Origin of the sequence: Methylovirgula sp., assembly GCF_037200945.1 — a bacterium.
Lineage (GTDB): Bacteria > Pseudomonadota > Alphaproteobacteria > Rhizobiales > Beijerinckiaceae > Methylovirgula.
In genome coordinates this window covers 1,052,501-1,273,023 of record NZ_JBBCGP010000001.1, presented here as the reverse complement: position 1 = coordinate 1,273,023, position 220,523 = coordinate 1,052,501, and the positions used below count along the sequence as shown (strand labels likewise).

At 60.8% G+C, this 220,523-nt stretch carries 242 protein-coding genes, 4 tRNA genes, 6 pseudogenes and 1 riboswitch (2 of these 253 running past the window's edge); of the genes and pseudogenes, 132 read left to right on the top strand and 120 right to left on the bottom strand.

The genetic code is table 11. The features are described from left to right. Window positions 1–150 carry the 3' portion of a hypothetical protein gene (locus WDN02_RS06255; RefSeq protein ID WP_337292673.1) on the top strand. The gene continues 234 nt to the left of window position 1, outside the view, so the window shows 150 of its 384 coding nt (coding positions 235–384); its start codon lies off the left edge, out of view; its stop codon occupies window positions 148–150. 15 nt (window positions 151–165) lie between these two features. On the opposite strand, the gene WDN02_RS06250 is transcribed toward WDN02_RS06255, so the two are convergent. Genes WDN02_RS06250 through WDN02_RS06240 form a run of 3 tightly spaced genes read right to left on the bottom strand, consistent with a single transcriptional unit; the run spans window position 166 to window position 2,353 of the window. Beyond that, the gene (locus tag WDN02_RS06250) at window positions 166–1,008 is read right to left on the bottom strand and encodes a quinoprotein dehydrogenase-associated SoxYZ-like carrier (protein WP_337292672.1); all 843 of its coding nucleotides are present in this window, start codon (window positions 1,006–1,008) and stop codon (window positions 166–168) included. Window positions 1,009–1,051: 43 nt separating this feature from the next. Continuing rightward, window positions 1,052–2,005, bottom strand: a complete 954-nt coding sequence (locus WDN02_RS06245) for a quinoprotein relay system zinc metallohydrolase 2 (protein WP_337292671.1) — start codon at window positions 2,003–2,005, stop codon at window positions 1,052–1,054. Window positions 2,006–2,014: 9 nt separating this feature from the next. Continuing rightward, the gene (locus WDN02_RS06240) at window positions 2,015–2,353 is read right to left on the bottom strand and encodes a carboxymuconolactone decarboxylase family protein (RefSeq protein ID WP_337294880.1); all 339 of its coding nucleotides are present in this window, start codon (window positions 2,351–2,353) and stop codon (window positions 2,015–2,017) included. 126 nt (window positions 2,354–2,479) lie between these two features. Here WDN02_RS06240 and WDN02_RS06235 point away from each other — a divergent pair, with 126 nt between their 5' ends. The 6 genes from WDN02_RS06235 to WDN02_RS06210 all read left to right on the top strand — a co-directional run bounded on the left by WDN02_RS06235 (window position 2,480) and on the right by WDN02_RS06210 (window position 7,621). After that, the gene (locus WDN02_RS06235; protein WP_337292670.1) at window positions 2,480–3,043 is read left to right on the top strand and encodes a TetR/AcrR family transcriptional regulator; all 564 of its coding nucleotides are present in this window, start codon (window positions 2,480–2,482) and stop codon (window positions 3,041–3,043) included. 28 nt (window positions 3,044–3,071) lie between these two features. Continuing rightward, on the top strand, window positions 3,072–3,647 hold the full coding sequence (locus WDN02_RS06230; RefSeq protein ID WP_337292669.1) for a PQQ-dependent catabolism-associated CXXCW motif protein: 576 nt from the start codon (window positions 3,072–3,074) through the stop codon (window positions 3,645–3,647). Between the two features lie 200 nt (window positions 3,648–3,847). Beyond that, complete coding sequence (locus tag WDN02_RS06225) at window positions 3,848–5,011, top strand: (5-formylfuran-3-yl)methyl phosphate synthase (RefSeq protein ID WP_337292668.1); 1,164 nt, start codon at window positions 3,848–3,850, stop codon at window positions 5,009–5,011. A 1-nt stretch (window position 5,012) separates the two neighbouring features. Next, complete coding sequence (locus WDN02_RS06220; protein ID WP_337292667.1) at window positions 5,013–5,648, top strand: uridylate kinase; 636 nt, start codon at window positions 5,013–5,015, stop codon at window positions 5,646–5,648. 14 nt (window positions 5,649–5,662) lie between these two features. Further along, window positions 5,663–7,057 (top strand): DUF6513 domain-containing protein, encoded by a 1,395-nt coding sequence (locus WDN02_RS06215; RefSeq protein ID WP_337292666.1) that lies wholly within the window; start codon window positions 5,663–5,665, stop codon window positions 7,055–7,057. Then, window positions 7,058–7,621, top strand: a complete 564-nt coding sequence (locus WDN02_RS06210) for a DUF447 domain-containing protein (protein ID WP_337292665.1) — start codon at window positions 7,058–7,060, stop codon at window positions 7,619–7,621. Window positions 7,622–7,677: 56 nt separating this feature from the next. Here the strand turns inward: WDN02_RS06210 and WDN02_RS06205 are convergent, their stop codons facing one another. Beyond that, window positions 7,678–8,712, bottom strand: coding sequence for a hydantoinase/oxoprolinase family protein (locus WDN02_RS06205; protein WP_337292664.1), 1,035 nt, complete (start codon window positions 8,710–8,712; stop codon window positions 7,678–7,680). 80 nt (window positions 8,713–8,792) lie between these two features. Between WDN02_RS06205 and WDN02_RS06200 the strand changes: the two genes are divergently transcribed. Further along, the gene (locus WDN02_RS06200; protein ID WP_337292663.1) at window positions 8,793–9,494 is read left to right on the top strand and encodes a HisA/HisF-related TIM barrel protein; all 702 of its coding nucleotides are present in this window, start codon (window positions 8,793–8,795) and stop codon (window positions 9,492–9,494) included. A gap of 44 nt (window positions 9,495–9,538) precedes the next feature. Here the strand turns inward: WDN02_RS06200 and fae are convergent, their stop codons facing one another. The 7 genes from fae to WDN02_RS06165 all read right to left on the bottom strand — a co-directional run bounded on the left by fae (window position 9,539) and on the right by WDN02_RS06165 (window position 16,068). Then, window positions 9,539–10,048 (bottom strand): formaldehyde-activating enzyme, encoded by a 510-nt coding sequence (fae, locus tag WDN02_RS06195; protein WP_337292662.1) that lies wholly within the window; start codon window positions 10,046–10,048, stop codon window positions 9,539–9,541. A 176-nt stretch (window positions 10,049–10,224) separates the two neighbouring features. Continuing rightward, window positions 10,225–11,106, bottom strand: a complete 882-nt coding sequence (locus WDN02_RS06190; protein ID WP_337292661.1) for a triphosphoribosyl-dephospho-CoA synthase — start codon at window positions 11,104–11,106, stop codon at window positions 10,225–10,227. 27 nt (window positions 11,107–11,133) lie between these two features. After that, entirely contained in the window at window positions 11,134–12,081 is a 948-nt protein-coding gene (locus WDN02_RS06185) for a RimK family alpha-L-glutamate ligase (protein ID WP_337292660.1), read from the bottom strand. After that, a complete protein-coding gene (mch, locus tag WDN02_RS06180; protein WP_337292659.1) occupies window positions 12,065–13,024 on the bottom strand; it encodes a methenyltetrahydromethanopterin cyclohydrolase in 960 nt (319 codons plus the stop codon). The genes WDN02_RS06185 and mch overlap by 17 nt, the downstream gene beginning before the upstream one ends. Further along, window positions 13,021–14,148: an ATP-grasp domain-containing protein gene (locus tag WDN02_RS06175; RefSeq protein WP_337292658.1), complete on the bottom strand. Its 1,128-nt coding sequence runs from the start codon at window positions 14,146–14,148 to the stop codon at window positions 13,021–13,023. The genes mch and WDN02_RS06175 overlap by 4 nt, the downstream gene beginning before the upstream one ends. After that, window positions 14,141–15,028: an NAD(P)-dependent methylenetetrahydromethanopterin dehydrogenase gene (locus tag WDN02_RS06170; protein WP_337292657.1), complete on the bottom strand. Its 888-nt coding sequence runs from the start codon at window positions 15,026–15,028 to the stop codon at window positions 14,141–14,143. The genes WDN02_RS06175 and WDN02_RS06170 overlap by 8 nt, the downstream gene beginning before the upstream one ends. 23 nt (window positions 15,029–15,051) lie before the next feature. Next, complete coding sequence (locus tag WDN02_RS06165; RefSeq protein ID WP_337292656.1) at window positions 15,052–16,068, bottom strand: beta-ribofuranosylaminobenzene 5'-phosphate synthase family protein; 1,017 nt, start codon at window positions 16,066–16,068, stop codon at window positions 15,052–15,054. A gap of 175 nt (window positions 16,069–16,243) precedes the next feature. Here WDN02_RS06165 and WDN02_RS06160 point away from each other — a divergent pair, with 175 nt between their 5' ends. From WDN02_RS06160 to WDN02_RS06135, 6 genes are all read left to right on the top strand, one after another. Then, window positions 16,244–16,630, top strand: a complete 387-nt coding sequence (locus tag WDN02_RS06160) for a 4a-hydroxytetrahydrobiopterin dehydratase (protein ID WP_337292655.1) — start codon at window positions 16,244–16,246, stop codon at window positions 16,628–16,630. Between the two features lie 48 nt (window positions 16,631–16,678). Beyond that, window positions 16,679–17,773 (top strand): tungsten formylmethanofuran dehydrogenase, encoded by a 1,095-nt coding sequence (locus tag WDN02_RS06155; protein WP_337292654.1) that lies wholly within the window; start codon window positions 16,679–16,681, stop codon window positions 17,771–17,773. Then, window positions 17,767–19,407 (top strand): formylmethanofuran dehydrogenase subunit A, encoded by a 1,641-nt coding sequence (locus WDN02_RS06150; protein ID WP_337292653.1) that lies wholly within the window; start codon window positions 17,767–17,769, stop codon window positions 19,405–19,407. The genes WDN02_RS06155 and WDN02_RS06150 overlap by 7 nt, the downstream gene beginning before the upstream one ends. Then, window positions 19,395–20,303, top strand: a complete 909-nt coding sequence (fhcD, locus tag WDN02_RS06145) for a formylmethanofuran--tetrahydromethanopterin N-formyltransferase (protein WP_337292652.1) — start codon at window positions 19,395–19,397, stop codon at window positions 20,301–20,303. The genes WDN02_RS06150 and fhcD overlap by 13 nt, the downstream gene beginning before the upstream one ends. Continuing rightward, window positions 20,300–21,103, top strand: a complete 804-nt coding sequence (locus WDN02_RS06140) for a formylmethanofuran dehydrogenase subunit C (protein WP_337292651.1) — start codon at window positions 20,300–20,302, stop codon at window positions 21,101–21,103. Before fhcD ends, WDN02_RS06140 begins: the two co-directional genes overlap by 4 nt. Window positions 21,104–21,279: 176 nt before the next feature. Beyond that, entirely contained in the window at window positions 21,280–21,972 is a 693-nt protein-coding gene (locus tag WDN02_RS06135; protein ID WP_337292650.1) for a hypothetical protein, read from the top strand. 8 nt (window positions 21,973–21,980) lie between these two features. Here WDN02_RS06135 and WDN02_RS06130 read toward each other — a convergent pair whose 3' ends face one another. The 3 genes from WDN02_RS06130 to WDN02_RS06120 form a co-directional block, all read right to left on the bottom strand. Further along, window positions 21,981–23,702, bottom strand: a complete 1,722-nt coding sequence (locus tag WDN02_RS06130) for a lysine--tRNA ligase (protein WP_337292649.1) — start codon at window positions 23,700–23,702, stop codon at window positions 21,981–21,983. A gap of 461 nt (window positions 23,703–24,163) precedes the next feature. Next, on the bottom strand, window positions 24,164–24,862 hold the full coding sequence (locus WDN02_RS06125; protein ID WP_337294879.1) for a glycosyltransferase: 699 nt from the start codon (window positions 24,860–24,862) through the stop codon (window positions 24,164–24,166). A gap of 105 nt (window positions 24,863–24,967) precedes the next feature. Then, window positions 24,968–25,420: a glycosyltransferase gene (locus WDN02_RS06120; protein ID WP_337292648.1), complete on the bottom strand. Its 453-nt coding sequence runs from the start codon at window positions 25,418–25,420 to the stop codon at window positions 24,968–24,970. Window positions 25,421–25,427: 7 nt separating this feature from the next. Between WDN02_RS06120 and WDN02_RS06115 the strand changes: the two genes are divergently transcribed. The 3 genes from WDN02_RS06115 (at window position 25,428) to WDN02_RS06105 (ending at window position 26,346) form a co-directional block, all read left to right on the top strand. Next, window positions 25,428–25,670, top strand: a complete 243-nt coding sequence (locus WDN02_RS06115) for a hypothetical protein (protein WP_337292647.1) — start codon at window positions 25,428–25,430, stop codon at window positions 25,668–25,670. 67 nt (window positions 25,671–25,737) lie between these two features. Then, on the top strand, window positions 25,738–25,926 hold the full coding sequence (locus WDN02_RS06110; RefSeq protein WP_337292646.1) for a type II toxin-antitoxin system HicA family toxin: 189 nt from the start codon (window positions 25,738–25,740) through the stop codon (window positions 25,924–25,926). A 9-nt stretch (window positions 25,927–25,935) separates the two neighbouring features. After that, window positions 25,936–26,346, top strand: coding sequence for a type II toxin-antitoxin system HicB family antitoxin (locus WDN02_RS06105; protein WP_337292645.1), 411 nt, complete (start codon window positions 25,936–25,938; stop codon window positions 26,344–26,346). Window positions 26,347–26,461: 115 nt separating this feature from the next. Here WDN02_RS06105 and WDN02_RS06100 read toward each other — a convergent pair whose 3' ends face one another. Beyond that, complete coding sequence (locus WDN02_RS06100; RefSeq protein WP_337292644.1) at window positions 26,462–26,977, bottom strand: hypothetical protein; 516 nt, start codon at window positions 26,975–26,977, stop codon at window positions 26,462–26,464. A 386-nt stretch (window positions 26,978–27,363) separates the two neighbouring features. On the opposite strand from WDN02_RS06100, the gene WDN02_RS06095 reads away from it, so the two are divergent. Next, on the top strand, window positions 27,364–28,134 hold the full coding sequence (locus WDN02_RS06095) for a transporter substrate-binding domain-containing protein (RefSeq protein ID WP_337292643.1): 771 nt from the start codon (window positions 27,364–27,366) through the stop codon (window positions 28,132–28,134). A gap of 118 nt (window positions 28,135–28,252) precedes the next feature. Here the strand turns inward: WDN02_RS06095 and WDN02_RS06090 are convergent, their stop codons facing one another. Next, window positions 28,253–28,834: an SCO family protein gene (locus tag WDN02_RS06090; RefSeq protein WP_337292642.1), complete on the bottom strand. Its 582-nt coding sequence runs from the start codon at window positions 28,832–28,834 to the stop codon at window positions 28,253–28,255. Between the two features lie 175 nt (window positions 28,835–29,009). On the opposite strand from WDN02_RS06090, the gene WDN02_RS06085 reads away from it, so the two are divergent. The 8 genes from WDN02_RS06085 (at window position 29,010) to mscL (ending at window position 35,707) form a co-directional block, all read left to right on the top strand. Then, window positions 29,010–29,906 carry a zinc ABC transporter substrate-binding protein gene (locus WDN02_RS06085; RefSeq protein WP_337292641.1) on the top strand — a complete coding sequence of 299 codons (897 nt, stop codon included), beginning with the start codon at window positions 29,010–29,012 and terminating at the stop codon, window positions 29,904–29,906. A gap of 6 nt (window positions 29,907–29,912) precedes the next feature. Continuing rightward, window positions 29,913–30,761: an ABC transporter ATP-binding protein gene (locus WDN02_RS06080; RefSeq protein WP_337292640.1), complete on the top strand. Its 849-nt coding sequence runs from the start codon at window positions 29,913–29,915 to the stop codon at window positions 30,759–30,761. Further along, on the top strand, window positions 30,673–31,557 hold the full coding sequence (locus WDN02_RS06075; protein WP_337292639.1) for a metal ABC transporter permease: 885 nt from the start codon (window positions 30,673–30,675) through the stop codon (window positions 31,555–31,557). The genes WDN02_RS06080 and WDN02_RS06075 overlap by 89 nt, the downstream gene beginning before the upstream one ends. A 92-nt stretch (window positions 31,558–31,649) precedes the next feature. After that, on the top strand, window positions 31,650–32,738 hold the full coding sequence (locus WDN02_RS06070) for a GTP-binding protein (RefSeq protein ID WP_337292638.1): 1,089 nt from the start codon (window positions 31,650–31,652) through the stop codon (window positions 32,736–32,738). After that, window positions 32,738–33,742 carry a WD40 repeat domain-containing protein gene (locus WDN02_RS06065; protein WP_337292637.1) on the top strand — a complete coding sequence of 335 codons (1,005 nt, stop codon included), beginning with the start codon at window positions 32,738–32,740 and terminating at the stop codon, window positions 33,740–33,742. Before WDN02_RS06070 ends, WDN02_RS06065 begins: the two co-directional genes overlap by 1 nt. Before the next feature lie 88 nt (window positions 33,743–33,830). Further along, window positions 33,831–34,355: a DUF2937 family protein gene (locus tag WDN02_RS06060; protein WP_337292636.1), complete on the top strand. Its 525-nt coding sequence runs from the start codon at window positions 33,831–33,833 to the stop codon at window positions 34,353–34,355. Next, window positions 34,355–35,152 (top strand): bifunctional hydroxymethylpyrimidine kinase/phosphomethylpyrimidine kinase, encoded by a 798-nt coding sequence (thiD, locus tag WDN02_RS06055; protein ID WP_337292635.1) that lies wholly within the window; start codon window positions 34,355–34,357, stop codon window positions 35,150–35,152. Before WDN02_RS06060 ends, thiD begins: the two co-directional genes overlap by 1 nt. Before the next feature lie 123 nt (window positions 35,153–35,275). Next, window positions 35,276–35,707, top strand: a complete 432-nt coding sequence (mscL, locus tag WDN02_RS06050; RefSeq protein WP_337292634.1) for a large conductance mechanosensitive channel protein MscL — start codon at window positions 35,276–35,278, stop codon at window positions 35,705–35,707. A 52-nt stretch (window positions 35,708–35,759) separates the two neighbouring features. On the opposite strand, the gene WDN02_RS06045 is transcribed toward mscL, so the two are convergent. From WDN02_RS06045 to WDN02_RS06035, 3 genes are all read right to left on the bottom strand, one after another. After that, window positions 35,760–36,113, bottom strand: coding sequence for a hypothetical protein (locus WDN02_RS06045; protein WP_337292633.1), 354 nt, complete (start codon window positions 36,111–36,113; stop codon window positions 35,760–35,762). Next, the gene (locus tag WDN02_RS06040) at window positions 36,097–36,387 is read right to left on the bottom strand and encodes a hypothetical protein (protein ID WP_337292632.1); all 291 of its coding nucleotides are present in this window, start codon (window positions 36,385–36,387) and stop codon (window positions 36,097–36,099) included. Before WDN02_RS06040 ends, WDN02_RS06045 begins: the two co-directional genes overlap by 17 nt. A gap of 100 nt (window positions 36,388–36,487) precedes the next feature. Further along, complete coding sequence (locus WDN02_RS06035; protein ID WP_337292631.1) at window positions 36,488–38,293, bottom strand: hypothetical protein; 1,806 nt, start codon at window positions 38,291–38,293, stop codon at window positions 36,488–36,490. Between the two features lie 182 nt (window positions 38,294–38,475). On the opposite strand from WDN02_RS06035, the gene WDN02_RS06030 reads away from it, so the two are divergent. Further along, the gene (locus WDN02_RS06030; RefSeq protein WP_337292630.1) at window positions 38,476–38,928 is read left to right on the top strand and encodes a hypothetical protein; all 453 of its coding nucleotides are present in this window, start codon (window positions 38,476–38,478) and stop codon (window positions 38,926–38,928) included. Window positions 38,929–38,944: 16 nt separating this feature from the next. Here WDN02_RS06030 and WDN02_RS06025 read toward each other — a convergent pair whose 3' ends face one another. Together WDN02_RS06025 and WDN02_RS06020 are read right to left on the bottom strand one after the other, a co-directional pair. Then, window positions 38,945–39,556 (bottom strand): sigma-70 family RNA polymerase sigma factor, encoded by a 612-nt coding sequence (locus WDN02_RS06025; protein WP_337292629.1) that lies wholly within the window; start codon window positions 39,554–39,556, stop codon window positions 38,945–38,947. Next, entirely contained in the window at window positions 39,553–39,750 is a 198-nt protein-coding gene (locus WDN02_RS06020; protein WP_337292628.1) for a NepR family anti-sigma factor, read from the bottom strand. Before WDN02_RS06020 ends, WDN02_RS06025 begins: the two co-directional genes overlap by 4 nt. Before the next feature lie 431 nt (window positions 39,751–40,181). Between WDN02_RS06020 and WDN02_RS06015 the strand changes: the two genes are divergently transcribed. After that, on the top strand, window positions 40,182–41,003 hold the full coding sequence (locus WDN02_RS06015; protein ID WP_337292627.1) for a response regulator: 822 nt from the start codon (window positions 40,182–40,184) through the stop codon (window positions 41,001–41,003). Between the two features lie 22 nt (window positions 41,004–41,025). Here the strand turns inward: WDN02_RS06015 and WDN02_RS06010 are convergent, their stop codons facing one another. Beyond that, window positions 41,026–41,586 carry a hypothetical protein gene (locus WDN02_RS06010; RefSeq protein ID WP_337292626.1) on the bottom strand — a complete coding sequence of 187 codons (561 nt, stop codon included), beginning with the start codon at window positions 41,584–41,586 and terminating at the stop codon, window positions 41,026–41,028. Beyond that, window positions 41,583–41,906: a hypothetical protein gene (locus WDN02_RS06005; RefSeq protein WP_337292625.1), complete on the bottom strand. Its 324-nt coding sequence runs from the start codon at window positions 41,904–41,906 to the stop codon at window positions 41,583–41,585. The genes WDN02_RS06010 and WDN02_RS06005 overlap by 4 nt, the downstream gene beginning before the upstream one ends. Before the next feature lie 207 nt (window positions 41,907–42,113). Between WDN02_RS06005 and WDN02_RS06000 the strand changes: the two genes are divergently transcribed. The 5 genes from WDN02_RS06000 to WDN02_RS05980 all read left to right on the top strand — a co-directional run bounded on the left by WDN02_RS06000 (window position 42,114) and on the right by WDN02_RS05980 (window position 44,519). Continuing rightward, window positions 42,114–42,401 (top strand): general stress protein, encoded by a 288-nt coding sequence (locus WDN02_RS06000; RefSeq protein ID WP_337292624.1) that lies wholly within the window; start codon window positions 42,114–42,116, stop codon window positions 42,399–42,401. 168 nt (window positions 42,402–42,569) lie between these two features. Beyond that, complete coding sequence (locus WDN02_RS05995; protein WP_337292623.1) at window positions 42,570–42,806, top strand: hypothetical protein; 237 nt, start codon at window positions 42,570–42,572, stop codon at window positions 42,804–42,806. 68 nt (window positions 42,807–42,874) lie between these two features. Continuing rightward, window positions 42,875–43,192: a hypothetical protein gene (locus WDN02_RS05990; protein WP_337292622.1), complete on the top strand. Its 318-nt coding sequence runs from the start codon at window positions 42,875–42,877 to the stop codon at window positions 43,190–43,192. Window positions 43,193–43,220: 28 nt separating this feature from the next. Continuing rightward, a complete protein-coding gene (locus tag WDN02_RS05985) occupies window positions 43,221–43,718 on the top strand; it encodes a TerB family tellurite resistance protein (RefSeq protein WP_337292621.1) in 498 nt (165 codons plus the stop codon). A gap of 72 nt (window positions 43,719–43,790) precedes the next feature. Then, window positions 43,791–44,519 carry a glutamine amidotransferase gene (locus WDN02_RS05980; protein ID WP_337294878.1) on the top strand — a complete coding sequence of 243 codons (729 nt, stop codon included), beginning with the start codon at window positions 43,791–43,793 and terminating at the stop codon, window positions 44,517–44,519. Here the strand turns inward: WDN02_RS05980 and WDN02_RS05975 are convergent. Further along, window positions 44,516–45,448: a site-specific tyrosine recombinase XerD gene (locus tag WDN02_RS05975; protein WP_337292620.1), complete on the bottom strand. Its 933-nt coding sequence runs from the start codon at window positions 45,446–45,448 to the stop codon at window positions 44,516–44,518. The genes WDN02_RS05980 and WDN02_RS05975 overlap by 4 nt on opposite strands. A gap of 7 nt (window positions 45,449–45,455) precedes the next feature. Next, on the bottom strand, window positions 45,456–45,599 hold the full coding sequence (locus WDN02_RS05970) for a histidine kinase (protein ID WP_337292619.1): 144 nt from the start codon (window positions 45,597–45,599) through the stop codon (window positions 45,456–45,458). 133 nt (window positions 45,600–45,732) lie between these two features. Here WDN02_RS05970 and aroB point away from each other — a divergent pair, with 133 nt between their 5' ends. Continuing rightward, on the top strand, window positions 45,733–47,493 hold the full coding sequence (gene aroB / locus WDN02_RS05965) for a 3-dehydroquinate synthase (protein WP_337292618.1): 1,761 nt from the start codon (window positions 45,733–45,735) through the stop codon (window positions 47,491–47,493). Between the two features lie 16 nt (window positions 47,494–47,509). Beyond that, complete coding sequence (locus tag WDN02_RS05960) at window positions 47,510–48,820, top strand: HlyC/CorC family transporter (protein WP_337292617.1); 1,311 nt, start codon at window positions 47,510–47,512, stop codon at window positions 48,818–48,820. A gap of 26 nt (window positions 48,821–48,846) precedes the next feature. Here the strand turns inward: WDN02_RS05960 and WDN02_RS05955 are convergent, their stop codons facing one another. Next, window positions 48,847–49,809 carry an SDR family NAD(P)-dependent oxidoreductase gene (locus WDN02_RS05955; RefSeq protein ID WP_337292616.1) on the bottom strand — a complete coding sequence of 321 codons (963 nt, stop codon included), beginning with the start codon at window positions 49,807–49,809 and terminating at the stop codon, window positions 48,847–48,849. Window positions 49,810–49,834: 25 nt separating this feature from the next. Continuing rightward, window positions 49,835–50,563: an SDR family oxidoreductase gene (locus WDN02_RS05950; protein WP_337292615.1), complete on the bottom strand. Its 729-nt coding sequence runs from the start codon at window positions 50,561–50,563 to the stop codon at window positions 49,835–49,837. Window positions 50,564–50,715: 152 nt separating this feature from the next. Between WDN02_RS05950 and WDN02_RS05945 the strand changes: the two genes are divergently transcribed. After that, window positions 50,716–51,618 carry an AraC family transcriptional regulator gene (locus WDN02_RS05945; RefSeq protein ID WP_337292614.1) on the top strand — a complete coding sequence of 301 codons (903 nt, stop codon included), beginning with the start codon at window positions 50,716–50,718 and terminating at the stop codon, window positions 51,616–51,618. A 3-nt stretch (window positions 51,619–51,621) separates the two neighbouring features. Here WDN02_RS05945 and greA read toward each other — a convergent pair whose 3' ends face one another. The 6 genes from greA to WDN02_RS05915 form a co-directional block, all read right to left on the bottom strand. Further along, window positions 51,622–52,095 (bottom strand): transcription elongation factor GreA, encoded by a 474-nt coding sequence (gene greA, locus WDN02_RS05940; RefSeq protein WP_337292613.1) that lies wholly within the window; start codon window positions 52,093–52,095, stop codon window positions 51,622–51,624. Between the two features lie 340 nt (window positions 52,096–52,435). Further along, entirely contained in the window at window positions 52,436–55,759 is a 3,324-nt protein-coding gene (gene carB / locus WDN02_RS05935) for a carbamoyl-phosphate synthase large subunit (protein ID WP_337292612.1), read from the bottom strand. Between the two features lie 243 nt (window positions 55,760–56,002). After that, window positions 56,003–56,401 carry a DUF2237 domain-containing protein gene (locus tag WDN02_RS05930; RefSeq protein WP_337292611.1) on the bottom strand — a complete coding sequence of 133 codons (399 nt, stop codon included), beginning with the start codon at window positions 56,399–56,401 and terminating at the stop codon, window positions 56,003–56,005. A 62-nt stretch (window positions 56,402–56,463) separates the two neighbouring features. After that, window positions 56,464–58,155, bottom strand: a complete 1,692-nt coding sequence (locus tag WDN02_RS05925; protein WP_337292610.1) for a methyl-accepting chemotaxis protein — start codon at window positions 58,153–58,155, stop codon at window positions 56,464–56,466. A gap of 374 nt (window positions 58,156–58,529) precedes the next feature. Then, window positions 58,530–59,732, bottom strand: a complete 1,203-nt coding sequence (locus WDN02_RS05920; protein ID WP_337292609.1) for a pyridoxal phosphate-dependent aminotransferase — start codon at window positions 59,730–59,732, stop codon at window positions 58,530–58,532. A gap of 113 nt (window positions 59,733–59,845) precedes the next feature. Beyond that, on the bottom strand, window positions 59,846–60,799 hold the full coding sequence (locus WDN02_RS05915) for a phosphatase PAP2 family protein (protein ID WP_337292608.1): 954 nt from the start codon (window positions 60,797–60,799) through the stop codon (window positions 59,846–59,848). A 624-nt stretch (window positions 60,800–61,423) separates the two neighbouring features. Here WDN02_RS05915 and WDN02_RS05910 point away from each other — a divergent pair. From WDN02_RS05910 to WDN02_RS05890, 5 genes are all read left to right on the top strand, one after another. Beyond that, window positions 61,424–61,675, top strand: a complete 252-nt coding sequence (locus WDN02_RS05910; RefSeq protein WP_337292607.1) for a hypothetical protein — start codon at window positions 61,424–61,426, stop codon at window positions 61,673–61,675. Between the two features lie 184 nt (window positions 61,676–61,859). After that, complete coding sequence (locus WDN02_RS05905) at window positions 61,860–62,519, top strand: hypothetical protein (RefSeq protein WP_337292606.1); 660 nt, start codon at window positions 61,860–61,862, stop codon at window positions 62,517–62,519. Between the two features lie 41 nt (window positions 62,520–62,560). Next, the gene (gene uvrB / locus WDN02_RS05900) at window positions 62,561–65,050 is read left to right on the top strand and encodes an excinuclease ABC subunit UvrB (RefSeq protein WP_337292605.1); all 2,490 of its coding nucleotides are present in this window, start codon (window positions 62,561–62,563) and stop codon (window positions 65,048–65,050) included. A 91-nt stretch (window positions 65,051–65,141) separates the two neighbouring features. After that, window positions 65,142–66,068, top strand: a complete 927-nt coding sequence (locus WDN02_RS05895) for a hypothetical protein (RefSeq protein WP_337292604.1) — start codon at window positions 65,142–65,144, stop codon at window positions 66,066–66,068. Window positions 66,069–66,105: 37 nt separating this feature from the next. Next, window positions 66,106–66,423: a hypothetical protein gene (locus tag WDN02_RS05890; RefSeq protein ID WP_337292603.1), complete on the top strand. Its 318-nt coding sequence runs from the start codon at window positions 66,106–66,108 to the stop codon at window positions 66,421–66,423. Here WDN02_RS05890 and WDN02_RS05885 read toward each other — a convergent pair. The 3 genes from WDN02_RS05885 to WDN02_RS05875 all read right to left on the bottom strand — a co-directional run bounded on the left by WDN02_RS05885 (window position 66,410) and on the right by WDN02_RS05875 (window position 69,445). Further along, a complete protein-coding gene (locus tag WDN02_RS05885) occupies window positions 66,410–66,973 on the bottom strand; it encodes a cytochrome b (protein WP_337292602.1) in 564 nt (187 codons plus the stop codon). The genes WDN02_RS05890 and WDN02_RS05885 overlap by 14 nt on opposite strands. Before the next feature lie 102 nt (window positions 66,974–67,075). Continuing rightward, the gene (gene zigA / locus WDN02_RS05880) at window positions 67,076–68,296 is read right to left on the bottom strand and encodes a zinc metallochaperone GTPase ZigA (protein ID WP_337292601.1); all 1,221 of its coding nucleotides are present in this window, start codon (window positions 68,294–68,296) and stop codon (window positions 67,076–67,078) included. Window positions 68,297–68,422: 126 nt separating this feature from the next. Continuing rightward, the gene (locus WDN02_RS05875) at window positions 68,423–69,445 is read right to left on the bottom strand and encodes an extensin family protein (RefSeq protein WP_337292600.1); all 1,023 of its coding nucleotides are present in this window, start codon (window positions 69,443–69,445) and stop codon (window positions 68,423–68,425) included. Window positions 69,446–69,497: 52 nt separating this feature from the next. On the opposite strand from WDN02_RS05875, the gene WDN02_RS05870 reads away from it, so the two are divergent. From WDN02_RS05870 to WDN02_RS05860, 3 genes are all read left to right on the top strand, one after another. After that, on the top strand, window positions 69,498–70,571 hold the full coding sequence (locus WDN02_RS05870; RefSeq protein WP_337292599.1) for a CorA family divalent cation transporter: 1,074 nt from the start codon (window positions 69,498–69,500) through the stop codon (window positions 70,569–70,571). Window positions 70,572–70,599: 28 nt separating this feature from the next. Then, window positions 70,600–71,022 carry an alternative ribosome rescue aminoacyl-tRNA hydrolase ArfB gene (gene arfB, locus WDN02_RS05865; protein WP_337292598.1) on the top strand — a complete coding sequence of 141 codons (423 nt, stop codon included), beginning with the start codon at window positions 70,600–70,602 and terminating at the stop codon, window positions 71,020–71,022. Between the two features lie 71 nt (window positions 71,023–71,093). Beyond that, window positions 71,094–71,618, top strand: coding sequence for a DUF3617 family protein (locus WDN02_RS05860; protein ID WP_337292597.1), 525 nt, complete (start codon window positions 71,094–71,096; stop codon window positions 71,616–71,618). A 97-nt stretch (window positions 71,619–71,715) separates the two neighbouring features. On the opposite strand, the gene WDN02_RS05855 is transcribed toward WDN02_RS05860, so the two are convergent. Then, window positions 71,716–72,276, bottom strand: coding sequence for a DUF2852 domain-containing protein (locus WDN02_RS05855; RefSeq protein WP_337292596.1), 561 nt, complete (start codon window positions 72,274–72,276; stop codon window positions 71,716–71,718). 115 nt (window positions 72,277–72,391) lie between these two features. Further along, window positions 72,392–73,027, bottom strand: coding sequence for a TetR/AcrR family transcriptional regulator (locus tag WDN02_RS05850; protein ID WP_337292595.1), 636 nt, complete (start codon window positions 73,025–73,027; stop codon window positions 72,392–72,394). An 85-nt stretch (window positions 73,028–73,112) separates the two neighbouring features. On the opposite strand from WDN02_RS05850, the gene WDN02_RS05845 reads away from it, so the two are divergent. After that, window positions 73,113–73,394 carry a hypothetical protein gene (locus WDN02_RS05845; protein WP_337292594.1) on the top strand — a complete coding sequence of 94 codons (282 nt, stop codon included), beginning with the start codon at window positions 73,113–73,115 and terminating at the stop codon, window positions 73,392–73,394. 9 nt (window positions 73,395–73,403) lie between these two features. On the opposite strand, the gene WDN02_RS05840 is transcribed toward WDN02_RS05845, so the two are convergent. The 6 genes from WDN02_RS05840 to WDN02_RS05815 form a co-directional block, all read right to left on the bottom strand. Then, the gene (locus tag WDN02_RS05840) at window positions 73,404–75,761 is read right to left on the bottom strand and encodes a UvrD-helicase domain-containing protein (protein WP_337294877.1); all 2,358 of its coding nucleotides are present in this window, start codon (window positions 75,759–75,761) and stop codon (window positions 73,404–73,406) included. 213 nt (window positions 75,762–75,974) lie between these two features. After that, window positions 75,975–76,232, bottom strand: coding sequence for a DUF6496 domain-containing protein (locus tag WDN02_RS05835; RefSeq protein ID WP_337292593.1), 258 nt, complete (start codon window positions 76,230–76,232; stop codon window positions 75,975–75,977). A gap of 66 nt (window positions 76,233–76,298) precedes the next feature. Next, entirely contained in the window at window positions 76,299–76,994 is a 696-nt protein-coding gene (locus WDN02_RS05830; RefSeq protein WP_337292592.1) for a glutamine amidotransferase, read from the bottom strand. 69 nt (window positions 76,995–77,063) lie between these two features. Next, window positions 77,064–77,327 carry a hypothetical protein gene (locus WDN02_RS05825; protein ID WP_337292591.1) on the bottom strand — a complete coding sequence of 88 codons (264 nt, stop codon included), beginning with the start codon at window positions 77,325–77,327 and terminating at the stop codon, window positions 77,064–77,066. Between the two features lie 144 nt (window positions 77,328–77,471). Further along, window positions 77,472–78,524 carry a YeiH family protein gene (locus WDN02_RS05820; RefSeq protein ID WP_337294876.1) on the bottom strand — a complete coding sequence of 351 codons (1,053 nt, stop codon included), beginning with the start codon at window positions 78,522–78,524 and terminating at the stop codon, window positions 77,472–77,474. Window positions 78,525–78,645: 121 nt separating this feature from the next. Continuing rightward, on the bottom strand, window positions 78,646–79,035 hold the full coding sequence (locus WDN02_RS05815; RefSeq protein WP_337292590.1) for a tautomerase family protein: 390 nt from the start codon (window positions 79,033–79,035) through the stop codon (window positions 78,646–78,648). A 320-nt stretch (window positions 79,036–79,355) separates the two neighbouring features. On the opposite strand from WDN02_RS05815, the gene WDN02_RS05810 reads away from it, so the two are divergent. Continuing rightward, window positions 79,356–79,817 (top strand): nuclear transport factor 2 family protein, encoded by a 462-nt coding sequence (locus WDN02_RS05810; RefSeq protein WP_337292589.1) that lies wholly within the window; start codon window positions 79,356–79,358, stop codon window positions 79,815–79,817. A 6-nt stretch (window positions 79,818–79,823) separates the two neighbouring features. Here WDN02_RS05810 and WDN02_RS05805 read toward each other — a convergent pair whose 3' ends face one another. Both WDN02_RS05805 and WDN02_RS05800 read right to left on the bottom strand, forming a co-directional pair. Further along, complete coding sequence (locus tag WDN02_RS05805) at window positions 79,824–80,693, bottom strand: SDR family NAD(P)-dependent oxidoreductase (RefSeq protein ID WP_337292588.1); 870 nt, start codon at window positions 80,691–80,693, stop codon at window positions 79,824–79,826. A gap of 10 nt (window positions 80,694–80,703) precedes the next feature. Further along, window positions 80,704–81,672 (bottom strand): LysR family transcriptional regulator, encoded by a 969-nt coding sequence (locus WDN02_RS05800; RefSeq protein WP_337292587.1) that lies wholly within the window; start codon window positions 81,670–81,672, stop codon window positions 80,704–80,706. Between the two features lie 157 nt (window positions 81,673–81,829). Between WDN02_RS05800 and WDN02_RS05795 the strand changes: the two genes are divergently transcribed. The 5 genes from WDN02_RS05795 (at window position 81,830) to WDN02_RS05775 (ending at window position 87,386) form a co-directional block, all read left to right on the top strand. Further along, on the top strand, window positions 81,830–82,240 hold the full coding sequence (locus WDN02_RS05795; protein ID WP_337292586.1) for a CidA/LrgA family protein: 411 nt from the start codon (window positions 81,830–81,832) through the stop codon (window positions 82,238–82,240). Next, window positions 82,222–82,941 carry an LrgB family protein gene (locus WDN02_RS05790; RefSeq protein WP_337292585.1) on the top strand — a complete coding sequence of 240 codons (720 nt, stop codon included), beginning with the start codon at window positions 82,222–82,224 and terminating at the stop codon, window positions 82,939–82,941. Before WDN02_RS05795 ends, WDN02_RS05790 begins: the two co-directional genes overlap by 19 nt. A 1,384-nt stretch (window positions 82,942–84,325) precedes the next feature. Further along, window positions 84,326–85,150, top strand: coding sequence for a fumarylacetoacetate hydrolase family protein (locus tag WDN02_RS05785; RefSeq protein WP_337292584.1), 825 nt, complete (start codon window positions 84,326–84,328; stop codon window positions 85,148–85,150). Window positions 85,151–85,245: 95 nt separating this feature from the next. Further along, complete coding sequence (locus WDN02_RS05780) at window positions 85,246–85,830, top strand: TetR/AcrR family transcriptional regulator (protein ID WP_337292583.1); 585 nt, start codon at window positions 85,246–85,248, stop codon at window positions 85,828–85,830. 131 nt (window positions 85,831–85,961) lie between these two features. Beyond that, window positions 85,962–87,386 carry an NAD-dependent succinate-semialdehyde dehydrogenase gene (locus WDN02_RS05775; protein ID WP_337292582.1) on the top strand — a complete coding sequence of 475 codons (1,425 nt, stop codon included), beginning with the start codon at window positions 85,962–85,964 and terminating at the stop codon, window positions 87,384–87,386. Between the two features lie 70 nt (window positions 87,387–87,456). Here the strand turns inward: WDN02_RS05775 and WDN02_RS05770 are convergent, their stop codons facing one another. Together WDN02_RS05770 and WDN02_RS05765 are read right to left on the bottom strand one after the other, a co-directional pair. Next, entirely contained in the window at window positions 87,457–88,041 is a 585-nt protein-coding gene (locus WDN02_RS05770; RefSeq protein ID WP_337292581.1) for a DUF308 domain-containing protein, read from the bottom strand. Window positions 88,042–88,123: 82 nt separating this feature from the next. After that, a complete protein-coding gene (locus tag WDN02_RS05765) occupies window positions 88,124–88,870 on the bottom strand; it encodes an alpha/beta hydrolase (protein ID WP_337294875.1) in 747 nt (248 codons plus the stop codon). Window positions 88,871–89,040: 170 nt separating this feature from the next. Between WDN02_RS05765 and WDN02_RS05760 the strand changes: the two genes are divergently transcribed. Beyond that, complete coding sequence (locus tag WDN02_RS05760; RefSeq protein WP_337292580.1) at window positions 89,041–89,946, top strand: AraC family transcriptional regulator; 906 nt, start codon at window positions 89,041–89,043, stop codon at window positions 89,944–89,946. Between the two features lie 62 nt (window positions 89,947–90,008). On the opposite strand, the gene WDN02_RS05755 is transcribed toward WDN02_RS05760, so the two are convergent. The 3 genes from WDN02_RS05755 to WDN02_RS05745 are packed head-to-tail and all read right to left on the bottom strand — an operon-like array spanning window position 90,009 to window position 93,263. Then, entirely contained in the window at window positions 90,009–91,205 is a 1,197-nt protein-coding gene (locus WDN02_RS05755; protein WP_337292579.1) for a TCR/Tet family MFS transporter, read from the bottom strand. 5 nt (window positions 91,206–91,210) lie between these two features. After that, entirely contained in the window at window positions 91,211–92,119 is a 909-nt protein-coding gene (locus WDN02_RS05750; RefSeq protein ID WP_337292578.1) for an NADP-dependent oxidoreductase, read from the bottom strand. Window positions 92,120–92,123: 4 nt separating this feature from the next. After that, entirely contained in the window at window positions 92,124–93,263 is a 1,140-nt protein-coding gene (locus WDN02_RS05745) for an FAD-dependent monooxygenase (RefSeq protein WP_337292577.1), read from the bottom strand. Between the two features lie 80 nt (window positions 93,264–93,343). Here WDN02_RS05745 and WDN02_RS05740 point away from each other — a divergent pair, with 80 nt between their 5' ends. Next, window positions 93,344–93,979, top strand: coding sequence for a TetR/AcrR family transcriptional regulator (locus tag WDN02_RS05740; RefSeq protein WP_337292576.1), 636 nt, complete (start codon window positions 93,344–93,346; stop codon window positions 93,977–93,979). A gap of 5 nt (window positions 93,980–93,984) precedes the next feature. Here WDN02_RS05740 and WDN02_RS05735 read toward each other — a convergent pair whose 3' ends face one another. Then, entirely contained in the window at window positions 93,985–94,812 is an 828-nt protein-coding gene (locus WDN02_RS05735) for an SDR family NAD(P)-dependent oxidoreductase (protein WP_337292575.1), read from the bottom strand. Window positions 94,813–94,907: 95 nt separating this feature from the next. Between WDN02_RS05735 and WDN02_RS05730 the strand changes: the two genes are divergently transcribed. Then, window positions 94,908–95,498 (top strand): helix-turn-helix domain-containing protein, encoded by a 591-nt coding sequence (locus WDN02_RS05730; RefSeq protein WP_337292574.1) that lies wholly within the window; start codon window positions 94,908–94,910, stop codon window positions 95,496–95,498. Between the two features lie 40 nt (window positions 95,499–95,538). Here the strand turns inward: WDN02_RS05730 and WDN02_RS05725 are convergent. After that, window positions 95,539–97,064, bottom strand: a pseudogene (locus WDN02_RS05725) (bifunctional 3-(3-hydroxy-phenyl)propionate/3-hydroxycinnamic acid hydroxylase). A 255-nt stretch (window positions 97,065–97,319) separates the two neighbouring features. Continuing rightward, window positions 97,320–97,394: transfer RNA gene (locus WDN02_RS05720), tRNA-Gly, on the bottom strand. Between the two features lie 180 nt (window positions 97,395–97,574). On the opposite strand from WDN02_RS05720, the gene trxA reads away from it, so the two are divergent. From trxA to WDN02_RS05680, 8 genes are all read left to right on the top strand, one after another. Beyond that, entirely contained in the window at window positions 97,575–98,471 is an 897-nt protein-coding gene (gene trxA / locus WDN02_RS05715; RefSeq protein WP_337292573.1) for a thioredoxin, read from the top strand. A 23-nt stretch (window positions 98,472–98,494) separates the two neighbouring features. Continuing rightward, a complete protein-coding gene (locus WDN02_RS05710; protein WP_337292572.1) occupies window positions 98,495–99,163 on the top strand; it encodes an LON peptidase substrate-binding domain-containing protein in 669 nt (222 codons plus the stop codon). An 11-nt stretch (window positions 99,164–99,174) separates the two neighbouring features. Next, window positions 99,175–99,387: a Trm112 family protein gene (locus WDN02_RS05705; protein ID WP_337292571.1), complete on the top strand. Its 213-nt coding sequence runs from the start codon at window positions 99,175–99,177 to the stop codon at window positions 99,385–99,387. 486 nt (window positions 99,388–99,873) lie between these two features. Further along, window positions 99,874–100,212: a P-II family nitrogen regulator gene (locus WDN02_RS05700; protein ID WP_337292570.1), complete on the top strand. Its 339-nt coding sequence runs from the start codon at window positions 99,874–99,876 to the stop codon at window positions 100,210–100,212. Between the two features lie 312 nt (window positions 100,213–100,524). Next, entirely contained in the window at window positions 100,525–101,736 is a 1,212-nt protein-coding gene (locus WDN02_RS05695) for an ammonium transporter (RefSeq protein WP_337294874.1), read from the top strand. Between the two features lie 185 nt (window positions 101,737–101,921). Continuing rightward, window positions 101,922–104,489 carry a DNA translocase FtsK 4TM domain-containing protein gene (locus WDN02_RS05690; RefSeq protein WP_337292569.1) on the top strand — a complete coding sequence of 856 codons (2,568 nt, stop codon included), beginning with the start codon at window positions 101,922–101,924 and terminating at the stop codon, window positions 104,487–104,489. A 301-nt stretch (window positions 104,490–104,790) separates the two neighbouring features. Next, window positions 104,791–105,528 carry an outer-membrane lipoprotein carrier protein LolA gene (locus WDN02_RS05685; protein WP_337292568.1) on the top strand — a complete coding sequence of 246 codons (738 nt, stop codon included), beginning with the start codon at window positions 104,791–104,793 and terminating at the stop codon, window positions 105,526–105,528. Between the two features lie 292 nt (window positions 105,529–105,820). Continuing rightward, window positions 105,821–106,636: an exodeoxyribonuclease III gene (locus WDN02_RS05680; protein WP_337292567.1), complete on the top strand. Its 816-nt coding sequence runs from the start codon at window positions 105,821–105,823 to the stop codon at window positions 106,634–106,636. A gap of 13 nt (window positions 106,637–106,649) precedes the next feature. Here the strand turns inward: WDN02_RS05680 and WDN02_RS05675 are convergent, their stop codons facing one another. After that, window positions 106,650–107,039, bottom strand: a complete 390-nt coding sequence (locus tag WDN02_RS05675; protein WP_337292566.1) for a hypothetical protein — start codon at window positions 107,037–107,039, stop codon at window positions 106,650–106,652. A gap of 104 nt (window positions 107,040–107,143) precedes the next feature. Beyond that, entirely contained in the window at window positions 107,144–107,971 is an 828-nt protein-coding gene (locus tag WDN02_RS05670; protein WP_337292565.1) for a hypothetical protein, read from the bottom strand. A gap of 244 nt (window positions 107,972–108,215) precedes the next feature. Here WDN02_RS05670 and WDN02_RS05665 point away from each other — a divergent pair, with 244 nt between their 5' ends. Next, window positions 108,216–109,250 (top strand): aspartate-semialdehyde dehydrogenase, encoded by a 1,035-nt coding sequence (locus tag WDN02_RS05665; RefSeq protein WP_337292564.1) that lies wholly within the window; start codon window positions 108,216–108,218, stop codon window positions 109,248–109,250. Between the two features lies 1 nt (window position 109,251). Continuing rightward, window positions 109,252–109,503, top strand: a complete 252-nt coding sequence (locus tag WDN02_RS05660) for a hypothetical protein (RefSeq protein ID WP_337292563.1) — start codon at window positions 109,252–109,254, stop codon at window positions 109,501–109,503. On the opposite strand, the gene WDN02_RS05655 is transcribed toward WDN02_RS05660, so the two are convergent. The 5 genes from WDN02_RS05655 to WDN02_RS05635 all read right to left on the bottom strand — a co-directional run bounded on the left by WDN02_RS05655 (window position 109,500) and on the right by WDN02_RS05635 (window position 114,735). Then, a complete protein-coding gene (locus WDN02_RS05655) occupies window positions 109,500–110,297 on the bottom strand; it encodes an ABC transporter ATP-binding protein (protein ID WP_337292562.1) in 798 nt (265 codons plus the stop codon). The genes WDN02_RS05660 and WDN02_RS05655 overlap by 4 nt on opposite strands. Next, entirely contained in the window at window positions 110,294–111,364 is a 1,071-nt protein-coding gene (locus WDN02_RS05650; RefSeq protein ID WP_337292561.1) for an iron ABC transporter permease, read from the bottom strand. Before WDN02_RS05650 ends, WDN02_RS05655 begins: the two co-directional genes overlap by 4 nt. Further along, on the bottom strand, window positions 111,361–112,467 hold the full coding sequence (locus WDN02_RS05645; protein ID WP_337292560.1) for an ABC transporter substrate-binding protein: 1,107 nt from the start codon (window positions 112,465–112,467) through the stop codon (window positions 111,361–111,363). The genes WDN02_RS05650 and WDN02_RS05645 overlap by 4 nt, the downstream gene beginning before the upstream one ends. Window positions 112,468–112,542: 75 nt before the next feature. Continuing rightward, complete coding sequence (gene tal / locus WDN02_RS05640) at window positions 112,543–113,520, bottom strand: transaldolase (RefSeq protein WP_337292559.1); 978 nt, start codon at window positions 113,518–113,520, stop codon at window positions 112,543–112,545. A gap of 111 nt (window positions 113,521–113,631) precedes the next feature. After that, window positions 113,632–114,735 carry a prolyl oligopeptidase family serine peptidase gene (locus tag WDN02_RS05635; RefSeq protein ID WP_337292558.1) on the bottom strand — a complete coding sequence of 368 codons (1,104 nt, stop codon included), beginning with the start codon at window positions 114,733–114,735 and terminating at the stop codon, window positions 113,632–113,634. 361 nt (window positions 114,736–115,096) lie between these two features. Here WDN02_RS05635 and WDN02_RS05630 point away from each other — a divergent pair, with 361 nt between their 5' ends. The 4 genes from WDN02_RS05630 to WDN02_RS05615 all read left to right on the top strand — a co-directional run bounded on the left by WDN02_RS05630 (window position 115,097) and on the right by WDN02_RS05615 (window position 117,454). Further along, complete coding sequence (locus WDN02_RS05630) at window positions 115,097–115,399, top strand: hypothetical protein (protein ID WP_337292557.1); 303 nt, start codon at window positions 115,097–115,099, stop codon at window positions 115,397–115,399. Continuing rightward, complete coding sequence (locus WDN02_RS05625) at window positions 115,399–116,157, top strand: Shedu immune nuclease family protein (RefSeq protein WP_337292556.1); 759 nt, start codon at window positions 115,399–115,401, stop codon at window positions 116,155–116,157. The genes WDN02_RS05630 and WDN02_RS05625 overlap by 1 nt, the downstream gene beginning before the upstream one ends. 90 nt (window positions 116,158–116,247) lie before the next feature. Then, window positions 116,248–116,748, top strand: a complete 501-nt coding sequence (locus tag WDN02_RS05620) for a DarT ssDNA thymidine ADP-ribosyltransferase family protein (RefSeq protein WP_337292555.1) — start codon at window positions 116,248–116,250, stop codon at window positions 116,746–116,748. Between the two features lies 1 nt (window position 116,749). Next, window positions 116,750–117,454 (top strand): hypothetical protein, encoded by a 705-nt coding sequence (locus tag WDN02_RS05615; protein ID WP_337292554.1) that lies wholly within the window; start codon window positions 116,750–116,752, stop codon window positions 117,452–117,454. Between the two features lie 113 nt (window positions 117,455–117,567). On the opposite strand, the gene thiC is transcribed toward WDN02_RS05615, so the two are convergent. Beyond that, a complete protein-coding gene (gene thiC / locus WDN02_RS05610) occupies window positions 117,568–119,391 on the bottom strand; it encodes a phosphomethylpyrimidine synthase ThiC (protein ID WP_337292553.1) in 1,824 nt (607 codons plus the stop codon). Between the two features lie 71 nt (window positions 119,392–119,462). Then, window positions 119,463–119,564: riboswitch (TPP riboswitch) on the bottom strand. A gap of 146 nt (window positions 119,565–119,710) precedes the next feature. Between thiC and WDN02_RS05605 the strand changes: the two genes are divergently transcribed. Next, the gene (locus WDN02_RS05605; protein WP_337292552.1) at window positions 119,711–119,935 is read left to right on the top strand and encodes a hypothetical protein; all 225 of its coding nucleotides are present in this window, start codon (window positions 119,711–119,713) and stop codon (window positions 119,933–119,935) included. Between the two features lie 55 nt (window positions 119,936–119,990). On the opposite strand, the gene WDN02_RS05600 is transcribed toward WDN02_RS05605, so the two are convergent. Together WDN02_RS05600 and efp are read right to left on the bottom strand one after the other, a co-directional pair. After that, window positions 119,991–120,704: an SDR family NAD(P)-dependent oxidoreductase gene (locus WDN02_RS05600; RefSeq protein ID WP_337292551.1), complete on the bottom strand. Its 714-nt coding sequence runs from the start codon at window positions 120,702–120,704 to the stop codon at window positions 119,991–119,993. 161 nt (window positions 120,705–120,865) lie between these two features. Then, window positions 120,866–121,435 (bottom strand): elongation factor P, encoded by a 570-nt coding sequence (gene efp, locus WDN02_RS05595; protein ID WP_337292550.1) that lies wholly within the window; start codon window positions 121,433–121,435, stop codon window positions 120,866–120,868. Window positions 121,436–121,628: 193 nt separating this feature from the next. Between efp and epmA the strand changes: the two genes are divergently transcribed. The 3 genes from epmA to WDN02_RS05580 are packed head-to-tail and all read left to right on the top strand — an operon-like array spanning window position 121,629 to window position 126,329. Then, on the top strand, window positions 121,629–122,681 hold the full coding sequence (epmA, locus tag WDN02_RS05590) for an EF-P lysine aminoacylase EpmA (RefSeq protein WP_337292549.1): 1,053 nt from the start codon (window positions 121,629–121,631) through the stop codon (window positions 122,679–122,681). Further along, window positions 122,678–123,721, top strand: coding sequence for a lysine-2,3-aminomutase-like protein (locus tag WDN02_RS05585; protein ID WP_337292548.1), 1,044 nt, complete (start codon window positions 122,678–122,680; stop codon window positions 123,719–123,721). Before epmA ends, WDN02_RS05585 begins: the two co-directional genes overlap by 4 nt. Before the next feature lie 58 nt (window positions 123,722–123,779). After that, entirely contained in the window at window positions 123,780–126,329 is a 2,550-nt protein-coding gene (locus WDN02_RS05580; protein WP_337292547.1) for a DUF3772 domain-containing protein, read from the top strand. On the opposite strand, the gene WDN02_RS05575 is transcribed toward WDN02_RS05580, so the two are convergent. The 3 genes from WDN02_RS05575 to WDN02_RS05565 all read right to left on the bottom strand — a co-directional run bounded on the left by WDN02_RS05575 (window position 126,326) and on the right by WDN02_RS05565 (window position 129,593). Next, window positions 126,326–127,477, bottom strand: coding sequence for a GTP-binding protein (locus WDN02_RS05575; RefSeq protein WP_337292546.1), 1,152 nt, complete (start codon window positions 127,475–127,477; stop codon window positions 126,326–126,328). The two genes, WDN02_RS05580 and WDN02_RS05575, sit on opposite strands and share 4 nt — an antisense overlap. A gap of 108 nt (window positions 127,478–127,585) precedes the next feature. After that, window positions 127,586–129,124, bottom strand: a complete 1,539-nt coding sequence (locus WDN02_RS05570; RefSeq protein ID WP_337292545.1) for a serine hydrolase — start codon at window positions 129,122–129,124, stop codon at window positions 127,586–127,588. A 169-nt stretch (window positions 129,125–129,293) separates the two neighbouring features. Next, complete coding sequence (locus WDN02_RS05565) at window positions 129,294–129,593, bottom strand: BolA family protein (RefSeq protein ID WP_337292544.1); 300 nt, start codon at window positions 129,591–129,593, stop codon at window positions 129,294–129,296. Between the two features lie 89 nt (window positions 129,594–129,682). Between WDN02_RS05565 and WDN02_RS05560 the strand changes: the two genes are divergently transcribed. From WDN02_RS05560 to cobT, 3 genes are all read left to right on the top strand, one after another. After that, window positions 129,683–130,285, top strand: a complete 603-nt coding sequence (locus WDN02_RS05560) for a DnaJ domain-containing protein (RefSeq protein ID WP_337292543.1) — start codon at window positions 129,683–129,685, stop codon at window positions 130,283–130,285. A gap of 113 nt (window positions 130,286–130,398) precedes the next feature. Beyond that, window positions 130,399–131,400: a cobaltochelatase subunit CobS gene (gene cobS, locus WDN02_RS05555; protein ID WP_337292542.1), complete on the top strand. Its 1,002-nt coding sequence runs from the start codon at window positions 130,399–130,401 to the stop codon at window positions 131,398–131,400. Between the two features lies 1 nt (window position 131,401). Continuing rightward, entirely contained in the window at window positions 131,402–133,333 is a 1,932-nt protein-coding gene (gene cobT / locus WDN02_RS05550) for a cobaltochelatase subunit CobT (protein ID WP_337292541.1), read from the top strand. Between the two features lie 72 nt (window positions 133,334–133,405). Here cobT and rpmB read toward each other — a convergent pair whose 3' ends face one another. Continuing rightward, window positions 133,406–133,693 carry a 50S ribosomal protein L28 gene (gene rpmB / locus WDN02_RS05545; RefSeq protein ID WP_337292540.1) on the bottom strand — a complete coding sequence of 96 codons (288 nt, stop codon included), beginning with the start codon at window positions 133,691–133,693 and terminating at the stop codon, window positions 133,406–133,408. Window positions 133,694–133,887: 194 nt separating this feature from the next. Beyond that, window positions 133,888–134,766: an aldo/keto reductase family oxidoreductase gene (locus tag WDN02_RS05540; protein WP_337292539.1), complete on the bottom strand. Its 879-nt coding sequence runs from the start codon at window positions 134,764–134,766 to the stop codon at window positions 133,888–133,890. A gap of 93 nt (window positions 134,767–134,859) precedes the next feature. Between WDN02_RS05540 and WDN02_RS05535 the strand changes: the two genes are divergently transcribed. Then, window positions 134,860–135,768: a LysR family transcriptional regulator gene (locus WDN02_RS05535; protein WP_337292538.1), complete on the top strand. Its 909-nt coding sequence runs from the start codon at window positions 134,860–134,862 to the stop codon at window positions 135,766–135,768. Here the strand turns inward: WDN02_RS05535 and WDN02_RS05530 are convergent, their stop codons facing one another. The 6 genes from WDN02_RS05530 to WDN02_RS05505 all read right to left on the bottom strand — a co-directional run bounded on the left by WDN02_RS05530 (window position 135,769) and on the right by WDN02_RS05505 (window position 140,454). Further along, window positions 135,769–137,184 carry an aspartate aminotransferase family protein gene (locus WDN02_RS05530; protein ID WP_337294873.1) on the bottom strand — a complete coding sequence of 472 codons (1,416 nt, stop codon included), beginning with the start codon at window positions 137,182–137,184 and terminating at the stop codon, window positions 135,769–135,771. It lies immediately after the preceding gene. Window positions 137,185–137,382: 198 nt separating this feature from the next. After that, on the bottom strand, window positions 137,383–137,988 hold the full coding sequence (leuD, locus tag WDN02_RS05525) for a 3-isopropylmalate dehydratase small subunit (protein WP_337292537.1): 606 nt from the start codon (window positions 137,986–137,988) through the stop codon (window positions 137,383–137,385). A 3-nt stretch (window positions 137,989–137,991) separates the two neighbouring features. Then, on the bottom strand, window positions 137,992–138,627 hold the full coding sequence (locus WDN02_RS05520) for a hypothetical protein (RefSeq protein WP_337292536.1): 636 nt from the start codon (window positions 138,625–138,627) through the stop codon (window positions 137,992–137,994). Window positions 138,628–138,651: 24 nt separating this feature from the next. Then, window positions 138,652–139,062, bottom strand: coding sequence for a metallopeptidase family protein (locus WDN02_RS05515; RefSeq protein WP_337292535.1), 411 nt, complete (start codon window positions 139,060–139,062; stop codon window positions 138,652–138,654). Beyond that, entirely contained in the window at window positions 139,062–139,640 is a 579-nt protein-coding gene (locus WDN02_RS05510) for a Smr/MutS family protein (protein WP_337292534.1), read from the bottom strand. The genes WDN02_RS05515 and WDN02_RS05510 overlap by 1 nt, the downstream gene beginning before the upstream one ends. Before the next feature lie 100 nt (window positions 139,641–139,740). Next, the gene (locus WDN02_RS05505; protein WP_337292533.1) at window positions 139,741–140,454 is read right to left on the bottom strand and encodes a Tim44/TimA family putative adaptor protein; all 714 of its coding nucleotides are present in this window, start codon (window positions 140,452–140,454) and stop codon (window positions 139,741–139,743) included. Between the two features lie 120 nt (window positions 140,455–140,574). On the opposite strand from WDN02_RS05505, the gene WDN02_RS05500 reads away from it, so the two are divergent. Both WDN02_RS05500 and secB read left to right on the top strand, forming a co-directional pair. Further along, entirely contained in the window at window positions 140,575–141,000 is a 426-nt protein-coding gene (locus tag WDN02_RS05500) for an FxsA family protein (RefSeq protein ID WP_337292532.1), read from the top strand. Between the two features lie 93 nt (window positions 141,001–141,093). After that, window positions 141,094–141,573, top strand: a complete 480-nt coding sequence (secB, locus tag WDN02_RS05495; protein WP_337292531.1) for a protein-export chaperone SecB — start codon at window positions 141,094–141,096, stop codon at window positions 141,571–141,573. Between the two features lie 39 nt (window positions 141,574–141,612). On the opposite strand, the gene dnaQ is transcribed toward secB, so the two are convergent. The 5 genes from dnaQ to WDN02_RS05470 are packed head-to-tail and all read right to left on the bottom strand — an operon-like array spanning window position 141,613 to window position 145,201. Continuing rightward, entirely contained in the window at window positions 141,613–142,311 is a 699-nt protein-coding gene (dnaQ, locus tag WDN02_RS05490; RefSeq protein WP_337292530.1) for a DNA polymerase III subunit epsilon, read from the bottom strand. After that, entirely contained in the window at window positions 142,304–142,909 is a 606-nt protein-coding gene (gene coaE / locus WDN02_RS05485; RefSeq protein ID WP_337292529.1) for a dephospho-CoA kinase, read from the bottom strand. The genes dnaQ and coaE overlap by 8 nt, the downstream gene beginning before the upstream one ends. After that, window positions 142,909–143,748 carry a shikimate dehydrogenase gene (locus tag WDN02_RS05480; protein WP_337292528.1) on the bottom strand — a complete coding sequence of 280 codons (840 nt, stop codon included), beginning with the start codon at window positions 143,746–143,748 and terminating at the stop codon, window positions 142,909–142,911. The genes coaE and WDN02_RS05480 overlap by 1 nt, the downstream gene beginning before the upstream one ends. After that, window positions 143,745–144,362, bottom strand: a complete 618-nt coding sequence (locus tag WDN02_RS05475; protein WP_337292527.1) for a Maf family protein — start codon at window positions 144,360–144,362, stop codon at window positions 143,745–143,747. The genes WDN02_RS05480 and WDN02_RS05475 overlap by 4 nt, the downstream gene beginning before the upstream one ends. Next, complete coding sequence (locus WDN02_RS05470) at window positions 144,359–145,201, bottom strand: pyruvate, water dikinase regulatory protein (RefSeq protein WP_337292526.1); 843 nt, start codon at window positions 145,199–145,201, stop codon at window positions 144,359–144,361. The genes WDN02_RS05475 and WDN02_RS05470 overlap by 4 nt, the downstream gene beginning before the upstream one ends. Before the next feature lie 377 nt (window positions 145,202–145,578). On the opposite strand from WDN02_RS05470, the gene hemE reads away from it, so the two are divergent. The 6 genes from hemE (at window position 145,579) to rho (ending at window position 151,446) form a co-directional block, all read left to right on the top strand. Further along, complete coding sequence (gene hemE / locus WDN02_RS05465; protein WP_337294872.1) at window positions 145,579–146,613, top strand: uroporphyrinogen decarboxylase; 1,035 nt, start codon at window positions 145,579–145,581, stop codon at window positions 146,611–146,613. Beyond that, window positions 146,614–147,045, top strand: coding sequence for a protoporphyrinogen oxidase HemJ (gene hemJ, locus WDN02_RS05460; RefSeq protein ID WP_337292525.1), 432 nt, complete (start codon window positions 146,614–146,616; stop codon window positions 147,043–147,045). Window positions 147,046–147,197: 152 nt separating this feature from the next. Beyond that, entirely contained in the window at window positions 147,198–147,983 is a 786-nt protein-coding gene (locus WDN02_RS05455) for an outer membrane beta-barrel protein (protein ID WP_337292524.1), read from the top strand. A 209-nt stretch (window positions 147,984–148,192) separates the two neighbouring features. After that, a complete protein-coding gene (locus WDN02_RS05450; protein WP_337294871.1) occupies window positions 148,193–148,972 on the top strand; it encodes an outer membrane protein in 780 nt (259 codons plus the stop codon). Window positions 148,973–149,197: 225 nt separating this feature from the next. Next, window positions 149,198–149,920: an outer membrane protein gene (locus tag WDN02_RS05445; protein ID WP_337292523.1), complete on the top strand. Its 723-nt coding sequence runs from the start codon at window positions 149,198–149,200 to the stop codon at window positions 149,918–149,920. Between the two features lie 257 nt (window positions 149,921–150,177). After that, the gene (gene rho, locus WDN02_RS05440; protein WP_337292522.1) at window positions 150,178–151,446 is read left to right on the top strand and encodes a transcription termination factor Rho; all 1,269 of its coding nucleotides are present in this window, start codon (window positions 150,178–150,180) and stop codon (window positions 151,444–151,446) included. A 421-nt stretch (window positions 151,447–151,867) separates the two neighbouring features. Here the strand turns inward: rho and WDN02_RS05435 are convergent, their stop codons facing one another. After that, entirely contained in the window at window positions 151,868–152,281 is a 414-nt protein-coding gene (locus WDN02_RS05435) for an acyl-CoA thioesterase (RefSeq protein WP_337292521.1), read from the bottom strand. A 70-nt stretch (window positions 152,282–152,351) separates the two neighbouring features. Continuing rightward, a complete protein-coding gene (locus WDN02_RS05430; protein WP_337292520.1) occupies window positions 152,352–154,400 on the bottom strand; it encodes a thioredoxin domain-containing protein in 2,049 nt (682 codons plus the stop codon). A gap of 13 nt (window positions 154,401–154,413) precedes the next feature. On the opposite strand from WDN02_RS05430, the gene mnmE reads away from it, so the two are divergent. The 5 genes from mnmE to WDN02_RS05405 all read left to right on the top strand — a co-directional run bounded on the left by mnmE (window position 154,414) and on the right by WDN02_RS05405 (window position 160,153). Beyond that, complete coding sequence (gene mnmE, locus WDN02_RS05425; RefSeq protein ID WP_337292519.1) at window positions 154,414–155,733, top strand: tRNA uridine-5-carboxymethylaminomethyl(34) synthesis GTPase MnmE; 1,320 nt, start codon at window positions 154,414–154,416, stop codon at window positions 155,731–155,733. 39 nt (window positions 155,734–155,772) lie between these two features. Beyond that, window positions 155,773–157,641, top strand: coding sequence for a tRNA uridine-5-carboxymethylaminomethyl(34) synthesis enzyme MnmG (mnmG, locus tag WDN02_RS05420; protein ID WP_337294870.1), 1,869 nt, complete (start codon window positions 155,773–155,775; stop codon window positions 157,639–157,641). After that, window positions 157,631–158,290, top strand: a complete 660-nt coding sequence (gene rsmG / locus WDN02_RS05415) for a 16S rRNA (guanine(527)-N(7))-methyltransferase RsmG (RefSeq protein WP_337292518.1) — start codon at window positions 157,631–157,633, stop codon at window positions 158,288–158,290. The genes mnmG and rsmG overlap by 11 nt, the downstream gene beginning before the upstream one ends. Window positions 158,291–158,380: 90 nt before the next feature. After that, the gene (locus WDN02_RS05410) at window positions 158,381–159,202 is read left to right on the top strand and encodes a ParA family protein (protein WP_337292517.1); all 822 of its coding nucleotides are present in this window, start codon (window positions 158,381–158,383) and stop codon (window positions 159,200–159,202) included. A gap of 42 nt (window positions 159,203–159,244) precedes the next feature. Next, window positions 159,245–160,153 (top strand): ParB/RepB/Spo0J family partition protein, encoded by a 909-nt coding sequence (locus tag WDN02_RS05405; protein WP_337292516.1) that lies wholly within the window; start codon window positions 159,245–159,247, stop codon window positions 160,151–160,153. Between the two features lie 5 nt (window positions 160,154–160,158). Here WDN02_RS05405 and WDN02_RS05400 read toward each other — a convergent pair whose 3' ends face one another. The 4 genes from WDN02_RS05400 to leuS form a co-directional block, all read right to left on the bottom strand. Further along, complete coding sequence (locus WDN02_RS05400) at window positions 160,159–160,593, bottom strand: nuclear transport factor 2 family protein (protein ID WP_337292515.1); 435 nt, start codon at window positions 160,591–160,593, stop codon at window positions 160,159–160,161. Between the two features lie 71 nt (window positions 160,594–160,664). Next, a complete protein-coding gene (gene holA, locus WDN02_RS05395) occupies window positions 160,665–161,681 on the bottom strand; it encodes a DNA polymerase III subunit delta (RefSeq protein ID WP_337292514.1) in 1,017 nt (338 codons plus the stop codon). Next, window positions 161,681–162,211 (bottom strand): LPS assembly lipoprotein LptE, encoded by a 531-nt coding sequence (lptE, locus tag WDN02_RS05390; protein ID WP_337292513.1) that lies wholly within the window; start codon window positions 162,209–162,211, stop codon window positions 161,681–161,683. The genes holA and lptE overlap by 1 nt, the downstream gene beginning before the upstream one ends. Further along, window positions 162,198–164,828 carry a leucine--tRNA ligase gene (leuS, locus tag WDN02_RS05385; protein ID WP_337292512.1) on the bottom strand — a complete coding sequence of 877 codons (2,631 nt, stop codon included), beginning with the start codon at window positions 164,826–164,828 and terminating at the stop codon, window positions 162,198–162,200. The genes lptE and leuS overlap by 14 nt, the downstream gene beginning before the upstream one ends. 162 nt (window positions 164,829–164,990) lie before the next feature. Between leuS and WDN02_RS05380 the strand changes: the two genes are divergently transcribed. Then, window positions 164,991–165,713 (top strand): YggS family pyridoxal phosphate-dependent enzyme, encoded by a 723-nt coding sequence (locus WDN02_RS05380; protein ID WP_337294869.1) that lies wholly within the window; start codon window positions 164,991–164,993, stop codon window positions 165,711–165,713. A 123-nt stretch (window positions 165,714–165,836) separates the two neighbouring features. On the opposite strand, the gene WDN02_RS05375 is transcribed toward WDN02_RS05380, so the two are convergent. The 3 genes from WDN02_RS05375 to WDN02_RS05365 all read right to left on the bottom strand — a co-directional run bounded on the left by WDN02_RS05375 (window position 165,837) and on the right by WDN02_RS05365 (window position 167,440). Further along, complete coding sequence (locus tag WDN02_RS05375) at window positions 165,837–166,262, bottom strand: DUF3597 domain-containing protein (RefSeq protein ID WP_337292511.1); 426 nt, start codon at window positions 166,260–166,262, stop codon at window positions 165,837–165,839. 75 nt (window positions 166,263–166,337) lie between these two features. Beyond that, window positions 166,338–166,808, bottom strand: a complete 471-nt coding sequence (locus WDN02_RS05370) for a hypothetical protein (RefSeq protein WP_337292510.1) — start codon at window positions 166,806–166,808, stop codon at window positions 166,338–166,340. A gap of 20 nt (window positions 166,809–166,828) precedes the next feature. Continuing rightward, a complete protein-coding gene (locus WDN02_RS05365; RefSeq protein ID WP_337292509.1) occupies window positions 166,829–167,440 on the bottom strand; it encodes a L,D-transpeptidase family protein in 612 nt (203 codons plus the stop codon). A 53-nt stretch (window positions 167,441–167,493) separates the two neighbouring features. On the opposite strand from WDN02_RS05365, the gene WDN02_RS05360 reads away from it, so the two are divergent. Both WDN02_RS05360 and WDN02_RS05355 read left to right on the top strand, forming a co-directional pair. Next, window positions 167,494–168,180, top strand: coding sequence for a response regulator transcription factor (locus WDN02_RS05360; protein WP_337292508.1), 687 nt, complete (start codon window positions 167,494–167,496; stop codon window positions 168,178–168,180). A gap of 12 nt (window positions 168,181–168,192) precedes the next feature. Beyond that, window positions 168,193–168,645: a cyclic nucleotide-binding domain-containing protein gene (locus WDN02_RS05355; protein ID WP_337292507.1), complete on the top strand. Its 453-nt coding sequence runs from the start codon at window positions 168,193–168,195 to the stop codon at window positions 168,643–168,645. A gap of 7 nt (window positions 168,646–168,652) precedes the next feature. Here the strand turns inward: WDN02_RS05355 and WDN02_RS05350 are convergent, their stop codons facing one another. After that, window positions 168,653–169,015: a hypothetical protein gene (locus WDN02_RS05350; protein ID WP_337292506.1), complete on the bottom strand. Its 363-nt coding sequence runs from the start codon at window positions 169,013–169,015 to the stop codon at window positions 168,653–168,655. Window positions 169,016–169,182: 167 nt separating this feature from the next. Between WDN02_RS05350 and WDN02_RS05345 the strand changes: the two genes are divergently transcribed. Beyond that, a tRNA-Ser gene (locus tag WDN02_RS05345) sits at window positions 169,183–169,272 on the top strand. 18 nt (window positions 169,273–169,290) lie between these two features. Here WDN02_RS05345 and fumC read toward each other — a convergent pair. After that, window positions 169,291–170,694: a class II fumarate hydratase gene (gene fumC, locus WDN02_RS05340; protein WP_337292505.1), complete on the bottom strand. Its 1,404-nt coding sequence runs from the start codon at window positions 170,692–170,694 to the stop codon at window positions 169,291–169,293. Between the two features lie 8 nt (window positions 170,695–170,702). Then, the gene (poxB, locus tag WDN02_RS05335; protein WP_337292504.1) at window positions 170,703–172,433 is read right to left on the bottom strand and encodes a ubiquinone-dependent pyruvate dehydrogenase; all 1,731 of its coding nucleotides are present in this window, start codon (window positions 172,431–172,433) and stop codon (window positions 170,703–170,705) included. Between the two features lie 645 nt (window positions 172,434–173,078). On the opposite strand from poxB, the gene WDN02_RS05330 reads away from it, so the two are divergent. The 3 genes from WDN02_RS05330 (at window position 173,079) to WDN02_RS05320 (ending at window position 174,421) form a co-directional block, all read left to right on the top strand. Then, the gene (locus WDN02_RS05330; RefSeq protein WP_337292503.1) at window positions 173,079–173,540 is read left to right on the top strand and encodes a septal ring lytic transglycosylase RlpA family protein; all 462 of its coding nucleotides are present in this window, start codon (window positions 173,079–173,081) and stop codon (window positions 173,538–173,540) included. Between the two features lie 268 nt (window positions 173,541–173,808). Then, window positions 173,809–174,021, top strand: coding sequence for a cold-shock protein (locus tag WDN02_RS05325; RefSeq protein WP_337292502.1), 213 nt, complete (start codon window positions 173,809–173,811; stop codon window positions 174,019–174,021). A 187-nt stretch (window positions 174,022–174,208) separates the two neighbouring features. Further along, window positions 174,209–174,421, top strand: coding sequence for a hypothetical protein (locus tag WDN02_RS05320; protein WP_337292501.1), 213 nt, complete (start codon window positions 174,209–174,211; stop codon window positions 174,419–174,421). Window positions 174,422–174,527: 106 nt separating this feature from the next. Here WDN02_RS05320 and WDN02_RS05315 read toward each other — a convergent pair whose 3' ends face one another. Next, on the bottom strand, window positions 174,528–175,379 hold the full coding sequence (locus WDN02_RS05315) for an alpha/beta hydrolase (protein WP_337292500.1): 852 nt from the start codon (window positions 175,377–175,379) through the stop codon (window positions 174,528–174,530). Between the two features lie 223 nt (window positions 175,380–175,602). Here WDN02_RS05315 and WDN02_RS05310 point away from each other — a divergent pair, with 223 nt between their 5' ends. Beyond that, complete coding sequence (locus tag WDN02_RS05310; RefSeq protein WP_337292499.1) at window positions 175,603–176,073, top strand: MarR family transcriptional regulator; 471 nt, start codon at window positions 175,603–175,605, stop codon at window positions 176,071–176,073. A 106-nt stretch (window positions 176,074–176,179) separates the two neighbouring features. Here WDN02_RS05310 and WDN02_RS05305 read toward each other — a convergent pair whose 3' ends face one another. From WDN02_RS05305 to WDN02_RS05275, 7 genes are all read right to left on the bottom strand, one after another. Beyond that, window positions 176,180–176,614, bottom strand: coding sequence for a hypothetical protein (locus WDN02_RS05305; RefSeq protein WP_337292498.1), 435 nt, complete (start codon window positions 176,612–176,614; stop codon window positions 176,180–176,182). Between the two features lie 252 nt (window positions 176,615–176,866). Further along, window positions 176,867–176,942: transfer RNA gene (locus WDN02_RS05300), tRNA-Thr, on the bottom strand. 176 nt (window positions 176,943–177,118) lie between these two features. After that, on the bottom strand, window positions 177,119–178,687 hold the full coding sequence (locus tag WDN02_RS05295) for a heme biosynthesis HemY N-terminal domain-containing protein (protein WP_337292497.1): 1,569 nt from the start codon (window positions 178,685–178,687) through the stop codon (window positions 177,119–177,121). 94 nt (window positions 178,688–178,781) lie between these two features. Continuing rightward, window positions 178,782–180,053, bottom strand: coding sequence for a hypothetical protein (locus WDN02_RS05290; protein ID WP_337292496.1), 1,272 nt, complete (start codon window positions 180,051–180,053; stop codon window positions 178,782–178,784). Between the two features lie 123 nt (window positions 180,054–180,176). Further along, complete coding sequence (locus tag WDN02_RS05285; RefSeq protein WP_337292495.1) at window positions 180,177–181,148, bottom strand: CoA ester lyase; 972 nt, start codon at window positions 181,146–181,148, stop codon at window positions 180,177–180,179. A 76-nt stretch (window positions 181,149–181,224) separates the two neighbouring features. After that, window positions 181,225–182,136 carry a succinate--CoA ligase subunit alpha gene (gene sucD, locus WDN02_RS05280; RefSeq protein WP_337292494.1) on the bottom strand — a complete coding sequence of 304 codons (912 nt, stop codon included), beginning with the start codon at window positions 182,134–182,136 and terminating at the stop codon, window positions 181,225–181,227. Window positions 182,137–182,146: 10 nt separating this feature from the next. Further along, window positions 182,147–183,337 carry a malate--CoA ligase subunit beta gene (locus WDN02_RS05275; protein WP_337292493.1) on the bottom strand — a complete coding sequence of 397 codons (1,191 nt, stop codon included), beginning with the start codon at window positions 183,335–183,337 and terminating at the stop codon, window positions 182,147–182,149. A gap of 380 nt (window positions 183,338–183,717) precedes the next feature. Between WDN02_RS05275 and WDN02_RS05270 the strand changes: the two genes are divergently transcribed. From WDN02_RS05270 to WDN02_RS05235, 8 genes and pseudogenes are all read left to right on the top strand, one after another. Then, window positions 183,718–183,921: a hypothetical protein gene (locus WDN02_RS05270; protein WP_337292492.1), complete on the top strand. Its 204-nt coding sequence runs from the start codon at window positions 183,718–183,720 to the stop codon at window positions 183,919–183,921. Beyond that, a pseudogene (locus WDN02_RS05265) lies at window positions 183,918–184,247 on the top strand (carbonic anhydrase); the annotation flags it as partial. The gene WDN02_RS05270 and the pseudogene WDN02_RS05265, both read left to right, overlap by 4 nt. A 154-nt stretch (window positions 184,248–184,401) precedes the next feature. Next, the gene (locus tag WDN02_RS05260) at window positions 184,402–184,830 is read left to right on the top strand and encodes a DUF1810 domain-containing protein (protein ID WP_337292491.1); all 429 of its coding nucleotides are present in this window, start codon (window positions 184,402–184,404) and stop codon (window positions 184,828–184,830) included. 167 nt (window positions 184,831–184,997) lie between these two features. Beyond that, entirely contained in the window at window positions 184,998–185,210 is a 213-nt protein-coding gene (locus WDN02_RS05255) for a hypothetical protein (protein ID WP_337292490.1), read from the top strand. Between the two features lie 226 nt (window positions 185,211–185,436). After that, window positions 185,437–186,306, top strand: coding sequence for an integrase arm-type DNA-binding domain-containing protein (locus tag WDN02_RS05250; RefSeq protein WP_337292489.1), 870 nt, complete (start codon window positions 185,437–185,439; stop codon window positions 186,304–186,306). Next, the gene (locus tag WDN02_RS05245) at window positions 186,264–186,584 is read left to right on the top strand and encodes a hypothetical protein (RefSeq protein ID WP_337292488.1); all 321 of its coding nucleotides are present in this window, start codon (window positions 186,264–186,266) and stop codon (window positions 186,582–186,584) included. The genes WDN02_RS05250 and WDN02_RS05245 overlap by 43 nt, the downstream gene beginning before the upstream one ends. A gap of 154 nt (window positions 186,585–186,738) precedes the next feature. Beyond that, the gene (locus WDN02_RS05240) at window positions 186,739–186,939 is read left to right on the top strand and encodes a helix-turn-helix domain-containing protein (RefSeq protein ID WP_337292487.1); all 201 of its coding nucleotides are present in this window, start codon (window positions 186,739–186,741) and stop codon (window positions 186,937–186,939) included. 133 nt (window positions 186,940–187,072) lie between these two features. Next, window positions 187,073–187,558, top strand: a complete 486-nt coding sequence (locus WDN02_RS05235) for a hypothetical protein (protein ID WP_337292486.1) — start codon at window positions 187,073–187,075, stop codon at window positions 187,556–187,558. 589 nt (window positions 187,559–188,147) lie between these two features. On the opposite strand, the pseudogene WDN02_RS05230 reads toward WDN02_RS05235, so the two are convergent. The 4 genes and pseudogenes from WDN02_RS05230 to WDN02_RS05215 form a co-directional block, all read right to left on the bottom strand. Beyond that, a pseudogene (locus tag WDN02_RS05230) lies at window positions 188,148–188,387 on the bottom strand (Rha family transcriptional regulator); the annotation flags it as partial. A gap of 258 nt (window positions 188,388–188,645) precedes the next feature. Further along, window positions 188,646–188,828 carry a hypothetical protein gene (locus tag WDN02_RS05225; protein WP_337292485.1) on the bottom strand — a complete coding sequence of 61 codons (183 nt, stop codon included), beginning with the start codon at window positions 188,826–188,828 and terminating at the stop codon, window positions 188,646–188,648. A 444-nt stretch (window positions 188,829–189,272) separates the two neighbouring features. Further along, complete coding sequence (locus WDN02_RS05220; protein WP_337292484.1) at window positions 189,273–189,542, bottom strand: hypothetical protein; 270 nt, start codon at window positions 189,540–189,542, stop codon at window positions 189,273–189,275. A 23-nt stretch (window positions 189,543–189,565) separates the two neighbouring features. Next, window positions 189,566–189,940 (bottom strand): recombinase family protein, encoded by a 375-nt coding sequence (locus WDN02_RS05215; RefSeq protein WP_337292483.1) that lies wholly within the window; start codon window positions 189,938–189,940, stop codon window positions 189,566–189,568. A 650-nt stretch (window positions 189,941–190,590) separates the two neighbouring features. Between WDN02_RS05215 and WDN02_RS05210 the strand changes: the two genes are divergently transcribed. The 12 genes from WDN02_RS05210 (at window position 190,591) to WDN02_RS05155 (ending at window position 196,989) form a co-directional block, all read left to right on the top strand. Beyond that, on the top strand, window positions 190,591–190,845 hold the full coding sequence (locus WDN02_RS05210) for a hypothetical protein (RefSeq protein ID WP_337292482.1): 255 nt from the start codon (window positions 190,591–190,593) through the stop codon (window positions 190,843–190,845). 414 nt (window positions 190,846–191,259) lie between these two features. Next, entirely contained in the window at window positions 191,260–191,562 is a 303-nt protein-coding gene (locus tag WDN02_RS05205) for a hypothetical protein (RefSeq protein WP_337292481.1), read from the top strand. Further along, a complete protein-coding gene (locus WDN02_RS05200) occupies window positions 191,559–192,122 on the top strand; it encodes a hypothetical protein (RefSeq protein ID WP_337292480.1) in 564 nt (187 codons plus the stop codon). The genes WDN02_RS05205 and WDN02_RS05200 overlap by 4 nt, the downstream gene beginning before the upstream one ends. Before the next feature lie 12 nt (window positions 192,123–192,134). Next, window positions 192,135–192,458, top strand: coding sequence for a hypothetical protein (locus tag WDN02_RS05195; RefSeq protein ID WP_337292479.1), 324 nt, complete (start codon window positions 192,135–192,137; stop codon window positions 192,456–192,458). A 158-nt stretch (window positions 192,459–192,616) separates the two neighbouring features. Further along, the gene (locus WDN02_RS05190) at window positions 192,617–193,138 is read left to right on the top strand and encodes a hypothetical protein (protein WP_337292478.1); all 522 of its coding nucleotides are present in this window, start codon (window positions 192,617–192,619) and stop codon (window positions 193,136–193,138) included. Between the two features lie 61 nt (window positions 193,139–193,199). Further along, window positions 193,200–193,634 (top strand): hypothetical protein, encoded by a 435-nt coding sequence (locus WDN02_RS05185; protein ID WP_337292477.1) that lies wholly within the window; start codon window positions 193,200–193,202, stop codon window positions 193,632–193,634. Window positions 193,635–193,647: 13 nt separating this feature from the next. Next, window positions 193,648–194,193: a hypothetical protein gene (locus WDN02_RS05180; RefSeq protein WP_337292476.1), complete on the top strand. Its 546-nt coding sequence runs from the start codon at window positions 193,648–193,650 to the stop codon at window positions 194,191–194,193. Continuing rightward, the gene (locus WDN02_RS05175; RefSeq protein WP_337292475.1) at window positions 194,190–194,630 is read left to right on the top strand and encodes a hypothetical protein; all 441 of its coding nucleotides are present in this window, start codon (window positions 194,190–194,192) and stop codon (window positions 194,628–194,630) included. The genes WDN02_RS05180 and WDN02_RS05175 overlap by 4 nt, the downstream gene beginning before the upstream one ends. Window positions 194,631–194,718: 88 nt before the next feature. Further along, window positions 194,719–195,033 carry a hypothetical protein gene (locus WDN02_RS05170; RefSeq protein ID WP_337292474.1) on the top strand — a complete coding sequence of 105 codons (315 nt, stop codon included), beginning with the start codon at window positions 194,719–194,721 and terminating at the stop codon, window positions 195,031–195,033. Continuing rightward, a complete protein-coding gene (locus WDN02_RS05165) occupies window positions 195,033–195,656 on the top strand; it encodes a hypothetical protein (protein ID WP_337292473.1) in 624 nt (207 codons plus the stop codon). The genes WDN02_RS05170 and WDN02_RS05165 overlap by 1 nt, the downstream gene beginning before the upstream one ends. Window positions 195,657–195,701: 45 nt before the next feature. After that, on the top strand, window positions 195,702–196,511 hold the full coding sequence (locus WDN02_RS05160) for a hypothetical protein (RefSeq protein ID WP_337292472.1): 810 nt from the start codon (window positions 195,702–195,704) through the stop codon (window positions 196,509–196,511). 79 nt (window positions 196,512–196,590) lie between these two features. After that, window positions 196,591–196,989: a hypothetical protein gene (locus WDN02_RS05155; protein WP_337292471.1), complete on the top strand. Its 399-nt coding sequence runs from the start codon at window positions 196,591–196,593 to the stop codon at window positions 196,987–196,989. Between the two features lie 13 nt (window positions 196,990–197,002). On the opposite strand, the gene WDN02_RS05150 is transcribed toward WDN02_RS05155, so the two are convergent. From WDN02_RS05150 to WDN02_RS05120, 7 genes are all read right to left on the bottom strand, one after another. Beyond that, window positions 197,003–197,836 (bottom strand): hypothetical protein, encoded by an 834-nt coding sequence (locus WDN02_RS05150; protein ID WP_337292470.1) that lies wholly within the window; start codon window positions 197,834–197,836, stop codon window positions 197,003–197,005. A 43-nt stretch (window positions 197,837–197,879) separates the two neighbouring features. Continuing rightward, on the bottom strand, window positions 197,880–198,503 hold the full coding sequence (locus WDN02_RS05145) for a hypothetical protein (protein WP_337292469.1): 624 nt from the start codon (window positions 198,501–198,503) through the stop codon (window positions 197,880–197,882). A 171-nt stretch (window positions 198,504–198,674) separates the two neighbouring features. Beyond that, a complete protein-coding gene (locus tag WDN02_RS05140; protein WP_337292468.1) occupies window positions 198,675–199,061 on the bottom strand; it encodes an SOS response-associated peptidase family protein in 387 nt (128 codons plus the stop codon). Next, entirely contained in the window at window positions 199,006–199,290 is a 285-nt protein-coding gene (locus tag WDN02_RS05135; protein ID WP_337294991.1) for a hypothetical protein, read from the bottom strand. The genes WDN02_RS05140 and WDN02_RS05135 overlap by 56 nt, the downstream gene beginning before the upstream one ends. A 760-nt stretch (window positions 199,291–200,050) precedes the next feature. Next, window positions 200,051–200,335, bottom strand: coding sequence for a hypothetical protein (locus WDN02_RS05130; protein WP_337292467.1), 285 nt, complete (start codon window positions 200,333–200,335; stop codon window positions 200,051–200,053). Between the two features lie 34 nt (window positions 200,336–200,369). Beyond that, window positions 200,370–201,116 (bottom strand): PIN domain-containing protein, encoded by a 747-nt coding sequence (locus tag WDN02_RS05125; protein ID WP_337294868.1) that lies wholly within the window; start codon window positions 201,114–201,116, stop codon window positions 200,370–200,372. A gap of 66 nt (window positions 201,117–201,182) precedes the next feature. Further along, window positions 201,183–201,488, bottom strand: a complete 306-nt coding sequence (locus WDN02_RS05120) for a DUF3761 domain-containing protein (RefSeq protein ID WP_337292466.1) — start codon at window positions 201,486–201,488, stop codon at window positions 201,183–201,185. A gap of 135 nt (window positions 201,489–201,623) precedes the next feature. On the opposite strand from WDN02_RS05120, the pseudogene WDN02_RS05115 reads away from it, so the two are divergent. From WDN02_RS05115 to WDN02_RS05100, 4 genes and pseudogenes are all read left to right on the top strand, one after another. Continuing rightward, window positions 201,624–201,846 (top strand): annotated as a pseudogene (locus WDN02_RS05115) (hypothetical protein). Window positions 201,847–202,323: 477 nt separating this feature from the next. After that, window positions 202,324–202,542, top strand: coding sequence for a hypothetical protein (locus WDN02_RS05110; RefSeq protein WP_337292465.1), 219 nt, complete (start codon window positions 202,324–202,326; stop codon window positions 202,540–202,542). 662 nt (window positions 202,543–203,204) lie between these two features. Then, complete coding sequence (locus tag WDN02_RS05105; RefSeq protein WP_337292464.1) at window positions 203,205–203,414, top strand: hypothetical protein; 210 nt, start codon at window positions 203,205–203,207, stop codon at window positions 203,412–203,414. Between the two features lie 480 nt (window positions 203,415–203,894). Then, window positions 203,895–204,110, top strand: coding sequence for a hypothetical protein (locus tag WDN02_RS05100; protein ID WP_337292463.1), 216 nt, complete (start codon window positions 203,895–203,897; stop codon window positions 204,108–204,110). Between the two features lie 190 nt (window positions 204,111–204,300). Here WDN02_RS05100 and WDN02_RS05095 read toward each other — a convergent pair. Further along, window positions 204,301–204,377, bottom strand: a tRNA-Arg gene (locus WDN02_RS05095). A 149-nt stretch (window positions 204,378–204,526) separates the two neighbouring features. Between WDN02_RS05095 and WDN02_RS05090 the strand changes: the two genes are divergently transcribed. The 3 genes from WDN02_RS05090 to WDN02_RS05080 are packed head-to-tail and all read left to right on the top strand — an operon-like array spanning window position 204,527 to window position 206,829. Further along, entirely contained in the window at window positions 204,527–204,823 is a 297-nt protein-coding gene (locus WDN02_RS05090; RefSeq protein WP_337292462.1) for a hypothetical protein, read from the top strand. Between the two features lie 46 nt (window positions 204,824–204,869). Further along, complete coding sequence (locus tag WDN02_RS05085; protein WP_337292461.1) at window positions 204,870–205,343, top strand: hypothetical protein; 474 nt, start codon at window positions 204,870–204,872, stop codon at window positions 205,341–205,343. Then, window positions 205,300–206,829 (top strand): M48 family metalloprotease, encoded by a 1,530-nt coding sequence (locus WDN02_RS05080; RefSeq protein ID WP_337292460.1) that lies wholly within the window; start codon window positions 205,300–205,302, stop codon window positions 206,827–206,829. The genes WDN02_RS05085 and WDN02_RS05080 overlap by 44 nt, the downstream gene beginning before the upstream one ends. A 67-nt stretch (window positions 206,830–206,896) precedes the next feature. On the opposite strand, the gene WDN02_RS05075 is transcribed toward WDN02_RS05080, so the two are convergent. After that, entirely contained in the window at window positions 206,897–207,853 is a 957-nt protein-coding gene (locus WDN02_RS05075) for a CarD family transcriptional regulator (protein ID WP_337292459.1), read from the bottom strand. Between the two features lie 130 nt (window positions 207,854–207,983). On the opposite strand from WDN02_RS05075, the gene WDN02_RS05070 reads away from it, so the two are divergent. Next, complete coding sequence (locus WDN02_RS05070; RefSeq protein ID WP_337292458.1) at window positions 207,984–208,652, top strand: hypothetical protein; 669 nt, start codon at window positions 207,984–207,986, stop codon at window positions 208,650–208,652. A gap of 70 nt (window positions 208,653–208,722) precedes the next feature. Here WDN02_RS05070 and fdxA read toward each other — a convergent pair whose 3' ends face one another. The 3 genes from fdxA to WDN02_RS05055 form a co-directional block, all read right to left on the bottom strand. After that, window positions 208,723–209,061: a ferredoxin FdxA gene (gene fdxA, locus WDN02_RS05065; RefSeq protein ID WP_337292457.1), complete on the bottom strand. Its 339-nt coding sequence runs from the start codon at window positions 209,059–209,061 to the stop codon at window positions 208,723–208,725. Between the two features lie 97 nt (window positions 209,062–209,158). Beyond that, the gene (locus WDN02_RS05060) at window positions 209,159–209,470 is read right to left on the bottom strand and encodes a S4 domain-containing protein (RefSeq protein WP_337292456.1); all 312 of its coding nucleotides are present in this window, start codon (window positions 209,468–209,470) and stop codon (window positions 209,159–209,161) included. Window positions 209,471–209,521: 51 nt separating this feature from the next. After that, on the bottom strand, window positions 209,522–210,673 hold the full coding sequence (locus WDN02_RS05055) for a GNAT family N-acetyltransferase (RefSeq protein ID WP_337292455.1): 1,152 nt from the start codon (window positions 210,671–210,673) through the stop codon (window positions 209,522–209,524). Between the two features lie 199 nt (window positions 210,674–210,872). Here WDN02_RS05055 and WDN02_RS05050 point away from each other — a divergent pair, with 199 nt between their 5' ends. The 3 genes and pseudogenes from WDN02_RS05050 (at window position 210,873) to WDN02_RS05040 (ending at window position 213,478) form a co-directional block, all read left to right on the top strand. After that, window positions 210,873–212,468 carry an NAD(P)/FAD-dependent oxidoreductase gene (locus tag WDN02_RS05050; protein WP_337292454.1) on the top strand — a complete coding sequence of 532 codons (1,596 nt, stop codon included), beginning with the start codon at window positions 210,873–210,875 and terminating at the stop codon, window positions 212,466–212,468. Between the two features lie 94 nt (window positions 212,469–212,562). Beyond that, window positions 212,563–212,661 (top strand): annotated as a pseudogene (locus tag WDN02_RS05045) (GYF domain-containing protein); the annotation flags it as partial. 256 nt (window positions 212,662–212,917) lie between these two features. Continuing rightward, complete coding sequence (locus WDN02_RS05040; protein ID WP_337294990.1) at window positions 212,918–213,478, top strand: hypothetical protein; 561 nt, start codon at window positions 212,918–212,920, stop codon at window positions 213,476–213,478. Between the two features lie 8 nt (window positions 213,479–213,486). Here WDN02_RS05040 and WDN02_RS05035 read toward each other — a convergent pair whose 3' ends face one another. From WDN02_RS05035 to petA, 4 genes and pseudogenes are all read right to left on the bottom strand, one after another. Next, window positions 213,487–214,014, bottom strand: coding sequence for an adenine phosphoribosyltransferase (locus tag WDN02_RS05035; RefSeq protein WP_337292453.1), 528 nt, complete (start codon window positions 214,012–214,014; stop codon window positions 213,487–213,489). Then, window positions 214,011–214,886, bottom strand: coding sequence for an S-methyl-5'-thioadenosine phosphorylase (locus WDN02_RS05030; RefSeq protein WP_337292452.1), 876 nt, complete (start codon window positions 214,884–214,886; stop codon window positions 214,011–214,013). The genes WDN02_RS05035 and WDN02_RS05030 overlap by 4 nt, the downstream gene beginning before the upstream one ends. 72 nt (window positions 214,887–214,958) lie before the next feature. Continuing rightward, window positions 214,959–217,063 (bottom strand): annotated as a pseudogene (locus tag WDN02_RS05025) (cytochrome c1). A gap of 36 nt (window positions 217,064–217,099) precedes the next feature. Next, window positions 217,100–217,624 (bottom strand): ubiquinol-cytochrome c reductase iron-sulfur subunit, encoded by a 525-nt coding sequence (petA, locus tag WDN02_RS05020; RefSeq protein WP_337292451.1) that lies wholly within the window; start codon window positions 217,622–217,624, stop codon window positions 217,100–217,102. 130 nt (window positions 217,625–217,754) lie between these two features. Here petA and WDN02_RS05015 point away from each other — a divergent pair, with 130 nt between their 5' ends. From WDN02_RS05015 to trxB, 4 genes are all read left to right on the top strand, one after another. Further along, on the top strand, window positions 217,755–218,246 hold the full coding sequence (locus WDN02_RS05015; protein WP_337292450.1) for a tRNA (cytidine(34)-2'-O)-methyltransferase: 492 nt from the start codon (window positions 217,755–217,757) through the stop codon (window positions 218,244–218,246). Beyond that, window positions 218,243–219,145, top strand: coding sequence for an oxygen-dependent coproporphyrinogen oxidase (gene hemF, locus WDN02_RS05010; protein WP_337292449.1), 903 nt, complete (start codon window positions 218,243–218,245; stop codon window positions 219,143–219,145). Before WDN02_RS05015 ends, hemF begins: the two co-directional genes overlap by 4 nt. A 120-nt stretch (window positions 219,146–219,265) precedes the next feature. Next, window positions 219,266–219,760: a DUF992 domain-containing protein gene (locus WDN02_RS05005; protein WP_337292448.1), complete on the top strand. Its 495-nt coding sequence runs from the start codon at window positions 219,266–219,268 to the stop codon at window positions 219,758–219,760. Between the two features lie 107 nt (window positions 219,761–219,867). Next, on the top strand, window positions 219,868–220,523 hold the 5' portion of the coding sequence (gene trxB, locus WDN02_RS05000) for a thioredoxin-disulfide reductase (protein WP_337292447.1). The gene runs 316 nt beyond the window's last position; 656 of the gene's 972 nt are visible here — the first part of the coding sequence; its start codon is at window positions 219,868–219,870; its stop codon lies off the right edge, out of view.

Genomic DNA, 220,523 nt, shown 5'->3' with positions numbered 1-220,523 from the left:
CTGGCGCTCATTCTGCCGGAAGACTGGCAGGTCGATCCGACCATCGCCACGAAAGTCTTGACGCTTGCCGATCTCTCCACGCATCTGAGCTTCGCTAAAAAGGACGAAGACGCGCCGCACGAGCCCGGCGATTTTGAGATGTTCAGTTAGCCGCAGCGCAACATTTTACATCGCGGGCTCGAGGGCGCCGGCCTTGGCGAATTTCTCGCCCTTCGTATCGACGGCCGTAACCGACATTCCGCTCGCGCCATTCGAGACGTAGTCAAAGCGGAAATTCGGGTCCTCCGAGATCGAGATGCCGCCAGTCACGGCGAAGATCAGATCGTCGCCCTGAGTCACGCGTAAGGTTTCGATATAGCGCGCGGGGATATAAAGGTGGGTCTCCTGATCCATCTGCATCCCGGTGTTGTTGGGGTGCTTGATCATCACGACCGCTTCCTTACGCTGTGAATCGTTGCTCACATATTCCGGTTTGATGGCACGCAGACGGATCGTGCCGATGGGCGGCCCATCATAGCCAGCCGAGTCGCCGCTCGCCGACGAGCATCCACCGGCCGCAGCGACGAAGGATTCACTGACATAAAACTTGCCATCCGTGGTTTCGGCCACGGCATGGACGCGGGTGTTCTGGTTGACCCGCACGCGCGTCTCGATCTTGGTGACGTCCGCCTTCGGCCCAAGTTCGAACACCGCCGCAACCGGCGCGGGATTATTGTCGATAACCAGCGTGATCTTCTTAACCCGATGCGGGTCGTCCGCCGGCAGGCCGGGATCGGTGTAATTCATATGCAGCGTCACCGGCACCAGCGCCCCATTGTCGGCGGCAAGCGGCGTCCCGAGGTTGATGATGGTTCCATCCTCTGTCAGCGCCTGATGCGGGAAGAGCGCATCGGCAAGGCTCTTCCACATCTGATTGGCGCTTGCATCATCGGCCCGTGCTGGCGCGAAGGCCAGACAGCCCATTGCGATCATTGCGGCCAGCGCCGCCAATCCTCGCCATCCACGCATGTCGTCCTCCCTTACGGCGATTATAGCGTTTTTAGCCGCCGTTTCATTGCCATTCGAGTTCTGCATACCCCGCGATCGCATTGCGCGGATTATAGACGCCGAAGAGCTGCCATTTCGACGCCTCCGATTTCGCCGCATCTTTGGCGGCAACATTGATATCGGCGCCCCGCGCGATGAAGCCGCGCAAATCCTTCGTCAGCCGGGTCAGATAAGTTTGCTCGGCGGCAAGCGCCTGCGGCCAGTCGACATCGATCGTCCCGTGTCCGGGGACGACGCGTTTCGCCGGGATTTTCGCCAGTTCAGGCATCGCCTTCAGCCAGCCGATCACACTGCCATCGACGACCGGGACATGCTGAAGAAAGACGAGATCGCCGGTGAACAGCGTCGCCGTCTTCTCGTCGAAGATCGTGACATCGCAATCGGTATGCATCGGCGGCCAGGCGTGCAGATCGAGCACCCGATGGCCAAGATCGAGCTTCGCGTCCTTATCGGTGCTGACAAGCAATGTCGGCGGTACGAGCTTGATGCCGTTCACGAGATCCGGCGTCATCACGCGCCGCCAGGTCGCGAGATAGGAGGGGCCGCGCTCTGCCATCGCGCGCGGGAGATTTTTGTGGCCGACAAACGTGACGCCGGGACCTACAAAAGCGGCATTGCCGAAAATATGGTCAGGGTGTTCGTGCGTATTGATGACGTAGCGGATTGGCTTATGCGTGACCGCTTCAATCGCCTTTTTCAGCCGCTCGCCGATGATCAGCGCCCCGCCCGTATCGATGATGGCAACGGCATCGTCGCCAACAATGAAGCCGATATTGGCGATGTCGCCGCCGCTCGCGGCGTTCATCGCCGTCACTGGCGCCTGATGCGCATAGACGCCCGGTGCGATTTCGCCAACCGGCAGCGGGGTAATCGTATCGCTGTTGCCATAGGCGAAGCCCTGGCAGGACAGCAGCGCCGTCAGCGTCAGCACAATTAGAAGGTTGAGGCGCTTCGCCAAAATACGCGCCTATCCGGCGAGGCTATCGAAGGCGTCGATTGCGCGGGCCGAATAGACGAGAGCCGCGCCTTCGTTGAGCGCGATGGCGACGCCGAGCGCTTCGATGAGTTCTTCCTTCGTTGCGCCAGCCTTGCGTGCCGCCTCTGTGTGAAAAGCAATGCAACCGTCGCAGCGTGTCGTCACCGCAACGGCGAGCGCGATGAGCTCGCGCGTCTTGGCATCGAGCGTTCCCGGCTTTGGCGCGGCGTTGGAGAGGATTTCATTGCCCTTGAGGATGTCGGGGCTTACATGCGCCACGCCGGCGAGGGTCTTCTCGAGCTGTTGGCGGTATCCTGCCCAATCTTGCATTTGCTGACTCATAGCGTCTCCTCTTTGTTACCTACCTTCTAGTTGGTAGTGTATGTTCGGTCAATGTCTGTGACTGGAAATTCGTGCCGGCTTGACGACCCTGCCTATCAGTAGGTAGGCCATCATATGTCCCATCCGACACGCGAAAAATTGCTCGCTGAAGCCGAGGTGCTGGTTCGCCAACGCGGCTGGTCCGGCTTCAGCTATGCCGATCTGGCCGTGGCTGTCGGCCTGCGCAAAGCGAGTATCCACCATCACTTTCCGATCAAGGAAGACCTCGGCGTTGCACTGATCGACGCCTATGGCGTGCGCTACGATCAGGCGCTGGCGCAGATCATGGCGAGCAGCGCCGACGGCCCCGCCCGCGTCGAAGCCTATGCAAAACTCTACCTGCACGGCGTCGAGGAAGAGCAAGGCTGCCTTGCCGCTGCCATGGCAGCGGAACTCGGCACCCTGCCACCACGCATCCGCGACGGCGTCGCGGTTTTCTTTCAGCGCCACATCGCCTGGCTGCATCAAATTCTCGCGGAAGGACAGATCAACGGCACGATCGGCGATGACGTCGATCCCGACCAATCGGCGCGCATGATCGTCGCGACACTGGAAGGCGCCTTGATGATGGAGCGCCTGCTTGGCGGCGCGCCTGGATTCGAGGCGACGCTGGCAGCACTGCGCAAAAGTCTGAAATAACAATAATCTCAGCTTGAGGAGCCCAAGGATGAAATCGATGCGCCGCTCGACCCGCCGCTTGGCCGCACTCGTTTATCTCGGAATGATAGGCCTCGCCGGCGCGCGCGCAGAGCCAACGGCAACCGTCCCAGAGCCTGGCACCTACCGAATGTCCGATTACCGCGCCGCCGTCCCGGCGACGCTGGACGGCAAACCCGCCCTCACCGTCGCCGAGGCGCATGCGCTCTGGGACAAGAAAGTGGCGGTCTTCGTCGATGTTCTGCCGCAGGCCCCCAAGCCCGCCGGCCTCGCGCCGGGGACGCTCTGGCGCGACAAGCCGCGTTTCGACATTCCCGGCAGCCTCTGGCTGCCCGATACGGGCTATGGCGCGCTGGCGCAGGTGACGCTCAATTATTTTCGCCGCGGGCTGGCCGTGGCGAGCGGTGGCGATCTCAACAAGCCGCTGGTCTTCTATTGTGCGCGTCATTGCTGGATGTCGTGGAACGCCGCCAAGCGCGCCAAGATGCTCGGATATACGCACGTGCTTTGGTATCAGGACGGTACGCAAGGCTGGGAGGCGGCGGCCTATCCGCTCAAGGAACAAACACCGTTCCCCCGGCCATGATCCCGGAATTGGCCTCCCGCGACTTCTCATATAAAGGAAGCCGAACAGGGTGGCTCGCGCCTCGCCGCTGGAGCGGGATGCGGAAAAGTGGATACCGGTTTTTCGCGTGAATCCCGCTCTATCTTTTGAGAATCGATCGCGTTCATGATTTTGGATCGATTCGATCCAAAATCATCGTGATCTAGGAAAGTTGGTGCCTGATGACGCTGATGCTCGCGAGCGTCGCCGATGCGGCAGAAGCCGAAATCGCGCTGATCGAAGGCGCTGATGTTCTCGACCTGAAAGACCCGGCCAACGCTCCGCTTGGGGCGCTTTCCCGTGCCGCGATTGACGCCGTCGTCGCAACCATTGGCAAACGGCGCTTGGTCAGTGCCGTCGCCGGCAATCTCAGCGACCCCCAAGAGCTGGCCACGGCCGCCGAAGAGATTGCCAGCACCGGCGTCGATTATGTCAAAGTCGGCCTCGACGCGAACGCGGCCGCCTGCATCGAGGCACTCAAGCCGCTCGCGGCCAGGAGGCGCCTCATTGGCCTTCTCTTCGCCGATCAGGACGCCGATGTCAGCCTGATCCCGCGCCTCGCTGCCGCCGGGTTCAAAGGCGTCATGCTCGATACGGCCGTAAAGGACGGCTCGCGCCTGATCAATTATCTCGACATCCCGCACTTGCAGCAATTTGTCGATCTCGTCCATGCCGCGGACATGATCGCCGGCCTCGCCGGCTCGCTCGAAGCACCCGACATCTCCCGGCTTTTGCCGATCGGCCCTGATCTCTTGGGGTTCCGCGGCGCGCTGACCGGCGGCAAAGGCCGCGCGACACGCATTGATGCCACACACATCCGGTTGATCCGCGACCTCATTCCACGCGAAAACCATCTGGACGATCAGGGCGACGAGTTCAAGGTTGATTGGCGGCTCCTCTCGGCGCGCGGCTATGCGCCGGGACGTGATCTGGAAATCGAGACCGATCTTGTCTTTGTGCATGATCTCATCCTGCCGGTGTCGATCGGCGCCTATGATTTCGAGCGCAACAAGACGCAGCGCGTGCGCTTCAACATCGACGCCGACGTGCGCCGCGCCGGACACCACGCCGAGGACATGCGCGACGTGTTCTCTTACGATGTCATTGTCGATGCGATCCGCCTCATCCTCAGCCGCGGCCATGTCGATCTCGTCGAGACCGTCGCCGAACGCGTCGCCGACGCTCTGCTCACGCATCCGCGTCTCGTCGCCATCCGGGTGCGTGTCGAAAAGCTCGACGTGATCGACGGCAGCGTCGGCATCGAGATCAGCCGCGCGCGCGCCAGCCAAGCCGGAAAGCTGCATCAGCTTTTTGCTGGCGATCTCGGCGCGAAATCCGGCGGCTGACGTGCGGCCGCGCGCAGCGCCGCGGCCGCTGGTGGCAAAGCTCGGCGGCAGCCTCGCCGGCACGCCATCGCTCGCAGATTGGATCGCCGCGCTTGACCTTTACCCCGATCCGCTTGTCATCGTGCCGGGGGGAAGCGGTTTCGCCGATGCCGTGCGAACGATGCAGAAGAAGATGCAGTTCGATGATGACGCCGCGCACCACATCGCGCTTGTCGCTATGGAGCAGTACGGGCTCGCCCTTGCGGCGCTCTGGCCGCGCCTCATGCTGACGTCGACGCCCGCTGCCATCGCAAGGGCGCTGCGCACCGGCCGCATCGCCTGCTGGGCGCCCGCGCAAATGGCGATGGCGTCATCGCTGCCAAAATCCTGGGACGTGACGTCGGATTCGCTCGCGGCGTGGCTCACGGCGTACTTGCGCGCCGAGCGGCTGCTTCTCATCAAGAGCGTCCCCATCGACGCAGACGCCGATCTCAGCCTCCTCGATCTCGCCAATGCCGGGCTTGTTGACCGGCTGTTTCCGCATTTTGCCGCGGCGAGCGGCGCTGATACCTTCATCGCTGGGCCGAACGCCTTACCGGACGCGCCGGCAAAACTGTCACGAAGCCAAATTCCTGGCCTGCGGCCGCGCCGCCGCTAACCCATAAGCACCGCATGACCGAGCGTATTCTGCTGCTGACCGGACATCTCGCCTATCCGCGTCTCATCAAGACGATGAACAGTCTTGGCCCGACGCCTTTCGCCTGGAAGGTGTTCGACATCGGCGTGAAAGTCGCGGCGTTGATGACGGAGGCGATCATATTGCGGCGGGTGCCGCGCCCGCTTGACGCAGATCGCATCATCCTGCCTGGCCGTTGCCGCGCCGATCTCGACGCACTATCGCGCGAGCTTGGCGCCAAGGTCGAGCGGGGGCCGGACGAAGTCGCCGACCTCCCCGCCTATTTCGGCCGCGGCGGCCGCGCGCCCGATCTGTCGGGCTATGACATTCGCATCTTCAGTGAGATCGTCGATGCTTCCGGTGTTTCGATCGACGACATTCTGCGCCGCGCCGAAAAAATGCGCGCAGACGGTGCCGACGTCATTGATCTCGGCGCTTTGCCGGACACACCGTTCCCCAATCTCGAAGATTGCGTCCGCGCCTTGAAAGCCGCTGGACATAAGGTCAGCGTCGATTCCGCCAATGCCGAAGAACTCGAACGCGGCGCCGCGGCGGGTGCGGACTTTCTCTTGAGTCTCACCGACGCGACGCTCGACATCGCGCGCAAATATCCGGTGACGCCGATCCTGATTCCGCAACCGCATTCTGATCTTCAATCGCTCGTGAGGCTGGCGGAAAAAGCCCACAACGAAGACATTCCCTTCATCGTCGATCCAATCCTTGATCCGATCCATTTCGGCTTCGGCGCCTCGCTTGCCCGCTATATCGAGGCGCGGCGGCTGATGCCCGAAGTCGAGATGATGATGGGCACCGGCAATCTGACCGAACTGACCGAGGCGGATACAAGCGGCATCACGGCCATGCTGCTGGGCCTCTGCTCCGAACTTCATATCCGCAATGTGCTTGTGGTCCAGGTGAGCCCGCATACGCGCCGCACGGTCGCCGAACACGATGCGGCACGGCGGCTGATGTTTGCCGCGCGCAGCGACGACGCTCTGCCCAAGGGCTATGGTGCCGGGCTTGCGCAGGTGCATGATCTGAAGCCGTTCCCCACCCCACCACCTGAGATCGCCGAACGCGCGGCGGATGTGCGCGATTCGAATTATCGCATCGAGGTCGCTGACGACGGCATCCATCTTTACAACCGCGGTGGCCACCATGTCGCGCGCGATGCGATGGCGCTGTTTCCACATCTAGCCGTCAAAGGTGACGACGCACACGCCTTCTATCTCGGCACCGAATTGATGAAGGCCGAACTCGCTTTCAAGCTCGGCAAACGCTATGTGCAGGATGAACCGCTCGATTTCGGCGTCGCGACAGAGAGCGCGGAAGAAGATCTGACGCGTCTGCGTGATATGGGCCATACATTGCGCGCAAAGGCGGAAACCTGAATGCCGATGATCCGCGAAACTGTGGTGACGACGGCCGATGCACAGGGCAACGTCCATGTTGCGCCACTCGGCCTGATTGCCGACGGCGATCAATGGATCATCGCCCCGTTCCGACCCTCGACGACGCTCGATAATCTGCGCGCGGTGCCGTTTGCGGTCGCCAATTATATCGATGACGTCCGCATCTTCGCCGGGTGCCTGACCGGCCGGCGTGACTGGCCGTTGGTTGCGACGGAGGATTTTATTGTGCCTCGCCTCCTCGCGGCGCTGACGCATGCCGAACTTTCCGTCGCCCATATCGAGGAGCACGAACAGCGGCCGCGCTTTCACTGCCGCGTCGCAAAGCAAGTTCAGCACGCGCCGTTCGAGGGCATGAACCGCGCCAAGGCCGCGGTGCTCGAACTCGCGGTGCTCTCAAGCCGTCTCGATTTTCTGCCGCGCGAAAAGATCGAATCCGAGATGGCCTATCTGCAAATCGCTATCGACAAGACGGCCGGCGAAGACGAAGCCGAGGCTTGGAGCTGGCTCGTCGAGAAAGTGCAGACACACTATACCGCTGTATAAGCGTCATTGCGAGGAGCAAAGCGACGAAGCAATTCAGAAACGGCTCCTGGATTGCTTCACTTCGTTCGCAGTGACGAATTGGCCAGCAAAGCAACCGCGCAGGCCGGCAGACAATCGGCGGCCTGGCCGCGCAGTGCCGCCGCGACAGGGAGCATATCGGCGACATCAATGTAAGCGCGTCCAAGCCGCGCGGCGAGCCGTTCGACAACGAAGCGCCCCGCGCCTGCGCCGACGACAGGCGCAGTATCTTTAAGCAAGGCATCTGATAGAACGAGACACGCGCCGTCGAAAATTTCGCGCAATTGCGTCTCGGCAAAGAAGGCCGCAAGCTGATCGAGCGCCTGTGCGCTAACTTCGCGTGCGTCGAGGCCGATCTGCCGCGCGAGCCGCGCCCGTGAGGCTTCGATCGTTTTCGGCTGACCATCGGCTGTCGGCATGAGATCGGTATCTGCCGGAAGATCACCGAGAATACGATAGACGTCGCTCGTCGTGGCAAACGCCTCGTTCATGATCGGCACCCAGTGTCCGCCGAACGGCACGAGCCGCAGCCCGGCCATCAGGAAACTGCGCACGACACCGGCATAGACCAGTTCGCCATGCGCCATGCGCGTCGCGTCGCTATAGCCCCGCGCCGCGACTTTGCTTTCTTTCAGCGGAATGATGTCGGTCGTCGTCGAACCCATATCGACAAAGAGCGCCTCGCCAATATGTCTGGCCACAAACGTCGCGCTCGCGTGCCAGTTTGCGGAGGCAATCGTAGCGACATTCTGCGCCGCTATATCTGCCGCGACGAAACCTGCCGGCCCGGCATAAATCAACGTCGGACCGAGGGCGTTTACCGCCGCCGCCGAAATCGCCAAGACGCCGGATGCGCGATCGGTAAAGGCGTCGGACAATTCGCCGGTCATCGTCGCGACGTTGATGTCGGCCACGCCAAGCCCCGCCTTGGCTTCGTCAAAGGCTTTGTATAATTGATCGAGACCCAGCCACAGCGGACAGGCGATCTGCACGACATCGACGATCATGCCACTTTCGAGCCGCGCGGCTTTCAAATGCGCGCCGCCGATGTCCCAGCCGATGATGCCCGGCATTTGAACCGCCCTGAAATTACGTTACGCAGGCTCTATCACGCGGCGCTTGAAGCCCGAAAGCCGCGCGTAGACGGAGCCGCATGGACATTATCCCGGTCATCGATCTGAAGGGCGGCACGGTGGTGCGCGCACGCGCCGGGGCGCGGGCGCATTATGCGCCGATCGAGACGCCACTTGCGCCGACGAGCCGGCCGCGCGATATAGTCGCAGGTTTTCTCACATTGCATCCATTTCGCAAAATCTACATTGCCGATCTCGACGCAATTACCGGCGTTGGCGATCACGCAACCATCGTTGCCGAACTTGAGGACGCATTCCCCGAAATCGAGTTTTGGGTCGATTCGGGAATCGCAACAGAAACCCAAGCCGCCAATTGGATCGACCAGCATCGCGGCGCGCTTGTGATCGGCAGTGAGAGCCTCGACGAGTCTGCGACACGTCCGCAGCTTCGAGCCGAATCGCGACGCGTGCTGTCACTCGATTTTCGTGGCGATGTTTTTCAGGGGCCGGCGCGACTGGCGGCGGATACGTCGCTTTGGCCCCAGCGCATCATCGTGATGACTTTGGCCAAGGTCGGCACGGGCAGCGGGCCGGATTTCCAGCGTCTCGGAGAGATTCGCGCGCAGGCGCCCAAGCATGAAATTTACGCGGCAGGCGGCATTCGTGATGGCAATGATTTGCGCGCGCTTGCAATGGCTGGAACTGCGGGCGCACTCGTCGCCACGGCGTTGCACGACGGCAAGATCACCAAGCAGCATCTTAGCGCGCACAGCCCCCCATAAAAAAGGGGAGCCGAAGCTCCCCTTTGAACCCAAGATCGAGCCGATTATTCCGGCGAGAAGGGGTGCTTGGCGGTGTTGCGCTTGGCAACGACTTCCGAAGCCTTCGGCTCGCCGGTGACGGCGCGCAGAATCGATTCCTTCGTGGCCTGGTAGTTGTAGTCGTGGATCTTCTTGTCGTCGGTGGCATCCCAATGGATGAACACGCCGACGGCGATGAAGAGATCGTCAGCTTCTTCGACCGGGATCACGCCCTCGGCGACGCTATCGGCGACCGCCTTGGCAACGGCGTGCTGCGCCGGGCCAAACATCTGAACGGCCTGCTTGGCGCCCTTGATGGTGACCTTGTTGAAGAGGATCGTGTTGGGCTTGACGAGCAGGTTCGGAGCGACCACGGCGAGAAGCGTCGTGAAACCGTCCTTGTTATTGACCAGCGCGTTGGCGAAGGCCGTTTCCGCCGAGCTACCGCGCGGTCCGATGATGAGATCGATATGCGCGACCTCATTGCCCTCGCCGACGAGCGATTCGCCAACACCAAGTTTCGTTATCTTGGCCATTATGAACTTCCTCCGATGGAAATAAAACACGACATCCCGCCGAACGCTCGACGAGACCAATGACCTATCCTTGTTATCGACGCCCGTCAGTCACCAGCATTCCGTTGCAGTATGCCGATCACCTTGGGACAGGCCGGTTGGCCAGATAGCGGCGGAGCCTTCCGCACGGCGCGCAATCAACCATCATTGCGGCGGATCGGCAAGCCATTGCGCAGCCGATCGGCGAAAAGAGTCGCAACGGTCAGGTCCGCGCTGGTTCCGGGATTGAGACCACGTGCCTTGAGCCTCGCATCGAAGGCCAGAAGCTCGGTCAAACAATCGTGTGGGCGCGCCTTAAAAAGCGGCAATATCTCGCCGGCTTCCTGTTGCACTGCGGCAGCCGCGGCCGCGCCAAATTTGCGAAAAATATGCGTGTCAGGGAAGCGGCTTAGGAAAGAAAGATACACATTCACGGCTCGCAGAGGAGGATTTATCTCGGCTTCTTTCGCCTCTTCAAGGGACGCAAACCCCGTCACAAAAATATCATCGAAATTCGACGCATATTGATAGGCGATCCGGTCGCGTGGCGCGGCCTCGCGCATGGCCTCCATGAGATCGATATCCGCCGGCTTGCGCACGTCGTAACGCTCAGCATCCCCCAGGCCGCCGGGGCTCGCAAGCGCGATCGCGCGGAAGACATGCGCGGCATCCTCGCGATCGAGACCGGCCAACACATCGGCAAGCGCGCGATGCAAATCGCCGCGGCGTTCCGCCGCTGCCGTCAGCGGCGCACAGAGCAGAATGATTCCAAGATTCGTATTCATCCCGACCGCGGCAAAGCTTGCCTCGACTGCCGCGAGCACGCGCGTCCCAACAGACACGCCCGACGCGGATATGGGACCGGCGGAGACGTCGGCGCTCGTCAGGAAATGCGCCGCCTCCATATTGTGGCCGCTGGCGAAGACATGAACATTGCCTGGCTTCGGGGCCTCAATTTCTTCGCGGCAGGCGGCGCGGAACGCGTCGGCGATCTGCGCGCTAGAGCGGGATGCGAGAAAGTGGCTCCCGGTTTTTCGCATGAACCCCACTCTGACTCATAGAATCGATCAGGAGGCCAGCTCGGCTGCGCCTCTCGCAAGACCGTGACGGGCAAGCAGGAGCGCCGCAAGTTCGTCGGCGATCGAGAAATCGGTCACGCTTTGCAGGCCTTGCCAGCCGGGCATGGAATTGACTTCGATCACATACCAGCGGCCATCGGCGCCGCGCAGCAGATCGACGCCGGCGAATTCTGCCTCCACTGCGGCGGCAGCGCGCACAGCGAGATCGCGCATCTCGTCGTCCAGTGTCACAGGTTCCGGCTTGGCGCCAAGTTTGACATTGGTGATCCAATGATCGGCGCGCCGCGTCATTGCTGCAAGCACGCGGCCGCCCGCGACGAGCGCACGGCAATCAGAGAAGCCGTCGCGTTCGACGCCGATATAGCGCTGCAGATAATACACCCCCGCCATTTCGGCGATGTCCGGCAGATCGGATTCGTGGCGGATCAGCTTGAGGCCGCGACCTTGCGCGCCGAACAAAGGTTTGAGCACCAGCGGCCCACGCGAAGACTCGCGGCGCACCAGCGCGCGTGTCTGCCGCGGGCTTTCGAGCGCGAAAGTTTCCGGCGTCGCAACGCCTTGATTGAAGCAGCGGAAGCTCGTTGCCGCCTTATCGACGCAGAGTTCGATCGATCGCGGTGAATTCGCGACCGGTACGCCCATGCCGACGAGGGCGTGCAAAAGCCCAAGCCGCAGCGTGGTTGATTCGAATGTGCCGAGACCGACTGCGCGCACCAGAACGAGGTCCGGCAAACGCGTGCCGAAGCCGGGAATGGCGATACCGCTCGGCCGCCGCGTATCGAGGCTGAAGGCCGAGAGCCGCATCGGCACCGCGCGCGCCCCGAGCTTGGCGAAGGCGCGCGTCAGTTCCTTTGCATGAAATTCGATCTTATCGACGAGAAGCGCGATCCGGGGACCTGCCTCAAGAGCAAGATCTGCCTCAAGAGAAGGAGGCATTCAACGCGCTCTCGTTGATCTCGCCGCCGAAGAAGGTTTCGCCGCTCTCGACCGCCGTCACCACGGCGACCGCGGGACTGAACAGCATCGGATCGATCTTGTAGAAATCGCCTTTGAATTTCTTGAAGATGTCGGAGAAGGGCTCGCCATAATCGCGCGAGGTCTTACTCGGCAGTTTCTCGGCCAGTGCACGTGCCTCGTCAGCCGGGCCGGTGACGAAGAGATGCGTCAGGCCGCCATAGATGATCGCATCATTGGTGCGGCCCATGGCCTGAACGAAATCCGGATGCGGCGGCGACAGCGGCGCCGTGCCGATGCCGTCGATGATGCGCGACAGCGGGAATTTCAGCTCGTGCGCCTTATGCAGCGCGACTTCGAGCACGCGCGCAACAACCTGCAGGCTGCCGGCAAGGCTGCGCGTTGGCGCATAAACGAAGGTGAGATGACGCGCATCGACGCCCGTATCCTTGGCCACCTTCGCGACGACTTCTGCCGGCGGCGGCTTGTCGCCTTCGATGATCAGGGTCGCGCGATTGGCTTTGTCGGCATAGCCGAGATCCTGGAATAGCGGCTCCTTGAGCGCCAGAGCCCGGGCCGGCCCTGAGCCGAGCGCGAACCATTTTTCATGGGAAAGAGCCCAGCCGGCATATTGGCTGGCGAGGCAGGCGATGACCGGATCGCAGGTCCGGACCGTCAGATGGAACGGCCATTTCGCCGTCGCGGCATAAGGCGTCAGCGTCACCGAACCGAGACCGCCGAGGCAGATTTCCGCCATCAGCAGACCGACGTCAAAGCCGCCGACGGCCTTAACACCGGCATCGATCAAAGTTTCGCCGAGCGATCCCTCGGACACGATGATGCGCAGCTTGTCGGCCTCCGCGACCATGCGGTCGACGATCGTGCCGGCGAGGCTGTTGACGCTGATTTTCGGGGCTTCGGTCATGCGGCGCATTCCTTTTGAGCTTCACGCAACAGATAATCGTCGAAGAGCGCGAGACGTTCACCGACGCGCGCACGGGCTGCAGCGGCGGTGTCGGCCTCAGCCGAAAGCGTGCAGACGGGATCGCCCGCGCGCAAAAATGTTCCGGGCCTCTGCCGGTCCTTGCACCAGTCCGGCCACGCGAGACGAGGCATGGAGGGAAGTTCGCGGGGCGCATAAGCGATCGCTGTTGCGGCTGCCTTGGTAAAGACCAATGGCTGCCGCGGCAAGTGGCCGCGACATGCGGCCAAATGTGCGTCGAAGAGCGCGCCGTCGCGATCCATAAAAATGTCAAGCGTGGCCCCAGGGCGCGGATTCACTTCGAGCAAGTGAAAGCCGTTGGCTTCGGCGAGGAAATCGACGCTGTTCAGGCCGACAAGGCCGAGCGCGACGACGATCTTCTGACCGGCCTCACTCATAGCCGCAAGCTGTGCGTTAGCGCCTAACGCGGGACGCACCGCGCCGCCAAACCGGTAAGGCAGGTTCGGCGACTCCGCTGTCCATTGCGAAGAGGTGCCGAGAATTTGCGCCGAGTGGCCGTCGGCCAGCAGCAGGACCGAGACGGGGGCGCCCGGTACGCGGCGTTGATAATAATCGCCGGCCTCAAGCGGTGCATCGGCTGGACGGATATGAATGCCGCCACCACCACCTTGCCGCTTGATCAGCCAATGTTCGGGATCACCCGGTAGATCAAAACGAATCTCAGGATGCGGGATGTCCAGCTCACGGCACAGCGCCGCAAGCTCGCGCGGGTCTTTCGCACGCGCGACGTTCGGGGCATTGTTGCCGAAGACCAAAAATTCCTTCGCCAGCGCGGCGAGAATTTCGGGGCGATCTTCGAAGCCGCTGCCGTAAACGAGCCCAATGGGAGTTTCTCCCCGCGCGAGCTCGCGCAAACGTGAGATCAGATCATCGTCGGTAAACCCTTGCGCCGGATCGGCGATCGAAGCCGTCGCCGACGCCAGCGCCCGCGTATCGTCATCGTCAAAAAAATCGACGACGCGCGGACGATAACCCGAAAGCCGCGCCGCGGCGGCGAGGGCTCGCCCCGAGGCAGCGGCAATCAAAATCGCTTTCGCCTCAGACAAGCTCACGCGCGAGTTTGAACGCATCGCGGAAGTCGATGCAAAGCGGCGCGTCGGACGTCGCCATCTTTTTGAACAGGCGGAATTCCGTCTGATACTTCACATTGCCGATCGCGAGCGCACCGATGCCGTAGCTGCCACCGGGCAATTCCTTGCCGTCGTCATGCAGACCGACACCTTCGATGCCGAGCGGCGGGACAGCGTTGACGTCGGCACAAACGAGCAGGCCGGTTGCCTTGCTGATATCGGCGGCGGACAGAATTTGCACGCCCGCGCGCCCGGCGCAGAGTGCGATTTCAGAATTGACCAGCAGGTTGAGCACTTTCTCCGGATCGCTGGCATCGGCGAAATAGGTCTCGACCCCGAAACGCTTCTTGATTTCCTGCGTCGCCCTTTCGACGCGCTCCGGGCCATTGTAACCGGCGAGAGTCACATGCGCGCCTTCGAGCGCGGCAATGACCGCCGACGAGAAACCGACGACGCCGGTCGCGCCATAGACGACGACTTTGGTGCCCGACAGCGTGCGCTTTTTCTTTTCCTTCAAGACCTTCTCGACGCAGGCGACCATCGCGGCCGCTGTCGTGAACGAACCGGCCGGATCGGCGAAAAGCGAAATCTCGAATGGCTTCAGCAAAGTCTTCTTGGCCTTCTCGAGCATGTCGAGCGCCTGGATCGCATCCTTGCCGGCGATGAAGACGCCGGTGCGCACGGCATCGCGCGGCGAACGGGAGAACATCGCGTCCTGCACCAGCGGCTCGATCTCTTCGAGCGTGACGCTCGTATATGGGGTCACCGAATCATAGCCGGCATCGAGCGCCATGTTCACGTCGAACGGGCTCATGTGTTTCAGCGGGCTCAGCATGTGCAGGATGAGTTTTGCCATTATTTTATTCCCCGTCTTAGGTCTTAGGCGTTTGAATGGTGAGGCGCGCTTTTAAAATCCTGGGCGGAAGAATTCAGCGTGATTTTGGCGCCGTGATTGATGGCTTTGCAAACGACCAAGACCGGGTCCCCCTCGTTCTCCGCCTTTTGCGCGGGCCTTTCTTCCCGAACGCGGCGTACAAGTCGCTGCGCTTCATCGTCGCTGGCGGCAAAGGCAAAGCCTGTCGGCCCCCAGGAGCTTTGACCGATACCTTGCGCGCCAAAATGTGCAAGTCGCGACATGACGGCGCCGACCGCGGCGCTTGTATAGCGCCCGCCGCCCTGTGCCGGGGCAAAATAATCGCCGAGGATCGCCTGGATATGGCTCACCGCCTCGCCGAATTGCCCCAAATCCCGCTCGACCAGAGCTGGAAGCGCCTGCATGAGCAGCCGGTGGCAGATGTCGGCGGACGCAGCCGCTGAAAATGTGGGCAGAGCCGCGAAGGCGGCGCGCTCCTCGGCGCCGTGAACCCCACTAAAAGTACTGTCCATCACGAGAATTACGCGCCAATCCTCCGGGAACGGCAAATGGCTCAAAACCGGCGGCAGGACGGTATGCGGGCCGTGGCCGCCGTCGACCACAAGGCCGCCGCGCGAGAATAAAGCGGCGCCTATACCGGAGCGCCCGCCCCGCTGCAGCAGCAGAGCGTCGCCGGCGAAATCCTCCGTCAAGCCTTCAAGCCGGCGCAGCCCTGCCGCCAAGGCAAAGGCGAGCTGCGTGCCCGAGCCGAGACCCGCATGGGCGGGAATGGCCTGCTCGACCCGGGCCCCATAGGTCGCGTCGAGATGAAGATGCGACCGCAGGGCCTCGATATGGGCGCCGACGCGATCCGCATCCGGACCGCCTACGGTGAGTTCGGGGGCGCGAAAAACCGTCAGCGTCGTGACCGGCCGGTCGAGCGCCAGACCAAAACTGCCGAAACGGCGGCCAAGGCTCCCGTTGAGATCGAAAAACCCGAGATGAAGACGGGCGGAGGTCTGGACCGACACGCGAGTTTGCATTCGTCTTCAACCTAACGTGAAAAAACTTGCGCCATTTATCCGGCGATTCGTCACGCCCATGTGTCAGCCATGAGGCCGGGAAGCAACCCCGCCTTATACGCCGCTCCGCCAAACGCGCCAGACTGGACCTCTAACATCGATAGCGCCATAGTGCGCCCGCGGACGGAGGCAGACGATGAGTGAGCGTCAACGCGAACACACCTATGACGAAGCCGAGATCAAGGCGCGCCTCGAACGCGAATTGCCGCATTGGAAATATGAAGATGGGTGGATAAAACGCACTTATCGTACCCATAGCTGGAAGAGCACGCTGATGGTGATCAATACGGTAGGCCATTTGGCCGAAGCCGCCTGGCACCATCCTGACATCACGGCGTCTTATGCCTGGGTTGAAGTCCGCTTGAAGAATCACGCCGCCAAGGGCATCACGGACAAGGACTTTCAACTCGCGAAGAAGATCGAGGATGTCGTGCACTGGCAGCCGGGCAAGGAAGGCGCCGCGCTCGAAGGTACGCCCGCTGACGATCAGCGCTTCGCTTATATAAAATACGACAAAAACTGAACTTCTCTCCATGACCTCGGATCGCGGCAGCGACGACGTGAGGATTAAATGACGGCTTATGTTGATGGCGCAGCGGTGCCGCTCGAAACGGCGATCGCGGAAGCGGCACGCTTACTCGACGCGGCGCGCCTGCCTCTTGTCGCGGGTTTGCAAACCGATGTCGCCGGCGCCCGCGCGGCAATCCTCCTCGCCGAGAAACTTCGCGGCGCCTACGATCACGCCGCAAGCGACGCGTTGTTGCGCGATGTCGGCGTGCTGCGTCAGGCGGGACGCATGGTGACGACGGCCAACGATGTGCGGCTTCGCGCTGAAACAATTTTGTTGGTCGGCCCGCGCCTGACGGCCCTGTGGCCGGAGCTTGCCGAGCGGCTCGCACTCAAGGAACCGCCGCGGCTCGGCGCCGAGAAAGCGTCCCGCAAAATCTTCTGGCTGGGCGGCGAGCCGGGTACCGCGGCAAGCGTCGGGGCGACAGAGATTGCGGTTCCCGCAGGTCAATTGCCGCAGGCGGTCGCGGCGCTGCGCGCAGCCGTCGCCGGACGCAAGACCCGCACGGGCGGCGCGCTCGCCAAAAGCCTGACGGAGCTTGCAGAGACTTTGAAGGCAGCGCATTTCGGCGCGGCGGTCTGGTCGGCTGAATCTCTCGATGAACTGACTATCGAAGCGTTGAGCGGATTGGTCCTCGACCTCAACCAGAAGACGCGTTTCACCAATCTCGCCTTCGGGCCGGCGCAGAACGCGGCTGGCGTTCTGCAGACGTCGGGCTGGATGACGGGCTTTCCGATCCGCACCGGCTTTGGCCGCGGCTATCCCGAACATGACGTCTGGCGCTTCGATGCCAACCGTTTGGTCGATACCGGCGAAGCCGATGCGGCTGTGTGGATTTCGGCCTATGGCGCGACAATTCCGGGCTGGCGCCGCAAAGTGCCGTTCGTTGCGCTGACCAAAGCGGGCACGACATTCCCCTATCCGCCGAAAGTGCAGATCGAGGTCGGCACGCCGGGCCAGGATCACGATGCGATCGAATGGGCGCGCGAAATCACGACCTTCGCCACGACGCCTGCCAAGGTCGCCGGCGATGCGCCGCGCGTCGCCGACGTCATCGGCCAGATCAGCGAACATCTGAAAGGAAACGAGGCATGTTGATACGCCTGACCGGCGGCCATGTCGTCGATCCCGCCAACGGGAAGGACGGCGTGGGCGACCTCTGGATTCGCGATTCGCGCATTATCGACGCCCCGCAAGGCGAGACGCCAGATCATGTCTTCGACGTGTCCGGCAAGATCGTCATGGCCGGTGCGATCGACATTCATTCCCATATTGCCGGCGGCAATGTGAACACAGCACGCCTGCTGCTGCCGGAAAACCATCGCGCCCATGTCGCGCGCCCGGCCGAGACGCCGCTTTCGACCGCCGGCTGGTCGACCTTTGAGACCGGCTGCCGCTATGCCGCGATGGGCTTCACCACCGTCATCGAGCCGGCGGTGCCGACGCATACGGCGTTGCATTCGCATCTCGAACTCGCCGACATGCCGATCATCGACAAGGGCATTCTGGCGGTCGTCGGCGAAGACGATTTCCTGCTCTCGCTTCTGCGCGATGCCGGCAAGAATCGAACCGCAATCGCTGATTATCTCGCCTCGGCGCTGGCCCAGACCAAAGGCCTCGGCATCAAGAGCATCAATCCTGGTGGGTCCGTCGCTTTCGCCGACAATGCGCGCACCTACGATCTCGACGATGTCGTGCCGTTCTATGGCGTCAGTTCGCGGCAAATCACCCACGCTTTGCAGCAGGGCGTGATGGACATTGGTATCGCCCATCCATTGCATCTCCACACCAATAACCTTGGTATCGGCGGCAATGTCGATACGGCGCTGCGCACGCTGCAAGCGGCCGAAGGCAAGCCGCTGCATCTCGCGCATCTACAATTCTACGCCTACGGCAAAGACGGCAAGCGCGGGTTTTCGTCCGGCGCGGCGCAGCTCGCCGCCGCCGTCAATTCGACACCGAATGTCACGATCGACGTCGGTCAGGTGATGTTCCGCCAGACGGTGACGATCTCCTGTGACGTCATTCGCCAGTTCGCCTCGGTCGGCACCGCCAAGCCACGCAAATCGGTGATCTTCGACGGTGAAGTCAACGGCGCTGGCGTCGTGCCTTATCTCTACAAGGCCGACAGTTTCTACAACGCCATCCAATGGGCGGCGGGTCTCGAACTCTTCCTGCTCATCAATAATCCGGCGCAGGTCTTCTTCACGACCGATCATCCGAACGGCGCGCCCTATACGACCTATCCTGAACTCTTCGCGCTGATCATGAGCCGCGACCTGCGCAACAAATGGCTTGCCGATCTGCCCAAGGAAGCCGTTGAGCTGACGACATTGCCGTCGATCGAGCGCGAATATTCGTTCAGCGAAATCGCGACCATGACGCGTGTCGCGCCGGCGAAACTGCTCGGCCTCAAGGATCGCGGCCATCTGGCGGCGGGCGCACTCGCCGACATCGCGGTCTATAACGATGATCCCGCAGATCGCGCCGAGGCCTTCCGCCACGCACATCTCGTCTTCAAGGACGGCGACCTCGTCGTGCGCGACGGCAAGATCACGCATTATCGCACCGGCCGCGCGCTGACCGTGCAGCCGAGCTACGATTCCAACATCGACCGTCGCCTGTCGCGTTATTACGACGAGGCCTATGGCCTTTCGCGCGATCTGTTCAAAGTGCCGGAAAACGCGATCGGTCTTGACCATGCCTTTGAGGAGGTTGCATGCCAGGGATAACGCGCAACGGCGTGCGCATCGACGATAGCTTCGCTGAAGCTTTTCCGATGCGCGGCACCGCGCTGCTCATCACCGGGCCGAACCGGAAATGGGCGCGCCAAGCCGCCGTCACGATGACGGGCTTTGCCACGTCGGTCATCGGCTGCGGCGTCGAAGCCGGCATCGACGTTGAAGTCGATCCACGCGACACGCCGGACGGACGGCCAGGCGTGCGCGTGCTGGTCTTCGCGATGTCGTCCACCGAATTGCAAAATCAGATCACGAACCGCGTCGGCCAATGCGTATTGACCTCGCCCGGTTCCGCCTGTTTCGCCGACTTGAAGGCGCCCGATGAATTGAAGGTCGGCGATCTTTTGCGGTATTTCGGCGACGGCTGGCAGATCTCGAAGAAGTTCGGTGACCGCCATTTCTGGCGCATCCCCGTCATGGACGGCGAATTCCTCTGCGAGGCCACGACAAGCTTCACCAAAGGCGCGGTCGGCGGCGGCAATCTGCTCATCTGCGGCGCCGATTATGAATCGACGCTCCGCGCCGCCGAGGCGGCGAAGGAGGCGATGGACAAGGTGAAGGGCGCGATCATGCCCTTCCCCGGCGGCATCGTCCGCTCCGGCTCGAAAGTCGGCTCGCGCTATAAGGTGTTGCACGCCTCGACCAACGACGCCTTCTGCCCGACCTTGCGCGGGCAGGTCGCGACCTCGCTCGACGACGATCTCAATTGCGTTCTCGAAATCGTGATCGACGGGCTCACCGAGGCCGCCGTCGCCGATGCCATGCGCGCCGGCCTCGCCGCCATCGTCAAGCTCGGTGCGAAACGCGGCGCCCGCCGCGTCAGCGCCGGCAATTACGGCGGCAAGCTCGGACCTTTCCACTTTCATTTGAAGGAATTGGCGCCGTGACGCTTGTTCTGACGCTCAAAGCACAGCCGCCGCAGCGGCTCGATCTTTCGCCGCTCGTGCCCAATCTCCTCAAAGATAAGAGCGCGAAGGAGATCGCCGCGATCGATCTGGCGACGACGAAAGAGCCAGCCAAGGTCGGCGATATTTTTGGCATTCGCGCCGGTAGCGCCGATGAAATCCGTTTCGAGGGCGGCTCTGAGCGCTTCGACAATGTCGGCGCTGCCGCCACGAGCGGACGTGTCGTGCTGACCGGCGACGCCGGCAGCAATCTCGGCCGCAAGCTCGCGGGCGGCGAAGTGATCGTGAAAGGTCATGTCGGCCCCTATGCCGGCTCCGGCATTGAAAGCGGCAGGCTCGAAATCATCGGCGATGCCGGCGATTTTCTTGGCGCCCCACGCGAAGGCGAAATCCACGGGATGAGCGGCGGCCTGCTGATCGTGCGCGGCACGGTCGGCGATCGCGCCGGTGATCGGCTGCGACGCGGCACGATCATTATCGAAGGCGACGCCGGCGATTGGCTCGGCAGTCGGCTCGTCGCGGGGACTTTGATCGTGCTCGGCGCGGTCGGCCTCAATCCCGGCTATCTGATGCGCCGCGGGACATTGGCGCTCGCCAATCCGCCGGAGCTGCCGCCGTATTTCGTCGATTGCGGCAGCTATTTCGCCGCCTTCGCCACGGCCATCGGCCGCGCGTTGAAACCGGAAAGTGCCGGGGTCGACAGGTTTTTCCGCAGCCCGCTGCATCGCTTTGCCGGCGATATGTCGGTGCTCGGCAAGGGCGAAATTTTCATCCCTGGGTAGAGCATCCTGCCATCAGGTGAGCGCACCTGAGGGGGCAGATAAGATGCTCGAAATTCAAAGGGATAAAGCGTCGTTCAATGCGTAAAACCGCGCACACTTTTGCGCACGGCGCTCGCCGCCTTTGCCTGAGCGCCGGTTTCCTCTAGGTTAAGAAAGTCTTAACGAAGGAGCCGGCGTTGGAAAGCGCATCCCCGCTGCCAAACGGAAGTCATCCGTCCGAAGCGCAACCTGAACTACCCCCGGCAGCCGAGAAGCTGCGGCGCGCCATGCGTCTGGCGCGTGTCGATGACGCTGAGCGCAGCCGCGTCGTTTCCGAATTGCGGGGCGCCGAGATCGCTCGGCTCGAAATGCTGCGGGATGAATTGCTGCCAGTCATTGCCGAAGTGCCGAAAGATGTCGATCTGTTCGATGTCGCGCTCGTACCCAGCGAACGGCCGCGCCTCTTCGTCGATATGATCGCCTTCGTCGAAATGGGCCGCGACCGGCGCGCCTATCGTTTTCTGCAGGACACGCGTCTTGGTCGCGTGACCATCGCCGAGGGCGAGCGGCTTGAGCCGATGGTCGAGGCGATCACCGATTATATCGCCCGGCGGCTGATCGAACGCGACAAGGCGCTTGCCGGCGATACGACCCTCGCTCAGGCCGCCCGGGCGCAGATCGAAACACAAGAGAAAGTGGCTGCGCGACATCAGCCCTCGGCGGCAGCGCCAAAGCCGCGCCGCCGAAATGTCTTCGGCATGGTCTTTGGCTTCTTCATCGAATTCTTCGGGTCCGCCGTTCTCGTCGCTTTGCTCGGTCTCGGCGGCTGGACGGCGTGGAGATATCTCTCTGCCCTATCCTGGCTCAGCCATCATCCCGTTGGGCATTAGCTGGCGCATCAAGCGCCGTTGCCGTTCCGCTCGGCCAGAAATTCAGCGTGACGGCGGATCAGTTCGCCCGCGAGCGCATCAGCGATCAATCGCCGTGTCTCGGACAGTCCGTACAACGCGACGAAGGACCCGAAGCGCGGCCCGCGGCTTTCGCCGAGCAAGACCTGATAAAGCATGTTGAACCATTCGTTCGAGACGCCCGGCCGCTCCGGGGTGGCGCTCTTCGCCTTCAAATCCTGATAGCGCGGGATCGGCCGCGCAATATCGTAAAGCGCCGTCTGAATGTCTTCCGCGCTGACGTCGTGCGGCAGCCCGGCGAGCACATGCGAAAGCATCTCCAGCGCTTCGCGCTCCACCTCATCCGGCGCGCGATATGTTTTGCTGGGCCGCACGAAATCGCGGAAATAGCGCACCGCATAGACGATGAGCTTGTCGAGCTGCGGATGCGTCTGCGGTGTGACATCTGGCGCGTAGCGACGCAGGAACCCCCAGAGCACTTGCGGGTCTTCGCTATTGGCGACCGCGGCGAGATTGAGCAGCATGCCGAACGAGATCGCCGTGCCGCGACCTTCATGGCGCAGCAGTTCCGGCGCCGGCGGATTGCCGGCATGGATGTGCCAGACGGGATTGCCGAGCTGCTCTTTCAAGTCCTGGCGCGGATAGGCCTCCAGGAAAGTCAGATAATCGTCGACAGTACGCGGAATGACATCGAAATAGAGCCGCTTTGCCGCCGACGGCTTCTGATACATGAAGAGCGAGAGGCTCTCCGGACTGGCATAGGTCAGCCATTCCTCGATCGAAAGGCCGTTGCCCTTCGACTTCGAAATCTTCTGCCCCTTCTCATCAAGGAAAAGCTCGTAATTGAAACCTTCGGGCGGCACGCCGCCCAAAGCGCGAACGATCTCGCCAGAAAGCTTCACCGAATCGATCAGATCTTTTCCCGCCATCTCATAGTCGATGCCAAGCGCATACCAGCGCATCGCCCAATCGGGCTTCCATTGCAGCTTGGCATGACCGCCAGTCACGCGCGTCACGAAGCTCTCGTTCGTCGCCGGGTCATTCCATGCAATCTCGCCCGCAGCCGCGTCGACAATCTCGATCGGCACCTGCATGACGATGCCGGTCTTCGGGTGGATTGGCAGAAACGGCGAATAGGTTGCCGCCCGCTCCTGCCGGAAACTCGGCAGCATGATCGCCATCACCGCCTCGTAACGCGCAAGTATGTGGAGCAATGCGGCATCGAAACGGCCCGACGTGTAATAGTCTGTCGCCGAGGCGAATTCGTAATCGAAGCCGAACTCATCGAGAAAACCGCGCAGCCGGGCGTTGTTATGCGCGCCGAAGCTCGAATGCGTGCCGAAGGGATCGGGGATTTGCGTAAGCGGCTTGCCCAGATGCGCAGCAATCATGTCCTTGTTCGGAACGTTGTCGGGCACTTTCCGCAGCCCGTCCATATCATCGGAAAAGGCGATGAGCCGCGTCTTGATCTTGTCGTCGGTGAGAATGCGGAATGCGTGACGCACCATGGTCGTGCGCGCAACTTCGCCGAACGTACCGATATGCGGCAAGCCGGAAGGACCGTAGCCCGTCTCGAAAATCACTTCGCTCTGACCCGTGCGGGCAACGCGCGCGACGATTTTCCGCGCCTCTTCAAAAGGCCACGCACTAGCAATGTTCGCCGCGGCGTGAAGCGTGAGCGGCGTGGCGGATCGATCGTCTGAGGCAGTCATATCGCTATGTCCCGGATGTGTGCGCCAGCACGCAACCGGCGTGGCACGAGGCCCTACTATCAAATGGCCGCGTCGGCAATTCCTGCGTCGGCGAGGCGTCGAAAAGGAAAACAGTCAAGAGGGCAGATGGGTCAGTTCGCCTGCGCCTTATGGCTACCTATTCAACCTCGCCGCTCCGATGACAAGCTGTTTGGGCGGCGACTCTCTGGGCTCTGAGCAGAACATGACCATGAACCAACCTCCTCGCTCCCCCCAAAGCGCCTCCCCCGCGCCAACACCAGCTTGGCGCTCAGCCGAAACGAAAATCGTCCTCGAAGGACTCTCAAGCTCTTTACGACAAGCGCTTGCCGATCATCAAATGATGCTCGACGTACTCCTTCAACGCCGCGCGGAAATACCTCTTGAACTGGGCGAACTCTTCGAAGACGCGAGCAACGCCTATATGGAAATGTCCGAAAGCGTCAGCCGAAAATTCTTAATCGCGCGCGGCCGAACCCAGCGGCCTGATTAAACGTCTTCGAATCACTTCGCTGCGCGCCGCGGCGGCCTTGCCCATGTTCCGTCTTCAACCAATGATGCGGGTGCCGGAAGAGGTCATACAATGCGACCCACGCTGCTGCGCAGATGATGAGTGAATAGGCGGGCAGCAAAAACAAAACCGGCCAAACATGCAACAGCCTGCGCCGTTTCATGCCTTTGAACGCCGGCCACAAGACCGTTGGGACACCCCCCACAATCACCATCGTCCATAAAGCAGCAAGCGCATCCTCCCAGACATTGGCAGGGAAAGCTTTGGCGCCGAGCAAAACATCCGCACCGACGCAGATGGCGCATAAAGGCGCGGCCAACGAACCCAAAATATTCGCCAGCAGAGCCAGTGTCAGCGCGCCACTGCGCGCAAACCCTGCCTGCTGCAACAGGCGCCGCGGCCGGCGCCAAAGGACGATGAAAGTCTGATACCAGCCCTTGCACCAGCGCCGCCGTTGCTTGAAGAACGCGGCGAGCGAGATCGGTGCTTCCTCATAGGTCGTCGAGGCCAATGTTTCGGAATCATAGCCAAAGCGCGCGAGGCGAAACCCGATGTCGGCGTCCTCCGTGACATTCCAAGCATCCCAGCCGCCAACACGCCGAAAGACATCCGTGCGGAAATGCGGACTTATGTAGCAAACTCACCTTGAAGTGAGCTTGCTACATAAGTCCGCGGAAATGGTTGGACGTACCGCCGAGCGAAAACGGGATTCCGAGAGCCGAGAGTCCAGGATTGATCACGTCAAAGAGTGCGGCATATTCGATGGCGAAAAGCGCCGGCATCCAACCGTCACCGATATTGTCGATTGCAAGCTGCGCCTGAAGGCAGGCGAGGCTCGCCGGCGCCGCAGCGAAACGCGAGGCCGCGAGGCCGCGAGACGAAGCTGCTGCGGATCCGGAATATCTTCGGCGTCGTAGACCGCAACCAATTTGCCTCTGAACAACGGCAATCGGACATTGAGAGCGCGCGGCTTTGTCTGCGGCGCTCCCCGCGGCGCGACGATCACTTCGCAGAACGGCGGCATGCCGAGATGCTGCAAGGCTTCAAACGTTTCGTGATCGTCTTGTTCGAGAACGAGTTTCACATCCAGCTTGGCGCGCGGATAGGCGAGCGCGTCGATGGCGGCAAGAAGTTGTTGCACGACGCGCGCCTCACGATAAAGCGCGATCACCATTGAATATAAAGGCAATTCATCATTGCTGAGCGCGCGCGACGGCGGCGGCGCTGGTTTAGGAGACGCAGCGCAGGCCGAAAGACGCAGCCAAAAATGTTGCAAGAAGAATAAGGCCGAGGAAAGCGGTGCTTGTGATGACGGACGCAGCCGGCGCCAGGGGCAGAAAAAATGGGCTAAGCGGAAAATAACGTGGGTGGCGGCCAAGATCGACAGCGAGAATAAAGGCGCATCGCCTTGCAATACGCATCAATACGCATACCATTGACACGCGACCAAGAATGTGTATCAATACACACATAGACATGGCGAAGCGAATGCCGAAACACAGCCCAATGACGCCGAAGCAAATCGCCAAGCTCCTGGCGGAAGACGGCTGGACGGTGAAGCGCAAAGGACCCGGCGATCATGTGCAATATGCCCACCGGACGAAGCCTGGCAAGGTGACGCTGGATATGGGGGTGCGAGAAATCCCGACCGGGACGCTTCGTTCGATCTATCGGCAAGCAAATTGGGAATGGTAGGAGATTGAGATGGCACAGGAAGTTTATGCGCTGCTGCACGAGGAAAACGGCAGCTTCGGCATTTCATTCCCGGATTTTCCCGGCGTTGTCTCTGGAGGCAAGTCCGCAGAAGAAGCCATCGCACGCAGCCGTGATACGCTTGCCTTTCATGTAGCTGGCATGGCCGAGGATGGCGATCCTCTGCCAGCTCTGCGCAGCCTCGCGGAATTGCGCAAAGATCCTGCGCTTCGTGCAGATTTTGTCGATGCCGTTATAGCGCTTGTTCCGGTCGACCTGCCGGGCAAGTCGGTACGCGTCAACATCACGATGGACGAAACGTTGCTCGAAAGCATTGATCGGGCAGCCGAGGCCGGTGGCGAAACGCGATCAGGATATCTCGCAAAGGCCGCCAAATCCAGACTAGCGAGCAGGGCCGCCTAAATCGCAAAAAGGCGGTCGGGATCTGGCTGACGGCCACATACGAACCGAATGTATTGAGCGGCGCTATTTGCCGCCGTGACTGCCGTCATCATGTCGATCGCCGCGGTGCCGATCTCTATGTCAGGCCAGACGGCTTACCCACGCTAACTTCCGGATAGCCAAAAAATGCTGCGACGCTGCCAAGAGTTGCAAGTGCCGCGCCCTGCACCGCATTCATACCGCCCCTAGCGCAAAGATTGATGTCGAGGTCCGGGAGGTCGAAACTCGCGGCGCGCGCGATGTCACGGCGCGCAGCTTGGCGAACGAGCCGTGACAGATGTGACGGTGTCGTGAGAGCGATATTGGTGCCTGACCCACGCCGGCTTAGGGCCGCGATCAAGCGGCCGATCGCCGCGCCGCGCGGGGCGACGAGGAAGGCCGCACCCTGACCCGGCGCCAAAGCGACCGCGCCCGCTTCGATCATTTGCGGATAGGGCGCGGCAGCAGCCTTGAGGGCGACATGCTCATCGGTGAACATCAGCCGCAAATGACGCGCGAGTACCCGATAAAAAATAGTCTTCGGAAATTTGCCCTTCAGCGATGAGAACGCGGTCCGCCGTGACGCCTTGCCTATCGGCCGTTTCCACGGCATTTGCCAAACGCGCGAAGGAGACGCCATAGTGCGCGAGAAAGCCGATCTCGCTCGGCAGGTGCGATGTGCCGCGTGCGGGCGAGGAGGTCGAGGGTGCGAAGGCGAGGGATTCATTTGATTTGGCGGCGGAAGATTTTCGCGCCGGGACCGAATTGACGCGCGTTGATCTGCCAAGGCCCTTACCGCCGCCGCGAAGGGGCGCTCTCTGCAACCATGTCGGGGACAAGACAAACGCCTTGGATACGCTGACAACAAACGCTCGAACGGATTTTTACTTTAGCTTAACCATGGGCATTTTCAGCAAGACATATTTTCGCGCAAGGCGCGCGTCGGGAATTCTTCTTCTCGTTGCGTTAACGGCGGCGACTCTCGCCCCAACTTTCGCCTTGGGACAAGCCGTAACGGTGCCGGGCTATTTCGATCTGCAAAATCGTCTCGAAAAGCCCGACCTCGGCAGCCTGCATACTTTGCGATTTCTCACGGACGACACGTATCCGCCGTTTCATTTCGCTTTGGCGGACGGGACGCTGACCGGCTTCGATATCGATCTGGCGCGCGCAATTTGCGAAGACCTCAAGATTGCCTGCACCATTCAGGCACGCCGCTTCGACCTTCTTGAGAACGCGCTGAACGCGGGGGACGGCGACGCCCTCATTGCCTCATTGCGGATCGATGCCGCAAGCCGCACGCGGTTTGAATTCAGTGCGCCCTATTACACGACGCCGGCGCGTTTTGTGGCCCGCACGGGCGCAACGTTGGAGGCGACGCCCGAGGGGTTAGACGGCAAGACCGTCGGCGTGATCGGTGGCACCGCCCATGAGGCTTATCTTAAGGCCTTCTTTCCGCATGTCAGGCGGCAGGCCTTCGCCAATCGCGGGCAACTCTATGCGGCACTGCGCGGCGGCCAGACTGACGCCTTCTTCGAAGATGCGATCACATCGAGCTTCTGGCTGGCGGGCAAGGATTCTAACAATTGCTGCGCCTTTCGCGGCGGCCCTTATACGGACAGCAATTATTTCGGCGAGGGCGTCGGCATCGCGGTGAAGAAGGGCAACGACGATTTACGCCGCGCGCTTGATTATGCCCTGGTCGATCTCGCCCGGCGCGGGGTCTACACCGACATCTACCTCAAATATTTCCCGATCGGGTTTTACTAGCGCGCTTTCCGACCGGATGAACCATCTGGTCGATAATAAATCGCGCCAATTCATCATGTTGGAGCCTGTTTTGATCGAAAAAGTCATGCAACTTTTTTGGAACATGCTCCAAGGCGCGTCAGAGATAGGCTTCAAGATCCTGTGCCGCGACCTGCGGTGGCCGCTCGATATCGAAAGCCGAGACGAACTGCCCCTGCTTATCCATCAGATAGATAACCGCCGTGTGGTCCATCGAATAATCCTTCCCGTTTGCTGACGGCACTTTACGGGCGTAGACGCGATATTCCTTCTCGACCGCATTGATCTGCGCTCTTGTGCCGGTGAGGCCAACAATCCGCGAATCGAAACTCGACAGAAATTGCTTCATCACGGGTGCAGAATCGCGCTCAGGATCGACGGTGATGAAGAGAATTTTCACCGGCTTATCCGCTCCAGCCGCCTTCAACATCTGCGACATCTGGAAAAGCTCGGTCGGGCAGACGTCAGGGCAATGCGTGTAGCCGAAGAAAACCAGGAAGGGATGGCCTTTGAAATCGGCGTCCGTTGCCTCGCCGCCATTTGACGACGCGAGCCGGAATGGACCGCCGATGGACGGAACCGGCGCGCCCGCCTGTTTGGAAAGAGTCAGAAACGATCCGAGCCCGATGCCGGCGAAACCGAGGACGAGGATGGCGAAGGGAAGCACGAGGCGGCGGGACATACGGTGGCACTTAGAAGAAAAGTCAGGCGATAAAAAGTCGGCACCCTGCGCCTAATTGGCATGTGGCACGTTTCATAAAATAATCGTGACCAAGGCGGTGCCCGAAGATTGCCGTAAATGTTATACTATTACGTTATAGCGGCTTTTGTCCGTGGCAGTCTTAAGAGGTTTTCCCATGCCGTTCCCCATTGGCGCGATCCGCGCGCATCGCCAAAAGCTTTTCTTCGCCCTCGCCGTGGCCAGCGCGGCCGTGAGCCCTGCCGGAGCACAAGCTACGCCCGTCGCCGTCGTCGCGGCGGAAAACTTTTATGGCGACGTGGCCAAGCAAATTGGCGGTGCCGATGTCAGCGTGACGAGCATTCTCAGCAACCCCGACGAAGATCCGCATCTTTTCGAGGCGAGCCCTTCGGTCGCGCGGGCGATCTCGGGGGCCAAGATCGTCATCGCCAGCGGCGCCGATTACGACCCCTGGGTGCAGAAACTTCTGAGCGCGAGCAACAGCACCGACCGCAAGAGCATCGTCGTTGCCGATCTCGTCGGCAAGAAATCCGGCGACAATCCGCACATCTGGTACGACATCAATATTATGACCGCCTTCGCCAAGGCTTTCGCGGCCGATCTCGGCGCTATCGATCCGGCGCATAAGGCCGCTTATGGTGAGCGGTTGACGCAATTCGAGGACTCGCTAAAGCCGATCCGCGCCAAGATCGTGACGCTTCATGCCCGGCTCGCAGGCCGTGCCGTTACGGCAACCGAACCTGTTTTCGGCTATATGCTCGATGCGCTTGGCCTCACCAGCCGCAATCAAGGCTTCCAGATCGCGGTCATGAACAATACGGAGCCAAGCGCCTCCGATGTTGCCGGCTTCGAGGACGATCTAAAAAACCACAAAGTCGTCATGTTAGTATATAACAGTCAGGCGTCCGACCCGGTGGCGGAACGCATGGAGAAGCTGGCGAAGCAATCCAGCATCCCCGTCGTCGGCGCGACCGAAACCGAGCCGCTCGGCAAGGCCTATCAGCAATGGATGTCAAGCGAACTCGATGCTGTCGATCACGCCCTGCCGAAATAGAGGCTCATGAACGCCGTCGAATTGCGTGACGTCACACTGGCGCTTGGCGGGCACGATGTCCTGGCGAACATCAGCCTGAACATTCCCGCCGGCCAATTCATCGGCGTGCTGGGGCCAAATGGCGCCGGCAAGACGACATTGATGCGGGCCATTCTTGGCCTGCTGGCCCCGACGAATGGCACGATCCGCGTGCTCGAAAAGCCGGCGACGCGCGGCAATCCTGCAATCGGCTACCGGCCGCAGACTGCCGCGGCTTTGCCGGCGCTTCGGATCAGCGGCTGGGACTTTGTCGCCTGCGTCGCGGACGGCTTCCGGCCGGGTCTGCCTATTCTCAATGCCGAGACGCGGGCGCAGGTTCACCGGGCGCTCGAATTGGTCGGCGCCGAACAGCTTGCGCACCGGCCGCTCACAGAGCTGTCGGGCGGTGAGCGCCAGCGTCTGTTATTGGCGCAGGCGCTAATCGGCGACCCGAAGTTGCTGCTCCTCGACGAACCCCTGATCAGCCTCGATCCGCGCCGCCAGCAGGAGGCCGTGGAACTGGTCAAGCGGTTGCAAACCGATCTTGGGATCACCGTGCTTTTCAGCGCGCATGAATTGAATCCGCTGCTCAACGCCATCGATCAGGTGCTTTATCTCGGCAGCGGACATGCGGCGCTGGGATCGGTCGAAGACGTCGTGACGCCAGCGGTTCTCTCGAAACTTTACGGCGCGCCGATCGACGTCATTCGCGTTCGCGATCGGATCTTCGTGATGTCCGGCGGCCACGATGTGGAGCGTGACGATCATCGGCACGAACACGATCATGCGCACGACCACGCGCATAGCCATGCCCACGAAGACCATTCGCATGTTTGAATATGATTTTATGCGCAACGCCTTCGCCGCGGCGACGGTGGTCGCGATCGTCGCGGGTTCCGTCGGTTATTTCCTGGTGCTGCGCGGGCAGACCTTCGCCGGCCACGCGCTGGCGCATGTCGGTTTTACCGGCGCGACGGGCGCCGTCCTCGTTGGCATCGCGCCGCTCTGGGGCCTTGTCGCGATGACCGTCGCCGCTGGCATCCTCATGGGATTCATAAGCGAAAAGCTGGCGCAACGGGATGTCGCGATCGGCATCGTGCTCGCCTTTTCGCTGGCACTGGGCCTGCTGTTTTTGCATTTCTTCACGAGCTTCGCGACCCACGCCACGGCGCTTCTGTTCGGCAATGTGCTCGGCGTCGATCTGCCGACGGTCGGCATCCTCGTCGTCCTCGGCGCGATCTGCCTTGTGACGCTCGCGATCGTGTCGCGTCCGCTCCTCTTTGCCAGCCTGCAACCGGAACTTGCCGAGGCCAAGGGCGTCTCGTTGCGGTTTTATTCCGTCGTATTTCTCGCCATCGTGGCGCTGGCGACGGCCGAGTGCGCCCAGATCGTCGGCGTGCTGCTGGTCTTTGCCCTGATGGTCGGCCCTGCCGCGACAGCGCAACGGCTGGTGAGCGGGGTCGGCGCCGGCGTTCTGCTCTCGGCGCTCCTCGCGCTCGCCGAAGCCTGGGGCGGCCTCACGCTCGCCTTCTATACGGACTGGCCGACGAGCTTCTGGATAACGGCGCTCAGCACCCTTATCTATGCGCTGGCCGCGGCGCCGCGCCAGATCGGTGTCTGGCGCGCGGCCTGACTAGCGCGCGGCAAAACTGGCGCGCGGAGACCCCTATTCTGGCCACGATGCGCGCTAGATTGGCGCCCGCGATCATTTCCCCGGAGTTTGGCATGGCCGAAAAAATTCCCGTCACCGTTCTCACCGGCTATCTCGGCGCGGGCAAAACGACGCTGCTCAATCGTATCCTGAGCGAGCCGCACGGCAAGAAATTCGCCGTGATCGTCAACGAATTCGGCGAAATCGGCATCGACAACGATCTGGTCGTCGGCGCCGACGAAGAAATCTTCGAAATGAACAACGGCTGCATCTGCTGCACGGTGCGCGGCGATCTGATCCGCATCATCGAAGGGCTGATGAAGCGTAAGGGCAAGTTCGACGCGATTATCGTCGAGACGACGGGCCTCGCCGATCCGGCGCCGGTGGCGCAAACCTTTTTCGTTGATGCCGACGTGCAGGACGTTGCGCGGCTCGACGCCGTCGTCACCGTCGCCGATGCCAAATGGCTGTCGGAACGGCTCAAGGATGCGCCGGAGGCCAAGAACCAGGTCGCCTTCGCCGATGTCATCCTGCTCAACAAGAGCGATCTCGTGAGCCCGGAAGAATTACGCGAAGTCGAAGCGCGCATTCGTGCGATCAATCCTTACGCCAAGCTCCATAAGACCGTGAATTGTGCCGTCCCGCTCGACGCGGTGCTCGGTCGCAACGCCTTCGATCTCGACCGGATTCTGGAAATCGAGCCGGATTTTCTCGAAACCGATGAGGATGATCACGACCATCATGGCCACGATCATGGCCATCACCATGATCACGGCCACGATCATCATGCGCATGACGATCACGCGCATCATGACCACGGTCACGAGCATGAGGGCCACAAGCACGGCCTCAAACATTATCACGACGAGGATATGCAATCGGTCGCATTGTCGCTCGACGGCGATGTCGATCCCGAAAAGTTTCTGCCCTGGCTCAACGACTACCTTCAGAAGGAAGGCCCGTCGATCCTGCGCTCGAAAGGCATTCTGTCCTTCAAGAACGAGCCGAAGCGTTTCGTCTTTCAGGGCGTGCATATGATGCTCGACGGCGACGTGCAGCGCGAATGGCGCCCCGACGAAAAGCGCATGAGCCGCGTCGTCTTCATCGGCAAACATCTCAAGGAAGACGAGATCCGCCAGGGCTTCCTGGCCTGCGCCGCCTGATGGACGACACAGCATCCCTGACCGATCGCGTCAGCCCGATTGCCGCTGGGGCGCATGTCACCGCCGCGGCCTTTCTCGGCCCGGTCGGCGTGCTTGCGCTCGGCGACGGGACAGTCGTGCGGGTCGAGGACCAGAGTGAAGACCGAATCCCGCTGCATCCCGACGGCGCGATCCTCGTCGCCGCAATGGTAGGCAAACGGCTCATAACCGGCGGCGATGACGGACGTATCGTGGCGCTTAATGCCGACGGGACGCATGAGGAAATCTTCCGCGAAGACGGCAAGTGGATCGATGCGCTCGCCGCGCGCGAAGATGGCGCACTCGCCTGGTCGTGCGGCAAGCAGGTCTTCGCCCGCGATGCGCAAGGCCGGCTGAAGAATTTTAACGCGCCGTCCACCGTTCGCGGCCTCGCCTTCGCGCCGAAAGGCTATCGGCTCGCCATCGCCCATTATAATGGCGCGTCGCTCTGGTTTCCCGACACGAATGCGCCGCCCGAACTGCTCGACTGGAAGGGCGCGCATCTCGACGCAACCTTCGCGCCCGATGGCCGCTTCCTCGTCACCTCGATGCAGGAAAACGCCCTGCATGGCTGGCGGCTCTCCGACAAACGCGATATGCGCATGTCGGGCTATCCGGCGAAGACACGCTCGCTTTCCTGGTCCCATGACGGCCGCTGGCTGGCGACCTCGGGCGCCGAGGCCTGTATCGTCTGGCCGTTCAAGGACAAGGATGGCCCGATGGGCAAGCAGCCGCGCGAATGCGGCGTGCGCCGGGTCAAGGTTTCGCGCGTCGCCTGCCATCCCAAGGCGCTCGCTGTCGCGATCGGCTATGAGGACGGCTGGATTTTGCTCTGTCGGATGACCGATGGCGCCGAAATCCTGATCCGCCGGACCGAGGCCGGAACGCATGACCCGATCACGGCGTTCGCCTGGAACCGCGACGGCCGCCGTCTCCTTTTCGGCACCGGCGCGGGCGAAGCCGGGCTTCTCGAAATGCCGGGCTGATCGCCGGGTGCATCACGATCGCTTATAGTGACGCGGCGATAATGATATCCGAGTGCCGGTCAGCGGCGCCGGCGCATCGGGAGCCCGCATGATCCTCAACCGCATCGCGCTCTTCTTCGCTTTCGTCTTCGGCTTCGCCTCGACTCAGGCGCCGGAGTTCTGGCAGCAGTATGAGCAGCGGCTGGGCGGCGCGATCGACGAACTCGCAACCATCGTCAGCCAATTTGATTCGGAAGCCGCTGCGCAACATCTGAACGAATCACAAGCCGTGAACCGGCTCGAAGCCAATCCCGATCCGCTGGCGCAGGGGCGCGGTGCGGAGATGCAGCGCATCGTTAACCGGCTGGCGCGGCTCCGCAGGGGCGCGGCCGCGTTCAATTCGACGAACGTCATCTCGAAATGGATCGCGCTTGCCGAGACCTTTGATCCGACCATCGCGCAGCGCGCCTATGAGGCTTACCAACCCGCTGTTCCGACGACGCCGGACGGCTTCATTTCCGGTGTCATCGGCTTCGTCTTCGGCTGGATTCTGACGCATCTGATCGGCCTACCTGTTCGGCACCGAAAGAAGATTTTCGGGCCGCGGCAGGAGCCGGAGGTCATCGAGGTCTGATGATTCCGAACGTCCTGACCATCGCCGGGTTCGACCCTTCGGGCGGTGCCGGCGTGTTGGCCGACATCAAGACTTTCGCCGCCCTGCGTTGCTATGGCGTCGCGGCTTTGAGCGCCTCGACCGTGCAGAACACCCAGGGCGTCGGCGCGCTGATGCCGGTGCAGCCGGATTTTCTCGCCGCGCAGATCGACGCGCTTTTCGCCGACATCCAGATCGCCGCGGTCAAGATCGGCATGTTGGGCACGATCGCCAATATCGAAGCGGTTGCGCAGCGGCTTGCGGTCCACAAGCCCGCTTATGTCGTGCTCGATCCCGTGATGCGCGCCTCCAGCGGCGACACACTCGCCACGGAGGATCTCGCCGCGGCGCTGATCCATTATCTCGCGCCGCTGACAGCGCTGGTGACGCCCAATCTCGCCGAGGCGGCAAAGTTGGCCCAGGATCAGGTTCCCGCCTCGATCGAACAGATGCGTGCGATCGCCGCCAAGCTGTGCCGCGCCGGATTCAGTGCAGTCCTCGTAAAGGGGGGGCACCTCGCGGGTGCCGAATCTGTCGATATTTTATGTGCCGGGAATATCGAGCGCGTCTTCGCCGCACCTCGCATCGCAACCAAGAACACGCATGGAACGGGCTGCACGCTCTCTTCGGCGATCGCCGCGGGGCTCGCCAACGATCTTCCCCTCGCCACCGCGATCGAAGCCGCAAAAGCCTATGTGAGCGCGAGCCTGGCCGGTGCCGATAAACTGAACGTCGGCCAGGGCTCGGGGCCGCTTCATCATTTCAGCGGCCTCTGGTAACTGGCGGAATGTGCAGCGTGCGATGCGGCACTTCGGAGATGCTTTTTCCACCCGAATAACAAATCGCATTCAAATGCAAATGACGTAGGTTCCTACGGCGGTTTTCAAGAAGGGGGTGAGAGCATGTGGAAGGAATTTCGTGACTTCGCGATGCGCGGCAATGTCGTCGATCTCGCCATCGGTGTGATCATCGGCGCTGCTTTCGGCAAAATTGTCGACTCGCTTGTCAATGACATCATCATGCCGGTCATCGGCGCGATCACGGGCGGCCTCGATTTTTCCAACTATTTCCTGCCGCTGTCGCATCATGTGACATCGAATGTTCTGGTCGATGCGAAAAAGCAGGGCGCCGTGCTCGCCTGGGGCAGCTTCGCAACAATCGTGATAAATTTTCTGATTGTCGCCTTCGTGCTTTTCCTCGTCGTGCGCGGCATCAATATGCTGCGCGCCAGAGTCGTGCAGGAAAAGAAGGCCGAAGAAGCCGCAGCACCCCCGACGAAAGAAGAAGTTCTGCTGACAGAAATCCGCGACCTTCTCGCCAAGAGCGCGAAATAATCCGGCGCGTGCCTTCGCCCATACGGGCGAAGGCAAATTATAAAGTCGAGACTTACTGAAGATTGCCACCGTCCGGTGCGTGATCGCTCTCGTCGTCGCGGCCTTGCGAATCATCGCCGCCGCGGTCGCCGCGCCAATCATGTCCATGCCAGCCGTCATTGGCGGCAAAACGCGCGCCGAAGAAATGAAAATGCGCGGCGTGCAGCAGGAACGGCAGCCGGTTTTTCTGATCATCGTTGAGCGATGAATACAAGGGCCCGGCGGCATCGGCCAATTTCTTCAACGCTTCGCCCCGCGCCATCGTGTTGTCGCTGGCACGTTGCAGCCACGCGACAGGATCAGCGGGACGCGGGCCGTTGCGGCGCGCGGCGCGTTGACCGGCGATGACTTTATGCGTCTCGCGCAAGGCGCTCTCGACCGACGGGCCAGAGCTTTTCCTGCGCCGGCGTCAGCACGAGGCCTGCATGAAGAGCTGCGATCCGCGCATCAAGAAAGGCCGCACGATCCGCGTCCGAAAAATGGAAATGCTCTGGAGTATCGTTCGACGAGGCATCGCTTGGTGATGACTGCTCTGTCGTCTGCCCCGAGACGGGATCGGCCTGAGCGTTGATGGCGAGAGACGTGAGCCCGCAACCGGCAAGACCGGCAAGAATGAGAACGAATGGCAAGCGCGGTTTCATCGATGACCTCCCTTCGACGTGAATCGATCAAAGAGAGCTAGGCTCGCACTGCAATGCCTTCAAATTAAGCTTTTGCAATCTCGCGATGAAACGCCTGCGATTACGGACGAATCACGAAGACTTGATACGCGCCGCTAGACGGGAAGGGCGCCAGCCAGGCTGGCGGCGTATTCGCGACGATGTGCATCGCAAGAGAATTGGGCGCGCGCTTCGCTAACGCTTTCATTTCACCGAAGCCGGAACAATTGACGACATAGCGCACATTGTCCGCGCGCAAAATGCTTTGTGCTTGAGCTGGCGCGGCGAGGAAGGCGTCGAGCGCAACGCGATTGCCGTGATTGTCACGATGATACGGCGCCGCCAGCACCGAATGCGGTGTCAGTGCCAGAATGTGCGAGCCGGCGTCGATCGGCCCCGCGATCAATCCCGGCGGCAATTGCGCCAGCGGCACGAAAGCGGATGAGGCGAGGCAGGCTGCGCGCGCGTGCTCCTGCTTTTGTGCCGGGCTCGGAAAACCCATCGCCGCAAGCGCCCATCCAATCGACGAAAACGGCAGGACAAGAATGAGCGCGAGCGCCGAGGCCTCGTGCCAGCGGCCCCGCGAAAGACGATCGCGCCAACGGGCTATCGCCCAAGCGCCGCCAAGCAACGCGACCGGTCCGACGAAACTGAAAATGCGGATCTGCCAGAAGCACATAAGCAGGCCGGCCGCGGCAAGCGAAGCGATTGTCAGCCATCGCAGACGGGCGAGGCCCCGCTCCATGCGGCACGCCGCGACCACCGCCGCAAAGCCAAACAAAACAGGCATCAACATAATGATGGCCGCCGAAGGCCGCATGATGAAATAGCGGGAGAGCGGCAAGGCTTCTTCGACGTTTTTCAGCCAGACATCGCGCAGAAGCGGATCGATCCCGGCATAGGGATCGAGAAAGCAGATCGGCTTGCCGAATGCGACCGCGCCACCGACGCATAGAGTGGCGGCGAAAGCGACGCCGATGCGCGCCGGCACGCTTTTAAGCCACAGCGAGACGGTGCCGAGAAGGATGAGCATCGCGGCACCTGCGAGGCCCGGCACGAAATAGACGAGCGAATACGCATCGCAGCTTTCATCCAGCCAGCGTGCCGGTCCGATCGTCGCGACGTAAGTGAGCGGCAGCGCGACACCGAGACCCACGCCAAATGCGATGAGGTGTGTCCGCATCTCCGCGCCGCGAACCACAAAAAATATAATTGCAAGCGCGGCGAAGACAAAAATCCAGGGCAGGTTTTCGAGGCTTATCGCAAGCGAAATCGCGGCGAGAATGCCGACGAAAGCTGCCCGGCGCGCATGCGCCGGATCAAGCGCGTCGATGAAACTGCCGAGCATGAAGACGAGCAGAACAATTTGCGAAGCTGAGTGATTGATGCGCCCGAGCTGGAATTGCGTATAGTTCATGCCGCTCAGCAATGTGAGGACAATCGCGGGAAGAATCGCCGCTTTTCCTGCAAGTTGGCGCGCAAGTCGCGCAATGCCGACATAGAGCAGGCCCTGCAGCAAGAGCGGAAAACAAATGCGCGTCAGCCGCTCGGCGGCATCGACGGGCATGAAGAGTTCAAAGGTTTTGATCAGGAGCGCGAGCGGCGCATCGATGAATCGCGACCAATGCATGAAGATTCCATGCGGCGGATCGAGCCGCGCGACAGTCAGGTCGAACCAGTTCTGTCCAGCAAGGAAATTGCGAACCTCGACGAGCTGCATCGCGTCGTCTGAATCGGCAAACGTGCCGTGCTGCCATACGCTGTGAAGATCGGCGGATGACATCACGAGCCCCAGCGCCAGGGCCGCGAGAATCAGAATCGAAACCGGCAGAGGCTTGCTTCGCGTCGCCGCAGGCAGCGCTTCGGTCGCGGCTTCGGTCATCTCCATGCTGTCACATCGCGCTCTTGTGAATCCACCGAACAAATCCTTTGCGACAAAAGCTTTTACGCCGCGTTACGGAAGGCCGGGATTTCGCGGATGCGTACGCGGCGACGCTCGGGACATGGCGTAGTTAATTCAATCTTAAGCGCCAGTCGTTTGAATGCGCCCGGAATCAGCCGGAGTTTCTAATGCCGCCGATCAGGCAGCCGTCTTTCGCCGATGTCCTCGAGGATGTCGCACACGCGCCGCATGATGAGTTCGGCGAGGACGAAGGCCCGCCGGCTCCCGTCAATCAGGATTGGCTGTTTCATATTTTCGTGGAGGCTGCCGAAGCCGTCGCCACGCCGAAACGACACGACGCTTATCGCGAAAACGCTGGTGATATCTTCCAAATGCCGCTCTTCGACGCGACAGCCGATGAAGACAGCATCGCGGCGGAGCTTGATCTTGCGGCCGCAAGAAATCTTGACGATCTTGCCCGCATTCGCCGCAGCTTCGCGCGTCGCAACCACCCTGACAAGCTGGCATCCGCGCCTCGCAGAAATCGCGACAGCGCGGATGAAAACCGCCAATATGCTGATCGACCGGCGGGAACACGAATTAAAGCAGCGCAGCTAAGACGCGCTTTCCCGTTCAAATGACGGACACGCGAAAACGCTAATCGCTACCTGTCTTCGACAGGTGATGGCTGACGGCCATCGGATCGTTGAGCGGCCAATCTTCCCCGTGGCCCAATTCGCTCGTCGAATGGATCGCGAGGATATCTGCGAGACGGTTGCGCGCGCGGTTGACGCGGCTCTTCATTGTCCCGATGGCGCAGCCGCAAATGTTTGCCGCTTCTTCGTACGAAAGGCCCGACGCGCCGATCAGGATCAACGCCTCGCGCTGATCACCCGGCAATTGCTGCAAGGCGTCGTGCAAATCGCGCAGATCCATATGGCCGTTCTGCGCCGGCGCCGTTGCGAGCTTCGTCGCGATTATGCCGTCGGGATCGGAGACCTCGCGCCGGCGTTTGCGATATTCGGAATAGTAGAAATTGCGCAGGATGGTGAAAAGCCACGCGGGCAGATTGGTGCCCTCGACGAAAGAATCGAGATTGCCCCACGCCTTGACCAGCGTTTCCTGCACGAGATCGTCTGCACGGTCCGGATTCCCGCAAAGAGAAACCGCGAAAGCGCGCAAATTCGGAATGACCGCGATCAGATCCGCTTTGATCTGCGCGCTGGCCTGCCTCGGCTGCGGCGCCGCGTTGGTCGGAACACCTGTCACCGCTTCTCCTCTTTCACGGATTTCTCGCCCGGCTCGCCTTGACTCTCGCCGGCCTCCAACTGGGCCAGAAGATCGAGAAAACGGTCAGGAATCGGCTGCGCAAGCACCGAATTATAAACGGATGCGAGGCGATGACCGATTTGCTCGACGATCTCCGGGCCGGGGGCCTGCTTGCGGCGCGAAACCGGCAACATGCTCACACCTGCTAAACCCTTGGCCTCTTGATGGGACGAGGGCGCGGAAGACTCCCCGCGCTTGGCTTCATCAGATTGGGGCGGGTCCGAATGGCGTGACGACAATGCAACGTTCCGGGGTTTAAGGTTTATAGGTCTCGTCACTGGCGTGCCCTTATTTCGTTTTCCGTTCTGATCCATCGGCGAAACCCAACCCCATTGGCGGAAACCGCCTCTACGCGGGCAACCGAGCCCTTTACTCTCATCCGATCGTGTTTTACGTGAAATCGAAGCGTTTAAGAATTTCGGGCCGGCATCAGACCTTAGCGATATTATGATTTAGTCTTCCCCCGACTTGAAACGCCGTGTTTTGACAAAGGTTCCTTGGACGGGAACTAAATTTCTTCCCAAGCATTAGCTTTCGAGTGAATGTGGTCTGGAGGAACTTGAGAATGTCCGTATCGAAAGCGATATCCGCGCATGTCCCTTATTTGCGGCGCTTCGCCCGGGCTTTGACCGGAACCCAGGCCGGCGGAGACGCCTACGTACTCGCGACGCTGGAAGCTATTGTCGCCGAACCGGCAGCTTTCTCGGGCCATGCGGATGTCCGCGTCGAACTCTACCGCCTTTTTTTGAAGGTCTGGGAGTCGATGCCGATCAATGGCTTCGTCGACCAAGCCCCAACATCGCCGGACGAGAGAGGCGCGTTGCGAAACCTCGAGGCGATTCCGCTTCAGCCGCGCGTCGCCTTCCTCCTGAGTTCGCTTGAAGGTTTCGACACGCCTGATGTCGCCCGCATTCTCGAATGCTCACCGGATGAGGCGACGGCACTTATCGATCGCGCTGGCAAGGAGATTTCACAGCAGATCCATAGCGATGTTCTCATCATCGAGGACGAGCCGCTCATCGCCATCGACATTCAGATGCTGGTGGAAGAATTGGGCCACCGCGTCGTGGCGATCGCACGTACGCGCGATGAAGCCGTCGCCGCAGCGAAGACCTCGACCCCCGGTTTGATCCTCGCCGATATTCAATTAGCGGACGGAAGCTCCGGCCTCGATGCCGTCAACCAGATCCTGAACGATTTCTCGTTGCCCGTGATCTTCATTACGGCTTATCCGGAGCGCTTCCTCACCGGCACACCGCCGGAACCGGCTTTTCTCATCACCAAGCCCTTCGGCGTCGACAGCCTGAAGGCGGTAATCAGCCAGGCGCTGTTCTTCGATCGCCGCTCTCACCGCAAGGCGCCGCCGGAAAAAGCCGCACTGGTCTGAAAGTTTCCAGGCTCCTCGCCGGCTATAAAGCCGGCGGGCGCCTTTTATCGGCTGAGATTTGTCGTGCTGCCAGAAACCCCGCGCCCACCGCGAGGGCGATGAGGCCGAAGCCGCCGGTTTGCTTGGTAAGTTCCGCGCCAACCCGCAGGATAAGCTCTTCCGGCTGTCTGTTGGCTTGATGTAATGCGTCCAGAACCGGCGCGAGGGTTTCATCGATATTGGCGGAGAGCACCGCCCGCCGTTCCACTTTCTCGGCCGCCACTTCCGCCGCTGCCGCGGCCGCAACCTTCTGCTGTTCTGTGACGGGTTTGGGCGCCGCCGGCTTTGCCGGGCGTCGAAGACTCAGAATCAGCAATGCGATGAGCGCCACCAAAATGAACGCGCCGCCCACCGCAAGCGCCGCGTAAACGGCGCCGGCGAGTGCGGCAACTTTGAGAAACAGCGCAACCGCCAAAAAGGCGAGCCCCGCCAGCAGAGCGAGCGCCCCGATCAGGGACACGATAAGGCTCGCAACCAGCCGGCCGCCGGCCGCCTCGGCGGTCGCGGTGATTTCGCGCAATTGGCGCGCTAAAAAGTTGTTCATCGGGTCGGGCGCACCAGAATACCGATGAGGAAGCCCGCGAGCGCACCAGCGAAGATCGCCGTGAAGGGATTGCGCTCGATCGTTGATTCGAGGTCGGTGGTCAGCGCGCCGAGCCGATCCTTGGCCTCAGCCGATTGATCCGCGAACCGCTGCCGCGCGCCATCGACGGCGTCGAAAACCTGACTTTTGGTCGTTGCCGCCTGTTGCTGCACAAGTTCCAGCACGGAGGCCGACAGCCTCGAAATATCATCGCGCAGAGCCGTCAGGTCCTCGGTCAAATCACTGGTCGCCTGATCGCCGATGCTTTTCAAATCCGCCATGGTCATCTCCATTTCCCATGTTTGAAGTCCACTTTAACGCCTGAAACGGCAAATCGTCTCGACCCCTTGGCGCCCAATAGGAATTTAACGCTAACGGCGCCGTTTTGCCGGACTGCGACAAAAGGCTTATTCGACCGTCAAATTTGGAACCTTCGCCGGAACCATGCGTTGCCACCCACATCTAGGCCTTATCGAAGAGGGCAATACATGACACATTCCACTGATATTCCAACAAGATCGTCGACGCGGGGGTTCGCCTCTATGGACCCGGAGAAGCAGCGCGCGATTGCTCGCAAGGGCGGCGAAAGCGTGCCGCATGAGAAGCGGAGCTTCTCGCAAAACCCTGGACTCGCCGCGCAGGCCGGCCGGAAGGGCGGACAGAGCGTCAGCCCGAACAAGCGCAGCTTCTCGCAAAACCATCAGCTCGCGTCCGAAGCCGGCCGCAAGGGCGGCCATGCCTCGCACGGCGGGCCCAAGCAGCCCGCCAAGAATTGATCGTAGCCCATCGGGACCGATCAATCGCGAAAACCTGAGCAGCGTGCGCGCGACGCACCTGCTGGCGGCTCTGCGGCAGAAACATTCATCAATCCAACTTGCCCCTGGCAAGCCGATGGTCTATTGCCGCCTCGCCGCCTGTGCGGCGGGAGCGGATAGGTTCTGGATTTGCCTGAGCGCGGCACGATCAACTGGTTACATGTTTCGACGCTCATCGCGGTCGCCATCCTTGTGGGAACCGAGATGGTCGGTGCGTCCTGGGCTGCGGGCTGGGCGCTCGGTGGCCTTTTGCAGCTATCCCCGGTGATCAGCCACGTTCTTGAGGGCCTCTTCGCGCTGTGCGGCGTGGTGCTTCTCTATTATTTCATGCGCACAGCCATCAGCAACGAATCGGTTCGTAATTAGGCCGCACTTATCAAGCCGCGGCACTACAATTATAGTGACGTGACTTGCTCCGCTGCGGAACCCTTGGCATGCGCTTTCTCCTCGCTTCAGTCTTTCTCTTCCTGGCATCGGTCGCGGCGCACGCCGGCACCGACATCGGCAAACCGCCCATTTTCGGCGATGGCATCGCCTGCGACGCAAGCCTGCTGCCGTGGCATTCGGTCTGGTACGGGCACTTCTCCGGCGGCACGGCCACGTATGCGCCGAATTCGCCGACGGCGCAGGTCGATTGGCATGACGAAAAGCTGTGCTTCCCGTCGCGGCATTCATGCCTGCGTTGGCAGCATGCCGAACGGCGCCTCTATCGGGACGTCCGTGGCGACTGGACGTGTCTGCCTTTGCGCTGATGCGACGGCGCTGAAGTCACGGAGAGCCATGTTCGATCGCCTTAAAAATTTCGTCGCGGAATTCGCCGGTGCGTCCGAGCGCCGCGATTTCTCGCCGGACGACTTTCGCCTTGCCGCCGCTGCGCTGCTGATCCATCTGGCTGGGGCGGACGGCCGGATCGACGCATCGGAGCGCAAGCGGCTGCGCGAACTTATCGAGAGCCGCTTTGACCTCGATGCGGAGACGACGACGCGGCTGATCGAGCTTGCCGAGGCGCAGGATCGACAGGCGGTCGACTTCTTCCATTTCACCCACGCCCTGAACAAGGTCCTCGATCAGGAGGGTCGGCAAAAGATCATTTCGATGATGTGGGAAATCGCTTTTGCCGACGGTACGGTTTCAGAAGTCGAGGAAAGCATCGTCGCGCGTATCGCCGATCTTCTCGGCGTTTCAAGCGTGGATCGGGTGCGGCTGCGCCAGCAGGTTGCGGCGGACGTCGCCTCGGGCACGGCATTTGCTGGGCCGTGGTCGCCGGCAATGCCTTAGGCAAGGACCTCTGCCTTAGTCTTGCCGATCATTTCCGCAGAAATGGTTCAATCGGCAGTCTGAATGGGCGACATGATTCCTGAAACGCCGGGCGCCAGCAGTGTGCTCATCGTTCTACATCAGAAAGATTCTTCCCCCGGGCGCCTCGGCAGCCTGCTCAGCGCACGCGGCTTCGATCTCGACATCCGGCGCCCACGATTCGGCGATCCGTTGCCGGAAACTCTTACTGATTACGCCGGCGCCATCATTTTCGGTGGCCCGATGAGCGCAAACGATGAAGAAGACTGGCTGCGCCGCGAGATCGAGTGGATCAAGGTGCCGCTCAATGAGAACAAGCCTTTCCTCGGAATCTGCCTTGGCGCGCAAATGCTCGCCCGCCATCTCGGTCACCGCGTCTATGCCCACCCGCATGGAAAGGTCGAAGTCGGCTATTATCCGATCCAGCCGACGTACCATGGCCACAATGTCTGTGAATGCCCGTTCCCGGAGCGGGTCTATCAATGGCACTGCGAAGGCTTTGATCTGCCGGGTGGCGCGACCTTGCTGGCTTCAGGAGAGGATTTTGAGGCACAGGCGTTCCGCTACGGCCCGACGGCCTACGGCTTTCAATTCCATCCCGAAGTGACCTTCGACATGATGTGCCGCTGGAGCCTCAAGGGAGCGGACAAGATGGTTCTGCCCGGCGCGCAGCCCCGCCATCTCCATATCGAAGGCTGGCACCGTCATGACGCGCCACTCGCCCGGTGGGCGGATGCATTTCTGAATGCGTGGGCCGCGCGCGTGCCGATGTCCGCCGTCTAATCCTCGTTCAGCGGGTGCAGATCGCGCACCATTGCCTTCATTCGCGCGTCGAGCACATGGGTATAGATCTGGGTCGTCGAAATATCGGCGTGTCCAAGCAATTCCTGAACGACACGCAGATCCGCTCCGTTTTGCAAGAGATGACTCGCGAAGGCATGGCGCAGCACGTGCGGGCTGACGCGCGCCACGCTGATCCCCGCCCGCGCCGCGATTGTCTTGAGTTCCCGCGCGAAGACCTGCCGGCTCAAATGGCCACTCTCGCCGTCGGCGGGGAATAGCCAGGGGCCGGCCGCGATGGGCGCGGCCTGGGCCTCCAATGCACCGCGATAGGCCGTCATCGCCCGGCGCGCGGGCTCGGAGAGTGGCACCAGGCGCTCGCGGCCGCCCTTGCCGCACACAAGGATCAGCGGCTCGCTGCGCTTCGCCGCCGTCTTGGGCAGGGCGACGAGTTCCGAAACGCGCAGCCCCGTCGCATAGAGCAATTCGAGCAGGCAGACCGCCCGCAACGCGCCGACGCGCTCGACCGATTTTTCCGGCGGCGCGGCGGCGGCTGCATGGGCCGCGGCGAGGAGCCGCTCAACCTCTTCAATGGAAAGGACTTTCGGCAAAGCCGCCGCGCGGCGTGGCCCTTCAAGAATGGCGGCTGGATCGTCGCCGCGCAAGCCCTCGGCGTAGAGGAAGCGATGCAATTGCCGGATCGCCGAAAGCCGCCGCGCGCTGGATGACGCGGCAAAACCCCGCGCTGTCAGTCCGCGCAAATAGGCTTTGATGTCGTCCGTCGCCGCGCCGCCGGGGGTCTTGCCCGTTTCGCCCAAGACCTCCTGATAATCCTCGAGATCGCGCCGATAGGCCTCAAGCGTGTTGGCGGCGGCGCCGCGCTCGGCGGCCAGCATGTCCAGAAAGGCCTCGATGCTGCGCTCTTTGGCCATCCGGCGCCTATTGGTTGAGACGCGCGGGGGGCACTGTCTGGACGATTTCGTGCGGGACCGGCGTGACGAAAGTCGCGAGCGCGATGATTCCGGCGTAGACGAGCCCGGCCAGGAAGGCGATCATGAAAATGAAGCGAAAAAAGCTCGGCAACCCCAAACTCCAAAGCGATTCGGCAAATTTCGCTGCCTGATATAAGAGCAAAAACGATACAGGTCGCCAGCGCGGCGCGGGCCAACATCGGCCAGCGCTTAAAACGGCCTCCTGGCCGTGATACATCATCAAAATGACCGCCGGGATAAAATCCGTTTACGAAGACAGGCTGAGCCCGCAGCTCAGCGCCCGAGCCGTTGCCGTCGTCGCCGCGTTGGGACAGCGCGCGCTTGTCCTCGTCGGCCTCATGGGATCAGGCAAATCGGCCATCGGCCGACGGCTGGCGCAAGTCCTCGGACTCGAATTCGTCGATTCCGACGCCGAAGTCGAACGCGCCGCGGACATGCCCATTCCGGAAATCTTCGCCCGCTATGGCGAGCCATATTTTCGCGACGGCGAGCGCCGTGTCATGGCGCGGCTACTGACCGCCGGCCCGCGCGTCATCGCAACGGGCGGCGGCGCTTTCATGAGCGAGGAGACGCGGGACCGGATCAAGGAAAACGGCATCTCGATCTGGCTCAAGGCTGACCTCGATGTGCTCTGGCGGCGCGTACGCAAGCGCAACCACCGCCCGCTGCTGCAGAACGGCGATCCCGAGGGCGTGCTGAAACGGCTGATGGACGAGCGCTATCCGGTTTACGCGGAGGCCGATCTCGCGATCGTCTCGCAGGACGGCCCGCATGATTCCGTGGTCGTGGATTTGCTCGTCACATTGCACAAATATCTATGCGCCGATGGCGTGGAGGATGAATTGGTGAGCGAGGTGCAGGAAAAGCCGGCGATCTTCCAGCGCGTCAATGTCGAACTCGGATCGCGCAGCTACGACATTCTGATCGGCGAGGCGATCCTGCCGCAGATCGCGGCCTATGCGGCCGGGCTCGCCCCCGGCGCGGCCGTCGCCATCGTCACCGACGAGAATGTCGCGCGCACGCATCTGCCCACTGTTGCCGCCTCGCTGGCAGAGGCCGGAATCCGGCATGAAAGCGTCGTCGTCGCGCCGGGCGAGGATTCGAAGTCCTATGCCACGTTCGAGAAAGTCTGTGATGCGATCATCGCCGGCCGCTTCGAGCGCGGCGACCTCGTCGTCGCGTTGGGCGGTGGTGTCGTCGGCGACCTCGCCGGCTTCGCGGCGGCGAGCGTGCGTCGTGGTATGCGTTTCATCCAGGTTCCGACCTCGCTTCTGGCGCAGGTCGATTCGTCCGTTGGCGGCAAGACCGGTATCAACTCGCCGCATGGCAAAAATCTCGTCGGCGCCTTTCATCAGCCGCGCCTTGTCCTGATCGATACGCAGGTTCTGCAGACATTGCCCTTGCGTGAATTCCGCGCCGGTTACGCGGAAGTGATCAAATACGGCCTCATCAGCGATCATGCCTTTTTTGAATGGCTGGAAGATCATTGGCAGGGTGTGTTCGCCGGGGGCGCCGATCAGGTTTATGCCATCCGCAAAAGCTGCGCCGCCAAGGCGGCGATCGTCTCGGCCGACGAGCATGAAGCGGGCGCGCGGGCGCTTCTCAATCTCGGCCATACTTTCGCCCATGCTTTCGAGCGGCTTGTTCATTACGACAATCGGCGGCTGGTGCATGGCGAGGCGGTGGCGATCGGCCTTGCCTGCGCCTATCGCTTTTCAGCCGCACGCGGCCTGCTGAGCGCAGCGGATGCAGAGCGTGTTACAAATCATCTGCACGACGTCGGCCTGCCAGCGCAGATCCGTGATATTCCGGGCTGGGATATCGGCGCGGATGTGATTGTCGAAGCCATGTTGCAGGACAAGAAAGTGCAACGCGGCGTTTTGACATTCATTCTGGCGCACGGCATCGGTGAAGCCTTCATCGCGCGCGATATCGCCGCGGCGGATGTTCGCGCTTTTCTCGACGGCGAGCTTAACGCGGCGTAAGACGGGACTTTCAATCATGCACGGCGTTCACGCCGAGATATCGACGCTCAATCTCTGGATCGCCGGCGCCATCGTCATCTTCTGCATTCTGATGGCGGCCTTCTTCAACGGTTCAGAGACAGCGCTGACCGCGGCCTCGCGGGCGCGTATGTATGCGCTTCAAAAAGGCGGCGACGCCAATGCTGCGCGGGTCAATCGTCTGCTTAGCCGACGCGACCGGCTCATCGGCGCGATCCTGCTCGGCAACACGCTCGTCAGCATTGGCTCTTCGGCATTCCTGACGAGTGTGCTCGAAGTGCTCTTCGGTTATCGGGGCGTTCTTTACGCCACCGGAATGATGACGTTCCTGTTGCTCGTCTTTGCTGAAATCCTGCCGAAGACGCTCGCCATCAGTTACCCCGACCGCTTCGCGTTGATCGTCGCGCCAGTCATCGGCTTTTTCACCGCCATTTTCGGACCGATCCTCGCCGCGATCGAGACACTCATCCAGGGCCTGCTCAAGCTTGTCGGCATCGACACAAAGGTCGAGCACGCGCTTTTATCGGGCCACGAGGAACTTAAGAGCACCGTCGATCTTCTTCATCATGAAGGCGGCGTGCAGCGCTCCGAGCGCGATATGTTCGGTGGACTGCTCGACCTGCGCGAACTCACTGTCGAGGACGCGATGGTGCATCGGACAAAAATGTACACGATTGATGGCGATCTGCCGCCGCGCGACTTTCTCCGCGCAGTGGTCGAATCGCCGTTCTCGCGCGTCCCTGTGTGGCGCACCGAGCCCGATAACATCATCGGTCTGTTGCATGCAAAGGACCTTTTGCGCGCCATTGAAGATTCAAGCGGCGATCTCGGCGACATCAAAATCGACGATGTCGTGCTCGACGCATGGTACGTCCCCAACACCACGACCTTGCAGGATCAATTGCAGGCGTTCCTCAAGCGCAAGTCGCATTTCGCGCTCGTCGTTGACGAATATGGCGTGGTGCTCGGACTCGTCACGCTCGAAGACATTCTCGAAGAGATTGTCGGCGACATTTCCGATGAGCACGATCCCGTTGTGCTCGGTATACGGCAGAATGCCGACGGCTCGATCACTGTCGATGGCTCAGTGCCGATCCGCGATCTCAACCGCGTCATGGGCTGGCAATTGCCGGATGAGGAAGCGACGACGATCGCGGGCCTCGTGATTCACGAAGCCCGCGCGATTCCGGAAATGGGGCAGATTTTCACCTTCCACAATTTCCGCTTCGAAGTTTTGCGCAAGACCCGCAATCGCCTCGCTGCGCTGCGGATCACGCCGATCGGCGCGACGGCACAGGTGCAAGCCTGAGCACTAAGCCTGAGCGCCGATTCGGCTCAGAAGGTTTCGCCGACCATCTCCTCACTCTTGGCCCAAAGCGCTTTCGCATGTTCGGGGTCGAGCGCGTAGGATCGTACGCCGCCGAGCATCAGGGTGTCGCCTTCAACCACCTCAGCCACATGGCAATCTTCGCAATAACGCCCGCCCACAGCTTCCGCCTTTGCCAGGACTCCGGCCCAAACCGTCGTCGCGGTGCCTTGCGGAATGGTCTTCAGTTCAAACGGCGGCGAGCCTTCGGGACGCTCCGCATTGATCTGGTCGAGCCGTTCCTGAATTCCATTCGGCGGAAGATGGCGAGAAAGTTCCGTCAGGATGCCGCCCGGATGCACCGCCGTGGCGCGAATGCCCGCATTCTTGTGCCGCCGGTCGAACTCGACCGAGAAAAGGATGTTCGCCGTCTTCGACCGGCCATAGGCGATGAACTCGCTATAGGGCGTGTGTTCGAAATTCGGATCGTCGAGATCGACATCGGCATAGCGATGCCCCGCCGATGACAGATTGACGAGCCGCGAGCCCGGTTTGAACAGCGAAACGATGCGGTTGACGAAGACGAAATGGCCCAGATGATTGGTGCCGAACTGCATCTCGAAACCGTCTTTCGTGAAGCTCTTCGGGCAGGCCATGACACCGGCATTGGCGATGACGAGATCGAACGGCCGGCCATCGGCCACGAGTGCATCCGCAGCAGCACGGACGCTGGCGAGCGAGGCGAGATCGAGTTCGACAAGTTCAAGACCGCCGCCATGTGCGGCCTGAGCGCGTACTTCCTCTGTTGCGGTCTTCGCCTTGGTAAGATCGCGTGCCGCGCCCACGACCTGCGCTCCGTGCGCGGCCAGCGTGCGGGCCGTCTCGATGCCGAGACCGGCCGAAACACCGGTGACAAGAACGCGCTTGCCACTGAGATCGACACCCTCGAGCACTTCCTCGGTCGTGGATTTTGCGCCGAATGTTTTGGACATATGATTCTCCATTGAAGGTTCAGTTTCACCAGGCCTCAGGGCCCTGATCGTCGAAAAATCCCGCATTTGGCCCATCGGCGGGCAGCGTCGCGAGTCTGATGATGACTTCGGCGGCCTGTTCAACGGTACGGTAGCCGGTGTTGCCGTTGAGGTCCGTCGCGGTGTAGCCGGGGTCCGCTGCATTGACCTTGAATCCGGTGGCGGCAAGTTCCTTCGCGAACGCCAATGTGATCGCGTTCAACGCCGTCTTCGAGGAATTGTAGCTGAGCAGATTGATCCCATAGAACTCGCTCGCGGGATCGGCCAGACGCGTGAGCGACGCGAGACCGCTGCTGACCATCACGATGCGCGGTGCGGACGATGTTTTGAGCAGGGGCAGGAACGCTTGTGTCACCCGCACCGGTCCGAAAACATTGACCTCGTAAACCGCCTTGATTGACGCGACCGTTTCCTCGCTTGGCGGCGTGTGAAGGTCGGCGACGATGCCCGCGTTGTTGATCAGGACATCGAGCCGATCCGTCTGGCCCCTGAGATCGCGCGCCGCCTTCACGACGCTTGCCTCATCCGCGACATCGATCTGCAGGAGACGGACATCGAGCCCCTCGCGCGTCAATGCCGTAGCCGCAGCCTCGCCCCGTGGCTTGTCGCGAGCGCCCAGCCAGACTGTGAAACCATCTTTAGCGAGGCGGCGGACGACCTCATAGCCAATGCCCTTATTGGCGCCGGTGACTAGCGCGGTTTTTAGTTCGGTCATGTAGGATTTCCCTTCGTGTGACCGATATCTGAGGGCGCGGGTCGCGTTTCGCGCCCGTGATCGCGTCGATCTCTTGCCTGATCCTCTCAAAAAGGGGCACACGGGGCCGAATACGCCTTGCCCTGTAGGCGCCCCGCGCCAATGTTCATCTCATGCTTGAACAATTGACGCTTCTGCGCGCCCTGACCGCGCGCCACGCCGAGGGCCGGAACAAAGAGACGGCAATTCCGCGCGTCGCGATTCACAAGGGCTGTGGACCGACGCAAAATTCGTCGGCGCTTTTCGAGCCGAAGCTCTGCCTCGTTTTGCAGGGCGCGAAGCAGATCATGATCGGGGATCAGCTTCTCTGTTACGATTCCGCGAATTATTTCATCGCATCCGTCGAACTGCCGGCTACAGGACGGATTATCGAGGCCAGCCCCGAGCGCCCCTATCTCGGCCTGACCCTGACGCTCGATTGGCAAAATCTCGCGGCGCTGATTGCCGATACGACTGAGCGTCGCGAACCGCCAGGAATGGGCTTTTGCGTCAGCCCGGTGACGCCGCAGCTTCTCGACGCGTGGCTGCGTCTCATGCATCTTCTTGAGACGCCCGATGACATCCCCGTGCTCGCGCCGCTTTGCGAGCGCGAAATTCTTTATCGTCTGCTGCAAGGCCCGCAGGGTGGCGTGTTGCGCCAGATCGTCAAAGCCGACAGCCGTCTCTCGCAGATCAGGCGGGCCGCCGCGTGGATCCGCGAGAATTATGATCAGACTTTGCGGATCGAAAATCTTGCGGCTTTATCCGGCATGAGTCCGGCCTCGTTCCATCGCCATTTCAAGGCGGCGACGGCGATGAGTCCGCTCCAATATCAAAAGATGCTTCGGCTGCAGCACGCCCGGCAAATGCTGATCGCCAGCGGCGATGCGACCCGTGCCGCATATACCGTCGGCTACGAAAGCGCTTCCCAGTTCAGCCGCGAATATGCGCGCATGTTCGGCGCGCCGCCAGCCCGCGACGCGCAGCGTCTGCGCGGCGGCGAGTCCCTGCAGGACGACATGATTGCGAGCGCTTAGCGCCTACTTGAAGGCCACTTTCAGCACTTCGTAGCTCTTGCCGCCGCCGGGCGTATTGACCTCAACGGTATCGCCGACTTTCTTGCCGATCAGGGCGCGGGCGGTCGGTGACGTGATCGACACGCGGCCGGACTTCACGTCCGCCTCGCTCTCGCCGACGATCTTATAAACTTTCTTTTCTTCCGTATCCTCGTCGACGAGCGTCACCGTGGCGCCGAACTTGACCGTGTCCCCGGAAAGTTTCGAGACGTCGATCACCTCGGCGCGCGAAAGCTTGTCCTCAAGCTCGGCGACGCGGCCCTCGTTCAGCGATTGGGCTTCTTTGGCGGAATGATATTCGGCATTTTCCGAAAGGTCGCCATGCGCGCGGGCCTCGGCGATCGCCTGGATGATACGCGGCCGTTCCTCCTGCTGGCGCCGCCTCAACTCTTCCGACAGATCGGAATAGCCTTGTACGGTCATCGGAACTTTTTCCATTCTTTCAATCTCTTCTTGGACCGGCGGTCATCGCCGTTGGTTGAACCTAAATATTCCGCCTGCCCATACCGATAGCGAGCCCGGCGGGACGCAGCCTCGCGCGCCCGCTGCCCTACGCTCTCAAAACAGGATCTTTCGCCGTTCGGTTGTCCGGCACGGCAACGGATCAGACAGTTTAACGCATTCTTCCCGCGAAACGCGACGGTTTCAATTGCAAATGCAAAGGCAAGCGCGTGCCGCCGGTGGCCGTGACCGAACGTCGCGGTGGCGCGACGACGGATGGAGCGCCTCGCCGCCAACGACCGTTATATTCCAGTAAGTTAGGCTCTCGCGGCCGGCATCAGGCGAAATAATCCTGCAACGCCTTGACCTCCAGATCGCCGGCTTTGTACCCGACGATCGCCTCGCTGGCAGCCATGGCCCCCGCGAGCGTCGTGTAATAAGGCACTTTGTGAAGCAGCGCCGCACGACGGAGCGAGCGGGAATCGGCCAAGGCCTGCGCCCCTTCCGTCGTGTTGAAGACGAGCTGGACGCCGCCATTCTTGATCGCATCGACGATGTGCGGACGGCCCTCGGAAACCTTGTTGACCTTCTGCGTCGGGATGCCCTGGCTTTCGAGGAAGCGGGCGGTGCCGCCCGTCGCGCAGAACTTGAAGCCGATCCCGAGCAATTTCTTCGCCGCCGGCACGATACGCGGCTTGTCACTATCACGCAGCGAGATGAAGACGGTGCCGGACACTGGCACTTTGGTGCCGCCACCGAGCTGGCTTTTGGCGAACGCGATAGCGAACGAGCGATCGAGGCCGATGACTTCGCCGGTCGAGCGCATCTCCGGCCCGAGCACAGTATCGACGCCCGGGAACCGCGCAAAAGGAAATACCGCCTCCTTCACCCCGACGTGGCCGAGCGGCTTCGAGACGAGATGGAAGCTCGCAAGGCTCTCGCCGGCCATCACCCGCGACGCGATCTTGGCGATTGGAATGCCAACCACCTTGGCAACGAACGGCACGGTGCGCGAGGCGCGAGGATTGACCTCAAGGACGTAAATCTCGTTGTCCTTGAGCGCATATTGCACGTTCATCAGGCCGCCGACGTTGAGCGCCAGTGCGAGCTTCCTCGTCTCGTCTTCGAGGCGCGCGATCATGTCCGGCGCGAGCGAGTGCGGCGGCAGCGAACAGGCGCTATCGCCGGAATGGATGCCCGCCTCTTCGATGTGTTCCATGATGCCGCAGACGAAGACATCCTTGCCGTCGCAGAGCGCATCGACATCGATCTCGACCGCATCTGAGAGATAACGGTCGAAGAGCAGCGGGTTTTTGCCGAGCACCGTGTTGATCTGCCCGGTCTTGTCGTTGGGATAGCGCGCCTTGATGTCCGACGGCACGAGGCCCGGCAGGGTTTCGAGCAGATAATCGTCGAACGTCGTCGCGTCGCGAATGATCGCCATGGCGCGACCGCCTAGGACATAGGACGGCCGCACGACGAGCGGCAGGCCGAGGTCGGCGGCGACGAGACGCGATTGTTCGACCGAATAGGCAATGCCATTCATTGGCTGTTTCAGCCCGAGCTTGTCGAGCAGGCGCTTGAAGCGGTCGCGGTCCTCGGCGAGATCGATCGAATCGACGCTGGTGCCGAGGATCGGAATTTCCGCCTGCTGCAAAGCCGCGGCGAGCTTCAGCGGCGTCTGGCCGCCGAACTGCACGATGGCGCCGCGTAGCCGCCCGGCCGAACGCTCGACGTCTAGAATCTCCAGCACATCTTCGGCGGTCAGCGGCTCGAAATAAAGCCGGTCGGACGTGTCGTAATCCGTCGAGACGGTCTCGGGATTACAATTGATCATGATCGTTTCGTAGCCGGCCGCGCGAAGCGCGAAGCTCGCGTGGCAGCAGCAATAATCGAACTCGATTCCCTGGCCGATACGGTTCGGGCCGCCGCCGAGGATCACGATCTTTTCGCGCGCCGACGGCCGCGCCTCGTTGGCGAGGACGCCGGCAAATGGCGTCTCGTAGGTCGAGTACATATAGGCGGTGGGCGAGGCGAATTCGGCCGCGCTCGTATCGATGCGCTTGAAGGCAGGGCGCACGTCGAGCTTGTGCCGCAACGCCCGCACGCTCGCTTCGTCTGTGCCAGTAAGCGTCGCAAGCCGTGTATCGGAAAAACCCGCGGCCTTGAGCATCCGCAGATTCTCGGAATCCTGCGGCAGACCGAGACTCTTTACCTTGTCCTCGAGATCGACGATCTCCTTGACGCGGGCGATGAACCACCGGTCGATCTTGCAGGCGTCGTGGATTTCGTCGAGCGACATGCCGTAGCGCAACGCCTGCGCCACGACGAGCAGGCGATCCGGCGTCGGTCGTCCGAGTGCCGCGCGCAGAACCTTATGCCTATCGTCAAGCTCGATGCCTTCGATCTCGACTTCATCGAGACCGGTGAGGCCGGTTTCGAGCGAGCGCAGCGCTTTCTGCAAGCTCTCCGCGAACGTGCGGCCGATCGCCATCGCCTCGCCGACCGATTTCATCGCCGTCGTCAGGAGCGGCTCGGCGCCGGGAAATTTCTCGAAGGCGAAACGCGGAATTTTGGTGACGACGTAATCAATCGTCGGCTCGAACGAAGCGGGCGTTGCGCCGCCGGTGATGTCGTTGGCGATCTCGTCGAGCGTGTAGCCGACGGCGAGTTTCGCCGCGACCTTGGCGATCGGGAAGCCCGTCGCTTTGGAGGCCAGCGCCGACGAGCGCGAGACGCGCGGGTTCATCTCGATCACGATGAGGCGGCCGTTTTCGGGATTGACGGCGAATTGAACGTTCGAGCCGCCGGTCTCGACGCCGATCTCGCGCAAAACCGCGATCGAGGCGTCGCGCATGATCTGATATTCTTTGTCGGTCAGCGTCAGCGCCGGCGCAACGGTCATCGAATCGCCGGTGTGAATGCCCATCGGATCGATGTTCTCGATCGAGCAGATGATGATGCAATTATCCGCCTTGTCGCGGACCACTTCCATCTCGAATTCCTTCCAGCCGAGCACGCTTTCCTCCACCAGCACTTCGCTGGTGGGCGAGGCGTCGATGCCGCGCTCGATGATCTCGATGAATTCCTGCTTGTTATAGGCAATGCCGCCGCCGGTGCCCCCCATTGTAAAGGAAGGACGGATGATCGCCGGCAGGCCGATATCCTCCAGCGCTTCCAGCGCCTGGATCAGCGTCTTGATCTGATGCGAGCGCGGCGTCGCAAGGCCGATGCGGGTCATCGCCTCGCGGAACCGCTCGCGGTCCTCCGCCTTGTCGATCGCTTCCGCCGTCGCCCCGATCATTTCGACATTATATTTTTCGAGGACACCCATTTTCTGCAGCGAGAGCGCGCAATTGAGCGCCGTCTGCCCGCCCATCGTCGGGAGAAGCGCGAAGCCGCCCGGCACCGCATCGCGTTCCTTGGCGATGATCTTGGCGACGACCTCAGGCGTGATCGGCTCGACATAGGTACGGTCGGCAAGATCGGGGTCGGTCATGATCGTCGCGGGATTGGAATTGACGAGGACGATCCGATAGCCCTCGTCGCGCAGAGCCTTGCAGGCCTGGGTCCCGGAATAATCGAATTCGCAAGCCTGGCCGATGACGATCGGGCCGGCACCAATGATCATAATTGTCGAAATATCCGTCCGGCGGGGCATAGGTCGGGTTCGTCTCCTCATCCGGGCGCGCCGGAAGGCCGCTCCGCAGAGGCGGCGCGGCTAAATTTGCGAGTTATCGGCTAGAGCGATTGCTCTAAAGAAGAAAAGCCGCCCTGTGAACCCCCGGCTTTCAGCGCGCTTTCCGACCGGATGAGTACATCCGGCCGATAAGAAATCGCGGCAATTCATAATGTTGGCGCAAGTTCCGATCGAAAAAGTCGCACAGCTTTTTCGGGACATGCTCTAGGACAAATCGACCGCGTGGGCCTTCAAGTCCGCCAGATCGCAATAAGCGAGAGCACCTTCATGCGTCGCTTTCAGCGCGACACGCGGCGCCTGACCGGCCTCGAACGCCTCCTGCCAGCGCGGCGCGCAGAGGCACCAGCGGTCCCCCGGCTGAACGCCGGCAAAGTCATAATCCGGCGCGGGCGTCGAAAGGTCATTGCCGTTCGCCTTTGAGAAGGCGAGAAAATCCGCCGTTGCCACGATGCAGATTGTGTGGCTGCCGGCATCTTCCCGCGACGTGTCGCAGCAGCCATTGCGGAAGAACCCCGTCAACGGATTGAACGAGCAGCTTTCGAGCGGCTCGCCAAGGACATTGCGGGCCGGTCGGCGGCCGCCGTCTGAGGTATCTCTGAGCATGAATTCCGTGCCCCGAATTCGTAGAGCAGAAAGGCAGATTTGTTGCGCAAACGCAACAAAGCCTAGGCCACCCGACGCCCGCGGATCTGATGGCAGAAGTCACGCGACCGGATGAGCAGCCGCTCCGTCTGTTCCGACAAAGAATTGGTCGCCTGCAGCATTTCGGCGGCGATCCGTTCGCTTTCGCCGGTCGATTGGGCCACCGCCTCGAGCGTGCTGGAGAGTTGATGCGCCTCGCCGGCCGTGGCCGAAACAAATTCACCGATCTTTCCGGCAGCCTCTTCACGCAGCGCCATACCTTCGCGGATCGTCTCGGTGATCGCGCCGATGCGGCCGATGCGCTCGACTGTTACGCCGACCGCTTTGACGACATGCTCCGTCGCCAAGCGGACGCCGCCAAGCCGGGTTGCAATGTCGGCCGCGGCGCGCGACGTCTCCTGCGCCAAGGCTTTGACCTCGCCGGCGACGACGGCAAAACCGCGCCCGGCCTCGCCGCAGCGCGCCGCCTCGATCGTGGCGTTGAGCGCGAGCAAATTGGTTTGATAGGCGACGCCGCCGATGAAATCGGCGATCTGGCCAATGGTTTCGACGGCCTGGGCGAGATCGCGCGCCGAGGTGGACGTGACCTGGCCATCGTTGGCCGCCCTCGCGGCAATCTGATTGGCGTTGAAAAAATCCTGATTGGCAGCATCGACGAGGGTGCTGAATTCCTGCGACGCGAAGCCGAGAGCTTCCACCATTTCGACGCTGACGCGCGACGAGCGAACGACATGCTTCGTGCGATCGTCGGTTGAATGAGCGATATCGCGCATCGCCGCCGCGTAGCGCTGGAGTTCGGCCGTCGCCGTCGACAAGGCGTCGATAACTTGCAAGACGTCGTCCTGGAAGACATCGACGAAATGTTCGCGCTCCGCTTGCAGCGCCTGGTGGGCACGGGTTTCGGCTGAACGGGTCTCTGCCTCCAGCGTCCTCAACGCACGGCCTTTATCGCGAAGAACCTCGATGGCACGCGCCATATCACCCACTTCGTCCGAGCCGCGCGTATAACCGATCTCAGCATCGAGCTGCCCGGACGCGATCGCCCGCATGGCGGTGGCAAGCCGCAAAATTGGCCTTGCGACAGCCAGCGAGGCCCAGAGCAGCGCGCCCAAAAAGCAGATGATGAAGCCGGCGGCGAAAAACGCGCTGAGGCGCTGAAAATGCGGATTGGTCACATTGTCGACATGGACAATGCGGTCGTTCATGTTACCGGCGATTTCATTTGAGACGTGATTGAGCGACGCTTCGAGATCATCGCGCAATGGGCCGAAGCGATAATCAATCTGAAATTCCGGCGCTTCGCCGCCCGCGGGCCGGTGCGCGAACGTTTCGAGGAACGCAAGCATCTTGTCGAAGCGCGTGGATATGCCGTCGAGGTCATCCTGCGATTCCGGCAGGAAGGCATGGGCAATCGCAATCCAATTGCGGAAACGCTTCGCTTCGTCGCGGAACGCCCATGTCGTCTGCTGCGCGGTGTCCGCATCAGCATGCGCAAGTTCATAGGCGAAGGCGGTGAAATTTGCTTCCGAGGCCTTGGCTTCGACGATTGCGACGCGGGCTGGATATTGGCGATGAATGATGTCGAGGCGGAGATCCCGCAGGACACCGAATTCATGCCAGAAGATGGAAGCACAGATCGCCGTCAAGACGGCGAACGTAATGATGACCGCGGCAAACCGGTGGATGAGCCGCAACTTTGGAACGAATGTTTGCACTTGAATCTGCTGGATGGCGAATCGGATGCGCGGTGCACCCTAAGCTTAAAGGGGTTAGCGAAACGTGTTGCTCTGGTGTGACAGCGTTTCGGAAGGGCCCCGCTGCCGCGGCTTTGCAATCCCATTGTTGTCCAATTGCAACAGACTTCCGTGGGTCGCTTTGCTATATCGAATCCACTGGCTGCCTGTTCTGCCGGTCGGGGGCGACGGCACAGACACAGGGCGCGGGGGGCAAAAGCCCGGTTCCGAGGGGGGAACCGGGCTTTTTCGCGTCTGGAGCCCAAGAAGGATTGCGCAAAACAAAACGGCCCAGTTTGACCTGGGCCGTTCCGTCATATCGGGTCGCGACGACTGAACCTTAGACGACGCGAAAATCAGACAAGACTTGCGCAGAACCGCTGAATCTTGGTGCAGGCGTCTTCGAGGGCCTCGGTCGAGGCGGCATAAGACACGCGGAAGTTCGGGCCGAGACCAAAGGCCGAGCCCTGCACCACAGCGACGCCCTCCGCCTCTAAAAGCGACGCGACGAAATCTTCGTCATCGGAGATTTTCTTGCCGTCCGGCGTCTTGCGGCCAATCGCTTCGGCAATCGACGGATAGACGTAGAACGCGCCCTCTGGCGACGGGCATTTCAGATATTTTGCCTGGTTCAACATCGAGACCACGAGATCGCGCCGCGTCTCGAAAATCTTCCGCCGTTCAGGGATGAAATCCTGCGGCCCGTTGAGGGCTTCAACCGACGCCCATTGCGCGATCGAACAGGCGCCGGACGTCTGCTGGCCTTGCAGCATGTCCATCGCCTTGATGAGCTTGTCCGGACCGGCGGCATAACCGATACGCCAGCCGGTCATAGCATAGGATTTCGACACGCCGTTCATGGTCAACGTGCGATCCATGAGATTCGGCTCGACCTGCGCCACGGTGACGAATTTGAAATCGCCGTAGATCAGATGCTCGTAGATGTCGTCGGTCAACACCCACACATGCGGATGACGCAGCAAAACATCGGTCAGCGCCTTCAGCTCGTCGTGCGTGTAGGCCGCGCCGGAGGGATTCGACGGCGAATTGAGGATGAGCCATTTGGTCTTCGGCGTAATCGCGCGGTCGAGGTCGGCGGCCTGCAGTTTGAAGCCACGCTCCATCGTCGTCGCGACAGGCACAGGTGTGCCACCGGCAATCGCCACCATGTCGGGATAGCTCACCCAATAAGGCGCCGGAATGATCACTTCATCGCCGACATTGAGCGTCGCGAGAAACGCATTGAAGAGAATATGCTTACCGCCGGTCCCGACGATCGTTTGCGAGGCCTTATAGTCGAGCCCGTTTTCGCGCTTGAACTTTGCGGCGATCGCCTCGCGCAACGGCTGGATGCCGAGCACCGGCGTATATTTCGTCTCGCCACGCTGGATGGCGGTGATGGCGGCTTGCTTGATGTTCTCGGGCGTGTCGAAGTCGGGCTCGCCGACCGACAGCGAGATGATGTCGCGCCCGGCGGCTTTCAGTTCGCGCGCTTTCTGCGTCGCCGCGATGGTCGCGGACGGCTTAACACGCAGAAGGGCGTCGGAAATGAAGGCCATGACGATGAGTTCCTCGGTGGATGTCGCGTGAGCTTTTAGCGCGGCGAAGCGGCCGCGAGCGCGGGCGGAACATAGGTTCGCGCCTGCGAGACGGCAATAAAAAAGCGTGGGGGCTATTCCGCCGGCACGGGCGCCGGAGCCAGTGCGAACCGGGGGGCGAGGCCGCCGGTGACGATTCCGAGCCCAAGGAACGCGACCACCGCGCCGCCGATGAGATCGCAAAGATAATGATCCCCGTTGCTCGGGGCGCCGAAAATCAGAAGGGCGTTGACGGCAAAGAAGGGCACCGCCAGCGCCCGAATGGGCAGGACGGCCCAGACCGTCACCAGCGCCAACGCGGTGTGAAACGACGGAAACGACACAAGCCCGCGCAAGTCGTTCAGCGGCAGCGTTCGCATGGTGCCGTCCCGCAAGGCCAGGACATGAGGCACGGATTGCCAGCCAGTGCGCGGATTGCCGAACGCCGGCAGTAGGGTGTCGGGTATGTTGAAATAGGCGTAGGGCCCAAGGCTCGGGAAAATTGCAGCCGTCGCAATCACGATCGTCGCTGTCAGGGCAAAGAGCACCGCGTAGGCACGCAAACGGGCGATCCGGTGCGTCGCTGACAAGGCGATGACCGTAATCACGATCTGCGCCATCGACGTATTGTAGGCGAATTCCAGCACATGAGCGAGACGCGGTCGTTCGGCGACGAAGGCGAGATGCGCGGGAAAATCGAACCCGAGGGCGTGATCTGCTGCCGCAAAATCGCTGTCACGCAGCGGCAGCGACAAGGCCGTCGAAAAATAACTCAAAAGCTCAAGGCCCAGCGTAAAGATGACGAGAAACGCCGCGGTCTCTATCAGGGCCGCGAGTGACGCGTCAGGACGCAAAAGGGCATAGATCCCCCAGAGCCCGCACAAGGCCGCGAAGATTGCGGCGTCCCGGAGCAATGGCATGGGGGCGGCGTGAAAACCCGCCAACGGCAGCCAGAGGCAATCGATGAGGACGATCCCAGCCGCAAGCGCCCAGGCGTAATTCATCGCCATTCGCATATCGCCGTCTTGCGCTGGAATTTTCGTGATCATTCGCGGCTCCGCCGGCCGGAAGATGCCGCGGGAATCGGCAAGAAACTGTAAAATCGGACGGACAAACCGGGCAGGTAATATTTGTCACGAATACGTAAAGCTGAAGGCTCGGGTTTAAGCCGACGTGTTCAATAAATTTCAGTCCTGTTCGCCAAAAATTCTTCTTTGACGTTACCGTAACTATACCGCGATCCAGTCGGAAAAATTTTCATCAATTTTATTGCCCGTCTCGTAATGCGGCGCGCAGGCGGCGTACGCCGCTACCGACAGAAAATCTTAAATCATTGTTTTATATGATATTTAGCGTGCCGTTGAGCGCCGCAGGCCTCGGGCAATGGCGGGCGATGGAACGTAAAAGACATCCAAAGGTTGAGTCGAAAGAGGCAAAAACGGCCTCTGACTGCGCCATTCAGATCACTGTCAAGAATTTTGATGCACGTTTTGAAACCTTTTTCCTCGATGTGGCGTTCGGGAGACGTACGAGATGTTTACTGCCAAGCCAGCAAAGATAGTCGCGTCAAGACCGCCGCCGGGCTCTCCAATGTGCTTTTGCGCACAGGCAAAGGAGGGGGAACCCAATAACTATAGGCGGTCTTCGAGGCCGCGTGCTGAGAGGAGTTGGGAATGTCGATTGCGGATCACTTTGATCATACGCCGGACGCAGGTTTCGTCCGCAGCTACGATACGCGCTCCGCGCGTCGACAGTTTCAGGTTTCGTTGGCGCTGGCTGTCGTTCTCGGCATCTCCGCCTTCGCGCTGGGTCTTCTGGTCCGCTTCGATCCGCCGGCCGGCGTTTCGCAGGCACCGATCGCGGCCCATGACGTTCATTTCGCCGGCGTGATGCCGAGCCTTTTGGGTTTCGCGCCGCGCTCTTAGGCGGTGCAAAGTTACCACGACCCCCGATGCCCCCCGTAGGAGGTCGTGTCTGAGGGCCGCGCTCCCTAAAAGGACGCGGCCCTTTCTTTTTGCCTCCAGTCACACCTGGAAGCAGAAAGGGTCGAGTTTCCGCGATGGCATCAATCGTTTCGTAGGAGGCGGTTGGTAGTCTGCGGCCATGTCAATGCCGCCCGCAAAATCCTTCGGCCGCCGCACCTGGACGGAAAGCCCGACGCGCCCCGCGCGTACTGTTTCAGAGTCGCCGCGCGCTTCTGCTGCGAACTTGCCATCGAACCTGCCGCCAGATCTCGTCGCAGCTCTCGTTCGCGGCTCCGGGCCTCATCCCGCCATCTCCGCAAGCCAGGCAGCCGTTACCAGTGTGGCCTGGTCGGTCCGAGCCGCCGTTCTCGGCGGGTTGATCGTCGGCCTTATCAATGCCGCGGCCCGTGCCACGACCTTTTTGAGCTTTGGCGGCCTTGCCGGCGCCGATAAGCTGCCGCTGGAAAATACACTCCTCAATCAATTCGCGCCTGAAGCACTAGGCCACGCGACGCTTGGGCAGGGCACGGTGCCGATCGCCGTACTCGTCGCCCTGGCCGGCCTCTGGGGCGGCGCCCGCGCCAGCGCCTTCGCGCTTTTGTTTGCGCATAAAATCCTCACGCGCCTCGGCCAGACCAGCCTTGTCGCCTATAGTCTCGGCGGCGCGGCGGCGTCTCTGGCCTATGCGCTCATCGCTGCGCTCTTCTGGGCCGAAACGACGCCCCTCTCGATCCTCATCGAAACACTCTCGGGCCTCGGCGCCGGCTTTTTCTATCGGCTTTTTGCACCGACCGAGCGCGGCTGATTCCGCTTCACACTCGGGCGGTGCGCACCCATATTGGGCCTATGCCCAAACCACCCCGCAAAGCCAGCCGCAGCAAGGCCGGAAAGCCCGAATTGAAGCCGCTCGGCGACCATCTGGCATCGCTGCTGAACCCGGCGCTGACCAGCACGCCGCCGACCGGCTTTGCCGAGGCGCCGGCGACTTACCTCGCTGCGCTCGGAACAAGCGGGGTCGAGGCTACAGCGGCGTCACTGAAAGATCTGCTCGAACGCGGCGATCCCAATCTGCGCGACAAGGCGCCGTGGATGCCGCACCGGCCGCAGCGGCCGGAGAAGTCGGAAGGCGGCGTCGAGTTCAAGCTCGTCTCGGAATATGAGCCGAAGGGCGACCAACCCGTCGCGATCGAGGAGCTTGTCGCCGGCGTCAACAGTGCCGAGCGCGATCAGGTGCTGCTCGGCGTCACCGGCTCCGGCAAGACCTTTACGATGGCGCAGGTGATCGCCCGCACGCAGCGCCCGGCATTGATCCTGGCGCCGAACAAGACGCTGGCGGCGCAGCTTTACGGCGAGTTCAAGAGCTTCTTCCCCGAGAATGCGGTCGAATATTTCGTCTCCTATTACGACTATTACCAGCCGGAAGCCTATGTGCCGCGTTCGGACACATATATCGAGAAAGAATCCTCGATCAACGAGCAGATCGATCGGATGCGTCACGCGGCGACGCGCGCGCTGCTCGAACGCGACGACGTGATCATCGTCGCCTCCGTCTCCTGCATTTACGGCATCGGTTCGGTCGAAACCTATACGGCGATGACCTTCACGGTGAAGGTCGGCGAACGCATCGACCAGCGGCAATTGATCGCCGATCTCGTCGCGCTCCAATACAAGCGCTCGGGCGGCGATTTCTACCGCGGCGTCTTCCGCGTGCGCGGCGATACGATCGAATTGTTTCCGGCGCATTATGAAGACCGCGCTTGGCGCGTCGGTTTCTTTGGCGACGAGATCGAATCGATCGTCGAATTCGATCCTCTGACCGGGCACAAGACGCAGGATCTCGAATTCATCAAGATCTACGCGAATTCGCATTACGTCACGCCGCGCCCAACGCTGATTCAATCGATCAAGGGCATCAAGGAAGAATTGAAGCAGCGCCTCGCCGAGCTTTATGCCACGGGCCGCTTGCTGGAGGCGCAACGGCTCGAACAGCGCACGATCTTCGATCTGGAAATGATGGAGGCGACCGGCTCCTGCGCCGGCATCGAGAATTATTCGCGCTATCTGACTGGCCGCCAACCCGGCGAGCCGCCGCCGACGCTGTTCGAATATCTGCCGGACAATGCGCTCGTCTTCACCGATGAGTCACACGTCACCGTGCCGCAGATCGGCGGCATGTATCGCGGCGACTTCCGCCGCAAGGCGACGCTGGCGGAATATGGCTTTCGTTTGCCGTCGTGCATGGATAACCGGCCCCTGCGTTTCGAGGAATGGGACGCGATGCGGCCGCAATCCATCCACGTCTCGGCGACGCCAAGCAAATGGGAAATGGAACGCGCCGGCGGCGTGTTCGTCGAACAGGTGATCCGTCCGACCGGCCTCATCGATCCGCCGGTCGAAATCCGCCCCGCGCGCGCGCAGGTGGACGATCTTCTTGGCGAAGTCCGCGAGGTTTCGCGGCAAGGCTATCGCTCGCTGATTACCGTGCTGACCAAACGCATGGCGGAAGATTTGACCGAATATCTGCATGAGCACGGCGTGCGCGTGCGCTATATGCACTCCGACATCGATACGCTCGAGCGAATCGAGATCATCCGCGATCTTCGCATCGGCGCCTTTGACGCGCTCGTCGGCATCAACCTTCTGCGCGAGGGTCTCGACATTCCCGAATGTGCTCTCGTCGCCATTCTCGACGCCGACAAGGAAGGTTTTCTGCGCAGCGAAACCTCGCTGGTGCAAACGATCGGCCGCGCCGCGCGCAATGTCGATGGCCGCGTGATCCTTTATGCCGATCAGATCACCGGCTCGATGCAGCGGGCGATGGCCGAGACGAGCCGCCGTCGCGAGAAACAGGAACAGTTCAACGTCGAGCACAACATCACGCCTGAATCGATCAAACGCGGCATTCAGGACATTCTTGGCTCTGTCGCCGAGCGCGATCATGTGACTGTCGATGCAGGACTGGCGCAGGCCGGCAATCTCATCGGCCATAATTTCAAGGCCACGATGGCCGATCTCGAACGCGAGATGCGCGATGCGGCCGCCGATTTGAACTTCGAGAAAGCGGCGCGGCTACGCGACGAGATCAAGCGGCTGCAATCGGTCGAACTTGCGATTTCCGACGATCCGCTGGCAACGCAATCCGATGTCGAGCGCGAGGCCGGCGGCTATCGCGGGCCACGCCCGTTTGGCGACGCTGCGAACATGCCGGCGAACCGGCCGCACAAGCCGACCGATTCCGAAATGGGACCGCATAATTTCGGTGGCGGCGAAGCCAAGCCGCGCAGCTCTGCCGGACGCGGCGGAACGCGCGCGTGGAAGGGCAAGAAGCAGGGATAGCTTTGGGTACGTCATTGCGAGCAAAGCGAAGCAATCCAGAATTCAATTCTGGTGTTGCCTCTGGATTGCTTCGGCGCCCGCACGCCTCGCAATGACGGCGGGCGTACGCCGCAAAATAATTCCCGCAACCATTTTGCTCGCGGTCGCGTTGGTCGCGGCCATGTTTCACTTTCGCTCAAAACCCCAAACCGCGGCGGCGCTGTGCGGCGGCAGCCTCTATACGCTGAGCTATAGCGGCGGCACGCCGCATATCGACATCGAGATCGGCGGCACCCCGGCCCGCGCCATGCTCGATTATGGCGCTACGAAAAGCTCACTGCGCGCCAGGGCGCCGGCGGAGGTGGGTCGTATCGTAAAAATGGAAACCTCCCTGCCGCTTGAGGGCGAAGGCGAGTTTCTGACGCGCCATACCGATCCGGATACGGATGCGATCATCGGCACCGATCTTCTCGGGCGTTTCACATTGGCGCTCGATGCACACACAGCGGCGATTTCAACCAAGCCCTGCGCCGCATCGGGTTTGAAAGCCGCCGGTTTCGCACCGATCGATCAGCGCGGCTTCTTCGCACCCGATCGCACGCGCGTTGCGAGGGACCGACCCAATGTGCCGGTCGTCTTCATCCAGCTTGGCGACACGAAGACCTGGGCGCAGATCGACACAGGTTATGACGACGATCTCTATCCCACTTCGCTCGACATCAACGAGCCGTTTTACAACGAATTGCTGGCAAGCGGCGTGGCGCTGACGCCCGAAGGCTTTGTGACGGTCAAGACCTGCGCCGGGTTCGAGAGCCGCCCGATCTATTCCAGCGCTCAATCGCTTGTGATCACCGATGAGGCCGGCATACCTGTTACCGGGACGCGCAAATATTATCTCATCGTCAAGCCGGTCAACATGTGCGGCGGCATCGCCAACCGGGCGACGCCGGCGGCGCAACTTGGCAGTTCTTTCATGAACCTATTCCAGTCCATTGTCTTCGATCCCAATGGGCAGATGGTCTGGCTCAAGAAAAACTGAAGCATGCACTTCACCGCTCTCGATGAGGAGCGCGATCATGATCAGAACATTCGCGCTGACCGCGATCCTGTTCGCCTCGCAAATCTTCGCTTGGCCGACCTTCGCCGCGCAGCAATTGATGCCCGCGCCCTATCCCGGCCAGCTCGGCGGCAATGCGCAGGAATCGCAGCCGTCTGGATCAGGTGACGGCACGCATCAGGAACTCGTGCCCGAACCCGCGCCGCAGGCCAAAGGACCCGACGCACTCGACGATCCACGGCCAATTACAGGCAGCCAGCATCAGCAAATCGCGCCGCATCCCTACCGCCGGCAGGATTGGTGCGGCGGCGCGAGTTCCTGCTCTATTGAGCGTTGATCTGATCGGGCAGCATCCGCGCGAGATACCCATCCTTACGGAAGGCGACATGCCAGACGATCCCGACAAGATGCGCGAACAAAAAGAAATAGACGAGATATTGGCCGGCAAGATGAATGTCGTTCGCTGTCTTCGCTAGGCTTTTGTCTTCCGGCAACAGCGGCAGCGGCAGCCCAAAGAACGAGACCGCGTGTCCGCTTGCACTTGAGGCGATATAGCCGGTCACCGGCATGACGATGAAAATCAGATAGAGAAAAACGTGCGTCGCGTGCGCGAGGCCGATCTCCCATTTGGCGGTCCAATCCGGTAGCGGCGGGGGCTTGCGCATGCCGCGCCAGACGAGCCGCGCTATGATCAGTGCAAGCGCCAGCATTCCGAAGGATTTGTGGAAGAAAATAAACACATGATGGTTCGGCGCCTCCCGACCCATATGCGCGATGATCCAGCCAAGCGGAATCGTCGTGAAGATGACAAGCGCCGTCAGCCAATGGAGAAGCTGCGCGGATGCGTTATAGCGACCCGTCACGCCACGCCCGATTTTTTGCAACATGGAAGACGCCTTCTGGAATTGCGATGGAGGCGTCCTTTAACGCGGCGGCCGGCATAACGGGAAGAGCGCAACGTCGCACCGCCGTAGAATGTGAACGGCCTATCACCCAGCCGTCTTCCACGCCGGAAATGGGTCGGGGAGCCGTTTCCACGCTGCTAACGGCATCTCTTTAGCGTTGCCGTCGCCAACGAGGCAGGCATCAAGCGCCTTGCGGATCGCGGCCTCGTTCATGCTCGCGCCGATGAACACGATCTCTTGCCGGCGGTCGCCATAAACCTTGTCCCAATTCTTCGCGACGGATTCGCGCCATTCGGGATGATCCGGCCAGCGGGTCTTCGGCACAGCCGCCCACCAGAAGCCCATCGCCTCATTGCGCACGAGAGCGCCCGCCTGGCTGAGTTCGCCGCACCAGTCCGGCCGTGTCGCGAGCCAGAAATGTCCTTTGGCGCGGATGACGCCCGGCCAGCTTGAATTGATGAATTTGTGGAATTTTGCCGGGTGAAACGGGCGCCGCGCACGATAGACGAAGCTGCCGATTCCATATTCCAACGTCTCCGGCTTGTGATCGGCGAAGCCGTAAAGTTCTTTGTACCAAAGCGGATGCTGCTGCGCTTTCTCGTAATTGAAACGGCGCGTATCGAGCACGCGGCTAAGATCGACTTTGGCCATCGTCGCTTCGATCAAATCCGCGTCGGGATTGAGCGCCCGCACGATCTTGCGCGCCGCATCGAGGTCTTCGGGCGTCGCGACATCGGTCTTGTTCAGGATAACGACATCGGCAAATTCGATCTGATCGACCAGAAGATCGACCAAAGCCCGCTCGTCCTCCTCGCCAAGCGACTCGCCACGATCCTTGAGGAAATCGGCCGACGCATAATCCTTGAGAAGGTTCACTGCATCGACGACCGTGACCATCGTGTCGAGGCGGGCGAGATCGCTGAGGCTTCGGCCGTCTTCGTCGCGGAAGTCGAAGGTTGCAGCGACCGGCAACGGTTCGGAAATGCCGGTCGATTCAATCAGCAAATAATCGAATTGCTTGTCTTCGGCCAAACGCCGCACTTCGGCGAGAAGATCATCGCGCAGCGTGCAGCAGATGCAGCCATTCGTCATCTCCACGAGCTTCTCGTCGGTGCGCGAGAGATTGGCGCCGCCCTCACGCACGAGATCGGCGTCGATATTCACTTCGCTCATATCATTGACGATGACCGCGACGCGACGGCCGGTCCGATTGTTGAGTACGTGATTGAGAAGCGTCGTCTTGCCGGCACCGAGGAAACCGGAAAGCACGGTTACGGGAAGTCTGTCGTCGATCGCCGTCGTCATCCATCACCATTGATCATGTTCGCCGCGCGAGCGCGCGGCCTGCCGCTCCGTTTTCGGGCGATGAAAATATGTAACAATATAACATATCTGGATGCAAGTCGGACAAGGCGAATGCAGGAAGATGGATTATTGCTGCATGTCCCAATCGGCGGGCCGGCCCTCCGGCACAAACGCGCCATCGGCCCGCATGGAGCCTCTCTGGGGCGCGGCATTCTGGGATGGCGCGACCGGTTCGGGCGGCAGGCTGTCCGACGACAGCGCCTGATAGGAGCGGGAATAAGAATGCGGCGGCGAATAGGGTGCCGGCGGAGGCGTATAGTCAGACTGCGGCAAGGCGGCATCGAGCGAGCCCGGCCCCGTATGCAATGCGACCGGCTGGTCGGCGCCACTGCCTGCTTGCGAGACGTCCATCTCTTCGTCAACCGGGGGCGGCTCGGGCAGGCCGTCCGGTGCGTGCGTCTGCGGCCAGACATCGGGATGCGGTTTGCAAACGCGGCGCGGTCCGGTCGACATATTGCCGCGCATCGCGAGATCGAGATGGAAGTGATTGTAATGCAGGAAGTTGTAGCCCGGCCCAAGGACGGTGGTGAAATCGCCGCAGGCGCCGTTGTCGACATCGCGCAGGAAAGCTTGGGCTTGTGGATCGCCCATCGTCCAATCATGCACGATCAAAATATTGCGACCGTCCTGCAGCCGGAAGCCGCGCACGTCGATCGCATTGCCGAAAGCATGTTCGGATAGACGCCCACCCCATTCGCCGTTGATGCCGCGACAGCTATAGGTGCCGAAAGTCTCGATCTCGACGACGCGCTCGTTGTAACGCGTCTGGGCGGCGGGCTCGACCACATCCCTGACCCAGGCGTTCAGCGCCGCGATCATCGGGCAATCGAGAATATAATCGCCGTCGAGCATCACATTGCCGTCAAGCAGGGCTGCCACTTTGAACGGATGCGTCAGGCCACAGATGCCTGGCCCGTCGATCGCCTCAATCGGGCGGACATAGGCCGATGGCTGAACAAGGTTTTCCGCGAGGCAGGCGTTCTCCGCCTCGGCGCGCCAAGCCGGCCGCTGTGCTTGATAATTCGAGCAGCCAGCGAGTTCGAGGAAAAGCGCCGCCACAGCGGCGAAAGGCAGGAGGCGACGGCACATTGCCTCAAATTGTGCGAAATATGTTAAGTGCTCTTAAAATAACGCGGTTAACGTGCGGCTCCGGTCGCTGGCGGCCGGAATTTGCAACAACGATTGGGTCTTCCCGATGGACGATACGCCCGCCACTTCGTTTCCACGCGCGTTAGGCGCGCAGACCATGCCCGGACTCGTCTGGGCTTTTCGTATGCATGCCGACGGGACGCCGCAATCGCTGCCGGTCGATAAGCCGATCGATATAAATGACGATGGCTGGCTCTGGCTGCATTTCAACCTCGCCGATGCGCGCGCCTGCGAACTCCTGCCGCGGTTCGAGGATTTGCCGCCGGAAGCCGCGGTTGCGCTCACCGCGCCCGACGGCGCGCAGCAACTGCATGTCGAAGACACCTGCGTCTACGGAATTTTCGCCGATTTGATCGCCGATCTCGACGGCGCCACGAATCATTTCGGTTATCTGCATTTCGCGATGACGGACAAGCTGCTGGTGAGCGCGCGGCGGCGCGCGATGAACGCGGCCGAAACTGCGCGCCAGGCACTTGACAGAGGTCACAAGCTGCATCGCGTCTCGTCTCTGTTCGAACTGATCGTTAACCACGTCGCCGATTCGATCGACAAATATTCCGATCAGCTCGATGAAGACATGGACGACATCGAAGACGAGCTTTGGCAGCGTGCCGCCACCGATCAGCGGGCCAAGCTCGCGAAAGTGCGCAAAGGCGCAGTGCATTTGCATCGGCAGATGCAAGGCCTGCTCGCCTTGTTCGAACGCGTTGGCCATAGACTCGACACTGCGCCGCCGCCCGAACTGCGGCTGAAGACAAGCATTCTGATGCAACGGCTCGAAAATCTCGATCGCGATATCATCGCCATGCGCGAGCGCGCGCATATGCTGCAGGAGGAAGTCGCGCTCAAGATCGCCGAGGACACCAACCGCAGTCTCTATCTGCTGACGATCATCACGACGTTCTTCCTGCCTGCGAGTCTCGTCGCCGGTATTTTCGGCATGAACGTGAAGAACCTGCCCTTCACCGACATTTCCAGCGGCTTCGTCTGGTCGATGGTGATTTTGGTCGGCGCCTCGCTCGCCATTCTCATCTTCATGCAGCGCATGCGCATTCTTTTGCGCTAGAGCCGACAAGGAGCCGCCTCAAAGCGACATGGCCAGAATTGCGATCGCCAAAAACCTGTCGCTCGACGAAAACGAACTCGAGTTCACATTTCTGCGCGCGTCCGGCCCGGGCGGACAGAATGTCAACAAGGTCGAGACGGCGGTGCAATTGCGCTTCGATGTACGCAATTCGCCGTCGCTTGACGATTACGTGAAGCGCAGGCTTGAAAAGCTCGCGGGCAGTCGGCTCACACAGGACGGCGTGCTGATCATCTCCGCGCAGAGATTTCGTTCGCAGGAGCGCAACCGCGAAGATGCCCTTGAGCGCCTCGGCGCGCTGATCGCCAAGGCCTCGGAGCGGGTGAAACGGCGAATCGCGACGCGGCCGACGTTCGCATCCCAACAACGCCGTCGCGACGCCAAGCAAAAACGCGGCGAAATCAAAAAACTGCGCGGCGCGCCCTCGGATTGAGGGTCGGCTTCGGCAAGTGGATTGCTGGCGCCGCGCGTGCTATGGCCAGCGCGAGTAAGAGGGAGGGTTGGATGCGTGTAGCTTTTGTGACCGCCACGGCGCTGGCTGCGATCTTTGCGACGGCCGCGGCTGCCGACGATTATCCGCCGCGCAAGGCGGGGCTCTGGGAAGTCGCCGTCCATAATCAGTCGGTGCCGAACATCACGATGAAAATGTGCATCGACGCCGAAACCGACCAGCTCTTCCACAAATTCAGCGGCGATATCCGCTCCAAACATTGCGGCAAGAACGACACCAAGACGGTCGGCAATGTCGTGACGTCGGAAAGCGATTGTACGATCGGCGGCACGAAAGTTGACTCGGTTGCGGTCGCCACCTTCACCGGCGATTCCGCCTATCACGTCGATATCAAGACGCATTTCGATCCGCCGAAGCTCGGTCACAGCGACTTGGCCATGAGCCAGGATGCCAAATGGGTCAGCGAATGCCCCGCGGACATGAAGCCCGGCGATTTCGAAATGGGCCACGGAATCAAGATCAATATCAAGACTATCGAACGGCTGCGTTCGCTGCTGCCGGGGCACAGCGACGAGTAAATCGCGGCCTTCTCGATCCGTAGCAAACGAAGCAATCCGTGCGTATGTCCGGATTGCTTCGTCGTGTATGCACGCCTCGCAATAAAGCGCGGATGAATCAGCTTGCGGGTGAATTCGGCGCCCCGTTTTGCGGCGGCTGGTTGTTGCGCTGAGACATGAAGCGATCGAATTCCTCGCGATCCTTGGCGCGGCGCAGATTTTCGACGAAGTTCGTGAATTCCTGCTCAGCCGCGCGCAGCTTTTCGCGCTCCGCTTCGAGGCGCGTCAGTTCCGCCTCGCGCCATTCATCGAACGCAAGATTGCCGGTCGATGACGGCTTCCACTGCCACGGTGGGCCGCCCGCGCCGCGCCGATCGCCAGCACCTGCAAAAGACCAGTTGTAAAAATCCTGCCGGCGCATTCCGAAGCCGTGACGACCCATTTTCTGCTCCCATTTCTCGCGAAATTTCTGCTGCATTTTGGCGCTGACGAAACTCGGTAGATCGCCGGCATAGGCGCTCTTCTTCTGCCAGATCTTGGCGATCAGGATGGCGAGCCCGATCGGCCAGTAAAGAATGAAGCCGAGAACCATCGCGACGATTTCGATCGGCCGCCAATCATGCAGAGTCGGAAGACCCATCGAAGCGCCGTTTGGCGCGCGGTCAAAGCTGCGTGTCACACACATAAGCTCCTCCATGCAGCACCAGTGCTGCAATGTAAAAGTAAGTTACATTAACATTAGAAGGCTGTCGAGACGGCGTCTGTTCAAATCGCGTAACATGCTGCTTACGAAGCTATTTCCGATGAAGAGCCGTGGCAATCAACGCTTCCGCGCCCCGGTCGAGGATCGCCGCGGGGTCGTCGCCGCGCGCCGGATCGAAATGGCCGGCAAGGGTCAGCATGGCAGTGCCATGTGCCAAAGCCCAGATTTCGAGCGCGAGGCGGCGGATGTCGGCGGGATCGCCGCCGCCCGTCAGGATCACGCCTGCTGCCGCGCGCGTCAGTCCGTCAAACGCTTTATTGGCGACGAAATGCACCGCGCGGCCTTGCAGGCTATGGGCGTTGTCGAACATCGCGGTGTAAAGGCCCGGCTCAGCGGTCGCGAAATTGAGATAGGCGCGGCCCATGCGCTTCAGCGCCACGCGTGGTTCCGGGCGTCCGTCGTCCCAGGCGCCCGCAAGCCGCTCGCCGAAAAGGTCGAAGCCGCGACGGGCAAGTTCGCCCATCAGATCCTGCCGGTCGGCGAAATGCCGGTAGGGCGCCGCGCCAGTGACGCCAACGCGCTTGGCGGCTTCCGCCAGGGTGAAGCCGCCCGGCCCATGTTCGGCCATCAGCGCCCGCGCTGCCTCGACCAAAGCTTCTTTCAGGCCGCCGTGGTGATAGCCGCGACGCTCCGGCCCGAAGCCGCCATGTTTCCAATTTCGCTTCATATGCTTCGGAATCATCAGATTAGTTTAGACGTGCGGGCGCGGAGGCGCCAATTGGCCGCGTCGTCGTTTGCCGGTATAAGGCCGCATGCTTTCCTTTATCCGACTTCTTTTCATTTGCATCATTTTTGCCGCGCCCGCCTTCGCGGCCGAACAGGCTTCGCCGGTGCCGTTCCAAAACAAGAGCGCGCCGACGAAAGTGCCATCCGACGTGTCGGTGCTTGCCTATGGCGCAGCGCATCCCGAATGTCTCGAATGGACGGATAGCTGCCGCACCTGCCAACGCACGCCGGACGGCCGCGTCGGCTGCTCGACGCCAGGTATCGCGTGTCAGCCGACAAAGATTGAGTGCAAGAAAGAGAGCAAGTGAGGCTAGGCGTCACGCCGCCTGAACGAAACTCTCCAGAACCATCTTGCGGCCGGCCTTGTCGAAATCGACCGTGAGCTTGTTGCCATCGACGGCGGCGACAGTGCCCGGCCCGAACTTCATGTGAAACACGCGCGCGCCCTTGTTGAAGGATGACGACGCGGACGATTTGGCGACCAGTTCGCCGTCGATCGTCATTGGCCCGCGACGTGCGGCGCTGTCGCGCGAAAAGCCCGGCTGTTGCGTCTCTTCGGCATTACGGCGCTGCGCGCGCTGCCAGCCGGGTGTCGAATAAGACGAACGATAGGTATCCATATTGGCAAAGCGCGATTGCGCATAATTGCCATAGCTGCGCCCCGACGCCGAATCGACAACTTCGACATGCGCCTCCGGCAATTCATCGACAAAGCGCGAAGGGATCGTCGTCTGCCACAGACCGCGAATACGCCGATTGGTGGCGAAATAGATTTTCGCGCGGCGTTTGGCGCGCGTGAGGCCCACGTAGGCAAGCCGGCGCTCTTCTTCGAGCCCGGCACGGCCCTGCTCGTCGAGCGAGCGCTGATGCGGGAAGAGGCCCTCCTCCCAGCCGGGCAGAAACACCGTCTCGAATTCGAGACCTTTCGCGGCGTGCAACGTCATGATCGAAACACGCTCTGCGGAATCCGCGCTGTCGGTGTCCATCACCAACGAAATATGTTCGAGGAACGCGGCGAGGCTCGGAAATTCGTCCATCGCGCGCACGAGTTCTTTCAGGTTCTCGAGGCGGCCGGCCGCCTCCGCCGTGCGGTCCTTCTGCCACATGTCGGTGTAGCCGGATTCTTCCAGAATCATCTCGGCCAATTCGCCTTGCTGCTTTTGGTCGATGAGACCCGTCCAGCGGTCGAGATCGGCGAGGAAATCGCGCAACGCCTGGCGCTGCTTCGGCTTCAATTCCTCCGTCTCGATCATCATGCGCGCAGCCTGCGTCAGCGAGATGCGTTCGCGCCGCGCATGATCGTGCAACAATTGCAGGCTCGCATCACCGAAGCCGCGCTTCGGCACATTGATGATGCGCTCAAAAGCAAGATCGTCGTCGTTCTGCGCGGTGATCCGCAGATAGGCGAGCGCATCGCGAATTTCGGCGCGCTCATAGAAGCGCGGGCCGCCGATGACCCGATAGGGCAGGCCGAGCGTGACGAAGCGCTCTTCGAATTCGCGCATCTGGAACGACGCGCGCACCAGAATTGCGACCTCGTCGAGATGCGTGCCCTTGCGCTGCAATTGCTCGATCTCTTCGCCGACGACGCGAGCTTCCTCTTCGGAATCCCACACGCCGGAGACCGTCGGTTTTTCGCCCTTGTCGCCATCGGTGAAAAGCGTTTTGCCGAGCCGACCCTGATTGCGCGCGATGAGACCCGCGGCAACATCGAGGATATGGCTGGTCGAACGGTAATTGCGCTCAAGCCGGATGATTTTCGCGCCAGGGAAATCCTTCTCGAAGCGCAGGATGTTATCGACATCCGCGCCGCGCCAGCCATAGATCGATTGATCGTCGTCGCCGACGCAGCAGATATTGTTGCGGCCCTGCGCGAGCAGTTTGAGCCACAGATATTGGACGGTATTCGTGTCCTGGTACTCGTCGACGAGCATGTAACGGAAGCGATCCTGATATTGCTTCAGCACGTCGGGATTTTCGCGGAACAACCGCAGGCTTTCGAGCAGCAGATCGCCGAAATCGGCGGCGTTCAAAATCTTCAGCCGCTCCTGATAGTGTTTGTACAACGTCGCGCCCTTGCCGTCGGCAAACGCCGCGGCTTCACCTGCCGGCACATGCGCGGGATCGAGGCCGCGATTTTTCCAATTGTCGATCTGATAGGCGAGCGTGCGCGCCGGCCACCGCTTGTCGTCGATGTTCTCGGCTTGCAGGACCTGCTTCAGCAAGCGAATCTGGTCGTCGGTATCGATGATGGTGAAGGAATTCTTCAGCCCGACAAGCTCGGCGTGACGGCGCAGGATTTTGGTCGAAATGGCGTGGAACGTGCCAAGCCAAGGCATGCCTTCCGCCGCCGGGCCGACGAGCGTCGCGATGCGCTCCTTCATCTCGCGCGCCGCCTTGTTGGTGAAGGTGACGGCGAGGATCTGGCTCGGGAAAGCGCGGCCGGTGCCCAGAATATGCGCAATGCGGGCGGTCAACACCCGCGTCTTGCCGGTGCCCGCACCGGCGAGCACAAGAAGCGGGCCGTCGAGCGTTTCGACCGCCGCGCGCTGCTCGGGGTTGAGGCCGTCGAGATAACGCACGCCTGCGCCCGCGCTGGCACGCGCGGCAATGCCGCCCGGCCGCAGGGCCGGGGCGTCGTAGCCGACCGCGGCTTCCTCGAAATTGTCTGGAATTCTGTCGGGAGCGCTCAAGCCCGCATCCCTCCGGCTGGGAACGAAAGACGAATCATTGGCCCCAATGTGGGGTCTTTGTCCACCTCTGTCGACCCGCAGCGCCCCCGCGCTGCACAGAGGAGCGCTTCGACGTGAGCATGGTTGCACCCAACGTCGTCTCGCGACCGGCCGTTTAAAACGAAAAGGGGCCGCGTCATAGCGGCCCTTTTTGCTCTAATGCTTCTTGCGGCCCTCTTTCTGCTGCATAGCCGTCTCGCCGTGACGCTCTTTCTCTTTCGTCTTTTTGAGATGCTCGCGGTTCTTTTCGGGGCTCTCGAATTTCGATGCGCCAGCTTCTTCCAGCGCAATCGCGACGGCCTGCTTGCGGTTCTTCACCTTGCCACCGCGGCTTGATTCCAACTCGCCGTGCTTGAATTCGTGCATGACACGGCCGACGACTTCCTTCTGCGCCTTGGTCTCATGTTGCGCCATGATCGTTCTCCCAACTGGCTGAGATGAGAAATAACGCACAAAATCGCGAGATGATCCACGGCAAACTCAGGTCAAATTGGCGAGCCAATCGTCGATCAGCTTCGCCGCGGCGCGCTGCAGCGCCGGACAATAAAGCACTGCGTCCTTCCGCATGGCCCGCGGATCGAGCTTGGACGCCGCAAGATCGCCGGCGTAGCCGATCAGCCAGCGCTCCAGCCCGGCCGCGTCCGGCTCGGGGTGAAATTGCAAGGCCAGAATATTGGGACCAAGGGCAAAGGCCTGGTGCCGGCAAAGCTCCGTCGAAGCCAGCAGCGTTGCGCCGTCCGGCAATGCAAACGTGTCGCCGTGCCAATGCAGGACCTCGATTCCTTCGAGATGACGCAGCGGGCTTGCTTGCCCCGCGTCATTCAGCGCGAGTCTGGAAAAGCCGACCTCGCTATGCCCGGATGGCGCGACTTTCGCGCCCAAAGCCGCCGCGATCAATTGTGACCCGAGGCAGAGGCCAAGTGTCGGTCGGCTCGCTTTTAGCCGCGTCCCAAGCAGACGAAGTTCATCGGCGAGGAACGGATAGGCCTCCGTCTGATAGACCCCGACCGGGCCACCGAGCACGACGAGTAGATCGGGCGCCAGCGGATCGAGCGATGCCAGCGCATCATCATCGACATCCAGATAGGTGATATCATAGCCCGCGCGTTCCAGCGCCGGCGCAAGCGTGCCGAGATCTTCAAATTGAACATGCCGGATGGCGATCGCGCTTTTCATATCACCTCGATCCAAAAACAAAGCGCCCGCCGTGTGGGGCGGGCGCAAAGGAAAGTCAAAATAAAAGTTCTAATTGCGCCAGCAATGCTTGCCGCCGCCGCCGATGTGCCAGCCGGGGGGACACGGACGACCACGCCCATAGCCGCCAGCCTGGCCGCCGGCGCGGCAATGGCCATAGGGACCTCGATGGCCATGTATTCCGCAGCCACCGTAAACGAGCGTCAGTTCTGGCGATGATGCACCGCTGAGCGACGACAATGGAAGCGCCTCAGCCTGAGACGCAGCGAACGCGAACCCGACAACAAGTGAAAGTGCCAATGCTTTCTTGAGCATCCGTATCTCCCCGTAATGCTGAGGCCCGGGCCGGATAGAAAGTATAACGGCCTAAAGCCCAGTGAAGCTATAGAACCGCCGCGGCCAAGCTTCAAGCGCGCGGCGGCTTATTGCCTTCTTTCATTCGTTTCATCTTGATCGTCATCATGCCGTCATTTTCACCAGAGCCAGGCTGAAACTGGCGATGAAGAGGAACGAGGCGAGGCCGAGAAGCAAAGGACGCAAACCCTTGGCGCGCAGCTTACGGATATCGGTTTCGAGGCCCATCGCGGCCAACGCCATCGAAAGAAGAAATGTGGTCAGCGTCACGACCGCCTCCTTAAACCCGCCGGGCAATGTCACCACGCTGTTGACGCCCACAAGCGCGATGAAACCCAACACAAACCACGGGATCGGCGCGGCGGTACGTTGTTGATGATGTCCGTGGCTCGTGGCGTGGGTGCGCGCCAGAAAACCAAGCGTAATGACCACCGGCGCCAGCAGCGTAACGCGCGAGAGCTTGGCGATTGTGCCGAAATCGCCGGCCGCTTTGCCGTCCTGAAAGGTTGCGGCGACGACCTGCGCGATCTCGTGGATCGACGCGCCGGCCCAAAGTCCATAGGCATGCGGCGACAGATGCAGCAGGCCCGGCAGCAGGGGATAGCCGAACATCGCGATCGAACCGAAAACGGTCACGCACGCAACCGCGTAGGCCACATCCTCGTCATGCGCATTGGTCACGGTATTGGTGGCAATGACCGCCGAGGCGCCGCAAATTGACGTTCCCGCCGCGATCAATTCGGCAAGCTTGCGCTCGACACCGAGCATTTTGCCGAGCCATTTGGTGAAGACGAAGGTCGCAACCAGCGTCAGCACAATCACGCCCAGGCCTTTCGGCCCGACTTCGGCCACCTGCTGTGCCGTGAGTTGCAGGCCGAGCAGAATGATGGCGAAGCGCAAAATCAGCCGTAGCGAGAACGTGACGCCTGCCTTCGCCCGTGCCGGCGTCCCGACAAGATTGTGAAAGGCGATGCCGATGACGATCGCCAGAATCATCGGGCTGAACGTCCCGACGCCGGGCAGGCTGTGCAAGGCAAAGCCGGTCGCTGCGATGGTTGCGGTGAGCAGCAGTCCGGGGATGATCGAGAGATTGAGACGGCGCGGCGGCGCGGTCTCATGCGCCGCCGGCAGATTTATGGGATTTGTTGCAATTTCCATCATTCGGCTCCGTGTTAGCGCCGAATGTCCGGGATTCAGATCGACAAATATAATTCATTATTATTGTAGTATCGATCAATAAGATTGATCGATTTGACGCGAATCGCTTCGCTTGAACGCCTTAAAGCTCGCCGGTCAGAAACTGCGCCCGGCCGTTGCCGAAAGACCAGTCCTCGTCGGTGTTCTGAACAAGCGAGATCATCACGTCGGAAGTCGCGATGGCGCAATGTTCCCAGAGCTCCTGGCAGAGCAATTTGTAGAACGTCTCTTTCTCGGCGCGCGAGCGCGGCCGCGTCGTCACCGTGACCAGAACGAATTTATGCGTGCGCGGAATGTTAAGGCCCGTGTCCTGCGCGATCAGATGCAACGCCCGATGTTCCGTATAGACCTGATAGCGGTCGCGCTCGGGGACTTTGAACGCGGCGAGCATGGCGCGGTGCGCCGCATCGAGCAGCGTTTGAACTTCGTCGTCTGTGCGGCCGATGATGGCATCGATACGGATAAGCGGCACGTGCCCCCCCCTTGCTAGCTTTTGCGGCGCTATGGTCCGGCCCGAGGCCGCCGCAACGGTGCACCGATTGGCGGTGTTTAATGCGACTTCCTGATGAAAGCGAGCTACGCTTTCGATGAGGAGATCCACGCCCGCTTCACATCTCGTTCAGCCCGGAAGATAATCTGAAGCTCGGCAATTTGAGCCGAAATTGCGTGCGAGTTGTAACGTGATTTAACTGTCATCCCCGCGTTGCATCAACGCCGGCACAAATGTGGTTGCGTCTTGACATCATATAGACCAACTGGTCTATAAATTACCGATCAGTACAGGAGATCGCCATGGCGCCGCCCGTTCCACCGTTTACCCGTGAAACCGCAATTGCCAAGGTCCGCGGCGCAGAGGACGGCTGGAACAGCCGTGACCCCGAACGCGTATCGAAAGTCTACACGGTGGATTCGGTCTGGCGGAATCGCGCCGAGTTCCCGCGCGGGCGCGCCGAAATCATCGCGTTTTTGACACGCAAATGGACGCGTGAATTGGATTACCGGCTGATCAAGGAGCTTTGGGCCTTCACCGGCGATCGGATCGCCGTGCGTTTTGCCTACGAATGGCACGACGACAGTGGCCAGTGGTTCCGCTCCTACGGCAACGAGAACTGGGAATTCGACGCGGAAGGCTTGATGCATCACCGTTACGCATGCATCAACGATCTGCCGATCAAGGAAGCAGACCGCAAGTTCTTCTGGCCCTTGGGCCGCCGGCCGGACGACCATCCGGGGCTCAGCGACCTCGGGCTTTAAGGCGCATTAAGCGACGAAATGGGCGCTGTCGCCGCCCGTCACCGAGAACGAGGCGCCGCTGACCATTCGTGCGGCGTCCGAGGCGAGAAAAACCACCATCGGCGCGACATCCTCCGGCTCGATCCACGGGATACCGAGCGGCGACTTTGTCTCTAGCATCGATTTGGCCGTCGCCTCGTCCTGCCCGACATTGTGCGACGGCGTCTTGCCGCCTTCTTCGATCGCTTGCGCGTAGCGATCCTCGTGTCGCGTCAGGGCTGTATCGATCAAGCCTGGGATCAGCGCGTTGACGGTAATCTTGTGCGGGCCGAATTCCAGCGCCGCGGATTTCATCAATCCAATCAGGCCCCACTTCGACGCGGAATAGGCTGCGCCGAATTTGGTGCCATGCTGGCCCTGCGTCGAAGACGTAATGACGATACGGCCACCGCCGCGTTTAACGAGCAGCGGCGCGAAGCTCCGCAGCACATTCGCCGTGCCGGAGAGATTGACATCGATCTGGTCGTGCCAATCGGCATCCTGCATGTCGAGGATCGGCTTGAACCCCTGGATTCCGGCATTGGCGAAGATAATGTCGACGCCACCGAAGTCCTTCTCGATCTGCGCGGCCGCGGCACGCAAGGCGCCGATATCCCGCTGATCGAGAATGATCGAATGCCAGCGCCGCCCCGTGTCTTTGACGATCCGGCCGGTTTCGGCGAGATCCTCGGGGCTTGCGGGCGCAAGATCGAGGATGGGGCTCACAAAGGCTGCGATATCGATGCCGATGACGTCGGCGCCGGCTTGGGCGAGCGCGACGGCCCCCGCACGGCCGATACCGCGCGCCGCGCCGGTCACGACGGCGATTTTGCCGTCAAGCTGAAACATTGCAGACATCACTCAACTCCTATTCGACGGTTTCTGTCGGCGTGATCTCTTGCACCACATCGCGGTCCATGCGCTCCCAATAGGGTGGGCGGCCGAAACGCGCGGCAAAGAAAGCGAGAAAGGCGCGCACTTTCGGCGCGACGATGCGCTTCGGCGGATAGACGCCCCAAATGGCGCGCTCCGGGCCCGAAGCGATCGCCCAATGCCAATCGTCGAGAATTGGCACAAGCTGCCCCGCCGCGAGTTCGTCCGCCATGATCCATGTCGGCAGCAAGGCGATGCCCAAACCGTCGCGCGCCAGTTGCAACAAGGCCTCGGATTCATTGGCGCGAACATCGCCGCTGACGGTGATATTGGCGAACTCGGTCCCGGCAGGCGGCCGGAAATACCAGATCTCGCCCTGCTGTGGCGCGAGGATGAGACAAGCATGACGCGTCAAATCGTTTGGCTGGCTCGGCGCGCCTTGGCGCCCCAGATAATCGGGACTTGCTACGGGAATGCGACGCTGCGGCGCCAGCTTCTTGGCAACCAGCGTTGAATCTTCCAGCGCGCCGATGCGGATCGCGACATCGGTCCCGGTCTCGATCAAATTCACCACTGTGTCAGTCAGGGAGATGTCGAGCCGCACCTGCGGGTGCAGATCATGAAAATCCTTGAGATGCGGAACGACGTGCCGGCGGCCGAAAGCACTTGGGATGTTCACGCGCAACACGCCGCGCGGGCTGGCGTTGAGCGTATGCATGGCCAGACGCGCTTCCTCGACCTCGGCGAGGATCGCGACCGCACGGCGATAGAAATCGGCCCCGCCTTCCGTCAGATGCAGCCGTCGTGTCGAGCGGTTGAAGAGCGCGACGCCAAGGTCGGCCTCGAGCCCGCTCACATAGCGAGACACCGTCGAGACTTTCAGTTCCTGCTCGACCGCCGCCTTGGAGAAACTTCCAAGATCGACGGCGCGCACGAAAGCTCGCACCGCAGCAAGATAGTCCATCAGTCTCTGTCCGTCTGCGCAACAATGGCGGCGTTGTTTGGCATCCTATCAAGCTTTTCGTCGACATTATGCCCTTTTTTGCAAATGAGATTTGAGCGCTGAGCCGTTTCACGCCGCGATGCGAGAGCGCATGTTTTCGCCAGCAGGGAGGTTTGCCATGTTGGCCGCCATCTTCATTTTTCTTGCCGCAGAGCTTCTGGGCGAATTGTTCCGCAGCGTTTTGCACCTGCCGGTGCCCGGCCCCGTGATTGGCATGATCGCGCTCGCCGCCTGGCTCATTTGGTGCGGGCGGACCACGCAGCCCGAACCGAGCGCGCTCGACCGCGCGGCAGACGGCATTCTCGGCCATCTCGGTCTTCTCTTCGTTCCAGCAGGCGTTGGCATCATCGGCGAACTTGCTGTCATCCGGCGTGAATGGCTGCCGATCCTCGGCGGCGTTGTCGGCTCGACAATCTTGAGTCTCGCCGTCACAGGGCTCGTCCTGCATCATCTGCTTCGCCGCAAGGCAGCGCCGAAACGGGCGGCAGCTCTCGCGATAGGAGACAAGGCATGTATCGCGAAATCCTAGACGTCTGGACGCCGCTCGCGCCCTCACCCCTCGTCTGGATCGTGCTGACAATCGGCGCCTATCTCGGGGGTTGCTGGCTGCAGCGGCGCGTCGGCGGTGCGGCCTATGCCAATCCGGTCCTGTTTGCGGTCGTGGTCGTCGGCCTTGTCGTCCTAGCGACGGGAACGTCTTACTCAACCTATTTTGGCGGCGCGCAATTCATCAACTTCCTGCTTGGCCCGGCGACGGTCGCACTCGCCGTGCCGCTGGCGCGCAATTTTCATCACATCCGCCGCAATCTCGCGAGCATCGGCGTGGCCCTCGCCGCCGGATCGGTGACTGCGATCATCAGCGGCATTTTCATTGTCCATATGCTCGGCGGCAGCCGCGCCACTGCGCTGTCCATGGCACCCAAATCCGTGACGACGCCGATCGCCATGGCGGTCTCTACGGAAATCGGCGGCGATCCAGCGCTGACCGCTGCGCTTGCCATGGTCGGCGGCATCCTTGCGGCCATTGTTGGTGAGAAAATGCTGAAAGGCCTGCGCGTCGCAGATTGGCGCGCGCATGGGCTTGCGGCGGGTGTCGCGGGGAGTGGTGTGGCGGCAGCGCAGGCCGCGAGCCTCGACGGTTTGGCCGCGGCTTTTGCCGCGCTCGGTATCGCGCTGAATGGTTTAATGACAGCGCTGATCTTGCCGCTCGTGCCGCTGGTTTGGCATTAGGACTCGCGAAACCGCGAACACCTGGTTTCTGTCAGAGCCAATGTGCTCGGCGCCACGCTGTCGGTGTCAACCCGGTCTCTCTTTTGAAGGCAACGCCGAACGCGCTTTGCGTGGAGAACCCGACGGCCGACGCTATGAACGGCAAGCCGAGGCTGCGGTCACCAAGCAACGCCTTTGCCCGGTCAATCCGCTCACGACGCAGCCAGGCATGCGGCGACAATCCAACTGATCTTTTGAAAGCAAAAGAGAAATGCCCGGGCGAAAGGCCGCTGATGTCCGCGATCTCCGACAGCGAAAGGTCATCGGCAAGACGGCTTCTCATATATTCGGACGCCCGGCGGAGAACGCCGGGTGCCAAGCCGCCGCGGTGAGAAGCCACAAGTGCACGCGAGTAATTTGAAAGATGTCGCGTGACATGCAACGCCAGAAGCGCGACGGCCGTCTCGCAATAAAGCAGTCCTGCCCGCGCTTCGCTTTCGCACTCCTCGGAAATCACGCGCGCCAATTGCCAAGTCAGCGGATGATTGTAATCCCAACTCTCTATGAATTCGACCGAAGACAGATGCTGCAGCTCGGAAATGCGAAGAGCGTAGCTAGGCTCTAGTTCTATCGATAGGAAGCGATAGTTCGACTTCTCTTTGATTCTGAACTCGACGCCGGTCTCTGGAGGAAGCAGAAGTCCGTAACACGGACGATTCTTATACGCATAGATCTGCTTTCCGCGATCTGCATCAGCTTCGACGTAACCGGAATTCCACGAAAACTGAAGTTCCAGGCATCGCGTGCGAATTTCCGCCGCGCCGGATACTTTATCAATTTTATGCGTCGCGGCCGTTCCGCCGGGCCAGACTATTTGCGTCGAGCGAGCGACGCTCCCCTTCATGTCAGACCAAATTGTATCGCGGTGCCCCGGCGCGCTGAACATCGGAACAGGGGTGAATGTTTGAGGCGGATCGGTTGAAGGACTACCGTCGCTCGGCATCGCTGGCCTTCCAATTTCGCAGCCGGTTCCTATTCCAAAACCAATGTTTGTGCACGCTAATCACATTGCTGTGCTTTGGCAAAGCATTGATCGATGCGGAGACGACCAACAATCCCTGTCGTGAATTCCTCATACATCTCAAATCGGATGAAGTTCTTACCTGACATCCGTTTTGGGAGCTTTCGTCGGAAATTACGGCGTTTGTTCAGAGAACAGGACAAACCCCCTCGTGTGCGTTTTTGGCTAGTGGAGAAATCCGCCCCTTTATGCCTGTGAAGTGCACGCGGCTACGGAAGGCATCGCCGGAGCACACGCGAGGTCGTTCGTTCCGTTTCCATGGGCGGGAGGCATTTGCTTCGTCGGCCGATTTACGAAACTCAAAATTTGAAGAGCGAGCAGATCATGCAGCAGTTCGCACGCGTACAGACGGACAAAGGCATCATCCCAATCATTCTGAAAGGCGATACACATCTGGACTTGCGACCGCTCGTCTCCGACATCACGCCGGACGCGATCGCCGGCGGAGCCTTGAGCAATGTCGACACGAGCCGCCTTTCTCCCATCAATGGCGACTTCACGTACCTTGCGCCGATTTCTGGTATCCGGCAGATCGCTGCAACTGGCTTCAATTACAAAAAGCATATCGAAGAATTCAAAATGAAGACCCCGACCGAGCCGGAAGTCTTCCTCAAAGCGATTACTTCGTTAACCGGTCCATCCGATCCCGTCTCGCGCGGTCCCAATCAGGGTGTGAAACTCGATTGGGAGACGGAGCTCACCATCGTCATCGGGCGTGAGGCCAAGGACATCAGTGTGGTCGAGGCGCCAGATTACATCTTTGGGTATGTCTGCCTGAACGATGTTTCGGATCGTGCGACGCAGGTCGACGCGGAAGGGGGGCAGCATCTGGTTCGCGCCAAATCGCGGCCGACTTACACGCCCATCGGTCCCTATCTGGCGACCGGCATCGACGGGATGAATGTCGATGTCTGGACCAAGCTCAACGGCCATTACGAGCAGCAGGGTAATACCAGCGATATGCTGTTCGGCATCAATGAAATGGTCGCCTACTTTTCAACTCATATGGCTTTGCTACCGGGCGATCTCATCGCGACGGGTACGCCGCCGGGCGTCGGCTTCGGCAAGAACCGATTCATGGCGGTCGGCGACGTGCTTGAATGCGGCATCTCCCATCTCGGCGCGCAACGGCACGAGATCGTCGTCTAGAGAAGTGTGGAGCAGTCCGGCGGCGCGGCGCCGGACTGGACCTGGGCCGTTCCCTCACATATATATGACCGTTCGTCTTGCCGAACGGAGCGGAGATGGGACGGCCAAATCTCAAGGATAAAATTCTCGACGCTGCGGTCGATCGCCTGACCGCGAAGGGCTATGGCGCGACCAGTGTCCAAGACATTACCGATGCGGCGGGCGCCCCCAAGGGCTCTTTCTATAACCACTTCAAAAGCAAGGAACATCTGGCAGTGGAGGCCCTCGGGCTCTATCAGGCCGGCCTCAGTTCTGAGCGTCTGCTTGACAGTTCCGTACCGCCCCTTCAGCGGCTGCGGCGTCATTTCGAGTGGATGAGCGAGCTGATTGAAGCCAAGGAATATCACAACGGCTGCCTCATGGGCGGCCTCGCCGCCTTCGTCGATTCGGAACAGCCGCTCGTCCAGCAGGCCGTGAGCGCCGCCTACACAGACATGACAACCGGCATCGCCGCCGTGCTTGGGGAAGCCAAAGGCACAGGCGATCTACCTGCGAATCAAAGCGTTAGTGACCTGGCCACAGTGATTTTCGATGCCTGGGAGGGCGCGATCCTTCGCGTCCGCGTCGAGGGGCGCCGGCGTGCCTTCGATGCTTTCGTGTCGGTGATCTTCGACCAACTCCTTCCGGGTTTAGCGCGCTAAACCTGACGCGCTAAAATCCCACCGTCACGCCTGAGCTGATATTCGCGTCACTTGTCTAAGACGACCGGTCGTCGTAATGTGGATCGGCGAAGACGGCCCGAGCCGAAGCTCGACACCACAGAGGACCCCCTATGCTCTATGAGACGATCAACCCTGCGACCGGACAGGTGGTTCAGACCTTCCCGACGATTACGGACATCGAACTCGAAACGGCCCTTGCGACGGCTGACGACTGTTTCAGGAATGATTGGCGCCATCGCCCCGTTGCGGATCGCGCGCGCATCGTATCGCGTGCAGCGGCCATCATGCGGGACAACGCAGACGAATACGCGCGCTACATCGTCGAGGATATGGGCAAGCTCCTCGGCGTTGCGCTCGTCGAGGTCAATCTCGCAGCCTCGATCCTCGATTATTACGCCAAGAACGCCGAGACCTTCCTTCAGCCGAAACAGTTTCCGGGCTTTCCGGGCGCCGCGCTTGTCGCGCGTCCGACTGGCGCGATCCTCGCTATCGAGCCGTGGAACTTTCCATATTACCAAGTTGCGCGCGTCGCCGGCCCGCAGCTTATGGCGGGCAATGTCCTCCTGTTGAAACATGCCGAGAGCGTCCCGCAATGCGCACTGGCCTTTGAGCGGGCGCTGCGCGAAGCCGGCGCTCCAGATGGCGCCTATACGAACATCTTCGCCAATCATGAGCAGATCGGCCGCTTCATCGCGGATCCGAGAATTGCCGGTGTGACGCTCACGGGAAGTGAACGCGCTGGCGCCGCTGTCGCCGAACAGGCTGGCCGGCATCTCAAGAAAGTCGTGATGGAATTGGGCGGCAGTGACGCCCTGATCGTGTTGCCGGACGCCCCGCTCGACCACGCCGTCAGCAGCGCCTTGTCGGGGCGAATGTTCAACTGCGGCCAAAGCTGCGTCGCCTCCAAGCGTATCATTGTCGTCGGCAAGGAACGCGGCGCGGCCTTCACCGAAAAATTCGTCGCCGCGGCGAAAGCGCTGAAAGTTGGCGACCCGACCGATGCATCGACGGAATTGCCGCCGCTCTCATCGGAACGTGCCTTGACCGGCCTTCTTTCACAGGTCGAAAAAGCGCGCGCCGCAGGCGCTAAAATTCTGACGGGTGGCAAACGCGTCAACCGGCCGGGTTTCTTTATCGAGCCGACAGTGCTTGCCGGTATCGACGAAAAGAACCCCGCTTATCGCGAGGAGCTCTTTGGGCCCGTCGCGTCGATCTATGTCGTCGATAACGAGGAAGACGCGATCCGCATCGCCAATGATACACCCTATGGTTTGGGCGGATCGGTGTTCGGCGCCGATCTGAAGCACGCGCGCCGGGTTGCTGACCGCATCGAAACCGGCATGGTCTATATCAATCAGCCGGCCTGGGTCGCGGCCGATCTACCATTCGGTGGCGTCAAGAATTCCGGCTTCGGGCGCGAACAATCGGAGTTGGGCTTCGGGGAGTTCATCAATCACAAGCTCATCAATGTCGCGCCCGCCGGAGCGCCGGGATGGGGGCCCGTGGACCTCGAAGCCGTTCAAGCCGCGGAATAAACGCCGACGAAGACGCGATAGACGCCACATACAAAAGGCCGCCCAACGGGCGGCCTTTCCAACTCAAGAATCACGCGGTGCGCCTGGCATCACGGCGCGCTTGTGCGACAGTGAGCCAGACAGCAGAAGCGAAGAAATACAAGGCACCGAACGCCGCGTAAGGCGCAATATCTTTGATGCCGATTGTTGCGGGTCCTGTTGCCTGTTTGATGAAGAAGACGCCGACAAGCGCCGATTGCGCCCCGGCGAGGATCATCGCCCATTGTGCACCGATCTTCCATCTGACGACGCCAGTGATGAGCTGAAGCAGGCCCGCGATTATGGCCCAGGCGCCGAACACCGCCATCACCGCATGCAGGTCTCGCGTGAGAGCGGCGGCAACCGCAATCGTGGCGAGGATGCTGATGGCGACATTGATCGCCTGGCTGCGATTAAACTTGAGGCCGCCGCTGCGCTGGGCATCGATGAAATTGGCGAGTGCGTCGTAAGCCGGATAAGCAACGAGGAGCGCGCCTGCGATCGACGGCGAAGTCTTTCCAAGGGTGAAGGCGGCGGCGAACCAGACGAGTGCGACCGCAGCGCGGGCGAAATAATAGGATTTTAGCCAGTGTGACGCGGCATCGCGATCAGGCCGCGAGAAGATTTGACTGTTCATTGCGAATATCCTGTTTTTGCCGGATGAGGGAGCCAGTGAGGCGGCGCCGGACAACGGGGGCTTCCCGTCGGTCCGGCTGAGATCACCGCCCCTTGGCGGCCTCTTCGATGAGCGCAGCGACCGCGGCGGGATGCGACACCGGCGACGCATGGCTCGACGGGATCGTTACGGTCGTGGCTTTCATGCGCTTAGCAAAGAAAGCCTCGGCCTGGGGCGGGATCATGAGATCGTTGGCCGAGATCGCGTAATAGGTCGGTTTCAAATGCCAGGCGGCAACGGTCGCGGGGGTGCCGAAGGCGGCGCCGCTGATCGGCTTCTGCTTTTTGGCCAGCTTCGCGCCTTCCGCGGCCGGCACATCGCCGACGAAAACATGCGGGAACGCCGCGGGGTCAACCGACAGGAAGCCTTTGGCGTCCGGATGAACCGCTTTCAGACCTTCGGTCGGCGGTCCCTTGCCTGAGAGCGCCTGGACGGTCTCCCCTTTGTCGGGGGCGAAAGCCGCGACATAGACGAGCGCTTTGACCTTGGGGCTATCGCCGGCTTCGCCGATCACAACGCCGCCCCAGGAATGGCCGACCAGGACGGTCGCCCCATGCTGGGCGTCCAGGACCTTGCGCGTCGCCGCGACGTCGGCCTCGAGCGAAGTCATTGGAATGTCGACCTCGGTGACCTTGAAGCCCTTCTCACGCAGCAGATGGGCCACCTTGTCCCAGCTGGACTTGTCGGTGAAGGCGCCGGGGACGAGGACCACGTTGTGCGCGGTCGCGGCGGAGGCGGCGATGGGAGCTCCTATGGCCTGGAGAGCCCCAAGGATGCTGAGAGCAAACATTTTCACCGGATTGTCCTTTCAACCTAGCGGGCAAGCCGAAGATCGGAATATTTCCGATCGGGGCGCCTTGCCGCGATAAACGATTATGGATTCGTTCGAAAAGTACGTATTGTCATGTGGTTACGCACTATGAGCGGCGGATTGATACATTCAATTGAGCGGTCGAAGCCATGATCGAACTACCGAAAAACTTGACCGTTCTTCCGGGACTGGAAGTCGGCATCCCCACGTCGGCCGATCTGCTATCGCATGTGCTGGCACAAATCCGCCTCACGGGAGACCGGGTCTATTCCTGCTCGCTGGCGCAGGAGGGCCACCTGGAACTGGAAGCCGATACCGGGCATATTTGCGTCGTGACGGAAGGTGCCCTGCGCATCGAAAGCGACGAACGCGGGGCTTTGGTCGTCGATAAGGGTGAGCTCGTGATGCTGCCACGCGGCGCGCTCGACCAGCGATTAGCAGCCTCCAGCGCGCCCTCGACCTTGGTTCTCTGCCGCTTCCGGTTCGACCCCGACAGCCTTCGAGGCATGGTCTCCGCCCTGCCCGATTGCATCCATATTCAACGCGCGGACAGCGCGGATTGGCTCGAAGGGATGGTGCATTTTCTGATGACCGAGGCCGGCGACATCCAGCCGGGCGCGGCCTTGATGGTTTCGCGGCTGATCGACCTGGTGGTCATCCGCACCTTGCGAAGCTGGGTTCACCAGGGAGCCGCGCCGGGATGGCTGGGAGGACTTTCCGATATGCGTATCGCGAGTGCCCTGAAGGCCATTCATGAGCGGCCCATCGAGCGGTGGAGCATCGAGACTTTGGCGGACATTGCCGGAATGTCGCGTTCCAGCTTTTGCGAGCGCTTTACCGCTTTGGTGGGCCGTCCGCCGCTGCGCTACCAAAATGAGTGGCGACTGGCGCTGGCGCGGGGCCTGCTGGGGAAGGGCAGCGCGCGGATCGGCGAGATCGGATTTAGTATCGGTTATGAGTCGGAGGCCTCGTTCAGCCGCGCCTATAAGGCCCTGTTCGGTCATTCACCGCGCGTCGAATATGGACTGCGCAAAGATATTGTTCGCGGAGCGTGATCATCTAGCTGGGCTCACGGCCGGGGAGATCCGGCGACAGAGCGCTTTCGCGATGCCCCCCGTTACACGCTCGCAGGCTGCTTAGAGCGTGAAGTGCTGGTGCCGAGAAAAACCAGCGGGACCGCGATTGCATTAATGACGGCCACCAAAAGCCAGACGGCACCAGGCCACTGCTTCTGGACGACAAAGTAGAATGTGGAGAAAGCGAGCGGCGCGACGATGGATGCCAAGCTTACGGCAGATGCCAGCACGCCCTGGAACTGGCCTTGGAGGTTTGAGTCAACCTGCCGGGTGGCCAGGGCCTGAAACGCTGGCGTGCCGATGCTGCCGAGAGTGAAGATCGGCATGATGGCGAATACGATCCAGCCGTGGTTGGCGAAGGCCATGGCAACAAGAGCGATGCAGGAGCAGGCAATCCCGGCGACAACCGCCCAGCGTTCGCCGAGCCGTTCGGTCGCTAGGCCGGGCAACAGCGCCTGCACCAGCGTTTGGCAGACCCCGAACGCGCCCAGCGAAAGGCCGACCCAAAGGCCATTCCAGTGGAACATGTCGAAGCCCCAGAGTGCCCAGCAGGTTCCGTAGGCCTCTCCGCCGGCGCTCAAGATGAAAAACACGAGGACGATTGGCAGAAGCCCTTTCATCGAGAAGACCCAGCGCAGCGGCCAAAGCGGGTTGAGCGCGGCCAGATCGACCCTCTGGCGGCCCGGTGTGTGAGACTCGGGCAAGATGAACAAAGCTAGCAGGAGATTGCCGGCATTCAGTACGGCGGCGGCGATGAAAGGCAGCCGCACCCAGGTGTCGCCGAGCAGTCCACCGAGAACCGGCCCGATGATGAAACCGATGCCGAACATGGCGTTAAACAGGCCGAAGCGCCGGGCTCGCTTGTCCTCGGATGAAATGTCGGTGATGTAGGCTGTTGCCACCGAGACATTGGCGCTGGTCAGGCCGGCAATAGCGCGGCCGAGCAGAAGCATCCAAAGCTGCGGCGCGAACGCCATGATAACATAATTGATCGCCGCACCCGCCAGCGAAATGAGGAGCACGGGACGCCTGCCGAGATTGTCGCTCAAAGCGCCGAGCACGGGCGCGAAGACGAACTGCATGACCGCATAGAGCGCGATCATAATCCCGATGATGGGCGCGATGTCCTGGGTGTGCGTCACCTCCTCAAGCAGGCGCGGGAGAATGGGGAAGATGAGGCCTATACCGACGGCGTCGAGGCAGATCGTGGCGAAGATAACGACAAGGGGTTTGTTCATGGCCTTCAGCGGATCACCAACGCGAGCCTGCCTCGAACGTGCCCGTACTCACTGACGCGGTGCGCTTCCGAGATCCCGTCAAGCGGATAGGTTCGCTCGACGGGAAGCCAAAAGCGCCCGGCCTCGATGAGCGCTCCGATTTCCGCAAGCGCATGAAAGGCGTGGCCTTGAAAGCCGCTGCTGAAGCGCACGCCGTACTGTTTCGCCCCGTCGATGTCGGCGAGTGTCACGACGTTCTGCGGGTCGCCGACGAGATCGATCAACTCCGGCAGCACGCCGCTTCCGGCAACATCGAGCGCGGCATCGACGCCATCAGGCGCGAGGGCGCGGACTCGATCGGCCATGCCTTCGCCATAAGTCACGGGCTCTGCACCGAGGAGGCGGAGGTAGCCGTGGTTGGCGGCGCTGGCGGTGCCGATCACGCGCGCGCCGCGGGCGATCGCGAGTTGAACGGCGGTGCTGCCGATCCCACCTGCGGCACCATTGATGAGCAGTCTGATTCCATGATCGACGCCGAGTTGGTCCAGGCTGCGCGTGGCCGTTTCGAGCGCGACGGGGAGGCCGGCCGCATCGACGAATCCGAGCGGCGGTGGAATCGGCGCCCGATAGGTCAGCAGCGCCAATTCGGCGGCTCCGGCGCCATCGTCGGAGACGCCGAAGACCCGGTCGCCGACAGCGACATCTGTAACACCTTCTCCGAGCTCATCGACGATGCCCGCCACGTCGCGCCCCGTCGTTTGCGGCAGTCCGGCGCCGAAGCTCAAAAGGCCGCTGCGTAGCTTGCAATCGGTCGCATTGATGCCCGCCGCGTGCACGACAACTCGAATCTGTCCGGGACCGGGATGCGGGTCGGGAAGATCGACAATCTCGAGGACCTCGGGACCGCCGAACCGACTGAATTGCGCGGCTTTCATGGGCTTACCAAGGATTCGGCTGCGTGTTTCTCTTGCGGATAGCTTCGTCCGTTTTCGGAATCAGCAGGTCCAGGGTATTTACGGCCTTCGCTTGCACGGCTTCGACAAATGGACGGAAACTTTCGTTGTAATCCCAGAAGGCCAGTTCGAAGTTGCCCTGGTTCTTTTCAAACGCGTCGGCCAGCGCGCCAGCGCCAATGATTGCCAACGACCCACCCATGCCCGCAGCAGGAGAGGCGCAGTAAGCGGCATCGCCTACGAGCGCCACTCTGCCTTTTGTCCATGACGGCATTTTTATCTGATTTATTTTGTCGAAATAGAACGTCTTCGACTTGCTTACTTCTTCCAACAATTCCGGCGTTCTCCAGCCCTGTCCGGCGAACTGCTCGGAAATGATCTTTCGTTGTTGCTCCTCGTCGCGATAATCGTAGGGAATCTCTTTCTCGGATGAGAAGCAAAGTACGATGTCTGTCTTGTTATTGTAGGCATTCAGCATCACCGCTTTACCCGGCACATTATACATCTGCGTCGTGTTTTCTCTTATCAACAGCTTGTCAATGATCGTTATGGAGAAATACTGACCAAGAAAATGTGTGTATTCAGCTTCGTCTCCGAACTGCAATTTTCTGACGAGTGAATGGTTGCCGTCGCAGCCGAATACCAAAGCAAACTGGCGCTGCGAGCCGTCTTTGAAAGAAACATGGATAGTGTTTTCCGTTTCTTCCAAAGTTGCGATGCTGTTGCCGAAAACGAACTCCACATCGTCCTTTACGGAACCGAAGATAATATCCAGAAGTGTGTCGCGTTCGATCTCCCAGTCATCGTCGGCGCGTGTGGCATCCGGTTGCTGCCGCATCACCCCCTCCGTGACATCATCGGAGTTTTTGAATTCAACCCCTTCCGACTCCAGACGGTTTGCTTGAACCTGCTTAAACAGGTCCATTCGCTTCAGGATGTCCTTAGCTTTCTCGCCGATGTTAACGGGCGTGCCGCCTTTTTTGAGATCTTTCGCAATCTCAACCACCGTGACCTGGTAGCCGAGCCCGCTCAGCCAATACGCGGTCGTCAGTCCGGCGAAACTTGCCCCCAAAACGAGGACACTTTGGTTTGGCATAGCCACAGCACTATCGGCTTGCTTTTCCATCTATCCGGTCCCATCATGTACTTGAGAATAAGATATACTGAATCATTTTATATACTCAGTATATAATAGGTTTTAAAAGCTTGCCGACGCCGGATCGCCGAACGCGTAAGCGCCTCGCCACGCGACAAAACATCTCCGATGCCGCCACACTCCTCTTCATCAAGCGAGGCTTCGATCAGGTGACGGTGGACGAGATCGCCGCCGCCGCCGACGTCGGGCGGATGACCGTGTTCAATCATTTTCCTCGCAAGGAGGACATGTTCTTCGATCGCGACGAAGAGGGTCGCGAGGTCCTGCGCGACGCTTTGCGGCAGCGCGATCCCGGGGTCGCGCCGATCGAAGCCTTGCGCCTGCTTGCGCATCGGCTGGTTGCGGAGCGAAACCCTGCCGTTGAGTTTTCCGCGAGGAGCCAGAGCTTCATAGAGACGGTTGAGGACAGCGAAACCCTCAAGGCTCGAGCGAGGGCAATTCGTGACGAACTCGCACAAGTCATGACGGTGGCGCTCGCCGAATGCACCGGGCGAGACCCCACCGATCCCGACGCCTGTCTCGCGGCCAACCTCCTCCTGGCGACATGGACCGTGGCCTTCCTCCAGGCACACCGGACCTTTCAACAGACGCGAGATTCAGAAAAGGCGAAAGCTGCTTTTCTCGCGATCGTCGATAAGGGAAGCATCGGCGTGAAAGCCGCGATGGCGGGCACGCCTTACGCCTGAGGGCTTTAAACGCGAGGACTGCCCTGAGCTGCGTTCGAGACGGCTTCCCATTTTTCCCAGTTGCTCAGGCGCGCCTGGTAGACCGCCTTGAACTTTGCGATCGTCGTCGAGCCCAACACCAAGCGAAGCGGCGCCTCATCTGCATCCACCGCTTCGAAGATCGCCGCGGCCGTCGCGGCCGGATCGCCGGAATCCTCGGGTTTGAATGCAGCGCGAATGGCCTGACGCACGGGATTGTAAGCGTCGATGACCGGCGCGGATTGCATTGCTGAGCGAAACTCGGTGCTGAAACTGCCGGGCTCTATGATGGTGACTTTGATGCCGAACGGAGCCACTTCGGCCGCGAGTGCTTCCGATAAGGCTTCGACGGCAAATTTGGTCGCGGTGTAGGTCCCACCGGTCGGAAAACCGATGACGCCCCCTATGCTGGAGACCGTCAGAATGTGTCCGCTGCCCTGCGCCCGCAAGATCGGTAACGCCGCCTGAACGACCGAGAGTGTCCCGAAAACATTCGTGTCGAAATTGGCTTTGCCTTGCGCTGGCTCCAGCTCCTCTATGGCACCCATATAACCGTAGCCCGCATTACTCAAAATGACGTCGAGGCGTCCGAAATGCCGGTGCGCTTGTTCGACGGCTACGAACACGGCATCGCGATCCGTCACGTCAAGCGGCAAGGCTAGGATGGCGTCACCATAAGCCGAGACGAGTTCGCCGAGCGTTTCAGGATTTCGCGCGGTGGCGGCGACTCTGTCGCCGCGTTTCAGGGCCGCCTCCGTCCAGACACGGCCAAAGCCACGTGATGCCCCGGTGATGAACCAAACCTTGGATGTCATTCTAAGCTCCAAAAAATTGCACTCAGTGTAATTATATATATCGCACTCAGTGTAATCTTGGCAAGTGGCTCTTTGGCAGCCACATTGGGCCGCAAATGAACGACCTTGAGAATCCCCCAATCGGACTCCGCGAACGCAAACGCCAGTTGACGCTGGAACGGATCGCCGAAACCGGCCTGAAGCTCTTCATCGAAAATGGATATGAGGCGACCACGCTCGATGCGATCGCCGCGGCATCCGGCATATCCCGGCGCACGTTCTTCTATTACCTAAAATCGAAAGAGGACGTGTTGCTGGCGCATGAGAGCGGCGACGCTCCACGCGCCTTACGGCCCACTTTTCTGGAGCAATCGCCCGATCAAAGACCGATCGAAGCCGCGCGGAAGACTTTCCTCACCCTCGCGTCAAAATACCAGAGCAAGGAATCTCTCCTCGCAGACCAAATCCTGCGATCGACGGAAACGCTTCGACTGCGCAAAGAGGCGCTTCTCGTTAGGATGGAGGAGGTCTTGGCCGAGGCGATGTATGATTTGTGGCCAAATGAGCGCCGGCCTGCACTACGCTTGGCCGCCATGATGGCCATGGGTGCGTTTCGGTTTGCGAAAGAAAACTGGCGGCAGGAAAACGCTGCGCATCCGTTGACGCATTATATCGATGACGCTTTCGATCTTCTCGATCAGCTTTGAACAAAGCTGGCGCATCCGACACGATTCGAGTCTGTCACACTCAGCGCGTGAGCTTCGCTGAAAGCTCCGTCAAAAGCTGCCCGGCTTGCGCTGCGTCCCGCGCCAATCCGAACGCATAGAAGTCGGGGCGCACGAGGACAGCTTTTGCTTTATGCTTCGCGAGCCAAGCGCTGATGCGCCCGCTTTGCTCGCGGTGCGCGCCGACGCCGATCGCGACGAGAACGACGCCCAGATCATCCGCTGTCGCGCGCAAGTGGCCGTCGAGCGCCTCAAGGGTAGCCAGGTCGCCGACCAACGCAAAATTTCGGCCGACGATATCGTCAAGGCGACGGAATCCTTGCGGCGTCTCCAGTTCATCATGCGGGGTGAGCAAGCCCGCGCCGTCACCCTTGGCGACCACGCCGCCAGAGAGTCCTGGAAAGTCGAGCGGTGGTGGGCCGTCGCTCAGGAAAGCCGCGTCACGCGCCTTCGCCGCTTCGGCGTCAATCTCGCAGACGATCTTGCCCACCTCCATCGACACGCGAATGTAGGCGTCGACGTTCGGGCCGCGTTCGGCTTCGTAGGCATCGAGCAGAGCATCGCTCGAAGTCCCCTTCAACACGCGATCGAGCTTCCAGGCGAGGTTCCAGGAACGCGAATGCCCGAGCCCATACCCTCCCCCATGAAGGGCGGCATCAGATGCGCCGCATCGCCGGCGATGAGAAGCCGCCCGTTGCGCCAGCCTTGCGCGAGCACCGAGCGAAACCGATAAACCGCGTGCCGCACGAGTTCCCCATCGCTCGGTTTTAGCCAAGGCGAGAGCAACTCCCAGGTCTTTTCAGGCTGGGCGAATTCAGCGGTGTCCTCGTCCGGCTTGATCATGAACTCCCAGCGGCGATTGACGACACCGCCCCAAACGATCGTCATCGGTCGCGCCGGGTTGCAATATTGCAGGACATCGGGGAACTGCAGCTTGTCGGGATCGTGCGGACGAACGTCGATCACCAGCCATCGCGCATCGAAGCCATGGTCGAGGGACGTCGAGCCGAGGGCCTCGCGCACGAGGCTGTTGGCGCCATCGCAGCCGACGATATATTTCGCCGTTATCCGCTCGGTCTTCGAGAGATCGGCCTCCTCAGTTCGGGCATCGAACGGCGCGATCGCGACGCTTGCGCCGTCAATTGTCTGCTCGACCTGCTGCGCTTCGTTGCGCAGGAAGAACGCGATCCCGGGGCGGCCGCGGAGGTCGCGCTCGAGCAGCCGTTCGAGATCCGGTTGATTGAAGCTGAGTGACTGGCGTCCGCCGGAAAGGGTTTCGCCGGTTTCGTCGATGTCGGCCAGAACTTTCCAATCGGCGTTGTACCAGATGTAATGGCTCAGCGGCCGGGAAATCGCCTCGATCTGCGGAGACAATCCGAGCGCATGGAACACACGCTTGATATCATGATGATAGGCGACCGCCCGGGGCAGGGGATAAGCCTCGGGCCAACGCTCTACGATGGCGACGCTGTGTCCCGCATCGCTGAGCCGCCGGGCGAGAATCTTGCCTGTCGGGCCGTAGCCCACGATGATGACATCGTAATCCATTGGCGCCCTCCCGTTTGACTATGCAACGGGGTTTGCTTCCCGTGAAGCCCTAGCAAAAGGTGAGGCGCAATCGCGCGAGCCGCCCGGACAGGACCTGGAGGGCGTGATCCTGCTGCTGGCAAAAGGGAGAACGGGGAGAGGTCGATTCGGCGGCCAGTGGCGACGCCCGGGAAAGCCTTGTCGGCGCCCATTACCTTGAGACGGCGTTCGGACCCCGAAGGGTCGCCTTATCGCTTTGATTTTACGAAATATGTTTGGAGCGGGCGAAGGGATTCGAACCCTCGACCCCAACCTTGGCAAGGTTGTGCTCTACCCCTGAGCTACACCCGCATCCATGCCGGGCAAGCCCAGCGTCCCGGCTATATGCCGCAAACCTTCGACCATTGCAATCAAGCCCGCGTCATAAAATTTTCGCCGCCACGCGTGCCGCCTTAACCGCCCGGTTGCGAAAGGCTTGACCGCGGCTCATCTATGCGAGAAGCGGGACCGGCGAATACAGGAGAGCGGCAGATGGCGGAATTGTTGGGACAGACGGAGCCATCGCCGGGCGCGGCCATCGCGACCACGACGGCAACCTTCGCGACCGACGTTCTGACCGAATCCGGCCACCGCCCGGTCCTCGTCGATTTCTGGGCGCCCTGGTGCGAACCCTGCAAACAGCTCACCCCCATTCTCGAAAAGGCGGTGCAGGCGGCGCAGGGCAAAGTGAAGCTCGTGACGATGAACATCGACGAGCATCCGCAGATCGCCGGCCAGCTTGGTATCCGCTCGATCCCGGCCGTCATTGCGTTCCAGCGCGGCCAGCCGGTCGACGGTTTCATGGGCGCATTGCCGGAGAGCCAGGTTCGCGGCTTCATCGAGCGTCTCGCCGGACCGCTGCCGGAGGAGGAAGACCTTCATGCGATGGCGGAGGCGGCTCTCGCCGCCGGCGAATCGCTCGCTGCACTGGAAATCTTCCGCGAGCTTTATGAGAAGGATTCTGGCGATCTCGCCGCGCTGGCTGGCCTGATCAAGACCAATGTCGCGATCGGCGAACTCGAAGGCGCCAAAAAGCTCCTGGCGCAAGTTCCAGAAACAGCGGCGCAGGATCCCGCGGTCGCGGCGGCGCGGGCTGCGGTCGAGAACGCCACGCAAGCCGCTGGGCTTGGCGAAATCGGCGAACTTGAGCGTCGCGTGGCGGCCGAACCCAACGACCCGCAAGCGCGTTTCGACCTCGCGGTTGCGCTCAATGCGCAAAGCCGGCGCGATGAGGCGGCGGACGCTCTGCTCACGATCATCAAACGCGACCGCGATTGGAATGACGCGGCCGCGCGGAAGCAATTGCTGCAATTCTTCGAGGCTTGGGGCAACATGGATGCGGCGACCGTCGCCGCGCGGCGGAAGTTGTCGACGCTCTTATTTTCCTGAGCCGTCGAAGCGAGGCTTGAGGCATGAACATCAATAAATCTTATGACGGATCTGACGATCTGCCGAAGGTCATCCCCATCTTCCCGCTGTCGGGCGCCTTGCTGCTGCCGCGCGGGGAATTGCCACTCAATATTTTCGAGCCGCGCTATCTCGCGATGATCGAGGATGTGATCAAGGGCCATCGCGTCATCGGCCTGATCCAGCCGGAGAGCGAAGTGGAGGACGCGGAAAAGAGTCCCGCGCTGCAAGCCGTCGGTTGCGCCGGCCGTCTCACGCAATTTGCTGAAACGGGTGACGGGCGCTACCTCATCACGCTCACCGGCATCGCCCGCTTTCGCATCCTGGAAGAGATCGCGACGGTCACACCGTATCGGCAATGCCGGGTCGATTTCGCGCCTTTCGATAGCGATTTCACCCCGCGCCAGGGCGAAGATGCAGTCGATCGCGAAAGCGTGTTGCGGACCTTGCGGGAATTCGCGGAAGCCAATGACGTACCCGTCGATTGGCAGAGCGTCCGCGAGGCGCCGAACGAAGCGCTCGTCAACGCGCTTTCGATGATGAGCCCTTATGGCCCGCGCGAAAAGCAGGCCCTGCTCGAAGCCCCGAGCCTCAAAATTCGCGCCGAGGTTCTGGTCGCGATCACCGAGTTCGAACTCGCCCGCGGCCGCCGCGATGCCACGCCGTTGCAATGAAGGACGTAGCCATGAGCGAGCCGACTCCCGACACGACGACGCAGAAAACCCGGATCGACCCGCGGCTGCTCGAAATTCTCGTCTGCCCGCTGACCAAGACGACGCTCGAATACGATGTGCAGAAGCAGGAACTGATCTCCCGCGCGGCGAAGCTCGCCTACCCGATCCGCGACGGCATTCCGATCATGCTGCCGGAAGAAGCCCGGCCGATCGAGACCGAATAGCCGGCTTCGCGGCCAAGCCGTCGGCCCGCCCAATTTTTTCTCCGTCTGCCTGTTTTTAAGTCAAGAAACGTGGGCTTAACCGCGTCTTCTCGACGTCCGACGTCTTGCCGCCGGAAAATCTGCCGGATCCGGCCACATTCCTTAATCATCCGCCGTTCGGTCCTTCAGGCCTTGCAAAGTCCGACCAGAACGCGTGCCGGCCAACGAATCTTCTTGGTCCCGTCCGATTTTCGCCGAGCTGGCCCATGCCTTGCTTTCCGCCGTCTTGACCATGGCCGTCTACGCCCACTCCGCGTGATGAGTAAGGGGGGCATGGTCGCGATGGCAGCGATCCGGTGCGTCATTCTCGCGTATCGGTCAGCAGGAACAAAGCGAGTCTTTCGCAGCCGCCGGTGCGACACACCCGTGTCGTGGCGCGGTAGATAAACAGCATCAGCCTGCTGACTGATACGTAAGGGACCGGAGCTGCGCTCACTGGAGGGTAAAATGAAAATTGTGACGGCAATCATCAAACCGTTCAAGCTCGACGAGGTAAGAGACGCGCTCACAACGCTCGGCGTGCACGGCATGACCGTGAGCGAGGTCAAGGGCTATGGGCGCCAAAAGGGCCACACGGAAATTTACCGTGGCGCCGAATACGCCGTGAATTTTCTTCCCAAGCTGAAAGTCGAAGTCGCGATCAGCGCCGAGCTCGTCGATCGGACGATCGCGGCGATCACGTCAGCGGCACGAACCGGCGAAATTGGCGACGGGAAGATCTTCGTCAGTCCGCTCGACGAAGTCGTGCGTATCCGGACCGGCGAAAAGGGCGCCGATGCCATTTAATGCTCAACCGAGATTAGCAGGAGTAACGAGATGAAGTTGATTCCGTCACTGGGGGCGGGCCTTACCTCGGCTTGGGAAGCGTGCAGAAAGCCGTCACGGCTGGCGCTTGCAGGTTTGGTTCTAGGCATCCTCTTTTCCGTAAATCTGGCTGCCTTTGACAGTGCCCGCGCGCAAACACCCGCGCCGGCCGCAGCCCCCGCCGCCGCGGCTCCGAAGCCTGCGGCTCCCGCGCCGGCGACCCCGCCGCCGCCGCCTGCTTGCGACGCCAATCACCTGACCGTCTGTACGCCGAACAATGGCGACACGGCCTGGATGCTCACCTCCATGGCGCTCGTGCTGATGATGACCGTGCCTGGCCTCGGCCTCTTCTACGGCGGCATGGTCCGCAAGAAGAACGTCGTCGACACGGTGATGACCAGCTTTGCCATCACGTGCTTGATCACGATCATCTTCGCGGTCATCACTTACAGTCTGGCGTTTACGCCCGGAGGGCCGTTTATCGGCGGAACGAGTCGCGCTTTCCTGCAAGGAATTTTGAGCGACGTCTCGAACAACACAGGCAACCCGAACCCGCTGGCGCCGACGATTCCGGAAACGGTCTATATGGCGTTCCAGATGACCTTCGCGATCATCACCCCGGCCCTGATCGCCGGTGCGTTCGCGGAGCGCATGAAGTTCTCAGCTATGCTGATCTTCATGACGTTGTGGGCGATCTTCGTCTACGCGCCGATCGCGCATTGGGTCTGGGGTCCGGATGGCTTGCTGTCGAACGGCAATCCGAAGGCCTGGGTCCACGTGCTCGACTACGCCGGCGGCACCGTCGTTCACATCAACTCCGGCGTTGCCGGTCTCGTGACGGCTCTGTTCCTCGGCAAACGGCATGACACCGGCCCGGCGCACAATGTCGTCCTGACCTTCATCGGCGCCTCGTTGCTGTGGGTTGGCTGGTTCGGCTTCAACGCCGGTTCGGCTGTCTCTGCCGGTGTCGTCGCCGGTATGGCCATGACGGTGACGCAGATCGCGACCGCGGTTGCGGGCCTGACCTGGATGTTGATCGAATGGGCGCATCGCGGCAAACCGACCATCGTCGGCATCTGCTCGGGTGCCGTCGCCGGTCTCGTCGCGATCACGCCGGCTTCGGGCTTCGTCGGCCCGGCGGGTTCGATCTGGATCGGCATCGCCGTGGCCTTCTTCTGCTACTTCACGGTGACCTTCGTGAAGGGCTGGATCGGCTACGACGACGCGCTCGACTGCTTCGGCGTCCATGCCTGCGGCGGCGCGCTCGGCGCCATTCTGACCGGCGTCTTTGCCATCAATCAGTACGGCGGCACGCCGGGCCTGATCGAAGGCAATGCCAGCCAGGTGGTGAACCAGTTGATCGGTGTTGGCGTCGTCATTGCATACGACGTGATTGTCACGGCAATCATCCTCTTCCTGATCAAGATCACGATCGGGTTGCGGGTCAGCCCCGAAGTCGAACGCGATGGTCTCGATCTTGCTCTGCATGGCGAGGTTGTTCAGTAAACATCCGGCTCCTCCCCGCTGGAAAAAACTTGGGGCTCCCTTTGGGGAGCCCCTTTTTTATTGTTCCCTCTGCGCGGCGGCGCGCGGCTTAAACCAGCCTTAACCACGTCTCTTTAGGCTCTCCGTGCGGGCGCCGTGCGCGGCTTGGCACGAGCCCCCGCGTTCGACCGGGGCCAGTGTATTCGATGCGTACGACGACCAGTTTCTCGGCCTTGGACCACATTCCGGATCCGCTGCGCCTGTTCGCTGCGCGCCGTGCCGCCGAAATGATCGGCGCGACGCTGATGGCCGGGACAGCGGCCATGGCCCTCGCGCTCCTCACCTGGTCGGTGCGCGACCCGAGCCTGAACCACGCCACCGACGCGCCCATCCACAACGTGCTCGGCGCACCTGGCGCGATCACCGCCGATCTGTTCATGCAGATGCTCGGCCTCGCCGCCCTCGCGCTGCTGGCGCCGCTCGCCATCTGGGGCTGGCGGCTCCTGCGCACACGGCGGCTCGACCGGCCCGCCTGGCGCCTGCTCTATTGGTTCATCGGCAGCGTCGCCGCCACGGGCTTCGCCGCCGTCCTGCCCGTCACCAGCCGCTGGCCGCTGCCAACCGGCCTTGGCGGCGTACTTGGCGATGCCTTGCTGTTCATTCCGAAGCATATTTTCGGCGGCCACGGCGCCGTGATGCTCATTCTGGCAATCGTCTTCGCCGCTGTTGCGATCCTCTCGCTCGCCGCCGCTGTTGGAAAGCCGAAACCCGAAACATATTTCGACGACGAGGAAGATGACGAACCCGCACCGGTCAGGCGTCGGGTTGCGGAGGAAGAGGACCGCGCGGGCGAGCCGGGTATCGCGCTCGTCGTCGTCGGCGGCCTGATTCACGCGCTGCTCTCGGCGAAATCGAGCCTGGGCCGGGCCTTGGCCAGACGGCGTGAGCCACGCACGAGTTTGGCGCCCTGGCAGGATGCGGCCCGGCGTGTCGGCCCCTCGCTTGACCAACGCCATCTGCGTGAAGACCCCGCCTTCGATCTCGGCTTTGAACCGTCGGCCTATGCACCGCCGGCGGCACGCGCCGCGCGTCAGGCCGCCGAGGCCGAGGCGGACGGTCTGCCGCAGCCGCTCGCCGGCCGCAGCCGGGTGACGCCGGGCACGGCAAACCTCAAAAGCGGGCAACGTCTGCAGCGCGAAATCCAGCCCTCGATGCTCGAGCGGCTGAGCAGGGCCAAATACCAGCTGCCGGCGTTGCTCATGCTGAGCGAGCCGAAGAAGGCCGCGGTCAATCGCGTCTCGGAAGACGCCTTGCAACAAAATGCCCGCCTGCTTGAAGGCGTGCTCGACGATTTCGGCGTCAAGGGCGAGATCATCAATGTGCGCCCCGGGCCGGTCGTCACGCTCTACGAGCTCGAACCTGCTCCTGGCATCAAATCCGCCCGCGTCATTGGTCTCGCCGACGATATTGCCCGCTCCATGTCGGCCGTCTCCGCCCGCGTCGCCGTCGTCTCCGGCCGTAATGCGATCGGCATCGAATTGCCGAACCAGCGCCGCGAGACGGTCTATCTGCGCGAATTGCTGGCCTCGCAGGATTTCGAAAAGAACAAGCAGAGCCTCGCCATCGCGCTCGGCAAGACGATCGGCGGCGAACCGATCATCGTCGATCTGGCCCGCATGCCGCATCTCCTCGTCGCGGGCACCACGGGTTCCGGCAAATCGGTGGCGATCAATACGATGATCCTGTCGCTGCTTTATCGCCTGCGGCCGGATCAGTGCCGGCTCATCATGGTCGATCCGAAAATGCTGGAGCTCTCCGTCTATGACGGCATCCCGCATCTGCTGACGCCGGTCGTCACCGATCCGAAGAAGGCGGTCGTCGCGCTCAAATGGGCGGTGCGCGAGATGGAAGAGCGCTACAAGAAAATGTCGAAGCTCGGCGTCCGCAATATCGACGGCTTCAACACCAAAGTCAGCGAAGCGGCAGCCAAGGGCCAGATCGTGACGCGCACGGTGCAGACCGGCTTCGACCGTGAGACCGGCGAGGCCGTCTACGAACAGGAAGAGATGGACCTATCGCCGTTGCCGTATATCGTCATCATCGTCGACGAGATGGCCGACCTGATGATGGTCGCCGGCAAGGATATCGAAGGCGCGATCCAGCGTCTCGCCCAGATGGCGCGCGCCGCCGGTATTCATCTCATCATGGCGACGCAGCGTCCGTCGGTTGACGTCATCACCGGCACGATCAAGGCCAATTTCCCAACCCGCATCTCCTTCCAGGTGACGTCGAAGATCGACAGCCGCACGATTCTGGGCGAGCAGGGCGCCGAGCAACTCCTCGGCCAGGGCGACATGCTCTATATGGCCGGCGGCGGCCGTATCAATCGCGTCCACGGCCCGTTCGTCTCCGACGGCGAAGTGGAGAAAGTCGTGGCGCATTTGAAAAACCAGGGCGCACCGGAATATCTCGAGGCGATCACCGTCGAAGACGAGCCGGAGGGCGATGGCGGCGATGGCTTCCCGACCGGCGCAGAAGGCGAGGAGGGCGGCGATCTCTATGACCGCGCCGTCGCGATCGTCCTGCGCGACAAGAAATGCTCGACGAGCTATGTGCAGCGCCGCCTGTCCGTCGGCTACAATAAAGCTGCCTCGCTGGTCGAACGGATGGAGAAGGAAGGCGTCGTCAGCGCCCCGAACCACTCGGGCAAACGCACCATCCTCGTCGGCGGCGGCATCGACCGCGGCGCCTTTGAACCGGCTGGCGATTATTAGGGCATGCCCAAGAAAAGTTTCTGACTTTTCGAGCAGAAGATACCCAGCTTTCATGATGTCGCGGCGCTGTCCTATTGCCGCCACATCGCAAGATTACCGCTCGCCGAACCACGGCATGACCGGATTGGGCGCCGAGAGCGAGCGCAGACGGCAACGAGTCCGTGTTATAAATCCCTCGGGACCGAATCAGCCGGCGCGAAAGGCGAAATTGATGTCGATGACCAATGCATCGGGCCTAAAAGTGCCTTGCGATCTCGCTGTTGCGATAGATCGCCAGCGATGCAGTTTTCGGATCGGCCCGATGCGACTGAATTTCGTTCGCGCGGGCGTTTCAGGTCTCTTTCTTGGCAGCGCAATGGCCTTTGCAACCTTCGCCACGATGACCTTCGCCGAAGCCGCCACGGCAGCGGCGACGCCGCCACCAGTCTCGCAAAACAGCGCGCCGCCGCCGGCCGCGACCCCGCCCTTTAAGCCCATGGATCCGCATGTCGCGATTCAGAAGGCCGACGATTATTTCAATTCGACGCGGTCGATGATCGGCGATTTCGTGCAGATCAGCGGAGACCGGCGCTCGGAAGGTAAAGTCTACATCCAGAAGCCCGGCAAAATGCGCTTTGAATATGCCGAGCCCGCAACGCTCGACATCGTCGCCGACGGCATGACGGTCGCGGTGATCGATCGCAAGCTCGCCACGCAGGATTTCTATTTCGTCTGGCAGACACCGTTGAAATTCCTGCTCAAGGATCGGATCGATCTTTTGCGCGACCTCGCTGTGACCGATGTCATCAGTGATCCGGATAATGTCACGATCACGGTCGTCGATCAGGAAACCTTTGGTGGCACATCGCGCATCAAGCTGATGTTCGACCCAGCGTCTTTCCAGCTCAAACAATGGGAAGTCACCGATCCGCAAGGTAACGAAACGCTGGTTTCGCTCTTCAACGTGGATCGTTCAACGCCGCCCGACCCTTCCGTTTTCCAGATCAAGTCCAGCCGCCTCGACAGTTCAAACAGTCGGCTCCTGAATCGGAGCAATTAACGTTTCGCAATAATTTGCGGCCGGACTTGCAGTCCGATTTGCGCAGACCTATCTCACTTTTCGGAGAGTGATACGGTTGGCTTGACGAATTCCCCCCGTTCTGTCTCGCCGGCTGCGCCGGACCCCCTCCCGGTGTAGTGTCGCTCCACGGGGCGTCCGATCTCGATCGGGCGCCCTATTTTTATGCGCCGCACGCACCCGCGGCAAAATCCTGTGATTGCGGCGAGGCTTTCCTTGCCGCCCAGCGTACCGCGTGCTCAACAACGATAGCTTCAGATTTCCCGGATCAAAATTGCCGTTTACCGTCGCCACCTGGAATATCAATTCCGTTCGTTTGCGTATCGATCTCGTCGGCAAATTCCTGTCGGACCATGCGCCGGACGTTCTTTGCCTGCAGGAAACGAAGTGCCGGGATGCCGAATTTCCCGCCGCCGCGTTCCGCAAGTTTGGCTACGAGCACATCGCGCTAAACGGCCAAAAGGGCTACCACGGCGTCGCCATCGTCTCGAAAACACCGTTCGGCATCGTCGATCGGCGGCCGTTTTGCGATAAGGGCGATGCGCGCCATATCAGCGTGACCGTTGCGCCGACAAACCTCCGGGCCTTTACGCTGCATAATTTCTACGTGCCGGCCGGCGGCGACGAGCCCGACCCCGACATCAATCCGAAATTCGCGCACAAGCTCGCCTTCCTCGACGAGATGGCTAGCTGGATCCGCGCGGACCGCGTTGCGGGCGGTGATGCCATCATGGTCGGCGACCTCAACGTGGCACCGCTCGAAACCGATGTCTGGAATCATAAGGCGTTGCTCAAAGTCGTGAGCCATACGCCGGTCGAAGTCGAAAAGCTGGGGGCTGTTTTCGCCGCGGGGCCGTGGGTCGATGCGCTGCGCCGCTACGTCCCCGCCGAGGAAAAACTTTATACGTGGTGGAGCTATCGCTCGCCCGATTGGGCCAAGGCGAATAAAGGCCGCCGACTCGACCACATCTGGACAAGCGCGGCTTTGGCCCCGAACCTACGCGGCATGAAAGTCTTGCGCGAAAGCCGCGCCTGGGAACGGCCATCCGACCATGTCCCCGTCCTGGCGCATTTCGATTTCGACGCCTGATCCCGAAAAGCGTTTATGGATTAGGCGGATAGGACGGCGTCCAGAAATCCACCAATGGCTTCGGCCGGCCGGTCGGGTAGAGCGGTTGTGGGAGATTGTCTTCCTCGAAGCGCGAGGGGAAATAGGCTTCGTCCGGCGTCTGGTTGAAGCCCGTGCCCGCCGTAACGTAATTTTCCTCAGACCCCTGCGAGACGACATTGCCCGGATCAAGCCAGCTGCGCTTGTTGACCGTCAGCGGCGGCTCGGCGCTCGAATAGACATACGCCGGCGCATAATGATGCACGTAATGCGCGTAGTGATGGTGGTGTTTCGGCGACGCGAACGCCTCCGACATCCCGGCCAGTGCAACAGCGCCGGAGGCGGTCAGAGCCAGTAAAGACACCAGGTTCGGACGCATACCCATTCCCTTCCGCCCGCCGCACATTGCGACGCTATCTCGACAATTACTTAGCCCTGTTTTGGTTCGGCGCGAATGCCAAACCGCGTGGCGCCCATTCAAAATGCCGTTCAACGCATTTTTCGGAGGCGGAGTGGCGGCGGTGCATCATTTTCATCGATCCAATCGGCCGAAATGCGGTTGGGGCCGAGCGCCGTTCCCGTGCAACTCGGGTCGCGACGCAATTCGGTTTCGGCAAAATAATCGGCCAAGGCCGAATCATCCCCGCCGCCGTCGAGCTCCAGCCTGTCGATCAGACAGCCAAGCGCCGGCCGCGAGATCGGCCGCGTCCGAGTCCCGCAGGCAAAGCCGCTGAGCCGGAAATTGCCCTCCAGTCCGGCGCCGCGAAAGCCAAGGCAAGGCACCGGGTCCGCATTTGCGACGAGATCGACGTCCGCCGTTTCAAGCGGGCCGAAGCGAGTCGGTAAAATCGCCGGATTGCTGCTCCGGACGATCGACACATCGCCATTTGCCGCGAGCCGGACCAGATCGACGAAAAGCGACGCATCCTCCGGCTTTTCCTGGCCGAGACGATAAAGCATGAGGCGGAAGAATTGGCTGCGACCGTCGAGCTGGCCGAAAGTCAGAACATCCTGCCGCCCACCGAGACGGTGCCGCCGCGCAGCGTAGACGTGCGGCAGGCGGGCAAGCTCCGGCGCCGAAAGATCGAAAAGTTGCAGCGGATCGCCGATCTCGTTCCAGTCCGGCAGCGGCGCGGCGGCGATTGGGGCGGGAGCGCTCGGCTGCGGATCGCGGCCGGAGAGTAGAACCAGCCCGGCCGCGAAGAGGATCGCGACGACCGCCGCCGACCCCGGCGAAACGCCGCGTTTGCGCCGCAGACGCCGCCGTGGCTGTTCGATCAGCCTTGTCGGTCTTATATCGTCGAATGTGGCGCGCATGAATTCCCCGCCTTCGATGAGGCAGGAGGATTCTCGCATCACGGCACTTGCCGCCGGTTACTGCGGCGCGGTCATTTGTCGATAGGGTCAACAGAGGCTTTACGGAGCATGTGCCGGAACAGTTGTGCGACTTTTCCCGATGAGAACATGTTCCAAACATCGATGCATGCGGGCGTGATTTTCCGTCCGATTTTTGGTATGGGCGGCGCTGCGGAATTTTCGGGCCTCCGCGAAGGAGAATAAAATGGGTTTCAAGGTCGCCGTCGTCGGCGCCACCGGCAATGTCGGGCGCGAGATGCTCGATATCCTCGCCGAGCGGCGGTTTCCCGCCGATGAAGTGGTCGCGCTCGCCTCGTCGAGCTCGATCGGCACGGATGTGTCCTTCGGCGACAAGACGCTCGTCTGCAAAGCGCTCGAAAATTACGATTTCACCGGCACCGACATCTGCCTGATGTCGGCCGGCGGCACCGTCTCCAAGGAATGGTCGCCGAAGATCGCCCGCAAGGGCGCGGTCGTGATCGACAATTCCTCCGCCTGGCGCATGGACCCGGATGTGCCGTTGATCGTGCCGGAAGTGAATGCCAGCGCCGTCGCGGGCTTTGCCAAGAAGAACATCATCGCCAATCCGAATTGCTCGACCGCGCAACTCGTCGTCGCGCTGAAGCCGCTGCACGACGCAGCGAAGATCACCCGTGTCGTCGTCGCGACCTATCAATCCGTCTCCGGCGCTGGCAAGTCGGCGATGGACGAGCTTTTCGCCCAGACCCGCTCGATCTTCGTCTCTGAGGCGGTCGAGACCGGCAACTTCCCAAAGCGCATCGCCTTCAACATCATTCCGCAGATCGACGACTTCATGGAGGACGGCTACACCAAGGAAGAGTGGAAGATGATGGCGGAAACGAAGAAGATCCTGGACCCCAAGATTAAGCTCACCGCCACCTGCGTGCGCGTGCCGGTCTTCATCGGCCATGCCGAAGCGGTGAATGTCGAATTTGAAAGGCCAATCAGTGCCGACGAGGCGCGCAACATCTTGCGCGAGGCGCCAGGCGTGCTCGTCATCGATAAGCACGAACCCGGCGGCTATATCACTCCGCATGAAGCGGCGGGCGAGGACGCGACCTTTGTCTCGCGCATCCGTGAGGACGCGACCGTCGAAAACGGCCTGTCCTTCTGGTGCGTCGCCGACAATCTGCGCAAGGGCGCGGCGCTCAACGCCGTGCAAATCGCGGAGCTTCTCATCAACCGCAAGCTGATCACGCCGAAGAAGCAGGCGGCGTGACATGGGTGACGCCGTTCCGGCCGAGTGGCTCGATACGCCGGTGAGCGTCGAGCAACTCGACCTGGATTACGGCACGCCACAGTCCGGCGTTCACGCGGATTGGGAACGTCTGAAAGCCGAAATGCAGCCGGGCGATCAGCTCGTACGTTTTGCAAGCCCGGCCGATAGCTGGAAACATCTCGCCGGTCGCGCCGGCATCGCCCTTGTGCGCGACGGCAAGGTGATCGACGCTTTCGTCACGATGATGAATTAGACGCGCGCCGTAAAATCCGCGCCATCGACGATGATCTGCAGCGTTCCCAATTCGCACGTCCCGACGCGAGCACGCACGCCATAAATCTCCGCGAGCATGTCGCTCGTGATCGCCTCTGACGGCGCGCCGAAGCCGACGAGGCGCCCGGCGCTCAACACCGCGACCTGATCCGCATAACGCGCCGCAAGGCTGATGTCGTGCAGCACCGCGACGACAATCATATTGCGCTCGCGTGCCAGCGCCTTGGTGCAATCCATGACGCGCATCTGATAGCGCAGGTCGAGCGCGCTCGTCGGCTCATCAAGCAGCAGGACTTCCGGCGCGCGGACGATTGCCTGCGCGAGGCTCGCCAATTGCCGCTGGCCGCCGGAAAGCTCGGTCAGCGAACGCATCGCCAGATCGGCAATGCCGATACTGTCGAGCACATCGTAAGCGCGGCGCAGATGATCCTGCGTATGCGCTGCATCGCCATTCGCAACAGCGGCGCGTAAGGCGCCGACAACGGCTTCGAGCACGGTCAGCGCAATCGCCGCCGGCAGCGCCTGCGGCATATAGGCGATGCGTTTGGCGCGTTCGCGGCGTGAGGTGGCGGCGAGGTCGGCGTCGTCGAGATGCAACGTGCCTTGCATCGGCTCAAGCCCGGCGAGGCCGCGCAGCAGCGTCGATTTGCCGGCGGCATTCGGGCCGATCAACGCGGTGATCGAGCCGCGCGCCAGTGGCGGCAGCGTGAGATCGTGGATGACCGGCTTGTGGCCATATCCGATCGCGATGTGCGACGCCTCGAGCCCGCTCACAGCCGCCGCCCGCGTTTGAAGACCAGCAGCACGAAGATCGGCACGCCGACGAGCGCCGTAACGATGCCGACCGGCACGATGACACCCGGCATGATGAACTTGCTGGCGATCGACGACAGCGACAGCAGCAGCGCCCCGGTGAGAGCGCTGGCAGGCAGCAGATAGCGCTGGTCTTCGCCGACAAGCAGGCGCGCGATATGCGGCCCGACGAGGCCGATGAAGCCGATCGTACCGACGAAGGCGACCGCCGTTGCCGACAGAAGGCTGATCCGGAATAGTGACAGGAAGCGCAGCCGCCGCACATCGACGCCGAAACTGCGCGCGCGATCCTCGCCGAGCCGCAACGCCGTCAGCGCCGGTGCAGCCATGAACGAAAACGGCGCAAGCAACGCGAGGATCAAAGCCAAGATGCCGACCTTCTGCCAGTCGGCGCGGGCGACGCTGCCGAGCGTCCAGAAGATCAATTGCTGCAACACATCCTCGGTCGCGATGAGTTGCAGCAGCGCGACGATTGCATTGCACGAGAAGACCAGCGCGATACCGAACAGGACCAGCGTTTCGACACCCGCACCGCGCAGCCGCGACATGAATTGCAGCAGCAGGACAGATGCGAAGGCGCAGATGAAGGCGCAGACGGTGACGGCGGCGTTCGCTGGCAGCCACGGCAGCGCGAAGCCGAAGACGATGGCGAGTGACGCGCCGAGCGCGGCGGCTGACGATACGCCGAGCGTGAACGGGCTTGCCAGAGGATTGTCGAGGATCGCCTGCATCTCCGCGCCGCAGAGCGACAGCGACGCCCCGACAAGCAGTGCCATCAATGCATAGGGCAGGCGCACGTTCCAGATGATCGCCGCCGTGACGCGATCGAGATGCGACGGATGGAAAATGCCCGCGACCAGCGTGCCGATACTGAGGCCCGACGGCCCCGACGCGACATCGACGGCGAAGGCGGCAATAAGCGCGATGACGAGCAGGCCGATGATCGATAGCCGCCGCAGCAACAGCCGGCGATAATCCGCCGCGACGGACTCGAAGGCCGATGGCGCGAGCGTCGCAGGCGCGTTCAAGGCGCGCTCACCCAATAGGTGCCGGCCTGTGGCGCATCGAGATAATGTGTGTCGAGATCGTGCAGCGTCGCTGTCGGATCGAGCGCGCCGAACAGCTCCGGATGAATCGCTTTCGCCAGCGCTTCGACGAGCAGGATGTTGTAGGGCGAATTGTAGAAATCGTGCCAGATTCCGAGCACGCGCTGCGCGCGAATGGCGCGCAAATCCTTGAACGGCGAATCGGCGAGAAGTTTTGCGAAACTCGCTTTTGCGTCAGCCTCCGTCACATTCGCGCCAAGCAAGAGTCCGGGCGCGCGATTGCCGCTCGCGATGTAAATGTCCGGGTCGGCGTGCAGCACCGCCTCGACGCTGATGTCGCCAAGCGCGCCGGGCACAATGCCGGCCGCGATATTGTACCCACCTGCGGCCGCGATCATGTCGGCAACGCCGCCCTTGCCGGTTGTGTGCCCCGGCGCCTGCCAAACGCCCGCCAGAAGTTCGAGGAAGACTTTTGGGCGTGCCGTCGCAGGCAGCGCGGCGACGGCATCGGTGACGCGTTTCAGATGCGACTCGTAAAACGCGACATAGTCCGCCGCCTCTTTCTCGCGCCCCAGCGCCTTGCCGAGAAGCGCGATGCTTTTCGGCGTATTGGCCAGCGGATCGACACGGAAATCGACGAAGATCACCGGAATGCCGGCCTGCGCCAGCAGTGCCGGAACCTCGCTATGTTCAGTCAGCCCATGCCCTGCGAGGCTGAGGATCACAAGATCGGGCCTGAGCGACAGAATGCGCTCGGCGCTGACGCTCTGTTCCGACGCCTGCCCGATGAGCGGAATTTTGCCGACCTCGGGATATTTCGCGGCGAAGGAGGCAAACGTATGCGGGTCCATCAGCCGGAAATCGTTCTGCCAGCCGACGACGCGCCGGAACGGATCAGCACGGTCGAGCAGCGCCAGCGCATAAACGAGCCGGCCTTCGCCAAGCACGACGCGCGTGACCTTGTCCGGCACATCGACATGCCGGCCGGCGATATCGGTGACCTCGCGGGCGCGCGCGGCGCCGATCACCAACAGGCTGGCCAGCAGCGCAAAAACGATCCGGCGAATAAGGGAAGACAAGGACATGGGCAAGGGAGGTTGCGGCGCACAATGGCCGCCGCTGTCCTAGCCGCCGCCTAAAAGTTCCGCAACAGCAATGATTTAGAGTGGTTCTAAGGCATCGCTGGCGGCCGATTGCGCGAGCCGCGCCGAGACGAGTTCGCGCAGCCCCTGCAGATCGCGCGAGAAGATACGGATGCCTTCGGCGAGCTTCTCCGTCGCCATCGCATCCTCATTGAGCATGAAGCGAAAACTCTTCTCGTCCAGGTACATCTGCGCCGGGGCGAGCAGCTTGGCCTCCGGCGAGAGCTGCCGCGTCAGCGTGCCTTGGTCTGCCGCCAATTGGTCCAGCAGCGCCGGGGCGATCGTCAGGCTGTCGCAGCCGGCCAGCGCCTCGATCTCACCCTGATTGCGGAACGACGCACCCATCACAATCGTGTTTTCGCCATAGGCTTTGCAATAGGCGTAGATCTGCCTGACCGAGAGGACGCCGGGGTCCGTCTCGGCCATATAGGTCTGGCCGCTGTTCTTCACATGCCAGTCGAGAATGCGCCCGACGAAGGGCGAGATGAGCGCGACACCCGCTTCCGCTGCGGCCGCCGCCTGCGCCAGCGAGAAGATCAGCGTCAGATTGCAGGCGATGCCCTCTTTCTGAAGTAAGGCCGCAGCCTGAATGCCCTCCCATGTCGCGGCAATCTTGATCAGCACCCGCTCGCGGCCGACGCCGCGCTGATGATAATCGCTGATGATCTCGCGCGCCTGATTGATCGTGCCTTCGGTGTCGAATGAGAGATCGGCATCCACTTCCGTCGAGACACGGCCAGGCACAAGCTTCGTCAGCGCCGCGCCGAAATTAACGGCCAGCCGCTGCGTGATCCGGCTCGTCGTGGCGCCATGGCTGCGGCCCCAGAGCACCGCCTCCTCGACAAGCTCCTGATGGGCCGGCATTCCGGCCGCCTTGAGGATGAGCGACGGATTGGTCGTGCAATCCTGCGGCTTATATTGCGCGATGGCGCCGATATCGCCGGTGTCGGCGGTGACGACAGTCCATTGCTTCAACTGGTCGAGTTTGGATGGCATGGCTCTATCCGGTGGTCGTGCAGCTAACAATCTTTACCAGACGCGTTTTCTTCACGCGAACCGGCACCACTTCGCTTGAAAACGCTTCGGGCGCCGCAAGTTTCCGCACGCTTACTGCGATGAAGCGCGGTCGTCCACGGCATAAACATGACAGGTCGAGGCGTGGGCGCCGCAAAGCCGGAGCGCGCCGCTTTCCGCCTCGGCATCGCGGCGCCGGGCCGTGCGCCAGCCATAGGCGCCGTTGGCACTGACGGCAAAAGCCTTATGCGGGAAGGCCGCGAGATAGGCGGCGAAATCCTTGCGCCCGCTGACGGAAAGCTGGCGCGGCGGCGCGAGCGGCGGCGACGCGTAGGGCGGCAATAGCGGATCGGCACGGGGCAGATGCTGGCGTGCCAGAAAGCTATCGACAATCGGCGCCCAGATCTGCCGCCCGGACGACGAGAACAATTGGTGCCCGTCCGAGCCGAAAGCCGAGGCATGGACGAAGGCCACATTGCCGCCTGCCCCGGCAAATGCCTGGCGGAACTGGTCCGCCAGCAGCGGGCCGAAAAAATGATCGTTGGCGGCATAAACCCAGAGCAGCGGCACGCGGGAACGGGAGCCGAACGTGTGGAATGCTTCGATCAAGGCTGGCGCATCGCAAACCGTGTCGGCGTTTTCCGAGCCGCGGCCGCCGGCAAAGCTGATCGCGGCGAGAAGGCCACGCGGTGGATTTTCCGTCAGCGCGACGGTCGCGAAGCCACCGGCCGAAACGCCGACCGCGATCATCCGATGCGGATCGACATCGGCACGGCGCGAAAGATAGGCGAAAGCGGCGCGCAGATCGTCGGCCCCGGCGCGTCCGGCACGGATGTAATTCGCGTTGTCGCAGGGGCCGAAACTTTCCGCCCAGCCGCCGCCCGATTGGCCATAGCCGCGCCGCAGGACCGCCGCCGTCGCCCAGCCGCGCTGCGCGAATTCCATCATCTGCGGCAGCATCCCCTGCGGCGCGAGTTGCGGACGCTCCGCCGGATCGCGCGGCGAGCCGTGGCTGATGAGCGCGAGCGGATAGCGCCCGTGTCCGGCGGGGCGCAGAAAAACGCCCTCAAGGCCTTGAGGGGCGGCCGCAGAGTCCGGAACGCGGATGTCTTCGATGATGTAATTTTGCGCGAAGGCGGGAGAGGGTGCGGAGAAGACGAGAAAGAGAGCCGATATCGTTAGACGAACGCGCTTCATGCAAATCCTCGAACGTCATGGCCGGGCTGTCCCGGCCATCCACCCACAGATCAGCACGTTAATTGAAACGGTCGAAAACGTCATATACTTCGACTGACACATGCCTCGCGCGGCCTAAAGGCAGGCAGACCTCAATGGGTCTATTGGAGGAATGAGACGGACGGTTCTGTGCCGACACCGCCAAAAACGGTCTGTGGCAACAACATTATTGTACTGAATCTCTTTTGCTGGCTTGGTATGCGGGGCGGAGCCTGGAAGCTACAGACGGACAGGTCCATGACGGGCGAATACGAATTCCATAAAAATAAAAAGGTGGGAAAAACCTACGTGAGCCGCCGGCTTGAGAATTGCGAGCAAGGTCATGGACTCGGACTGGTCAGGACGAGTGGCTGTTGAGAAGGACGAAGTCGTTCTTCGCGTCACGCATGGCGGCCGGCAGGAGATCGTCGCAAAGTTTTACGAAATCGACGCAGAACGTAAATTAAATCTCGTCACGTTTACAAAATGGAACACAGAGAAGGGCGTTCCTGTCGGCGAAACCTACTTTACGTTCCGACGCGATGAAGTCGAAAACCTGCTGACCTTCCTCGCTAACATCGTCACTTTCATTTCGAAAGCGAGGAGAAAATCAATATACCGGACTCAGAGCTGCGTACTGTCGTGATGAAAAAGGATCACGCGCACGCCTTACTTTCTGGCAATTTGGATTTGGTAATTAAGCTCGCCGAGAACGAGGTCACGGGGCGGGACATAGTGGCGCTCGGCTACCGGAAGAAACAGCTCGGTCATTTCGAGCGTTTACTTGCTGATGACGAATACTTCGCTGCGCATATGGCTGGCCGGAATCCCGAAGCCGTATGGCAAGCCTTCTTTGAGGCTAACCCGTGGATATTCGGCCACGGACTTTCCTACATCTTTATGGACTCGCTCCATGAACGCAAGCTCGAGCAAACCGTCCGTGGATTTAGCGTGGCTAACAACGGAAAGCGGGCTGATGGTCTTATGAAAACCCGCGCCGCCGTCAGCTCACTATGTTTTATCGAGATCAAGCGCCACGATACGGAGCTAGTGGACGAAAAATACCGTGCCGGTGTGTGGTCGCCGTCCTCGGAGCTTGTCGGCGGCGTTGCGCAAATTCAAGAAACTGTTCGCGGCGCTGTCAAGACGTTAGCTGAGCCGTTTCAACCAAAAGACGCGTTTGGTTATCCGACGGGGGAGGAGCTGTGGGGATTCGAGCCACGCTCCTATCTGGTTATCGGCAACTTGGGACAATTTCAGGGAGACCGCGGCACGCATGAAGATAAGTTCAGGTCGTTCGAACTGTTTCGGCGTAATGTTAGGCAACCTGAAATTATAACCTTCGACGAGCTGCTGCATCGCGCGCGGTTTATCGTCGATAGCAATCAGGTCTCGTCAGACTAAGGCTCCGGCTCCCCCACGAATGATAACATTCGATTCCAGTTTGCTGGCGACGCCAAATGTTTCCGAAAGCAAGATTTCGAGGCAATTGTTATGATTGATTCTCTCGACAAAGTTCCTTTGCTTTACCATTTTACTGACAGACGCAATCTTGACCTTATCAAGAAGCACGGAGGCTTGCTGCCCCTCGCTGACCTTATGAAGCAAGACATCGAAATTCCGGCGCCGGGCGGGAACCAATGGAGCCGTGACGCGGACGAACTCAAAGGTATGGACCGATATGTCCACTTATGCTTTCGCAACTCACATCCGATGGAATACGCGGCCCGCGCTGATGGCCGATTAACGAACGCCGTTTTCCTTGCGATCCACGCTGACGTGTTGAAATTTCCGGGAGCCATGTTTACGCCAGATGTTTCTAATAAGGCGGGCGTTACGGCTGTGCCGATTGCAGAAGCAGAGATTGATTACGAGGTGCTCTATACTCGGACAGATTGGAGCAATGCAGCCATTCAGGCGCGACTGCAACAAGCCGAAAAATACGAGGTGCTCATTCCGCAAAAAATCCCTCTCTCCTTAATAAGGAACCTTTGATATGGCCGAACGCCCGATATTCGTTCCGGAGAGAAACGCGCCCGGTTTCGTGAAGGAGATCAGCTTTAGCATCCCTTGGGCTCCGGGCTTCGCGCCTGTGCAGAAAAAGAAAAATGTAAAGGCACTTCATGAGGCTGCGGCACTTAAGGGCTTTTCGCCATTGCTGGAAATCTCAACAAAGTCGGACGAAGTAGCAGGGCAGCACTTAAGCGCGTTTCATTTAAGGGTTCAAAGCGAAGTGGGTGAAATACCACTCGAATGCGCGTATCAGGGTAGCAAAGTTTTTGAGCGTGGTGGCCCCTTTATCGATCTCTATGAAGCTGAGCCTCGCGCAGCGAAGCGTGATCCGCGTCTGCATCATTCAGGTCATTTGATCCGCTTCGAATTCGAGGGTCATAAGTTCCCACTTCAGCCAACGACAGTGTTTTATGACTGGCTTTATTTACGGGCAATCTATCCTCATCGAGATTGGCTTAAGCAACGATTGATCAGTGAAGAAAGCAGTTATGCCGGATTTACCGATATCGAATTCAACCCAAATAAATCCCTAAATTGCCAAGCGCGGTCTTGCGCGTTGTTCGTTGCACTGCTGCATGACGATATTTTGGAAAAGGCACTGAGCTCGCCCGAAGCCTTCATCAAAACCATGAAGGAGCACATGCGACCGCGCATAGGCAAAGAGGAAGGAAACCAGCTTTCACTTTAGAATATGTAACCATCCTGTTTTACTTTGTTGCCTTCACGTCTATAGGCTCTCAGCCTCGATCATGTAGTTTGAGGAGGCCTATAGAAAATTTCTCACTAGAATTCAGTTGCTCCTCACACGTAAAGCTTTCCGCCCTTTTCCAAGAACTCGGCGCTCTTGTCCGCCATGCCCTTTTCGCGCTCGGCAATCGCGTTCACTTCGTCGCGCAAATCCTGCGTGATCTTCATCGAGCAGAATTGCGGCCCGCACATCGAGCAGAAATGCGCGACCTTGTGCGCGTCTTTCGGCAGCGTCTCGTCATGGAAGAGCCGCGCCGTGTCGGGATCGAGCGACAGGTTGAACTGATCCTGCCAGCGGAAATCGAACCGCGCGCGCGACAGCGCATCGTCGCGCACCTGCGCCGCCGGATGGCCCTTGGCGAGATCGGCGGCATGGGCGGCGATGCGATAGGTGATGACGCCGGTTTTCACATCGTCGCGGTCGGGCAGGCCGAGATGTTCCTTCGGCGTGACGTAGCAAAGCATGGCGCAGCCGAACCAGCCGATCATCGCCGCGCCGATGCCCGACGTGATGTGATCGTAGCCCGGCGCGATGTCGGTCGTCAGCGGCCCGAGCGTATAGAACGGCGCCTCGCCGCATTCCTCGAGCTGCTTTTCCATATTCACTTTGATCTTGTGCATCGGCACATGGCCGGGGCCTTCGATCATCACCTGGCAGCCTTTGTCCCAGGCGATCTTGGTGAGTTCGCCGAGCGTTTCGAGTTCGGCGAATTGCGCGCGGTCGTTGGCGTCGGCAATCGAGCCGGGACGCAGACCGTCGCCGAGCGAGAACGACACATCGTACGCGCGCATGATGTCGCAAATCTCGTCGAAGTGCGTGTAGAGGAAGCTTTCCTTGTGATGCGACAGGCACCAGCGCGCCATGATCGAGCCGCCGCGGGAGACGATGCCCGTCGTGCGTTTCGCTGTGAGCGGCACATAGGCGAGGCGCACGCCCGCGTGGATGGTGAAATAATCGACGCCCTGCTCGGCCTGTTCGATCAACGTGTCGCGGAAGATTTCCCACGTCAGCTTGATCGGATCGCCATCGACCTTTTCGAGCGCCTGATAGATCGGCACCGTGCCGATCGGCACCGGCGCATTGCGGATGATCCAGTCGCGGATGTTGTGGATGTTGCGGCCAGTCGAAAGGTCCATGACCGTGTCGGCGCCCCAGCGTATCGACCAGACCATCTTGTCGACTTCTTCCGCGACAGACGACGTGACGGCCGAATTGCCGATGTTGGCGTTGATCTTCACCAGGAAGTTGCGGCCGATGATCATCGGCTCCAGTTCCGGGTGATTGATGTTCGCCGGGATGATGGCGCGGCCGCGCGCGATCTCGCTGCGGACGAATTCGGGCGTCACAAACGCCGGGATCGCGGCGCCGAAACTTTCGCCGTCGGCGAGTTTCTCTTCGGCATTCGCGAGCATTTTCTCGCGACCGAGATTTTCGCGTGCCGCGACATAGATCATCTCTTCGGTAATGATGCCGGCGCGGGCGAATTCATATTGCGTCACCGGCTTGCCGGAGATGCCGCGCAAGGGCGCGACATTGGCCGGGCAGGGCGGCACGAGCTTGTCGCTGCCGACATTGCCATTGTCTTCCGGCTTGATGGCGCGGCCCTGATAGGTCTCGAAACCGCGATTGGCGTACCAATCGGCGCGCAGGCGCGGCAGGCCGGCAGAGAGATCGACGCGCGGCGCCTCCTCGGTGTAGGGGCCGGACGCATCGTAGACGCGCACCGGCGGCTCGTTCGCCGAAGGTTCAAGCGCGATTTCGCGGAACGGCACACGGATGCCCGCGCGGGGTTCCGCATAGACCTTCCGTGCGCCCGGCAGCGGGCCACACGTCACGCTTTGCGGAATGAGATTTTCGGGCTTTTGGCGAATGTTCATCGGCCGGCTCCGCGCTTTGTTCGGAATGGCGGCGCGGGAGCAGATACGAAGGCGCAGATGGATTCCACCCAAGCTTTGCGTATCGCCTGTCCCTGCGCTGGCATTACCCAGTTTCAGGTTCGAAGGGTCTGATCTCAGCCGCCGAACTTCCGGCAGCACCCCAAGGCTGCAGGCAGGATAGGCGTGGATGCGCCGCGCCGCAAGTGCGTGAAATGCGCCGGAACGGATTGCGCCAGGCCACGTTGGCCAAACGAACGGTGACGATGTCCGCGATGCTTAGAGCAGGAGCGTGAGGCGAAACAGGGCGGTGAGGCTGACAATGATGAACAGGGACAAGGGCTGGGAACCGATCCCCCCGCAGAATGCAATCCCGACGCGGCGCCTTGAGCGCCAGCGTTCGGAACTGCCGCGCGGCGGAAAAGACATGGTGGCGCAGATCGGCGCCGAACTGCGCGCGGTGTTCGCGCCTGTCCCGATGAGCAAATTATCGGGCACGGACGATCTCTTTGCGCGGATCGACCTGTGGAACGACGATATCGGCTAAGCTTGCGGCAGCTCAGTCCTCGGCGCGCTCGACGCAAAAACCGTCATGACAGCCCTTACCAAGGAACCGTGCGGCCGAGGTAATCGAGATATTCCAACCCGGGTTTGCCCTGTTTCGAGAGAAGCACGTCGACTAGGTTCGGCACACTGTCTTCGCTGGTTAAGGGTGCATCCGGGCCGCCGAGGTCAGTGCGGACCCAGCCGGGTGCCATCACCACCATGGCGCGCGATGAGGCGGAATAACGTGCTGCAAAGCTCCGCATGAACATATTCAGCGCCGCCTTGCTGCCGCGATAGAGCTCCCGCGTGCCGGTCAAATTGTTGGCAAGGCTTCCGAGCCCGGACGACATCACGCCCATCAGACCCGTCGCCGGAACGTATTTTTCCAGGCTTTCGAGAACACGCATCGGACTCAGCGCATTTGTGACCATGACGCGGACAAAGTCGTCGGTCGTCACCTCTCCAATCGTTTCCTGTTTGTTGCTTGTGACGCCGGCATTAACAAACAGAATATCGAATATTCTGCCCGACAGCTTTTCGTGCAATGCCGCGATCTGATCCGGCTCGCAGATGTCGAGTGTTTCGATCTCGACGCGGCCCTCGAATTCATCCGCGAGGTCGTGCAGCAATGTTCGGGTTTTTCCTCGAACCGTGCCAACGACATTCCATCCCTTCTTCAAGAACTCAGCAGCCATGGCGAGGCCAAGACCGCGCGAGGCGCCGATCAGAAGGATTTTATGCGGATGATCGTTCGGAGCGGCCGGGGACATAATGTCTTCCAGTGGCGGGATGGAAGCCAAATAACGCACGCCGCATGACCGACGCGAGACGCGTCGGGCGCAAATTATCGTGACCCGCGGTCTATGTCAGAATCGGGCTTCAAATCACCGCCGGATGACAACACTAAGCAGTGAGTGATTGGGCTTCGATCCTAGTCCTTGGCGCGTTCGACGTAGGAGCCGTCTTCCGTCTGGATCACCACGCGGGTGCCCGGCTGAATATGCGGTGGCACCATGGTGCGGGCGCCGTTCGACAATTTCGCTGGCTTATAGGACGACGACGCCGTCTGGCCCTTCATCGCCGGTTCCGTCTCGACGATTTCAAGCGTCACGCGGGGCGGAAACTGAATCGCGACCGGGATGCCGTTGAAGAGCGAAAGAATGCAGACCATGCCTTCCTGCAGGTAGACCGCCTGCTCGCCGATCACATCGGCCGAGACGTTGACCTGATCATAGGTCTCGCCATTCATGAACGTATAATGCTCGCCGTCCTGAAAAAGGTAGCTGTAGTCGTGATCCTCGACGAAGGCGCGCTCGACCTGTTCCGTCGTCTTGTAGCGATCCGTGGTCTTCACGCCGTCGGACAGCCGGCGCATGTCGATCTGCGTCGTCGGCGTGCCCTTGCCGGGATGGAAGCTTTCGGCGGTCAGCACAACATAAAGCTGGCCGTCCTCTCGCTCGAGAATATTGCCCTTGCGGATGGAACTGGCGATGACTTTCACGAGGTTTCCTTCGTCTAGCTCGAATGGCGCTTTGATCCGAGCCGCCGCTTGGAGCAAAACACATTAAAATTCAATATGGATCGGCCGAAACTGGCTAATTTCGGCCGGACTGCCGCGCGGCGCACGGCTGCGCTATAAGCGCCCGCGCCCTCGCTACCCGGCATGGTGAGGGTTTTTCAAGCGAAATGAGGAAATGAGCAAGCCTTCTTTCTGGTGGGAGCCTGCGGCGCACGCCGAAAAGCGGCGCTTTTTGACCGCACGGGCGGCGCTGGCCAAGGCCGCGCGCGGGTTTTTCGACGCCCGCGGCTTCATCGAGGCCGACACCGCCGTCCTCCAAATATCGCCCGGCAACGAGACGCATATTTCGGCCTTCGCGACTGAAATGATCGCGCCAGACGAAGCTAGATCGCGGCTTTATCTGCATTCGTCGCCGGAATTCGCGCTGAAAAAGCTGCTGGCGGCGGGCGAAGACAAGATTTTCAGCCTCGGCCACGTCTTCCGCAACCGCGAGCGCGGACCGCTGCATCATCCCGAGTTCACTATGCTGGAATGGTATCGGACGAATGCGCCCTATACAGCGCTCTTTACCGATTGCCGCGAGCTGCTCGCCATTGCGGCCGAGGCGGGGCAGACCGACACGTTCCGCTATCGCGACGCGACGGCGAATGCTTTCGCCGAGCCGGAGATTTTGACGGTCGCGGACGCTTTCCGGCGCTATGCGGGCGTTGATCTCCTCCAGACCTATGATGCGCAAAGCTGCGACCGCAACGCGCTCGCGGACCGAACCGCCGCGCTCGGCCTGCGTGTCGTGGACGACGACACATGGTCTGATCTTTTCAGCAAAATTCTTTCGGCCAGGATCGAGCCGAACCTTGGGCATGGCCGCGCGACATTGCTTGTCGATTATCCGGCGCCTGAAGCAGCGCTGGCGCGGCTCAAAGACGACACGCGTTTCGCCGAACGGTTTGAGCTTTATTCATGCGGGGTCGAACTCGCCAACGGCTTTGGCGAATTGACGGACGCCAACGAACAACGCGCACGCTTCATCGGCGACATGATCGCGCGCGAACGCATCTATGGCGATGCCTATCCGATCGATGAGGATTTTCTCGCCGCGATTGCGCAAATGCCGCCCTCATGCGGCATCGCGCTGGGCTTTGACCGGCTTGTGATGCTCGCCACGGGTGCCAGGCGCATCGAAGATGTTTTATGGACGCCAATTGCCGATTCGGGAACGGCGCGATGAAAAGTACGACGCTGACCAGCGTTGGCGATTTGATCGCCGAGGGGCTTGTCCCGCCTGCCGCGCGCGAAAGTCTTACGCCGGTCGGCGATCTTTATGCGATCGCGATCAACGAGATGATGGCGGCGCTGATCGACCGCAATGATCCGGCCGATCCGATTGCGCGGCAATTCATTCCCGACGCGGACGAACTCGTCACGACGCCGGAGGAATTGGCCGATCCGATCGGCGACACGCCGATGAGCCCGGTCGAGGGCATCGTGCATCGCTATCCTGATCGTGTGCTGCTCAAACTTCTGCACGTTTGCCCGGTCTATTGCCGTTTCTGCTTCCGCCGCGAGAGCGTCGGCCCCGCCGGCGCGACGCATCTATCGTCCGACGCGCTCGTTAGGGCCTTCGCCTATATCGCCGCGCATGACGAAATTTTTGAGGTGATCCTCACCGGCGGCGACCCACTGATTCTGTCGCCACGCCGGCTCGAAGACATTTTCGCCCGCTTGCGCGCCATCGCGCATGTGCAGGTGGTCCGCATTCACACGCGCGTGCCGGTCGTTTCGCCAGAGCTTGTCAGCAACACGCTTGTCGATCTGCTGCGAAGTTCCGGCAAGACGATCTACGTCGCGCTTCACGCCAATCACGCGCGGGAGCTAACCGAGGATGCCAAGGCAGCTTGCGCGAAATTGATCGATGCCGGGATTCCGATGCTGAGCCAGAGTGTTTTGCTGCGCGGCGTGAACGACGATGTCGCAACGCTCGCGGCGCTGATGCGCGCGTTTGTGGCCACGCGCATCAAACCCTATTATCTGCACCATCCGGATCTCGCGCGCGGCACTTCGCATTTTCGCCTGTCGATCGCTGAGGGCCAAAAACTCGTCGAAGAATTGCGCGGGAAACTCTCGGGCCTTTGTCAGCCGCGCTACATGCTCGATATTCCCGGCGGCTTCGGAAAGGTGGCGCTCGACGGCACCGCTCCAGATGAAGATGGGCGCTATCATCTGCGAGATTTTCGCGGCAGGACGCATCTCTATCCGCCAGCGACATGAAGCCGCCGTCTTTCCCGGCGAACGGAAGGCACGGGCAATCGAAGGGGAGCCAGGGCCATTGAATTTGCTGCGCGCCATCGTCCGGACCTTTGCCGTCGCGACACTTCTGCTCTGCCTCAGCCTGTCGGCACAGGCGCAGACGTTCATCGCGATCAATTCCGCGAATATCGATGCGACGGACAAGACTCTGCAGCAAGTCGAAACGGCCTTGCAGCAGCCGGGACTTTCAAAAGACGTTTTGCAGAAATTGCAGGAACAGATCGGGCCGCTCGGCCCGACATTGCAGGGCGTGCTCGATCACCTGACCCCGCATCTCGCTGCACAAAAAGCGCAGCTCGATCAACTCGGCGCGGCGCCCGCTGCCAAGGCGCTTCCGGAAAGCAAGGAGGTCGCGGCCGAGCGGGTGAAACGGCAAAAGGCCTTCGATGACGTCGATGCGCTGGTCAAACGCACCAATCTGCTCATTGTCCAGGTCGATCAGGCGCAGACGACCATTGCGTCCCGGCTGCGCGCCCGGCTGACTGAAGCACTGCTGCAACAGGAGCCGAGCATCGCGAGCCCGTCGCTGTGGGCCGACGTGATCCGGGAAGTTCCGAGAAACCTGCATGCGCTGCGTCACCGGATCGGCGGCTGGCTCAGCGACAGCGCCACCAAACTCACCGGATGGCGCGCTCCGGTATTTTGCGGATTGCTTATTCTCGTTGCGGTTTTGTATTGGCCGCTGACGCAATTTGCGCAGCGGACTTTTTTTCGTAAGCACGTGGCAGACAATCCGACGCCGTTGCAGAAAATCCTGGCGGCCTGGCGCGTTTTGTTTGTCATCGCAGCGATCCCGATCGCCACTGCGCTTTTTATCGGCTTCCTTGCGCGCAACTTCGGACTGATCGACGATCAGAATCCGTTGCTGCGACCGTTCTTCTTCGCTGTCGTGCGCATTTCCATCGGCGCCGGGCTCGCACAGGCGCTGCTCGCGCCCAAACGCGAGCAATGGCGGCTTATCGCCGTCGATTCCGACGCCGCGGCACACGTGCTGCGCACCGTTCTGATTGTTACGGTGCTCGTTTCCTGCGGCCGCATCTTCAATGCGATCGGCAGCACCATCGAGGCGTCCTGGTCGAGCGACATGTTTGCTCGCGGGTTCTTTAGCCTATTGGCCGCGATCGCGATTGCCGCAAGCCTCTGGATCGGCCAAAGCGGCGACGAAGAAGAAAGCGAGCAGGTTTTCGGTCCGCGCGTCGACCAGACGGCGAACTGGTTTTCCGTTCTGCGCACCATCCTCTGGGCGGCGATTCTCGTCGTCTTCGCCGCGGTCCTCGCCGGCTATATGGCGCTCGGGCGTTTCGCGATCGACCAGATCATCTGGGTCGGCGGTCTCGGCGGAATCGCAGTCATGCTCGTCATGCTCATCGATCAACTTGTCGGCCAGGGCATCACCGGCACGACGCCATTCGGCCGCCGGATGATGCTTTCGACCGGATTGAGCCGCGAGGCGTTCGCGCAATTCGCGATCCTTGCTTCCGGCGTCGCCCGTGTGGTGATTTTCCTCATCGCCGTGCTCGCGGCGCTGGTGCCGTGGGGCGTCCAATCGGCGGATGTGACGGGCTATCTCTACGCCGCATTCTTCGGTTTCCGGATCGGCGATGTCACGATTTCACTTTCGCGCATCGTCTTCACGCTGGTCATTTTCGCCGCCGGTTATGCCGCGACGAGCGCCGTCGAGCGCTGGCTCGAAGTGAGCTTTCTGCCGCATACGCGGCTCGATCTCGGGCTGCGCAACGCCATCAAGACGAGTATCGGCTATATTGGGCGCATTTTTGCGCTTGGCTTTGCCCTGGCCTATCTCGGCGTCGATTTCGCCAAACTTGCCATCGTCGCCGGCGCGCTGTCCGTCGGTATCGGCTTTGGCCTGCAATCGATCGTCAACAATTTCGTCTCCGGCCTGATCCTGCTTTGGGAACGGGCAATCCGTGTTGGCGACTGGATTTCTGTTGGCCCCAATGAAGGCTTCGTGCGCCGCATCAATGTGCGTTCGACCGAGATAGAGACGTTCGATCGCGCGGCGGTCGTCATTCCCAATTCGGATCTCGTCGCCGGCGTCGTCAAAAACTTTGTCCGCACTGACAAGACGGGCCGGCTCAAGCTCAACATTCCGGTGAACGCCGCCGCGGACCCGCAAAAAGCGCGCGAAGTTCTTCTCGACGTGACCAAGAGCAACAAGAACGTTCTGAAGAAGCCGGCGCCCTTTGTCGTCTTCGCCGAGATCACCGGCGGTGTCTTCAACTTCGAGCTTTATTGCTACGTGAGCGATGTCACGTCGATGAAATCGATCACGAGCGAATTGAACTTTGAAATCTATCGCCACTTCAAGGATGCAAGTTTGTTCGACGCGCCGCCGCCGGTGATGAACATCAATCTGCCGGAACTCGAAAAGCGCGGCTTCGTCCTGCGCGAACAGGTGGATCGCAATCCCGCCAACGACCAGGAAGCGCCAGCGGACGACGACAAAGCGTTTTCGGGCGAAGCGGATAAAGGTCCGCGTGAAGAAAACGGATCAAAACAAAAAAACCAGAGCCCTGCTTCTGATCCCATCAGAAGCAAAAAGTTCTAGGCCAGCAAGCCGCCGCCAGACGAAACTTTCAGCGGATTTTGTGTCAGCGCCGCGGCATCGGGCGTATCGGCTGCGACGCCAACGAAGGCATTCCACATGCCTTGAATGAAGCTCGGCTCCATATCGTGCAGGATGAAGACGATGCGCGTTGTATGGTCGTCGTCGGGCCATGAATCGAGCCGCGCTGGCGGATGGAAAATATGCTGCACGCCATGAATGACGAGCGGGCGCGCCGGATCGTCATCGAGCGCGACGATGCCCTTCACGCGCAGGAGATGCGCGCCATGTGCCGTTCGCAGCAATTCGAGAAACATATCGACCATGGCTGGCGGAACGGGCGTCGGGTGACGTAACGCAAAAGCGCGAATTCGCGCGTCGTGCCGGTTGACGTCGTGCGCGTGCGCATGGTCGTGCCCGGAATGATCGTGATGGTGATGGTGAGCATGCGCGTGATCATCCAGCGCCTCGGCATTCAGCCAGCGGCGCACATCGGGTGTTTTCTTGTCCGGATCATAAAGACCAATGTTGAACAGCGCGGCCGGCGTCGCTTCACCGCGCGCAGCATCAAGCTGAATCGCGGTCGGATTGAGCGCCTTGAGGCGGCTATGCAATGCCGCAAGGCCAACATCGTCTGCTGGCAGAAGATCGCTCTTGCTGATGACGAGCCGGTCGGCCACCGCCGCCTGTTTGACCGCTTCAGGATGCCGGTCGAGCGTCGCCGCGCCGTTCAATGCATCGACAAGCGTGATGACGCCGTCAAGGCGAAAGCGCAGCATGAAATAGGGATGATACATGATCGTATGCAGTACCGGCGCCGGGTCGGCGAGGCCGGTCGTCTCGATGATCACACGATTGAATGGCGCGATGCGATTGTTATCGCGCTTGCGCAGCAAATCTTCGAGCGTCGAGACGAGGTCGCCGCGGATCGTGCAACAAAGGCACCCGGATGCCATGACGACGACATTGCCATCGACTTTCTCAACAAAGAGATGATCGAGCCCGACCTCGCCGAATTCATTGATGAGCACCAGACTATCCGAGAGCTCCGGCGCGCGCAGCAATTGATTGAGTAGCGTTGTCTTGCCGGCGCCGAGAAAGCCGGTGAGGATCGTCAGTGGAAAGATCGGCGGCCGGCGCGAGTCAGACATCTCTTAAAATCCAGCGCGATCGCGCGGACCGTGCGTCCGGGCAAAAGATCGTGCTGGAGAGAGATAAGCCGCGGGCCGCTCCGATTCAATCGGACCGCGCCGCGAGCCTCAATGGCTTGCGTGCGACGAATGTTTCCCGTGGCTCTTGCCAGCGGCCTTCGTCGCCTTGGCCTTTTTGCTCGCCGGTTTCGCCGTTTTGCTCTTTACTTTTGCCTTCGCAGGCTTGCCGGGCTTGGCTTTTGCCGCATGCGAAGCGTGCTTCGATTTCGCGGCCTTGCCTTTGGCTGCTTTGTGCTTGCCATGCTCTTTCGCCACGACTTTCTTATGCGATTTGGCCGTGGCGATTTTCTTGACGACTTTCTGATGTTTGCTCGGCGGAGGTGGCGGATCCGCATCGCCTTCGTCACTCGCAGCGACTTTCGCCCCGGCATGATGGGCGGCACCGGCTTGCGGCGTATCCTCGTCGGGCTCGTTCGCGGCGGACGCCGCGACCGGCGCATTGTCGGCGAGAATCGGCGTGCCGACAGGCGTGTGCGGCGGACGCGGCCCTGCAATCGGGCCGTTATATCCGGGGGTCGGACCGGTCGTGAGCGTAACGGGATCGAAGACCGGCACCGGCATCATCGCGATCCGCAGCGCGGCCGGTGTCTCCTGCGCCAGCGCCGCCGACGTGAAGACACCAAGCGCGGACGATCTTTGCCCGAGTGTCAGCAGTGGCGCCTCAAGGCGATCGGTTTCCGCTTGGAACGCCGTCATGGCGCGGCCACGGCGATGACAGACAAGATCGCGCATATCTTCCGGTGCACCGCCGATCGGCTCGTCAGCGTCCATCGGCTGCGGTTGGTCGATCCCCGCGAAGGCGCGGTCGAGGAGGACGGCGGTGCGGACCATGCGTTCGCGCGGCGTCGGCGCCCCGAGGACGACGGCAAGGTAATGATGATTGCCGCGCGTCGCACTGGCGACAAGGTTGAAACCGGAATCGCAGGTGAAGCCGGTCTTCATACCGTCGGCACCGGGATAGCGGCCGAGCATATCGTTGTGATTCGGGATGATCTTGCCGTCGACGCGCATGGCGCCGATGTCGAAGAGATCGGCATATTGCGGAAACGTGAGATAGATCGCCCGCGCCAGAACCGCGAGGTCGCGCGCCGACGAATAATGCTCCGGATTATGCAAGCCGTTCGGATTGACGAAATGACTCTGCCTCATGCCGAGCTGCGCGGCGCTGGCGTTCATGTCCTCGGCAAAGGCCGGCACCGAGCCAGCAATGCCTTCGGCAATGGTAATCGCGACATCGTTCGGCGATTTCACCATCAGCATTTTGAGCGCATTGCCGAGCGTCACTTCGGTGCCGGGCCGGAAGCCCATCTTCGACGGCGGCATCGACGCAGCGTAGCGCGATACGACAAGCGGCGTGTCGAGCGAAATCTGATGATCGCGCACGGCGGAGAGCGCGACGTAAACTGTCATGAGCTTGGTGACTGACGCGGGATACCAAGGGTGCGTCGCTTCATTTTCATAAAGCACGTTGCCGGTCGCAACATCCATGACGAGCGACGGCGTTGCCAGGGCGCGCCCGGCCACGATCATCAAGACCGCAGCGGCAATTAAGCCAAGAGTTCGCAAGCCATGAAAACGCAACCGCATCGGCACTTGCCCTGAAAAACTCGCCTTGAAGATTTGCCGGTTTGTTCGGCGCCCGCCCACAAGCCTAACGCTTTGGCGACAATCTGCAAAGCTGCCGGTGACTTTCGGTACCGTTCTTACTTCGCGGAAGATGCGGCCATTTCATGACGATGGCCTCGGTTTGAGAGCCCTAATCGACGGGTGTCTTGGCGTCGATCGACAGGGCATGCACGCCATCGGCAAATTCGTCTTGCAGCAGGTCGTTGACCATACGGTGACGCGTCACCAGGCTCTTGCCGCGAAAGCTTTCAGACACCACTTTGACTTTAAAATGGGTCTCGCCCACTTTGCCGGTCTTGGCCGCGTGTTCCATGGCATGTGCGTGCCCGGCATGACGGTGCGAATCGTCAACCACGGCGAGCGAAACCGGCGCCAGACCGGCCTGTAACTTTTGCTTGATGCGCTCGGCTATATTAGGCTCGTTGCTCATCGAAACTTTCCTTCATCGCAAACCCGCTCTTGTCTTTTACCGGACGCGGCGGCTTGCGGCCACCGCAGAGACATTCGTAGTATCGCGCCATGGATTTGAATTCGCCTCTCTTCGATCGTGTCAGGGCCAAGCCGAAGGCCAAGCAGCCCGTACAGGCCGCTCCCAAGGCGCGCTGTGACCATCCCGGCTGCAACGAACCGGGCGAGTTTCGCGCGCCGATGGGCTGGCAGCGCGAAAATGAATATTTCACCTTCTGCCTGGAGCATGTGCGCGCCTATAATGCTACTTACAATTATTTTCAGGGCATGAGTGCCGAGGCTGTGGCGCTCTATCAGCGCGACGCCTCCACCGGTCACCGCCCGACCTGGGTCATGGGCAACAATGGCGCCGGCGGCCCGCAAGCGCACGGCGACCCGTCACAATATACGGACCCGCTCAATATTTTTGGCGCGCGGGCCGCGCCGCATAAGCCGGCAGAACCGCCGAAGCCCAAGCATGGCATAGCGGCGCGTAAAGCGCTCGATCAGCTCGGCCTTGATGAAACCGCGGATGCAACGACAATTCGTAGCCGTTACAAAGACATGGTGAAGCGCCTGCACCCTGATGCGAACGGCGGTGACCGCTCGCTCGAAGACAAATTGCGCGAAATCATTCGCGCTTATTCGTATCTGAAATCGGTTAAACTCGCTTAGTTTCAGCGTCCGCCGTTCGGGAGCCTGCGGCTTTCGGGTGCGACACGAATTCCGCGCTCCGCCGCATGGCCAGCGTGCTATAGCGTGGCCGCGAAAGGCGGAACGGAGGAAGAATGGTAGCCAATTCTTTAGCCGGCGAAGAGGCCCTCAAAGCCCTGCCGGACATGAAAATCTCGGTGCGGCAGGTGTTCGGCATCGATTCCGACATGGAAGCGCCGGCATTTTCGCAGACGGACACGCACGTCCCCGACGTCGATCCCGACTATCTTTTCGATCGCGACACCACGCTCGCCATTCTCGCCGGCTTTGCGAAGAACCGCCGCGTTATGATCAGCGGCTATCACGGCACCGGCAAATCGACGCATATCGAACAGGTGGCGGCGCGGCTTAACTGGCCCTGCGTGCGCATCAACCTCGACAGCCATGTCTCGCGCATCGATCTCGTCGGCAAGGACGCAATCGTGCTGAAGGACGGCAAGCAGGTCACCGAGTTCCGCGACGGCATTTTGCCTTGGGCGTTGCAGAACAATATCGCGCTCTGTTTCGACGAATATGACGCCGGCCGCCCGGATGTGATGTTCGTCATCCAACGCGTGCTCGAAGTCTCCGGCCGGCTGACGCTGCTCGACCAGAACCGCGTGATCAAGCCGCACCCGGCTTTCCGGCTGTTCTCGACAACGAACACGATCGGCCTTGGCGATACATCGGGCCTCTATCACGGCACGCAGCAGATCAATCAAGGGCAGATGGACCGCTGGTCGATTGTCGCGACGCTGAATTATCTGCCGCATGACAAAGAAGTCGGCATCGTCCTTTCGAAGGTGAAAGCCTATCAGAAGACGAAAGAGACGCGCGATCAGGTCGGCAAAATGGTTCGCGTCGCCGATTTGACCCGCAACGCGTTCATGGCCGGCGATCTCTCGACCGTCATGAGCCCGCGCACGGTCATCACCTGGGCTGAAAATGCCGAAATCTTTAAAGATATCGGCTTTGCCTTCCGGCTGACGTTCCTCAACAAATGCGACGAACTCGAGCGCACGCTGGTCGCCGAATTCTATCAGCGTTGCTTTGGGCAGGATTTGCCGGAAAGCGCGGCGAATGTCGCGATGAGCTGACATGGCGGGTTCGAACCATAAGCCGCCAGGCAAGGCCGAGGCGCCGCAGGAGCCTTTCAAGCGTGCGGTCGCCAATTGCCTGAAGGCAATGGCAAACCTGCCGCAGCTTGATGTGACCTATGCCGCGGAAAAACCAAATCTCGCTGGTGCCAATGCCGGGACACGGGTTCGCCTGCCGGAGCCGCCCCGTAAACTGACGCGCCAGGACGCGGCCATCCTGCGCGGCAATGCGGATGCGATGGCGCTACGGCTTGCCTGCCACGACGCGAATGTGCACCGCCGCCTGCTGCCACAGACACCGCAGGCGCGCGCTGTCTTCGAGGCCGTCGAACAGGCGCGCGTCGAGGCCATCGGGGCACGGCGTATGGAAGGCGTGGCGCAAAATCTTGGCGCCATGCTTGAGGATCGTTTCCAGCACGCGCGCTTTGGCGAGATTCGCGAGCGCGCCGAGGCCCCGCTCGAACAGGCAGTCGCGCTGATGGTGCGCGAACGGCTCACCAGCCAAAAGCCGCCAAAGAGCGCGCAGCATCTCGTCGATCTGTGGCGCCCCGTCATCGAGCAGCGCGCCGGGCGCGACCTCGACCAGCTTGCCGCCTCGATCGAGGACCAGCGTTCCTTTGGGCTTTCGGTCCGGCGTGTGCTCTCCGCGCTAGACATGGGCGAGGATCTCGGCTCCGACACCAACAATGAGGAAACCGAGCAGAGCGACGATCAGCAGGCCGGTGGCGACGATAACGAGGCCTTCGAGGGCCAGCGGGACGAGAGCGCCGACAGCGCCCAATCGCAGACGACCGAAACCGCCGAAGCCGATGGCGAAACCGAGGCCGATTCCATCGATGCCGCCTCGGGCGAATTCGAGGCCGAAGAAGAAGGCGATCTCGGCGAAGGCGATCAGGCTGCCGATGCCCACCGTCCGCCGCCGAAGGCGCGGACCGAAGTGCGGGCGCCGGATTATCAGGCCTTTTCGCGCAAATTCGACGAAACCATTGCGGCCGAAGCTCTGTGCGAACCCGAAGAATTGGAGCGGTTGCGCGCCTATCTCGACAAGCAATTGCAGAATCTGTCTTCCGTCGTCGGCCGCCTCGCCAATCGGTTGCAGCGCCGCCTGCTCGCGCAGCAGAACCGCTCATGGGAGTTCGACCTCGAAGAAGGCATGCTCGATTCGGCACGACTCTCGCGCATCGTTATCGATCCGCAGCAGCCATTGTCCTTCAAGCGCGAAAAAGACATGGATTTCCGCGATACGGTCGTGACGCTGCTACTCGACAATTCGGGTTCGATGCGTGGCCGTCCGATCACCGTTGCGGCGACCTGCGCCGATATTCTCGCCCGCACGCTGGAACGGTGCGGCGTGAAGGTCGAGATTCTGGGTTTCACCACCCGCGCCTGGAAGGGCGGTCAATCGCGCGAGGCCTGGCTGCAGGCCGGCAAACCGCCGTCGCCCGGCCGCCTCAACGACCTGCGCCACATCATCTACAAGGCCGCCGACGCACCCTGGCGTCGGGCGCGCAAGAATCTGGGCCTGATGATGCGCGAGGGCCTGCTCAAGGAGAATATCGACGGCGAGGCGCTCGATTGGGCGCATAAGCGCCTGCTCGCGCGGCCCGAACAGCGGCGCATCCTGATGATGATCTCGGACGGCGCACCGGTCGACGATTCAACGCTGTCGGTCAATCCCGGGAATTACCTCGAACGGCATCTGCGTTACATTATCGAGGAGATCGAGACCCGCTCGCCGGTCGAATTGATCGCCATCGGCATTGGCCACGATGTGACCCGCTATTACCGCCGCGCGGTGACGATCGTCGATGCGGAAGAGCTTGGCGGGGCGATGACCGAAAAACTGGCCGAACTGTTTGACGAAAAGGCCGAGCCGACACCGCCGCAAAATCGCGCGCGCACAAAACGTCTGCCGGTCGTGACCATGCACTGAAGCCTGAACGCCAAACCGGCGCAGGCGAGTCCAGTCTGGATGCGCGGGTCTGGCCCGCGCACGACGGTCGATTTACGCGGAGACCTGCTTCTTATGGATTTCGCGCTTGAGCGCGCGGGCGCCGGTCGAAAGCTCGGTCTCGGACGCCTTGATCAGGAAGGCATCGAGGCCGCCGCGATGCTCCACTGAGCGCAGCGCCGCCACGGCGACGCGCAAACGCACGCTGCGGCCAAGCGATTCCGAGGTGAGCGTCACCCGGACGAGATTGGGCAAAAACCGCGTCTTGGTCTTACGGTTCGAATGGCTGACCAGATTGCCGACGAGCACGGCTTTGCCGGTCAATTCGCAACGGCGCGACATGGGATGATCCTTCCGGCCTCAGGGGCCATAAATACAGGCCCGCGCTCCATATCGATATTAGGGCGTTTTCTGATCGAAAAAGTCTGTCAACTTTTTCGGAAGACGCTCCGGGCGCGGGCGGAAATCGAAGCGCGCTGTCTAGGGGAAGAGGCCGCCCGCGTCAAGAGAAGAGGACCAAACTCCCTTCGCCGGCCTCAGCCATCGGTCGCAATTCGATCGAGTGCGTTCGTCGCATCGCTCGGCAGCTCCAAATTGGCCGCCGCTAGGTTCTCATGCAGATGCGCGACCGACGAAGTGCCTGGAATAAGTAGGATATTGGGGGCGCGATCGAGCAGCCACGCGAGCGCCACCTGCATCGGTGTGGTACCAAGCCGGTCGGCGACATTCGAGAGCGTCGTGGACTGCAACGGCGTGAAGCCGCCGAGCGGAAAGAATGGCACATAGGCGATTGCGTCACGCGCAAGCGCCTCGATGAGGGCGTCGTCGTCGCGGTGCGCAAGGTTATATCGGTTCTGCACGCAAGCGATCGGCGCGATCTTTCGTGCTTCCTCGATCTGTCTCGGCGTGGCGTTGCTTAGCCCGATATGGCGCACCAATCCCTTGTGCTGAAGCTCCGCCAATACGCTAAGCATTTCTTCGATCGGGCCCTCGGCGGGCCCGTGGACGTCGAACATGAAGCGTAGGTTCACCACATCGATCACATCGAGATCGAGATTGCGCAGATTGTCGTGCACGGCGCTGGTCAGCTCCTCCGCCGAAAACGCCGGGTTCCATGAGCCGTCAGCGCCACGCTTTGCGCCGACCTTGGTCACGATCGTGAGATCGTCGCGATAGGGATGCAGCGCCTCGCGGATAAGCTCATTGGTGATATGCGGCCCATAGAAATCGCTGGTGTCGATATGATTGACGCCGTTCGCCACAGCCTCACGCAAGACGGTGAGCGCGGCGGCGCGGTCTTTCGGCGGCCCGAATACGCCAGGTCCGGCAAGCTGCATGGCGCCATAGCCAAGTCGCCTCACGATATTATCGCCGAGTGTGAAGGCGTCGGCTTTACTGATGTCTACGTCGGTCATCGCATCTCTCCTTCGGATCGATGCGCATGTAGACGGTCCCCGATTGTGCGATAATACTAGATAATCAGCACAAGCTGTTCGGAGTTTCGAACAATGTTGATAGATCTCAGCGATCTCAGAGCTTTTGTTGCGGTCGCTCGCTGTGGTGGTTTCCGCGAGGCCGGACGAGCCAATAACACCGGCGCTTCCAGCCTCAGCGAGGCCGTAAGCCGACTGGAGGCCAGGCTCGGTGTCCGTTTGCTCAACCGCACCACACGCAGCGTCGCAGCGACCGAGGCGGGCGTGCGCCTTCTGGATCGGCTCGGCCCGGCGCTCGGCGAAGTCGAGGCCGCGTTGGACGTACTCAACTTCTTTCGCGACCGGCCGGCAGGCACACTTCGGCTTAACGTGCCGGCGAGCGCTGCACGCCTTGTCCTGCCGCGCATCGTGCCGCCGTTCCTCGCCGCCTATCCAGATATCCGGCTTGAGGTGATCGCCGAGGAGAGTTTCGTCGATCTCCTTGCTGCCGGTTGCGATGCCGGGATTCGCTACGAGGAGCGGCTGGAACAGGACATGATTGCCGTTCCGATCGGGCCGCGCGAGCAACGCTTCGCCGTGGCCGGGTCACCGTCCTATTTCGAAAAGCACGGCCGGCCCGATCATCCCCGTGATCTGCTTTCGCACGCATGCCTGCGCGTTCGGTTTCCGAGCGGCGTGATTCCGGTCTGGGAATTCGAACGTGATGGGGAGGTTGTGAAGGTTGACCCGCCAGGCCCGCTCGTTGTCAGCGCCGGCACCGCGAGTGATCTGGCCATAGATGCCGCAATCGCGGGTAGCGGTATTATCGGATTATTCGAAGACTGGCTGCGGCCCAATTTCGATAACAGCACCCTCGAACCGGTTCTGGAGCCATGGTGGCAGCGTTTTCCCGGCCCGTTTCTTTACTATCCCGGACGCCGCTATCTGCCCGCTCCGCTGCGCGCTTTCGTTGATTTCGTTACGGCTCAGCGATCGTCCGGATGATCAGCGGCTGCCTTTGCGGACGTTTTCGGCGAGGGTTTTGCCGAGCGACCAGACGGCCCCCGGGACGCGATGCGCATCGGCCACCACGCTGTCGAAGGCCCCCTCGATCCAGGTGCAATCCGCGTCATTGATGTTGAGCGTCGGCAGAAGCTTGATCGTATGGCCGGCGTTCGCGGCCACCTGGACCAACACCTTGTGATCCTTGAACAGCGGAATAACGATGAGCTGGCAGAACAGCCCCGCCCGCACCGATTCCAGCAATGTCCAGGCGGCCTTAAGCTTGAAGGAACGCGGCTGGCCGAATTCGATGCCAATCATCAACCCCTTGCCGCGGACGTTCTTGACGAGTTCGTAACGCTCGGCGAGAGGCTTGAAGAAGGCAAGAAGCTGCTCGCCGCGCCGGGCGGCATTCTGGATCAAGCGCTCGGATTCGATCACTTCCAGCGTGGCCAGGCCCGCGGCCATTGCCAGATCGTTTTTGGCAAACGTCGAGCCGTGCACGACCATGCGGTCCATCCGGTTGAAGACGCTCTCGAAAATCTTGCGGCGCATGATCACCGCGCCGATCGGCACATGGCCGCCGGACAGCGCCTTGGCGAGCAGCACCATATCCGGCTCGACATTCCAATGTTCGATCGCGAGAAAACGCCCGGTGCGGCCGACACCGGTCTGAATCTCGTCGGCGACGAGCAAGGTACCATATTTGGTGCAGAGCGACCGCACCCCCGCCAGATAACCATCGTCGGGCATATTGACGCCCTTGCCCTGGATCGGCTCGACGATGAACGCGGCAACGTCGCGTCTCGATAACGCTTGCTCCAGCGCGGCCAAGTCATTGAACGGGACTTCGATGCAGCCCGGCACAAAGCCGCCGAACCCATCGCGAAACGTCGCATCGCCGTTCAGCGAGAGCGCCCCATAGGTCAGCCCGTGAAAGGCGTGGCTGCAATAAACGATATTCGGGCGGCCGGTCGCACCGCGGGCAAACTTGATCGCGGCTTCCACCGCCTCGGTACCGGAATTGGCGAAAAATACCTTGTCGAGAAACGGCACGAATTGCAGCAGACGCTCGGCGAGAAGGCCCGACAGCGCCGTGACATCCATCTGCACGAGATTCGGCAGATCGGCCGCGAGCACCGTCTCCAGCGCCTGCCGCACGACGGGATGATTGCGGCCGATGCCGAACACGCCCCAACCGCTCAAGAGATCAAGATAACGCGTGCCGCCCTTATCGAACAGATATTGGCCGCTGCCGCGCTGGAAGGCGACATCGAAGCCGATGGTGCGCAAAGCCCGCACCATCATCTCGTTCATATACAGCGTATGCAGTTGGTATCGCTCGGGCTCGCGATCTTTGAGCAATGCAGCGAGATCGAATGGACGCGGGGACCGATCGAACCCGGCTTCCTGTGGCATTGTCAGATCATTCACCGGGGAAATTCTCCAGCGCCGGCGGCATCACGGCTTCACGCAGCGACCGGCAGAGTAGCAAATCCGGCGGCCTCTCACTAGACCATCCGGCATTCGACCGAAACCTCTTTACAACCAGAAATATGAGTAGACTTCAATGACATAGAAGTCACTGAGTCCAACATATTCGGGCCTGAATTCATATCAGTGCCAGGGGCGCTCGTCTTTTGCCTTCGCCTCGAACCGGTCGATGTGGTGCGCCTTCTGCAGGCTCAGGCCGATGTCATCGAGACCATTCAAGAGGCAATGCTTGCGAAACGGATCGATGTCGAAATGGATTACGCCGCCGTCCGGGCCGCGGATTTCCTGGCTTTCGAGATCGACCGAGAGCGTCGCATTGGCACCCCGCTCGGCATCGTCCATCAGCTTGGCGAGTTCGTCCGGTTTCACGACGATCGGCAAAATGCCGTTCTTGAAGCAATTGTTATAGAAAATATCGGCGAAGCTCGTCGAAATGACGCAGCGGATACCGAAATCGAGCAGCGCCCATGGGGCGTGCTCGCGCGACGAACCGCAGCCGAAATTGTCTTCGGCAACAAGAATTTGCGCGTGGCGATAGGCCGGCTTGTTGAGGACGAAATCGGGATTTTCCGACCCGTCATCCTTGTAACGCATTTCGGAGAACAGGCCCGTGCCGAGGCCGGTGCGCTTGATCGTCTTCAGATATTGCTTTGGAATGATCATGTCGGTGTCGACATTGCGGATCGCCAGCGGCGCCGCGACGCCCGTCAGGGACGTAAATTTATCCATCGCTCAGGATGCTCCAGATCGGGTAGCCACTACCACCACGTCGGCTTCGGCGCGGGCGCGCGCAAAGCTCGAACCTTGTTCTAGGCGTGCTCTATTGAACTCCTTGACCAATTCGTCAAGGTCGCGGCCGTCACCCGCCCGTTTGGTGACGGCGCTTGCCGTCTTGCTGCGGCCGACCTCCTGCTGTGCCAAGGAGACGAAGGTTCGTGCCGCGTCCTGCGCCAGGATCAGCATGATCTTCCGATCGTCGGCATTCGCCAGCGGCCAGTGTCTGGCGATTTGGTGCGCGACCACGAGTTGGTCAAGAATTTTGGGTCGATAGCCTTGGTAAGCCAGTTCCTTGTCCTGGCCGTGGCCGTCGCCGCGAATTTCGTTTTTGAAGAAGAGCCGCCCGCGCTCGGCGAGCGTCGACGTCGTCAACATGATCGCGGCGAGCTTCTCCCTTTCAAACGTCGGCTCCAATTCGCCCTCATCCAGAACGCAGATCACCAAAAGGGTCTGCAACTGGTCGATCGCGTCCTCCGCCCATCGCAGTACGTCGGCGCGTCGCAGGGTCGCTTCACGTGACTGCCGCCAGGCGAAGAACAGGCCGCAGGCGGCGATGCAGGCTGAGATGGCCGAGGCAATGGTTGCGAACATCGGCATTGCTCCAGAGGATAGCGGCTAATCCCCCGCCGCCTCGATCGCTTCCATATCGGCGTCCGAGAGACCGAAATGATGGCCGATCTCATGCACGAGGACATGGGTGACGATCTCGCCGAGAGTGTCCTCGTTTTCGGCCCAATAATCGAGGATCGGCCGCCGGTAAAGCCAGACCATATTCGGCATTTGCCCGGTAAAGGACTGGGCACCACCCTGGGCGAGGCCGCGGCCGGAGAAAAGACCCAGCAGGTCGAATTCGGTTTCGCAGCCCATCCGGTCGAGCACCTCGTTATCCGGAAAATCCTCAATCCGGATGACGGCCCCCTGAGAGAGCGCACGAAAATCATCTGGCAGTTTCGCGTAAGCTGCTTCGGCAAGCGTCTCGAAATCGGCAAGCGAAGGCGGCACGAGATCTGGCCAACTGATCGGCATCAATCCTCCCCCCGCGACCCACGGCGAATACGAATGTAGAGCGCGCCGGCGCCGCCGTGATGGCGCGCCGCTTCCTCGAAGCCGACGACGAGATTGCGCCATTCCGGCGCCCGCAGCCAGATCGGCACATTGCGGCGCAGGACGCCGCCTTCCTCGTAAATATCGCCGGTGCGGCCCTCTGTCCGCCCCTCGCCCTTGCCGGTGACGACGAGCACGATCTTGGCGCCCTGGTGCTGGGCGCGGATCAGAAATCCGTGCAAGGCAGGGTGCGCCTCATGCTGACGCAGGCCGTGCAGGTCGAGCGCAGCATCGACCGGCATGTGGCCGCGTGACAGCTTTTGACGAGCGCGGCGCTCCAGCGGCGCGAGGCCGGGCATGGCGGGACGCGGCGGGGGTTCAGATTTGACCTGCGCGGGCCTCGGTGAGGGCGCGCTTTTGACAGGTTTTTCAGGCTTGGGCGGCGGCGCCAGGGGCGCTTTCATCCCGGGACGGCGCAGGACATGGCGCGTGACTGTCAGCCAGAGGGTGACTTCCTCGTCCGACAGCGGGCGCAATGTCTCGCGTGTCTCTTCGCTCATGCGCCCCCTTGGCAAGAGTCATAGCAAGCGTCGTCAGCGCCGAATCTATGGACGTCATCCGTGATGTTCCGGGGAGCTTACCGCTTTTCGCGACGCAGCCTCAATGCCCCGTCTGCGTCGCGACGAGCTTCCAATTGGGATCGCGTGATGCGGCGGGGCGAGCGAAGGTCCACAGATCGACCATATTCACCGTCTTTTCCGGATCGCCGTCGATCACCTTGCCGTCCTTGTCATGCGTCGCGCTGATGAGGCTCGCCATGAAACGCAGCGTGATCTGCAACATGCCGTCGCGCACGCCGGCATCGAAAACGCCGGTCTTATCGATCGAAACGACTTTGGTCATGAGCGATTCGCCGCGTGCCGCACGGGCATCGATCGCGCCGACGAAACTGTCGTTAACGTCCTTATCGAGCAGGCGCGCCAAAAGCTCGCGGTCGCCGGTCGCGAAGGCCGTCACGATCATCTCGTAGGCGGATTTCGCGCCGGTGATGAACTGATCGAGGCCGAAATTCGGATCGGCGGCGGCGATCGCGTCGAGACCGTTGGCGACTTTTGAGCCGGGCTCGGCGTAGGCTTTCCAACGCTCGGGATCTGCCAAAGGCGGCGGAGGCGGGGCTGGGCGCGGCCCGCTGCCGGGTAGCGGCACGACCTTGTTTTCATTGGCCGCAGTGCTGGTCTTGAAGAACGAATTCGTATTCTGCGCCGGTGGCTTCTCCGCGCCGCCGCGCGTGCCCAGGACGGAGCGCAGCTTCCACAATACGAAGATGGCAAGAAGCGCGAAAATGATCGTCGAGGCGTCGAAGGGGTCGTGCATTTAACTTAGGCTCGGGGCTTGGGAGCGGATTCACCGTTCGGACGACATATATAGCGTCCAGCCGGGAAAGTTCATAAGCTGATAGTCTGCCGGCAGACTTTGTGTTTTCTGGGACGTTCTATGCCTTATATCGCCGCTTTCTTTTTGGGCACCTGCCTCTGGATCCTCGCCGAACTGTCGGTGTTCGGCATGATCGCCAGCGCGATCGGCCTGCCGGGCGCGATTGCGCTGACCCTGGTTTTCAGCCTGCTCGGTCTCGCGTTGCTGCGCCGGCTTGGCGGACAGGCGCGTCAGCTTTTTCAAACCGTCGCCGAAAATCCGGCCCACGCCTTGCGGCTTTCGCCACTGACGCTGCGCAGCGGCGCGCTGGCCGCGCTTGGCGCCATCCTGCTCGTGATCCCGGGCTTTCTGTCGGACTGCGTCGGCCTGGCGCTTTTGCTGCCGTCGTGGCGTCATCAGGAATTGGCGGTCAAACCGCGCGATCCGAATGTCATCGATCTAACTCCGCAGGATTGGCACCGCATCGACGAGAAGGAGCGCGGCTGAGGCTCGCTTGTTCGGCGCCCCTATCCATGTTAGGCGCTGGCGCGATTTTCAGGGCGGCCAAGCCGCTTCGGTTTCGGTGGGGAGAGTAACGACATGGCGGACGGCAACGGCAGCAGTGCGGCGGCAAACGCGCCCACTCTTAATGCCATGGTGCAATATACGAAGGATTTCTCGTTCGAGAATCCGAATGCGCCGCGCTCGCTCGGACCGCAGCCTCAGGCGCCGAATATTTCCATTCAGGTGAACGTCAACGCCCGCCAGATTGCCGAGGCCGATTACGAAGTCGAACTCCTGCTCGAAGGCGCCGCCGGCGAGGGCAACGACACGCTGTTCAAGTTTGAACTGAATTACGCCGGCATTTTCCGCGTGCTCAACATTCCCGAGAGCGACATGCAGCCGGTCGTCATGATCGAATGCCCGCGGCTGCTGTTCCCCTTCGCCCGGCAAATCGTTGCGGATGCGGTGCGCAACGGCGGCTTCCCGCCGCTTTACATCGACCCGATCGATTTCGCCGGCCTCTACCGCCAACGGATGGCACAGACCGCGCAAGCCCCGACTGCGCAGGCCCAATAGGGCAACAAGAAATTTAGCGCGATCTTCTCGGATCGCGCTCTAGGCTTCTCCTGATTTTGGTAAATAACGCCGCCAGATCGCCTTGTCGCCGAGCGTCGCGACAAAGGTGGCGTGCGCGGCCCATTCCGTCGCAGCGATGAGCGGCGCAAGCGGCGACGGGCGAACCGGTCGCACTGCCGCCGCACGTTGCGCACTGACGGCGGCGGTCTGGAGCAGCAGGCTCGTCTGACGGCCACCCGTCAATTCTGCATAGATCTCGGCGAGAAGTTCCGCATCAAGCAGAGCGCCGTGCTTGGTCCGCCGGCTTGCATCGATGCCGTAGCGCTGGCAGAGCGCGTCCAGGCTCGCCGGCGAACCGGGATGACGGCGGCGCGCCAGCGCCAGAGTATCGACGATCCGTTCCAGCCCGAGCGGCGGACGGCCAAGCATGGCGAGCTCAGCGTTGACGAAGCGCAGATCGAACTCGGCATTATGCGCGACGAGCATGGCGTCGCCGACGAATACGAGAAATTTCTCGGCGATCTCGGCGAACTTCGGCTTTCCGATCAGCGACTCCGCCGAAATTCCATGTACGCGGAACGCCTCCTCCGGCATGTCGCGCTCGGGATCGAGATAGAAGTGAAAGGTCTGCCCCGTCGGAATCGAATTCAGAATTTCGATACAGCCGATCTCGACGATGCGATGCCCTGAGGCCGGATCGAGGCCGGTCGTTTCCGTATCGAAGACGATCTCACGCATGATGTCTTGCCACGCGCCCCGCACGAATATCGTCGATGAGCTTGCGCACCTGCCGCGCAGCCTCCTCGTGACCAAGACTCGTGTCGAGGATCATGTCAGCGCGGCGGCGTTTGTCGATGTCGGGCATTTGTTTGGCGATTATGGCGGCGAGTTTCGCTTCTGTCATGCCCGGTCTTCCGGCAACGCGCGCCTTTTGCACGTCTTCCGGCGCGGTGACGAGCAGCACCGCATCGACTTCACCCTCGCAGCCAGTTTCAAACAGAAGCGGAATGTCGAGGACGATGAGATCGGCGCCCGAGGCGCGCGCCTCGGCGGCGAATTCAGCGCGCTCGGCGCGCACGAGCGGGTGGACGATCGCTTCAAGCCGCGCCAGCGCCGCCGGGTCATTGACCACATAGGCCGAGAGGCGCGTCCGGTCGATCTCGCCGTCGCGCAGCGTGCCCGGAAAAGCGGCCACGACGAGCGGTACGGCGGCGGCGCGATAGAGCGCATGTACGGCGGCATCCGAATCGTGCACGGGGATTCCAGCTTCGCGAAAAATCGCGGCGGTCACCGATTTGCCCATGCCGATCGAGCCGGTGAGGCCGAGAACGAACATCAGCTTTTATCTGCGATGTCGGCGGCAACGCGCGCGCGCAAATCCGGCGTCACTTGCGGAGTCTGCCCGAACCAGCGCGCAAACCCCGGCACCGCCTGATGCAGCAACATGCCGAGGCCGCCCGACGTGCGCAGCCCGCGCGCTGACGCCTGGCGCAGAAGTGCGGTTTCAAGCGGCGCATAAACGATATCGGCGACGACGGCGCGTGCCGGCAGCGGTGCAAGATCGATCTCGAGCGGCGGCTGGCCGATCATGCCGAGCGATGTCGTATTCACCAGCAAATCGGCGTCGCGCAGAAGGCCAGGCAGCACGGCGAAATCAGCAAGGTCGATCCGCGCATCAGGAAATTGCCTTTGCAATTGTTCGCCCCGGCTGCGCGTGCGGTTAACGATAACGATGTTACGGATGCCGCGCGCGTTCAGCGCAAAGACGATCCCGCGCGCCGCGCCGCCGGCGCCCAGGACAACGGCTTTATCCACGCTCTTATCCCAATCCGGAACATCAGCGTCGAGCGAGGCAAGAAAGCCCGCGACATCGGTGTTGTCGCCGAAAAGTTTTTCATCCTCGATCCACAGGGTATTCACAGCCTGGAGCTGGCGCGCGACCGGCGTCGTCACGGCGCAGGCTGCGAAGGCTTTTTCTTTATGCGGCAGCGTGACATTGCCGCCGACGAATCCGAGATCCGCAAGATTTGCCAGAAAGGTCAAAAGATCGGGCGGGGCCACAGCAAACCGCTCATAGCGACCCGGCACTTGCAGTTTTTCCAGCCAGTAATTGTGGATCAGCGGCGAACGCGAATGCGAGATCGGCCAGCCGATGACGAAAGCCTGCAAAGTCATGCCGCGAGACTGCCCTCTTCGCGTAAAAATGCAAGCAGCGGCAGCAGCGGCAGGCCGAGGATCGTCGCCTGATCGCCATCGATCTTGTCGAAGAGATGCACACCAAGTCCTTCGACCTGATAGGCGCCGACGCTCGTCAGCACCGCATCCCCGGCTACGGCAATGTAACGGTCGATGAAGTCCGGGCTGAGCACGCGGCAGGTCATGTTCGCGGTCGAGATTGCCTCGAAAAGCACGGTTCCATCGCGCGCCACGCAGACCGCCGATTGCAGCGCGTGCGTCTGGCCAGAGAGCCTTGCGAGTTGCTCTCTGGCCGCTGCCCTGGATTCTGGCTTGGTGAAAATCTCGCTGCCTAAGGCGAGCACCTGATCGGCGCCGATGACAAGCCGCGAGGGCGCATAAGTGGAGATGGCGAGCGCCTTGGCACGGGCCAGATGTGCCGCGATTGCCGTCGCAGGCGCACCTTCGGCGCGCAACGGCGCCTCGACGCTGCGTTCGTCGATCTCGGCAGCGATGATGTCGAAAGGAATCCCCGCGGCCTTTAATAACCCCTGCCGGGCCGTGCTCTTCGAGGCGAGCACCAAGGGCGCTTTTGCCAGCCAAAGCCCGCTCATCGCGGCTGCTCCGCAAGCCCGAGTTTGGCGCGGTGCGTCTTATAAAGCGAGATGATGGCCGCGGCCGTCTCCTCGATCGAGCGGCGCGTCACGTCGATGACCGGCCAGCCATAATGAGAAAACAGACGCCGCGACTGGACAACTTCCTCGCTCACCGCAACAGGGTCCACATAAGTGGAATCAAACCGCGTCTGTGACGCATCGAGACGCTGCTGACGAACGGCCACAAGCCGGTCGGCCGAAGTGATCAGGCCGACGATCAACGGCTTTTGCAGGCTAAAGATCGTTTTCGGCAATGGGACGTTGGGTACGATCGGGATATTAGCGGTCTTGATGCCGCGATTGGCGAGATAGATGCTCGTCGGCGTCTTCGATGTTCGGCTGACGCCGAGCAACAGGACGTCGGCAGCGTCATAATCGTCAGTCATCTGGCCGTCGTCGTGCAGCATCGTATAATTCAACGCTTCGACGCGGTTGAAATAATAGGCATTGAGCGTGTGTTGGGCGCCCGGCCGTGCGGCACCCGGCGAGCCGAGATAGGCCCGAAAAAGATCGGCGATCGGCTGCAACACGGAATGGCAGGGCACATTCAGCTCATGGCAGGCCGCGACGAGCCGCCGGGTCAGATCCTTGTCGATCAGTGTGAAAAGAACGACGCCCGGCGCCTCGTCGATCTCGTCGATTGCCTTTTCAAGCTGCATCGGTGATCGCACGAACGGATAGAGGTGTTCTATCGATTCCACGGCATCGTATTGCGCGATCACCGCCCGGCTCACGGCGATCAAGGTTTCGCCGGTCGCGTCGGAAATCAGATGCAAATGGAAATAGTTACGCGCCACAAGCCGCATCCGTCGCGAGGCCCTGTGGACCGATGGGGATAAGTCACCGCCGCCGCCGCCCTCTTGGGGACATGTCCCGCAGCACCGGCTTCTTTGTCAACAGCGCTGGCACTGCGCAGAGAATCGTCGGGCTCCCGCTGGTTCTGTCGATAATTTAATAAGACTTGAAAGATTACCGAATAGAGACAGCGAAGCCATTGGGGGGATTAATAAATCGTTAACCTTTCATTGGCGGCCGCCGCCTGTGGGAATCGAGCATAAAACAAATTGCTCCGGTTCGATTGTGAAAAACCCGAAACGAGCCTAATCCGACCCCCTAATAAGAGAGAGAATAGAAGAGTCTTTAGATAAGGATTTTTATATTGGCGGCTTCAACCCTGGCGGCTAACAAGCCCTTGCTGCGCGTGCTCAACGGCGAGGCTTTGTCGACGACTCCCGTCTGGCTGATGCGGCAGGCAGGCCGCTATTTGACGGAGTACAAACAGACGCGGCTCAAGGCGCGATCGTTTCTCGATCTCTGCTACAATCCAAAATTGGCGGCCGAAGTGACTCTGCAGCCGATCCGTCGATTTCACTTCGATGCCGCGATTATCTTCAGTGACATCCTCGTCGTTCCTGACGCCTTCGGTCAGAAGGTCGATTTCGAATCCGGCGAAGGACCGCGGCTTCAGCCGATCATAGGTGCCGACGATCTGAAGGCTCTACGGGAGACGATCGATCTCGATCATTTGTCGCCGGTTTTCGAGGCCATTCAGTTGGTCAAGCAGGCTTTGCCGGCAAAGACGGCGCTCATCGGCTTTTGCGGCGCGCCGTGGACGGTCGCGAGCTATATGATTGCCGGGCGTGGGACGCCCGACCAAGCCCCGGCGCGGCTCTTCGCCTATCGCAACCCGGACATTTTCGCGGCGTTGATCGAGCGGCTTATCGAGGGCTCGGTTGTCTATTTGTCGCGCCAGATCGAGGCGGGCGCCGATTGCATCCAGATTTTTGATAGTTGGGCGGGGGCTCTTGCCCCGGCGGAATTCGAGCGTTGGGCGTTGGACCCCGTCAGACGGATCATCGCGGCGCTGCGCATCCGTCATCCGCGGACGAAGATCATCGCTTTTCCGCGCGGCGCGGGTCTCGCACTGGCGGGCTACGCGGCGCAGACCGGGACAGACGCTTTGGGTCTCGATACGTCGGTCGATCCAGCTTCGGCAGCAGCGGTCATTCCGTCAAACGTCGTGCTGCAAGGCAATCTCGATCCGCTTGCGTTGATCGCCGGTGGCGAGCCGCTCGGTGAGGCTGTGGCTAAAATCCAAGCGGGTTTTCGTGGCCGGCCGCATATTTTCAATCTGGGTCACGGCATCCTACCGGAAACGCCGCTGGACAACGTTGAGGCTCTATTGGCGCTGTTGCGGCCGGAGGCGTGAGTGGATCAAATCTATCTTTGGATCAAAGCCCTGCACATCATCGCGATTATCGCCTTCATGGCGGGCATGCTCTATCTGCCGCGGCTCTTCGTCTATCACGCGGGGACTGAGAAGGGTTCGCAGCAGTCGGAAACCTTCAAGGTGATGGAGCGGCGGCTCGAAGTCGCGATCATGCGTCCGGCGATTGTTCTTGTTTATGCGACAGGCCTCACGCTGGCGGTAAAAGGGGATTTTTTTCGTGCGGCATGGATGAATTGGAAATTCTTTCTCGTATTTCTCATGACGGGAATTTATTTTTACCTCATCTCGCTTCGGTTTCATTTCGCCGCGGATCGCAATGTTCATTCGCCAAAATTCTATCGGGTTTTAAATGAGCTTCCGACGTTGCTGCTTATCGGAATTGTCATTCTGGTCGTCGTGAAGCCAAACTAGAAACGATGGCTCTTTGACCTGTCCGGATTTGTGTAGCCGGCATGTCACGCGTGTAAGAAAAAGCGCCGGCTTAGTCAAACCGCGCTTTCATGAAGCTCCGGCCTAACGTTATCGTCTGAAGACGTTCTTTTTGAATGTTTCAGGGGGCTGAAATGATTCGTTCGTTTGCATTGGCGGCTATCTCGTCCGCAATTCTTGGGTCTGTCGCTATGGCGGCTGATCTTCCCAGTGAAAAGGGGCCACCTGTCTATGCGCCCCCGCCGCCGGTTTTCTCTTGGACGGGCGTCTATATCGGTGGCCAAGTTGGCTATGAGTGGGGCCATACGTCGGTAGCGCTTGACGTGCCGGGTGGTCCTGCCACTGGGTTCCACGACCAAGGTGTCGTCGGTGGCGGCCATGTCGGCTATAATTATGAAATTGGGAGCCTTGGCGGCTTCCTTCCTGGTCTTGGCGGTACTGGTGGCGGAATCGTCGTCGGTATCGAAGGCGACGTGAACGGCGCGAGCTACACGGGCAGTGACCCCGCTTTAGCTGGGACTATCCTTTTGCGGGATCGCACGGAAGTCGATGCGTCGATCCGCGGCCGGGTGGGCGTCGCCTTCGATCGCGTGCTCATCTATGGCACTGGCGGCGCGGCCTTCGGCTCGATCCGTAATAGCCTCGATGCTCCCGGATTGATTGGCGAAGCGCACGAGACCGGCCGTGTCGGCTGGACCGCTGGTGGCGGCATCGAATATGCGATCGACAACAATTGGTCGATACGCGCTGAATACCGCTACACGGATTATGGGCACTACGACACGACCTATACGTCCTTCCCGGTGGTCGGGCCGTTCTCGCTGCGTTATCACGATACGGACAATCGTGTGCAGGCCGGCTTCAGCTATAAATTCGACGAAGCGCCGCCGCCGGCTCCGCCCGTCGTGGCAAAATACTGAGATATCGCAATTTCGTCTTGATCAACCGGCGGGTTTCCCGCCGGTTTTTTTATTCCCTGAGGGTCGCCGGATAGGCTGGGCCAGGATTGTCACCCGCTGGCCACAGCGTCATAGAAACCGTGTCCGGTGGCGCTACGAGCGTTGTGTGGTCAGGGATTTGCTCTAATGATCGCCTTTGAAATCTTAGAATTTTGAGGCCCTTGGGACAGATGATTCGCGCCCTGCTGATGTCGAGCGTCTGCGCAGTCCTCTGCGCGGGCAGCGCCTTGGCGGCCGACCTCCCCAGCGATAAGGGGCCGCCGGCTTATGCGCCGCCCCCGCCTCCACCGCCGTCCTGGACGGGGCTCTATGTTGGCGTCAACGCCGGCTATGGCGGCGACCAGGTCCGTTACAACCATTACAGCGCCGGTGTTCTCGACAATACGGGAAGCCTGTCTTCCAGTGGCTTTCTGGGCGGCGGGACGGTTGGCTTCAATTACCAGTTCCCATCGACGAATTATGTTCTGGGCGTCGAAGGTGATTTCGACGGCTCGACCGTCCGTGCGAACGACGACAGCCCGTTTGGTGTCGGCGGCGGCTCGATCCCGAATGATACCAAGCTGGACTGGTTCGCGACGGCGCGGGCGCGGTTCGGCTATGCTTTCGGCAACATCCTGCCCTATGTGACGGGCGGTGGCGCCTTCGGGCATGTCGATCAATTACGCGTCGATCCCGGCGCTAATCCCTTCGGCAATTTCTCCGTCGGTTCGACGCGGACGGGTTGGACCGCGGGCGCGGGAATCGAATATCAGGTCACGCACAATCTGTCGGTGAAGGCGGAATATCTGCACGTCGATCTCGGCCGGCAATATTACCAGACGCCAGCCGAACTGGCCTTCGCGCCGATGAACGACCATTCGGCGCATCCGACCCTGAACGTCGTGCGTGCTGGCGTGAACTGGAAGTTCGAATGGCTGACCCCGCCGACGCCGGTCGTGCCGAAATACTGAGCCCGAAATTCTGAGGCGCATACAAGCCGGCGGCCGATAACCGCCGGTTTTTTGTTGCGCCGATATCACAGTGCTGCGGGCATTCGCCGAACAGGACATTTTTGCCGGAACGAGGTGCGTTTTCGCACATTCGCGCTATGAGCCTTGGCCTTTAACCGTGTGAACGCCATTTAATGTGCGGAGCGGACAGGTTTCGGTTAGGTTCCGCGAAACGGCAGTCAAGTCATGGTTCGGTCAAGCTTTCTGGCACTTCTCGCGATTTTGACGCCATTTGTTGGCGTGCGGGCGGCTGATCTGCCGAGCGACAAGGGACCGGCACTTTACGCACCTGCGCCGCCGGTTTTTTCCTGGACCGGGTTCTACCTCGGCGCGACGGCGGGTGGTGCCTTCAATCACCAGACGCTGAACGTCGGGCCGTTCGGCAGCCTGGGCGCCAATCCCGCCGGTTTCGTCGGCGGTGGCGAGGCGGGGTTCAACTACCAGTTCCCGACCTCGAATTTCGTCCTCGGCGGCGAGACCGATTTTCAGGGTTCGACCCTGCACGCGGATTACGGCGTCCCCGGAATCGGCCTGAACGGTTCGAGCCGCCTCGACTGGTGGGGATCAGCGCGGGCGCGGCTTGGTCTTTCGTTCGGCAATATCCTGCCGTTCGTCACCGGCGGTTTCGCCTATGGCGATGTGCATGACCAGATCGGGCTTGGCGGCGCCAGCTTTTCCAGTGGTGGCGTGCGCACCGGATGGACGGCGGGCGCCGGCGTCGAATATGCGATCACCCGCAATCTGACGGCGAAGGCGGAATATCTCTACACCGACCTCGGGTCGGTTTCGACCCCGCTTGGCGGCGGCGGGACGGCGCGAACGCGGGCAGACTTCCATGCCGTGCGGGCTGGTTTGAACTGGAAGTTCGATTGGAGCGGCGCGCCGGAGCTGGTTACGCCCAAATATTGATCTGCTGGGCGCAAACCGCCGAACTGGCACCTAATTCGCTCCCCAATCCCATATGATGTTTGACAGCGTGCCGATGTCTAGTTGTCAAAGAGGCCGAAACGTCTTATTTTTGTTTTCTCTCCTCGCAGGCGATTTGTCGGCGCGCACCGTTTAAGCGCCCCTCGATACGACATTGGCCTGCCTTCCCAGGGATCATTGACGCCCATCCGGGCTCCCCAAGCTGCGCGCCCAGCGCCCTTCCAAGGACGAAAATCCCGATGCGGGATATCAAACTTCAAGATTTAAAATCCAAATCGCCGACTGAACTCCTCGCTTTTGCCGAGGAACATGAAGTCGAAAACGCCTCGATCCTGCGCAAGCAGGAATTGATGTTCGCCATCCTCAAACAACTCGCCAGCCGCGATATCGAAATCGTCGGCGAAGGCGTCATCGAAGTGCTGCAGGACGGCTTCGGCTTCCTGCGCTCGCCGGACGCGAATTATCTTGCGGGTCCCGACGACATCTACGTGTCGCCGTCGCAGATCCGCCGTTTCGGGCTACGAACCGGCGACACGGTTGAGGGCCTGATCCGCAGCCCGAAAGAGGGCGAGCGCTATTTCGCGCTGCTCAAGGTCAACACGATCAATTTCGAAGACCCGGAGAAGATTCGTCATAAGGTTCATTTCGACAATCTGACGCCGCTCTATCCCGACGAACGGCTGAAGCTTGAGATCGAAGACCCGACCAAGAAGGACTTCTCCGCCCGCGTCATCGATATCGTCTCGCCGATCGGCAAGGGCCAGCGTGCTTTGATCGTCGCCCCGCCGCGCACTGGCAAGACGGTGCTGTTGCAGAACATCGCCCAGTCGATCACCACCAATCATCCGGAATGCTATCTGATCGTTCTGCTCATCGATGAGCGGCCCGAAGAAGTGACCGATATGCAGCGCTCGGTGAAAGGCGAAGTCGTCTCCTCGACTTTCGACGAACCGGCGGTGCGTCACGTTCAGGTCGCGGAAATGGTGATCGAAAAGGCGAAGCGCCTGGTCGAGCATGGCCGCGACGTCGTGATTCTTCTCGATTCGATCACGCGTCTTGGCCGCGCCTACAACACCGTTGTGCCGTCCTCCGGTAAAGTGCTGACCGGCGGTGTCGACGCCAACGCCTTGCAGAGGCCGAAGCGCTTCTTCGGCGCCGCGCGTAATATCGAAGAAGGCGGCTCGCTGACCATCATCGCGACGGCGCTCATCGATACCGGCTCGCGCATGGACGAAGTGATCTTTGAAGAATTCAAAGGCACCGGCAATTCGGAAATCATCCTCGACCGCAAGGTTGCCGACAAGCGCTCCTATCCGGCGATCGACATCGCCCGCTCCGGCACCCGCAAGGAAGAGCTGCTCGTTCCGGCGGACATTCTCAAGAAGATGTATGTGCTTCGCCGCATCCTCAATCCGATGGGGACGGTCGATGCGATCGAGTTCCTGCTCGGCAAATTGCGTGAGACGCCGAAGGGCAATGCGAGCTTCTTCGAGTCGATGAATACGTAGGACGACTATTTTTCTGCGTTTTTTGCTAATTTGAACTGGTTTCTCCGGCGGGCGGACACCGCCGGAGGACACGGCAAAGAAGCTGTTTAGGATTGTCGGTCAATCCAATTGGGGCGACCTCAAAAAGACCATTGAGGTTTTGACTACTCGCGCTTCCTTCAACCCATTTAGCCACAGCTACTATAAAAGATGCATTAGCCTCTAACCTCTCTTTGAGTTCCTGTTCGTTTTGGAACCAAACTATGAGAGTGGGTTCCTCGCTAGGGGTCTTTGTCCAGCCGTTGGACCAGGTTACAGGCACCTCATCTATCTGCTTCCCGCGATAATATCGCGTTGCCTTCCTGCTTCCACGGTGGCTGTAGTTGACATCGTATCCGCTAAGGACCGGCATCTCGGTGCCTTATTTTCTATAAGCTGGGGGCTACTCTTCCGGCAATGGACGCGATTTGCGCGTCACCGGATCGATTGCGACGAAGGTGAAGACCGCCTCGGTGACCTTCTCTTCGTCCTCGCCGTCACGCGCACGGCGCCAGGCCTCAACCTCGATCTTCATCGAGCTGCGCCCGCGCGCGATGAGACGGCCATAAAGGCTAACGACATCGCCGACGCGGACGGGCCGCAGAAAATTCATCGCCTCGACGCGCACTGTCGAAGCGCGTCCGCGCGCAACGCGGGAAGCGACATTGCTCGCCGCGAGATCCATCTGCGACATCAGCCAGCCGCCGAAAATATCGCCGTAAGGATTGGCATCCGCCGGCATGGCGATCGTGCGGATGACCGGCGCTTCCGCCGGCGGCGTTTCACTCTGCGTCAAAGCCATTTCGCTGTGGGTCATGGGCATTCCTCATGATTTTCGCATCGGCTTGCCCGAAAACCGCAGGGCACTTTTCGGGCCGATGCTCATGTCAACGCGCGAGCAAGGCATCAAGCCCGGCAATATCATGAACCGGCAACGAGCACACGCCGCCGGTGCAAACGAATGCAGCCGCCGTGCCGGACGCGGCGATCTGCGCCTGCGCCGGATGATCCGGTGGCAGGCCGTCCACTGTTTCGAGATCGAATATCATGCGCGTATCGAACGGCGCCGCCAGCGCTGCATGATAAAGCGGCGCGCGCTCAAGTCCGGCGGTGACGATTTCGCGGCCGTGCAGATAAAGATCGAGCGCGTTCAAAATACCAGTATGGCCGATCGGATTGGCGGTCACGGCGCCCGCGACGGCGGCAAAGAGCGCGTCTGCCCGCGTACGCCATTTCTCGTCGCCGGTTGCCGCGCCAAGGCGCACCAAAGCACCAAGATAAACCGAATGCGCATTTGGAATTGCGTCATCCGCCGTGGGCGTAAGCCGTAGAATGATATCGGTTGCGTCGTCGGCCGACATCGCGACGAGGCCGCTCTCAACGACGACGTGGTGACGCGCGATCGCCTCCGCCCAGGCGATGGCGTCGGCAAGATAATCGTAAGCCGCGAGATTCGCGCCCGACATGTGCCGCGCCTCGTGCAGGGCGAGCGCGGCGCGTGCCATGGCCGCATGGTCTAGTGCCAGGCCGGGCTTCACCACAACACCGCCACGTGTGCTGTGCGCGAGCCGCCGCGCGCCATCATTATCGCTGAATTGCAGATGATCGACGGCATAATGGTAGGCGCTGGCAGCAAGGCTGATCCAGCGCGGTTCGCCGAAGATCGTCGCGCAATTGACGAGCACCGCGATCATCAGCCCATTCCAATCGGCCATGATCTTGTCGTCGAGTCCGGGATGCACGCGCGTCTCGCGGGCGGCAAAAAGTTTTTGTCGCAGCGGCGCGAGGCGTGAATCCTCGTCGGCGCTTGGCGATTCTTTCAACTGCAATTGATTGAGAATGATGACGCGATGGCCGCCTTCGGACCAATTGCCGGCGCGCGTTGCTTCGTAAAAGGAGCCGAAGAATTCGGCATCCGCGCCGCCAAGAATTTCGACGAGTTCGTCCCACGTCCAGACGTAGAATTTGCCTTCCTCGCCTTCGCTGTCGGCATCGAGCGAGGCGCAGAAGCCGCCCCGCGTCATTTCGCGTTCTAGCCAGCCAATGGTTTCATCAATGCGCTGCCTGAAAAGGTCATCGCCGAAGGCGCGCCAGGCGAGCGCGAGCAGTTCGACAATCTGCGCATTGTCGTAGAGCATCTTCTCGAAATGCGGCACGAGCCAGCGGTCATCAGTCGAATAGCGCGCATAGCCGCCGCCTAAGTGATCGTAGATGCCGCCCGCCGACATTTTTGTCAGCGTCAGGTGGACGAGATCGCGGTAATTCTTCTCGCCAAGCCGACCGCCCGCACGCCACAAAAATTCGAAGATTGACGGATTGGGAAATTTCGGCGCACCGCGTAGGCCGCCATCAATTGGATCGACATATTGCGCGAGCTGCGGCGCCAGTGCATCGGCAGTGGCGAGGCTGAGCGGGACGACCTGCCCCGATGGCTCTGCGGCGCCAAGAGCTTTGCGGACGGCCTCCGCATTCGAGGTAATTTTACCTTGCTCGTCGCGGAAAGCTCTGGCGACACTGCGCAGGACCGTGACGAAGGCGGGTCGGCCATAGCGCGAGTCTTTCGGAAAATAGGTGCCGCCCCAAAACGGCTCGCCTTTTGGCGTCAGAAACATGGTCATCGGCCAGCCGCCTTGTTCGCCAAAGGCATGGAGCGCCTGCATGTAGATGTGGTCGATGTCCGGTCGTTCCTCGCGATCGACCTTGATGTTCACGAAAAGCTCGTTCATGACCGCGGCGGTTTCGGCGTCCTCGAAACTTTCGTGGGCCATCACATGGCACCAATGGCAGGCGGCATAGCCGACCGAGAGCAGGATCGGTCTATTGGCACTTTGCGCATCCGCGAGGGCATCCGGCCCCCAGAGCCGCCAATGGACAGGATTGTCCTTATGTTGGAGCAGATAGGGGCTGGCGGCGTTGGCGAGTTCATTGAACGACATAACGAGCCTTGAGATGAGCAGCGAAAGCGGGGCCGACACGATCTTTGCGCTCGCCTCCGGCCAGGGGCGGGCAGCGATTGCCGTTCTACGCCTTTCCGGGGCGGGCGTTGCCAGCATATTAGGGGCACTTGTCGAAAAGGCGACGCCACCCCGGCAGGCTGCCCTCGCGACATTTCGTGATCCCGCGTCGGGCGAAGCCATCGACCGGGGGCTCTGTCTCTTTTTTCCCGCGCCGGCGAGTTTCACCGGCGAGGATTGCGCCGAATTCCACCTTCACGGCGGACCTGCCGTTATCGCTGCGATGTTCGCCGCCCTGGCGCATTTCCCCGCAACGCGGCCCGCGCTGGCTGGCGAATTTTCGCGGCGCGCCTTCGAGAACGGCAAACTCGACCTGACCGAGATCGAGGGCATCGCCGATCTCATCGACGCCGAGACCGAGCAGCAGCGGCGCCAGGCGCTACGACAAACGCGCGGTGATCTGCGGCATAAGGCTGAGGGCTGGCGCGCCGCGCTTCTCGAGGCCTCGGCGTTATTGGAAGCCACAATCGACTTCGCCGATGAGGGCGACGTCTCGCCCTTGGCTCAGGAGCGGCTTGCCGCGTTGCTGGCAGCAGTGCGCGCCGATCTGGCCGCGGCTTTGGCAAAGGGGCGGGCTGGCGAAATCGTCCGTGACGGCGTGACCGTTGTGATCGCCGGACCGCCCAATGCCGGTAAATCCACGCTGCTCAATGCACTCGTGCGACGCGAGGCGGCGATCGTTTCGCCTATCCCCGGCACGACACGCGATGCGATCGAAGTCCGTCTCGACATCGCCGGCTATGCCTTCGTCCTGATCGACACAGCGGGTTTGCGGGAAACCTCCGATCCGCTGGAGAGCATTGGCATCGAACGGGCCCGAAAACGCGCCGAAATTGCAGATCTGGTGCTTTGGCTTGACGAAACGGGAATGACGCCAGCCGATTTGCCGCCGGGCGTCCCGATCTGGCCAATTCGGAGCAAGAGCGACCTCTCGGATGGCGTGAGGGCCGGTCCTTTGGCAATCAGTGCCGCCAGGGGCGCGAACCTCGACGTTTTGAGTGAAAGGCTGGCAGATTTCGCCCGCGGCGTTGCTGGGCAGGCGGAATTGGGCCTGATCACGCGCGAACGTCACCGCCGCGCCTTCCTGATAGCAGAGGCGGCGCTGGATCGGGCGTCCGACGCCATCGACGGGCCAGTCGAGCTGCTGGGCGAGGACCTGCGGCTGGCGATTCACGCCCTCGAAAGCTTAATTGGTAAGGTTGATGTCGAAGATGTGCTCGGCGAAATTTTCGCCCGCTTCTGTATCGGTAAATGATATGTTTCACGTGAAACATTGGACGGATTCGTGAGCGGCATGCATTTCGACGTGATCGTGGTGGGCGGCGGCCATGCCGGCTGCGAAGCTGCGGCCGCCGCGGCGCGTTTGGGCGCCCACACGGCGCTGGTGACGCATAGCTTTGCCGCGATCGGCACCATGTCCTGCAATCCGGCGATTGGGGGCCTCGGCAAGGGGCATCTCGTCCGCGAGATCGATGCGCTCGACGGGCTGATGGGCCGCGTCGCCGACGAAGCCGGCATTCAATTCCGCGTCTTGAATCGGGCCAAAGGGCCGGCGGTGCGCGGCCCGCGCGCTCAAATGGATCGCAAGCTTTACCGCGAGGCCATGCAGGCCGCCTTAAACGACATTCCCGGTCTAAGCGTGGTCGAAGGCGAGGCGGCGGAAATCCGCACCGAAGCGGGACGCGTGACAAGCCTGGCGCTCTCGGATGGGCGTGTACTTAAGACCGGCGCCCTCGTGCTGACGACGGGCACATTTCTGCGCGGCATGATCCATCTGGGCGCAGAGCGAATTCCTGCGGGACGCGTTGGCGAACCGCCGGCTCAGCAGCTTTCCGCGAGCCTTTTGGCGCATGGGTTTGCGCTCGGACGCCTGAAGACCGGGACGCCACCGCGTCTCGACGGCACGACCATCGATTGGGCGATGCTCGAACGCCAGCCTGGCGATAAGGAGCCGGAGCCGTTTTCTTTCCTTACGCCCGCCATCACGACCGAGCAGGTCGATTGCTTCATCACCCGCACGACCGAGGCAGGACATGACCTGATCCGCGCCAATATCGGCCATTCGCCGATCTATTCCGGTGCCATCGCCGGACGCGGCCCGCGCTATTGCCCCTCGATCGAAGACAAGGTGATGCGTTTCGGCAATCGCGAGGCGCACCAGATCTTCCTGGAGCCGGAGGGGCGCGACGATCCGACGATTTATCCGAATGGCATTTCGACAGCCCTGCCCGCGACGTTGCAGGACGCGTTTCTGCGCACGATCCCTGGCCTCGCTAATGTGCGGATGCTGCAGCCCGGCTACGCGATCGAATATGATTTCATCGACCCGCGCGAGCTGACGCCAAATCTGGAGACAAAGCGGGTCGCAGGGCTGTTCCTCGCCGGCCAGATCAACGGCACGACGGGCTATGAGGAGGCGGGCGCGCAAGGCCTCTTCGCCGGCTTGAACGCGGCCGCGCTGGCGGGCGGGAATGCCCCGATCACTTTCGACCGGTCAGAAGCCTATCTTGGCGTGATGATCGACGACCTCGTGACGCGTGGCGTCACGGAACCCTATCGCATGTTTACGTCACGCGCCGAATATCGGCTCAGCCTGCGGGCAGACAATGCCGACCAGCGGCTGACCGGCAAGGGCATCGCTCTCGGCGCGGTTAGGGCAGAGCGGGCACAGGTCTTCGAGGCCAAGCAGGCGCAACTCGACGCGGCGCGGACACAGCTTATGGCGCTAAGCCTTACGCCGAACGAAGCCGCACGGCACGGACTCAAGATCAATCAGGACGGCATCCGCCGAACCGCGTTCGACCTGCTAGGCTTTCCCGATGTCGAAATGGCGGTTCTCGGGCGCATCTGGCCGAAACTTGCGGCGATCCCGCCGAAAATCGCAGCGCAGATCGAGATCGACGCTAAATATGCAGTCTATCTGGAACGCCAAGCCGCCGATATTGCGAGCTTCCGTCGTGACGAGGCATTGCGCATCCCCGACGCGCTCGATTATCGGGCGATCGCTGGTCTGTCGGCCGAGCTTCGCGACAAGCTCATTGCCATCCGACCCCAGACTGTGGGCCAGGCCGGCCGAATTGAAGGCATCACCCCGGCGGCACTGACGCTGCTCGCGGCCCATTCCAAGCGCCGTCTTAGCGAGAGCCGCGCGATTGGCAAGTGATTTCGAAAGTGACCGCCACGCGGCGCTGGCGCTTTTTCCATTGCCGCCAGAGATCGTCCGCCGCCTCGACATCTACGCCGATCTGCTGCGCAAATGGCAGAAGACGATCAATCTCGTCGCCAATTCGACTTTGCCGCAGCTCTGGACCCGGCACATCGCAGATTCCTTGCAAGTCTCTGCCGCCGTGCCCGAGGCACGTATCTGGGCTGATCTCGGTTCGGGCGGGGGCTTCCCGGGGCTTGTGACCGCCATCCGATTGGCCGAGACGCCCGGCGCGCGGGTTCATCTGATCGAATCGGATCAGCGTAAATGCGCTTTTCTGCGCGATGTTTCACGTGAAACATCGGCGCCCTCGATCATTCATAACGCGCGTATCGAAACAATCATCGACAATCTGGGCGACCCGATCGACGCGGTCAGCGCCCGCGCTTTGGCGCCACTGCCGGTCCTGGTCGATTACGCGAAAAATCTGCTCGCTGAGGGCGCTGTCGGCGTTTTTCTCAAGGGACAAGACTACGAAGCTGAGGTCAAAGCCTTGTCCGCGGCGGGGCAATACCGCATCATGTCGGCATCAAGCGTAACAGCGCCGGTGAGTCGGTTGCTCCTCGTGTTCGACAAAGAGGCCGAAACACAGGCGCGGAGCGGATGAGTTTGCGGCGTCACGCGCGAAAAGTCTCCAAAAACAATCATTTAGAGATATCGCATGGGTGCGCAGGTAGTTGGATTACGGAGACGGCGTGTGGCTTATTCTCCCGATCTTCGCGTTCTGGTGCTCGCCAATCAAAAGGGCGGCGTCGGCAAGACGACGACGGCGATCAATCTTGGTACGGCGCTCGCCGCTATCGGCGAGCGGGTGCTGATCATCGACCTCGATCCGCAGGGCAATGCCTCGACGGGACTTGGTATTGACCGTAAGAGCCGCGGCGTCTCGACCTTCGATGTTATGCTCGGCGAAGAGCCGTTGAAGGCGGCTATCCAACCCACGGCCGTGCCGCGGCTCTGCATTGCGCCGTCTACGCTCGATCTTCTCGGCGTCGAGCTCGAAATTGCCTCGGACAAAGATCGCGCCTACCGGCTGAAAAATGCCCTGAAAGTCTTTGCCGACGGGCAATTGGGTCAGCCGGATGAGAGTCGTTTCTCATATGTTCTCATCGACTGTCCGCCGTCGCTCAATCTGCTGACCATCAACGCCTTGGCGGCGAGCGATAGCGTCGTGGTGCCCCTGCAATGCGAATTCTTCGCTCTCGAGGGACTTTCGCAATTGCTCTCAACGGTCGAGAGCGTCAAGCAGACGCTGAACGCCGATCTTACGATCCATGGGATCGTGCTGACGATGTACGACCCACGCAACAATCTCGCGACCCAGGTTGCCGCCGACGTGCGCGGCTTTATGGGCAGCAAGGTTTACGAGACGATCATCCCGCGCAACGTCCGGATTTCCGAGGCGCCGTCCTATGGCAAGCCGGTGCTTCTCTACGATCTGAAATGCGCCGGCAGCCAGGCCTATCTGCGACTGGCCTCCGAGGTGATCCAGCGCGAACGGCAATTGCGCGCGGCGTAATCGCATCGTCCCGAAAAGTTGCAGACTTTTCGGATGAAGACGATGCGCAAAGTACGAATCAAGAAGGCTCATATGAAGGCGGCGACTATGGCAGACGAACACCGGCCGCGACTGGGACGCGGGCTGGCGGCATTGATCGGCGATGCCGGTGAAGAAAATGCGGCGATCGCTCGCTCGCGTGGCCAAAAGAAAATTCCGCTCGCGTTTCTGCGGCCCAATCCGCGCAATCCGCGCAAGGATTTCAACGATCAGGATCTTGATGATCTTGTCGCGTCGATTCGCGAAAAGGGAATCATTCAGCCGATCCTCGCCCGTACTGTTACAGGCCATGCCGATGCGTATGAAATCATCGCCGGCGAGCGGCGCTGGCGCGCGGCGCAACGCGTCGGGCTGCATGATGTGCCGGTCATACTCGTCGAGGCCGACGACAAACAGGCGCTCGAACTTGCGATCATCGAAAACGTTCAGCGCGCCGATCTCAACGCGCTGGAAGAAGCGCTCGGCTATCAGCAGCTCGAGGCCGAATATAATTATACGCAGAACGATCTTGCGAAAGTCATCGGGAAGAGCCGCAGCCATGTCGCTAATACATTGCGACTGTTGAAACTACCGGAAAAGACAAAACGCTTGCTCGCTGAAGGCCAGCTTTCGGCAGGACATGCGCGTGCCTTGTTGACGCGTGCCGATGCAGACGAGATCGCGTCGCGCATTGTGGCGCAAGGACTTTCAGTACGTGATGTGGAAAAGCTTACGCAGGAATCTTCGCCGCGCGCCAAAACGAAAAGCGATTCTATCGAGAAGGACGCTGACACACGCGCTTTAGAAAAAGAGTTGAGCAGTGCGCTTGGTTTGCTCGTCGCCATCAATCATCACGGCGAAGCGGGCGAAGTACGTATTCGCTACAAGAGCCTCGAACAGCTCGACGATCTCATTCGGAAATTGAAGCGATAGATGTTTTAGGTGGCGGCTGCTGTCAGCGCATTCCATGCCGCAAGAGAGTCCATATAGTCTCTCCAGTACGCGATCTTCCGGTGTTCAATCTTGATGATTGAGCAGAACCGGTTGTTGTACTTCACGCCTGTCGCGAGAATGGTCCCATGGACTTCATACTCGATGACGACGACATGCCCCTCGCCCGCCTTGTGGACGATCAATTTGTCCGCGGCCTGGAGCTTAATGTTTTGGCCATAGCCAGTGAACGCAGCCATCAGATCGGCACGCCCCCGGATAATGCGAGGCCAGCCGGGAAAGTTGTAGAGAACCTCGAAGATGACATCATCCGACGTGGTATCGAAAAAGTGCTCTCCATCGACCAAGTCGCCGAGTGCCGTCCGGACCAGATCGAAGTAAGGCTTGACGTTGTCATAGCCGGCGTATGTGGAACTTGGCATTCGGGACTTTCCGACATTTCGCGACGTTGCTTGTGAAAATAGAATTGCATGAGTGAGGCCGGCTGAAGAAATTAGCCTGCCTTCTTCCTCGCACTGAGCGCGATCGACCATAGCGTACGCAACGCAATCTGATCGGCGAGACGCGGATCGCGTCGGGCTTTGCCGATCGCTTGGTTGAGCGCGATGATCGTGCGCGACAATCGCTCCGACGGCCAGGCGCGAACATGCCGCTCGAACGCGGGACTGCGGCGAAATCCAAACCCGCCACCACCGCCCGGTCCGCGCCCGGATTCGGCATCCAGCCGTGCGCGATGCAGCGCCGTCGCGTGGCGAAGCGCGGCGCCGAGCAAAGCATTGTAATCGCCACCTTCGGAAAAGACGCGTTCTGCGGTTTTTTCCACCGCGCGAAGATCACCTTCAAAAGCGCCGTCGATGGCGGTGTCGAGCGCGAGACTTGAGGCCTCGGCAACGATCGCCGCGATATGGCCGATTGTAATTGTTCCCGCGCCCCGCGCGTAGAGCGCGAGCTTGGCGATCTCGGCGCGCGTCGTCAGCCGATCTTCGCCGAGCAGCGAGATGAGCAGTGTCCGCGCATCAGAATCGATACTGAGATTATCGGCGCGCAATTCACTGTCGATGAGCTGCGCGACATCCTTTGCAGAATCCGGATAGCATTCGAGTGCCGCGGCGCGCGGATTCGACTCGCAAAGTTTGCGCAGAGGCGCATCGCGCTTCAGCGCGCCCGCTTCGATAACGATTGTGCAATCGAGCGGCGGTTTGGCGAGAATTGGTTCGAGAGCCGCGACGAAACTTTTGCCCTGCGCGTCGATCGCGATGGCGCGGCGGCCGCCGAACATCGGGATCGTGTTGGCTTCATCCGCAAGGCGCAGCGGGTCGGCGGCCAATTCATCGCCGGAAATCCGCAGAAATTCGAATGGGTCTTTCAAATCGTCGACACCGGCGGCGATGATCTTTTGCGCGCGCTCGGCAATCAGGCCGGCGTCGGTGCCGAAGACGAGATACAGGAAGATATTCGGCGCGGGCTTGACGATGAAACGGTCGGCGTCAGCGTTCTTGACCGCGACCATCAGGGATGCGTGGCGAGTTCGGCAGCGACCTGCGTCGTGATTTCGTCCGCCAGGCGCCGCGCATCACGGATTTCCGCGTCACGCGCGGCGCGCACATTCGCAAAGCGGTTGATGTTGCGATCGTAGCTCGCCGCGACATAGGCCTTGCCGACATAGACCTTTTTATTGGCGGTCGGGATGAGGCGGAAATTTGCCGTCGTCACAATTGTCGCTGACGTCGCCAGGCCTTCCACCGTGTCGATCAGCGGCGTTTCTGTCCCTTCCGTGAGCGTCACGACGAGATGGTACTGTGGATCGGTCGGTGCGCCGGTGCCGTTGAGATCGAGCTGCAGATCGTCGCCGAGATAATGACCAAGACGGCCGCCAATTTCGTCGACCGCGACCGATTGCATTTTCTCGGCCTGCGCGCCGTTCGCGAGAAAGCTTCCTGAGCCGTAGAGCGGGCGCACCTCTTCGATACAGCCGCCGAGGCCGAGCAGGGGCAGAAGCACGCCGATGCGCCGCAGGACGGGCCGGTTAAGCGACGACATTGACAATCCTTTGCGGGACGATGATGACCTTCTTCACCGCCTTGCCTTCCAGCGCCTTTTGCACACCTTCGAGCGCCACGGCCGCCTTTTCGATCGTTGCGGCATCGGCGTCGCGGGTAATGACGAGATCCGCGCGCTTCTTGCCATTCACCTGCACCGGCAAACTCATCATATTTTCGACGATCAGGCTGCGGTCCGCAATGGGCCATGGCGCCTCGGCAACCAAAGTCGCGTGACCGAGCCGGACCCAGCTTTCCTCCGCCAGATGCGGCATCATCGGCGCAAATAGTTGCACAAAAATGTCCGCCGCCTCGCGGAAGGCGAAGCGCAGATCGTCGCCGATCTCCGGGCTTTCAATCACGCCGATTGCGGCGGAGAGTTTATTGGCGAGGTCATAGAGCTGGGCGACGGCGCGATTGAAGCGCAGCCGCTGGATATCTTCCTCAACCTTGACCAGTGCCGCGTGCGCCATTTTGCGCACTTCCGCGGCAGCCGGGGAAAATTCCGACGGCGCCGGCGTGCCGAGCGAGGCGGCGAGGCCGGCCAGTTCGTCGACCAGCCGCCAGGCGCGCTGAACGAATTTCGCCGCGCCTTGTACGCCGGCGTCGGTCCAGATCACGTCGCCCTCGGGCGGCGAATCGGACAGGACGACCCAGCGGGCCGTGTCGGCCCCGTAAGTCTCGATGATCTCGTCGGGGTCGATCGTGTTGCGCTTCGACTTTGACATCTTTTCGATCGGGCCGATCTCGACCGGCGCGCCATCGTCGAGCCGCGCCGCGCGGCGCCCGTCCGGCGTCAGATCGATCCGTATTTCGGATGGAGAAACCCAACCACCGTTCGCGTCGCGATAGGTCTCGTGCACCACCATGCCCTGGGTGAAGAGGCCGGCGAAGGGCTCTTTCAGCGCATCGGCGTGGCCGGTCTCCTGCATGGCGCGGGTGAAGAAGCGCGCGTAGAGCAGATGCAGAATCGCGTGTTCGATGCCGCCGATATATTGATCGACCGGTAGCCATTTCTTGACCGCCACAGCATCGGTTGGCTCGGCCTTGTCCCAGGGGTCGGTGAAGCGTAGAAAATACCAGGACGAGTCGACGAACGTATCCATTGTGTCCGTCTCACGCCGCGCCGGGCCGCCGCATTGCGGGCAGGCGACGTGCTTCCAGGTCGGGTGGCGTTCAAGCGGGTTGCCCGGCTGGTCGAAGCTGACGTCCGATGGCAATACGACCGGCAGATCGGCGGCCGGCACGGGCACGCCGCCGCATTTTTCGCAATGAATGACGGGGATCGGGCAGCCCCAATAGCGCTGGCGCGAAATGCCCCAATCGCGCAGGCGATAATTGATCTGGCGCTTGCCGACGGGTGCATGGCCGAGCGTCGCCGCTTCAAGGCGCTTTGAAACGTCTTCTTTTGCCGCGTCGATGCTCAGCCCACCGAGGAAGCGCGAATTGATCAACGTGCCGTCGCCATCATAAGCCTTGTCGGTGATCGTGAACGTCGCCGGATCGATGTCGGGCGGACAAACCACCGGAATATTGCCGAGCCCATAGGCATTGGCGAAATCGAGGTCGCGCTGGTCGTGCGCCGGGCAGCCGAAGATCGCGCCGGTGCCGTAATCCATCAGCACAAAATTGGCGACATAGACTGGCAGCAGCCAATCGGCATCAAAAGGGTGGCGCACCTTGAGGCCGGTGTCGTAGCCCCTTTTTTCGGCCGTTTCGATAGCAGCTTCCGACGTGCCTTTGCGCTGACATTCAGCGATGAAATCCTGCAAGGCCGGATCGTGCGCCGCGGCCGCTGCGGCCAACGGGTGGTCCGGCGCCAGCGCAATGAATTTCGCGCCAAAGAGCGTGTCCGGCCGCGTCGTATAGACATCAACTTCGCGCGCCGCGACCTTGTCCGACGGTGCGAGCGCAAAACGCAGATGCAGCCCCTCGGATTTGCCGATCCAGTTCTTCTGCATCAGCCGGACTTTCTCCGGCCAGCGCGGCAGATCGTCGAGCGCGGCGAGAAGGTCGTCTGCCGCAGCGGAAATCTTCAGGAACCATTGCGTCAATTCGCGCTGCTCGACCAGCGCGCCGGAACGCCAGCCGCGGCCGTCGATCACCTGCTCGTTGGCGAGCACGGTATGATCGACCGGATCCCAATTGACCTTCGACTTCTTGCGATCGACCAGGCCGGCGGCGAGAAAATCGAGGAACAGCTTCTGCTGATGCTTGTAATAGGCCGGGTCGCAGGTCGCGATCTCGCGCGACCAGTCGAGCGACAGCCCCATGGATTTGAGTTGCGCCCGCATGGAGGCGATATTGGCGTAGGTCCAGGCGGCGGGGTCGGTCTTGTTCTGTGCGGCGGCGTTTTCCGCCGGCAGGCCAAAGGCGTCCCAGCCCATCGGATGCAGCACGCTATAGCCGCGCGCCCGCATGAACCGCGCGATGACATCGCCCATCGTGTAATTGCGGACATGCCCCATATGAATCCGCCCTGACGGGTACGGGAACATTTCGAGGACGTAGTATTTTGGCCGCGGATCGTCGTTCGGCGTGCGGAAGGTCTCCGCCGCGTCCCAGGTCTGTTGCCATTTTTGCTCGGCTTCGCGAGCGTTGTAGCGCGCAATGTCCATGCTATCAGGGTCTAGGGCATCGGGCCGGAAAGTGCGAAGCGGGTTTTCGGGCCATCGGATGCGATTGAAAATCTTAAGATTGGCGGCGGATACACAGCATTATTGGCAGGGCTGGTCAATGATGGCGCGGCGCGATGGAGATGGCTTGTGACGGGAGATGAAATCCGGCCGGGGGATGGTGCCGTCGCGCGGCTTGCGGCCATTCGCGAGCGCATCGCCCGGGCGGAAGCCGACGCCGGCCGCGCGCCGGGGTCGGTGACGTTGGTCTGCGTCTCGAAGACTTTTGAGGCCGACGCGATCCGGCCGGTGATCGCCGCTGGCCAGCGGGTTTTCGGCGAAAACCGCGTGCAGGAGGCCATGGGCAAATGGCCGGCACTGCGGGACGAGACGCCGGGGCTCGAACTGCATCTCCTCGGACCCTTGCAGTCGAACAAGGCGCGCGAAGCGGTCGCGTTCTTCGATGTGATTGAAAGCGTCGATCGCGAAAAGATTGCATTGGCGTTGGCGAAGGAAATCGAGTCGTTAAATGCGCGGGATGCGGGCGGAAAACCGGCTTCCACTTTTCCTCATCCCGCGCAGCGCGCGCCAAAACTTTATGTACAGGTGAATACCGGCGCGGAGCCGCAGAAGGCCGGCATCGTGCCGGAACAGGCGGATGCGTTCATCGCTTATTGTCGCAACGACCTGAAGCTCGAAATTTCCGGCCTGATGTGCGTCCCGCCCGTCAATGAGCAGGCGTCACCGCACTTCGCGCTCTTGAAGAAGATCGCCGCGCGCAACGGGATTGGCATTTTGTCGATGGGCATGAGTGCCGATTTCGAGATCGGCATCGAGCTTGGCGCGACGCATGTCCGTGTCGGCAGCGCAATTTTTGGCGCGAGGTAGCAGCGTCATTGCGAGGAGCCATCGCTGGCGATGTTTCGCAACAGCGATATCGCAAATGTGACGAAGCAATCCACAGAGGGCGACCGGATTGCTTCGCGTTCGTTCGCAATGACGGCCAATGTCTTAGTGCTGCAGATCGGCCGGCACCTTGCCGCCGTTCTTGACGAGTTCGGCGATCACTTCACGGTGCAGCCAGATGTTCATCGTTGCCGTATCGTGCTCATCGCCGGAGTAATGCAGTTCCGTCGCGAGTTCCTTGCGCGCCGCGAGGCTGCTGTCGAGATTCAACACTTTCAGAAGATCGACGATCGAATGTTTCCAGTCGAGCCGTTCGTGATGGGCCGCGGCAAGCTGCGTCAACACGGCATCGATATCGACCGGAGCGCTGGGCGTGGCCGGCTCGGGCGTGGCGCTTGTTGGCGCAGAAGCCGGTGTTTCGGGAGCTGTGGGCGCCGGGGATTCTGACGCGGTGGCCGGTGTCGAGGCCGGGGTGGCCGAAGCTTTGCCGTGAGTGAAAATCGCCGAAACGATGCTGCCCAGAATACTCATCGAGTTCCTCCTGCTGTGCGGTCCATACTGGGCGGCCAATGTGACAGGCGAATTGCTTTCGGCCTGTGCGGAGGTTCACGGGAGCGGCCGCCAATAATCGGCGAAGAAGCCGCGCGCATCGATTTTTCTGACTGGCGCGCCGGGAGTCGCCACACCGGTCACGCAACGCCAATCGTAGATCGTGTCGTGGCCCGTCGCGGCCATCGGGATAACCCCCGTCGTCGGATTATCCTTGCACCACGCCGTCGCGCCTGGCAGGTGCTTGCTCAGATTGGCTTTGCCGCACGGCAGATTTGCGCCTTCGTTGCAAAGCATCACCTTGCCGCCGGCGCAGCGATAGCGCGTTGTCTGCGCCGCATAAGCGCCGCTGATATGGAAAAGCTGTTTGATCACCGGCGCGAGCGAATGCGGCGCGCCGCGCAACTCGTCGTCGTTACCGACCTTGGCACAATAGGCTTGCGGTGCGGGCGTGGCTGACGCCCTGGCAGCCGGGAGCGCAATGCCAGACAAGGCGAGTATCGCGAGGCCGCTGAGCAGGCTTTTCATTGGATTACGCTCCCGGAAACTTAGCGTTGAACGATCAAGATTGCGTGACGTGCGAGCCGCGGCAGAAGCTTGCGCAAATCCTCCTGCCGTAGCGCGATGCAGCCTTCGGTCGGCGAAAAGCCCGGCCGCGCGCAATGCAGAAAGATCGCGCTGCCCGCGCCCTTGCGCCGCGGGCACAGATTATAGTCGAGGACGATGACGAGATCGTAGAGGCTATCGTCTCGCCAAAGCGTTTCATGGCGCGCCTGGGCTGGCAGCCGAATGAGCCGGTTATAATTGCCAGAAAGCGGGTCGTCGCACCAGCCAAGCTCGCGGCTAATGGCATAGATTGGCAGCGAGGTGCGTGGCCGGCGGCCGATTAACGGCTTGAAAAAGCCTTCAATCAGCCGAAAATGACCCGCAGGCGATGCATGGTCGCCTTCGCGCTTACGGTGGCTGATTGCAGTTGCTCCGAGCGCGCAGGTGAACACGGTCTGGCCCGCGTGCAGGCGTCCCCGCGCCGGCGCGTCGGGAGTAAAGCGCGGTAACGCCGTCGCAACAATCCGGCGCAAACGCGTCTCAACCTTCGGCTTGCCGCACCCTTTGCGCGCTTTCGACAGGCCGGGGCCGCGCTGTTTCCGTAGGTTTGTCACTGAGACCGATTTTTTAAACGCCGCCGACGCGGCCCTGAGACATAGGACCAGCCATGACGCAGGTTCGCAAGATTCTGATTGCGGATGACGACGACGATCTTCGTGACGAACTCGTCGAACAACTTGCCTTGCACGCGGAATTCGAGCCGCTGCATGCGGCCACCGCACAGACGGCAATTTTGGCGGCGCGCGAGGCGGCGCCCGATCTCATTATCATGGATGTCGGCCTGCCGGACATGGATGGACGCGAGGCCGTGCGGCAGTTGCGTGGTGAGGGCTATAAAAACCCGATCATCATGCTTACAGGGCATGATTCGGATGCCGACACGATCGACGGGCTCGATGCGGGCGCCAACGATTATGTGACCAAGCCATTCCGATTTTCGGTTCTGCTGGCTCGCATGCGCGTGCATCTGCGCCAGCATGAGGCGAGCGACGACGCCCTGTTTCGCATCGGGCCTTTCACCTTTCAGCCGGGTTCCAAACATCTCATCAGCGAGAAGGGCAGTAAGCTGCGTCTCACCGAGAAAGAGACGGCGATCCTGCGCTTTCTCTATCGGGCGCGCCAATCTGTCGTCACCCGCGACGTGCTGCTGAAAGAAGTCTGGGGCTATAATTCGAACGTCACGACCCATACGCTCGAGACGCATATCTATCGGTTGCGGCAGAAGATCGAGCAGGATCCGGCCAAATCGCAGCTTTTGATTACCGAGGCCGGCGGTTACAAGCTGATGCCCTGACGAAAGTAGATCATGGCCCGCGACGACGATCTCCACGACCTCACGCGCCACCCGATCTTTGCGGTGCTGGAGCCGGAAGCCCTGCGCTTCATTGCGCTCTCTGCCGGGCAACGCATCCTGCGCAGTGGGGAAGTTCTGTTTTCCCGCGATGAGCCTTCGGACGGCGGCTATTTCCTGCGCTCGGGGTGTGTCGTCTTCGAAGGCGGCGATCGCGCCGGCGGGGAGAAAATTATCCGGCCGCCAGCCCTGATCGGCGAGATGGCTTTGATTGCCCCGACGCGCCGTCCGGCGACCGCCATCGCCCAAGAACCGTCCGGCGTCTTGCAGATTTCGCGAACGCTGTTTCAGCGGGCGCTTTCCGAATCGCCGCGCAGCGCTCGGCGTTTGCAGCAATTCCTGGAAAAACGGCTGCAAGGCTTCGCGCAGGAGCTGAACGCGCTGCGCGAAACCGCTCTCGAAGATTAAGCCGCGCCTATTCGCGGTTCGAATAGCCGATTTTCGGCCGCCGCTTTTGTGTAACGAGCAGGACCAACGCGCCAAGCGCCCCGGCGACGATCCAGGTCGGCGCGGTCAAAAGATGGACGATCAGCGGGTCCCAGACGAAATGCGGCACATGCTGCTGCAATTGGGGTTTCAGCGCTTCGAATTTCTGCGGCGAAAGCCAGGCGAGAGTCTGGGCAAGCGGGGTCAGAGCGAGTGCGCCCGCGGCGATGCTGCGGGTGCCGTCAACAACAAGCGCCGCGAAGGCGCCGGCGAGCAGCAAAAGGCCGAGCATACGAAGGAAGAAGCGAAACATCGGCAAATCCGAGCGGTGGCTTTGATTTGCCACGGCCATCAGGCATCGTCCACACGTGTAAGAATATAATTCGTCGGAATTATGCAGTCCGAGGACCGCTTGCCCAAGAACGCTCACCGGACAGCTTGCGCTGGCGTCTTCGCTGATTATAGTGCGCGCCAATCGTGATCGATTGGCGGTAGCCACCCGCCGCGGGCGAGACGAGAGGAGGGGTGGCCGAGTGGTTGAAGGCGCACGCCTGGAAAGTGTGTATAGGTGAAAGCCTATCGCGGGTTCGAATCCCGCTCCCTCCGCCATAAGAAAGCATGAAACTCTCATTCTTTGGCAGTGTCGCGCCCCACCATCTTCGTCGGGTCGACGATGCGTTCGAAATCTTCCGCCGTCACGAAGCCCAGCGCCAACGCCGAAGCCTTCAAACTCAGATCGTGTTTCAGCGCGTGATGCGCGATCTGCGACGCCTTATCGTAGCCGATGACAGGGGCCAGCGCCGTGACGAGCATCAGCGAATTGGCGACGAAATCCGCGATCCTCTTGCGGTTCGGCTCCGTGCCCTCGATCATGAATTTGCGGAAATTCGTACAGCCGTCACTCAGCAACGTGATCGATTGCATGATGTTGTGAATCATGAGTGGCTTATAGACATTCATTTCGAGGGTGCCGCCGGCGCCACCGAAACCGACCGCGACATCATTCGCCATGATCTGGACGCAGATCATCGTCAGCGCCTCGATCTGCGTCGGGTTCACTTTTCCCGGCATGATCGACGAGCCCGGCTCGTTCGATGGGATCGTCAATTCGCCAAAGCCGGCGCGCGGCCCGCTTGAGAGCAGCCGGAGATCGTTGGCGATCTTGGTGAGCGAAACCGCAAGCGTGCGGAATGCGCCGGAAAGATGCACCAAGGCGTCATGCGCGCCTTGCACGGCGAATTTGTTCGGGGCGCTGACAAACGGCAAGCCGATGAGTTTGGCGATCTCGGCCGTCGCCGCGTCAGCGAATCCTGGCGCCGCATTGATCCCCGTGCCCACGGCCGTGCCGCCGAGCGCCAATTGATAGACGCCCGGCAACGCCACTTCGACGCGTGCGAGATCATCGGTCAGCATCGAGGCATAGCCGGACCATTCCTGCCCCAGCGTCAGCGGCGTCGCGTCCTGCATATGGGTGCGGCCGATCTTGATGATGTCGGCCCATTCGACAGCTTTCCGCTCGATCGCAGCGCGCAGCGCCGTAACCGACGGCAGCAGGCACTGCGTCACGCCACGCGCCGCGGCAATGTTCATCGCCGACGGAAAATTGTCGTTCGACGATTGCGACATGTTGGCGTGATCGTTGGGATGAACGGGCGTCTTGCTGCCGAGGGTCTGCCCGGCAAGCTGGCTCGCCCGATTGGCGATCACTTCATTGACGTTCATGTTGAATTGCGTGCCGCTGCCGGTCATCCAGACGTGCAGCGGAAACATGTCGCAATGTTCGCCGGCGAGAAGCTCGTCGCAGACTTTCGCGATCAGGCTTTGTTGCTCTTCGCCGAGCCAGCCCGCAGCATGATTGGCGTAGGCCGCGGCCTTCTTGAGGATCGCATAGGCGGCGATCATCTCGCGCGGCATCAGCTCATGACCGATGCTGAAATATTCGAGCGAGCGCTGCGTCTGCGCGCCCCAGAGCTTATCGGCCGGGACGCGCGCCTCGCCGTGGCTATCTGTTTCGATGCGAAAGTCGCCCATGGCGCGGCTCAGCGGCGCAGATGAGTTCTGGCGACCTCGATTAATTCGTCGCCACGCCCATTCATCACCGCCCTGAGAGCCCAAAGTCCGAAGCCCTTCACCTGGTCCAATTTGATCGCCGGCGGCATGGCCAATTCCTGCGTCGCGGTCCTGACGTCGAGCAAGGCTGGCCCGTCATGCGCCAGGACGTTCTTCACGCCGTCTTCGAGGTCTGCGGGGTCGTCGACCCGGACACCATGAACGCCAATCGCCCGGGCCATCGCAGCGAAATCGACGCCTGCGAGTGAGACGCCGGTTTCGAGGAATCCCGCCGCCTTCATCTCCAGCGCGACGAAACCGAGCGTCTGATTCTGGAAGACGATGATCTTGACCGGCAGCTTATGCTGCACGAGCGTCAGAAAGTCGCCCATCATCATCGAGAAGCCGCCATCGCCCGAAAGGCTGATGATCTGCCGGCCGGGGAAGGCGACTTGCGCGCCGATCGCCTGCAGCATGGCGTTGGCCATCGAGCCGTGGTTCAGCGAGCCGATCAGCCGGCGCCGACCGTTCATTTTCAAATAGCGCGCTGCCCAGACGACCGGTGTGCCGACATCGAAGGTGAAGACCGCGTCGTCAGCGGCATATTCGCTGACGAGCTTGGCGAGACGTTGCGGATGGATCTGCTTGTCGCCGGGCCTCGCGACGGCAAGGTCATCAAGGCCCTCGCGCGCCTTGCGGTAGAGGGCGAGGCTTTCATCGAGATGAAAGCGGCCTGCTTTGACTTTAAGCTTGGGCAAGAGCGCCGCGATCGTTGCGTTGACGTCGCCGATGAGCCCCAGATCGATTCGGGTTCGCCGGCCGAGATTTTCCGGCCTTATGTCGATCTGCGCGATTTTGGCATCGGTCGGGTAGAATTGGCGGTAGGGAAAATCCGTGCCGAGCAAGAGAAGCGTTTCGCAATCCAGCATCGCGTGATAGCCGGAACTGAAGCCGATGAGCCCGGTCATGCCGACGTCGAACGGGTTGTCGTATTCGACATATTCCTTGCCGCCGAAGGCGTGGACGATCGGCGATTTCAGCGTGTCGGCGAGTTGCAGCAGGGCCTGATGCGCCCCGGCGCAACCGCGGCCACAGAAGAGCGTCGTCTTCTCGCTCGCGTTCAGCAACGCCGCGAGCTCGTCGAGATCATGCTCGCTCGGCACGACAATTGGCGGATTCGCGACGAGCGCACGGCCGGACGAGGCCGCGCCGACAGCCTCCTTCAGTGCGACATCGCCGGGGATGATGACAACGGCAACGCCACGCTGCCCAATGGCCGCGCGAATGGCGGTTTCGAGCACGCCGGGGAACTGCGCCGGGTCACTGACCAACTCGCAATAATGGCTGCATTCGCGAAACAGAGATTCCGGATGGGTTTCCTGAAAATAGCCGCGGCCGATCTCGGCGCTCGGAATATGCGCCGCGATGGCCAGCACCGGGACGCGGGACCGATGGCAATCGTAAAGGCCGTTGATCAGATGCAGATTACCGGGGCCGCAACTGCCGGCGCAGACGGCGAGTTGACCGGTGAGATGGGCGTCGGCACCGGCGGCGAAAGCCGCGGTTTCTTCATGCCGCGTGTGGATCCATTTCATGTCCTCGCGTTTGCGCAACGCATCGGTGATGGCGTTCAGACTGTCGCCGACCACACCGTAGATATGGCGCACGCCGGTGGCGTGGAGACTCTCGATAACGAGATCAGCGACCCTATACGTTGCCATGAATACGCCTCCGAACGAGCGCCGTTCGGCTTTGCGCGCGAAGCAGCGAGGTTACTTTAGCCGCCGATTGAAACGCGTCTATTTGTTATTCCCATGAAACGTGATCGTGAGCGCGCGCGGCTTTGACAAGCTTCCTGTGACGCGAAGCCGTCAGGATGCGAGCAGACCGGACGTCGGCGTGGGCTGGATTGCGCAAGACCGGCGAAGAATTGCGTGGATGTAAAATCTTTCACATCGCGCTTACGCGATGATTTTGGGAGCGAGAGCCGAATACGAAGGGGCTTCTGATCAGCCAACCTTGAGCTTGGCTTTAATTAGACAATAACATGGTAAGTAAATAGTAAATTTTCAGATCTCTCTGAGTCAAAGCCCAGCACATCCATGAAATATGATGGAACTCTGCCAGTTCTGACATATTTGCTGCGACGTTTTGGCCAATCTACCGAAGCTTTATCTCACTATCGCCGCATGAATCGCCATTTATGAACACATTGTGACAATCAATACGCACCCCTCTGCAACTTCTGAAAGGGTGACGTGTTGAACGCATCAAAAATTACACTATCTGCTATCGCTCTTCTTTCATTCTCCGCTGAAAATTCTTTCGCCCATTCGCGCCGGCATTTTAGTCTCACTGGCGGGTCGTTGATTTACGCATCTTACTATTCGTCCGGATACCGGACGGCTTCGGGGGAACGCTTCAATCCCAACGGCTACACCGCCGCGCATCGCTCGCTGCCGTTCGGCACGCGCTTGCAGGTGACCAATCCCCGTACTGGCCGCAGCATCGTGGTCCGCATCAACGATCGCGGCCCGTTTGTCCGCGGACGCAGTCTGGATCTCGCGCGCGGCGCAGCTTTCGCAATCGGCATGCGCGGCACGGCGCCCGTGCGGATTGCTGTGCTCGGCCATGGCGAAGGCGCTGTCGCGGCGCGGACGACGCCTGTTCAGGCAACGAGTTGGTATGCCGATCAGGCCCGCGTGTCGCAAACGCATGCGGCGAATAGCTGGTCGAATGCGTCCGCGGCGCACTGGCCGAAAGTTGGTGGCAATCTTGGCCGCGTCCTTACGGCAAGCACGCCGATCCAATCGACTTGGCGCGATTAAGGCTGGCGCGACTAAGACATGATTACCCGTAGCGGCCCGACGGGTCGCTACGAATGCTTCACGGCGCCAGCGTGAAACATCCGTACGCTGCCTTGTATATCTTTTGGCAACGGTATATGTTGAGCACGTCGATAGACGGCCGGACAAGTTGGCCTCGCGCGAGAAAATATCCGCGCCGAGCTGAATTCTCTCTCCTGAAAATATGCGATTTCGACGATCCGCGGCTTCCCGCGGACAAGCATTACCTATGTTTACGAAAGGGTTTCCCATGACGACGGGGACCGTGAAGTGGTTCAATTCCGATAAGGGCTATGGTTTTATTGCGCCGGATGATGGCAGCAGAGACGCGTTCGTGCACATCAGTGCACTCGAGCGCGCCGGCATCAACAATCTGCAAGAAGGTCAGAAGGTGGATTTCGATCTCGCCGCCGACCAGAGAAGCGGCAAGATGTCGGCCAGCAATCTGAAGGTTTTGGGCTGATTTTTGCCCTGCCGCTTCGCGCAATTCGCGGCGGCTAAATATCTCTTCGCAAGATCGAACCGACCACGGATGTACTGGCGGTTTGGTGTGCGTCGAACGGCGGCGGCGGCCTTGAATTTTTCGGGCACGCCGCATGCCGCTTTCCTCCAGATTGGTCGATAGGCCGCTTCAGCGAACGGGAAACTTCATGATTATTGTTCACGCCTTTAAGCGTTGGAACCACACAAAGGCGGAATATGATTTCCCGAAATTCAAGCGCACGGCTGAAGCCATAAAAGCGCGCCAATGCGTTATCATTCCCGACACCGAAGAAAAGGTCTCGGCGCATATGCTGGATTTTCAGGGCCGCTACGATCCGGCGCTTTGGCTGCATCTGAAGAGCGGCGCTCGCGCGCAATAATTCCCACGCGGGAACCGCACTACCCCGACATTGCTAATTTAAGGTGATTTTGCAGCGGCTCGGCTGCATTGAGCCGCTGCGTGTTCGCGACCGAAGCGCCGTCTGTTTACCCAAGGAAGCTGTTCACGTCCGCGGCAAATTCCCGATGATGCTGCCAGAGAAATCCGTGCGCGGCATCGGGATAGATTTTGATCTGCGCGTTTGGGATCAGCCCGGCCATGATGTAGGCGAGGCGAGGCGGCAGCATGCGATCGTCATCACCGCTTGCAACGAACGTCGGCTGCTCGATGGCGGCAAGACGCTGCAGCTTGCTATGATCCGGGATACCCCAATCCACGACAGCATCATATTGCGCGTCGCGCGTCTGTAATGTGCCACCCGCGTCGCGGTCTGTCCGGCGCGCCATGAAGCGGCCGAGATATTCCTGGCCTTTCGCCTGGCTGGTCGGAGTCCCTTTGAACATGATGTAGGCGAGCTCGGCGCCGCCACTATCGGCCTTGCGCGCCGCGTCAGCGATGTCCTTGACCCAGCCATGCATACCGGGGCCGCCCTGTGGTCCAGTGCCCGCGAGGATCAATTTCCGAACGAGGTAGGGGCGCAGCAGGGTGACGTCCTGCGCGACGAATCCGCCAAGCGAGAATCCGAGGATGTCGACCGTCTCGAATTTCAGCGCCTCAATGAATGAAATAGCGTCACGCGCCATCTGCCTCACATTGTCGGGCGTCTTGCCGCTCGTTGCCGCAACGCCGGTATTATCGAACGCGATGATCTCCCGCTCAGCCGCAAACGCGTCCAGAAGAGCATTATCCCAGAAGTCGAGATTGCCGCGAAAGTGCTGCATCAGGATGAGCGGCACGCCACCGCTCTTGCCGAAACGGCGATAGGCGTAACGAATTCCGTTGGTGGCATCGATGAAAAGATTGGGCGCGTTCACGGCGGTGATATTGTCGGTGGCCATTGGTTCCTCCTACTTGTAGACGGTTGAAATATGCCCGTCAGCTAATAACTAGCATATGCAAGTAATTACACGAGGCGGAGGCGTTGGCAAGGCGATCTTTGTGAAGTTTCCGCATCTGTGCGCACAAGCCAAGACTTCTGCGTGGAAAATCAGTTGTATATGACTTGAATATTTTTTTTCGTTGTATAAATTATGTGCAGACAATCGAGAGCGGATTTTCAGCATGGGTGAAACAGCGACGAATCTTATGCCATGCAACAATGGCGCGATCCGGCAGACGGCACGCATGCTGGGCCAGCTTTACGACGATGTGCTGGCGCCGAGCGGCCTACGCGCGACGCAGCACACGCTGCTTTACACGATCCAGGTGATGGACGCGCCGACGCTTGGCGAAATGGCGCAGGCGATGGTGATGGATTTGTCGGCGCTCGGGCGCTCGCTGAAGCCGCTTGAACGCGAGGGCCTGGTTGCAATCGTGCCGGATCCCGCGGACGGCCGGGCAAAGCGCGCCACATTGACTAAGGCCGGTGTGAAGAAGTTGAAATATACGGCTGAACTCTGGCGCAACGCCCAGGATCGTTTCGAAAAAGCTTTCGGCGCCAAACGCGCGGAAGAACTGCGTTCGGTGTTAATCAGCCTGTCGAGCTCGGAATTCCGCGAAGCGTTCGAGCACTTCTCCGCGCTCAAGAAATAATCGCCGAAAAAATAGCTGCATCTGATTGGTTGTGCGGGATTTTGCAGTCCGAGCTAACAACGCAAATGCGCGGCCGAGTTGGCCGCGCATTAAATATCAGATCATGTCAATTGAAGCGCGCCAAAAAGGCTGGCTGCGCAGCGCCCTGTTCTACTGTGAACGCCTTGCCGCCGAGAGTTGCGGCTCGCTCAGCGAGCGGATTACCGGCAGCCTGAGAGACTTCGGCATTGGTTTGTCGTACCGCGTGATACCGGCCTCCTTCGGCGCTCTTCACCGTAAAAGCCTCGCCGCCAAGGGCCGCTGCGCGATCCGCCAACGGATTTTCCGCCGTGCCGTGAGCGTGAGCTACGAAACGCTGACCGGTCGCTTGATGCTCGACGACGAAAGGCTTGCCGCCGAGTGCGGGTGCCCGGTCGGCCGGCGATGTTTCATCGGCCGAGACGTTGATGGTGTCGAGCCGGCTGGCCGCCCATCCTGCAGTTGCCGTGTTGGCGAGCGCTGCGGCCAAAGCGAAAGCCGTGAGATAATGGGATGTGTTCATTGCATGAACTCCTGAGCAGAACGATCCGGCGGGCAAGTCATTTACTTGTATATACCAGCATCGTGTCATGGAAATGGTTCTCCGATGGGGCGGCGTCAATACGCAGACTGAAAAAAGATTGACCGCTCGTCGCTCCGACGGGGACTAAGCGCGAGCATTCGACGCTCAATTTATGAATAAGGACGCTGGCGTGCCTGATCCATGGAAACGCAAAAACCAGCAATCTCTTTTGGCGGATGGATTAGAAACAGATGGTGCCGCAAGAGGGATTCGAACCCCCGACCCCGTCATTACGAATGACGTGCTCTACCAGCTGAGCTATTGCGGCCTCGGCGGCGCCTGAGCGCCCGCGCGCCTCTCTTATGCCGGATGCGGCCGATTTGGCAACCGCATCCCGCGTTAAAGCGATTCCCTAATGAGAGCGGGATTTGGCAGATAACCGGTCGCAATTTGCGTAAACTTGATTGGGTCGAAAAACCGGTCCCGACTTTTCGCAATCCCGCTCTAGCGGAAGCCGACCCGGCTCGAATTTTCCGCCTCGTCCGTCTCGTCTTCCGCGCCCGGGTCATCCGGGGCGGCCGGCATCGGGAAGATCACTTTTTGTCCCGGCGCGGCGCCGTTGCCGCGGGCCACGGTCTCAACCTTGGGCGGCGGGATGATTTCCGGCTCCGCGGGCGTCTCGCTTGCGGTGGTAGCCGGCGCCTGCGCCGGGCTTTCGGGGGCAACGAGGCGAGGCGAAGTCTCGGCATGCGCGATCCAGGATTCCGGCTCGATCGGCGCGCCGAGCTGCTCCGTCGGCTGCTGCCAGACGAAGGCATCGAGCCGGCCGGTCGCGGGCGAGATCGGCGCCCATTTCGAGGCGGCGATCCTGTCGGCCATCCAGACCGCATCGCGCGGCGCGCGGGCACTGCGGGCGAGCCATTCGCGCACCTTGCCTTCGTCGCCGGTGTCGCGATCTTCGAGTTCGGCCATGATCAGGCACATGCGCTGTGTCGGGCGTTCATCTTCGCCGATCAGCGGCGCCATTGCCTCGCGCGTGGCGGCGAAATCGCGCGCCGCCAGCGCAGCGCGGGCCACGATGACGTGGCTTTCCGGATCGCTCGGCCGAATTTTCGCCAGCGCGCGCGCCTTGGCGAGACGGTCGGCATTGGAATCGCCCGGCCGCAGATCGAGATAGACGTCGGCGAGGTCGGGATGTGGCTGACGGTCCCACGCCGTTTCGACGACCTTTGCCGCTTTCCGCAATTCGCCCCGGCGGGCGAGGATCCGCGCCATCGTGACATTGGCGGGGACGAGGTCCGGCGCGCGGTTCACCGCCTTGCGCGCGAGGACCAGTGCCTGCTCCCACTCGCCCTCGGCTTCCTTTTCCTGCGCCTGCGCGGTTTCGATGATGGCACGCTGGCGTTCGCCCGTCGCCTTGTCGATGAGCTTGGCGCTGATCTGCCGGTCGAGGACGGCCAACGCATTGTCCCATTGGCCCTGCGCGGCGCGATGGTCGAGCACGGCTTTGGTCGACCATGAGAGCGGTGCGAGCTTGTGCGCTTCTTCGGCGAAATGCAGCGCGGCGGCCTGGTCGCCGCGCCGCTGCGCTTCGATATGCAGCCCGCGCAAGCCAAGCAGCCGTGTCGCCGGTTCGGCGGTGAGTTTATTGAAAGCCGCTTCGGCCGCGGCGCGATCGCCGGAGAGTTGCGCCGCCTGCGCGCCCAGCAGCAGCGTCAGCGGTTCCCTTTCGAGGTGCCGATTGGCTTCGGTCGCGGATTTGCGCGCGAGCTGTGCATCGCCGGCGCCGACCGCGATCATGCCGCGTGAGAGTGCCGCATAGCCCTTTTCCGTGCGCCGCCGCTTGGCGCGCTCCGACAGCCGCGAGGGCATGTTCCACAAATAGCCGAGGCCGCCGAAAACCAGAGCCAATGCCAGCGCAATGACCGCGACGATTCCCGCCGCGACGGCGACGCTCGTCTCGATATTATAGCCCTGCCAGGTCAGCGAAATGTCGCCGGGGTGATTGGTGACCCACGAGATGCCGAGCGCCGCGGCGGCGAGAAGAAGCAGAAAGATCAGAACGCGGATCATCGGCAATACTCAGGTTACGGACGGATCACCCGACGCGAGGCTACCACAGGATCGCCGATGCGCCGCCATACGGCGGCACACGCCGGCATCCGGTTCAAGATTTGGCCCTACCGAGGCTGGCAAGCGCCTCGGACTCGATTGCGCGTGCCGCCTCAATCGTGTCGAGACGCGTTTTCGCCGCGAGACCGAAAGCTTGCGATTTCTGTTTCGCGGCATCGGGCAGGCTCGTCCATTGCTGGTAGGCCGTGTCGACCGAACCGGCATCGAGCGCGTTCTGGATGCGGGCGACGTGCGCGGCGAGGTCGTCGCCTGTCGTGTCGCCAATCTTGCGCACGCGGACGAGGCCCTCGGTGTCCTTCATGAGGCGGTCGAGGAAACCGCGCGCTTTGGGTGTGGGCGCGGTGGCGAGGATGGCGTCGGTCTCGGCGGCAAATTGCTTGGAAAGCTCGCCGGCGGTCGCGACGCCGGTGGCGCCGGCCGCTTGCAAGTTCGCAAGCTGGGCCTTGTCGATGCCGTGGCTCTCCAGTGCGGTCAGGTCGTCGGCGAAGGGTGTGCCGACCTCGGCCTTGCGTAACAGGCTCCCGGCGATGATGGCGGCGGCTTCGTCGCCGGCATGTGCGGTTGCGACCTGCGTTGCGAGATGCTGGACCGAAGCGACCTGGTTTTGTTGGGCGGCGACTTTTCCGCCGAGATCGCTGACCTGCGCAGTCAGGGACGAAAGTTTATCCTGTAGCGTGCTCAATTGCTGTTTCAGCGGCCCGAGATCGGCGGGCGCGCCGGCGGACGCCGTTCCGGGCTTCTGTGTTGTCAGCCTTTCGATATCGCCACGCAAAGCTGCGAAGCCCGCAGAATCGTCGTGCGCTCGCGTCTCGATCGCCGTGACGCGATTGGCAAGATCGGCCTGCGCCGTCGTCAGCGCAGCCGCCGCCTTCTGTTGCTGTTCCAGCGCATCGACGCGTTCGCCCAAGAGATCGATCTTGGAATCCGACTTGTCGATGAAGCGCAAGCCATAAGCGCCGCCGAAGCCCGCCGCCGCGCCAATGACGAGCGCGAGCAGCGCGGGTGAAAGAATACCGCCGCGGCCTTTCGCGGCGTCGGCAGCCGGCGCTGGCGTCTCTGGCGGTATGTCCGCCGCGGTCTCCAAGTCCGGAAGAGGATCGAAGGGGTGTTCGGCGGCAGCCGGTTCCGGCGGCAGGTGCCCCAGTTCGGTTTCCAGCTCTTCGGCAGTCTCGGGCTCCGGCGCGGTTAAATCCCGCGCTTTGCCCTCAATCGTGGCCGGTTCACGCCGCAACGCGTTGGCGGAATAATCCGGTGCGACTGTCGGCTTGTCGTCCGGCGTTTCTTCGCTCGATTCGGGATCGGCCATGATGCCTCCTCGCTGGTCGATTCCGCTTCTAGCGGAGGCCCAGCGCGGAGGCAAACGATGTCGTCTTATTAGATCGACACATGATCTCTCTCCGAAAAGTCGGCAACTTTTCGGGATCAGGCGTTAGTTTCCGACCACTTTGGCTTTGGTGAGCAGCGCCTCGGCCATGCGGATCGAGGCGATGTCGATCAGGCGGCCGTCGAGCGAGACGGCGCCTTTGCCCTCTTTCGCCGCCTGGTCCATGGCTTCGATGATGCGGCGCGCCTTGGTCACTTCAGCCTCGGACGGGCTGAAGACCTCGTTGGCGAGATCGATCTGCGAGGGATGGATCGCCCATTTGCCCTCGTAGCCGAGCACCGCGGCGCGTCGCGCCGCCGCCTTGTAGCCGTCCGGATCGCCGAAATCGCCGAACGGGCCGTCGATCGGCCGCAGGCCATAAGCCCGGCAGGCGACCATCATCCGCGTCTGTGCCGCGTGCCATTGGTCGGCCCAGAAATATTCGCGGTGGCCCTTGGTGTCCTTGTCGGTCAGGACGCCGTAATCGGGATTGACGCCGCCGATGACGGTCGTGCGGGCGCGGGTCGACGCTGCGTAATCGGCAACGCCGAAGGACATCGCTTCAAGCCGTTTGCTCGATTGGGCGATGGCCTCGACATTGGCCATGCCGAGTGCGGTTTCGATCAGGACCTCGAAGCCGATGCGCTTGTCGCGCTTCTTTGCCTGTTCGATCTGGGTGACGAGCATATCGACGGCATAGACGTCGGCTGGCACGCCAACCTTGGGAATGAGGATCATGTCGAGGCGCGGACAGGCTTCGACGATATCGACCACGTCGCGATACATATAATGCGTATCGAGGCCGTTGATGCGCACCATCATGACCTTGTTGCCCCAATCGACCTCGTTGAGGCCGGCGACGATGTTCTTGCGGGCTTGCTCTTTATCGTCAGGTGCGACGGCGTCCTCGCAATCGAGGAAGATGATGTCGGCTTTCGAGGCCGCCGCTTTTTCGAACATGCCGGGGTTTGACCCAGGCACGGCCAGTTCCGAACGCTGCAGGCGCGCGCGCGCCTGCTCCACCAGGGTGAAGCTCACGGGTCGTCCCTCTCAAAGTTAAAGTAAAAGGGCGGGATGATTATTCATCCCGCCCTGATGGTTCGCGACCTTGCCCTCAGGCCGAAGCGCGGTGTAAAGACTGACTCTTCGCCAGAATCTGCGCCATGGTCGCGCCGAACTCGCTCGGGCTTGGCGCGACGGTCAGGCCATAGGAACGCATGATCTCGGACTTCTCTGCGGCGCTATCGCCGACGGCGGAGATAATCGCACCGGCGTGACCCATGCGGCGACCTTTTGGCGCTGTGAGGCCGGCGACGAAGCCAACCACAGGTTTTACCATATTGTCCTTCACCCAGGCCGCGGCTTCGGCTTCCTGCGGGCCGCCGATCTCACCAATCATCAACACGGCCTCGGTCTCATCATCTTCATTGAAGAGAGCGAGGTGATCCATGAAGGAACTGCCGTTGATCGGGTCGCCGCCAATGCCGACGCTGGTGGTGATGCCGATGCCGAGCGCCTTCATCTGCGCCGCGGCTTCGTAGCCGAGCGTGCCGGAGCGCGAGATCACGCCGACCGTGCCGCGCATGTAGATTTGCGGTGGCATAATGCCGAGCATGGCCTTGCCGGGGCTGATGATGCCGGCGCAGTTCGGCCCGACCATCATCGTGCGCTTGTCCTTGGGATAGCGCATCAGATAGCGCTTCACGCGCATCATGTCCTGCGCCGGGATGCCGTCGGTGATCGAGCAGACGAGCCGGATGCCCGCATCCGCGCATTCCATGATGGCGTCAGCAGCGAAGGACGGCGCCACGAAGGTGATCGAGGCTTCGGCGCCGACTTCTTTCACCGCTTCCTTGACGGTGTTGAAGACCGGCAGGCCGATGTGCGTGCGGCCGCCCTTGCCGGGCACCACGCCGCCGACGATGTTGCTGCCGGCGGAGATCATGTCCTTCGCGTGGAAGGTCGCCTTCTCGCTGGTGATGCCCTGTACGATAATTCGGGTTTTCTCGTCGATCAGAATGCTCATGGTGCGTCCCTCATTGTACTGCGGCGAGCGAGGCTTTGTGGTCGCGGCAGGCGGCGACAGCCTTGTTTGCCGCTTCCCCCAAAGTTTCGGCACTGATGATCGGAATGCCGCTTTCCTTGATGATCTTGCGGCCGGCTTCGACATTGGTGCCCGCAAGACGGACGATGAGCGGAACTTTGATTTCCGTCTCTTTCACCGCTTGAACGACGCCTTCGGCGACCCAGTCGCAACGGTTGATGCCGGCGAAAATGTTGACGAGCACGCTCTTCACGTTCTCGTCCGAGAGGACGAGACGGAAGGCGGTTGCCACACGTTCGGGCGAGGCGCCGCCGCCGACATCAAGGAAGTTCGCCGGGTTGCCGCCGGCGTGCTTGATCATGTCCATCGTCGCCATGGCCAGGCCGGCGCCGTTCACGATGCAGCCGATCTCGCCTTCGAGACCGATGTAATTGAGATTGTGCTCCGCCGCCTGCGCCTCGCGCGGATCCTGCTGTGAGGCGTCGTGCATGGCGGCGATGTTGGGCCGGCGGAAGAGCGCGTTATCGTCGAACGACATTTTCGCATCGAGCGCGATGATCTTGTCGTCGGCGGTCAGCACCAGCGGGTTGATTTCGAGCATCAGCGCGTCGCAATCGCGGAAGGCGCGATAGGAGGCGAGGATGACGGCTGACGCGCGCGCGACCTGCTTGATGTTCAGCCCGAGCGCGAAGGCAATTTCGCGCGCCTGGAAAGCCTGAAGACCGACGGCCGGCTCGACGACGATCTGGATCACCGCATTGGGATCGGTCTTGACGATCTCTTCGATCTCCATGCCGCCATGCTGCGAGGCGATGACGCGGACGCGCTCGGTCTTACGATCAAGCACGAAGCCGAGGTAGAATTCCTTTTCGTACGCCGCAGCGACTTCGATATAGACGCGCTGGACCGGTTGGCCGTCCGGCGCGTTCTGGATCGTGACGAGCCGCTTGCCGAGGAGATCATGCGCCGCCTGGCGCACTTCCTTATAATGCGAGCAGAGTTTGATGCCGCCCGCCTTGCCGCGCGCACCGGAATGAATCTGCGCTTTTACTGCCCAGCGCGAGCCACCAAGTTCAGTTGCAACATAAACCGCTTGCTCTGGCGTAAAGGCCACCGCACCTGGCGCAACGGCGACGCCGAATTGCGCCAGCAATTGCTTGGCCTGATACTCATGAATATCCATTACCGGCAATCTCCTCCGAGAAAGGCGTCGTCTAAAAGGTTGGTTAGCCGAGTTTATTCGGCTTCGCCAGATAGCAAAGCGGACGAGATGGCCGAAGCCTTTGTCTCCGAGCGAGTTTTTCGCGTTGCGGAATCGCTGCGGTGACTTATGGTCGGCGGCTCTCGCGTGCGGTTTACGAGACAAAACCGGTCAAGAGCGCTTCGGCGAAGCGCGGCGGCGGTCCGGAAAACTGCGCTAACGTGCCGCAATTTTATTGCAGTGCCATAAACGGCTCAGCTTGCAGGTTGTCGCGCGATTTTGCAAAAGCTGAAACAAAAAGTTCATCGATTTAACGGGAGGTTTGGCATGGACGAACGCAGCGCTCGGATGATAGCGCGCTTTTGCCCGCCCGGCTTGTCGAAGGCTACGAGATGTTTCTGCGTGGTCGCTTCCGTCGCGAGCAGGATCGCTATCGCGATCTCGCTGACCGCGGCCAGAGCCCGAACGTCCTGCTCATCGGCTGCTGCGATTCCCGCGTCTCACCGGAGGTGATCTTCGATGCCGACCGGGCGAAATCTTCGTTCTGCGCAACATTGCCAATTTGATCCCGCCTTACGCGCCTGACGGCGAACGACACGGCACGTCGGCAGCGCTGGAATATGCGGTCAAGGTTTTAAAAGTCGGGCACATTGTCATCATGGGCCATGCGATGTGCGGCGGCGTGCGCGCCTATGTCGAAACGCAATCCGGCTTCGATGTGAAGCTGGCGCCGGGCGATTTCATCGGCCAGTGGATTTCCCTGCTGGGCGAGGCTGCAGCCAAACTCGGCCCGCGGACGGAGCCAGCGGCAGACTATGCCGAACGGCTCGGCCGCGCCGCGATCGTCGAATCGATCGCCAATCTGCGCACGTTCCCGGACGTCCGGGCTGCGGAGGAGGCAGGCGAACTCGTCTTGCACGGCGCCTATTTCGGTGTTTCCGACGGCAGGCTTTTTGGCCTGGACGAAACGACAGGCAAGTTCGAGCTGCTCGCGGCGAACGCTCATGCAGCGGCACTCGGCACGCCACGGTTTTTGACGCGCGGCGATGACGCCGACTTTCGATCTGCAACGTTTCGTCGGGGCGCAAGCGCCGGTCTACACGCAGGTCTGCGGGGAATTACGACGCGGGCGCAAGACGACGCATTGGATGTGGTTCGTCTTCCCGCAGGTCGCGGGTCTTGGCCTGAGCCCGATGGCGGTGCGCTTCGCGATCGGTTCGACCGCGGAAGCGCGGGCCTATCTTGCCCATCCCTTGCTCGGGATGCGGCTCCGCGAATGCACAGCACTGGTACGCGGCGTCGAAGGCCGCACGGCGTATGAGATTTTCGGCAGCCCCGATGATCTCAAATTCCGCTCGTCGATGACGTTGTTCGCGGCCGTCGCTGGAGACGAGACGATTTTCGCCGATGCATTACGGAAATATTTCCCCAGCGCGGATGCACGCACGCTCGAAATACTTGCGCGTCACGTCTGATCTTCATGCTGTTGCGCATTGCCCAGCACCAAGCTCCGTAACGGCGCCACGCATGACAGCGAAAGGTAAAACGGGCGAGAGATTGGCCTCTCGCCCCGCAGCGATTGTTTGAATCGTTGTAAATTGGCTTACTTATGTGAATGCTCATGCGCCGTGGCGGTATGCTTGTGGGCGTGACCGCTATGTTCGTGCGCCGAGGTCGCGTGCTCTTTCGCTTCGGCGTGCCGACCGTGTTCGTGATCGTGCGCGGCTTCGCGGTGATGATGCGCGGCACTTTCGTGGTGCGCCGCCGCCGCGTGATGATGTTCACTGGAGGGATGCTTTGTCTTGGCCATGACGTCTCCTCTTTAGTGATTATCTGCCCTCTCGAGGGGGTATGATGGACGTGGGGAGGCGCTGCGCTGGAGTCAACGTGCAATCTTAAGAACACGCGTTCGCCAGCGAACGATGGGCGTCCCGGAAGAACACCAGCACCGATATCTCACGGTACCGAATGAAACAAAAAAGCCCTGACATCTCAGCATGTCAGCCTGTCAGGTTGTTTCAGGCGGCTCCTCTGGTATTCCCCAATACCCCATCATCTAATGGGGTAGGCGGTGGGGTACGATGGATGGCGAAGCTCTCAGCACGGAAGGTCGATTCGATCAAAAGCCGGGGCGCCACGGCGATGGCGATGGGCTTTATCTGCAAGTGAGCGCGACCGGGTCGAAAAGTTGGCTATGCTTCTACAGATGGCATGGGAAGCGCCGCGAGTCGGGGCTGGGACCATATCCGCGCGTATCGCTATCAGAAGCCCGCATGGCCGCCGCAGAAGCCCACCGGCTCGTCCGGCAGGGCATCGACCCCATCGAAGCGCGCAAGCGTCCTGAGGGCTCCCTATTCGGTGCTGTCGCCGATCGCTTCCTTGTTGAGCGAGTCGAGCTTTTCAAGAATGCGTCGCACCGCCGCGCGTGGGAGCGCTCGCTGACGTACTATGCGAAACCAATTCGGCACATCCCCGTCGATAAGCTGACAACGGAGGATGTTCTTAAAGTCGTTAGGCCCGTCTGGTTGGCACGCTGGCCAACGGGAAAAAAGCTTCGCATCCACTTGAAGCAAGTCCTCGACTTCGCCCGCGCCCTCAAGCTGCGCTCGGGACCGAATCCCGCGGCATGGGCTGAGAATTTAGACGACATACTGCCGCCACGGCCCGATAAAGAGCAGCACTTGCCAGCAATGCCATGGAGCGATGTTCCCGCGTTCATCGCGCAACTGCGCCAGCGCGAAGCGACGGCGGCACGGCTTGTGGAGTTCACCATCCTGACGGCCTGCCGAAGCATGGAAGCGCGCGGCCTGACATTCGCAGAAATCGACCGCGACGAGCGGGTTTGGACATTACCAGAGGATCGCTCAAAGACCGCAGCGAACACCGCTTTCCGCTTTGCGCAAGAGCTATGGAGATCATCGAGGAAATGGCGCTCGACTGCGACGGGCTAGACGATTCGCTCGTGTTCCGCTCCCCGACCGGAAAAGTCTTTAGCGACGTGGCCGCTGCGCGACTCATGGAACGCATGACTGTCAAAGGAATCACCTTGCACGGATTCCGGTCGGCGTTTTCTGATTGGGCGCACGAGTCGACGGATCATCCACACGAGATCATTGAAGAGTCGCTAGGACACGCGGTCGGCTCGGCCGTTTCTCGCGCTTATCGTCGAACCGACGCGCTCGAAAAGCGCCGGGTGCTCATGGCTGATTGGCAAAATTCCTGTTCATGAAATTCAAATAATTATGCCGTTTAGGCAAGTATATGCTCAAATCTGAGCAGCCCTGCTTATTATTTATCATAGGCTTAGTCGCGAAATCGGACCATTTGGGCCTGCTGAATACTTTGCGGTACTATTCGTGCGGCTCGAAGGAGGAGTCTCGCGAATGAGCAATGTCACCAAGATTGACGACTGGCGGCGTCGCGCCGGTCACACTGTCCGCAACGCACAAGAAATACTGGATGCATCCCGCACGACCGTTTGGCGGCGCATAAAGAGCGGCGAGCTTGAAACATTCCACCTTGGCCGGGCGATCCGGATCAAGACCGAAAGTTTGATCCGCGTGATCGACGGGGAGGCCGCGTGAATAATAGAAAGGCCGCATCCTCCCAAAAGGATGCGGCCTTTCGAAGCTTTGTTGCTCCGTTCGACCCGGCAAGGAAAACGGATGCAACTTTCCAGAACAACGGCAAGAGCCGCGAACAACAGGCACAAGTATAATGCAACCCGCAAAATTACTCAAGGGACCGTGGCAAGAAAATCAATCATTAAACAGTAATTATTTGCTCAGTCCAAAGCAAACAGTAGAGATTCCTCTCAACACAGACTTGAAAAAGTGGCCGCGCTGTCAGCCTGACATGGCCCTAATCGAATGGATGGCAGACAATATTGACGGGGATATTCTTGGACGCGCACACAAGCTTATGACTGCAAGCATGCGGCAAGTCCCCGCCGGCACGCTACCAGACGATGACAAGCTTCTATCGAGGTGGGCCGGCTATAGTGCTGGGCGTATCGCTGCTTGGCATAAGGTCAAAGATCGCGTCATGGATGGCGTGTGGTTTAAGCGCGCCTCGGATGGCCGCTGGCAATGCGGCGTCTTGACGGAAGGAATCACCGACTATCTCAGTAAGCGGGACGTTCAGCCGCGGCGCCGCCCGTCCAATCCTGCCGTGACGCTAGAAGATGATGGGGCCCCGTTCTAGGGTGACTTGATCCTGAAATGAGGGTGGAACCACCCTGAAATGAGGGTGAAATCAGCCTGAAATCACCCTGAAATGAGAGCGTAAATCGAGCGTAAGTAGCTGAAATACAGAGCGGCGCTGCACCCCTTTCTGAAGTAGATTGTCGTGCCGTGCCATGCGGTGATCTTCTATTAGCCGGATCAGAGCTTCAATTATCAGAGCCTCCCAACCGAGGCCGGAGACGCCTCCAAATTTTGGGGCGTCATTTAAAATTCCACTGCGCAAAGCCTGGGTGATGAAATCGTCTAGGTCGATGAAGCGGACAGTGGGAGAGCCTTCGACCGCTAGCCTTATTCGGAGGAGGGGTCGCGAGAATGCATACTTCGCGATTAAGGCCGTCGAAACTCCGCCTCGTCACAATCGACGGACTCGTCGCGGAAATTTTCCACGGCCGAAAGCCTGAGGCAAACGGATACCGATCGGATCGGTATCCCTTGCGGACTTGAGGATACGGGTCCGATCCGTATCCCAAGCGCCTAGCCGGAATGCAAAGGGTATGCACTTTCTGCGTACCCTTCCACTCTGCTTGTAAGCCCGTTATCGTTCCTTACTTCGCTTCAAGCTCCTGCCAGCGGTCGATGATTTTCGCCCGCATGGCTACGCTGTAGCCGCTGACGAGGATAAGTGTTTCGCGCTTCGGGAGATCGAAACAGCGGCGCGGGTCGCCGCTCGTGTCGGTATATGAGCCCGGTCCAATTTTGGACCCCAATGAAATCAGCATGTTATCTATGTCGCGAAGAACATGCTTGTGCTCCTTCCCCGTAAGCTCCGCGATCTCCCGGCTGCTCATGGTCTTCTCACCGGCGTTGAGATCCAACTCCCCGCATTGCGGTGAGTCGTACCTTCGTCGAACGGCGCGCAAAGCCTGAATGAGATGGGCCGAAGCCGACCCTCAGGCAAAAGGGTACGCAGAAAGTGCGTACCCTTAGGTCGTGTTAGCAGACTAAGGGTATGTACAAAGCGAATACCCTTCAAAGGGTACGGATCCGATCCGTATCCTGAGACCTGACATCTAGATCGACGGTACCCTCCGCGTGGGCACCCCTGCTTAGGGCGACGAAGGCCGCTGGACCGATCCCGGACGCCCGCCAGTCGCGGCGGTCATGCGCCTCCAAAGCTGCTTGCCTTTGGCGGAGAGCGTGGCGCTCTCGGAAACGCGGAAGGTGAAATAGATCGGTTCGCTCCACGATTCGCTGACATCGCCGCGGTCGTTTTCTTGGTCATTTTTCATTTTCAGTCCCCAAGGGCGACCTTCGCCCTGACGACGACCTAGGTACCCGCGGAGCGGCGGAGGATGCGCAAATCGAGATCAGACTACTTCCTGACGTTTTGCCCAAAATTTTCCGGCACGCAAAGCCTGAGTGATTGAAACCGGGCCAATGGCACCAATCCCATAAGGAACGAGACCCCCGATAGCGTTGTCAAACCCGGTGCCTGACACAGAAACCTTGACGACGAAATAGAACGCCCATGTCAGGATGAAAATCGTCTCGAAGGGAGCGGCAAAAGTCGCCTGTTCTCCCTCTAGGACCGGATATGACCGGCGATGACAAATCCTGACAACATGTGACGGCCGGGGAGGGCGAAAAGGTGCCCAATGCGCGCGGCTCGCGCGTCCTAGCCGGGAAAGTAAACGAGCTGACAGACGGCCTCCCCAAAATTGGGGAAGCCTGTGTCAGGACCGCACCTTCACCCTCATGACCTGTGTCGCCGACCATTTGCCGCCCCTGGCCGTCGCGACGTTGCGGTCGTTCAACGCGCTCGCCAGCGCCGCAAGGCTCATCCCGCCGGCCGGATCGATCTCGGCCAGGACTTCGGTCACATCCGCCGCCCGCTGGTCGGCATTAGCCTTTGCAGTGGCCGCGCCAAGGGCTTGGGCATAGTCACGGGGCGGAGTGCCGCGATAGCCGCCTAGCGTCTTCCCTGTCGATTTGAGAGCCTGCAAAGCAGCCCGCGTCCGCTTGGAAATCAGCTCCGTTCCACCGAGCCGACCGCAGCAGAGAGAATCGCGAAAACATCGTCTCCGTTGACGTTGTCGAGAGCGATGACGGAAATTCGGTTTCGCTTGGCAAATTGATCGACCGTTTCGCCAGAGCGTGTCAGCCTGTCAGCCTTGGCGACAACCAGCGTCGCGCCGTAGGTCCGGCATTGCTTGACAGCAAGCGCCAGTTTCGGCCGGTCATCCTTGGCGCCACTTTCGATCTCGACATACTCAGGCCGGATGATCTCGTGATCTTCGCTCTTGGCGAAATTGCGGATCGCGTCTAACTGCGCAGCGAGTCCTAGGCCGGAACGTCCTTGCGACTGTGTGCTGACGCGGCAGTAGGCTACGAGCTTGGCCATGATTACAATCCTATCAACGAGCGTTGTTAGAGTTGTAACGCAATCTTTCGCCCTGTCAATCGGTGAAAGCCCGCTCCCGACTTTTCGGGAATGGCAATCTCCCCGCATTGCGGGAAGTTGATTTGCGGCATGTCACCGACACTGACGCGAGATAGAGGACTGCTGAAATTCCAGCGCTCCGATTCCTGTTCATTGACACGCGCGACGAGCGCCGGCCGGGCCGCCTGTCAGGGTCCGATAAATGACCCCCTATGGCTTCGATCTCGATCGCGTCAGGGCCGCCGCCTCTCACCTAGACGTGGAGACCAAAATTTTGAATTTTTGAAAATGTCAGCCGCAACCGGCTTGTGAAAAAAATGCAGATACAGAACCCGTGTCGGGATTTTTTGGGAATAAAAAAAATCCCAACTTTCGGGACCGTGTCAGCCATCATCACAAACTTTGGAAGCGCCATCGGCGATGGACTTCACGCGCGCGCTCAATACCGCGCTTGACATCCTGAAAGTCGCGTGGTTCCTTTCACGTGCGATCTGTGACCACCCGACATATCTGGTGTTAGATCGTGGCATCGCCTAGACGCCGCCTAACGTCTCCAAGGCTCAGCCCGTCGCTCCGCACCGTGGCAAACCACGCTACAGGAGTGACTTAGAATGTCTTTTAAAGATCGCCGATTTCTTACCGTCGCCGAGCGCGCTGACATGCGAGTGATTCTCGCCGCCACGCTCGGCCGTTTTGGCGCAAACAACCAGCTCATCGATGCGATGGACACGGCGGTAAATGAAGAAGCCGTGGATGTTTTTATCAGTGACGATGCCGACGAGTATGTCCTGCTGAAAATGGAAGGATCATACGTTCTCGTGACCCAGGGCGGTTTTACCAAAGTCAATCCAGGCCGGACCCAATAGGCTCGCGACAAAAAGGGTTGCCCCGACATTGGGGCAACCGCACCCGCCACCTGCGCGCGGCGCTTCCGACCAAATCCGGAATCGTACCTGACACGAGATGCAGCCCCCGAAATTTTCGAAAATTTGACCTGTCAGCCCAAAATTAACGAGGCGGCGCAAAAAAAGGCTCGATTTTTGCATAATAGCTGTTGACATTGCCGCTTCGGAGGCGCATTGTCATAAATACAAGATGAGTAATTCCGCCCGGCAGCCGATTGGCTCGACCGGGTTTTTTCGTCTCTAATCCCATCAGCATTGTGCAGGTCCACCGCCGGGGTTTCGGGAAATTCCTCCGGCGGCTCCCAGCCTGCGCATAAGCCAACGCCGCCGCCCGCGCCTCCGGGACGGCGGCGTTGGCGTTTTCAGGAGCCACAAATGGGCCGACGCGCCATTTTCGACGACGACGATTTCCGTCGCGACCAGGTCGATTTTCTGTTGGCTTGCAAAATTCCGATCACGCGAATCGCGGAGCGGCTCGAAATCGATGCGCGCACAATCGGCAGCTATCGCCGCCAGCGGCTAGCCGAAAATCCCGACTATTTCAAAGGTTTCGCCGCACAGAAATTGACGCCGTTCGACCTTGCAGAGAACTACGCCAACGCCCAACGCGTAGCCGCGCGTCTCGCTGTGGAAGCCATCTTCAAGCATTCAACCGCCAACAATCCGGAATCGTCATGACTCACACACCCGAGCAAATCGCCCAAGCCACGAAGGATTTGCAGCGCACGCCATCGTTGGTTCACGACTTGGCTGATGAAGCCGCGCGCATCGAAAACATTGCGCGGCATAACTCGCCAAACTGGCGCGCTTTGGATGGTGAACTTCAACTCGCCCTTGGCCGCGCCGGGAATGCCGCGCCGGCAATCGGCGTCTTAATGCTTCGCGCCGCCATCGATCATTTCAGCGTCCGTGCCGCCGAAGAGGCCGCCGCCCGCGAAGCCGAAGGGACCGCAGCCCACAAACGCGCGGATGATGCGCGGCTTGCAGTTCAGCGCGAAGGAGTGCGTGTCGCATGGGCCGAACGCGTCAGCAAAGAAACCCTCTCAGCCGTGAGCCGCCTGGCCGAACGCATCCAGCGCGCCAGAGAACGCCTCGGCGCAATCTCCAATGAGGTTCAGCTCAGGGAAGTCCTGGGCGATATCGCCGACGCCGCAACCTCGATCAACGCGACCATCGCCCTCGAGTCCCGCGCCTCTATCGACCGCGAAGCTGCGGAAGCCCAGCGCTGCGCCGCTTAAAGGAAACTGACGATGAACGACTTCGCTCCCGAAATCCGCGCTGCCGCATACAGCGCGTTGCGAAACGCCGGCCTGCTTCACGCCGATCCCGACCTCGCCGGCCTCTTCGATCTCTCGGAAGTCCGAGTCTCAAACGGTCGTGCGATTGTGCCGCCTAGCTTCGTCAAAACGGCGCGCGCCGCAAAGCCCGATTTGTTCACCAAAGACGCGATGTCGATGACGGCGGCTGAAGTCACCGCGTCTATCAACAAGATCGCCACGACCAACGCGAACGCCCGACTCGCTCGGGAAAGCCAAGCGTTTCTCGATGGCCTGAAGAAAAAATACGCCGCCTGACACGCGCCAACGCGAGCCTGACACAAACCTAAATTCGCACACCGACGGTTGCCATTCCCGCCTCCCGCTTTCGCGGCGGTGCGCTTCGTCGCGCGCTCCACCCCCCAGCCCCTCCCAAAAGGAAAATCAGACATGACCTCTTATCCCGCAGCCCGCTATTGGGCGCTGCGCCTGCTGGCGCACGCTTCCAATTCGCGCCGATTCCTTCCGGAATTTTGCTCGCGACTCCATTCACGCTTGCCGAAAATCTCGCGCTGGCAGGAATAGAAATTGCCACATTCGCCATCGTCGAACAGCAGGGTTTGCTGAAGGTCGCAATCTACGCGGCCGTCAATGGCTTGCCGTCCGGCGCAGCGCTTGTCGCTACTGACATCGTGGTGAAGCCGAACTCTCGCGCCATCTGGCAGGCGCCCGCCGACTCGCCCGTCGTTATCGAGGCCGGAAATTATTTCGCTGTCACGATGTCTTCTGGCGCCTTGACGCTTCGCGCGATCGACGGCGACTCGCAAGAAATCGAGTCGATACTTGGCCGCTCGGCGACTTCCGATCAGCGCCCGGTCAGCGCACTTGTGTTGCCTGCCGCGGCTGTCACTTCGCTTCCGCTGATATTCGCCGGCACCGAAGCCTGGCAGGACTGGCACGCTTCGGTCGGTGCTCCCGTTGTGTATCTCGCGAGCTAATCGCTGACACGCTGAAACTTCCCTACCGCCCGCCGTGTAGACAATCACCACAAGGCAAATCATGAACAAACTCACCGCACTTTTAAGCGGCGCGTTCTTGCTCGCGCTCGCTGTTACCCCCGCTCTCGCCGGACAGTCGTCGTTCGCCGTTGGCCCGTCGGCCGGCACCGTCGCGGCTCAGACGATCACCGTCTCCTCCGTCACGAGCATGTCAGACGTGACAGGAACCGACATAGCTTGGGTTGTCGGAACGGGTCTGACAGACACCGGCCCAACGACGATATCGGTCAATGGCCTGACAGCGGTTCCAGTCGATCGCATGAACAGCGGTGCGCTGATGCCTCTCGGCGGTGGCGAAATGCCTGCCGGCAAAATGGTACGCGCATTCTTCGATGGAACAGAATTGGTCCTCGAAACCGATTACACCGGCAGCGACCCTGTCGGCTCATCGAAGATCATAAATTACACCACGCCCCGACCCCGGCTACGTGCTTGAAAATGGGCAATGCTTGTCGCAGACCGGCGAGCCAGCGCTGTTCGGCAAATACGGCACTCAATACAATACGCAGGACACCTGCCCAGCGGGCCAATTCGGCGTGGACAACAAGGCCGGGCGCACCGTCGCCGCCGCTGATACTTTGACAGTCAGCGGATCAGCCGCCGGAATTCTGAGTAATTGCGCGTCGACGATCGGCGCAACATGCGGCGTTCAAAGCAGCGTTGTCGCGCAAGCCAATCTCGCAAATTTCACACTCCCGTCATCGGCTTCCGCGTCGACCTCTTCATTCGCCAGCGTCAGCGATCCCGGCCATAGCCACGTGCAGAATGGTTCGAGCGCTACGGTCGGGGCGGAAAACAACGACAACGTCAATCCGCTGAACGGCGGAACCTCCAATACCAGGAGTGCAGTCACCGGTATTTCCGTCAGCGTGTCCTCGTCGACTTCGGTTGGAACCACGGTAACCTCTGGCGGCTCCGCTACTCCGCTGTCTTTGGTCCAACCCACCAAGATCGTTTATCTTCGAAGCCAAACTCTAAGGAGAAGATTCCTATGATTTTTCGTTTGATGTGCGTGGCCTTCATCGCGGCAAGCACTGCTGCCTTCGCTCAAAGCAACACCATCGCCAAGTATGCGGCGGCTCCGCCGCCCCTTGCTATTACGTTGAGGACCGGCTTCTTGAGCCAGATTCCGTCATCCAAGATCGTCTTCGATAAAATTCAAACGGAGATGTCAGTTGGATATTTCGCAGCGGTGTCCGACGAATTCAATTGCACGCAAAATCCCGCTGTCGCGATCTACGACTGCGGAGCGGATCACTCATGCGCTAACGGAACATTGGTGGCATCAGTAACGCTGACGGCCTCCGGGACGCTCGCATCAGAAACTCCTTCGGGAGCCGTAATTGCCGGTGGTGATTACTATGCCTGGAACATTTCAGGCCAATGCACCGCCCTCGATATCAATGCTAAAGCCGCACTAAGCGGGCCCTAGCAAGATCCTCTATCCCGAACCGCAATTTGAGGGCGCCTGACATGCAGCCGCGCGCTTGATTTAGTCTAACATGACGAGGAAGCCTGACATGCGTGCTGACACTGACACGGACTTCTTCCGCAAAACTCCGGGCGCGAATTATCGCGTCCGGGATGCGCGGCCCGGCGAAGTCGAAGAATTGATGCGACGCATGTTGCCTGCCGGTGCGGTGGTTGCGGGTGAGTTCATCGCGCCGGAGACAGCGGCGTTTGCCGTCATGGCTATGAAGATCGACAGGAAGACAATTGTTCGTCTGCTTGTGGTCAAAACGCCCGGGTGGAAAGAGCCGCCGGCCGATGCGTTCGGCGTGCATGCCTTAGTGCTAGGCCACAAGCTACCGATCGACGTGAAGGCGGGTTGGTAATGAGCGACATTTACAAAATTGCCGTCCAATTGCAGATGGTCTCAAACGCTCCGGCGTTCCTGGCCATGCTTTCGAGACAGGTCCTCGGAGTCCATACCAAGATCAAGGATCTCGAAGGCGGCTTCAACCGGCTTCACGCGGCGCTTGGCGGCGGTATTGCAATCGCGGCCGGCGCGGCCTTCGTCGGCGTCTTGAAAGCAGCGACCGACCAAGCGTCAGAACTAAATCACCAGCTCGCTTCCGTGGCAACGCTGTCAGCGAATCCGATGCAGTCCGTCGCGCTGCGCACCCGCGCGCTTAACGCGGGCGAAGCTACCGCACGGAACGTCAACGGGACGAGGATCTCGGATAACGTCAAGATTTTTGGTGAAAGCTACTCGCTTTTGGGCGAGGCCGGTGCGTCCGCGGTCAATCAGCCGCTCGCCAAACTTGGCGTTGTGCTGGGCGCCATCGAAGATCCAGATCGCGCGCAAGAGCAAATTTACAATATGCTTCGCTCCGGCGACCTCGCCGGCAAAATCCAAGATCCAAAGACGCATAAGGTCGATCCACAGCGTCTTTTGACGTACCTTGGCCTCGCCTCGCGAATCGCCCGCTGCCACGGGAGGGAAGGTCGGGCCTGACACGTTTTTCCAGCTCGCGCAGCAAGCGCGCCGGGCTTGAAGGGCATGTCGAATGAGGGCCTCGTCGGCATGTTGATGGCCGCTCAGGGCATGGGCGGCTTCCGCGCCGGTACGGCGACAATGTCTCTGTTCTCGCAATTCGCTGGCGGTCGCATGACGGCGCAAGTAGCGAAAGAGCTTCACGGACTAGGACTTGTCGGCAATTACGAGACTATCCGCGGCGGCGGCGTCCAGTTCGACAAAGGCGCCCTCAACACGCCATTCATCAAGCAGCTTTTGATCGACCCTTTAGCCGGCATGGGAACGCTGCGCGATACGCTTGGCAAGCATGGCATCGAAGGCGATGCAATGAACACCGAGATCTTCAAGATCTTCGGCCGTCAGACGACACAACGACTCGCCAGCGACTTCCTGACAAACCTGGAAACGATGATCGCCGAGCGCACACGCACGATGCACGGCCAGGATCTCGACGAGCAATACAAGACGCGCCAAGAGCAAGACTACGACACGAACATCCGCAACGTCGATATCGCTTGGCAAAATTTCATGAGCGTCATTGGTGCGCCACTGACAATCAAGGCGATCGGCTATTTGCAGCAGATCACCATCGCTATCGATAGTTGGACTGCCAAGGTCGAGAAAATGAACCCCGGCACAATAGTCCGCATCGCCGAAGCCATTGGAGTTCTCGGCCTTACGCTCATCGGAGCGGGCGCTGTTGCAATTATCGCGGCTCTCGGCCCGGCTGGCTGGATCGTGCTCGGGATAGGCTCGCTCGCCGCCGCATTAGCGGCATTCAAGCCAGAGGCGTTCAATAGCTTTATTCACGGCATCGAAACCCTCATCGGTTGATAAATAAACTGTTCGCACATCAAGCCCGACGAAGTATCTCGGCAAAAATCCGATCACGAACCCGAGGGATTTGCAGCCCTTGAAGCCTGTCACGATCGACAGTCTTTCTAAGTCGACCAGCAGCCTAGCCATTTCGGTTGAGAACCTCGCTAAGTCGATTCCAAGTTTATTTGCGCCGTCATCCCCGTCTGTCTATGGCGGGAGAAATGCGCACAATCCTACGAGCGGCGCGGTCGTCAATCCCGTAAAGGCCGTCCCGGCGCAGCATCATGCCAGCTTGTACGGCACGAGCGGCGTTCCGCAGCGTTCTATGGCATCGATCAATATCACGACACCCGTCACTCTCGACGGCAAGCAAATCGCCAAGGTCGTCACGAAGTATCAGACCACCGCGGCCTTAATGCCGACTTCGATATCGGGCGGCGCGGACGATTATGGCTCGTATGTCGGGCCTGGCACCACTATGCCGGCGGCGTAAATCTCTTGCTCGATCAAATTCGCTCAATGACGCAGGTCTGTAGCTCTTTATAAACATCCATCGCTGGATTGATTAACGGGGCTAAAGTAACGCGCATAAAGGCGTCGGTGTCATTTCCGCACTGCGTAAGCCCAAGCAGGGATTTCAGTTTCACGTAGAGCGTGCCCGCGGCCGATTTAAGATCGTCTGGTGGGTTGCGACGCGAAACGCTTTCCGCGATGGCGTCGCGTTTTACGGCAAGCGCATCGCTCAACATTTCTGGCCTTCCGACGCTACTCACCAGCGCGTCTATAACTTCATCATCAAACAGATACGATTCAAGGTTTCTACGGGGCAAGACTAGACCGCCATCTCGTTCAAATTCGTCGACTTCTTGTTGTGACTTATCGTCTCGATCGCATAGCGCGATGACTTTTGCCTTTGGAAGAATCATCTGAAGAGCATCTTTGACTGACACTCTCGCCGCTTTAATTTGATTGGAAGCTCCGCCAGAGATAAAGAGCACGCCGTTAGTTCTCGAAGCAAGGATTTGATTATAAATCTCTGCGTCGAAGTCCTTTCGTCTGGTGCCCAATGAAGACCCTTCGCAGACGATAATTGCCTGCGGCGCAAGCTGATCCGAAAGGTCGTCGAGTGCAATTGACAACATTTTCTCCCAGCTAACTCGGCCGAGATTACTTGGGACAAGTTCTTGAGCAATGTCGGGTTCGACGCCATCGAAATCGATCAGCGAAACACTACCCGGAGTGGCCACGGCTAATTCTTGTGCTGCTCGCAAGACGCCCAAGGAGTGTGTGGTAATCCAAAGCTGGCATTTGTCCGGCAATATACGGACCATCTCCTTCAACAACTTTCCTTGCACGCGCGTATGCAAATGAGTGTCAATTTCGTCAATACAAGTAGATAGCGTTCGGGAAATATTTCTTGTTTACGTGTAGATCTAGCAAAAGATCGAATGCCGATTTCTCTCCCCCCGATAAATTCATGTAATGGTAGGAATCGATTGAGCCCTTCTTGAAAAAGAAAGCTCCGGCGCCCAACGGGTCGGAGATGTTTTTAAGAATCAGATCCCCAAATACACACTCCATCGACTCACGAATGCCTCCAATCAACTCTTCCCGGAGAGCTTGAACCGTTTTGGCATCGTTTCCTTCGCTGTAGACACCGGACATCGTGTCATAGATCAACCTTTGAAAATTCACAGAGACAGCCAAGTCATTCTCGATAAGGCGCCCAATTTTTGCATACTCCGTCGGCGGTAGCGGTCGCTGAATCTGTTGGACACTGAAATCCGGATCATTCCGAAACGCGGTACGGATGTACAAGCAGCCCTTGCCAGGGGACTCTCCATCGGACAAGGTCACCTCGCAACTCTGACTTGGTATAAAGTTCTCGGCCGAGCTTTTCTGATAATATTTATGGTCGCCCGAGAAGCCAAACCCAGCATTCAAGCGGTACCAGAGCAACAAACCGTCAAACAGGGAAGACTTACCGCATCCGTTGGGGCCGACCACGACGACTAGCTTTGCGGTCTCTGAATATCTTTGATCACCAAATCGGTGAATCGTTTGTAATTCTTCAATTTGATCTTCGTAATTCGCATGTCAAAGAAACCCCGGCTCAATCGTCATCGGATCATCATCGCCCGCACCCGCCTTGTTAATCCACCGATTATCGCAAGACACTTAAGCAGGCGGCGCGGTATCCTCCTGCTCCCCGCTCCACACAATGCTCACCGCTCCATCCGGCAACGGTTTTTGCAACGATAGCGCCTCCTGAATCGGCGCATTCATCCACAATTCGATTTCTTGTGGTGTCGTAAGGATGGCCGGCATTGCCTTTTCGTGGACCGCTATCACGTCTGCATTTGGCTCAGTCGTGAGAAAGCCGAATAGATGGTGCTCGCCTTCAATAGGATTCTTCTGCGTTCCACGCACACCGCGCCATTTGCACCACAAGCCTGCGAAGAAGAATAGCGGGCGTTCCTCGTTAAATGCAAACCAATGCCACATCTTTTTACCTGTTACCCGATCGGCATGCGTTGACGGCTCGCAGAAGCTTGTCGCCGGCACGACGCACCGATTGGCTAACGCCCGTCCATGCACGCCAATGTGGAGAGCCGAGATTACGCACGTTCGTTACGCCGCGATCGATACCTTGCAGAACCGAGCGCGGAGTCGGCAAACCCCACCGCAGCATGACGAGTTCGCGTTCTCCGTCATCCGCCTTGCGGACCACTGGCGCCATCATGTCGGGAAAGATCGCGGGCATAGGCGGGAGGTTGCCTGTGTGGTCGTGCATCGCGCGTGCTGCGGCGCGGATGGCGGCCTAGCCTTTCAATTCTGAATACAGATTGCACACCGAACGGCTTCCCAGGGACAAAAATTGGACTCGACTCTGCCACGCGAGCGGATAAATTGCCCGGAGAACATATCAGGAACATGCGGGCAGGGCAATGCAAGCACGGCCGAAGAGAATTCCGCGGCGAACCGACGACGATTTGCTCGATCAAGGCGTCGACCAAATCATTGCGGTAGCACGGCGGCGACGCGCGGGGCGGCTATTCGAGCGTTGCTTCAGTCAGTGTCCTATCTGGAGGCTGCGCGCGATAGGGCGCTGGTGCTCGTGTCTTATGGCTATGCGCGCGGGAAGCTGCAATGAGCAATGGTGCATGTCCCGCGCAACAAAGACGTTGCCGACTGGACACTGTACGAAGTCTCGCGCTGCGCCAGCCTTCATTTTGAGTGCACGCGGGTGTTGGAAAATATCGCAGCAGGAACCTGGACCATGATGGAAAGGTTCGGTGAGAAGCAACGCTGGGTGAGTTGGCACGCCGCATGCGGTGCCGTCGATGCGGGCGAAGGCAGGCCCGTGTGCTTGTTAGGCTTTGGGGCTGGCGGGGCATTAAAGCATGGCGGCCGGTTGTGCCGAGCGGCGGGAGATGAGAAAAGCTGAGTGCGATAGAACGCGGGGATGAGGAGCGGCCCGCATATGAATGTGTTCGTGGCAAAGCCCTACGCCGTCTGCCAATCCGCGATTTATGAGTGGCTATCAAAACAAGTCACTGTAAGCACCGCCCCTGTTCATCGTCCCAATCGTCTTTGTATTCAGGCTCTAAATATCCGAAGCTCAAAAGCGAATCCGCGCGTAAAATTTCTACTTTGCTCGCGGTTATGTCATCTCCTGCTAAATGACCCTCAAACGTTATTAATATGTCAATGTCCAAGGTGAAGTTTCGAGATGCATGTGTTGTTCCCATGTTGACTTCATCACCATCAATCGAGTCATACATGGACAAGGAGAAGAATCCGTCTGCTACGACATCAACCTCTATCGCATCCTGCACGACAAGTCTGGTGTCGTACTGGATAATGAGCGCGTCAAAGCCGCCGCTCGCGTTTTGAAGTCGACAACTCTGCATTCATGAGTTGAACATAATCAACTTCGACTGGTATGAACTGTCCGCTTCTCCATCGACCGGCCAGTCTGATACGGCTTCCGTCAATAAGCCATTGAACTGCGCAGGCCAACGTGCCATTTGAATGCGTTGCAATGTCTGACAAGAGCTTTTGAGCGGTTGCCATCGCCGTCGCCTGCTGATGCAATGACGAAAGCGCAATTCCGAGATCGCTCACGACCGTTATGCACGGTGACTTTTCCGCATATTCGGCCCAGCCTTTGTCTCCGCTTACTGCCAATATTTCCTTGCCGTTCTCGCGTGCCCACTGCTCAAGCGAGAGCAACGCGATTCCGTCGGGGAACTCGGCTTTCTTTTTCCCCGTAAGGGCGAACGGTGCCCGTCCAGAAAAGTACATCTGGACTATCTCCGTCATACTTGCGTTCTGCTCTGAAATCCTTTCTGCCCCGATCTCTCTCAAAAACGAGACTAAACGCTCGCGAGCGATCTTAGAAGGATCCGGGTCGGCATCGCCGAAATAGGCGCTGGTGAAAGGGATGAGCTTGTGGAACATCGCGGCTTTGGAAGCCTTAAAAAACTTTCCCTTGGCTTCAATCGTTTTCGAGATCAAATGTTGAAGTATTTCCTGTATCACGATTTCTGATACAACAATCTGAATTGGTCCTCTGCTTAAATATGCTTTAAACTGGCCAACAAACCGCCATCGAATATTAAAGCCGTGTGCCTCAGCGCATTGCGTATCGAAAGGTCAGGACGTCGTATTTCATTGAAAGGCTCATTTGGAGGCTCTTTGCCTTGCTTTTGCACGAGGGGTTGCGTGTTCCGACTCGTCTTCATTCCCACTCCGCGACGCCGCCGTGACGAGAACACGTGCCTGCATGGTGCGTGAAAAGCTGTGCGAGCCGTCATTGCAGATCGCTGTCTCGCCCGCCTGATGCGTGGTTGCACAAACGGGCCGGTGTACTTCCCGGCCGTCCTCATTGATGTAGTAGCCGGGCGTATCGTGGCAGGCTGAAGCGGGCAATGCGATCGCGGGCACGAACAGAGCGCCGGAAATTAAGGCGGCTCGTAAGGTCAGCATTGAGCTTTCTCTCGCCAGCGCTCCAACGGCGGCCCAACGGATAGTAAAGCACCGCTTAAGGCTAAGTGGCAAGCATCGAGCCGAACAACCGCGCCCTTTGTGCGTTACAGGCTATATGCCAATGGGAGGTACGCCATGGCTCTGACCGCAAGCGACGTCGAGGCTGTGCTTGGCCCCACGGATGAATCCATGGTCGCGCAGATTATAGCTACCGGCGCTAACGGTCGCCGATCTAGCCGAGGCTTGGGCTTGGATAAATAACGAAGAATCGTTGATCGCTGAAGGTCGTCCGCTTCCTACTGGCAAGGTCGCGGAACTCTGCGATCTTCTCGATGAACCAGGGGACGATCTTGAGTAATCCACTTCCCACGTAGCGGGCCGCGGGGAAAAAGCCTCGCCCGCAGGGGGTTAGCGGGCGAGGCTGACGTTATACGGCGCGAATGAGAGCGCCGTGAGGGAGCTGATAGTACTCCCGAATTTATGACAGAAGGATTGCAATTCCCGTTGAGTCCGCGTTTTTGCTGCAACACAACCGCGCTTGAGAAAAATACGGCACCGCATTTCGACCCTGACACGCGGCTATGTCAGCCTGACACTCCCGTTTAGGGGTACTCACTTTCTGAGTACCCCTACCGCCCTGATATTCTCTGTCAGCGTGTCAGGAACATAAATTTCACAGATCGGTCCGAGTCGTGTTGACGGCGCCGCGAAAGTAAATGATCTTGACCGCGCATCATACTACGATGTGGTCACCGGCAGGCCCACCGCGACGATATTCGGATTGAAGCAAAGCCGGCTCTTGCTTCGTCCTCGTCCAACCTTTTGGAGACGTAGGATGTCCGAAGATTCGGCATATGAAGCGCGCGTACGCCGCGCTGCGAAGCGTTTGGGCTGGCGGATCGAGAAGAGCCGCGCCCGCAATCTGCACAGCAATAATCGCGGCTTGTATCAGCTCATCAACGATCGCAACACCGTAATTGGTGGCGTTGATTACGACGCGACGCTTGATTCGCTCGCCCATTGGATCGAGCAAGAAAGTCCGCGCGCTACTTGACGGAATCGCGACTCACGCGCATCAATATTTCGTCGGAGCGGTCCATAGAGCATCTGCCGATAAGGCCATTCGGTCCCTGACCGCCCGACGATCTTCATAAGGTTTCGTTCCCGGCTTGTCGTCAAAGCCCGCTCAAAGGGTCCCGCCTGAATGAGCCGCGTTGCCTGCGCCGGTGGGGGGGGCGGCGCTGACATTGGCCTGACAGCTCTGACATGGCCTTACGAAGAAGGGGTACGCACTTCTGCGTACCCTTTTCCGCTTCAAGAGCTTGATCAACCAAACGCCTGACAGCTTCAGCCCGCGTCGGCAAGTCAGGCTGTTTGCGGCGCCACTTGTCGATTTCTCGCGACGAAGGCGGGATCAGCACGCATGTCGAGACGGTGAGAATTTCATCCCGAGGGTATAGGCGATGTTGTACACCCCGGCAAGTTGTACATTGACAAGCTAGCGAGTCCTGGGCACTATGATTTGAGCGTCGGCCTTTTGGCGGCGCTGGCTTCGGGCGAGACGCCTCATGAAAGCCTAGGGCGCAATGCCCGCCTTCACGGGAAACTTAGCTGAATGAAGCCGTCCGGGATTCGTCTCGGGGGCTACCACGCGCGGCCACCCTGCCGAAAAGCCGGGTGGCTTCCTTTAGGCGGTTGAATAGTGGAGAGGCCCAAATGGAAAGCATTACACAAGCCAACGGCTCCGACAAAGAAGTCATCGGAACGGTCAAAAGGTTGATGACTGACGAGAGGGCATACCGAAAATTTCTCAAGGATGTACACGGTCCGGCCGAGGCCGAAAAAATACAGTGCCCCAGCGTCGAAGCGTTCGATAGCTTTTACCGCGCGGACCAGCGGGCAACAGCGTCGTCACGACATCCGTGACCTATCTCGATCAACTGTCACTGATACAAGCCCGCACGATCGAGGGAATCAAGGCGAAGGTCAAAGTCCTAGATGATCTTGCGACGGTCCATGAGAAACTAGCCGAAAGTATCTTCGACGATATTCGCTCATTCGATCCGGGATCGGGGCAGTGACAGGCGAAATTGAGCCTGACACGCCGCTCCGGCTTGAAGAAGCGATCCGCATCAAATTCCCCACGGGCAATATGACTGTGTCAGGCCTTCGCAAAGAAGCCCACAGGGGAACGCTCCGAGTTTTCAAGATCGCGAACAGCAATTCACGACGCTGAAAGCAGTCGAGGAGATGATTGAAGCATGCCGAGAAAAGCCAAGGGAATCCGCTCTGGCTCAGGCCGGCGCATCACGATCACGCGCCAGTCTGCCTTATCAAAGACGGAGGCAAGCAAACATCGACGGGCTGCAATGCAACAGGCATTGCGGGAGCTGAGGGGTGAAAAGAATGCGTGAAGATCAACTTAGACTCCGCGAAAGCATCCAACGCCTCGCGACCGATTTGAACGTAGAAGCGCAGCGCAGTCTGGCGGTCTGCGACCAGCTCGGCGAGACACACGGCCGGCGCCCACTTACCGGCGTTGAATGGGACATGATCGTAGTGGGCGCTATCGCCGACGTGAAGATGACCGAGGACTTGCGGAACCTGACAGCGCGGCTGTGACAAAACACAGCGCTGGGATGACGGGGGTATGTACATTGCGCATACCCTCGTCAGCTGGATGATGATGGCGCTCCCGGAATAGTCTCTGACGGTGTCAGACGATGCCATGGGTACAGGTGGGGTAGTGCGTGGGGTTGAAGCGCCGATATAATAAAACTACCCTGCAATTTCAAAATGTTAACAATTACCGTGGCGTCCCGGAAGGGAGTCGAACCCCTGACCTACGGTTTAGGAAACCGTTGCTCTATCCTGCTGAGCTACCGGGACTTGCCGCGAGACTTGCCAACGACACCTGCCATGAGCTGCGTCACGCCTTGCCTTACCATGACAAAATGACGGGTTCTAGCGGTGTGGCACAGTACACAATAAGGCGTCCGGCGTTTCTTCGCGCAATTGCGCTCGTCGCTTCAGTAGCGATGTCGCCCGTTAAGGCGCAGCAATTGTGTCCCGTCGCCGGGGATGAACGGGTCGCCGTGGCCTCGGTCGACGAGCGGCTTGAACTGGCTTTGACCGATGGACGGGTTCTGCGCGTTGCCGGCGTCGAACCCGTACGCCCGACACCCGACAATCCGGATTTTGATATGGCCTCGCGGGAGGCTTTACGCTCCGCAGTCAATGATGGTCTCGATATTGTTACGCTTGGACGGCCGGATCGCTGGGGGCGCATCCCCCGTTTTTGCCTTTCTGCCGCCAATGTCCGCCGCCATTCCTAAACAATCGCTTGCAGCCTGGCTGTTGGCGCGGGGGGACGGACTTTTCATGCTGGAACGGGGGGCAAATATCTGCCGTGCGGTCTTTCTTGATGCGGAAAAAGCGGCGCGCGCGGCCCGGCGCGGCCTCTGGAACGATCCTTATTATGCCGTCATCGCTGCGACCGACCAAAGCGGCTTTGCCGAAAGGGCCGCGACCAATGTGATCGTCGAAGGCCGGGTCACCGATATCGACGTGCGGCCAAAGCGCCTCTATCTTCTCTTCGGCCCTCGCGGGATTGGTGGATTCGCAGTCACGATCCTGCAACGCGACGTCAGGATATTTGACGGGGCGGGTTTGGGCTTTCATGCTCTGATCGGCCAGAGGATTCGTGTCCGCGGTCTGCTCGATCTGCGTTTTGGACCGCAGATCGAAGTGTCCGAACCTGACGCCATCGAAATCGTTCCCCAGCTCCAGGTTGCGCCTGGCGCGGGCCAACATGCTGAGGCAAAAGCTGCTGATCCGTCCCAGAAGCCTCGATGAAGGTCCGCATTCGATGATCCGCTCGCAGCGTCGCTTTTGGTTGCTTTTGGCGGCGTTGGCGTTCGCGCTGGCGCTTGCCGCCTGCGCAGCCATGGAGGATCAGGGCGACAAGCCGATCACCGTCGATGTGCCGTCTGCGGCACCGCGCACGCTTGGCCTCGAAACGCCAGCTTCCGCCGAAAATCAGAAGATGGTGGCGGCCTTTGGCGGCGAATATCACGATCCGGCCGTTGAGCATTTCGTCAATGACATCCTGCTGAAATTGGCAAAGGCGGGCGAGGATCCCGAGCAGCCCTATCACGTGACGCTGTTGAATTCGCCTGTGGTGAATGCCTTCGCAATGGCGCCGGACCACATCTACATCACGCGCGGGCTCCTAGCGCTGGCCAATGATGCGTCGGAAGTCGCTGCCGTGATGGCGCATGAGATCGGCCATATTACCGCGCGACATGCCGCGCTGCGGGCGGAGGAGGAAAAGCGCGCCGCGCTGATCACTCAGGCCGCGGCGGTGATCGAAAGCCGCCAGAAAGGCGAAGAAGTCGAAGCGGTCGAACGGCGCACGCTGGCGAGTTTCTCGCGGCAGCAGGAGCTTGACGCGGACGAGATCGGTATCCGTGTCATGGCGAAGGCAGGGTATGATCCTTATGCGGCATCTCGCTTCCTGACGACGCTCGGCCGCGACGCCGAATTGCGCGCCAGCCTCTTTGGACAGGGCTCCGATGTCTCGAAGCCCGATCTGCTCGCCACGCATCCGTCGACGCCAGAGCGCGTGGCCCGCGCCAGCCAAGTCGCGGCGCAATTCGGGCCGCCGGGGACGGGGATCACCGACCGTACGGCTTATCTCGCCGCGATCGACGGGATGATGTACGGCGACGATCCGGCGGATGGCTCGATCCGCGGCACGACCTTCATTCATCCGCGGCTTGGCTTCCTGTTCACCGCGCCGGACGGCTTCGTGCTGGAGAATTCGGCGCAGGCGATTCTCGGGGTCAAAACCGGCGGCCGCGAGGCGTTGCGGCTCGACTCCGTGCGGCTCGATGCGTCGATGACGCTCGAAACCTATATTTCGTCGGGCTGGATCGAGGGGCTTCTGCCGAGCTCCGTCGAAACGCTCGAAGTCAACGGCATGCAGGCCGTCACCGCGAGCGCGCGCGCCGGCGAATGGAATTTCCGTGTCGCGGTGATCCGCTTTGCTGGCGATCAGGTCTACCGGATGATCTTCGCGATCCGCAGCCTTGATGCCGACGCCGAGAAGCGCTTTCGCACGTCGATCGAATCGTTCCGCAAGACGACGCCGGAAGAAGTCCAGGACGTGAAGCCGCTGCGTATCGTCATCGTCACCGCGCAGCCGGGCGACAATGTCGAAAGCCTCAGCAATAAAATGGCAGTCGCCGATCATCCGCTCGAACATTTCGAGCTAATCAACGGCCTCATGGCGCCGGGTCCGCTGACCGCCGGGCAGCACTATAAAATCGTCGCAGATTAGGCGCGGTATTTAGCCAATAAAAAAGCCCGGCGCGGAGCCGGGCTTTTGATGTTCCGATGAAGCGCGTTTATGCGGCTTCTTCGATTCCGCCCTCGGTCTCAGGGCTGGCCTCGGCCTCGACATCAGCCTCGGCGTCGCCCTCCTCGGCCTTGCCGCGGCGCGGGCTCTTCTGCAATTGCGTATCGATCAGCTTGAGTGCTTCCGTATCGGTCAACTTCTGCACGGAGGCGATTTCGCGTGCGACGCGGTCGAGCGCCGCTTCATACAATTGCCGCTCGGAATAGGACTGCTCGGGCTGCGCTTCGGACCGATAAAGATCGCGCACGACCTCGGCGATGGCGATGAGATCGCCCGAATTGATCTTCGCCTCATATTCCTGGGCACGGCGCGACCACATCGTCCGTTTGATGCGGGCGCGGCCCGTCAACGTATCGAGCGCCCGCTTGACGACCTCGGCGCTGGCGAGCTTGCGCATGCCGACGGCAATCGACTTTGGCGTCGGCACTTTCAGGATCATCTTGTCCTTGGAAAAGCTGATCACGAAAAGCTCGAGCTTGAAGCCGGCAACTTCTTGCTCTTCGATCGCCAGGATCTGGCCGACACCATGCGCCGGATAGACGACGAATTCGAGCGGTTTGAAGCTGTGCTTCACCGGCGCGGTCTTCACGGGCTTGGCCTTTTCGGCGATCGGCGCCGCGGACTTGGCTTCCGCCGCAATCTCCGGCTTTGCTTCCGGCACGGGAGGCGTCGGAGCCTTGGGCGCAACGACGGGCGCTGCAGCACGAACAGGAACGGGGGCAGGCGCGGCTTCTGCCGCCTTCTTTGGGGCTTTCTGGGTCACGCTGACTTTGCTTGCCTCATCATGATGGGCGACAGGCGGGGCTGCCGGCGCTGGCTTCTGCAGAGAACGCAGGGCCAACACCGCGGCAACTTGCGCACGGCGCTCGGAATCGACCTTCTTAACGGCCGGGAGTTCAGTTTGAGGGGCGGCAGGCTGCTCAACCGCATGAATCGCAACTGCCACCTTTGAAACTTTAGTCTCAATCGGCGCAGGGCGTCCAGACCGCGATTTGCCGCGGGTCTCAGTTGTCGACCGTTTTAATTTCGCCGCGACAGCTTGACTTGCGGCCGTCTTCTGCTTCGTCGCTGCGGGCTTGGCGGCGGCCGATTTCGTGGATGCCGTGCGTGCAGCCGGACGAGCAGCTTTCGCAGCCGCGGCCTGCTTTTTCAACCGGGCTTGTGTCGCGCGAAGCTTCGCGGTCGAAGTCTTGCTGGGTGCCGACTTAGCTGCCGCCGACTTCGCCGTCGCCTTCTTGGCGCTTGACTTTGCAGCGGTCGATTTCGATGCCGCCCGCGCCGCAGGCTTGGCCGCTGCCCGCACCGATGCCGGGCGCGCCTTCGAGGCGGTCGGCTTCTTGGCCTTGCTCGCCTGTTGGGATTTCAGGCCCGCGCGCGCGATCGTGGCCTTAGCCTTGCGGGTTTTTTCGGTCTTTTTGACGGACGACATACGCGCGCACTCCTTTTTGGCCTTGCTTCAGCAGCAAGGCTCAGAAATTCTGCAAATGCAGCAAAGGACGCTTTGCCGCCTGGGGATCCGCCACAGCCTCTCGATTAAGGCACAGCGCGCCCGGGCACGATCATCCAACTACAAGAGCGCGAACCTTGGCCCCCAGGCAAATGCTGCTTGCAGTGAAAAGCCACCCAATGCTCCCGCCAAACATCGGGTGAACGCGATCCGGATGATCAAAACCGGGCCGATTTATGAAATTAAAATATCACACGGAACCGCAAAAATCAAAGATTTGCGGGCAAATAACGCTTAAAAACGGTTGTTTTTGCCGCAAAGCTGACGCAGAGCGACTTGGATTCGCGATTTATGTTTGATCTTTGAGGTTAATCGCCCTCGCCGGGCTCAGGCGAGAAATAGGCATCAAACTTGCCCGGTTTCCCGTCGAATTCCTTGGCATCGGGCAGATGCGCCTTCTTCTGCGAGATATTTGGCCAGGTCTTGGCCATATCCGCATTGAGCTTCAGCCATTTCTCCAGACCCTTCTCGGTGTCGGGAGAAATGGCATCGGCGGGGCATTCCGGTTCGCATACGCCGCAGTCGATGCATTCGTCGGGGTGAATGACGAGCATGTTCTCGCCTTCATAGAAGCAATCGACCGGGCAGACCTCCACGCAGTCCGTATACTTGCACTTGATGCAGTTTTCGGTGACGACGTAGGGCATAAATCTCCTCCGCGCGGCGGCGGTTCCACGATGAATTCTGGCGGTTTGCTAGCGTCTTTGCGGCGCTTAAGCAAGCAATTGCCGCTTGGCACCAAGCCTATATTGCCGCAGGCGCGGCCTTCGCCGCCAAGTCCTCGAAAAGCTGTTCTGCGACATCGGCACTGCCGCGCCGCAGCGCCAGTCCGGTAATTCGCAGGATGCGAACGCGGCGATCGAGCGCGATCGTCAGAACCATGCCCGGCCCGACAAGCTTTGCCGGAACTTCGATCCTTTGGGCATCAATGCGAACATAGCCGGCCTCGATCAGCTCGACCGCCTGTTTGCGGGTTTTCACGACGCGCGCGATCCAGAGCCATTTATCGAGCCGCTGTTTTTCGGCGACGGGCAGCAAGGTGATTTTCGTGGCCATCAAGCCTCCCGCAAGGGACGATCGATGACCTATGTATGCCGCGCCGGCCGATCAAGACCGGGCGCGCCAGCTCCCCGCGATCGGCGCCTTGCCACTGGCGTTCCGCCGCAGCAAGCGTTTGGCCGACTTGCGCAGAGAACGCCGCAGACTTTCAGCGGCGATGGCAATTCGGCCGCGCGGATCGTCCGCCAGATTTATTCCAACGTCGAGGATCGTAATGCGCTCCGGCCAGATGTGATCGATCATTGGATGCTCCGCCGCTGCGCAGGAATCGATCGCGCGCAACGTCCGATGCGCCGACAGGCGGCCAGTCAGCTCGCGAACGAGGAGGATGCCCGGCGATTGCGCGGCATAGGCCTCATCATAGGCAATCTTCCAGAAATAGCCGGCGCCGGCATCCTCGATCAAAAGGCCCATCGCGACGGCCTTGCCGTCCAGATCGAGGCTTTCGATCTGCAGCTTGCCGTCCCTCGCGAAACTCTCCGCCATGGCTTTGACGAAACCGGCGCGATCCGGCGCCGAGGCGAGTGCCGTCTTACTCATGCCTTTCCACCCGGATGATTCGAGGGCGAGGAATTCCGTCAATGCCCCCGCCACCTCCGCGTCGCGCGCGATTCGATAGGACAGCGCGCCGCGCTCGCCGAGACGGCGCAAGCGGCGGAAAGAATTTTTATCGCCTTTCGTCTTGCTGCGGACTCGATGCTCCGCCGCTGCCAACAATAGCGCCGGACGTTCGTATTGGCCGAGGATGTGAATGCGCCGCTTTTCGCCGAATATCTCGTTCAACAGTCTGAAGGTCGGACCGTCACGTGGGATTTCACTGAAGACAAGGGCGCTCGGTGCGCCGTGCAGCGCGCGAACGGCGTCCACGAGCTTCGCCAGCGCAGGACCCGCCACGTCTTTGGCGAGCAAGGGCAGTCCCAACGCAGCTTGCTTATGAACATAGACGCGTGCGAGGCCGAATGGGACCGTCGGAGGAACCACCGGCGCCAAGGCCAAAAGCCGGTTCTGCCCCGTCTCGAACACCGTCATTATTTTGAGGCCGTGCGGTCGCAGATAGCCCAGCGCAGGCCGGGCGAAGTCAGGATCGAGGAAAATATTCGGCTCGAGACTGCGCGCGTAAAGATCGCGCCACGCCGCGACAAGTTCTAGATCCGCGACATCGCGAATCTCGGCGATGAGAGCCTCCGATTCGCCGGTCATCGGGGCGTATTCTCCTTGGCGCCAATCAAAGACCAATGCGCCCCGAAAGCTGCAGTCCGCATTGAGAGCCGCCGGAGCTTGCATCACGCGACAGGACACGCTTGAACGCGAAAAAGACCTATCCATCCCTATTCATAATCGGACAAAGCCGATTTTTCAGGGCGAATGATCTTTTAACCCTAACAGAGGGGCCGTCGCGGTGAACTATGATGCGATCGTGATCGGCGGCGGCCACAACGGTCTTGTCTGTGCCGCTTATCTCGGTGCGGCTGGGCTGAAAACTTTGGTGCTCGAAGCGCGCGACAAAGTCGGCGGCTGCGCAGTCACCGAGGAATTTCATCCGGGCTTCCGCAATTCGCAGGCGGCCTACACGGTCTCGCTGCTCAATCCGAAGATCATTCGCGATCTCGATTTACCCCTTCATGGGCTACGGATCGTGCCGCGCCAGCTCGCCAATTTTCTGCCGCTCGATGATGGCCGTTATTTGAAACTCGGTCCCGGGCGCACGAAAAGCGAGGTCGCGAAATTCTCGGCAAAGGATGCAAGCCGGCTTGATGCCTATGCCGCGCGGCTTGATGCGCTCGCCGATTTTATCCGCGCCGTCGCGCTGGAAACGCCGCCCAATGTTCCGGCGGGCGGGCTCGACTGGCTGCGCCAACTTCTCCGCGCCGAAAAATTCGCCGACCGCTTGCGCAAGCTCGGTCTCGAAGGCGAGCGCGACGTGCTCGAAATCTTCACGTCGTCCGCCGGCGATTATCTCGATCATTGGTTCGAGAGCGCGCCGATCAAGGCGGCCTATGGTTTCGATGCCGTGGTCGGCAATTATCAGAGTCCTTATGCGCCGGGCTCTGCCTATGTGCTGCTGCATCATTGCTTCGGCGAGGTGAACGGCGCGAAAGGCCAATGGGGCCATGCCATCGGCGGCATGGGCGCGATCACGGACGCCATGGCGAAAGCCGCGGCGGCTCGCGGTGTTGACATTCGCACCGGGAGTTCTGTGCGCGAAGTGCTCGTCGAGAAAGGCCGCGCAATCGGCGTCGTGACGCGCGCGGGCGATATCTTCCGCGCCAAGAAAATCATCGCCAACGTCAATCCGAAATTGCTCTATCGCGATCTCGTTCCGCGGGAGGCACAGCCCGCGGATTTTCGTGAGCGGATCATGCGCTGGCGCTGCGGCTCAGGCACGTTCCGCATGAATGTCGCGCTGTCGGACCTGCCGGACTTTTCCGTTTTGCCCGGCCGCGAACTCGCCGGGCATCATACGGCCGGCATCATCATCGCGCCGTCGCTTCGCTATATGGAAGACGCGTATTTCGATGCCCGACGTTTCGGCTGGTCGAAAAAGCCCATCGTCGAAATGCTCATTCCCTCGACGCTCGATGATACGTTGGCGCCACGCGGCGCGCATGTCGCGAGCCTCTTCTGCCAGCACGTTGCGCCGCAATTGCCCGATGGCAAATCATGGGACGATCATCGCCAAGAGGTGGCCGACCTGATGATTGAAACGGTCGACGCCATCGCACCGAATTTCAAGGCGTCGATCATCGCGCGACAAATCTTCTCGCCGCTCGATCTCGAACGCACGTTCGGCCTTGTCGGGGGAGATATCTTTCATGGCGCGCTCGATCTCGGTCAATTGTTCGTCGCGCGACCGATGCTGGGACACGCGGATTATCGCGGGCCCATTCCCGGCCTCTATATGTGCGGGTCTGGCACGCATCCGGGCGGCGGCGTCACCGGCCTGCCCGGCCACAACGCGGCGCGCGAGATTTTGCGGGATGCCAGGCGCCGTTAGCTCCGCCATTGTCGGACTCGACCTTCGCCTTTAGGCTGGTTCAAATTTCCGAGATCAATCGCGGCTACAAAAGCCCGAGCTTGGGAGGAAACCGATGGCGGAGCGGTCCTGGTACATCGCAAGTGATGGCAAACAGAAGGGCCCATTTCCGGAGACGGACATTCGTGCCTTCATCGCCGCGGGCCGCGTCACCGCCGAGACGCTCGTCTGGAGCGAAGGGTTGACCGCTTGGCAGCGGGCTGGGGATTTTCCCCGATCTCTTCACCGCTGCCGCTGCCCCACCGCCGCCCTCGACGCCGTCACCAGCGCCGCTCCCCGGAAGCACGCAATGGGCCGCAGCGAGTCCGACCGGCACGCCCGTTACCGTCGATTTCAGCGTCTTCGGCCTGTTCGGCCGCCTTCTGTTGGTGCTGATCGGCGTTTTGTTCGTGATTCCGGCGCCTTGGGTCATGACGGCCTTCTATCGCTGGGCCGTCTCGCATCTGCGCGTGCCGCAAATCCCCGCGCTCGGATTTACCGGCAAGGTCGGCGATATCTGGTGGGTCTTCATCCTCATGGCGCTTTGCGCCTACGCGGGCCTGCCCGAGGCGCATGCCGCACCGAAAGAGCATGTCCATGTTCTGCCGATCATGCTCTTGCCGATTCAAGCGATATTGTCCTGGCTTGCCCTGCGGTGGATCATTGAGAACATCACTTCCGCGGGCCAGCCTCTCGCCCTGCACTTCAATGGCAGCGTACTCGGCTACATCGGCTGGACGCTGCTGCTTTATATATCCTTTGTCACCATCATCGGCTGGGCTTGGGTGACCACCGCGATGATGCGCTGGATCGCTGGCAACATCGATGGCACGCCGGGGCCGGTCGTCTTCAACGCATCGGGTTGGCAGGTTCTCTGGCGCACGTTCGCCCTCAGCCTCGGGTGCATTTTCATCATCCCGATCCCGTGGCTGCTGCACTGGTATGCACGCTGGTATGTTTCGCAGTTCGCGATCGGTCCGCGCGCGGCCTGAAACTTCGGCTAATGCCCCTCGAAGGCGATGAGACTGCGCACCGGCACGTCGAGCGCCTCGATCTTCTTGGCGCCGCCGAGGTCCGGCAGGTCGATGACAAAAACGGCAGCGACGACGTCGGCGCCGATCTTCTTTAGGAGTTTCACCGCCGCTTCCGCTGTGCCGCCGGTGGCGATGAGATCATCGACCAGGATCACCTTCTCGCCCGGCTGCACCGCGTCGACATGGATCTCCATCTCGTCGTCGCCGTATTCGAGCGAATAGGAGATCGAGACGGTCTTGTGCGGCAGCTTGCCCTTTTTGCGGATCGGCACGAACCCGGCGGAGAGCTGATGCGCAACCGCGCCGCCGAGGATGAAACCGCGCGCCTCGATGCCGGCGATCTTGTCGATCTTGCTGCCCGACCATGGCTGCACCAATTCGTCGATCGCGCGGCGAAAGGCGCGCGGGTCCGCTAGCAAAGTGGTGATGTCGCGGAAGACGATGCCGGGCTTGGGATAATCCGGAATGCTGCGGATTGTGTTCTTCAGGGTCATTGACCGTTCACTCGTTTCAGGATGGCGTCGAGTTTCTTGAGCAGCGCCGGATCGCGCGCCTCGGGCGCGGTGATCAGCGCCGTGTCGAGCGGGCGGTCGGAACCGATGGGGCACGCTTCATGTTCGGCGGGGAAGTCCTGCAGGAGCCGGGCCAGCAGCCGCTCGGCTTTGCCGGCATTGGCCTGCAAGGTGGCGATGATCGAGGCGACATCGACATCGTCGTGCTCGGGATGCCAGCAATCGTAATCCGTCACCATCGCGACGATGGCGTAGGAAATCTCCGCCTCGCGGGCGAGTTTGGCCTCCGGCATGGCGGTCATGCCGATCACGTCGAAGCCGGCATTCTGATAAGCGCGCGATTCGGCGAGCGAGGAGAATTGCGGCCCTTCCATCGCGACATAAGTGCCGCCCTTCACGACGCCGATTTTCTCGGCCTCCGCCGCGGCGGCAAGGCGCTCTTGCAGCAGCGGCGCGACGGGATGCGCCATTGAGACATGCGCGACACAGCCGTTGCCGAAGAAGGAGGATTCGCGCCCATAGGTGCGATCGACGAATTGGTCGGCGAGGACGAAGAGGCCCGGATTGAGTTCCGCCTTGAACGAGCCACAGGCGGACACTGAGATGAGATCGGTGACGCCGGCCTGTTTGAGCGCGTAGATATTCGCGCGATAATTGATGCCCGAGGGCGAGAGCCGGTGGCCGCGCCCGTGTCGGGGCAGGAAGACCACTTCGCTCGCGCCGATCTTGCCGAAGCGCAGCGCGTCAGAGGGCTCGCCCCAGGGGGTCGAGACCTTTTCTTCGCGCAAATCCGCGAGGCCCGGCAGGTGATAGACACCTGAGCCGCCAATGATCCCGACGATGGATTGAGTCATGCCGCCCCGACTGGCTGAAATTCGCGGGCGCGAAATTGACCGTCAGGGGGCGTCGTGTCAACGCCGTGCGCCTCAATGTCCTTGAACGTCAGACCAGATACGCTTCTTGGTGAAATAAAGCAGGCCGGCGAAGACGATCAAAAAGATGAGAACGCGAAAGCCCGTCGCCTTGCGCTCTTCGAGCTTGGGTTCGGCGGCCCAATAGAGAAACGCCGCGACGTCGCGGGAATAATTGGCCAGCGTCGGCGCTGTGCCGTCGGTATATTTGATGGCGCCATCGTTCAGCGGCTTTGGCATCGCGATGTGATGGCCGGGGAAATATACGTTCCAGTTTGGATCGTCTGGATGTGTGAAGCCGTTGAGGATCGCGACGATATAATCCGGACCCTCTTCCTGATATTCCAGCACCGCATCGAAGATGAAGAGCGGGAACGGGCGTGGAAAGCTGCGCGCTTTGGCGAGGTCCGACATATCCGGGGGCGCCGCGCCGAAGACCGCCTTGGCCGCCTCGGGATTGGCAAAGGGCGACGGGAAATTGTCGGACGGGCGGCCGGGCCGCTTGAACATCTGACCCTGGTCGTTTGGCCCGTCTTCAATCTGATAGGTCGCGGCCAGCGCCTTGACCTCGGCCTCGGAAAAGCCGGGGCCGCCGGCTTCGGCAAGATCGCGGAAGGCGACGAGGTTCAGCGAATGGCAGGTCGAGCAGACCTGATGATAAACTTGGAACCCGCGCTGCAATTGCGCCTGATTATATTTGCCAAGCGGCCCGTGGAAGCTCCACGCCTGGCGCGGTGGTGTTTGACCTTCCGCCTCGAGCGGATAGGCATTGCCCTTGGCATTCGTATCCACGGCGCCGGCCGGGACCACCAAGGCGCAGAGGCCGGCAATGCCGATGGCGCCCGCCAAAATTCGCCCTTTGGGACCCATCTGCGCCTCCCTCAGGCTTTGCCGGGCGCAGGCGCGCCGAGTACGGATTCGGCGATCGAGGCCGGCAATTTCTTCGGTTTCTCGAAGATGCTGATCAACGGCAGGACGATAAAGAAAAAGGCGAAATAGGAGAACGTCAGCAGACGCCCGGCGACAATGAACCAGCCTTCCGGCGGCTGTGAGCCGATGTAGCCGAGGCCGATGACGGTCGCGACGAACAACCAGAAAAACACGCGGAAGATCGGCCGGTAATTGGCCGAGCGCACGGGCGAACGGTCGAGCCAAGGCAGAAACGCGAAGAGCAGAATAGCGCCGAACATGCACGTCACGCCGCCGAGCTTCGACGGGATCGAGCGCAGGATCGCGTAGAACGGCAGATAATACCATTCCGGCACGATATGCGGCGGCGTCTGCAGGGGGTTGGCCTGAATGTAATTGTCAGCATCGCCGAGATAGTTCGGGATGTAGAAGATGAACCAGGCGTAGAGGATCAGGAAGCAGACGAGCCCGAAGCCGTCCTTGACGGTGAAATAGGGGTGAAACGGCAGCGTGTCCTTGCTGGACTGTTTTTCGATTCCTGTCGGATTGTTCGAGCCGGTTACGTGCAGCGCCCAGATATGCAGCACGACGACCGCGGCGATCATGAACGGCAGCAGATAGTGCAGCGCATAGAAGCGATTGAGCGTCGCGTCATCGACCGAGAAGCCGCCCCATAGCCAGGTCGTGATCGCATTGCCGACGAGCGGGATGGCCGAGAAAAGGCTGGTGATGACGGTGGCGCCCCAGAAGCTCATCTGGCCCCACGGCAGCGTGTAGCCGAGAAAGCCCGTCGCCATCATGAGCAGGTATATGATGACGCCCAAAATCCAGAGCACTTCGCGCGGCGCCTTGTAGGAGCCGTAATAGAGCCCGCGCATGATGTGGATGTAGACGGCGAAGAAGAACATCGAGGCGCCGTTCGAATGCGCGTAGCGCAACAGCCAGCCGTAATTCACGTCGCGCATGATGTGTTCGACGGACGCGAACGCGAGGCCCGAATTCGGCACGTAATGCATGGCGAGCGCGACGCCGGTGACGATCTGGGCCGCCAGCATGAAGCTCAGGATGCCGCCGAAGGTCCACCAGTAATTGAGATTGCGCGGATTGGGAAAGGTGATGAACGATCGATTGACGAGGCCCAACACCGGCAGCCGGCTGTCGAGCCATCTGCCGAAGCTGCTTTTGGGGACATAAGGGGAAGGACCGTTCATGGCATGGCTCGCTGGAACTTCGCGCCTTCGGATGTCTCAACCGATCTGAAGCTTGTTGTCGGGGAGAAACTTGTAAGGAGGGAGATAGAGGTTATAAGGCGCCGGTCCTTGCCGAATGCGCGCAGCGGTGTCGTAGACCGATCCGTGGCAGGGGCAGAACCAGCCGCCGTAAGCCCCTTGATGGCCGAGCGGCACGCAGCCGAGATGAGTGCAGATGCCGATGACGATCAGCCATTCCGGATGCGGCGCGCGCTGTTCGTCGGTTGCCGGATCGCGCAATTCGCTCAACGGCACGGCGCGCGCGTCGGCGATCTCCTTCGGCGTGCGATGGCGAACGAAGACGGGCTTGCCGCGCCATTTGACGGTGAGGATCTGGCCTTCGGCAACATGGGAAAGATCGACTTCGGTTGCCGCGGCGGCAAGCGTCGATGCATCGGGGTTCATCTGATCGATGAGTGGCCAGACGGCAGATGCCACACCGACAGCGCCAACTGACCCGGTCGCGATGAAAAGAAAATCGCGACGCGTTGGCGGCTGCTCCAAGCTTGCGCTTTCAGCCACGGCGTTTCCTCAAATTTTTTATGGGCTTTTCGCCCTTGTTTTCAGTGTCGCGCGTTTGTGTACGGGCAGCAATGCGTCGTTTCGCCACTTGACACGAAATCAAATGAAAAGCGCGCACGGTGCTTGAACAATGACGCAACATTCTGGCCCGGCACTGACCTTGGCGCTCTATCAGCCGGACATTCCGCAAAATTGCGGAACGATGCTGCGCCTTTGCGCCTGTCTCGGGATCGACGCTGCGATCATCGAGCCCGGTGGATTTCCATCGAGCGACCGCGCCTTCCGTCGCGCCGGTATGGATTACCTCGATCATGTGATGATCGCCCGGCACATCGGATTCGCGGCGTTCTTGACTTGGCGCAAAGCGCAGGCGCGCCGCCTCGTGTTGCTGTCGACAAAGGGCGCGCAGGATTATTGCGACTTTCACTATGCGCCGGGCGACATTCTGCTCGTGGGCCGCGAATCGGCGGGCGTGCCGGAAGACGTGCGGACGGCGGCGGATGCGAGCGTGCGCATTTCGATCCGGCCGCCGTTGCGCTCCTTGAACGTCGCGGTCGCGGCGGCCATGGTGCTCGGCGAGGCCGTCAGGCAGATTGGCAAAGAGGATTTGAAAACCGGATGACGGCAAATACGAACGCCATCGCGCCGCAAAAGACCGAAGCCCATGCCTGGTTCGAGGCTTTGCAGTCGAGGATATGCGCCGCCTTCGAAGCGCTTGAACGCGATTGCATCGGCCCGTTTGCGGCGGCCGATATGGCGCCCGGCCGTTTTGTCATCACGCCCTGGCATCGCAAGGATGCCTCTGGCGCCGATGGCGGCGGCGGCAGGATGGGTTTGTTGCATGGCCGGGTCTTTGAAAAGGCCGGCATTCATACATCGGCGGTGCATGGCACGTTCGCGCCAGAATTCGCCAAGCAGATCCACGGCGCCGATTCCGATCCACATTTCTGGGCCGCCGGCATTTCACTCATCGCACATCCCTGGAATCCGAATGTCCCGACCGTTCATATGAACACGCGCTTCGTCGTGACGCAGAAGGCCTGGTTCGGCGGCGGCGCCGATTTGACGCCGGTGCTCGATCGCCGGCGCACGCAGACGGACGGGGATTCGATTGCTTTCCACGCGGGTTTCGAGGCGGCCTGCCGGCGTCATGCCGAGGTCGCGGACTACCAGCGGTTCAAGGAATGGTGCGACGAATATTTCTTCCTGAAACATCGCAACGAGCCGCGCGGCATCGGCGGCATTTTCTACGATCATTTGGCATCGCCGCTCGGCTTTGAGGCAGATTTCGCCTTCACCCGCGATGTCGGCGAGACGTTTCTCACGCTCTATCCCGAGATCGTGCGCCGGAATTTCGGGAGGGCCTGGAGCGAGGCCGACCGCGATGAACAGCTCGTGCGCCGCGGCCGCTATGTCGAGTTCAACCTGCTCTACGATCGCGGCACGATCTTTGGCCTCAAGACCGGCGGCAATGTCGATTCGATCCTTTCGTCCATGCCGCCGCTGGTCAAATGGCCGTGACGCTTCCATAATCCCGCCGCAAACCCGCCGCCGGTGGGGCGTGGCCACGAATAAGTCCAGCTTGCGTGGAACGCAGCATGGGCTCGACTATTTTCATACGACGTAAGAGGGAGATCTTTCATGAGCTTTCAGGGACGGGTGCTCAAGCCGGCGATTCTCGCGCTCAGCGCGGCGGCGATGCTGGCGGCGGCCGGCACGGCGAAGGCGGCGCAAGTCGGCCTTCTGGAATGCAATGTGGCGCCCAGCGTCGGACTCATCATTACCTCGAGCAAGGCGCTGGCCTGCCGCTTCACCCGCACCTATGCGCCAACGGACTATTATGTTGGCACAATCACCAATTTCGGCCTGTCGATCGGCGCAACTGGCGCCGGTCGCATCGTCTGGGGCGTGTTTGCCGCGACGCATGAGCTTGGCCACAGGGCACTTGCCGGCCATTACGCGGGCGCCAGTGCCAACGTCACGCTTGGTCTCGGCCTCGGCGCCAATGCGCTCGTCGGCGGCAATCGTCATTCACTTGGTCTGCAGCCTTTGTCTGTCAACACCCAGACGGGCGTCGACATCACCGCCGGGATCACCGGACTCACGCTTTATCCGGCGCCCGGCCCGCAGCATTAATGAAAATAGGGCGTAACTGCCTGATCTTCTGAGTGGCCGTGCCGCTTGGGTTGCGCCAGGCGCTTGGCGCCCATAAATTGCTATGACCTTTCGTCATAGAGGCGCCTATGTCCAGCGGCACGGCCCGTCACGCCAAGCTCATCGTCATCGGTTCCGGCCCCGCCGGCTATACGGCGGCGATCTACGCCGCCCGCGCGCTGCTCGAGCCGGTGCTGATCTCCGGCTTCGAGCCCGGCGGCCAGTTGACCGTGACCACCGACGTCGAGAATTACCCCGGCTTTGCGGAGCCGATCCAGGGCCCGTGGCTGATGGAGCAGATGCGGCTCCAGGCCGAACATGTCGGCACGCATTTCATCTCCGACCACATCGTCAGCGTCGAACTCAGCCAGCGGCCGTTCCGGCTGCATGGCGACAGCGGCGCGATTTACACCTGCGATGCTTTGATCATTGCCACGGGCGCCAAGGCGCGCTGGCTCGGCATCCCGACCGAGGAAGCGTTCCGCGGCTATGGCGTCTCGGCCTGCGCGACCTGCGACGGGTTCTTCTATCGCGGCCAGGATGTGGTCGTGGTCGGCGGCGGCAATACCGCGGTCGAGGAGGCGCTCTATCTGGCCCAAATCGCGCGCAATGTGACGATCGTGCACCGGCGCGATTCGTTCCGCGCCGAGAAGATTTTGCAGGACCGGCTGTTTAAATTGCCGAATGTCGAAGTCATCTGGGACAATGCCATCGACGAGATTTGCGGCACGCAGGCGCCGACTAG

What these genes read in the sequence shown, in the direction of transcription:
- WDN02_RS06190 (WP_337292661.1), bottom strand. Translation starts at nt 11,106, where the DNA reads ATGCGAAAAACCGGGAGCCACTTTCTCGCATCCCGCTCTAGCGCGCAG.
- WDN02_RS05240 (WP_337292487.1), top strand. Translation starts at nt 186,739, where the DNA reads ATGAGCAATGTCACCAAGATTGACGACTGGCGGCGTCGCGCCGGTCAC.
- WDN02_RS05735 (WP_337292575.1), bottom strand. Translation starts at nt 94,812, where the DNA reads ATGACATCCAAGGTTTGGTTCATCACCGGGGCATCACGTGGCTTTGGC.
- mnmG (WP_337294870.1), top strand. Translation starts at nt 155,773, where the DNA reads ATGCATTTCGACGTGATCGTGGTGGGCGGCGGCCATGCCGGCTGCGAA.
- WDN02_RS06215 (WP_337292666.1), top strand. Translation starts at nt 5,663, where the DNA reads ATGACCGAGCGTATTCTGCTGCTGACCGGACATCTCGCCTATCCGCGT.
- WDN02_RS05605 (WP_337292552.1), top strand. Translation starts at nt 119,711, where the DNA reads ATGATGAACAGGGACAAGGGCTGGGAACCGATCCCCCCGCAGAATGCA.
- WDN02_RS05910 (WP_337292607.1), top strand. Translation starts at nt 61,424, where the DNA reads ATGTCGATTGCGGATCACTTTGATCATACGCCGGACGCAGGTTTCGTC.
- cobS (WP_337292542.1), top strand. Translation starts at nt 130,399, where the DNA reads ATGGTAGCCAATTCTTTAGCCGGCGAAGAGGCCCTCAAAGCCCTGCCG.
- WDN02_RS05475 (WP_337292527.1), bottom strand. Translation starts at nt 144,362, where the DNA reads ATGAGCGGGCTTTGGCTGGCAAAAGCGCCCTTGGTGCTCGCCTCGAAG.
- WDN02_RS05845 (WP_337292594.1), top strand. Translation starts at nt 73,113, where the DNA reads ATGCTTTCCTTTATCCGACTTCTTTTCATTTGCATCATTTTTGCCGCG.
- WDN02_RS06000 (WP_337292624.1), top strand. Translation starts at nt 42,114, where the DNA reads ATGACACATTCCACTGATATTCCAACAAGATCGTCGACGCGGGGGTTC.
- rho (WP_337292522.1), top strand. Translation starts at nt 150,178, where the DNA reads ATGCGGGATATCAAACTTCAAGATTTAAAATCCAAATCGCCGACTGAA.
- WDN02_RS05710 (WP_337292572.1), top strand. Translation starts at nt 98,495, where the DNA reads ATGAACATCAATAAATCTTATGACGGATCTGACGATCTGCCGAAGGTC.
- WDN02_RS06205 (WP_337292664.1), bottom strand. Translation starts at nt 8,712, where the DNA reads ATGCCGGGCATCATCGGCTGGGACATCGGCGGCGCGCATTTGAAAGCC.
- WDN02_RS06210 (WP_337292665.1), top strand. Translation starts at nt 7,058, where the DNA reads ATGCCGATGATCCGCGAAACTGTGGTGACGACGGCCGATGCACAGGGC.
- WDN02_RS05885 (WP_337292602.1), bottom strand. Translation starts at nt 66,973, where the DNA reads ATGTTGCAAAAAATCGGGCGTGGCGTGACGGGTCGCTATAACGCATCC.
- WDN02_RS05260 (WP_337292491.1), top strand. Translation starts at nt 184,402, where the DNA reads ATGACGCCGACTTTCGATCTGCAACGTTTCGTCGGGGCGCAAGCGCCG.
- WDN02_RS05860 (WP_337292597.1), top strand. Translation starts at nt 71,094, where the DNA reads ATGCGTGTAGCTTTTGTGACCGCCACGGCGCTGGCTGCGATCTTTGCG.
- fhcD (WP_337292652.1), top strand. Translation starts at nt 19,395, where the DNA reads ATGCCAGGGATAACGCGCAACGGCGTGCGCATCGACGATAGCTTCGCT.
- WDN02_RS05675 (WP_337292566.1), bottom strand. Translation starts at nt 107,039, where the DNA reads ATGGGTATGCGTCCGAACCTGGTGTCTTTACTGGCTCTGACCGCCTCC.
- WDN02_RS05955 (WP_337292616.1), bottom strand. Translation starts at nt 49,809, where the DNA reads ATGTCCAAAACATTCGGCGCAAAATCCACGACCGAGGAAGTGCTCGAG.
- WDN02_RS05690 (WP_337292569.1), top strand. Translation starts at nt 101,922, where the DNA reads ATGCGTACGACGACCAGTTTCTCGGCCTTGGACCACATTCCGGATCCG.
- WDN02_RS05790 (WP_337292585.1), top strand. Translation starts at nt 82,222, where the DNA reads ATGTATCGCGAAATCCTAGACGTCTGGACGCCGCTCGCGCCCTCACCC.
- WDN02_RS05305 (WP_337292498.1), bottom strand. Translation starts at nt 176,614, where the DNA reads ATGAACACATCCCATTATCTCACGGCTTTCGCTTTGGCCGCAGCGCTC.
- WDN02_RS05405 (WP_337292516.1), top strand. Translation starts at nt 159,245, where the DNA reads ATGCGCAAAGTACGAATCAAGAAGGCTCATATGAAGGCGGCGACTATG.
- WDN02_RS05585 (WP_337292548.1), top strand. Translation starts at nt 122,678, where the DNA reads ATGAAAAGTACGACGCTGACCAGCGTTGGCGATTTGATCGCCGAGGGG.
- WDN02_RS05775 (WP_337292582.1), top strand. Translation starts at nt 85,962, where the DNA reads ATGCTCTATGAGACGATCAACCCTGCGACCGGACAGGTGGTTCAGACC.
- fae (WP_337292662.1), bottom strand. Translation starts at nt 10,048, where the DNA reads ATGGCCAAGATAACGAAACTTGGTGTTGGCGAATCGCTCGTCGGCGAG.
- WDN02_RS06235 (WP_337292670.1), top strand. Translation starts at nt 2,480, where the DNA reads ATGTCCCATCCGACACGCGAAAAATTGCTCGCTGAAGCCGAGGTGCTG.
- cobT (WP_337292541.1), top strand. Translation starts at nt 131,402, where the DNA reads ATGGCGGGTTCGAACCATAAGCCGCCAGGCAAGGCCGAGGCGCCGCAG.
- WDN02_RS05800 (WP_337292587.1), bottom strand. Translation starts at nt 81,672, where the DNA reads ATGGACTATCTTGCTGCGGTGCGAGCTTTCGTGCGCGCCGTCGATCTT.
- WDN02_RS05785 (WP_337292584.1), top strand. Translation starts at nt 84,326, where the DNA reads ATGCAGCAGTTCGCACGCGTACAGACGGACAAAGGCATCATCCCAATC.
- WDN02_RS05430 (WP_337292520.1), bottom strand. Translation starts at nt 154,400, where the DNA reads ATGTCGTTCAATGAACTCGCCAACGCCGCCAGCCCCTATCTGCTCCAA.
- WDN02_RS05765 (WP_337294875.1), bottom strand. Translation starts at nt 88,870, where the DNA reads ATGTTTGCTCTCAGCATCCTTGGGGCTCTCCAGGCCATAGGAGCTCCC.
- WDN02_RS06130 (WP_337292649.1), bottom strand. Translation starts at nt 23,702, where the DNA reads ATGACTGCCTCAGACGATCGATCCGCCACGCCGCTCACGCTTCACGCC.
- WDN02_RS05175 (WP_337292475.1), top strand. Translation starts at nt 194,190, where the DNA reads ATGATTTTTCGTTTGATGTGCGTGGCCTTCATCGCGGCAAGCACTGCT.
- WDN02_RS05375 (WP_337292511.1), bottom strand. Translation starts at nt 166,262, where the DNA reads ATGAGTATTCTGGGCAGCATCGTTTCGGCGATTTTCACTCACGGCAAA.
- WDN02_RS05185 (WP_337292477.1), top strand. Translation starts at nt 193,200, where the DNA reads ATGAACAAACTCACCGCACTTTTAAGCGGCGCGTTCTTGCTCGCGCTC.
- hemF (WP_337292449.1), top strand. Translation starts at nt 218,243, where the DNA reads ATGACGGCAAATACGAACGCCATCGCGCCGCAAAAGACCGAAGCCCAT.
- WDN02_RS05315 (WP_337292500.1), bottom strand. Translation starts at nt 175,379, where the DNA reads ATGGCCACCGACAATATCACCGCCGTGAACGCGCCCAATCTTTTCATC.
- WDN02_RS05225 (WP_337292485.1), bottom strand. Translation starts at nt 188,828, where the DNA reads ATGAAAAATGACCAAGAAAACGACCGCGGCGATGTCAGCGAATCGTGG.
- WDN02_RS05035 (WP_337292453.1), bottom strand. Translation starts at nt 214,014, where the DNA reads ATGACCCTGAAGAACACAATCCGCAGCATTCCGGATTATCCCAAGCCC.
- WDN02_RS06105 (WP_337292645.1), top strand. Translation starts at nt 25,936, where the DNA reads ATGGCACAGGAAGTTTATGCGCTGCTGCACGAGGAAAACGGCAGCTTC.
- WDN02_RS06010 (WP_337292626.1), bottom strand. Translation starts at nt 41,586, where the DNA reads ATGAACAACTTTTTAGCGCGCCAATTGCGCGAAATCACCGCGACCGCC.
- WDN02_RS05480 (WP_337292528.1), bottom strand. Translation starts at nt 143,748, where the DNA reads ATGACTTTGCAGGCTTTCGTCATCGGCTGGCCGATCTCGCATTCGCGT.
- WDN02_RS05540 (WP_337292539.1), bottom strand. Translation starts at nt 134,766, where the DNA reads ATGACCGACGTAGACATCAGTAAAGCCGACGCCTTCACACTCGGCGAT.
- rpmB (WP_337292540.1), bottom strand. Translation starts at nt 133,693, where the DNA reads ATGTCGCGCCGTTGCGAATTGACCGGCAAAGCCGTGCTCGTCGGCAAT.
- secB (WP_337292531.1), top strand. Translation starts at nt 141,094, where the DNA reads ATGGCGGACGGCAACGGCAGCAGTGCGGCGGCAAACGCGCCCACTCTT.
- WDN02_RS05615 (WP_337292554.1), top strand. Translation starts at nt 116,750, where the DNA reads ATGGCCGAACGCCCGATATTCGTTCCGGAGAGAAACGCGCCCGGTTTC.
- WDN02_RS05780 (WP_337292583.1), top strand. Translation starts at nt 85,246, where the DNA reads ATGGGACGGCCAAATCTCAAGGATAAAATTCTCGACGCTGCGGTCGAT.
- WDN02_RS05745 (WP_337292577.1), bottom strand. Translation starts at nt 93,263, where the DNA reads ATGGAAAAGCAAGCCGATAGTGCTGTGGCTATGCCAAACCAAAGTGTC.
- WDN02_RS05685 (WP_337292568.1), top strand. Translation starts at nt 104,791, where the DNA reads ATGCGACTGAATTTCGTTCGCGCGGGCGTTTCAGGTCTCTTTCTTGGC.
- WDN02_RS05160 (WP_337292472.1), top strand. Translation starts at nt 195,702, where the DNA reads ATGTCGAATGAGGGCCTCGTCGGCATGTTGATGGCCGCTCAGGGCATG.
- aroB (WP_337292618.1), top strand. Translation starts at nt 45,733, where the DNA reads ATGACCGCCGGGATAAAATCCGTTTACGAAGACAGGCTGAGCCCGCAG.
- carB (WP_337292612.1), bottom strand. Translation starts at nt 55,759, where the DNA reads ATGCCCCGCCGGACGGATATTTCGACAATTATGATCATTGGTGCCGGC.
- WDN02_RS06230 (WP_337292669.1), top strand. Translation starts at nt 3,072, where the DNA reads ATGAAATCGATGCGCCGCTCGACCCGCCGCTTGGCCGCACTCGTTTAT.
- WDN02_RS05030 (WP_337292452.1), bottom strand. Translation starts at nt 214,886, where the DNA reads ATGACTCAATCCATCGTCGGGATCATTGGCGGCTCAGGTGTCTATCAC.
- WDN02_RS05730 (WP_337292574.1), top strand. Translation starts at nt 94,908, where the DNA reads ATGAACGACCTTGAGAATCCCCCAATCGGACTCCGCGAACGCAAACGC.
- trxA (WP_337292573.1), top strand. Translation starts at nt 97,575, where the DNA reads ATGGCGGAATTGTTGGGACAGACGGAGCCATCGCCGGGCGCGGCCATC.
- WDN02_RS05600 (WP_337292551.1), bottom strand. Translation starts at nt 120,704, where the DNA reads ATGTCCCCGGCCGCTCCGAACGATCATCCGCATAAAATCCTTCTGATC.
- WDN02_RS05505 (WP_337292533.1), bottom strand. Translation starts at nt 140,454, where the DNA reads ATGCACGACCCCTTCGACGCCTCGACGATCATTTTCGCGCTTCTTGCC.
- WDN02_RS05205 (WP_337292481.1), top strand. Translation starts at nt 191,260, where the DNA reads ATGGGCCGACGCGCCATTTTCGACGACGACGATTTCCGTCGCGACCAG.
- poxB (WP_337292504.1), bottom strand. Translation starts at nt 172,433, where the DNA reads ATGGCAACGTATAGGGTCGCTGATCTCGTTATCGAGAGTCTCCACGCC.
- WDN02_RS06160 (WP_337292655.1), top strand. Translation starts at nt 16,244, where the DNA reads ATGAGTGAGCGTCAACGCGAACACACCTATGACGAAGCCGAGATCAAG.
- WDN02_RS05290 (WP_337292496.1), bottom strand. Translation starts at nt 180,053, where the DNA reads ATGGCCGATCCCGAATCGAGCGAAGAAACGCCGGACGACAAGCCGACA.
- WDN02_RS05320 (WP_337292501.1), top strand. Translation starts at nt 174,209, where the DNA reads ATGATTATTGTTCACGCCTTTAAGCGTTGGAACCACACAAAGGCGGAA.
- WDN02_RS06165 (WP_337292656.1), bottom strand. Translation starts at nt 16,068, where the DNA reads ATGCAAACTCGCGTGTCGGTCCAGACCTCCGCCCGTCTTCATCTCGGG.
- tal (WP_337292559.1), bottom strand. Translation starts at nt 113,520, where the DNA reads ATGCCATCCAAACTCGACCAGTTGAAGCAATGGACTGTCGTCACCGCC.
- WDN02_RS05850 (WP_337292595.1), bottom strand. Translation starts at nt 73,027, where the DNA reads ATGAAGCGAAATTGGAAACATGGCGGCTTCGGGCCGGAGCGTCGCGGC.
- fdxA (WP_337292457.1), bottom strand. Translation starts at nt 209,061, where the DNA reads ATGCCCTACGTCGTCACCGAAAACTGCATCAAGTGCAAGTATACGGAC.
- WDN02_RS06020 (WP_337292628.1), bottom strand. Translation starts at nt 39,750, where the DNA reads ATGTTGCCGGTTTCGCGCCGCAAGCAGGCCCCCGGCCCGGAGATCGTC.
- WDN02_RS05975 (WP_337292620.1), bottom strand. Translation starts at nt 45,448, where the DNA reads ATGGCCAAAGAGCGCAGCATCGAGGCCTTTCTGGACATGCTGGCCGCC.
- WDN02_RS05810 (WP_337292589.1), top strand. Translation starts at nt 79,356, where the DNA reads ATGGCGCCGCCCGTTCCACCGTTTACCCGTGAAACCGCAATTGCCAAG.
- WDN02_RS05370 (WP_337292510.1), bottom strand. Translation starts at nt 166,808, where the DNA reads ATGAAAAGCCTGCTCAGCGGCCTCGCGATACTCGCCTTGTCTGGCATT.
- thiC (WP_337292553.1), bottom strand. Translation starts at nt 119,391, where the DNA reads ATGAACATTCGCCAAAAGCCCGAAAATCTCATTCCGCAAAGCGTGACG.
- WDN02_RS05920 (WP_337292609.1), bottom strand. Translation starts at nt 59,732, where the DNA reads ATGGCCTTCATTTCCGACGCCCTTCTGCGTGTTAAGCCGTCCGCGACC.
- lptE (WP_337292513.1), bottom strand. Translation starts at nt 162,211, where the DNA reads ATGTCGTCGCTTAACCGGCCCGTCCTGCGGCGCATCGGCGTGCTTCTG.
- epmA (WP_337292549.1), top strand. Translation starts at nt 121,629, where the DNA reads ATGAGCAAGCCTTCTTTCTGGTGGGAGCCTGCGGCGCACGCCGAAAAG.
- WDN02_RS06080 (WP_337292640.1), top strand. Translation starts at nt 29,913, where the DNA reads ATGAACGCCGTCGAATTGCGTGACGTCACACTGGCGCTTGGCGGGCAC.
- holA (WP_337292514.1), bottom strand. Translation starts at nt 161,681, where the DNA reads ATGGTCGCGGTCAAGAACGCTGACGCCGACCGTTTCATCGTCAAGCCC.
- WDN02_RS05960 (WP_337292617.1), top strand. Translation starts at nt 47,510, where the DNA reads ATGCACGGCGTTCACGCCGAGATATCGACGCTCAATCTCTGGATCGCC.
- dnaQ (WP_337292530.1), bottom strand. Translation starts at nt 142,311, where the DNA reads ATGCGTGAGATCGTCTTCGATACGGAAACGACCGGCCTCGATCCGGCC.
- WDN02_RS05700 (WP_337292570.1), top strand. Translation starts at nt 99,874, where the DNA reads ATGAAAATTGTGACGGCAATCATCAAACCGTTCAAGCTCGACGAGGTA.
- WDN02_RS06070 (WP_337292638.1), top strand. Translation starts at nt 31,650, where the DNA reads ATGGCCGAAAAAATTCCCGTCACCGTTCTCACCGGCTATCTCGGCGCG.
- WDN02_RS05915 (WP_337292608.1), bottom strand. Translation starts at nt 60,799, where the DNA reads ATGATCACGAAAATTCCAGCGCAAGACGGCGATATGCGAATGGCGATG.
- WDN02_RS06225 (WP_337292668.1), top strand. Translation starts at nt 3,848, where the DNA reads ATGACGCTGATGCTCGCGAGCGTCGCCGATGCGGCAGAAGCCGAAATC.
- WDN02_RS05015 (WP_337292450.1), top strand. Translation starts at nt 217,755, where the DNA reads ATGACGCAACATTCTGGCCCGGCACTGACCTTGGCGCTCTATCAGCCG.
- WDN02_RS06060 (WP_337292636.1), top strand. Translation starts at nt 33,831, where the DNA reads ATGATCCTCAACCGCATCGCGCTCTTCTTCGCTTTCGTCTTCGGCTTC.
- WDN02_RS05980 (WP_337294878.1), top strand. Translation starts at nt 43,791, where the DNA reads ATGATTCCTGAAACGCCGGGCGCCAGCAGTGTGCTCATCGTTCTACAT.
- WDN02_RS05750 (WP_337292578.1), bottom strand. Translation starts at nt 92,119, where the DNA reads ATGAAAGCCGCGCAATTCAGTCGGTTCGGCGGTCCCGAGGTCCTCGAG.
- WDN02_RS05835 (WP_337292593.1), bottom strand. Translation starts at nt 76,232, where the DNA reads ATGGCGCAACATGAGACCAAGGCGCAGAAGGAAGTCGTCGGCCGTGTC.
- leuS (WP_337292512.1), bottom strand. Translation starts at nt 164,828, where the DNA reads ATGGACATTGCGCGCTACAACGCTCGCGAAGCCGAGCAAAAATGGCAA.
- WDN02_RS05060 (WP_337292456.1), bottom strand. Translation starts at nt 209,470, where the DNA reads ATGGCCACGAAAATCACCTTGCTGCCCGTCGCCGAAAAACAGCGGCTC.
- WDN02_RS05005 (WP_337292448.1), top strand. Translation starts at nt 219,266, where the DNA reads ATGAGCTTTCAGGGACGGGTGCTCAAGCCGGCGATTCTCGCGCTCAGC.
- WDN02_RS05760 (WP_337292580.1), top strand. Translation starts at nt 89,041, where the DNA reads ATGATCGAACTACCGAAAAACTTGACCGTTCTTCCGGGACTGGAAGTC.
- WDN02_RS05325 (WP_337292502.1), top strand. Translation starts at nt 173,809, where the DNA reads ATGACGACGGGGACCGTGAAGTGGTTCAATTCCGATAAGGGCTATGGT.
- WDN02_RS05890 (WP_337292603.1), top strand. Translation starts at nt 66,106, where the DNA reads ATGATCAGAACATTCGCGCTGACCGCGATCCTGTTCGCCTCGCAAATC.
- WDN02_RS05085 (WP_337292461.1), top strand. Translation starts at nt 204,870, where the DNA reads ATGCTGGAACGGGGGGCAAATATCTGCCGTGCGGTCTTTCTTGATGCG.
- WDN02_RS05635 (WP_337292558.1), bottom strand. Translation starts at nt 114,735, where the DNA reads ATGAAGCGCGTTCGTCTAACGATATCGGCTCTCTTTCTCGTCTTCTCC.
- coaE (WP_337292529.1), bottom strand. Translation starts at nt 142,909, where the DNA reads ATGTTCGTTCTCGGCCTCACCGGCTCGATCGGCATGGGCAAATCGGTG.
- WDN02_RS05455 (WP_337292524.1), top strand. Translation starts at nt 147,198, where the DNA reads ATGATTCGTTCGTTTGCATTGGCGGCTATCTCGTCCGCAATTCTTGGG.
- WDN02_RS05990 (WP_337292622.1), top strand. Translation starts at nt 42,875, where the DNA reads ATGCGCTTTCTCCTCGCTTCAGTCTTTCTCTTCCTGGCATCGGTCGCG.
- WDN02_RS06150 (WP_337292653.1), top strand. Translation starts at nt 17,767, where the DNA reads ATGTTGATACGCCTGACCGGCGGCCATGTCGTCGATCCCGCCAACGGG.
- greA (WP_337292613.1), bottom strand. Translation starts at nt 52,095, where the DNA reads ATGGAAAAAGTTCCGATGACCGTACAAGGCTATTCCGATCTGTCGGAA.
- WDN02_RS05120 (WP_337292466.1), bottom strand. Translation starts at nt 201,488, where the DNA reads ATGCTGACCTTACGAGCCGCCTTAATTTCCGGCGCTCTGTTCGTGCCC.
- WDN02_RS05090 (WP_337292462.1), top strand. Translation starts at nt 204,527, where the DNA reads ATGTCGCCCGTTAAGGCGCAGCAATTGTGTCCCGTCGCCGGGGATGAA.
- WDN02_RS05665 (WP_337292564.1), top strand. Translation starts at nt 108,216, where the DNA reads ATGGGTTTCAAGGTCGCCGTCGTCGGCGCCACCGGCAATGTCGGGCGC.
- WDN02_RS06005 (WP_337292625.1), bottom strand. Translation starts at nt 41,906, where the DNA reads ATGGCGGATTTGAAAAGCATCGGCGATCAGGCGACCAGTGATTTGACC.
- WDN02_RS05630 (WP_337292557.1), top strand. Translation starts at nt 115,097, where the DNA reads ATGGACTCGGACTGGTCAGGACGAGTGGCTGTTGAGAAGGACGAAGTC.
- WDN02_RS05565 (WP_337292544.1), bottom strand. Translation starts at nt 129,593, where the DNA reads ATGAGCAACGAGCCTAATATAGCCGAGCGCATCAAGCAAAAGTTACAG.
- WDN02_RS05695 (WP_337294874.1), top strand. Translation starts at nt 100,525, where the DNA reads ATGCTCACCTCCATGGCGCTCGTGCTGATGATGACCGTGCCTGGCCTC.
- WDN02_RS05560 (WP_337292543.1), top strand. Translation starts at nt 129,683, where the DNA reads ATGGATTTGAATTCGCCTCTCTTCGATCGTGTCAGGGCCAAGCCGAAG.
- WDN02_RS06075 (WP_337292639.1), top strand. Translation starts at nt 30,673, where the DNA reads ATGTGGAGCGTGACGATCATCGGCACGAACACGATCATGCGCACGACC.
- WDN02_RS05830 (WP_337292592.1), bottom strand. Translation starts at nt 76,994, where the DNA reads ATGAAAAGCGCGATCGCCATCCGGCATGTTCAATTTGAAGATCTCGGC.
- thiD (WP_337292635.1), top strand. Translation starts at nt 34,355, where the DNA reads ATGATTCCGAACGTCCTGACCATCGCCGGGTTCGACCCTTCGGGCGGT.
- WDN02_RS05400 (WP_337292515.1), bottom strand. Translation starts at nt 160,593, where the DNA reads ATGCCAAGTTCCACATACGCCGGCTATGACAACGTCAAGCCTTACTTC.
- WDN02_RS05805 (WP_337292588.1), bottom strand. Translation starts at nt 80,693, where the DNA reads ATGTCTGCAATGTTTCAGCTTGACGGCAAAATCGCCGTCGTGACCGGC.
- WDN02_RS05985 (WP_337292621.1), top strand. Translation starts at nt 43,221, where the DNA reads ATGTTCGATCGCCTTAAAAATTTCGTCGCGGAATTCGCCGGTGCGTCC.
- WDN02_RS05435 (WP_337292521.1), bottom strand. Translation starts at nt 152,281, where the DNA reads ATGACCCACAGCGAAATGGCTTTGACGCAGAGTGAAACGCCGCCGGCG.
- WDN02_RS05100 (WP_337292463.1), top strand. Translation starts at nt 203,895, where the DNA reads ATGCGTGAAGATCAACTTAGACTCCGCGAAAGCATCCAACGCCTCGCG.
- WDN02_RS05450 (WP_337294871.1), top strand. Translation starts at nt 148,193, where the DNA reads ATGATTCGCGCCCTGCTGATGTCGAGCGTCTGCGCAGTCCTCTGCGCG.
- WDN02_RS05350 (WP_337292506.1), bottom strand. Translation starts at nt 169,015, where the DNA reads ATGGCCGTGGCAAATCAAAGCCACCGCTCGGATTTGCCGATGTTTCGC.
- WDN02_RS05575 (WP_337292546.1), bottom strand. Translation starts at nt 127,477, where the DNA reads ATGTCTGACTCGCGCCGGCCGCCGATCTTTCCACTGACGATCCTCACC.
- WDN02_RS05215 (WP_337292483.1), bottom strand. Translation starts at nt 189,940, where the DNA reads ATGGCCAAGCTCGTAGCCTACTGCCGCGTCAGCACACAGTCGCAAGGA.
- WDN02_RS05905 (WP_337292606.1), top strand. Translation starts at nt 61,860, where the DNA reads ATGCCGCCCGCAAAATCCTTCGGCCGCCGCACCTGGACGGAAAGCCCG.
- WDN02_RS05170 (WP_337292474.1), top strand. Translation starts at nt 194,719, where the DNA reads ATGCGTGCTGACACTGACACGGACTTCTTCCGCAAAACTCCGGGCGCG.
- WDN02_RS05825 (WP_337292591.1), bottom strand. Translation starts at nt 77,327, where the DNA reads ATGCTCAAGAAAGCATTGGCACTTTCACTTGTTGTCGGGTTCGCGTTC.
- WDN02_RS06170 (WP_337292657.1), bottom strand. Translation starts at nt 15,028, where the DNA reads ATGGCAAAACTCATCCTGCACATGCTGAGCCCGCTGAAACACATGAGC.
- WDN02_RS05355 (WP_337292507.1), top strand. Translation starts at nt 168,193, where the DNA reads ATGGCCCGCGACGACGATCTCCACGACCTCACGCGCCACCCGATCTTT.
- WDN02_RS05755 (WP_337292579.1), bottom strand. Translation starts at nt 91,205, where the DNA reads ATGAACAAACCCCTTGTCGTTATCTTCGCCACGATCTGCCTCGACGCC.
- WDN02_RS05275 (WP_337292493.1), bottom strand. Translation starts at nt 183,337, where the DNA reads ATGGATATTCATGAGTATCAGGCCAAGCAATTGCTGGCGCAATTCGGC.
- WDN02_RS06085 (WP_337292641.1), top strand. Translation starts at nt 29,010, where the DNA reads ATGCCGTTCCCCATTGGCGCGATCCGCGCGCATCGCCAAAAGCTTTTC.
- WDN02_RS05165 (WP_337292473.1), top strand. Translation starts at nt 195,033, where the DNA reads ATGAGCGACATTTACAAAATTGCCGTCCAATTGCAGATGGTCTCAAAC.
- WDN02_RS05210 (WP_337292482.1), top strand. Translation starts at nt 190,591, where the DNA reads ATGTCTTTTAAAGATCGCCGATTTCTTACCGTCGCCGAGCGCGCTGAC.
- WDN02_RS05250 (WP_337292489.1), top strand. Translation starts at nt 185,437, where the DNA reads ATGGATGGCGAAGCTCTCAGCACGGAAGGTCGATTCGATCAAAAGCCG.
- WDN02_RS05040 (WP_337294990.1), top strand. Translation starts at nt 212,918, where the DNA reads ATGACGGCCTTCTATCGCTGGGCCGTCTCGCATCTGCGCGTGCCGCAA.
- WDN02_RS05570 (WP_337292545.1), bottom strand. Translation starts at nt 129,124, where the DNA reads ATGCGGTTGCGTTTTCATGGCTTGCGAACTCTTGGCTTAATTGCCGCT.
- WDN02_RS05055 (WP_337292455.1), bottom strand. Translation starts at nt 210,673, where the DNA reads ATGACCGGCGAATCGGAGGCTCTCATCGCCGAGATTCGCGATGTCGCG.
- WDN02_RS05500 (WP_337292532.1), top strand. Translation starts at nt 140,575, where the DNA reads ATGCCTTATATCGCCGCTTTCTTTTTGGGCACCTGCCTCTGGATCCTC.
- WDN02_RS05520 (WP_337292536.1), bottom strand. Translation starts at nt 138,627, where the DNA reads ATGTTCGCAACCATTGCCTCGGCCATCTCAGCCTGCATCGCCGCCTGC.
- uvrB (WP_337292605.1), top strand. Translation starts at nt 62,561, where the DNA reads ATGCCCAAACCACCCCGCAAAGCCAGCCGCAGCAAGGCCGGAAAGCCC.
- WDN02_RS05110 (WP_337292465.1), top strand. Translation starts at nt 202,324, where the DNA reads ATGTCCGAAGATTCGGCATATGAAGCGCGCGTACGCCGCGCTGCGAAG.
- WDN02_RS05445 (WP_337292523.1), top strand. Translation starts at nt 149,198, where the DNA reads ATGGTTCGGTCAAGCTTTCTGGCACTTCTCGCGATTTTGACGCCATTT.
- WDN02_RS05135 (WP_337294991.1), bottom strand. Translation starts at nt 199,290, where the DNA reads ATGCACGACCACACAGGCAACCTCCCGCCTATGCCCGCGATCTTTCCC.
- WDN02_RS06035 (WP_337292631.1), bottom strand. Translation starts at nt 38,293, where the DNA reads ATGGAGATGACCGAAGCCGCGACCGAAGCGCTGCCTGCGGCGACGCGA.
- WDN02_RS05535 (WP_337292538.1), top strand. Translation starts at nt 134,860, where the DNA reads ATGTTGATAGATCTCAGCGATCTCAGAGCTTTTGTTGCGGTCGCTCGC.
- WDN02_RS05770 (WP_337292581.1), bottom strand. Translation starts at nt 88,041, where the DNA reads ATGAACAGTCAAATCTTCTCGCGGCCTGATCGCGATGCCGCGTCACAC.
- WDN02_RS05360 (WP_337292508.1), top strand. Translation starts at nt 167,494, where the DNA reads ATGACGCAGGTTCGCAAGATTCTGATTGCGGATGACGACGACGATCTT.
- WDN02_RS05625 (WP_337292556.1), top strand. Translation starts at nt 115,399, where the DNA reads ATGAAAAAGGATCACGCGCACGCCTTACTTTCTGGCAATTTGGATTTG.
- WDN02_RS05245 (WP_337292488.1), top strand. Translation starts at nt 186,264, where the DNA reads ATGGAGATCATCGAGGAAATGGCGCTCGACTGCGACGGGCTAGACGAT.
- WDN02_RS05950 (WP_337292615.1), bottom strand. Translation starts at nt 50,563, where the DNA reads ATGACCGAACTAAAAACCGCGCTAGTCACCGGCGCCAATAAGGGCATT.
- WDN02_RS05660 (WP_337292563.1), top strand. Translation starts at nt 109,252, where the DNA reads ATGGGTGACGCCGTTCCGGCCGAGTGGCTCGATACGCCGGTGAGCGTC.
- WDN02_RS06065 (WP_337292637.1), top strand. Translation starts at nt 32,738, where the DNA reads ATGGACGACACAGCATCCCTGACCGATCGCGTCAGCCCGATTGCCGCT.
- mnmE (WP_337292519.1), top strand. Translation starts at nt 154,414, where the DNA reads ATGAGCAGCGAAAGCGGGGCCGACACGATCTTTGCGCTCGCCTCCGGC.
- WDN02_RS05930 (WP_337292611.1), bottom strand. Translation starts at nt 56,401, where the DNA reads ATGCTCAGAGATACCTCAGACGGCGGCCGCCGACCGGCCCGCAATGTC.
- WDN02_RS05310 (WP_337292499.1), top strand. Translation starts at nt 175,603, where the DNA reads ATGGGTGAAACAGCGACGAATCTTATGCCATGCAACAATGGCGCGATC.
- WDN02_RS05895 (WP_337292604.1), top strand. Translation starts at nt 65,142, where the DNA reads ATGACGGCGGGCGTACGCCGCAAAATAATTCCCGCAACCATTTTGCTC.
- WDN02_RS06030 (WP_337292630.1), top strand. Translation starts at nt 38,476, where the DNA reads ATGCCGCCGATCAGGCAGCCGTCTTTCGCCGATGTCCTCGAGGATGTC.
- WDN02_RS06250 (WP_337292672.1), bottom strand. Translation starts at nt 1,008, where the DNA reads ATGCGTGGATGGCGAGGATTGGCGGCGCTGGCCGCAATGATCGCAATG.
- WDN02_RS06200 (WP_337292663.1), top strand. Translation starts at nt 8,793, where the DNA reads ATGGACATTATCCCGGTCATCGATCTGAAGGGCGGCACGGTGGTGCGC.
- WDN02_RS05645 (WP_337292560.1), bottom strand. Translation starts at nt 112,467, where the DNA reads ATGTCCTTGTCTTCCCTTATTCGCCGGATCGTTTTTGCGCTGCTGGCC.
- WDN02_RS06185 (WP_337292660.1), bottom strand. Translation starts at nt 12,081, where the DNA reads ATGCCTCCTTCTCTTGAGGCAGATCTTGCTCTTGAGGCAGGTCCCCGG.
- WDN02_RS05795 (WP_337292586.1), top strand. Translation starts at nt 81,830, where the DNA reads ATGTTGGCCGCCATCTTCATTTTTCTTGCCGCAGAGCTTCTGGGCGAA.
- WDN02_RS05105 (WP_337292464.1), top strand. Translation starts at nt 203,205, where the DNA reads ATGGAAAGCATTACACAAGCCAACGGCTCCGACAAAGAAGTCATCGGA.
- mch (WP_337292659.1), bottom strand. Translation starts at nt 13,024, where the DNA reads ATGACCGAAGCCCCGAAAATCAGCGTCAACAGCCTCGCCGGCACGATC.
- WDN02_RS05705 (WP_337292571.1), top strand. Translation starts at nt 99,175, where the DNA reads ATGAGCGAGCCGACTCCCGACACGACGACGCAGAAAACCCGGATCGAC.
- WDN02_RS05620 (WP_337292555.1), top strand. Translation starts at nt 116,248, where the DNA reads ATGATTGATTCTCTCGACAAAGTTCCTTTGCTTTACCATTTTACTGAC.
- WDN02_RS05820 (WP_337294876.1), bottom strand. Translation starts at nt 78,524, where the DNA reads ATGGAAATTGCAACAAATCCCATAAATCTGCCGGCGGCGCATGAGACC.
- WDN02_RS05670 (WP_337292565.1), bottom strand. Translation starts at nt 107,971, where the DNA reads ATGCGCGCCACATTCGACGATATAAGACCGACAAGGCTGATCGAACAG.
- WDN02_RS05235 (WP_337292486.1), top strand. Translation starts at nt 187,073, where the DNA reads ATGCAACCCGCAAAATTACTCAAGGGACCGTGGCAAGAAAATCAATCA.
- WDN02_RS06155 (WP_337292654.1), top strand. Translation starts at nt 16,679, where the DNA reads ATGACGGCTTATGTTGATGGCGCAGCGGTGCCGCTCGAAACGGCGATC.
- mscL (WP_337292634.1), top strand. Translation starts at nt 35,276, where the DNA reads ATGTGGAAGGAATTTCGTGACTTCGCGATGCGCGGCAATGTCGTCGAT.
- WDN02_RS06100 (WP_337292644.1), bottom strand. Translation starts at nt 26,977, where the DNA reads ATGCCGTGGAAACGGCCGATAGGCAAGGCGTCACGGCGGACCGCGTTC.
- WDN02_RS06110 (WP_337292646.1), top strand. Translation starts at nt 25,738, where the DNA reads ATGACGCCGAAGCAAATCGCCAAGCTCCTGGCGGAAGACGGCTGGACG.
- WDN02_RS05510 (WP_337292534.1), bottom strand. Translation starts at nt 139,640, where the DNA reads ATGAGCGAAGAGACACGCGAGACATTGCGCCCGCTGTCGGACGAGGAA.
- arfB (WP_337292598.1), top strand. Translation starts at nt 70,600, where the DNA reads ATGGCCAGAATTGCGATCGCCAAAAACCTGTCGCTCGACGAAAACGAA.
- fumC (WP_337292505.1), bottom strand. Translation starts at nt 170,694, where the DNA reads ATGGGCGACTTTCGCATCGAAACAGATAGCCACGGCGAGGCGCGCGTC.
- WDN02_RS05945 (WP_337292614.1), top strand. Translation starts at nt 50,716, where the DNA reads ATGCTTGAACAATTGACGCTTCTGCGCGCCCTGACCGCGCGCCACGCC.
- WDN02_RS05875 (WP_337292600.1), bottom strand. Translation starts at nt 69,445, where the DNA reads ATGTGCCGTCGCCTCCTGCCTTTCGCCGCTGTGGCGGCGCTTTTCCTC.
- zigA (WP_337292601.1), bottom strand. Translation starts at nt 68,296, where the DNA reads ATGACGACGGCGATCGACGACAGACTTCCCGTAACCGTGCTTTCCGGT.
- WDN02_RS05200 (WP_337292480.1), top strand. Translation starts at nt 191,559, where the DNA reads ATGACTCACACACCCGAGCAAATCGCCCAAGCCACGAAGGATTTGCAG.
- WDN02_RS05195 (WP_337292479.1), top strand. Translation starts at nt 192,135, where the DNA reads ATGAACGACTTCGCTCCCGAAATCCGCGCTGCCGCATACAGCGCGTTG.
- WDN02_RS06240 (WP_337294880.1), bottom strand. Translation starts at nt 2,353, where the DNA reads ATGCAAGATTGGGCAGGATACCGCCAACAGCTCGAGAAGACCCTCGCC.
- WDN02_RS06015 (WP_337292627.1), top strand. Translation starts at nt 40,182, where the DNA reads ATGTCCGTATCGAAAGCGATATCCGCGCATGTCCCTTATTTGCGGCGC.
- WDN02_RS05515 (WP_337292535.1), bottom strand. Translation starts at nt 139,062, where the DNA reads ATGCCGATCAGTTGGCCAGATCTCGTGCCGCCTTCGCTTGCCGATTTC.
- WDN02_RS05295 (WP_337292497.1), bottom strand. Translation starts at nt 178,687, where the DNA reads ATGATCCGCGTTCTGATCTTTCTGCTTCTTCTCGCCGCCGCGGCGCTC.
- sucD (WP_337292494.1), bottom strand. Translation starts at nt 182,136, where the DNA reads ATGAGCATTCTGATCGACGAGAAAACCCGAATTATCGTACAGGGCATC.
- WDN02_RS05080 (WP_337292460.1), top strand. Translation starts at nt 205,300, where the DNA reads ATGCTGAGGCAAAAGCTGCTGATCCGTCCCAGAAGCCTCGATGAAGGT.
- leuD (WP_337292537.1), bottom strand. Translation starts at nt 137,988, where the DNA reads ATGGATAAATTTACGTCCCTGACGGGCGTCGCGGCGCCGCTGGCGATC.
- WDN02_RS06040 (WP_337292632.1), bottom strand. Translation starts at nt 36,387, where the DNA reads ATGAAACCGCGCTTGCCATTCGTTCTCATTCTTGCCGGTCTTGCCGGT.
- WDN02_RS05530 (WP_337294873.1), bottom strand. Translation starts at nt 137,184, where the DNA reads ATGCCACAGGAAGCCGGGTTCGATCGGTCCCCGCGTCCATTCGATCTC.
- WDN02_RS06090 (WP_337292642.1), bottom strand. Translation starts at nt 28,834, where the DNA reads ATGTCCCGCCGCCTCGTGCTTCCCTTCGCCATCCTCGTCCTCGGTTTC.